Genomic DNA, 197,700 nt, shown 5'->3' with positions numbered 1-197,700 from the left:
ATCGCCGCGGCCCTCATCTGCTACCGCCGACTCACCAAATGAGACGACGTCTAAGGCGGCGGCGCGAGCCGGCGCCGATGAGCTGGTGGGCGAGCTGGTGGTCGCGGCCCAGATGGGTCTGGGCACGCGGCAGTTGCCGGGCGCGCTGCGGGCGCTGTGCCATCGCTTCCCGCAGCTGGAGGTCACCGTCTTCGAGGAGCCGAACCGCGCCGAGCTGGAGCGGCTGGCGCGCCGGGGCGTACTGGACCTCGCCCTGGTGGCCGGGCCCTGCGGGGAAGAGCTGTACGAAGCCCACCGCCTCGGCGAGGAGGAGTTCGTCGTGGTGCTGGGTCCGGGGCACCCGCAGCTCGCCGCCGACCGGGTCGACCTGCGCGAGCTGGAGCGGGACCCCTGGGTGAGGTTCGACCACGACAGCGCGCTCGACATCGTGCTGCGGGACGTGCTGGAGGACAACGGACTGGCCCCGACCACGGTGGCCCGGGTGTCCCAGACGGCGACGGCCGTGAACTGGGCCGCCCACGGGCTGGGGGCCACGCTCGTCCCGTTCTCCGCGGTGCCCGACGGGCACTGCCACCTCACGCGCCCGGTGTTCCCGGTGGTGTCCCAGCCCGTCGTCGCCGCGGTCCGGCCCGGCACGGGCCCGGCGGAGACGGCCCTGCTCGACCTCCTGCGGCAGGAGAGCTGGTGCCCGCCCGCTTCCTCCACCGGTGTCCCGACGGCCGGGAAGGGCCATGGAGAACGAGTCCCGCAGGAGGCCGCGGCGTAGGCCGGTGACCACCCCGAGGGCGGCGACAGTGCCGTCCTCGGGGCTCGGTCGCGTGTCAGCGACGGGCTTCGATCTTCATGTCGCCCCTGGTCACATTGCGAATGTGGGCGCTGGCGAGCAGGTCGTGCGGAGCGCCGAGCTCGATCGCACTAGCCTCGTCGAGGCGGGCCAGCTGGGAGTCGGTGAGGTCGACCTCGAGGGCGCCCAGATTGTCCTCCAGCTGCGCGGGAGTGCGTGCGCCGATGATCGGTGCCGTCACGCCGGGCTTTCGCAGGACCCAGGCCAGCCCGACCTGGGCGGGGGTACGGCCCGTCTCCGCGGCGACGTCCTTCACGACATCGGCGATGGCGAGCGTGCGTTCCGTGACCATGCCCAGGGCGTGGTTGAGGTCCTTGCGGTTACTCTCGTCGGACGCGCCGTTCGCCCCGGCCAGGTCGTCGCGGGTGTACTTGCCGGTGAGCACCCCGCCGGCCAGCGGCGAATACGGGATCACGCCCAGTCCCATCTCGCGCGCCATGGGGATCAGGTCACGCTCCCCGGCCCGGTTGATCAGGTTGTACTCGATCTGCAGCGCGACCAGCGGTGCCCAGCCGCGCAGGTCGGCGATCGCCTGCATGCGCGACACCTGCCAGGCCGGGGCGTTGGAGATCGCCACGTACAGGACCTTGCCCTGCCGGACCAGGTCGTCCAGACCGCGCAGCACCTCCTCGACCGGCGTCGTGAAGTCCCACACGTGCAGGTAGAGCAGATCGAGGTAGTCCGTGTTCAGCCGTCGCAGACTGCCCTCCACCGACGCGAACAGGTTCTTACGGTGACCTCCCCCGGAATTCGGATCGCCAGGCCGGCGCAGCGTCGAGTATTTCGTCGCCAGCACCAGGCTCTCGCGGTTGTCACGGGTGAATTCGCCCAGCAGGCGCTCGGAACTGCCATTGGTGTAGGTGTCGGCGGTGTCGATGAAATTCCCGCCGCGCTCGAGGTAGAGGTCGAACAACTTGCGCGCCTCGTCCTGCTCGGCGCCCCAGCCCCATTCGGTGCCGAAGGTCGCCGTGCCCAGTGCCAGCGGCGAGACCCGCAGCCCCGAGCGGCCCAGCAACCGGTAGGTGTCGAGGGTGAGCGACATCCCGTCCTCCTGTGCTTGTGAACCGTTGTCGAAACAAGCCGACGGTGCATTCAGCGCGAATTTCCCAAGTAATCGCGGCGGGCACCTCGTCGAGCCGATTTCACGGTACGGCCGGAAAACGACAGGAAGCAAAGACGAAAAGTCAGCAGGGTCCATAGGAGATTCCTATGGACGCTCGCTTCCCTCCGCGTGTGACCGGCCGGCCGCAGGGGTCAGCGACTGCCGGATGCGAGCCGGGCGAGCGCGGCGGCGCTGGGGCTGCCGGGTTCCGCCGTGTACATCACCAGCTGCAGATCGGTGCCGGGCACGAGCAGGGTCTGGCAGTCCACCTCGAGCTCTCCCAGCTCGGGATGCCGCAGGATCTTGCGGAGCACCGGTACGGGTTGGACGTCGTGGTCGCGCCAGCCGGCGGCGAACGCCGGGCTGTGCGCGGCGAACTCGTTCACCAGCTCGCCGAGGACGCGGTCGGCCGGGTGGCGGATGCCGGCCGTGCGCAGGTGCGAGGCCATCTGCCGGGCGAACGCGCCTTCCGCGTCCGCCGGCGCCGAGCAGACGGTGTCTCCCAGCCGGATGGAAACCCGCACGGTGTTGCGCTCGTCCTCGGGCAGCAGCCCGAAGTCAGTGATCAACGCGGCCGACGCGTCGTTCCAGGCCACGATGTTCTGCCGCTCGTCGACCAGGTACGCGGGGATCGGCCCGAGCCGGTCCAGCAGCCGCAGGGCGTCCGCAGGCACCTTCCCCCGGGCGGTGTCGGTATCGGTGTCGGGCGGAAGATATCCGGCCAGCCGTGCCATGTGCTCGCGTTCGGGAGCGGTGAGCTGCAGCGCGCCCCCCAGCGCCGCCAGCACCTCCGGGGACGGACGCGGCGCTCGGGCCTGCTCTAGCCGCTCGTAGTAACTCACCGACACGTGGGCCAGCGCGGCCACTTCCTCACGGCGCAGCCCAGGGGTGCGCCGTGCACGCTGCCCCGGCGGGTGGACCGCCGCGGCCGGCACCCGGTCGGGCGAAAGCGCCTCTCGCCGGCGGCGCAGGAAGTCGGCGAGGCCGGTCTTGCTCATTTTTTCCACGATCTCACCAGACAACCACCTTAGCCACGTACTGGTGGTCCGGGACTCAGCCGTCCGTTCCCCCGCACGTCGACCGGCGGTCAGTCTCAGCTGGTCATACCCCCGTGCAGAAATCGGAGGCCGCCGTGCCGGCTACCATCGAAGACACCTTCCGCTTGATGTGGGACCTGTTGCTGAGCAAGGACATGGACGCCGTGGCCGACCTGTTCGCGGAAGACGGCGTCGCCGAGTTCCCCTTCGCCGTCGACGTCTCACAGCGACAGCGCGTCGGGCGGGAGGCGATCCGCGACTATCTCGCCGCCTTCCCGGAGCAGGTGGACATGCATGAGGTCACCGCTCTCACCGTGCACCACACCGAGCAGCCGGAGACCATCGTCGCGGAGCTCACCGTGAACGGGCGCACCGTCAGCACCGGTGAGCCGTACCAGGTCGGCTACATCGTGGTGTGCACCGCCCGAGACGGTTCGATCACCCGCTACCGGGACTACTGGAGCCCGCTGGCCACCGCGGCCGCGGCCGGGAGCCTGCCGGAGCTGCTCGACTCCCTGCGGACGGAGGCCACCCGATGACCGGCGTACTCGTGACCGGCGGCACAGGCAAGACCGGCAGCGCGCTGGTGCGGCTCCTGCGCGACCAGGGCGTGCCGGTCCGCGTGGCGAGCCGTACGCCCGCCGCCGGAGACCCGGACGCGGTCAGGTTCGACTGGAGCGACCCCACCACCCATCAGGCCGCCCTGCGCGGGACCGACCGGGTCTTCATCGTGCCTCCGGTGAACAGCGTCGAGCAGCTGCCACTGGTCAGGCCGTTCCTGGCCGAGGCGCGACGTCTCGGCATCCGCCGTGTCGTACTCCTCGGCTCCGCCATCCCGCTGCCCGGAACCCCCGAAATGGCCGCGCACGTACGGGACGAACCCGGGGGAATCGTGCTGCGCGCGTCCGGGTTCATGCAGAACTTCCTGCCCCCGCACCCGACGGGCGAGCGGATCCGACGACATGGCGAGATCCGCACCTCCACCGGTACCAGCCGAATCGGCTGGATCGACGCACGCGACATCGCGGCCGCCGCCTCGGCCCTGCTCGCCGACCCGGACGCCGAGCCCGGCCACCGGTCCGACTACCTGCTCACCGGCCCGAAGGCGTTCGGCTACCAGGAAGCGGCGGAGATCATCACCGCGCATGCTCGAAAGCCGGTCCACGTGGCGCAGATCACCACCGGCGAACTGGCGGCCGAGTACCGCGCGGCAGGCATGCCCGCCGAGTTCGCCGCGGCCCTCGCCGCCGTGGAGGTGGGCATCGAGGCCGGCGAGCAGGACCAGGTCAGCACCGCGGTACTCGACCTGACCGGCCGTCCGCCCCGTACTTTCACCGAGTTCGTCACGGAACACGCAGCGAAGTGGGCCGACGGCGGGCACTCGTGAGCTGAGCACGGCCGCGCAGGACGGTTCAGGTCAAAGCTTCCTTGCGATCACACAAGGGGGCTTTGGCCTGGACCGCCCCGCCCGGAGCGTCGGCGCTCCGGGACGTACCGGGTGTAACGTGATGTAATCATGGCTGGTCCGAGGGCCCGCTGCCCAGCGGGCAACCTGCCGGCGGAGGTCGAAGAGCTGATCGGGCGTCGGCACGAGGCGGCCGACGTCAAGCGGCTCCTCTCGTCGACCCGCATAGTGACGCTGACCGGCGTCGGCGGGGTCGGCAAGACCCGACTGGCCCTCCGGGTGGCCGCGGAGGTGACCCGGGCATTCCCCGACGGAGTCTGGCTCGTCGAGTTGGCGGAACTCACCTATCCCGAGGCGCTACCGGAGACGGTGGGCGCCGCGCTGGGCATGCGCGACCGCTCCACCGCGCCGACGGTGGCCAGGCTGATCGACTACCTGAAACACCGGCGGCTGCTCCTGGTCCTCGACAATTGCGAGCACCTCGCGGATGCCTGCGCGATCCTGGTGAGCAAGCTGTTGAAGGCCGCTCCCGGCGTGCGGGTTCTGGCGACGAGCCGGGAGCTGCTGAAAATCGCCGGCGAGCACGTGTTCGAGGTGCCCCCGCTGTCCGTACCGGCGGAAGACGTGCCCCTGGAACCAGGTGATCTGCTGCGCTATGAGGCGATCCGCCTGTTCGCCGCCCGGGCGGCCTCCGTCGTTCCGGATTTCGAGATCACGGCCGCGAACGGCCGGACGGTGGCCCAGATCTGCCGGCTTCTGGACGGGATCCCGCTGGCCATCGAGCTGGCGGGGATCCTGCGGCGATCGATGTCGCTGGATCAGATCGTCGCACGACTGGGCGACCGCTTCCGCCTGCTCACCGGGGGGAGCCGCACCGCACTACCCCGCCAGAGGACGCTGCGGGCACTGATCGACTGGAGTTATGACCTCTGCTCGCCGGCCGAGCGTACGCTGTGGCAACGGCTGTCGGTGTTCACCGGCGGGTTCGATCTGGCCGCGGCGGAACGGGTCGCGTCCGGCGGGGGAATCGCCATCGAAGAGGTCGCGGCGCTGATCACGGGTCTGGTGGACAAGTCCATCGTCAGCCGAGAGAAGAACGGCAAGCGTTACTGGCTGCTGGAGATCGTGCGCCAGTACGGATGGGACCGTCTGACGTCATCCCCGGAGGGACCGCTCCCCGTCCGGATCCGCCACCGGGACCATTACCGGAGATTGGCCACCGAATCGGAAAAGGACTTCTTCAGCCCCCGCCAGATGGAGTGGGGGGCCCGGCTGTCGGCCGAGCACGCCAACCTACGGTCCGCACTGGACTTCTGCCTGAGCGAGCCCGGACATGCGGACGCCGGGCTGGAGATCGCCGCCTCCCTCTGGCATTACTGGGTCTTCGTCTCCGGCAGGGTCGGTGAGGGCCGTCGATGGCTCGAACGCGCACTCACCCTGGAACGGCGACCCGGGCCCTCGCGGAACAAGGGGCTGTGCGTCTGCGGCTGGCTCGCACTGCTACAAGGTGACGCCGCGGACGGCCTGGCCATGCTCGAGGAATGCCGTGGCATGGCGGAGCGGATCGGCGACGAGGGCGCCCTCACGCAGGTCGCCCAGCTCTTCGCCCTGGCCGAGATGCTCCAGAGCGAGCCCGACCCGGCCCGGGCCGTGTCGCTGTTCGAGCAGGTCCTGACCCGGCACCGCGCCAGGAATGACCTCAACGGCATGTGGGTCACCCTCTATCAGATGACCATCATCGAAACTCTCCGCGATCCCGACCACGCGGGGGACCTGGGCGAGCAGGGCCTGGCTCTGTGCGACCGCTATGAAGCACTCTGGTCGAAGTCCCTTCTGCTGTGGGCCACCGCGTTCACCTGGTGGCGGCGTGGCTGCCACCACCGGACCATCACGCTCCTGCGGGAGGCCTTGCGCATCAAACGGCTCTCCTACGATCCCTGGGGCAGCACGTACTGCCTGGCGACAATGGCCTGGCTCGCCGAGGCGCGCGGCGAGCACCCGCGCGCCGCCCGGTTGTTCGGTGCCGTCCACGCGCTGGATCAACTGATGGGCGCGTCACCGACTCATCTCAGTTGGCTCGCCGGGTTCCACGAGTGCTCGGAGACGCGGACGCGCCAGGCGATGGATTCCAAGGCGTTCGCGGCGGCCTTCGAGCGCGGCGCGGGCATGTCCCTGAGCGAGGCGATCGCGTTCGCGCTGGAGGAGAAGACGGCCGCTGTCCCGGCGAAACCGTCACAACCGGCGCGCGGGGATCTCCCTGTGCTCACTCCACGGGAACGAGAGGTCGCGGAACTGGTCGCACAAGGGCTGAGCAACAAGGACATCGCCGCCAAGCTCGTGATCGCCCAGCGGACGGCCGAAGGCCACGTCGAACGCATCCTCACCAAGCTCGGATTCACCTCGCGAGCGCAGATCGCGGCCGTGGTGACAGCGGCGCGTGACGCGCCGGGGCCGGACGACGGGATCATGTCGGGGCACCCCGTTGATCAGCCGTGACGTTGTGCGCGAGGACCGGCTCGCTCTGTCGCTCCCAGGATCACGTCGGCTTTCCACGGTCATGCCGCGGGTAGCTCGAACCAGACCACCTTGCCGGTCGTCGCGCGAGCGCACCCCCAGCGACTGGACAGTGACTCCACCAGGTTCAGTCCGCGCCCTCTCTCGTCCTCGTCGTTGACCGGGCGCATGCTCGGATACCCCGGGCCGGCGTCCGCGACCTCGAATCGCAGTACGTCGCCGAGGAATCGGATGACCAACTGAATCGGGCCGGCGCCATGCTGCAGAGCGTTGGTGACCAGTTCGCTGATGAGCAGTCTGGCCGTCTCACAGTGCTCGGCGAACCCCCAACCGGCCAGTTGATCGGCGGTCAGCCGACGGGCGCGTGCCACCGAGGGCGGCGACGGAGGAAGCGACCAGGAGACTCGCCGGAGGGCGATGGGCTCGATGATCGGATTCGTCCCGCCCGCTCCCGGGCACTGCGGTTCGCCGGACCGATACGCCCGCCGACGGACAAGCCTGCCGGGGTTGCGGAAGATCACCACACTGCTGCGGAGCCGTCTCGATTCCTTGCTCTGTGTCCAGAACGTTGGCGGGCGGACAGCCGTGCGCTCGTATTGACGCATGATTCTCCTGGCTCATTACCGAGCGTTGGATGGGGTTGCTCTCGGCATCTGCCAGCCTGTCGCTGAGCGGTACCTGTTCACACGGGGGGAAGCACCTATGTGGGTACCCGGTCCGCACAGCATGCCCAGACGGGTTCGAAGCCATGGCGGACAGGGCGCCTACGTCGCCGCCGCACTGCCCGCAATGGCGCCCGCGACATCATCGCCGGCATCCCGCACTGAAGCGGACACTGGATCCACGACCATGGGCTGATCCGACGGCCGGCAACGCCCGAACGCCTTCGCCGAGCAAGAAGACGCAGCCGTTGAGTGGCGGCCGAGTCGGAGGGGATGCGCCGCTATCGTGAGCACCGATCACGATCTACAGCCACGACACCCCCCACTGGGCTGTCTGAGAGCCTACGCAAGGCCGGTTTCACCCGCAGCTGGGAGCGCGCCGTACTGGTCGCCCCCACCGGACCTGAAAAACGGGCAACCTCGAACGAGTTGCGCGTCCTGAGCAGCGGAGATCTACTACCGACGATGGCAGATCGCCGAACCCCAGCCTGGTCCTGGTAGTGATGGCCGCCCATCCACAGCCGGGTGACGATCTCGTCCCATGGCGAGTTCGCGTCGGGCACTCCACGATCCTTGGTCCGCACGGCGTCGCTCATAGCCGTTTCGCCCGGCCATGGCTGAAGCCGGGAAAGATCAGACGATCACGGTGCCACCGTACATCGGAGTAGCGGTTCTAAGTCAGTCCCCGCCGATCCTCCGCTGTTCCTCGAACGCGACGTACGGCCGAGACCGATCTGCTCGGCGATCCAGCCTGCAGTATCCACACTGTCACCGGCGGCCGTCGCGTTGGTGTCCTTCCGATCTGGAACGGGCTCCCACGTCGGTGCGGCTTGACCGCGTTCGTACCAGTGGCACCATTCGCCCGGCCGCTCGTGACCCTCATCGTTGCCGTCGGCATCGCCAGACAGAAAGGGCATATGCGGCGAGCGCTGGTCTACTGCGGCGGCGAGGTTGCCACTGCGGTGGCAAGGTGGCCACTGCGACGGCGAAGCTGCACGAGACGTGCTGATGGTGACCGGAAGCGACGTGACAGGCGGGACGGACGCTCTCAACAGCGCAATCGAACGCGTTCGGGAACGCGCATAGAAACGTCTGCTGCTAACACGAGACTTGCTCACCCGTCGCGACGGTTCATGGCATCTGCTCAACACACCCACAACCGATCGTGGTTAGCGCAAAGGCCCCTCGCGTGAACGCGAGGGGCCTTTGACGTCTGCATTCGGGCGAGTGAGCAGGCGTGTCGCGAACGTCGGCGGACCTGAGCGTACGTCAACGACTATTGATTGATCTCGGCCACGAGTGTCACCAATTCTAGGACCACCCGCGTCTGGCATAGGCCGGCGGCGTACTCATTCCCTTCCAAATGACGGCGGAGCCTGCAGCACCGCTGCTCATTGCACGCGCCCCTTGTGGGTCTTCGTGGCTTTGCCGGACGGGGTCGTGCAGGGGGCGTCACCGGTCGCGCCGCAGCGCGGGCACGCGGTGGCCGACTCCGTGGCCGGCTCCGTGGCCGGCTCCGTGGCCGGCTCCGTGGCCGCTTCCGTGGCCGGCTCCGTCGCCGACTCCGTGACCGGTTCCGCGGCCGACTCCGTAGCCGACTCGGTGACCGGTTCCGCGGCCGACTCCGTGGCCGGTTCCGCGGCCGACTCCGTAGCCGACTCGGTGACCGGTTCCGCGGCCGACTCCGTGCCCGACTCCGTAGCGGACTCCGTGACCGGTTCCGTGGCCGCTTCCGTGGCCGACTCCGTGGCCGGTTCCGTAGCCGACTCCGTGTCCGTCTCCGTCGCCGACTCCGTGACCGACTCCGTGACCGGTTCCGCGGCCGCCTCAATGACCGGCTCCGCGGCCGGTTCCGTGGTCGGGGCGGGGTCGGCCGCTCCGCCTGCCGGGTAGTCGGTCGAGCGAGGGTCGCGTCCCTTTTTCTCTTGGATGTACGCCTTGACGCGGTCGATGATCTTCACGGTCGGGGGGCTCCTTAGCGTCGGGTACCGGGCCGCGCGGCAGGCTGGACGCAATCTCTCGGATCGCGTCGGTGCGTTCGGCGTCGACCTGGCCGCACTCCTCGAAGGTCATCAGATCGTAGGGCAGGCCGCAGCCGTACTCACCCATGAGGACCTGTCACAGACTTCCGCCGGCCTGTTGCGGGATGACTGAACCGTCCAGCTCGGTCCACGGCGGTCCAGGGTCGAGCTGGCGAACCAGTTGGCAAAGCCTCCTTGCAAGAGCACGGCTCACATGGTTCTGGTTCATCACCCAATGAGGTCGCCGAGTATCAGTAGAGATCGTCGCGTCGGCACCAAGGCTCAGATCCGCTGTTTCGTCGGAGTTGATCGAGGGGACGACGCCAGTGGATCATGCGACAGAATCCCAGGCCCAGCGGGCCCTCGCACTTGTTTATACGGCGAATTCGACCGTGACATGAGGCGTGATCGTCGGGTTGGAAGTTGAAGAGAGCCTGCGGGTACGCGCGAGCGTGCCCGCAGGCCGCGCAAGGGATGTCGCCCTCCACACCTGCCCTCCCGGACCTCTCCCCGGATGTTCGGTGACGCCTGTAGTGCGTCTACACCAGATGTCGCTCGTGCAGGTGCGACGGCACCAGGTCAGGACGGTGTCGCCGGACGATGCCCGCCGTCGCGGTGAAGGGCCAGAGTCGATGGCTGGAGAGCCCGGCGACAGGTCGGGCCGTGAGGCGAGGGCAACACGTTGGACAACACCCGGGCGGCCGACGCGGTTCGGCTGACAGACGTCCGCAAGGTCTATGGCCGGCGCGAGAACCAGGTGGTGGCGCTCGATGGCGTCACGACGCGGTTCGGGCGAGGGACCTTCACCGCGATCATGGGGCCGTCCGGCTCCGGCAAGAGCACGTTGCTGCAGTGCGCGGCCGGGCTCGATCAGCCGACGTCGGGATCTGTTCATCTGGAGGATCGCGAGATCAGTGAGATGAGCGAGACCGAGTTGACCGAGCTACGGCGTGACCGGATCGGCTTCGTGTTCCAGGCGTTCAATCTTCTGCCTGTGCTGACGGTGCGCCAGAACGTCACGTTGCCGCTGCGGCTCGCGGGGGTGAAGCCGGACCGGCGCAAGGTCGCCACGGTGCTGGACCGGGTCGGACTGGGGCAGCGGCACCATCACCGTCCGGCCGAGCTCTCCGGCGGACAGCAGCAACGCGTTGCGATCGCGCGGGCGTTGATCAGCGATCCCGCCGTCATCTTCGCCGACGAGCCCACCGGAGCGCTCGACACGAGGACCGCACGAGACGTGCTCGCGCTGTTGCAGGACTCGGTGCGCTCATCCGGACAGACGATCGTGATGGTGACGCACGACCCGGTCGCGGCCTCGTACGCCGATCGCGTCCTGTTCCTCGCCGACGGCCGCCTGGCCGGCGAGCTCCACGCACCGACCGCCGAGTCGGTCGCCGAGCGGATGACCCATCTGGGTGCCTTCGTGAACGACCTCTCCGCGCCGGGGAAGGGGCGGATCTGATGCTGCGGCTCGCCCTGCGCACACTCTGGTTCCGTGCGAGTCTGTTCGTCGCATCGCTGCTGGTGATGCTCTTCGCGGCTGCCATCATGATGGCCTGCGGAGGCCTCATCGAGACCGGGATCCGCACCGCCGTCCCACCACGGCAACTCGCGTCCGCGGACATCGTCGTCGCCGGTGATCAGGAGTACCACGACTCGGGCGGCGACCCCGACGAACCACCGATCCTGCCCGAGCGCGTACGCATCGACGCCGGACTGGAGCGGACGATCGCCGGGCTCGACGGCGTCCGCACGACGGAAAGCTACGTCTTCGAGGGCGAAGCCCCGCCCGGCACGGTCGACGCGATCGGGGTCGAGGCGAAGCCGGGCCGGGACGTGGCGCAGCTGCGGAAGCGGATCGACGCCGTTGTGGGCGACCGGACGATCACGCTCGTCGGCGACGAGCGTGGACGAGCCGAACTGCGCGATGCCCAGGCGAGCGGTGTCACTGTGATGGCGCTCGCCGGAGTCTTCACCGCGTTCACGCTTCTCGTGTCGATCTTCGGCGTGGCCTCTATGCTCGGCCTCTCGATCGCGCAGCGCCGGCGAGACATGGCGCTCCTGCGAGCCGTCGGCGCGACGCCGCGCCAGGTGCGCCGCCTGATCTTCCGCGAGACGCTGATGCTGTCCGTGGTCGCCACGGCCGTCGCGTACGTCCCGGGTCACCTGCTGGGCCGGTTCCTCTTCGACCAGTTGGCCGACTGGGGGATCGCCGCCCACGGCATCGCGTTCCATCAGGGGTGGATTCCGACCGTGGCAGCGACGGCGGTCGCGATCGTGGCCGCGCTGGCCGGTGCGCTGCTCGCCGGTAGACGGGCGGCGCGGATCAAGCCGACGCAGGCCCTGGCCGAGGTCGGCGTCGAGGGCCGGTACGCGGGCGTTGGACGGATGATCCTGGGATTGGTGCTCCTGGCTGGTGCCTTCGCGCTCACGATTGTGACGATCGTCGTGATGAGTGGCCCCCTGGCGCCGGCGACAGGCGCACCGGCCGTGATCCTCCTGGGTCTCGGGTTCGCGCTTCTGGCGCCCGGGCTGACGAGGATCACCACGTTCGTCCTCCAGTGGCCCGTCCATGCGCTCGGCGGCGTGACCGGGCAGCTCGCCATCCTCAACGCGCGGGGTCGCAGCAGCCGGATGGCGGCGGTGATGGCGCCGGTCATCTTGCTGATCACGGTGTCGGTCGGGATGTTGTATCTCCAGACGACGAACGACAAGGCCGACCGGCGGGCATTCGCCGACAACCTCGTCGCGGATGCCGTCCTGACCATCCCCGGCGGCGTCGATCCCGATCTCGTCCATCGGATCAACGCCCTGCCGGGCGTCGCCGGCGCCTCGGAGTATGTGAACAGCCTCGGGTTCATCGAGAAGCCGAAGGACCATTCGCCGATGAACGAGGGCTGGACCCTCCAGGGCGTCACGGCCGAAGGAGCAGGCGCGACCACGCCGGTGAAGATCACCGAGGGTGCCTTCGCCGCCCTGCGCGGCGACACGATCGCGCTCGAGAGAGCCCATGCCCACCAGCTGGGTGTAGGCGTCGGTGACCCGGTCACGCTACGTATGGGGGACAACACGGCACTCGACGTACGGGTGGCCGCCCTGTTCTCCGCCCCGGACGGCTACGACACGCTCCTCCTGCCGGCCGACACCCTGGCCGCCCACACCACGGAGGGAGTCGCGACGCGCATCCTGGTGAAGGCGAACAACGACACCTCGACCACGCAGCTGGTCGAGCGGCTGGACGGCGCCGCGGTAGCGGCAGGCGCGACGGTGGGGGGTCGCGACGTCCTGCTCAAGGAGTACGACGATGAGAAGCGCACCGCCAACTTCGCGATTTACATCATGGTGTTGGTGATCGCCGGGTATGCGGCCATCACCGTGACCAGCACCATGGCCTCGAGTGTGACCGCACGACGGCGTGAGTTCGGCCTGCAACGACTGGCCGGTTCGACCCGTACCCAGGTCATGCGGATGGTCGGGTTGGAGGGCATGCTCGTGGCGCTCAGCGGTGTGGTCATCGGCTCCGCGGCGGCAGCCGTGATCTTGGTGCCGGTCAGCCTCAAACGCCTCGGCTCGGTGGTGCCTGCGGGCGGGCCGTGGATCTTCCTCGCGCTGGCGATCTTCACGCTGCTGCTGACCCTCAGCGCTGTTCTGCTCCCCGCTTGGCGCGCGACGCACAGGCGTCCCGCTGAGGCCGCGCTGGCGGTCGAGTGACCGTGGACACGACCCGTTAGCAGAAAGACCCCCCGCAAGATTACGAGGGGTCCTTGACCTGTGCGCAGCCGGAGGGATTCGAACCCCCAACCTTCTGATCCGTAGGCACCCAAACGATCGGCGAGCGTCACTCCGGCTGTCCGAACTCGTACGGCTGCGGCCGAGATCGTTCGTGCCGGTGGCTCCCGCCGTGGCTCCCAGGAACCAGCGCTGGCGACGCGGCTACTGCTGATGCTCGCCTCGCTCCGAGGACTGTTCTAGTTGCAACTCTCGCTTACGCTGTTCATCCTTCAGGGCCTCTACGTTCTCCGCGAAGCGTCGCAACACGTCCTCTTCGCCTTCACCCGAGTAGTCATCAATTCGCAGCTCAGCACCCCGATAATGCTTTTCTATTGCATCTGCAGTTTGCTGCTGGTTGAATCCGCGCTCCCGAAACTTGAAATAACCAACCAATGCTGCAGATATACTAACCAACGCACTAACGCCCGCCGCAGCCCATCGGAAATATGACTGATTGCTGGCACTTCCAGTCGAAGCACTCGTAAGACTTGTCGCGGCGACGGAGCCTACAATTATCACCCATTGAAGTATGTTGCTGTATCGGCGGTTGCGTCGGGCGAGCCTGCGGTATCGCTCGACGTCATCGAGGGCGGACAACCTGTAGATACGCAAAGCAGAGACCGGATCGGCCTCCTCTTCGGCGGCCAAGTGCAGTCTTTTGGTTTGCAGCACCAATAGGTCGTACTGCGTTGACGCTATGGTCGGACGTACTTTGAATATCTGCCAGCCCGCGCCCGCAGTTGAGATCAACGAAGCAGCAAGGCCGAGGATTGTGAAGGGGCCACGATAATGAGTCCACACCCCCACCAACATCGCCCAGCCCAGAAAGCCGACCACGATGAGGCTCGCAATAAGCCACAGCACACGAAGGCGTTGAGTAGTCCTGAGACCTCGAAGCGCCGTCTGTGTCTGATCCACCTCGCGATCGTTTTCGCGCTTCCGCACCTCAAGGTCTTCATCTTCGCGATCTTCGTACACAAGCCCCTCACGGACTAGCTCTGGCTGCGCTACGGAGGGGAATCTAGATGAGACAGATCGCACAGTCTGTGCATTGGCTACTTGTGGCCACTCAGCGAGTCAAGCCGATGCGCTGCGAACGGCTAAGGCACCTTGGTTACCTTGGCGTACGGTGCTCTGCCACGGATCCAGTGCGCCCGCCTGGTCATCCCGTTCGCCTTCGTCCCAGCCTCCGGGGAGCGGGCCAGGCCCAGGGGCGCAAGGTGGAGCGCCCCACTGGACCTACGACCTTGCACCCCTGGGCTTGGTCTGCTCGGCTTGCCTGGGACGAAGGCGGGCGGGATGACCAGGCTTCCACCTCAACCACCCACCCAGCTCAGGCCCGGCAGCGCGGCCATCCCGGGGCCTGAGGCCCCCGCCGGAGGCCGAATCATTGAGCGTGAGCGAGTCGAGGATGGGACACGGTGATGGGCGTCGACGTGGTGCTGATGAAGGTGAGCCGCGCCAGCAGCAGCCTTCGCCGGCGGAAGGCCGCGCCTACCGGAGTTGCGCTCACCGATTCGAGTGATGTCCTGGTCCGGTTCATCGAGCGGGTCCGGGGGCAAGGCGCCGACGCTGGAGCGCATCGACCCCTACGGCGATCTGACCCTGACCCCGGTCGAGATGCCGTAGCTTCTTGAGGAACTGGCTCCGGCTTCGTGAACGTCGAGTCCAGCAGATGGCCGAAAAGATATCGTCGCGTATCTCACGATAACGGACATCGGCAAGATTTCGCGCTTCGAAAGATGGTTAATCGAGTGCAAGCACCACAAAACCGGCGTGCCCCCTATCAAGCTGGGAAGCCTTCTGAACCAGGCACAGGCCGAGCGCCCCGATATCGCCCTATTCATGGTAAGCGGGTTTCTTTCGGACACTTCGAAAGACCACTTCCGAACCTACGTTCAACAGAACCGCCCACCATTCAGGATCAAGTGGTGGGAAAGACCTGACCTCGAACGCCTCTTCCACCGACGTCAGATAGTTTACGATGCGGAAAACGTTAAAAAATCCGCAGATTCGCTCGCACAAATCTTCACAGCCCCCGGAGAACTCAACGTAGCAGGGCGCGTCGCCTTCACTCCTGAAGGCAAAAAGTATTCAAGGAACTGATCGCCACGCTCGGAAATCTCAACGATTCACAGCTGTCCGCCCTTGGAGACACCCTGCGACGCGCATATATCGCTGCCGAATCGCCAGCCATCAACGCGCACGGGGAGTATGAGGTCTCGGCCTGTGAGTTTGCTGCGCGCCAATTCGAGCCAGATTCAGTCCCCTACAAGCATGCACCGATAACGCTCCAGGCCATATTGGCGAGAGCCAGAGAACTCGAAAAAATGGAGCGATTCTGAGAGCGCGCCGAACATACTCCCGTCATCGGACGGCTGACACACCCGCCTTACCTGCACCTACGCACCCCTGACCGTCCGGCACAACAAAGCGACTCCCGCCAAGGCACTGCCGCCGGCCCGGCTGCACGATCTCCGGCACATCCACGCGACGATGATCCTGCTCGCCGGAATACCCGTCCACGTGGTCGCCGCTCGCCTCGGTCATGCCGACCCCTCCATACTCCGGGTCTACGCGCACGTGATCAACGAACAGCGCGTGGAGGCGGCGGACATCTTCGCCCGGCAAATCACCGCCGCGTAGGACGGTCACTGCCGATCATCTGCGGAAAGGCCCTTGCTTCACCAAGGAGCCTTTCCCCCTTTCAGAACCCGACATCATTCCGTCTTGCCGCATCAACCACGCCATGTAGCAGCACACCTTGTCACCAAGTTATCCGGACCCAGAACCCGGATACAGTCAGGGATAAGGTCCCGATGAAGTTGCGCCGCACGCCGGAAGTCGCCAGCAAATTGATGGGCATGGGCAAGATTGTGTCGGGCAGTGATCGTTCTAGGATCGTCAGTACCTATCGTTTCTTTCCAACCGGATATTACTTGCTCAAGCATAGCGATCGACTGACGAAAATCACCCGCGTCTCGATATGCCCTCGAAAGGGAGTCCTTGGATGCAATTGTATTAGGATGATTTTTCCCTCTTATCCGATTACTGTCGGCAATGGTTCGCTCAAACAGCCTAATCGCTCGCTCCGGATCGCCCGCTTCTAGACACGCTCCCGCGAGATTGTTCCGTGCGCGCAACGTTTCCAGACTTTCATCGCCGAAAATTTTTTCTGAATCAGCGAAAATCTGCTCGAGTATTGCGACCGCACGATCTGGGTCGCCCGCCCCTTGATAGGCACCCGCGAGATTGCTCCGCACAGCCATGGTGTGCGAATGCCCCGAACCCAAGACTCTCTCATGGTCCGCAACTGCCTGCTCGAATAGGGGAACCGCCCGAGCAAAATTGTCCGCAGCCCGATAGGCATTTGCGAGGTTGTTCCGAGAGGAGAGCGTGTGCGGATGATCGGAACCCAAGACCCGCTCGCGGTCGGTAAGGGTCTGCTTGAGAAGTCGGACAGCTCGTACCAGGTCACCCGCCTCTTGGTAGGCGCTGCCGAGATTGTTTTGAGTTGTCATGGTGTCGATGTGATCGACACCCAGAATTCGCTTTCGATCAGCAAGGATTCGTTCAAGCAGGGGGATTGCTTTTTCGAGGTCGCCGACATCACTATACGCCACTGCGAGGTTGTGCTGCGGCGTAAATATCTCTGGATCATCATCCTCCCGGAGGCGCTTATCGGCCGCGATGGCGCGTTCAAAGAACCCGATAGCATTATCCGAACGCCCTTGACTGCCTAGAAAGAGGCCAGCTTGATTTAGCAGGTGGCTAGTCTCCGTGCTATCAGTATCGGGAGACGCGTGGGCGAGCAAAGCGTTGATATGGGGAAGCAGCGATCGCCAAGCTGGCCACTTAGCAGGGTCTTGATAGTCATCAGGCAAGGCAGCGACCAACAGGGCGGTGGCTAGGTCGCGAGCGTTATTGATGTCGTCCGCCTGCCGATAAGGGTCTGACGGGTCGGGAGTACGGGCGACGGCTTGGACCAATCGGTGTATTGAGATCCTCTCACCGTCGAGTGCAATCATGTTGTAAGCGGCTAGTGCGCCGAGTGCACGCTGGGTCTGCGGAGGCTCGAAAATGCCATTTAGTAGGCTACGGGGGATAGCCTCTGGTCCATACCATGCAAAAGTTTGAAGTATCGCACCAGCCAACGGAAGGTCGGTCAACTCGTTCAAGGTCAATCGCCAAATCCGCGCGATAGTTCGCTTAGCGTCCGAACCGCGTGCGGCCTCGTCATACATGGCCGCCGGATATTGGGCCAACAGATCCAGGTAGGCGCAGGGAGAAATCTGGCTCTGGTGTAGGTAGGCGGCGGCCTGTTCAACGGCCAGCGGGAGAAACCCCAACTCTCTAACCAATGCTGTGGCACCGTCCAGGTCCGCATCGGACTGACCCTGGGCGGTAATAAGGGTTAGCAGGTCGACAGCTTGGGTTTCAGTCAGTACGTCCAGCCGCAAGACACGAGCGCCATAACGGTGCCAGCCTTCCGCTAGTCGGCTGGTCACTACGATCCGACCCGTCAACGTCTGGTTCAGCAGCGGTTCAACATCGGCAGGGTCGGTGACGTTGTCCAGCACCACCAGCCACCCTTCGTGAGCGGCCAGCCACCTCGTTGCGCGCTGAGCCAACATCTCTAGCGGCAACCCCACTGCCAACTCAGACTGCAGTCCGACCGCGAGACTAGCTAGGCCAGCCTGCACGGATTGAGCGGTGTCAGCGGTGATCCACCAGACCGGGTTCAGTCGGCCAGCCTCTGTGGCGGCGTAGCGGGCGGCGAGAGTGGACTTGCCGACTCCGCCAAGCCCATGAACCGCGGCTACTACCACTCCACCAGTGGTCGTCAACGACGCGTCTAGGTCGGCGAGTTCGTCTTCGCGACCGACGAACGTGTGGGAATGCCCTGGCACGTTGGCCAAGCCAGGTGGAGCCGCCACCTGATCGACAGGTCGCAATGCCTGCTCGGGCAGGTTGACTTGGGTGATGATCTGGTCGCCCAACGACTGGTAGACGCGTCCATATTCGGATGCCGCCCCCTCCATGCGCACATGGGCATGCCCGTCATCCGCATTCGCGGGCGGAGGGCTCGTCATGAGCTGATGTTCTGGTCGCCGCCGGCCTGGTAGACGCTGCCGTGCCCAGATGCCTCGGCCCGCATCTGAATGTTGGTTGCGCCATCGCCGGTAGAGGAGATCCCGCTGTTACCGCCATCGACACTGATCGACTGCTGCCCTGACGGCGTAACCTGCGCCGACGCAGGTCCGCTGATATCGCTGCGTCTTCCTGACAGCAGGCCGTACAGCGAGACCCCGAATGCCGCCAGCGCAACGAATACGCCGATCACACTGGCCCACTTGTCAGCCTTGTCTAGGCCCACTGTTCCCAAGTAGACGGCCAGACCCACGAGCGCCAGTACTCCGACGACGCTCCCCGCCCACACCCGTACACGCCCCGTCATACAGCCATTTTCAGCCATCCGATCCGCGCCTGCATCAACATCGGAAGGATCAGACTCGCTGGGGCGCCGTCGTGACGGGATAGTCGCACGCTCGTGTCTCTTTCGATCACCGCATCTGGCACAGACGGGTGATCAACGAGCGACTCGCGGGACGGTCGGCGTGTGCACCATACGAGCCGAGGTGCGTAGTAGGACGGTCTGTGTTAGCAAACCTCTTAGCAAGGAGGCCTGTTCCATGATCGGAACAGGCCTCTCCTGGGCGCAGCCGGAGGGATTCGAACCCCCAACCTTCTGATCCGTAGTCAGATGCTCTATCCGTTGAGCTACGGCTGCTGGCGTGGACGAGTGTAGCGGCACTCCGGGTGGACGCGCGAATCGGATACCGGCGCGGCCCGCCGGCGACGCCCTTGACGCTCGTACGGGACGCGCACGGGGCCGGGCCGCGGTGCACTGGTGGACGGCACCGTGCAGGACACGCTCCCGGTGCCGGGCGTCCAGGGGTGATGATCCGGCGCGGGATTGCGGCCGCTGTTCTCCGAGGAAGATCCGCGTTCGTGCACGCCGGAGGACACATCGAGGTCACGGCTTTTGCGGTAATTAGGGCGATCTTGTGACCTATCCTTGACACTGGTGTAAACAGAGAGCCGCGCCGTCCGATACCTGGAGTACGTGCATGGCAAGGTGGTCCGCGTTCGCCCCCACCGCCGACAGGCGCCTGGTGAAGGCGCTGCACGATGGGGACGAAGAGGCCCTGGCGACGCTCTATGACGTTTACGCCGAGCGGCTCTACGACTACTGTGCGGCGCTCCTCGGTGATCTCAAGGCCGCCGAGGACGTCGTGCACGACACCCTGATCGACGCGTCGCGCCGCGCCCCGCGGTTGCGGGAGCGCGAGCGGCTCCGTGCCTGGCTGTACGCGGCGGCCCGGCGGCGTTGCCTGCTCCGTAAGCGGCCGGCCGCGATGGCGGACGATGAGGCGTTCGCCCGGCTGGACTTCTTCGACCGGGAGGTCCTCTTCCTCGTTCACCGGCACGATCTGACCGGTGAGGACCTGGCCGCCGCGCTCGGGGTCACGACGTTGCGGGCCCAGCGGCGTCTGCACCGTGCCACGCAGCAGTCGCCCGACGGTGAGAAGGTCGTCGCGGCCGTCGCGGTTCCCGAACCGCCCGCGGCGCTCCGGCACCGCGTGCTGCATGCCGGGACCGATCCGGAGCTCGCCGGGTACCGTACGGAGATCGCCGCGCGCGGTGGCGCGCTGACGGCCGACGGGATGCCCCGGCAGCCGGACGCGCCGTCCCGGCTGGCGCGGCGCTGGGCGTTCGCCAGCGGGGGGTCGGTGGCGGCGCTGGCGACCGCCGTCGCCGTGATGATGTTCATCGGCCCGGACGTGGCCGTACCGGACCTGCAGTGGCCGGGTGGCGGCAAGCCGCGGCCGACGACGCCGTCCGCCCGGACGACGCCGCCCTCCGGTGATCCGGTCGTGACCCGGCCGCCGGCCGCGCCGCGCTCTCAGGGGCAGGCGGCCCCTGAGACCGGGCCGCAGCTCATCCCGTCGCCCACGCCGAGCAGGTCGCACCGGCCGCCGAAGTCGTCGCCGAAACCGCCGGGCAGGCTCGTGGTGTCGCCCGTCTCGGTTCACATCCAGGGCAGGAGCACGATCGGCGAGATCGGCCTCACCGCCAAGGCCGGCGGGGTTCGGTGGAGCGCGTCCAACTCCGACCCGAACATCGTCCTGTCCAATGTGAGCGGTTCGATCGGCGCCGGTGAGCACGCCACGATCCAGGTCATCGTGAAGCGGCAGACCATCACGCTGCCCGGTCAGACCGTGGTGACGGTGACCGACGGCGGGGGCCATTCCACCGCGGTCACCGTCGCCTGGGATCTCTCGGTCTTCTGAGTCACGGGATGCCGTACCGCGGTGGTCAGCCCCGGCCGCCGGGCAGGGCGACGAGGTTCGCGCCACCGGGCTCGCCGAGCGCTCGCAGCACCGGCTGGACGATGTCCTCCTCGAGCGCGCGCCGCTGGACGACCTGCTCCTCGGCCGCGCGCCGCTGGACGAAACCGTGGTAGAGCACGCCCTTGGCGTTCACCCGTACCGCCTGGAAGTCGCGCGGGTCGAGGGAGCAGAAGCCGGTCCGGACGACGTCCTGGAACAGCGTCTGGGAGACGATCAGCGCGACGTCCCGGTGCTGCTGGTCGGCGAGCAGCCGGCGCAGCGGCTTGGCGTTGAGCAGCCGGCTGACGACGATGGGGGCGTCGCCGGCCGGGCCGAACGGACCCGGCGTGAGGGTGCCGTGGTGCAGCGCGACGCGCAGGCGCAGGCGCCTGCCGCCGCTCCGCTCCGCGTTGAACTCGCCGAGGATGGTCTCGAGCCGGCGGGTGAAGTCGCCGACGACGAGGGAGACGTCGACGTCTTCGGGGAGCACGGCGAGCTCCCCGTCGCCGCTGGGCTGTTCGTACCAGAGGCTGCGGTCGAGCCCGACGTCCTGCGCGGCCAGGCTGAGGATGGTGCGTAGATCGGTCTGCGCGCGCAGCTGGCCACGTGCGTCGCGCGCGCTATATTTCTCTACGTCCACCGCCAGGACAAGGCGGTAGGTAAGGCGAACGTCAGTGTGAACGTCCGTGAGCGGCATGGACACCTCCAAAGCAAACTGGGCTATGCGCCCCCATTCGCTCCACTTCGGGAGAGAGTGTGCCTCTGGGAGGATGACCGGCGCCCCTCTTTTTCCGTACCTTCCTCACGTCCTTCCGGTGACCGGCGAAGCCAGCAGCCCTTAGACGCGAGAACGGCACCCAGAGTTCCTTAAGGTAAGCCGAAGGTTACCCAGGAGATAGGCGATCTGTCGGATCACTACGGCTGACGGACGTGGAGTGCCAGGTCAGCGGGTCGTAACCGGCAGCGGGAAGGGAGCGTCGGCCTCGACGGGGAAGGCAGGCGGCAGGCGGTTCGGCGAAGGGCGTTACGCATAAGTCCAGTTTTTGCGGCTTTTAGGGTAATTGCCCGCGACCTTACCGCTTGACGGCCACACCCACGACGCCGGCGAACTTTTCGCCCGCCGCCTCATCACGCTCCGGGCGCCATTCCGTCGGCCCGACCAATCCGGGATCGAGCAGTTCGAACCCGTCGAAGAACCGGAGGATCGCGTCCCGGCCGCGCGCGCCGAGCCGCGCGTTGGCGCCCTCGTACACGCGTTCCGCCCTGGCCATCTTCTCCGGATGCGGGTCGGACGACAGGTGGGACAGAACGAGGTGGCTCCCCGGCGCGACCGCGTCGCGGTACCGCGCGACGACCGCCCACGGGTCGTCCTCGTCCGGCACGAAGTGCAGCACGGAGACCAGCAGGACGGCGACCGGCCGGTCCAGGTCGATGACGGCCCGGACGTCCGGGTGGCCGAGGATCTCCTCCACCCGGCGAAGGTCCTCCTGGACGAAGCGCGTACGGCCCTCCCGCGACAGGAGCGCCTCGCCGTGCAGCCGTACGACCGGGTCGTTGTCGACGTAGACGACGCTCGCCTCCGGGGCGGCGGTGAGCGTCACCTCGTGGACGTTCTCCCGGGTCGGCAGCCCCGACCCCAGATCCAGGAACTGCCGGACCCCCGCGTCGAGGGCCGTCCGCACCGCCCGGCCGAGGAACGAGCGGTTCAGCCGCACTCCGCGCAGGACCCGGCCCTCGGAGATCCGGACGACCTCCTCGGCCGCGGCCCGGTCGGCGGCGAAGTTGTCCTTGCCGCCGAGCCAGTAGTCGTACATGCGTGCGACGTTCGGCACCGAGACGTCGATCCCCGGCGGCGGCCTCTCGGTCATGGCCGGAGTCTAACGAAGATGATCTTGATTCGGCCGGTCCTCCGGTCCGGCGGCGATCCATTCGACTACTTCAAGTGACATTAGGGTAACTAGCTGTCGTGACCGACATAACGGAGGAGGAGCGCCGCGACGGCCGGCTCCTGGTCATCGGCGGCGCGGAGAACCGCACCTGCGGTACGGGGCCGCTGAAGGAGTTCGTCTCCCTCGCCGGGGCGGATCAATCCCGCATCGTGGTCGTGACCACGGCGACCGAGAAGCCCGAACAGGTGGCCGCCGAGTACGCCCAGGTGTTCCACCGGCTCGGCGTCACCTCCGTCACCGAACTCCGGCTCCCGCACCGCGCCGTGGCCGACAGCACGGACTCGCTCGACGTGCTCCGCAAGGCCACCGGCGTCTTGTTCAGCGGCGGCGACCAGTCCCGCATCCGCAGCCTCGTCGGCTCGAAGGCCAACGCCCTGCTGCGGCAGCGGCTCAACGGCGACGGGCTCGTCATCGCCGGGACCAGCGCGGGCGCCACCGCGATGGGCCGCTGGATGATCCTCGGCGGTGACGGTCACGAGGTCGCCGCCTCCACGGTACGGATCGGACCCGGGCTCGGGCTCCTCGACGACGTGCTCATCGACATGCACTTCGCCGAACGAGGCCGGCTGCCCCGTCTCCTCAGCGGCATCGCGCTCGACACCCTGCGGCTCGGCGTCGGCATCGACGAGGACACCGCGATCGTGGTCCGCGAGGGCCGCTTCGAGGTGATCGGCAGCGGGGTCGTGACCATCGTGGACGCCGACCAGGCGACCGTCGGCTACGCCGAGTGCGACGACGATCCGATGGCGCTCTTCGACGTCCGTCTCCATCTCCTTCCGGCCGGCTGCTGGTTCGACATGGAACAGCGCAAACCGTGGTTCGGCCCCGTACCCGCAGCAGAGGAGTGACCATGCACCTCGAGCATCTGCGCCGGCTGAACGGTCCCAACGTCTACATCGCGCGGCCGGTGGTGATCGCCCGCCTCGATTTAGGAGAACTGACCGGCCGGGAGACCACGGACTTCCCCGGGTTCGCCGACCGGCTCGTGTCCGCGCTGCCCGGCCTGGCCGAGCACCACTGCTCCGCGGGCCGGCCCGGCGGGCTGCTCGCCGCGATGGCCCGTGGAACGTACTTCGGGCACGTCACCGAGCACGTGACGCTCGAACTGTCCGCGATGATCGGCCGGGACGTCTGCTTCGGCCGTACGGTCTACGCCGGCACGCCGGGACACTACGACCTCATCCTCGAACGCCCGGTGGACGAGCCCGCGGAGACGCCGCTCGTCGGTGACCTCCTCGCGCTCGCCATCCGTACGGTGACGGGCCTGCTGACCGACGGGGAGGTCGCGTTCGGTGCCGAGCTCGCCGCTCTCGCCGCGACGCACGAGCGGACGAGCCTCGGCGTCAGCACCGCCGCTCTCGCCGCCGCGGCCCGGCGGCGCGGCATCCCCGTACGCCGGGTCGACGACCTGAACCTGCTGCAGCTCGGGTACGGACGGCACCGGCGCACGGTCTGGGCGGCCATGACCGACCGGACCTCGGCGATCGGCGTCGAGGCCGCGGGCGACAAGATGCTCACCAAACGGCTCCTGGAGGGCGCCGGGCTGCCGGTCCCGGAGGGCGTCGTCGTCACGACCGCCGAGGAGGCGGTCGCCGCGTTCGAGGAGATCGGCGCGCCCGTCGTGGTCAAGCCGCTCGCCGGCCACCAGGGGGAGAACGTCTGGATCGAGCTCACCGACCCCGCCGAGGTCGCCGCGGCGTTCCGCGCCGCGTCCGCCGAGGGAGGCGAGGCGCTCGTCGAGGCGTACGTCCCCGGCCGTGACCACCGCGTGCTCGTCGTCGGCGACCGCGTCGTGGCCGCCGCCGAGCTCAGCCCCGCGCGGGTGACCGGGGACGGCAGGTCGACCATCGCCGACCTGGTCGCCGCCGCGAACACCGACCCGGCGCGCGGCGACGGCCACGACCGGCCGCTCACCCGCCTGACGCTCGGCGACACCGAACGGGCGCACCTCGCGCGGCAGGGCCTCGCCCCGGACTCCGTGCCGAACCCCGGCCAGGTCGTGACGCTGCGCCGCAACGCCAACCTGTCGACCGGCGGGACCAGCAAGGACGTCACCGACCGCGTCCACCCCGACGTCGTACGGCTCTGCCGCCGCGTCGCGTCCACCGTCGGCCTCGACATCTGCGGCATCGACCTGCGCCTGCCCGACATCGCCGCTCCGCTGGCCGCCGACGCCGGCGCCACCGGCGTCATCGAGGTGAACGCCTCACCCGGGCTGCGCATGCACCTCGCGCCGTACGAGGGACGGCCCCGCGACGTCGCCGCCGAGATCATCGACCGGCTGTACCCGCCCGGCACGTCCGGGCGCGTGCCGATCGTGGCCGTCACCGGCACCAACGGCAAGACCACGACGGTACGGATGATCGCGCACCTGCTCGCCCAGGACGGCCGGCGCGTCGGCATGACCACCACCGACGGCGTGTACGTCGGCGGTGAGCTCGTCTACCGCGCGGACGCCTCGGGCCCGCTGTCCGCGGCCATGGTCCTCGCCGACCGCACCGTGGACGCGGCCGTGCTGGAGACCGCGCGCGGCGGCATCGTACGGCGCGGGCTCGGGTACGACCGGGCCGACGTGGCCGTCCTGACCAACATCACCGACGACCACCTCGGCGTCGACGACATCGACACCGTCGACGACCTCGTCGAGATCAAGGCGCTCGTCGCCGAGGAGATCCGCCGGGGCGGCCATCTCGTGCTGAACGCCGACGATCCGCGGACCGCCGCGCTCGCCGACCGCCCGCGCGTACGGGACCGCGACCCCGTCGTCCGCTACTTCGCCCTGGCCGCGGACGCCCCGCCCGTCGAACGGCACCTGCGGGCGGGCGGGATCGCGTACTTCGTCGAGGACGGCGCGCTGACCGAGGCGCACGGGGACGCCCGGTCGCCGATCCTCCCGGCCGCGGACGTCGCCGGATCGTTCGGCGGACTCGCCCGGCACGTCATCGGCAACGCGCTCGCGGCCGCCGCGGCGGCCCGCGCCCTCGGCATGCCCGCCGACCTGGTCGCGCGGGGACTGCGGACCTTCGACCCGTACGACCTGAACCCGGGACGCGGCTGCACGTTCCGGCTCGAGGACCGCCCGATCGTCGTCGACTACGCCCACAACCCGGCGGCCGTCGCCGCCGTCGGAGAGCTCACGCGGCGGGTGTGGCGGCGGGACGGCGTCGCCGCCGTCACCCTGCCCGGCGACCGCTGTGACGAGCTGGTGATCGACACCGCCCGCGCGGTCGCCCGGTCCTTCGGCCGCGTCGTGGTGTACGAGGACGAGGACCTGCGGGGCAGACGGCCCGGCGAGATGGCCGGGCTGATCACGCGCGGGCTCGTCGACGCCCGCCCCGGCGTCCACGTCCACCCGGCCGGTGACCTGAAGGACGCGGTCGGCATCGCGCTCGGCGTGTCCGCGCCAGGCGAGCCGATCCTGCTGCTGTACGAGAAGCTGCAGCCGGTCATGGACCTGCTCGACGCGCTCGGCGCGATCTCGCCACCGGACGCCCCGTGACCGGTGGACCGTGACGGGGCGCCGTGACGAGGGGCCGGTCCGGGATGCCGTCGCAGAGCCTTCAAAGCCACGCCCGTTCACTGGCGATCCGGATAGCGTCGATCCGGTTGCGGGCGGCGGTCCGTGTGATCACGCTCGACAGGTGGTTGCGCACGGTTTTGACGGACAGCGAGAGCCGGGCGGCGATCTCCGCGGTCGTCGCCCCGTTCGCCGCGATGCGGAGGACCTCGACCTCGCGTGGCGTCAGCGGGTTCTCCTCGACGGCGCGGGCGGTGCCGGCGAGCTCCGGGTCGATCATCCGGCGGCCCGCCGCGACCTGCCGGACCACGCGCATCAGGACGTCGGCCGGCGCCTGCCTGCTGAGCAGCCCGAGCGGATCGACGGCCAGCGCCCGGCGGACGCCCAGGGGATCGCCGCGGTCGGCCAGCATCACCACGGAGCACTCTGCGGTCAACTCGCGCAGGTGTGCCACGCCCGTCGACCCGGCCGGGCCGGGCAGGTCGACGTCGATGACCGCGACGGCGGGGCTCAGCGCCGCCACCGCCGGCCCGAGGGCCTCCCCGTCGGACAGGTCGGCGACCACGTTGATGTCGGGCTCCCGGTCGAGGCAGGCGGACAGCCCTAACCGGAGCAGGTGGACGTGCTCGGCCACCAGCGTACGGATCACCGCGTGACGTGCGTCGTCCCGCGACGGTCCCCAGCGCCTGAGGCCGGGCCGGCGCTCCGACCAATGATCGTTCTTATTCATGTATCGCCCCTGTCGACAGCCGTAACGCACTTTGCCCGGTACATCGCAAATAAACCTTGCAGAAGAGTGCGAGTCGGGAGTCGGCGGCCAAGCCGTCGCTACCCGCCCGAATCGGAACAGGTAGCGATCGGCCTGGTGCGAACGGTCACCCGGTCACGGGTGCGGAGTCTACAAGTGCGACCGGCAAGGTCCCGGGCGAACCGGAATGACCGGATGCGGACGATCCGCCGGACGGCACTGAAAGTCCACCGGGCGGCGCCGAGGACCCGCCGGGCGATCCCGGAGAACCACCGGACGACCCCGGAGAAGCACCGGGCGACACCGGCGATTCGCTGGGGGCGGGTGAGACGGCCACGGGCGGCGCCGGAACGGACGTCGGGCCGTCCGCGGTGTCCGGCCGACGGCGCGGTACGGACACCGGTACGGACACCGGGCCGTTCCAGGTCGCGGGCCGGGCCGGCACGGAGACCGACCCGGCGACCCGCCGCCGGGGACGGCCCGCGAGGGTCCTGACCCAGCGAGGCCACGCCCGGTACGCGGGCGCTCCGGGCCGTACGGCACCGGCGAAGGCCCGGCGCCGCCAGCCGGTCAGGGCACCGCGCTGGATGACCGTCCCGGTGTGCGGCGCGTGGACGAACCGGCCGCGTCCGACGTAGATGCCGACGTGGCTCGCGCCCGAGAAGAAGACCAGGTCGCCGGGGCGCAGGCTCCTCATCGGGACCTTGCGCCTGATCATGTGGTACTGGATGTCCGCGCGGTGCGGCAGGCTGACTCCGCCCCTCCGCCAGGCCGCCATCGCCAGGCCCGAGCAGTCGTACGACCGCGGCCCGGCCCCGCCGAACCGGTACGGCTTGCCCATCTGCCGGTAGGCGAATCGAACGGCCCGGCGGGCCGCGGCCCGCTGGGCGGTGGTCCTGGCCAGGTAACGCTCATAGGCGTGCAGGATCCGGAACTGCCGCTGAGTCGGCCCGGAGACCGCGGTGACGGCGTGTCCGCGCTCCGCCCGGGCGGCCGCGCCGGCGGGCGTCCACAAGGCCAGGAGCACGCTGGCGCCGATCACCGGGTATCGCAGTAAAGCGGGGCGCGCCCCGCCGATGCGCGCTTTACCGGTCCGAACGCGGTCGTGGTGTATCGACTTCATCCACCATCCTCCAAATGGCGAGTGAGTCTTTTCAGCGCAGCATCTACCCGGAAAGGAGGGCCACGTACCATTACCCTTTTCGCCGCAATCCCCGCTATCCGGATTACGGCATGGACTTCGTCGGCGACAAGTCAGCGCCGGCTTGGAATAGGCCAGGCACCGGTAAACGAAAAGCCGCCTCCCCCTGCCTGACAGGGGAAGGCGGTCTCTCTGGCCAGAAAAGAGAACCGCCCGGCCGGAGAACCGGCCGGACGGAATGGACTTTCCGGGGTCAGGAATTGCCGCCCCGGGCGAAGGAGGCGTTCCCGTCGCAGGCCGCGGCCGCCAGGCCCCGGATGGCGCCTGCGTTGCCGCAGATCGTGATGGGCGCCGTGAGCGGGGCGCTGACCCGGTCGTTGCTGAGCAGGTGGGTCGCCGAGGAGCCGGTGTTCGGCGCCGCGGCCTGGCCGCAGGCCGCCGGGCAGGCCGGCGCCGCGACGGGCGCTCCGACCGGCGCGCCGCACGCCTGGGCGCAGGCCGGCGCCTCGTGCGTGACGGGCTTCGCCGGCGCCTGGGCCGCGGGAGCGCAGGCCGCCGGGCAGGCCGGAGCGGCGGGCTTGGCCGGCTCGGCCGTCACCTTGGTGGACGACGAGCAGGTGGCGGGGCAGGCGGCGGTCGCCTGCGATGGCATGTTGCCGCTGCTGATGGTCGAGTGACCGTGGCAGGCCGCCGTGCCCAGGCCCTTGTCGGAGATCGCGTTACCGCAGATCAGGATCGGGACGGTGACGGGCGCGCTGACCTTGTCATCGCGGCCGATCGAGGTCGCCTCGATGCTGTGGCTGCGGTGGCTGATGTAGCTGAGGCGCTGGGTGGCGCCCGTGGCCGCGGTCGAGCGCGGGCTCAGCGCGTTGAGCGCGTTGCCGTTCGCCGCGTTCACGGTGGCGCCCCTCAGCAGGTTGTTGGCGGTGATCGGGGCCATCACGGGGGCGGTCACGGGGGCGGTCGCGTCCGCCAGGACGCCGCCGAGGAGGCTGCGCTCGCCGCTCGTGGTGTTGTTGTCGGCGTTGGCGATGCCGCCGCCGGCCGCCGCGAACGCGGCTCCGACGAGGAGGGCGCGGGCGGCGCGAACAGTCCATTTACGCATTGGTCCCCCAAGGGTGTCTGTTTTGCAGTGATGATGCGGGTGGTTTTCCGTCGCGGCGGGATCGCACGATCACGTTGGATCGGAATGTTGACGAGATACGGTCATTGTGTCCGCGAAGGCGGGAACCTGGATGCTGGAGCGGTGATTCGGACGCGGGGCGTGAAATACCATCCACGCGTACGGGTCGTACCGCTTCACGCACTCTCCAGGTGGCCGGTGATCTCGAGAAGTTCGAAGGTTCTTGCTGACCGGTGGAAAGGCTAACACCGCCTTTCCGGCCCACCGGGTGACGCCGATGCCATAGGTAAAGCCGGGCCCAGCCAGGCCGCCCCGTTTCCCACGGCAGGACTCGGGAGAGCCCACGCGGGAACCGGGGAGGTAAATGCCGGGCAATCGAGTGCGCGACTTTCGCTCGCCGATCCTTGACGTCGCCATTACCCGGTTTCCGGCATCACCCGATCCGGCGCGACGTCAGCGCCGGTGGTCGCGGGATAAATCGGATGACACGTCGAAATCCAGTCCCTATGCTGCGCGAGTGCGCGACCTGACCCGCCTGCCAAAAGCTCACCTGCACGTCCACCTCGAGAGCACCATTCGCTGGGCGACGCTCCAGGAGATCGGCACCGCGAACGGCGTCCCGGTGCCGGCACCGCCCGCCGACGGACCGGTCGTCTTCGACGGCTTCGGCCGGTTCGCCGAACTCGGCACACTCGTCCGCGACTGCCTGCGCCGGCCGGAGGACTTCCGGCGCATCGCCCTGGAGTTCTGCGCGGACGAGGCCGCACAGGGCACGCGGTACGCCGAGGTCACCTTCACCGCGGCCGCGCACGGCGAGCGTCTGGGCCGTCCGGAGATGCCGCTCGAAGCGGTGCTCGATGGGCTCGCCGAGGGGCAGGCCGCGTACGGCATCGAGTGCCGGGTCCTGCTGGACCACTCGCGGCGGCGTTCGGTGGACCGCGCCCGGCGCACGGTGGAGCTGGCCGCCCGGTACGCGGACCGCGGTGTCGTCGGTGTCGGCCTCGCCGGGGACGAGGCCCACCCGCTGGCCCCGTTCGCCGAGGTCATCGCGTCGGCGCGGGACGCCGGCCTCCACCTCGTCCACCACGCGGGGGAGACCTGCGGGCCGGAGAGCATCCGTGAGGCGATCACCGTCGGCCACGCCGAGCGGCTGGGCCACGGGATCCGCGTCCTCGACGACGCCGACCTGGTCGCGGAGGTACGGGACCGGGGCCTGCCCCTGGAGGTGTGCCCCTCGTCGAACGTCGCGCTCGGCCTCGCGCCGTCCTTCGCCGCGCACCCGCTGCCCCGGCTCCGCGACGCCGGCCTCACCGTGACGGTGAACACCGACATCCCGGTCATCGTCGGCACCACCACGACCGAGGAGTACGCCCGGATCCGCTCCGCCTTCGGATACGACGACGCCGTGCTGGCCGACCTGGCGCGGGCGGGGGTCGAAGCGTCCTTCGCCCCGGAACCGGCCAAGGCCCGGCTGCGCCGGGAGATCGACGCGTGGCTCGCCACGCCCGCCCCCTGAGCAGCGCACTTTCGGGAGATCACCGGTACGACACGACGCCCCTGGCCGCCGGCCCCCGGCCGTCCTCATTAGGGTCGGAGGCATGTCCGATATGGCGTATCGCCCGCTGGGCGACTCCGGTCTCGTCGTCTCCGTCGTCGGCCTCGGGTGCAACAACCTGGGCCGCGCCAAAACCCGTACGGAGACGCTCGAAGGCACCAGAAAGGTCGTCGACGCCGCGCTCGACGCCGGCATCACCCTGTTCGACGTGGCGGACATCTACGGCGCCGAACCGGGCCTGTCCGAGGATCTGCTCGGGCAGGCCCTCGCCGGCCGCCGCGACGACATCGTGCTCGCCACGAAGTTCGGCATGGACATGCGCGGCGCCAACGGCCCCGACTTCGGCGCGCGCGGGTCCCGGCGCTACATCCGCCGGGCCGTCGAGGCGTCGCTCCGCCGGCTGCGCACCGACCACATCGACCTCTACCAGTACCACGCCCCCGACGGCGTGACCCCGATCGAGGAGACCCTCACCGCGCTCGACGAACTGGTACGCGAGGGCAAGATCCGCTACATCGGCTCCTCGAACTTCGCCGGGTGGCAGGTCGTCGAGGCCGACTACGTCGCCCGCGCCTCGGGCGGCGCCCGCTTCGTCAGCGCGCAGAACCACTACAACCTGCTCCACCGTGACCCCGAGGCCGAGCTGATCCCCGCCTGCCAGGCGTACGGCGTCGGCATGCTTCCGTACTTCCCGCTGGAGTCCGGGCTGCTGACCGGCAAGTACCGGCGGGACGAGGAGCCGCCGGCCGGAACGCGCATCGGCGACAGCCGGCGCGCCATGCACGCCGACGCGGACTGGGACAGGATCGAGGCGATCCGCGGGTTCGCCGAGCAGCGTGGCGTGTCGATGCTGCACGTGGCCATCGGCGGGCTCGCCGCCCAGCCCACCGTCGCCTCCGTCATCGCCGGCGCGACCTCTCCGGAGCAGATCCGCACGAACGTCGAGGCCGGGCAGTGGACGCCGGGCGACGACGACCTGCGGGTACTCGCCGAGATCACCGGCTGAGACCACGGGCGGCGGTGGCGTGACGCCACGGCCGCCGCCGCCCGGTGGACTCGATCAGCTGTCCGCCATTTCGGCGGGGTCGACCGGAATCGTCGGGCTCTGCCCGAGGGCCCGTTGCTTCGCGCCGACGGACGAGACCGACGCGAGCTCGCTGTTGAAGTTCGCCAGGTAGGCGCGATAGACGGCCGAACTCGTGATCTTCAGGTCCGACTCGTCATTGTGATAGAGCGCGTTGGCGGTGTAGTTCGCCGAGCCGGTGAACACGATCTTTCGTCCGCTCACCCCGTTGTATCTGCCGTCGATCAGCAGATACTTGTTATGCGTGTAGTGCTCGGCATACCCGTTCCCGTTCCTGCCCTGCGTCGAGTCTCGTACATCGACCTTCGACTTCGCCAGCGTCGACCGAACGCTCGACGAGACCGCGCTCTTGGTGTAGAGCACCGTCACCCTGCATCCCCTGGACGCCATGGCGGCGACCTGCTTGGCGAGCGACAGCCGGTTGTCGGTCCACTCGAACATCGCGATACGGACCTGAGTGGGATACGTCTTCGAACAGGTGACGAGCTTCAACGAGCTCAGGATCGTGTCGCTGCCACCCTTGGCCTTGGGCCAGTAGTACGCCTTCGGGTTCGACCCGTACGTCCAGTAGTAATTTGCCTTGTGCGCGCCTGTCGCGCCCTTCGACATGTCGGTGAAGTATTTGACGTAGGCGTTGTAGAGGCCCGTGTTGCCGACCACCGTGTAGCTGTTGTTCCAGGCGACCTCCGCCTGGGTGTCGGTGGGGTTGGCGCTGGAGACGGTCACGGTGCGCCTGCCGCCGCCGGAGAAGAGATAGTACTTCGCGTGGAGCCACGCCACCGGGTCGCCGCCGGAATAGTAATGACTCATGCATCCGCCGTAGCACAGCGCCGCATAGCTGCTCGCGCTCTTGGAGCTGACCTTGCTACCGAGTGCGGCCACCAGACCTTTCCAGATGGCATTCTTGGCGTGCTGGTCCATGAGGACCTTCACGTACACTCCGCGCTTATGCGCGGCGATGAGCCTGTCGGCGAAATCCTTGAGATTGATGCTGTAGACCGCGACCCGGATGACCGAGCCCCGGGGAGCGGTATCGATGTTGTGCTCGATCTGCCGGACGATCGCGTACTGCCGGGCAGATGAGCCCTCAGGGTCGTTGAAGACCGGCCCGGCCTGCGGGCTGAACGCCGCACTCGCCGTACCGACACCGACGGACCCGACCCCCACGCCGGCCAACCCGACGGCGGCCATTCTCGCCACCATGCGCCGCAAAGTGAAATACCGCACGCGCTCCCCGTTCCCCGGAAAATCCCAAAGGGACTTTATACGCGAGTACGGGACAAGGGAAGCTCTGTAGCCTATACCGGTCAAACACCCCAGGAGGGCGAGCGAGTCCGCCGGCGGGCCCCCGCGTCCTGGTCACCGGTCCGACTCACCGAACGCCTTACGGCCGTCTTTCGGTGAGTCGATGCCGCCGACGAAGCCGAGAAGGGCCTTCGCCACCTCCTCGGGGGCCTCCATCGCGGCGTAATGGCCGACACCGTCGAGTTGGACGGCGCTGATTCCCGTCGACACGACTCGGGACATGGTGTCGGCCGTGAAGGAGCCACCACCGGCACCGATCGCGAGCACGGGCACGTTCAGGCCGGGCGATTCGGCGAGACTCCGGATCTCGGGACCTTCCCGCAGCATCGACCGGTAGAGGCCGATCGCGCCACGCCAGCCGCCGGAACGCGCGTAGGTGCGGGCGAACTCGTCGATGTCCGCATCGCTGATCGCTCCCGGGGTGGCGGTCATGGCGGGGAAGGCGTATCCCCCGAGGAACTCGCGTTCGCGGCCGGTCAGGAGCATCTCGGGAATGCCGGGCGCGGTGAGTGCCCCGATGTGCCAGGCGCCGCCGTGGGTGACGTCGGCCAGCGTCTCGAGACCGAACCCGGCCAGGCCCATCTCGATGGCGGTGAGACTGAGGACGTCCTCGGGGTGCCCGGTGGCCAGCCGGAAGACCGTCGCCCCGCTGATGTCCTGCCCCGTGAGATGGACCGGGCCGATACCGAGGTGGGTGATCAGGTGGTGCAGGTCCTCGGCCGACGTCCTGCTGTCGAAGTCGCTCGGCGCGACGTCCGAGTCGCCGAAGCCGCGCAGATCCACGGCGAAGACCCGGTGACTCGCGGCGAGCAGAGGGATGAGCCTGCGGAAGGTGTGCCACGTCTCGGGGAACCCATGGACCAGCAGGATCGCGGATCCGGTGGTTCCCGCGGTGACATAGTGCAGGGTCGTTCCGTTGACGTGGGCACGGTGGTGGGTGACCTGGGGCAGAGGGCGACTCGCCGGCGCGGTGGTCATGGGCTCTCTCCTTCTGGATTCGACAGTCTGACTGTCGAAATATAGACAGCCATTCTGTCTTTGTCCAGGAGTTGCCGTACTCTTGCCCCATGTCTCGCTCCGGTGCCGATCTCGCGCTCCTGCTGCTCGGCGGCTTCCGCGCGCTCGTGGACTCCGCGATCACCGAACTGGCCGAGCGCGGCCACCCTGACGTGCGCCCCGTCCACGACTTCGCCCTGCGGGCCATCGCCGCGGGCGCCGACAGCGCCTCGGAGCTGGGCCGTCGCCTGTCGATCACCAAGCAGTCGGCGGCGAAGACCATCCAGGTGTTGCAGGAGCGCGGATACGTGACCCGCCGGCCGGATCCACACGATGCCCGCCGCAAGCGGCTCCAGGTCACCCCGCTCGGTTTCGAGGTGTTGCGCGAGGGCGAGGCGATCTTCGACGAGCTACGCGAACAGTGGGCGAAGCAGATCGGCACGGCCGAACTCGAAAGCATCGAGAAACACCTCACGGCGCTGGTCGGCGCGCAGCCCGTGCGCTTCGACACGCCCGGCTGGATCGCTCAGGACGCCGGCGGCCCGGGCTGAGTCACCCCAGCCGACCCTGGGCGACGGCGGCCGGCAGGAGACCGACGAGGACACCGGCGCCCGGATGGGCGCTGCCCTGTGGGGCGAGGAGTAGCAACGGCGACTGGGGCCGCAGGAGCCCCAGGAACGATCAAGGGCCTTCCCCGTCGTCGACTGGGGAAGGCCCTGATCACTGGGCGGAGGCTCGGGGATTTGAACCCCGGATGGACGGTAAGCCCAAACCGCATTAGCAGTGCGGCGCCATAGACCGGACTAGGCGAAGCCTCCTCGGTGGCCACCAGGCCGCACACAGCGTACCGGGCATCGGCCCCTACCGGCAAAGCGTCAGGCCCAGTCGCCCGAATCGACCCGGTAGGTGGTCCGCCCGGCGGCCCATGCCGAGGGTTCCCGCCGCCCCGGCAACGCGGATCCTCGGCATTGACCGCACCCGACGGCGCTCAGGCCGGCACCTCGGCCGTCGTGGCCGCCTCGCCGCCGATGTGACCACCTCGCCGTCGTCGTGACCACTACGCCGCCGCAATGGACTGAGGGTTACTTGGTTTCGACGACCTCGAGGGCGCCTTCGGCGTAGAGCCGGCGGAGGGTGCGCTTGGAGAACTTGCCCACCGAGGTCTTGGGGACGGCGGCGATGAAGGACCAGCGCTCTGGGACCTGCCATCTCGGCACGCGGTCGGCGAGGTAGGCCCGCAGGTCGGCGGCGGAGGTGGTGGCTCCCTCGCGGAGGACGACGGAGGCGAGCGGGCGTTCCTGCCACTTGGGGTCCGGGACGCCGATCACGGCGGCCTCGACGACGTCCGGGTGGCCCATCAGGAGGTTCTCCAGCTCCACCGACGAGATCCACTCTCCGCCGGACTTGATGACGTCCTTGGCGCGGTCGGTGAGGACGAGGTAGCCGTCGGGGGAGACGGTGCCGACGTCGCCCGTACGGAGCCAGCCGTCGTGGAACTTCGAGGGGTCCTCGTCCCGGTAGTAGGAGCCGGTGATCCAGGCGCCGCGGATCTCTATCTCGCCGACGGAGGCGCCGTCGGCGGGCAGGACCGTGTCGCCGTCGCCGACGACGCGGACCTCCAGGCCGCTGACGATCCGGCCCTGGGTCACGCGGTACCGCCAGGGGTCGGGGCAGGCGGGCGGCGGGTGGGCGACCGAGGCGAGGGGGGAGGTCTCGGTCATCCCCCAGGCCTGCACGATCCGGACGCCGAGGTCGTCGAACGCGCGGAAGAGGGACTCGGGGACGGCCGAGCCGCCGCAGGGCACGAGGCGCAGGGAGCTCAGGTCGGATTCGTTCTCCTGGGCGTACCGGAGGACCTCGTTCCAGATGGTGGGGACCGCGCCGGAGATGGTGGGGCGTTCGTCCTCGATGATGCGGACGAGGTGCTCGGCCTGCAGGAACCGGTCGGGCATGAGCAGCGACGCGCCGGCCATGAGGGCGGCGTACGGGAGGCCCCAGGCGTTCGCGTGGAACATCGGCACGACGGGCAGGACGCGGTCCGCGGCGCGCAGCCCGAAACCGTTGCCGGTGCAGGCGGCCATCGAATGGAGGTACGCCGTGCGGTGGGAGTAGACGACGCCTTTGGGGTTACCGGTGGTGCCGCTGGTGTAGCACATGGCCGCGGCCTGGCGTTCGTCGAGCTCGGGCCAGTCGAACGTGTCGGGTTCGGCGGCGAGGAGGGCCTCGTAGGAGTGCAGTTCCTTGCCGGCGGGTTCCAGGGGGGTCAGGTCGGCCTCTCCGGTGACGAGCACGTGCCGGACCGTCTTCATCCGGGGCAGGATGGTGGCGAGGAGGGGGACGAGGGTGTCGTCGACGATGACGACGTCGTCCTCGGCGTGGTCGGCGATGTAGACGAGCTGGTCGGCGGCGAGCCGGATGTTGAGCGTGTGCAGGACCGCGCCCATCGACGGGACGGCGAGGTACGCCTCGAGGTGCTCGGTGTTGTTCCACTGGAAGGTCGCGACGCGCTGGTCGGCGTCGACGCCGAGGCGGCGGAGGGCGTTCGCGAGCCGGGCGGCGCGGCGGCCGAGTTCGGCGTACGACGTGCGCCGCATCCCGTCGCCGGTGAAGGTCGCGACCTCGGCCTCGCCGCAGATCCGGGTGCCGTATCGCATGATCGCGGTGATGGTCAGCGGATGGTCCTGCATCGTGCTCCACACGGCGGCCTCCACGCTTGAGGGTGTGACCGGATTGTGGTCCTTCACTCGGCGGTCAGTCCAGGGTGGCGAGCTCCTCCTCGGCGTCCTCGCGGAGTTTGGCCATGGCGCGGGAGACGGTGCTCTTGACCGTGCCCACGCTGACGCCGAGGGCTTGGGCGATCTCCGCCTCGGTGAGATCGTCGAAGTAGCGCAGTTCGACGTACGCGCGCTGGCGGGCGGGCAGGCGGCCCAGGAGGCGGTCGAGGGCGTCGCGCAGTTCGCTGCGGCCGGTGTGGTCGGCGACGGGCGTGTCGGGCATCTCGTCGGTCGGGTACTCATCCAGCCGACGCCGCCGCCACCAGGAGATGTTGATGTTCACCATCGCGCGGCGGACGTAGCCGTCGAGGGCGGAGCGGTCCTTGATCCGGTCCCAGGCGAGGTAGGTCCTGGCGAGGGCGGCCTGCAGGAGGTCCTCGGCCTCCGTACGGTCGGCGGTGAGGAGGAGGGCGGCGCGCAGGAGCGTGGGACGCCGTGCCGCGACGAAGTCACGGAACTCATCGTGCGACGCAGTTCCCACGGGACCGTCCGGCATGCTGGGGAGTTCGTTCTGACGATGCCGACGATCGCACGGAGACCGTAATTACGGATCAACTCCCTGCTCATGTTTCGGCCAACGCACTACGCAGCAATCATGAAAAATTGTCACGTATACCTCTCAGCATCTTTGGCCGATTTGGACAAAGGAGTCGACAGAAGGAACGCACGGGGTAAGGCTTGACGTGCGACTTCCCGTCGCACCGGCCATGAGCACTGTCATCGATGTTCGGAGCTTCCCCCATGCTGCCTTCCCGCGATTTAATGCACCGCCGACGCAGGCTCCGGGCGGTGGTGTCGGGCGACCCGCCGCGTTATCCGGAAGAAGAAGACCTTTGGCCGCGGCGCGCGCTGGAAGGGGTGATCGTCGATGCCAGCCCGCACGTTCTCACGCTCGCCCTGGCGGACGGCTCCGAAGTGCGGCTGCCCATGTCGGCGACCGTCTCCATCTGGTACGACGGCCGCGCCGAGCTCGCGGCGCTGCGTCCCGGACGGCACGCGGTCGTACGCCCGGCCGCGTCCGGCGGGCTGGCCGCGGAGCAGATCTGGGTCGACATCGCACGGGTCACCGGCGTGATCACCAAGCGCACCGGTGACGTGTTCGAGGTCGACGCCGGGCCGCATCGCGGACGGCTCACCGTGACCGTGCCCGCCCAGGCGATGCGCCGGGTGCAGGTGCGTCACCCGCGGCTCGAGCCGGGTTCGCTGCTGGACGTCATCGGCGTCCGGCGGGGGCACGAGATCCTCGGGCTGCGGCCCGCGCACACGTCGCCCCAGCCGGCGCCGCACGCGATCGAGCCCGCTTCGCGCCGGGAGGCCGAATCCGTGCGGATCCTGCGCGGCACGGCCACCTGGTTCGACCACCCCGACGGCGTGCGCGGCGCGGCGTACCCCGCCCTGGACCCGTACGGTGACGGCGGCGGCTGCGGCACCGGCCCGGTGACCCGGCTGCCGTACCTCTCCCTGGGCAGCGAGGTGCGGGTCCGCAACGAGTGCACCGGCCAGGAGGCGCCCGTGCCCGTCATCGAGTGCGGCTGTCTCGCGGCGCGCTTCTGTGACCGCTGTGTCCGGTGCGGGACGTCCCCACGCGGACGGGTGGTCGAGCTGTCGAGGAGCGCCTTCGTCGATCTGGGCGGCGACCTGGACGCCGGATGCTTCAACGTCACGGTACGAGTGGACCGCCCATGACCGAGCGAAGCGAGGGAATCGATCAGTACCGCACCCTGGTCATGAGGCCGACGAAGGAGGCTCCCATGACCGAGCGAAGCGAGGGAATCGATCAGTACGGCACCTTGGTCATGAGGCCGACGAAGGAGGCTTCATGACCGAGCTGTTCCGCGAGGTACAGATCCCGTTCCTGGCCGCCGTGCTCCTCGCCGCGGCGGCCGGCAAGGCGCTCCCCCGCGGCCGTGCGCAGGTCCCCGCCCGGTACCGTGACGGGGCCGTCACCCTGGCCCTCGCGGCCGGCGAGGCGCTGCTCGGCGTCCTGCTGCTGACGACCTCGATGTTCGCGGTACGGCTGGCGAGCGTGGTGTTCTTCGCGACCGCCACGTCCGTCGTCGCCGACCTCGTGCACAGCGGCTCCGGGCAGGCGTGCGGCTGTTTCGGCCGGTTCAGCGCGGGGCCCGCCCGCCGGCTGGGGGTCGTACGGGCCGGGGTGCTGACCGGGGCGGCGATCCTGGCGGCCGGGGTGCACGAGACCGGCGCGCAGATCCTCGCCTCGGCGGACGGCCGGTCCGCGGCGCTGCTGGCCGCGGACTGCCTGGCGTTCCTGGCGCTCTCCCCCGAGGTGGCGGCCGCGGTCGAACGCCGGCTGCATCCGGTCCCGTGCGAGCTGCGCGACGTTCCCCTCGACGCGACGTACGCCGCGCTGCGGCCGAGCGCCGCGTGGCGCGAGCACGCCGCGTCCCTCACCTCGGCCGAGCCCACCGACGTGTGGCGGGAGCTCTGCCACCGCTATCTCGTCTACCCCGGGGAGGTCGACGGCCGGCCGGTCGAGGTCGTGTTCGCCGTCCCGGTCGACGGGGGACCGGCGGCCGTACGCGCCGGCGTGGCGTGGAGCTCGGGATGGGAGCACCAGGACGACGACTCCGGACCGCAGCGTGTGCACAGTCCCGTCTGTGGACGCCGGCGCACGCGCGGCCCCGCCGAGACGTCCCCGCCCAGGCGGCCCCGCCGAGACCGCTCTGCCGAGACGCCCCACCCAGGCGGTGCCACCGGAACGTCCCGCGTTGGCGGCCTCGCCGGGAGGCGCTGACGGCGCGCCGACACAGGCGCGCCGGGCGCTGAGACGCGCGTGTCAGGCACTGCCAGCGGAGCGTCAGCGTCCGGTGCGCGCCGGGCGCGACAGTCGGATCGGCGCGGGGGGTACCGCGCCGATCCGAGTCTCAGGGAGTCCTCTCATGCGGAACACACCCGTCCTCATCTCCGGTGCCGGCATCGCGGGTCTGGCGCAGGCGTACTGGCTGGACCGGTACGGCTTCGACGTGACGGTCGTGGAGCGGGCCGCGGAGCCCCGGCCCGGCGGTCAGGCGATCGACGTACGCGGCACGGCGCTGGACGTCGCCGAGCGGATGGGCATCGTGGCGGACCTCCGCCGGCTCAAGACGGATATGCGCGGCTCGTCGTTGGTCGACGGCACCGGCAAGGAGCTGTACTCCAGCACCGAGCGGACGCTCACCGGGGGCGTCCTCGACGGTCCCGACGTCGAGCTCATGCGCGACGACCTGGTCGTTCTGCTGCGGGAGGCCGTGGGGGACCGGGTGGAGTACCTATTCAACGACTCGATCGCCGCGATCGCCCAGGACGAGGAGGGCGCGCACGTCACGTTCGAGAGCGGCGCCGCGCGGTCGTACGACCTGGTCGTGGGCGCCGACGGGCTGCACTCGAACGTCCGCAGGCTGGTCTTCGGCCCCGAGACGGACTTCATCCGCCACCTCGGGATGTACATCGGGGTCTACACCGCGCCGAACTTCCTCGGGCTCGACCGCTGGCAGACCTTCTGCATGGAGGACGGCGTCGGCGGCGGGGTGATGAGCGCCCGCGGCAACGCCGAGGTGCGGGTGTACGTCGGCTTCGCGTCCGAGGAGCCGCTGGACTACGACTACCAGGACATCGAGGCGCAGAAGCGGCTCCTGGCCGACAATGTCGGCGACGTGTGGATCTTCCCGACCGCGCTGAAGTACGTGTGGGACGCGCCGGACTTCTACTTCGACGCCATGGTCCAGATCCACATGGGCCGCTGGTCGCGCGGCCGGGTCGTGCTGCTGGGCGACGCCGGCTACTGCGGGTCGCCGATGTCGGGGCAGGGGACGAGCATGGCCCTCGTCGGCGCGTACGTCCTGGCGGGGGAGCTGGCGGCGGCCGGCGGCGACCACGAGGCCGGGTTCGCGGCGTACGAGGCGGAACTGCGGGACTTCGTCGCCCAGAACCAGGCGCTCGCGCTGGTCGACGACCGAGACCGTCTGGAGACGGCCGGCGACGCGGACGACGCCATCGCGCGCCTCACGGAGGTGGCCCGCTCGCTGACGCTGAAGGACTACGCGCCGGCCGGGGACCCGGCGAACGTCCGGCGGTAACTCGTGGGCGGGACGCCGACGACGCGGGCGAAGTGGCGGCGGAGCATGGTGGCGGTGCCGAACCCGGTGCGGGCCGCCACCTGCTCGACCGCCAGGTCGGTGGTCTCCAGCAGCCGCTGCGCCTCGGCGACGCGCTGCCGGATCAGCCAGTGCGCGGGCGTGGTGCCGGCCGGCTGCGTGAAGTGCCGGGCGAACGTCCGCGGCGCCGTACCGGACCGTCTCGCGAGGTCCGCCACCTGCACCACGGCCGGTTCGCGCGGGTCCTGCGCACCGCCGACCTCCTCGGCGTCTCTGCCGACGTATAGCGGACTCTTCGCTCTCGGCTAGAGAACGCTAGAAAGAGCTCGAGCCGACTCTCGATCGTTCTCTAGGGCTCTCTAACGATGCGGCTAGACAGGCGTAGATTCCGCTCGACGCTCGATCGGACCGTCTACGCCTCTCTAGTGCGTGCGCAAGAGACCGGTATACGACGTCAGACCGGCTGGGACCTGAGGAAATGCCCGAAGTGCGGCACCGTGAAGGCGACCAGACCGCGCTCCGCGCTGTAGATCAGCCCCTTCTTGATCAGGCCGTCGCGGGCCGGCGAGAGGCTCGACGGCTTGCGCCCCAGCTCCTCGGCGACGGTGGAGGTCGGCACCGGGTCGTCGCCCAGCGACGCCATGGCCCGCATGTAGTCCCGCTCGGCCGGGGTCGCCCGTTCGTACCGGCTGCCGAAGAAACCGACCGCCAGCTCCCCCTCCGCCTCCGGGGCCGCGACCTTGATGTCGTCCGCGCTGATCGGGGTCTCGGGCGCGATGTCCCAGGCGACCTTGCCGTACGCCTGGACGAAGTAGGGATAGCCGTCGGCCGCCTGGTAGAGCGCGTCGAGGGCGTCCGGGGTGAAGGTCACGCCCTCCCGCTCGGCCGGGGCCAGCAACGCCAGATCGGCGGCGGACCGGTCGAGCCGGTCGATGCGGGCGTACCGGAAGAGACGCTCGGAGTAGGACTTGCTGGCCGACAGCACCGCGGGCAGGTGCGGCAGCCCCGCCCCGACCACGATCAGCGGACCGCCGCTCTGGGACAGCTCGTGGCAGGCCGCGCACAGCGCCGACACGTCATCGGCCGGAATGTCCTGCATCTCGTCGACGAACAGCGCGATGCCCACCCCGAGGTCGGTGGCGACCGACGCCGCGTCCACGAACAGCTCGGTCAGGTCGATCTCCAGGTCGCCGGAGTCGGCCCGGCCCCGCGCGGCGGGCACGTCGATGCCGGGATTCCACCGGCGCGGCACGGCCTTGCCCTTGACCGGCTCGGTCTCGGCCTGCGCGAACGCCTTCAGCACCCCGAGGAACCCCTCGATGCGGTCGGGCGCGCGGTGCCGGGGCGCCAGCTCCCGTACGGCCATGTGCAGGGCGGAGGCCACGGGGCGGCGGATCGACTGATCGGGGCGCGCCTCGATCTTGCCCGTCCCCCACAGCCGCTGAATCGCCATCGACCGGAACGTGTTGAGCAGCACGGTCTTGCCCACGCCGCGCAGGCCGGTCAGGATCATGCTGCGCTCGGGGCGGCCGTGCGCGACACGTTCGAGGACGACCTCGAACTGTCGCAGCTCGCGGTCGCGGCCGGTGAGCTCTGGGGGCCGCTGCCCCGCGCCGGGGGCGTACGGATTGCGCACGGGGTCCACGCTCTCGGACTCTATGAGCCGATATAGCTGCGGCCGTAGATTTCCGTAGAAAGTGCTACGGCGTGTCGCGCGGCGGCGCGGCCGGCACCGCGTCGCCACCGGAGCGGTGAGGATCGCCACCGGCCCCGCCTCCTCAAGACGTGCGCATCCAGAATGTCGAACCTGTGTTCGAAGTCCTGCCACGGTAGCGCACCCGAGCGGGCCCGTCAGCGGAACGCCCGCTAGACGTCGAACAAAGTATCGATCATGCCGTCGAGCGCGTCGGCCATCGCCGCCCGCCGATCCGGCGCCACCGCGACGACCAGACCCGCCTGCCACAACGCGCCGAACAGCAGGTGAGCGAGAGCGACGAGTCGCTGGCCGGGGTGCCGGGTGGCAGCGAGCCAAGGCAGCGGCGGCCGAGCCGGGACCTTGCCGTCAATCTGAGCTCCTTGCCACCGTTGTTGCGGCCCGGATAGGGCAAAAGGTACAGCGTGCGGTCCGCTATGACGGCGTAGTGGCCACATCGGCGGCGAGGTGGTCAGAGCGACGGCAAGGCGCTGGCCGGGGCACCGGGGGCGGATCGCGAATGGCGTGGGGTCAGGCGTCGGCCGGCCTCGCCTATCCCGTTCGGTCGCGCGCCTATCTCGTTCGACGCGTTCGCACTCTGGGACGGATTCCGGTCCGCGGTGGTCGAGGACTCGGCCATGAGGCGGTCGACCTTCTCGCTGAGCGCCCGGATCTCGTTCATCAGTTCGGTGTGCTGTTCCAGTTCCAGTTCCTGATCCTCTTCCCAGCGCGAGGAGTCGACCTCGCTCTGCATCGAGGACACGATCACACCGATGAGCGAGTTGAGGATGAAGAACGCCGTGACCACGATGAACGTGACGAAGAAGATCCAGGCCAGTGGTTCCCTCGCCATGACGTCCCCGGCGACGCTCGGCCAGTTCTCGACCGTGAGCACCGTGAACATCGTGAACAGCGACCGTCCCAGGTTGCCGAAATGCTGCGGGGCCACCTCGTGGAAGAGTCGCTCGCCGATGACGGCCGCGACCTAGAGGGACGGCAGCAGGAGAACCAGGATCGCAGCCAGGCCCGGGATCGCGGCTCAGCTCCGGGGCAGGGGTTCGTCTGCGGCGCTGCGGTGAGGGACCCGCTCGGCGGGGACGGTGCCCATCCGGCCGGCCTGGAAGTCCTCGAACGCCTCGATGATCTCCTGGCGGGTGTTCATCACGAACGGGCCGTACCGCGCGATCGGCTCGCGGATCGGCAGGCCGCCCAGGACGAGGATCTCCCAGCCGTTCCGGCCGGCGAGGGGCTGCGAGCCGGCCGCGGTGACGGTCAGCGCGTCGCCCGCGCCGAAGACCGCGAGCTGTCCCTCGTCCACCGGCCGCCCGTCCGGCCCCGCCTGGCCACGGCCCGACAGGGCGTACACGAGGGCGTTGAAGTCACGCGGCCACGGCAGGGTGAGCCGTGCGCCGGGCGCGACCGTCGCGTGCAGGTAGGTGATCGGTGTGTACGTGATGCCGGGTCCTCGGTGCCCGGCCAGTTCGCCCGCGATGACGCGGACGACGGACGAGCCGTCGTCGCTCGACAGCAGGGCCACGTCACGGGACTCGATGTCCTGGTACCGCGGCGGCACTCGTTTCTGGGCGCGCGGCAGGTTCACCCACAGCTGCACGCCGTGGAAGAGGCCGCCCTTGGCGACGAGTTCGGGCGTGGGCTGTTCGATGTGCTGCAGCCCGCTTCCGGCGGTCATCCATTGGGTCGCGCCGTCGGTGATCAGGCCGCCGCCTCCGGTGGTGTCCCGGTGCTGGAAGGCGCCGTCGATGACGTAGGTCACGGTCTCGAAGCCGCGGTGCGGATGCCAGGGCGTGCCCTTCGCCTCGCCCGGGGCGTACTCCACCGCGCCCATGTGGTCGAGCAGGAGGAAGGGGTCGGCCAGTGACAGGTCCATGCCGGGGAACGGCCGGCGGACCTGGAAGCCCTCCCCCTCCAGGTGCTTGGAGGCGGTGACGACCTTGGCCACCGGCCGCCAGGCGGTGTCCTGTTGGGGCAGGCGGGGCAGTCGGGTCAAGGTCAACGGGTCTGCGGTCACGGCGGGCATCGGAACCTCCTCGGTCGGTACGACCCCTGCAACGTGATTGAAGTTTCAACTATTCCGTCGAGCCTTCACGCCGATACGCCGCGGGAGCAGATCGTCACCCTAGCCGAAACTTGTTGAAAATTCAATCAACCTGTACAATCGAAACATGAGCGAACCGCGCTGGCTCGATGCGGCCCAACAGCGTGACTGGCGCGCCTACATCGAGGGCAGCGTCCGGCTGGCCGATCTCCTCGACCGGGACCTCAAGGCCAAGCACGGCCTGACCACCGCCGAGTACGAGATCCTCGTACGGCTGTCCGAGGCCCCCGAGCGGCGGCTGCGCATGGCCGAGCTGGCGGAGTACGCGAGCCAGTCACGGAGCCGTCTCTCCCACACGGTGGCCCGCCTGGAGTGCAAGGGTCTCGTCTCGCGCGGCACCTGCGGCGACGACAAGCGCGGCGTCAACGCCGAGCTCACCGAGAAGGGTTTCGCCTTCCTGGAGCAGGCCGCGCGCGATCACGTCGCCACCGTACGGGAGTACTTCATCGATGTCATCGACCCCGATGACCTGAAGGCGGTCGGCCGGGCGTTCAGCGCCGTGGCCGAGCAGGTCGCCAAGGCGCGCTGAGCTCAGGAGTTCAGCCCGGTGCAGAAGCCGAGCGAGAACAGCGTCATGAAGGTCCAGCCGCACATCAGCCCGACGCCGTACAGCCGGGTGAAGCCGGTCATCTTCCAGGCCAGGAAGCCGCCGAGCCCGAACGCCAGCAGGAGCAGCGCCAGCGCCTGGGCCAGCAGGCTGAAGTCCTTGCCGCCGGAGAGGTTCATCTCCAGGGCGGAGTACATCATGATCGAGTCGACGAGGATGAAGGTGCCGAGCCCGCTGCCGACGGCGGTGATCTCGCGCATGCCGAGGGGCGGTCGCCGTTTCCCGTCCGTCTCCGTCATGATCGGCCCTCGCGGATCGACTGCCCCGGCCGTAGCCGAAGACTAGTTCGCCCGCTGATTCCGGACGAAGCATCGGCGACCGCATGTAATGCTTCCGTTATGGAACGCCTGACCCTGGCCGCCGTCCTGGGTGGCGCGGCGCTGGCACTTTCGGCCTGTGGCGGAGGATCGCCGGACACGACGGCCCGTCCGCCGGCGGCGACGTCGCCGGTCGCCACTCCAGGCTCGGCCACCCCGACCTCCTCGCCGTCCCCAACGGCTTCGGCGAGACCGCAGGCCTTCACCGCAAAGATTTCCAAGATTCCGTCGCGCGCGACGGTCAAGTACTCCTGGCACGCCGGCTGCCCGGTCGGTCTCGACGGCCTCCGGCTGATCCGGATGACGTACTGGGGCATGGACCACAAGCCGCACCAGGGCGAGATGGTGGTCAACGCCCACGTGGCGTCGAAGATCGTGAGCGTCTTCCACAAGCTGTACGACCAGCGCTATCCGATCCGGCGCATGGAACTCGTCGACAAGTACAAGGGCAGCGACTTCGAGTCGATCGAGGCCGACAACACCTCGGCCTTCAACTGCCGGAACGCCACGGGCTCCAGCAACTGGTCCCAGCACGCGTACGGGCTCGCCGTCGACCTCAACACGTGCGAGAACCCCTACGTGCATTCCAACGGTCACATCGAGCATCCGCGCTGCGTGAAGTACGGCAACCGCAAGCGCAAGGACCCCGGCGTGATCCACGCGGGGGACAAGGTGGTCCGGGCCTTCCGCTCGATCGGCTGGGGGTGGGGCGGCACGTGGGGTGGCCCCTGGGACTTCCAGCACTTCTCCGAGAGCGGCCACTGACCGGTCGCGGTGGCGGGCCGCCGTCAGATGACGAGGAGCGCGATCACCACGATCACGACCAGCAGGCCGATCGCACCACCGATGATCAGCCCGGTGTTCTTCGGGCCGGACGGCGCGGCGTCTCCCCGGTTGGCGAACGCCCGGAACTGCTGGGTGCTGCCCGCGGGATCCTGTTCGTTTTTCGGCATGCACGTGAAGATAGTGGAGATACACCAAGGTCACCGATCTTTCGCCACATCCGGTGAGACCGCGCGTGACCAGGGAGGTCCGGTGGCCGGTGACCACTCTTCCCAAGCCCGAGAACGTCACATAACGTGACACGCATGGGCGGACCGGAAGTGCGTGCTGAAACATCGCACGGTGTGGCGTACGACGCTCCCTCCGGCGCCCTCCTCCTCCGGCTGCTGGACGAGCTCGGGCCGGGCAACCAGTACCTCATCGTCGACCGGCTCGACGCACCCGACGCCGGCCACTTCATGCAGGTGTACCGGGAGGTCGACGGGACGTTCGCCGTGGAGTACCGCGAGGGCGCGGCGGACCGGCACTTCGAGGCCGTCACCGCCGACCTGTGGCAGGTCCACGAGGCCCTCGCCGCCTGGGCGGCCGGCGCTCCGGGATGGCGGGACGCGTTCGACTGGCGGCCCTGGCCCTCCGGCGGGTGACCGGGAAACCGTTCGCGTCCGGCGCGCCCACCCGCCTACCGTTCGACCATGGCGCTGCTCCTCTCCGTCAACATCGGACGCCCCCGGCCGAACCCCTGGAAGACCACCGGGATCACCGGCATCGACAAACGCCCCGTCGACGGGCCGGTCGCCGTCACCGCCCCCGGGCCGAAGGGCACGGGCGCCGTCGGCCTCGCCGGTGACCGCGTGTACGACGTCCGGAACCACGGCGGCACCGACCAGGCGGTGTACGCCTACGCGCGCGAGGACCTGGACCGCTGGGCGGCCGAGCTCGGCCGCGCGCTCCCGGACGGCGTCTTCGGCGAGAACCTCACCACGTCCGGCCTCGACGTGAACGGCGCGCTCATCGGCGACCGCTGGCGCGTCGGCGAGCGGGTCGTGCTGGAGGTCTCCTGCCCGCGCATCCCCTGCGGCACCTTCCAGGGCTGGATGGAGGAGCAGGGCTGGATCAAGCGGTTCACCCGCGCCGCCCTCCCCGGCGCTTACCTCCGGGTGATCGAATCCGGCGAGATCCGGGCCGGTGACCCGATCACCGTCGAGGACCGGCCGGAGCACGACGTCACGGTCGCGCTGGCCTTCCGCGCCCTGACCGCCGAGCCCGACCTGCTTCCCCGGCTGTCGGTCGCCGGGGCCCTTCCACAGGAGGACCTGCGGCGGGTGCGCCGGCGCACCGCCTGACGCTCCGTACGCCGCCCGACGCGGTCCCGTGTGCGCCGGGCGTCCGGCGCACACGGCCGTGCCCGGCCCGCTAAGGTGTTCACCATCTGGAGGGTTCGCATAGTGGACTAGTGCAGGCGCCTTGAAAGCGCCCAGGGCTGGGGACAGTCCTCGTGGGTTCGAATCCCACACCCTCCGCCGACCGAAGAGGCCGCCGCCCGTGCCGGGCGGCGGCCTCTTCCCGTTCGCTCGACGGAGTCGGCGCGGACAGGCGGGTCAGGTGGGCCAGGCGAAGCCGTCGCCGACCGTCGCGGCCAGGACCAGGTAGGCGTCGCGCGTCGCGGGGGAGAGCTGCTCCAGCTCCACCTCCGCGCCCTCCTCCAGGTGCGGGTCGTACGGGATGCGGACGACGGCGCGGCAACGGCTCTCGAAGTGGGCCTGCAGCCGGTCGAGGTCGACCGTGCTCCGGCTGCGGGACCGCACCATCGACAGCACGACGACGCCGCCGCGGACCAGCTCGCCGTAGTGGTGGGCCTCCAGCCAGTCGAGCGTCGCCGAGGCCGACCGGGCGCCGTCCACGGACGGGGAGCTGACCAGCACGAGCTGGTTGGCGAGGCCGAGGACGCCCGCCATCGCCGAGTGCAGCAGGCCGGTGCCGCAGTCGGTCAGGCAGATCGAGTAGAAGTGCTCCAGGACGTGCGCGACCGTGCGGTAGTCCTGCTCGCTGAACGCCTCGGAAACCGCCGGGTCGCGGTCGGAGGCGAGCACCTCCAGCCGGGACGGGGACTGGGAGGTGTAGGCGCGCACGTCGGCGTACCGCTGGATCTGCTCGTGCTCGTTGAGCAGGTCTCGTACGGTCGTCGCGGTCTCCAGCCGCACCTTGTCCGACAGCGTGCCCCGGTCGGGGTTGGCGTCGACCGCGATCACCCGGTCGCCGCGCAGCGACGCGAGCGTGGCGCCGAGGCCGACCGTCGTCGTGGTCTTGCCGACGCCGCCCTTGAGGCTCATCACCGCGACCCGGTGGTGACCGCCGGCCACCGGCGTACGGGCGCGGGCGAGCAGCTCGCGGCGGCGCAGCTCGGCCGGGGACTCCCCCGGGTGGATCACTCCGCCGGACGCCTTGTAGAGCGCGCGGCGCCACCCGTTGGCGGGAGCCTGCCGGCGGCCGCGCAGCAGCGTGTCCGCGCTGAGGCTGTCGGAGGTCTGCCCGGGGCCCTGCTGCTGGGCGTACGTCTCCGGCAGCGGCTGGAACGGCGGGCCGTCCTCCGGCTGGGCGTACGACGGCGCCTCCTGCTGCGGGAACGGCGCGTCCTGCCGGCCGTACGGTGCGGCCTCTGGCCGGCCGCCGTACTGCGGCGCGGGGTAGGGCCGGCCCGGTTGCTCGGCGGGGCGGCCGGGGTACTGCTGGGCCGCGTAGTCGGGGGCTCCGGGGTACTGCGCGGAGTAGTCCGGCGCCGCCCCGGGATAGGGCGGGCCCTGCTCGGCCGCCGGGTAACCGGCGGGCGGCTGGGCGTACGGCGGGCCGAACGCCGGGGCGGAGTACTGCGGGTAGCCCGGGTAGCCGCCGTCGCCGTACACCTCGAAGCCGTCCGCCTGAGTCACCTCGAAGCCGTCCGCCTGGGTCACCTCGGCGACGGGGCGCTGCTCGACGAACTGCGTGCGCTCGGCGTCGTCGAGGGCCTGCTCCCGGTCGCCCGCCGGCTCGGCGGGCTGGGACGGCTGCTGCACGTCATACGGCGCGGAGCCGTCGTCCGGATCCGCGGGCCCGGCGTCGTACGGCTGGGCGGGCGCCTGCTCCGGCTGGTCCTCCTGCGGGTGCCGGCCGGAATCCCGCTGCTCGGCCGCCGCGTCCTCCTGGGCCTCCTGCGCGGCGGCGGGGAAGCCCTGCTGTTGTGGGAAGGGGAGGAAGCCGGGGCCGTACTCCTGGGACGGCGCGCCCGGGAACTGCGGGGGCACGCCGAACTCGGGCGGCGGCGGATATCCGGGCGTCCCGAAGGCGTACGGTGGCTGGCCCTCGCCGGCCGGTTGCCCCTCGCCGGGCTGTGCGGCGTCCGCCGGCGGCGCGGGGAACATCGGCGCAGGAGGGGTGTTCGTCCACGGATTGGGCGGTGCGGCCTCCTCCGCGGCCTGGTCCCGCGGCTCGGCGGACTCGCTGTTCATGGCATCAAGAGACGCGAGCTGCTCTTCAAGAGAACGGCCCGTTTTATCCTGATCGTTCTTGGCCACCAGGTCCCCCTCGCGGACGCGCAGTGGATGAATCAGCACGATATGTTCATCCGCAGCCTAAGCCACCACAGGCATTGACCAATACCGTGTCGCTTGAGCATCCCCGGCTACCGTGAAACCCATGCATGCCATCGTCATCGAAAAACCGGGCGATCCAGACGTATTGCACTGGGTGGAAGTGCCCGACCCCGTCATCGGCCATGACGAGGTGCTGCTCGACGTCGTTGCGGCAGGTGTCAACCGCGCCGATATCCTGCAACGACGTGGATTTTATCCACCTCCGGAAGGCGCTTCGGAGTACCCCGGCCTCGAAGTCGCCGGGCGCGTCGCCGCCGTCGGCGACGGCGTCACCGGGTGGAACGTCGGCGACGAGGCGTGCGCGCTCCTCAGCGGCGGCGGATACGCCACCCGCGTCGCCGTACCCGCCGGGCAGCTCCTGCCCGTCCCGCGCGGCCTTAGCCTGGTCGAGGCGGCCTCGCTGCCCGAGGCCGCCTGCACCGTCTGGTCCAACGTCTTCATGCTGGCCCGGCTGCGCGCGGGCGAGTCGCTGCTCGTGCACGGCGGCTCCAGCGGGATCGGGACGATGGCGATCCAGCTCGCCAAGGCGCGCGGGGCGCGCGTGCTGTGCACGGCCGGCACCGAGGAGAAACTGGAGCGCTGCCGGGAGCTCGGCGCCGACGTCGCGATCAACTACCGCACCGAGGACTTCGCCGAGGCGGCCCGGCCCGTCGACGTGATCCTCGACATCATCGGCGCGAAGTACCTCCCCCGCAACATCGACGCCCTCGGCACCGGCGGCCGGCTCGTCGTCATCGGGATGCAGGGCGGCGGGGTAGGCGAGCTCGATCTGGGCAGGCTGCTGACGAAACGGGCATCCGTCCACGCAACCTCCCTGCGCGCCCGGCCGTTGGACGAGAAGGCCGAGATCGTCGCGGCGGTCCGCGCGGACGTCTGGCCGTTGCTGGAGGCCGGGACCGTACGCCCGATCGTGCACCGTACCCTTCCCATGGCGGACGCCGCCGCGGCGCACCGTGTCATGGAGGAGAGCACGCACGTCGGCAAGATCGTTCTAACGGTGTGAGACTGGGAATCTATGAATAATCCACTGAACAGCGAAGACCCGCAGGTCGTCGTCGTCGGGCCCAACGGCATGCCCATCGTGGCCGCCGAGCCCAAGGGCGACGGCGAGTCGGAGGAACGACCGGTCACCGAGATGGTCGAACAGCCGGCCAAGGTCATGCGCATCGGCAGCATGATCCGTCAGCTCCTCGAGGAGGTGCGCGCCGCGCCGCTCGACGAGGCCAGCCGGGCACGCCTGGCCGAGATCCACCAGCGTTCGATCAAGGAGCTCGAGGACGGCCTGGCCCCCGAGCTGATCGAGGAGCTGGGACGCATCTCCCTGCCGTTCACCAACACCGGCGTCACCCCGAGCGAGGCCGAGCTCCGCGTCGCCCAGGCGCAGCTCGTCGGCTGGCTCGAAGGGCTGTTCCACGGCATACAGACCACGCTGTTCGCCCAGCAGATGGCGGCCCGCGCCCAGCTGGAGCAGATGCGGCGCGCCCTGCCCCCCGGCGTCATCCCCCAGCAGGACGACACGGGCCACGGCCGCTCGTCCGGCCCGTACCTCTAGAAAGAACGGCCAGGCGGCGCGGGAGGCCGGGTGACGCCGGCTCCCGCGCCGATCCCCGGCCCCCGGCCAGGCAGGGGCCGGTCAGCCGGGGAAGAGCTCCTCGATGGTGCGCGCGACGCCGTCCTCGTCATTGGCCGCCACCTTGCGGTGGACCGCGGCCAGCACCTCCGGATGCGCGTTCGCCACGGCGTACGAGCGACCCGCCCAGGTCAGCATCGGCAGGTCGTTCGGCATGTCGCCGAACGCCACGACCTCCGCGGCGTCGACACCGTGCCGCCCGCACAGCTCGGCGAGCGTGCTGGCCTTCGACACCCCCGGCGCGCTGATCTCGATCAGCCGGTGGCCGTTCGAGTGCGTGGGCAGCACGAGGTCGCCCAGGATCCGCCGCGCCTCGGCGAGCAGGGCGTCGGCCTCCAGCTCGGGGTGGCGGGCCAGCAGCTTGGCGGCCGGCCGGGACACCAGCTCCTCGATCGGCGTCGGCGTCCGGGGCGTCCGCGCGTCCCAGTAGGACAGCTCGAAGCCGTGCGCGTACGACATCCCGTCGTCGTACTCCGCCGCGAAACCCAGCCCCGGCAGCGCCTCACCGAGCACCGCGATCGCCGTGCGCAGCCGGTCGACGGGGATCAGATGCGTGTCCACGACCTGCTCGGTGTGCAGGTCGTAGGTGATCGCGCCGTTCGCGCAGATCGCCAGGCCCCGATGCGCGACCAAGTGGGCGACCGACCGCATCCAGCGCGGCGGGCGGCCCGTCACGAGCACGAGCATGGCCCCCGCCCGCTCGACGCGGGCGAAGGCCGCCACGGTGCGCTCGGACACCGTGTGGTCACTCCGGACGACGGTGCCGTCCAGGTCCGTGGCGACCACCCGCGGAGTCATCGCGCGACGGGCTCGAGCACCTCACGGCCGAGGTACTTGCGCAACGCCTCCGGAACCCGCACCGAGCCGTCGGCCTGCTGGTGGTTCTCCAGGATCGCGACGATCCACCGGGTCGTCGCGAGCGTGCCGTTCAGCGTCGCGACCGGGCGGGTCCGGCCCTCGTCGTCCCGGAAGCGCACCGACAGCCGGCGCGCCTGGAACTCGGTGCAGTTCGACGTCGAGGTCAGCTCGCGGTACCGGCTCTGGGTCGGCACCCACGCCTCGCAGTCGTACTTTCGGGCCGCGCTCGTCCCCAGGTCACCCGCCGCCACGTCGATCACGCGGTACGGCAGCTCGACCTTGGCGAGCATCTGCTTCTCCCAGTTCAGCAGGCGAAGGTGCTCCTCGTGCGCGTCCTCCGGATCGCAGTAGGAGAACATCTCCACCTTGTCGAACTGGTGCACCCGGATGATGCCGCGGGTGTCCTTGCCGTACGAGCCGGCCTCCCGCCGGAAGCAGGACGACCAGCCGACGTACCGCCGGGGCAGCGCGCCGATGATCTCGTCGCGGTGGTAGGCCGCGAGCGGCACCTCGGAGGTGCCCACGAGGTACAGGTCGTCCTCGGGCAGCCGGTAGACCTCCGAGGCGTGCGCGCCGAGGAACCCGGTGCCCTCCATCGACTCCGGCTTGACCAGCACCGGCGGGATCATGGGCGTGAACCCGGCCTCGATCGCCTGCTCCATCGCCAGGTTGAGCAGCGCCATCTGCAGCTGCGCGCCCACGCCGGTCAGGAAGAAGAACCGCGCGCCGGAGACCTTCGCGCCGCGCTCCATGTCGATCGCCCCGAGCCGCTCACCGAGCTCGAGGTGGTCCTTCGGCTCGAAGTCGAACGCGGGCGGCGTACCGACCTCCTCCAGGACGACGTAGTCCTCCTCACCGCCCTCGGGCGCGCCCTCCTCCACGAGGTTCGGCACGGTCAGCAGGAGGGCCTGCAGCTCCTGGTCGAGCCGCTGGGCCTCGGCGTCGGCCTCCTTCACCTGCTGGGCGAGCTCCTTGGCCCGGTCCAGCAGCTTCTGCCGCTCCTCGCCCTGTGCCTTCGACACCGACTTGCCGAAGCTCTTCTGCTCCGCCCGCAGCGACTCGAAGGTGCTCAGCGCGGAACGGCGCCGCTCGTCCAGACCGAGCAGCTCGTCGACGACGGCCTCGTCCTCGCCCCGGGCGCGCTGGCTCGCGCGCAGCCGGTCGGGATCGTTTCGAAGGGCTCGCAGGTCAATCACAGAGACGAGGCTACCGCCCGCCCCGCCCCGTGGCCGACCCGATAACCGATCACCCGGCTCGACGTCCCGGCCGCGATCGGCCGTGCGGGCCCCCGCTCGCGCAAGGACCGCCGTGACAGAGTCACGGACATGGACGATCTCTCTTTCGCGCTCTTCCTCGCCGACCGGGCGGACGCCGTCACGATGAGCCGGTTCCGGCGCGCCGACCTCGACGTGCGGACCAAGCCCGACCGGAGCGCGGTGACGGAGGCGGACCTCGCGACGGAACGCGAACTGCGGGCACTGATCGCCGAGCACCGGCCGGACGACGGCGTCCTCGGCGAGGAGTTCGACGAGACGCCCGGAGAGGGCCGCCGCTGGATCCTCGACCCCGTCGACCACACCGACAACTACACGCGGGGCATCGAGGTGTACGCGACGCTGATCGCGCTGGAGGAGCACGGGCGGATCACCGTCGGGGTCGTGTCGGCGCCCGCGATGGGCCGCCGCTGGTGGGCGGCGCGGGACCACGGCGCGTACACCAGCGGCCCGCCGTGGCCCGGCGCGCCGGACGCGGCGCGCGACGGCCGCCGGATCCGGGTGTCCGAGGTCGGCGACCTGGCGGACGTCCACCTCTCGTACGCGGCGCTGGACCACTTCGAACGCCGCGGCCTCGTTCCCGGCCTGCTCGGTCTGTCGCAGGCCGCGCGGTACGAGTTCGCCTCGGCCTGTTTCTGGGGGCAGATGCTGGTGGCGGAGGGCCGCTGCGACGTCAGCCTCAACCCGCGCGGCAAGATCTGGGACAACGCGCCGATCCAGGTGATCGTCGAGGAGGCCGGCGGCCGGTTCAGCGACCTGGCGGGCGAACCGCGCGTCGACCGGAACTGCGCCGTCGTCACGAACGGGCTCCTGCACGACGACGTGCTGGCCCGCCTGTCCGGCGCGGCCGGCGGAGCGGCCAGCAAGGCGGACCGCGAAACGGGCAGTGAAACGGCCGGGTTTCGACCCTGATGGAAAGCGTTGCCGCCGTGGTGCCCAGCGGCGAGGATCGACCGCGCGGCTCGCCGCACCGGCCGAGCGGCGCTTTCCCGCATTCCCCACCTGGCATGCCAGGGCACGAGCGACGGCACCTCCCTGCCGTTCGGCGGGAACGGCAGGGAGGTGCCGGTCGGCCGGATCGAGCGGCGGCGCGATCACCGGGGACGCCGCCGCTCGATCCGACAGGCTCACCCGACGATCGCCTAAGGACACCCGGTCCGGGATCTGGTACGCCGAGGCCCCGTTCGGGGACGACTCCCCTTACCTGTCGATCGCCGCGTCCGGCGACTACGTCCAGGTCAAGTAGGGCCCGTGGCGTCCGGTCACAGGTCGTGGCCGGAGCGGATGGCGTGCAGCCAGGCGGACGCCTCGGCGAAGTCGCTGTCGTGGGTGCCCCGGCGGATCTCGATGCGGCCCTGGTCGGCGCGCGGGTAGCTGCCGAGGAACCGAACGTCCGAGCAGATGCGGCGCAGGCCCATGAGCGCTTCGCCGACCCGCGCGTCCGCGACGTGACCCTCGCAGTCGATCCAGAAGCGGTACCGGCCGAAACCGTCCCCGGTCGGCCGGGACTGGATCAGGGTCAGGTTGACGCCGCGGACCGCGAACTCGGTGAGGAACTCCAGCAGCGCGCCCGGGTGGTCATCGGTGAGGTACGCCATCAGCGAGGTGCGGTCGAAGCCGACCGGCGCCGCGGGCGGGCCTGGCCGCCGGGCGAGGACGAACCGGGTCACCGCGCCCGGCCGGTCGGCGATGCTCTCCGCGGCGGGCACCAGGCCGTACCGCTCGCCGGCGATCGGCGCGGCGATCGCGGCGTCGAAGCCCGAGGTGGGGTCGGCGACCGCCATGGCGGCTCCGGCGGTGGACGTCCCGGTCGCGACGTGGGCGTGCGGGAGCGTACGGGCCAGCCAGCGCCGGCACTGCGCGTGCGCGTGCGGGTGGGTGCAGACGCTCTTGATGTCCTCCAGCGCGGTGCCCGGCCGTACGAGCAGCGCGAACTCCACCGGGAGGATCACCTCGCGGGTGATGAGCAGCACGTCGCCGTCGGCGAGCTCGTCCACGGTCGTGGGCACCGGGCCCTCGACGGAGTTCTCCAGGGGCACCATCGCGGCGTCCGCGTCGCCGCGGCGGACGGCGTCCAGGGCCATCGGCACGGTGGCGTACGGCTCGCGGACGCCCTGCCGCGCCTCGGGCAGGGTCAGGAGCGCGGCCTCGGTGAAGGTGCCCTCAGGGCCGAAGTACGCGAAGCGCTCGGGTCGGTCGGCCGGTGCCGCCGCGTTTCGCGGGCTGTCGTCGGTCACGGAGTCCCCTTATGCCGCTGCTGGACAGATCCGGCGTCAACCCAGGTTACGGGCGGTTTCGTACTATGACGGACCGGTCGCCCGTCACGTGGAGGGCGAGGGCCGCGCGTTCATGCCGATGTCGCGCCCGTCGTCGAGCCGGATCTGCGGCCCCTGACCGAGCCTGGCCGCCCGCACGACCTGGTCCTCTTCTGGAGACAGCAGCTGCAGGCTGCGGCCACTGTGCACGATCTTGGCATAGGTGCGGGTCTCGGTGCGCCCGTTGATCGAAGTGAGCACGACGCCGTCTCCGGCGGCGTTGAGGAGGGCCAGCGAGAAGGACAGGCCACCGGCGTCCTCCCGCAGCGCGTCATAGTGGACGATCGCGACATCGCGGATGGCGCGGCCGTCGGTGACGTCGGCGCTCGTCTCCAGCCGGCGGCGCACCATCTCGACGCACTCCTCGACGGCCTGCGCGGCGCGACGCCGGGCGGTCAGCCCGGCGTAGAGGCCGAGGAGCCCGATGCCGACGGCGGCCAGGGCGATCGTGACGAGGATCACGATCTGAGCGTACCCACCCGCGGCTCGTCACGCGACGCATCCACGCGATCACTTTCGGATTCCGGTTCTGGGATCGCTCCGCTCGGCCGCCGGCGGTGGAACACGAACAGGAGAGCGAGCGCCCCCAGCCCGTACGCGTCCTGGACGACGCGCCCGACCGGGCGCGGGCCGATGTGGTACGCGAGCAGGTCGATCCCCCACCACGGGATCGTGAGGACGTAGAACAACCACACCCCCACGGCGAAGGCGAAGGCCTTCCGGCGGCGGCCGGTCCCGGTCAGCGCGCCGAGGACGACGACCAGCCAGGCGAGGTGATGGATCCAGGACACCGGCGAGACCAGCACCTGCACGAGCCCGATGATCGCGATGGCGCCGATCTCATCGCCCGCGCGGGCGGTGCGCCGCGCGGCGCGGAAGCCGACCCAGGCGATCAGCGCCGCGCACGCGAGCCACAGGACGGCAGCGACGGAGTCCGGCAGGGCGGCCCGCAGCAGCATGCCCCGGATCGACTGGTTCGTCGTGGCGGTGTTGGACCCGAGCCGCTCGCTGTCGAACAGGGCGCCGAACCAGTAGTCGGCCGAGTCCGCCGGCAGGAGCAGGAACGTCCCGAGGGAGACGACCGCGGCACCGGCGATGGCGTTGACCGCCTCCCGGCGGCGGCCCATGACCAGGAAGTAGATGATGAAGACGCCCGGCACCAGCTTGATCGCCGTGGCCAGTCCGACGAGCAGGCCCCGTGGCCAGCGCGTCCGGGGCGCGGCGCAGTCCGCCACGCACATCGCCATGAGGAAGACGTCGACCTGCCCGAACCGGAACTGGTCCCGTAGCGGCATCGGGTACGCGCACACCGCGACGAGGATCCCGGTGAGGACGGGCGCCCACCCGGGGAACCTCTGGAGCAGGGGACGGAAGGCGTAGCGGACGGTCACCGTCAGCGCGAACAGGATGAGACCCGCCCACACCCACTGGGCGGCGGCCCACGGGAGGAGGGCGAGCGGGATCGCGAGCAGCACCGCGAAGGGCGGGTAGGTGAACGGCAGGAGCTGCGGCGGCTGGGTGAGGAAGTCATAGACCGGCGCGCCGCGCAGCACCGCCTGCCCGCCGGAGCGGTAGACGTCCAGGTCGACCATGCGCTGGTCGGCCGGGTTGGTCAGCCAGTGCAGCGCGAGCGGCCCCACCGCGGCGACGACGATCGCGAGCCCCGCGACGGCCATCGCGATCTCGCGTTTCGTCCTTCGCTCAGCCATGGGTCCCATCCTGGCTCACGTCGCCCACTGCTGGGGAGCCGTGCGCCGCCGCCCGACGGTGGAAGGCCCCCGCACGACGGCGGCAGGCCTCCGTGCGGCGGTGGAAGGCCTCCGCCGGGCCCGCCGGAACGGGAAGATCCGCAAAGCGGCGTACACCGGCGAGCACGGTGGGCACGGCACTAGCCTGGGGACGTCCCAAGATTCCGGAGGTGATCGTGGCACGGCCACGAAAGGCGGAACGTCACCATTTGGGCGCTGCGATCGCCATGGTGGTGCTGTTCACAGCCGCGTCGCTGGGTCTGCTGCCCGGCACCGCGACCGCCACGTCCACGCCGACGCCCACACCGACCACCTCGACCGGATCGGCGGCGTCCCCGCCCCCGGCGACCGCGGGCGCGCCCGCGAAGAGCCCGGGCCGGGTGCTCCTCATCGGCGTGCCCGGGCTGCGCTGGGGCGACATCCGCCGCACCGGCACCCCGAACCTGTGGAAACTGACGGGCCGGGCGGCCGTCGGCACGCTGTCGGTCAAGACGGTGAGCGGCCACGCCTGCCCGATCGACGGCTGGCTGACCCTGTCGGCCGGGCAGCGCTCCCAGCTGCGCCACGGCAGCTGCGGCCTGCCGCCCGCCCCGGCCGGCACGTCCGTCCCGGGCTTCGCCGGGATGCGCGAGGACAACGCGCGCAGCAAGTACGGTTCAAAGCCGGGCCTCCTGGGCGACGCGGTGCACGGCGCCGGAGCCTGCACCACGGCGATCGGTCCCGGCGCGGCCGTCGGCGCGGCGGACCGCGCCGGCCGCGTCGACGCGTACTTCCCCTCGGCCGACAAGACGCCCGCCGACGCGTGGGCGCGCTGCGCGCTCACGGTGGCCGACGTCGACGACGTCGTCCGCGCCTACGTCGACGCGGGCGTCGACGTGAACGGCCACCCGGTCCGGGTCACCCCGAAGGTCCGCGCCGCGGCGGCGTCGGCCGCCGACGCGCAGGTCGGCCGGATCCTGAAGGCGGCGCCCGCCGGGACGACCGTGCTGCTGGCCGGGCTGTCGGACAACGCCGGCACCGAGCGGCTGCACGTCGCGATGGCCGCCGGACCGGGCTACGGCCCGCGCTACCTGACGGCGAACTCCACGCGCACGGTCGGCCTCGTCACGCTGACCGACCTGACGTCGACGATCCTGCGCACGCTCGGCGTCGCGCAGCCGAAGGACGCGGTCGGCTCGCCGTGGCGCTCCGACGGCCGCAAGTCGGCGTCGGTGGCCCGCGTCGTGCGCGCGATGGCGGACCGGGACACGCACGCGCGGATCTACAGCCGCTTCGTCTTCCCCTTCTACATGGTGCTGATCGCGGCCCAGCTCGCCCTCTACGCCTTCGCGACGGTGGCGCTGCGCCGCAGGAACGACCGGCGGCTCGCGGCCACCAAGGTGCTCGCGCTGGCGGCCGGGGCACTGCCCGTGGCGTCGTTCCTGGCCAACGCCGTCCCGTGGTGGCGGAGCGGGCAGCCGGCCCTGACGCTGGCGCTGCTGATCCTGGCCGGCGTCGTCGTGGTCACGGCAGCCGCGCTGGCCGGCCCATGGCGCCGCTCGGTCACCGGGCCGGGTGTGGTGGTCGCCGGGGTGACCGCGCTGGTCCTCAGCCTGGACGTGATGACCGGGAACCACCTGCAGAACTGCAGCATGCTCGGGTACACGCCGGTCGTCGCCGGCCGGTTCTACGGCTTCGGCAACACGACCTACGCGCTGTGGGTCACCGGGCTGATCATCGCGGCGGGGGCACTGGCGGGCCTGGCCGCCGCGAGGTGGGGCGACCGGCGCCTGGTCCCGCTCGCCGTCGTCGTCGCCGCAGGAGTGGTCGCGCTCGTCATCGACGGCGGGCCGATGTGGGGGGCGGACTTCGGCGGCATCATCTCGGTGATCCCCGGGTTCACGGTCTTCGCGTTCATGCTCACCGGGCGCCGGGTCCGGCCCACGCGGGTCATCGCGGTCCTGGCGGCCGGGGCCGTGCTCGTGCTGGGAATCTCGTTCCTCGACTCGCTGCGGGCGAACCCGACCCACATCGGGGAGTTCTGGAACGAACTGACGAGCGGCGACGCGGGCAAGGTCGTCTTCCGCAAGTTCCTCGGCATGGTCGGCACGTTCGGCAACTGGAAGCTGTCGGTGATCATCGTGCTCGGCGTCGGCTTCCTGTTCTTCGCGCTGCTGCGGCCGCTGGCCTGGCGCGCCGCCGCGCTGCACCTGGCCTACGAGCGCGCCCCCGCGCTGCGGGCCACGCTCACCGCCGCCCTCGTCACGACGGTGGTCGGCATGCTCGTCAACGACTCCGGCGTGGCGATCCCCGCGATGGCGTTCACGGTCGCGGTTCCGCTGGCGCTCGCGGCGAGCGTACGGGCGCTGGAGCTCGCCGGGCGCGAAGCGCCACCACGACCAGAGCGATCAGAAGAGCCGTCAGCAAGCACGGGGTGACCCGCGAGCGCACGTCGGTGATCAGCCAGTCGAGGGAGCGCGGGAGCCCGGCGAGCCGCGGGTCGCGGGCGGGCAGGTAGGCCAGGGCCAGCAGGCTCGTACGGGCCAGGAGGAGCCCGTCGAGCCGCGACCACGGCACGAGCGCCAGCATCGCCCAGCCGAGGCCGTCGTACCAGGGCAGGGCGTACGGCGCGGCGAACAGCCAGGCGACCGCCGCGACCGCGGTGATCCGCAGCGCGTCCTCGCCGGCCGCGTCGGCGGCGACGCCGAGGTTCCGTAGCCGCGGCCGGGGCGCGGCGCGCAGCAGCAGGACGGCCAGGACGGCGGTCAGGGCGATGGCGGCGTTCTGGACGGCCGAGCGCGGCAGGGTCAGCAGCAGCCCGCCGTTCGTCCCGGCGAACAGGTGCCAGGGCGTGGCCAGCGCGACCGCCTTGGACGCGCGGTGGAGCTGGTCGAGCGAGTGCGGTCCCGCGATGACGTACGCCAGGCCGGTGACGGCGAGCGCCGCGCCGGGCAGCGCGACCAGCCGGGCGAGCGCGGCGCCCGCCGGCCGTGACACCCGGGCGAGGGCGACACCGGACGGGGCGGGCACCCGGGCCGCCGCCGCGCCGGTGCCCGCCCGTACGGCCGGTCGTACGGGGCCGGCGCCGGCGCGGGTCCGCCACCACTCGCGCAGCAGGACCCAGCCCGGTCCGGCACCGACGATCGCGACGTTGAGCTTCACGGCGGCACCGGCGCCGATGAGGATCCCGGCGGCGACGCAGCGGCCGAGCGTCCGGGTCTCCGGCCGGCGCGCCCACGGCGGATCGGGCACCGCGAACACCACCAGCCCGGCGACCGCGAACCCGAGCGCCAGGACGTCGTTGTGCGCCCCGGCGACCACGGCGTACAGGATCAGGGGATTGGCGGACCACAGCAGCGCCGCGCGCAGCCGTCGGTCCCGGTCGCCGCGGGCGGCGTGCGCCAGCACCAGGCCGACGGCCAGGAAGGCCATCACCCCGGTCACCGACATCACGAAGACGGTGAGCCGGACGGAGTCCTCGCCGATCAGCGAGGCGAGGCTCTGCTGCGCCGTCGCGATCGGGCCGTACAGGGTCGGGGCGTTCCGCCAGTCCTGGACGGCGCCGATGACCGGGTCGGCGGGCAGGTTGCGCGGCGCCGTGGCGTACGGGTCGTTGCCGGTGACCGCCATGCGGCCGTACGCCGCGTAGTTGAGGTGGTCCGCCGAGCCGATGGGCGGCATGAACATGAACGCGACGGCCGCGACGGCGCCCGCGACCAGCAGGATCCGCGGCCGGATCCACCAGCCGCGCCGGGACGCGTACAGGGCCAGGCCCAGGCCGAGCGCCGACAGCCCGATCCCGGCCGCGGTCAGCCCGAGGGCCAGGTGCGCCGAGGGGTGCGCGGTGAGGGAGTACGGCGGCTGCCCGGAGGAGCCGGACAGGGCGGGCTCCATGACCGACGGCCCGAGCAGTGCCACGGTCAGGAAGCAGGCCAGGCCCAGCGCGGCGGCGGACAGCCCCGCGAAGCCCAGTCGGTCAGCGCGGGTCACGACGCAGCCGGGCGAGTCGCCGGGCCACGGCGGGCTCCCGGGCGGCGAGCGCCCGCCCGACGTCCCGGAACTGCCGTGCGCGGTGCAGCTGCGCCCGCCAGTCGGTGCCGGTGGCGCGGTGCGTCAGGGGAACCTCCACCTCGGTCACCTTGAAGCCCTGGCGCAGGAGGTCGATGGTGAGGCCGGTCTCGACGCCGAAGCCGGACGCGAGCGGCAGGGCCGCCTCGAACGCCTGCCGGGTGAGGCAGCGCTGGCCGTTCAGCGGCTGGGTCGGTGTCCAGCCGGTGAGGCGCCGGATGCCGTCCCGGGACAGGCGGACGACGAAGCCGTGGCCGCCGAGCTTCACGCGCTCGCTGAACGCGGCGATGGTCATCGCGGCCGTGCCCGAGCGGACCGGCTCGATCAGCGGGCCCGCCTGGCGGGCGGTGTCGCCGAGGTCCGCGTCGAGGAACAGCAGGTGGCGGGGGACGTCGCCGTCCAGCAATCGGACGGCGGCGGCACCCGTCTCCATCGCGGCCGCCTTGCCGCGGTTGCGCGCGTGTCGTACGACCTTCGCGCCCGCGCCCTCGGCCAGCCGTCCCGTCGCGTCGGTGGACCCGTCGTCGACGACGACGACGAGGTCCACCCCCGACAGCGACGCCGCCGCCTCCACCGTCGCGGCGATCCGGTCCTGCTCATCCTTGGCCGCGATGATGACGGCCGTGTCCGCCTGCATGAAGGCGATGGTAGTGGCGGTCAGGTGCCTTCCAGGGCCGGTAGGGCATCGTGCACGGAGAACACCGTGTCGAGGCCCGTGACCTGAAGGATGCGGCGCACCGCTGGACGCGGTGCCGCCAACTCCAGTGTGCCGCCGTGTTCACGGAGTCGTTTCATGGCCGAGAGCAGGACGTTCATCCCGGTCGAGTCACAGAACTCGACCCCGCTCAGATCCACCACGACCCGGCCGGCTCCGTCGCGAACGAGCGAGGCCAGCTCGGCTTGCAATCTGGGTGCCGTATAGAGATCGACCTCGCCGTAGACGGATACGACGGCGTGACCCCCCTGAGATGCGGTCGAGACCTTTAGCTCCACGTGCCGCACACTAGCGCCCTCCGAGCGGGTGAACCAGAGCCGAACGGGATTAGGTCTCGCACATTACCGGGCTATGGCCTGTGCTTTGCCAAAGAGCCCATGACTTCTGCACCTTACGACGGAAATGTCCGTCAATTCTGGCCCCGGCGCGGCGACATGGAGATCTTCTCAAATATCGCCGCCGATGTCCGCGAATCCGTCCACCGGCGCGTCGCCATGCGAGAAGCTGGGATGGTGACACGACGCGCGACGCCAACCCGAATGTCCGGCGATTTCGGATACCGCCGTGTCCGCGAACGCCTGGAAACGATACGCACCAGATCCGAGAAATCCAGTTCGTGGCGGTCCATGACACAGTACGTCTCCCGGCTGGTCAACCGCGAGGGGTACGTGCCGGTGAAGGCCCGGCTCGCTCGTGAGGACATCGTCTTTCTCGCCTCCGCCCGCGACGACGTCATCGCCTTCTGCGAAATGACATTGCGGCTCATCGATCTGCACCAGCCGCGCGATGCCGGCGGAATCACCAGTGACATCGGAAATCCGATGTGCCGGTGCCGGGCATGCATGTGGCGGTGGCCGTGCCCCACCTTCCGCGCGATCCAGGACGCCGTCGAGCGAACACCGGGCACCTGACGTTCTGCGGCCCGCGCTTCGGCGGTCGCCGATTCACCGAACGCCATTGACGCGATAAGGCGGCGATGAATTCCGGCGCCTGCCGGGCCGCCGCACGCGCTCCCGTACGGCGTGCGCCCGGCCGGCCCCCGGGCCGGGCCCGCGCGCGCCCGGGCCGGGCCCGCGCCCGCACGCCCGTCGGCACGGACGAGCGAGGCTCCGCCGTCCGGCTTCGTCCCCACCGGCCGCTCCGGCCAGGAGACCCGCATGCGCCCGGCGGATTGGTTATCCACAGGGTGTGGGCTTCGCCGTCCACAGGATCCCTACGTTCCGGAAAGCCACGCCGACCAGGGCGGCGAAGGCCCTTACGCGCCAGCCGCGATACCGCACGCGAGCCTTTTCCACGCGTTGTCCACCGGTTGTCCACAGGTTCGCGGCCGCGGTGGAGAAGCACGAGAGCCCGGAGGCGAGGAGCGATCGGCGACCGAGATCCACCAGGTTTCGCCCGTGATCGCATCCCGACCGCGTACCCTCGCCCTCATGGGGCGGACCATTCTCAACATCATCGGAATCCTGCTGGCGATCTGGCTTCTCTTCACGGTGCTCGGAATGCTCGTCGCCGCGTTGAAGTTCCTGATCTGGCTCGGCGTTCTCGCGGTCGTCGGCGCCATCATCGTCACGGTCATCAGCAAAATGGCGAAGAGCTGACGACGGGCCTTGTGCGGCCGCCGCGCGTGCGCGGATGATTCCGGCATGGACCTGACGGGCATCCTGCGGAGCCGTGCGGCCGAGCGGCCGGACGCGACCGCCTTTCTCTACGAGGGCGACCGCGTCACGTACGCCGAGTTCGACCGCCGGGTGGACCAGGTCGCGGCGGCCCTGCGCGCCTCCGGAGTCCGGCCGGGCGACCGCGTCGCCGTGCTCGACAAGAACTCCCTGGCCCACGTCGAGCTGCTGTTCGGCGCGGCGCGGGCCGGTGCCGTGCAGGTCCCGATCAACTACCGGCTGGCCGCCGACGAGGTCGCCTACATCGTGGACAACGCGAAGGCACCCGTCCTCGTCGTGGGACAGGAGTTCGCGCCGCTGCTCGACGCGATCGCGGATCGCCTCGAGCACACCGGACACCTGGTCGTCGTCGGCGGCACCGGTCACCGCTACGCGGACTACGCGGCGTGGACCGACCGGGACGCCGAGCCCGCGGACGAGCCCGGTGAGGTGTTCGTCCAGCTGTACTCCTCGGGCACCACGGGCCGCCCGAAGGGGGTCATGCTGACCCACCAGAACTTCCTGACCGCACTGCGGATGAGCGAGGAGATCTGGGACCTCCGCCCGGACGACGTGGTGATGGCCGCGATGCCGCTGTACCACATCGCCGGGTGCATGCTCGCCCTCTCCGGGGTCTACGACGGCCTGCCCTGCGTGCTCGTCCGGGAGCCCGACCCGGTGGGCATCGCCCGGGGCATCGAGGCGCACCGGGTCACTCACCTCTTCCTCGTCCCGGTGATCCTGCTGTTCATGCAGCAGCTCCCGCAGGTGCGCGAGACGGACCTGTCCAGCCTCCGCCTGCTGATCTACGGGGCCTCGCCGATCAGCGAGGACGTGCTGCGCGGCATGATGCGGATGCTGCCCGGCTGCGGGTTCATGCAGGTGTACGGACTGACGGAGACGACAGGGGCGATCACGCGCCTGCCGCCGGCGGATCACGTTCCCGAGAGCGGCCGGCTGCGCAGCGCCGGCGTCGCCAATCCCGGCACCGAGCTCAAGATCGTCGATCCGGCGACCGGTGAACCGGTGCCCACGGGGCGGGTCGGCGAGATCGTCTGCCGGTCCGCGCAGAACATGGTGGGGTACTGGTCGCTCGACCAGGCCACCAGGGACGCCGTGCTCCCCGGCGGCTGGCTGCGCACCGGCGACGCCGGCTACCTCGACGAGGACGGGTACCTCTACATCCACGACCGCGTGAAGGACATGATCATCTCGGGTGGGGAGAACATCTACCCCGCCGAGGTGGAGAACACCCTGATGGGCCATCCGGCCGTGGTCGACTGCGCCGTCATCGGCGTGCCGGACGCCAAGTGGGGCGAGACGCCCAAGGCCATCGTGGTCCGCGACGGCGAGGTCACCGAGCGAGAGCTGATCGACTATTGCCGGGACCGGCTGGCCCACTTCAAGTGCCCGACCTCCGTCGAATGGACGGACGCCATCCCGCGCAACCCGACCGGCAAGGTACTCAAGCGCGACCTCCGCCGGCCGTACTGGGAGGACGAGAGCCGTTCCGTTCGTTGAGACAGGGCGGCGGCAGGGGGCGCGGGAAGACGAGGGGAACCACCGGGGCGGCCCGCCGCACCGGTCGACGCCGCAGGGCGCACCGATACGCCGATGCCAGGGGGAGATATGAACGCGTTCCCGCCAGGACCGCCACCGGGTCCGCACGACCCCCATTCGGGGCCGGCCGACTCCCCGTCCTGGTCGCCCGGACCGCCGCCGGGGCAGCCGGGCCCCGTGCCGGGCGCCCCGGGATCACCTCCGCCGCCCGGACCGCCGGGCCCGTACGCGGCACCGCCGCCGGGACCTCCCGGTGCCCCTCCGCCGATGCGGCCGACGCTTCCCCCCGACCAGATCCGCGCCCTCCTCAACAGCGCGGTGATGCGCCAGGCGTCCTTGGGCTGGCGCGTGCAGATGCAGTCCGACAACCAGGCGGTGATGACCAGCGGCGGCCAGGTCAATCACGTCCTGCACCTGCTCATCACGCTCCTGCTGTGCGGGCTGTGGCTGCCCGTCTGGGTGATCCTCGCCGTCACCGGCACCGAGAAACGCATCACGATCACGGTCGACCCGTACGGCACGCTGCTGTACAACGGCCGTCCGGTGGCCCCCGCACCGATGGGACCACCGATGCCCCTCCCGCCCGGGCCGCCGCTCCACAACCTCAACGACCAGGCCGTCGCCGCGGCGAACCAGCGGCGCAACCTGCGGCAGAAGGCGCGCGAACAGGCCGCGGCCGACATCGTGCTGGCCCGTGAGCTGCGGATCGGCCGCCCGGACCTGCCCCGCCACTACGACGACGGGGGGCTGATCGACGTCAACCACGTGCCCCCGCAGGCGCTGACCCTGTTCTCGGGCGTGACGCCGGAGCTCGCCGGGCACATCGCACGCGTCCGCGACCACGTCGGCGGCTTCTCGTCGGCGGAGGAGCTCGCGGCAACGGCCGACCTGCATCCCGACCTCCTGCCGGAGATCGCGGAGTACGCCATCTTCCTGCCCTGACCGGCCATGTGACCCAGGTCACGGGAACCGAGGGGGTCGGCCGGACAGTCCCCTGCCGTGGAGATCAGTTTGCGCGCCCGGGTACGGGGCGGTGACCCGGACGCGTTCCGGCAGCTGTTCTACGATCACGTCCGCTCCGTCTACAACCACGGCTTCCGCCTGACGGGGGACCGATCGACGGCGGAGGAGATCGTCTCCCTGACCTTCCTTGAGGCCTGGCGGTTGCGCGACCGGGTCGACGCCGAGGGTGAGGACTCGTCACTGCGCCCCTGGCTGCTCGGCATCGCCACCAACGTCGCACGGAACGTGCGCCGGGCCGCCCGCCGGCACGACGGCGCGGTGGCGCGTCTTCCCCGGCAGGAGGCGGTACCCGACTTCGCCGAGGAGGTCACGGGCCGCATCGACGACCGGGAGCGCAGCGGCTGCCCGCCGACCCGGCCGTGCTTAAGAAGTGGATCACCCGCCACAGCGATCTGATGAAGGCCGTCGGTGCCCCCCACGGCACCTCGTTGACGGTGGATCAGGTCATCAGCGGCGGGCTGACCGGCCTGCTCGCGATGACCCCGGCGCCGCCGGCGGTCCGAGCCGCGGCGTTCCGTGCGCTGGCCTCGCTCCCGGAGGTCCGGAATCTCGGTCGTGTCGACGGCGGTCAGGGCCTGCTGATCACCGACAACGGTGCCACGATCAAGCTCGTTCTCGATCCGGCCACCTCGCGCATCCGGAGCTCCACCTACACCGGCAAGGGAGAGAAGGTGACCGGCGGGGACACGGTCGACGCCGCCGAGTGGACCAACGTGGGGCCGCCCCGGTAGACGGTCCCGGTAGCGGCCGGGGGCCGAGGCGTGCGGGACCGGCGATTCCGCACGCCTCGGCCCCCGAATGAACCGTTGTTCCGTTGTGAGGTCTTTGGCTGGTTCGAGACGATCTGAAGAGGTCAGAGGCGAAATATCCGGGTTAAGCTCCACGTGTGACTCATGTGCATCGCGTCGACAGCGAGGTCGGTCGCCTCCGCACGGTCCTTCTCCACCGGCCGGGCCCCGAGCTCAAGCGACTCACGCCGCGTAACAACGATCAGCTTCTCTTCGACGGCATCCCCTGGGTCGGCCGTGCCCAGCAGGAGCACGACGCCTTCGCCCAGGCGCTGCGCGACCACGGGGTCGAGGTCCTCTACCTGACCGAGCTCCTCCAGGAGACCCTGGAATACCGGGACGCGCGCGCCGAGGCCATCGCCGACGTCCTGAGCGACCAGCGGCTCGGCGACCGGCTCCGCGCCATCCTGGAGAGTCACCTCGCCGACCTGACCACCGAGGACCTCACCCAGGTCCTCGTCGCCGGCCTCGCCCACGAGGAGCTGAAGACCGGCCGCGGCCTGGTCTACCGGCTGATGGACCGGCACGACTTCGTCATCGACCCGCTACCGAACCTCCTGTTCACCCGGGACTCCAGCGTGTGGGTCGGCAACCAGGTCGCCGTCACGAGCCTCGCCATGCGGGCGCGCCGCCGGGAGACCGCCCTCACCCGGGTGATCTACCGCCACCACCCGCGGTTCGAGGGCACGGAGCACCTGTACGACCCGGACCTGGAGCACATCGAGGGCGGCGACGTCCTCCTGCTGGCCCCCGGCGTGCTGGCCATCGGCACCGGCGAGCGTACGACCCCGGCGGGCGTGGAGCGGATCGCCCGCCGCGCGTTCGACGCGGGCCTGGCGCACACGGTCCTCGCGGTGCCGATCGCGCAGGAACGCGCCACCATGCATCTCGACACGATCTGCACGATGGTCGACGTCGACAAGGTCGTGATGTACCCGGCCGTCGCCTACTCCCTGGTCGCCTACACGGTGACGAAGGAGAACGGCGACCTGCGCGTCTCGCGGGCGCGGCCGTTCCTGGAGGCCGCCGCGGACGCGATGGGCATCGACCGGCTCCGTGTCATCGACACGGGCCTCGACCCGGTGACCGCCGAACGTGAGCAGTGGGACGACGGCAACAACACCCTGGCCATCGGCCCGCGCCTGGCGGTCGCGTACGAGCGCAACGTCGAGACCAACGCCCGCTTGGAGGCGGCCGGCATCGAGGTCATCCGGATTCAGGGCAGTGAGCTGGGCAGCGGCCGCGGCGGCCCCCGCTGCATGTCCTGCCCCATCCTCCGCGACCCGGTCCGATAAGACCGCCCGTAGAAGACCGACCGCGCGAAGATACTCCCGGCGCCTCTCCGGCGCCGGGAGTGAGCCCGTTCGGTGAATCAGAGGGAATGGTCGAAGGCGATGCGCATCGGCTCTATCAGGGAGATGGCCTGGCCGTTGCTCGACGGCTGCGTGGCGCGAATCCGGGCCCAGACGGTCGTCGTCTCGGATTCGTGAGAGACGCCCCATTTCTCCGACAACGCCTCGACGATGCTGAGGCCGCGGCCGCCGAGCGAGGAGAGGGCGGCGCGGGTGCGGCGTGGCTCGGTCATCGATCCGCCGTCGCTGACGGCCAGTTGGATGAGCTCGCCTTCGTAGGCCCAGGACACGCGGATGTCCCCGGACGGCAGAGGGCGTGCGTGCCGCAGCGCGTTGCTGATCAACTCGCTGATGATGACGGCCGCGTCATCCGCGACCTCCTCGTACACACCGGACGCGCAGAGTTCGGCGCACAGGCGCTTTCGTACGTCCGAGACGCTGGACGGCGCATGTGGCAGGAACACGACGCTCGACACCCTCACCTCCCCGGGCGGTTGGATCCCGGATACTCCCCGTAACATGGTCACCCCGGTAACGACCGAAATGCCCACTTAAAAAACGCGGAAACCGCGCCACAGGAATCTGTTACCAACACCACGTGTAACTGTGACCTCCAACACGCGGCGAAGGCGCAGCCCAGACTGGGCGGTATGCCCAAGTATGACCGGTTACGTTGTGTCAACGCAGTGGGGGAGGGTGAAGCGCATGCTGGTGCCCCGCAGACCGTCCGCGCGCGGATGCGCGGAGACCTCCCCCTGCTGAGCGCGGGCCAGCCGGCGCACGATGTACAGCCCCAGCCCGAGACCTCCGAACCGGCGGCGGTCCCCCGCCTCCCCCTGCACGAAGCGCTCGAACACCCGCTCCCGGTCGTTCGCCATGATCCCGATCCCGGCGTCCTCCACCGTCACCGTGATCACGCCGCCCTCGACGCCCGCGCGTACGGTGATGACACCACCGTCCGGGGAGTACTTCACGGCGTTCTCCAGGAGCTGCCCGACGATGATGTCCGTGGCCATCGGATCGCCGAGGGCCGCCGGCAGGTCCCCGGCGACGTCCAGCTCCACCATGTGACGCTCGGACACGCCCCGCAGGCCGTACGCCGCGCCGCGCAGCAGCCCCGCCAGGTCGAACGGCTCACTCGTGACGGTGAGACCGTTCGGGACCGCGCGGGAGTACAGCAGATTGTCGACCAGCCGGCCGAGGGCGTCGGCGCGGTCGGCGATCGTCGCGACCGCCCGCCGCCGGTCCGCCTCCTCCAGCTTCTCCCACCGGTCCACCAGCGTCTTGGCGAACCCGCGGACGACCGTGATCGGCGTCCGCAGCTCATGGCTGGTCATGGACAGGAAGAGGTCCTTCTCCGCCTCCAGCGACTTGGCCTCGGTGATGTCGCGAAAGTCCACGACCACCTCGTCGTGACCCTCGATCTCGGTGTGCAGGACACCCAGCCAGGTGCCCGACTCCAGCCGGATCGTCTGCTCGCCGTCCGGATCGGGCAGCGGGAACGGCAGCGGACGGCCGATGACGTCCTCCGGGGCCAGGCCCGTGATCCGCTCCGCCGCGAGGTTCCACCGCTTGACGACGCCGTCGCGGTCCAGCACCGCGATGCCGTCCGCGCTGGCCTCGATCACCGCGCGCTCGTGCCTGCGCTGCCGGACCGCCTCGTCGTAGTGCAGGGCGTTGCCGATCACCACCCCCGCGTGCCCGGCGAACAGCTCGAGCAGCTCCAGCTCGATGTGGCCCGCCCGCCGGCTCGAGAACAGCGCGTACAGCGCGCCGTACGGGCTGCCGTGGACGTTCGAGATGCCGACGGCGATCGTGTGCAACCCGTCCAGCTCGGACCAGATCAGGTCGCCGAGGCCCCGCGCCTCGGACGTCGCCAGCATCACCGTACGCCCGGCGCGCAGCAGCTCGCCGACGAGGCTGGAGCGCAGGTCGGCGGTCGAGTCGCGCAGGTTCCGCGGCAGCCCGGTCATGCTGACGAGCTTCAGCGTGTTGGTCTGGTGCTCGATGACGACGAAGCCGGCGGCGTCCGCGCCGGTCAGCTCGATGAGGCCCGACGTGACCCGGTCGAGGACCGACGACAGCGCCGGCTCGGTGTTGAGGTCGGCCACCACGTCGTTGAGCCGCCGGACGAGGCGGATGCGCTCGGCCGTCTGGTGCTGCACGGCCTCGTCCTCGCGCACCGGCCGGTACAGGCCCACCCAGCCGAGGAACCCGCCGTCCTCGCCGCGCATGGCGCTGACGACCGCCCGGATGTCGAGCAGCCGGCCGTCGCGATGCAGCCGCCGGGTGACGAACGAGATGTGGCCGCCCTCACGGACGCGTTCGAGGACGGCACGGTGCTCCGCCGTGTGCTCCTCGGGAATGGTTCGCAGCGGCCGGCCCAGCACGTCGTCCGCGGCCCAGCCGAACACCCGCTCGGCGGCGGGGTTCCACAGCCTGACGGTCAGGTCGGCGTCCACCGCGATCATCGCGTCGGCGGAAGAGGCCACCGCCGCGCGCATCATCGCATCCGAGGCGCCCACGCCGCCCATAGTGCCACTCAGACGGCGCACCTACGCGAAGGTCAGCACCAATCCGCACTTACGGCATCGTTTCTGGTTGGGGGCCGTGTGCACCCAGTCGTGCTCACATTGCGCCATGGTGATCGCCTCCCGCGCTCCGTACCTCCCATGATGACCGGCGTACGGCCGCCGCGCCGGACTATTCGGCAGTCTTGACGAACGAAGCCCGCGTTTCACCCGGCTCACCCCGCCCGCGTCGAGGCCGCCGGTCTCAGCCCCAGGTCAGGAACCGGTAGTGCAGCCCGGTCGACGACTCCTGCCACGCCCCGACGGAGTCCGGCGCACGCCCCACGTCAGGAGCGTACGTGTCCCCGTCGAAGCTCTCCCGGAGCTCGGTGACCACGATCCGGTCCGCGACGGGCAGCGCCGCCCGGTACACCGCCGCGCCGCCGATCACCCAGACGTCCCCGGACACCGCGGCGAGCGCCTGTGTCAGGTCGGGGAACGTGTCGGCGCCCTCCTGCGGCGTGCGGGACAGCACAAGGTTGCGCCGGCCCGGCAGCGGCCGGAACCGTGGCGGCAGCGACTCCCACGTACGGCGGCCCATGAGCACGGCCGCGCCCTCGGTCAGGGAGCGGAAGTGCCTCAGGTCCTCCGGCAGGTGCCACGGCAGCGTGCCCGCACGGCCGATGACGCCGTTCGCCGACTGCGCCCAGACCAGCCCGATCACACCGCCACCGGCGCCTTGATGCCGGGGTGCGGGTCGTAGCCGTCGAGCGTGATGTGCTCGTAGGTGTAGTCGAACAGGCTGTCCGCCGGCTTCAGGCTCAGCGCGGGGAACGGCCGCGCCTCCCGCGCCAGCTGCGTACGGACCTGATCCACGTGGTTGTCGTAGATGTGGCAGTCGCCGCCGGTCCAGACGAAGTCACCGACACCGAGACCCACCTGGTCGGCGATCATGTGCGTCAGCAGCGCGTAGCTCGCGATGTTGAACGGCACGCCGAGGAACAGGTCCGCGCTGCGCTGGTACAGCTGGCAGGACAGCCTGCCGTCGGCGACGTAGAACTGGAAGAACGCGTGGCACGGCGGCAGCGCCATCCGCGGGATGTCGGCGACGTTCCACGCGGACACGATGATCCGCCGCGAGTCGGGATTCTCGCGCAGCGTCCGCAGCACCTCGCTGATCTGGTCGACGTGCCCGCCGTCCGGGGTCGGCCACGACCGCCACTGCACGCCGTAGATCGGGCCCAGATCACCGTCCGGCCCCGCCCACTCGTCCCAGATCGTGACGCCGTTCTCCCGCAGCCAGGCGACGTTCGCGTCGCCGCGCAGGAACCACAGCAGCTCGTACGCGATCGAGCGGAAGTGGACCTTCTTCGTCGTGATCAGCGGGAAGCCGTCGGCCAGCCGGTAGCGCAACTGGTGACCGAAGATCGACCGCGTACCGGTGCCGGTGCGGTCCTCCTTACGGGCGCCCGTCTCGAGCACATGGCGGAGCAGGTCTTCGTACTGCGTGTCCGGCATGCCCTCGAGCCTAGACGAGCAGGCATCCCACGACTCCGCCTGACCCCCGGTCACCTGGCGGTGGTCCGGCGACCGGCTCGGTAGCGGCCCGGGGTCGTTCCGACGATGTCGGTGAACGCCGCGATGAAGCCGCTGGGGTTGGCCCATCCGCAGGCGTGGGCGGTCCGGGTGGTGTCGTGGCCGTCGGCGAGGAGCACGAGCGCGTGGTAGACGCGCAGCTGCGTGCGCCACTCATAGAAGGTCATGCCGAGCTCGGCGCGGAACAGCCGGCTGAGGGTGCGGGTGCTCGCCCCGATCGTCCTCCCGAGTTCGGCCAGCGAGGCGTTCTCCGCCGGTGTCTCCCGCAGGATCCGGGCGATGGCCCGCAGCCGGTCGTCCCGTGGCTCCGGCAGGTGCAGCGGCTGTTCGGGTGCCTCGCGGAGTTCGTCGACGAGAACCCGGAGGAGGCGAGAGCGCGCGGAACGGCTGTGGCGAGGCGCGGCATCGTCACTGTCACGGGGACCGGTCAGGGCGAGCAGGACCTCGCGAGCGAGGCCGGAGGCCAGGAACACGGCGGGGCGGTCCGGTACGAGCCGGGCGAGGGAGGGCGGGAGGAAGACGATCCGCATATCGGTGTCGCCGTGGGCGCGGTGGGAGTGCGTGAACCCGGCCGGAGTCCAGGCGACCCGGTCGGCCGGAACGATCGACGTGCCGCGCTCGGTGTGCACCGCCAGGACGCCACCTGCCGCGTACACCAGGTGTCCCCGCGCGTGCGACTGCACCGCGCTCGTCTCACCGGACGGCCAGAGGTGACGCCCGCCGGACGGCCAGATGGACGACGTCACACCGGCACTCGGGCGTGTTTGGCGGCGAACGGGCATCAGTTGGCACTCTACCGGTGGCCCGCCACACCGTGACCTGGCGACACTGGCTTCACGCGGAGTGGTCCCCGGTCGCGCGGAGCGCCCGGCCGGCCCCAGGTCATCGAGGCGGCGTCCCCGATCCGCGGCTTGAGAGAGGAGACACAGCGCATGGCGACGTTCGTGCTCGTGCCCGGCGGTTGGCACGGCTCCTGGTCGTTCGAGGCGGTGGTACCGCTGCTGGAGCGTGCCGGCCATGCCGTGCACGCCCTGACCCTGACCGGTCTGCGGCCGGACGACGACACCGCGACGATCGCGACCGCCAACCTCGACACGCACGCCGACGACGTGGTGCGGCTCCTCGACCGCGCCCACCTCACCGGCGCGACGCTCGTCGGCCACAGCTACGGCGGGATGGTGATCGCCGCCGCCGCCGACCGCGCGGGCGGCCGGGTCTCACGGCTGGTGCATCTCGACGCCTACGTGCCGCGCGACGGCGAGTCGTGCTGGTCGTCGACGACCGAGCGCTACCGTCAGATCTTCGCCGCCGGCGCCGCGAGCACCGGCTACGCCGTCCGGCCACCGGACGGCGGCGATCCCCGCCGCCGCCCCCATCCCCTCGCGTCGTTCCTGCAGACGATCCGGCTCACCGGCGCGCACGCCCAGGTCCCTCGCCGTGAGTTCGTCTACTGCTCGGGATGGGCGGACCGCACGCCGTTCGCCGAACTCCGCACCCGGCTCCAGGCCGATCCCGGGTGGCGGGTCCACGACCTCCCGACCGGCCACGACGCGATGCACGAGGCCCCGGAGGCGGTCACCGCCCTCCTGCTCGGCGGCGAATGATCGCGGTCAAGGTTTCGTGGCGCCGGGGCCGTGAGCGGTCACCTCACCGGGCGCTCGCCGGGTCGGGGTGGACGGTCGCCTGGCGGCGGTTCAGCGCGCCGATCAGCGCGGTCATGGCGGCGGCGACAGCGAAGGACAGGAGCGAGGCGCTCATCCAGTCCGCCGGGGTGAAGTGCAGCGTGCTCTGCGCGTGCGTCCACAGCCGGGACCACCAGCCGACCTGGCCCGGGTTGATGAGCTGGTACGCCGCGATGCCCGCCGCCCAGGCGACGATCATCCCCCAGCGGGCGGGGGCGCGGTCGGAGACGTCCCAGCCGCGCCGCCCCGTGAAGCAGAAGAAGTCCACGGCGAGCACGCCGAGCATGGGCACGAACACCGACCCGATCAGCGTCAGGAAGCCGGCGTAGTTGTCCATGTTCAGGACCAGGGCCAGCACGGTCGTCAGGATTCCCAGGACGACCGTGAGCAGGCGCCGGTCCGTGCGGGTCACGAGGTTCTGGATGGAGACCGCGGTCGAGTAGACGTTCGCGAACGACTGGTCGACCTCCCGCAGGACGAAGACCGCGAAGAACAGCGTGCCGAGCGCCACATGCTGGAACGGCCCGAACACCTTCGAGGAGTCGCCGGCGGCCAGCGCGAGCGCCAGCAGCCCGAGGACGTACGCGACGACCTGCGTCAGGCCGTACGCCACGCTCGCGGCGCCGAAAGCCGCCCGCTCCGAGCGGGAGTGCCGCGTGTAGTCGGCCGCCATCGGCACCCAGGAGATGGAGACGGCCAGCGCGGCGTCCGCGCCGATCCAGAAGTGGCTCCACGAGCCGTGGGTGAGGTCCGGCAGCGGCTGCCGGGCGAGCTGGACGTAGAAGTAGCCGAGGGCGAGGACGACCGCGACGGTGACGTAGCGGCGCAGCACCCGGACGGAACCGAGCGGCCAGAGCGTCAGCACGGTCGTGATCACACCCGCCGCGACCACGTACGCCCAGCGCGGGCCGCCACCGAAGAGTTCCTTCGCCGCGCCCGCGATCGTGACCAGCTCGAACGTCCCCCAGCCGACCATCTGCAGGATGTTCATCACGGTGGGGATGTACGACAGGCGCGTGCCGAACAGGCCGCGCAGCAGCATCATCGCCGGAACGCCGGCGCGGGTGCCGGGCACGGCGGCCAGCCCGAGCATGACGCCGCCGATCGCGGTGCCGACGACCATGGCGAGGATCCCGGCCACGATGGGCAGCCGGGGCGTGCCCTGGGCGTCCGGGGCGAGCACGGTGTACGCGCCCGAGAAGGCGAGGAGGCTCACGCCGAGGTTCGCCCAGAAGGCGCTCTGGTCCCAGAAGCTGAGGACCTTCGGTGCGGGCTGATCGAGGGTGTACGGGGCCTCGTTGGACGAACGCTCTTCGACGGCAGCGCTCAAGGCACACTCCCTACGCCGGCATTATCCGGTCAGGTTCGAGCGGTCGGCGGCACGTGCGAAGCCGCCCTCTCAGCCCGGTCGTCGTCCGAGCTCCCGCGGGTCTTAACTTTTCCGCCGTAAATGTACCTCGTCAGGCGACGTATGGCTCCCCGCCCGATTCGCTGACCATCGGACGGCCCGCCGCCTCCCAGGCGTGCATGCCGCCCTGGACGTTCGCGGTCTTCCAGCCGGCGTTGTTGAAAGCCGCGACCACCGACGCCGAGCGGGCCCCCGACCGGCAGATGACGAAGACGTCCTCTCCCGTGGGCACCTCGGACGCACGGGCGCCGAGCTGGCTCAGCGGGATGTGGACGGCCCGGGGGGCGTGGCCGGCCTGCCACTCGTCCAGTTCGCGCACGTCCAGCAGGAACGCGTCGTCCGGAACCTTGGCGACCTCCACGGCGGGAATCTGTTCCCTGAAAGAGTTCACCTGTCAAAGGAACCATGAGTCATCGCCCGGAGTCGAATCGTCATGAGGCAATCTTTCTCCAGACTGGGACCCACGGCCCTCGCCATCCCCGGCATCGTGGCCGCCCTCGCGCTGGGCGGTTGCAAGAACGGGGACGGATCCGCCACGGCCGCGCCGAGCAAGGGCTCCGAGACCCCGACCTCGTCGGCGGAGCCCGGCACGCCGGAGCCGACGGCCTCCCCGACGGCGCCCGCCCCGAGCGGGTCGGCGGCCGGGACCCGGCTGACCATCACCGTACGCGCGTCGCAGACGTCGGCGCCGAAGACCTGGACGCTCACCTGTGACCCGGTGGGCGGGACCCTGCCGAAGGCCGGCCAGGCGTGCGCGGTCCTGGCCGCGGCGGCCGCGAAGGGCGAGGACCCGTTCGCGCCGACGCCGAAGGATCAGATGTGCACGCAGATCTACGGCGGGCCGGAGACCGCCACGGTGACCGGCACGTGGAACGGCAAGCAGGTCGACGCGACCTTCAACCGGAAGAACGGCTGCGAGATCAAGCGGTGGGGCAACCTCGCCTCGCTGTTCGGGTCGCTGCCGCCCGTCCGCTGACCCACGCCCGCGCGTCGGTCCGCGCCCGTTCGCTGGCGCGCGCCCGCGCGCTGATGCGCGCCGGCACGCAGGTACGGCTCACTTGAGCAGGCGGGACATCCGGCGGTCCGCCAGCGGCTTGCCGCCGGTCTGGCACGTCGGGCAGTACTGCAGGGCGGAGTCGGCGAACGACACCTCTCTGATCGTGTCGCCGCAGACCGGGCACTTCTGCCCTGCCCGGCCGTGCACCCGCAGGCCCTCCTTCTTCTCGCCCTTGAGGTCCTTGGCCGCGACGCCCCGCGCGCGTTCGACGGCGTCGCCGAGGGTGCGGACGATCGCGTCGTACAGCGTGGCGACGTCCTCGTCGGTGAAGCTCGCGGCGAGCTTGAACGGCGACATCCGCGCCACGTGCAGCACCTCGTCGGAGTAGGCGTTGCCGATCCCGGCGATCACGCTCTGGTCGCGCAGCAGCCCCTTGATCTGGGTGCGCCGCCCGTCGAGGATGCCTTTCAGCGTGTCGGCGGTGAAGCCCTCGGCCAGCGGGTCCGGACCGAGCGACCGGACGCCCGGCACCTCCGCCACGTCGCGCACGACGTACACCGCGAGCCGCTTCTGGGTGCCCGCCTCGGTGAGGTCGAACCCGGAGCCGTCGTCGAGGTGGACGCGCATGGCCAGCGGGCCCTTGCCCGGCCGGGGCGGCGCGGGCGGCAGCGCGTCCTTCCACCGCAGCCAGCCGGCCCGGGACAGGTGGACGACGAGATGGATGCCGTCGACGTCGAGATCGAGGAACTTGCCGTGGCGGGCGACCCCCATGATCGTCAGACCGTTGAGCGCGGTGATCGGCGGGTCGTACGTCTTCAGCGACGAGATGGCCGTCACGTCGATCCGCGCGATCGCCCGCCCGACGGCGTGCTCGCGCAGGTAGGCGGCGAGGGACTCGACCTCGGGCAGCTCCGGCATGGTCCAAGGGTACGGCTCCGTCCACAGGCTGTGGATGAACCCGCCGATCGCCGCCCGGGGACCTTGGTCCCTTGGCCGGGCGCGCGGGGCGCGACCATCCTGGGAGGTGGGGAGCTGGATGTGACCACGACGGTCGCCCTGGGCGGCGACACCATGCTGGGACGCGGGGTCGCGGAGCGGATCGCGGCGTACGGTCCGTACGGGATGTTCGCCGACGAGATCCGGGACGTCTTCCGATCGGCCGATCTGTCCCTGGTCAACCTGGAGTGCTGCGTCTCCGACCGCGGCGAGCCGTGGGCGGCCCCCGGCAGGCCGTTCCACTTCCGCGCGCCGCCCGCGGCCGCGGACACCCTCGCCGACCTGGGGATCGACTGCGTCACGCTCGCCAACAACCACGCGCTCGACTACGGCCCCGAGGCGCTGGCGGACACGCTCGGTCACCTGGCGCGGGCCGGGATCCGGGTCGTCGGGGCGGGCCCCGACGTGCGCCGGGCGCGGGAACCGGCCCTGTTCGACACCGCGGGCGGGCCCGTGGCCGTCCTCGGGATCACCGACCATCCCGCCGACTTCGCCGCCGGGGAGGAACGGCCCGGGGTGGCGTACGCGAACCTGCGCCGCGAGATCCCCGCCTGGCTCACCGCCCGGATCAGCCACCTGTCCGCCGACGGCCTCCGCGTGCTCCTGCTGGCGCACTGGGGCCCCAACATGACCATCGAGCCCCCGCGCTACATCCAGGTCGCCGCCCGGGCGCTGGTCGACGCCGGGGCGACCCTGATCGCCGGGCACTCGGCGCACGTCTTCCACGGCATGTCCGGCCGGGTGCTGTACGACCTCGGCGATCTCGTCGACGACTACGCCGTGGATCCGGCCCTCCGCAACGATCTCGGCCTGGTCTTCCACGTCACTCTCACCGGATCGGCGATCAGCCGGCTGACGGCGTGCCCCCTCACGCTGGAGTACGCCCGTACGCGCCTGGCGACCGGCACCGACCACGCCTGGATCCGGGATCGGTTCATCAGCGCCTGCGCGGCGTTCGGGACGAAGGTCGTCGAAGAGGACGGCCGGCTCGCGGTGGCCTGTCCCGGGCCGCCGTGAGGTCCTTCACCAGGGACCCTGGCTTTGACGATGCCTCGACCATGACCCAAACTGGAGTTAGGGGCCACCGTAAAAAGCTGGGAGCGGCAACGGGCGGAGGGTGGCCATGTCCTTCACGGAAATCACCAAGGTCCTCAGCAAGCACAGCTGGTGGATGAACGGATCACTCGAGGAGACGCGGGAGACCCGGGAACCGGCCGTCGGTGATCTCCGTACGCTGACCGTGACGGCCGACGACGGAGTCCGGCTCCACGCCGAGATGCGCGAGGCCCCCGAGGCGAGCGCGACCGTCGTGTTCTGCCACGGATTCCTGCTGAACTCCACGTGCTGGCGCGCCGAGCGCGACGCGCTGGCCGGCCGGGTCCGCGTCGTCGCCTGGGACCTGCGCGGCCACGGCCGGTCCGGGTGGGGCTCTCCACCGAACGCCACGATCGACCAGCTCGGCCGCGACCTGTTCGCGGTACTGGCGGAGACCGCGCCGGAGGGACCCATCGTCCTGGTCGGCCACTCCATGGGCGGCATGGCGATCCTCGGGCTCGCCGACGCGCACCCGGAACTGTTCGGCGACCGGATCGTCGGCGTGCTGCTCGCCGCCACCTCCTCGGGCGACCTGTCCTCCGTCACCATCGGGCTCCCCGCGCACGCCGCGCGGGTCCTGCACCGCATGGTCCCCGTCACCCTGAGCACCCTCCGCCACCAGGCGAGACTGGTGGACGCGGCGCGCCGCCCACTCGGCGGGATGTCCTTCCTGCTCACCCGCTCGTACCTCTTCGGCGCCCACGTGTCGAAGGAGATCGCCGAGGTGACCACCCGGCTGATGGCGTCCGTGCCGATCGAAGTGATCGCGACCTTCTACACGGAGCTGATCGCGTACGACAAGCGGACGGTGCTGCCCGCCCTCGGCCGCATACCGGTGCTGGTCATGGTGGGCGACCGCGACGTCATCACGCCGATGCGCCACGCCGAGGCCCTCGCGGCGGAGATCCCCGGCGCCGACCTCGTCGTGATCCCCGGGGCGGGCCACCTGCTGCCCCTGGAGCGCACGGCCGAGGTCAGCCATCACCTGTGGACCCTGCTCCGGCGCACGACCGGCATCGAACCGGCGGCCGAGCCCGCCGTCATCGACGGCGAGGAGGTCGGCGAGCGGGCCCACCGTCCCCGCCGGCCGCACCTGGGCCTCATCCGGCGCCGGCGCCACGACGGCTGATCCTCGGGAAGCGAGATCGCCGGTCGCGCCAACAACGGGTGACACCCCCCACCCGAGAAGGCCGTATGACTGATAAGAGACGCCTGTGACGGGCGAAGTCCGCGCCGGGACCGACGCAGCGGTGATCGACGCGTCATTGCGTGATCCGGAACGCTTCGCCGAGCTGTACGACCGGCATCACGCGACGATCCACCGCTACATCGCGCGACGGCTCGGCCGCGACCAGGCGGACGACCTCATGGCCGAGACGTTCCTGATCGCCTTCGCGCAGCGGGAACGCTACGACCTGACGTGCGCCGGCGCCCGGCCGTGGCTCTACGGGATCGCCACCAACCTCATCGGGCAGCACCACCGCGCGGAGAACCGGTTCTGGCGGCTCATCGCCCGGACCGGCGCCGACCCGGCGGTGGAGTCCCCGAGCGAGCGCGTCGCCGAACGCGTCAGCGCGCAGGGCATGCGCCGGGAACTCGCCGCCGCGCTCGCCCGGCTGCCGCGCGGGCAGCGCGACGTGCTGCTGCTGACCGCCGCCGGCGGCCTGTCCGCCGACGAGATCGCCTCGGCCCTGGGCATCGCCAAGGGCACCGTCCACTCCCGGCTCAACCGGGCCCGCAGGAAGACCCGCGACGCCCTGGGCGGCATCGACCCCAGGGACGTCGGAGAAGGAGTCCACGCATGAACGAACTCGAGCGCATGTACGCCGAGGTGCCCCCGCCCGCCGAGAACGCCGTTCTGGAGGGGCGCCGCCGCCTCCTCGCCGCCGCGCACGGCACGTCTCCGGTGACGGCCCCCCGGCCCGCCCGGCGCCTCCTCGGGCTGCCGCGGATGGGCGTACGCCTGGCCGCCGTCGGCGCCCTCGCCGTCACGATCGCGGCCGGGGTGACGATCGCGCAGAACGTCGGCGGCACCGACAAGGAGGGCCGGCCGCGGCCCGTCCTCCCGGTGATCCCCGCCGGCCCGGTCGCCAACGCGGCGGATCTGCTGAACCGCGCCGCCACCGCCGCCGAGTCGCGGCCGTTCGCGCCCCGCCCGGACCAGTGGATCTACGTGGAGAGCCGCCAGCGCTTCCCGGCGATCGGGACCCACGTGACCACACCGAAGACGCGGCTGGTGAACTTCGTCGAGCGGACGTGGTGGCGCGCCGACGGCAAGCAGATCGCCAGGACGCAGCAGGGCGCCTACGGGGACGGGAAGCTGCGGATCGAGACCGGCAACCAGTTGTGGAAGCACAACTACCCGGCGCTCGCCGCGCTGCCCACCGACCCCACGGCCCTCGACGCCTGGGTCGCCTCCCACGTGTTCATCGGCGGTATGAGGCCGAAGAACGCGGAGGAACGCGCCGCCGCGCTGTACGACCAGTACAGCGCCGTCCTGCGCAACGGCGTGGCGCCGCCGAAGACCGAGGCGGCGGTCTACCGGGCGATCGCCCGGATCCCCGGTGTCACCCTGCGGAAGAACGTCGTCGACATGGCGGGACGCCCGGCCATCGCGGTGAGCCGGGTCACCGAGGGCTACCTGGCCAAGGAGATCCTGGTCGATCCGAAGACGTACGCCTACCTGGCCGAACGCGTGATCGTCGTGAAGGATCACACGTTGAACGCGCTGGACGGCCGGTCGGTCGACAAGAAGGGTGCCGTCCTGAACCTCGAGATGCACTCCATCCCCAAGGTCGTGGATCGGCCGGGCCAACGCCCCTGACCCGATCCGCCGGAGCGGCCAGGGTGCGCGCGCCGGGCGACCGTACCGGCTCCCGGGTGGGCGGGGTCCGAGCCCCGCCCACGCGTGGTGCCGTCGGACTACCCGCTGACGAGCTTGATCACGGCGGCGACGCCAACGCAGACGATCACCCCGCGCAGGATCATGGGCGGCAGCCGGCGCCCGACCCGGGCGCCGAGCAGGCCGCCGACCATGGAGCCCAGGGCCACCAGCAGCACGGCCCACCAGTCGACCTTCGCGACGCAGATGTACAGGACCGCCGCGGTGGCGTTGACCAGCATCGTCAGCAGGTTCTTGGCCGCGTTGACGCGCTGCAGGTCCTCGTCGAGGAAGATGCCGAGCAGGCCGACGAGGAGGACGCCCTGCGCCGCGCCGAAGTAGCCGCCGTAGACGCCGCCGGCGAACACGCCGAGCCAGAGCCACGGCCCGCCGTGGGCCCGCCGGGGCCGGGAGGCGAGCCGGCGGCTGATCATGGGCTGGGTCAGGACCAGAACGCAGGACAGGCCGATCAGCACGGCCACGACCACGGTGAAGGCCTGCTCGGGCAGGTTGAGCAGGAGCAGGCCGCCGACCAGCGCGCCCAGCACCGAGGCGGGGGCCAGCCGGGCGAGGCGGCCGCGCTGGCCCGCCAGCTCGGCCCGGTACCCGAGGACGCCGGTGACGCCGCCCGGCACCAGGCCGATGTTGTTGGAGACGTTGGCGGTGATCGGCGGCAGCCCCACGGCGAGCAGCGTCGGGAAGGTGATCAGGGAACCCGATCCGACGATCGCGTTGATGGCTCCGGCCGCGGTTCCCGCCGCGAGTACCGCCAGCGCCGCCCACGGCCGGGCGGACAGCCCGAAGACGGCGGCGCAACCCACGATCGAGACGGCGAGGACCAGGCCGATCAGGGCCCGGGGGGCGGGGGACCTCATGGTCGGCGACTCTATGCCAGGTCCCGGCGACCACGACAACCAGCGTCAAACAAGTCGCTAACGTGTCAAACTGGGTGTTAACCCCCTACCTGAATAGAGGCCGCTGACGAGCCGGACGGTCATCCGGCGCAGCCGCACCACGACGACCCGACGCAGGAGAGCCTCACCGCACGGGGGGGAGCACATGCTGGAAGTCATCGGGGCCGGCATGGGACGCACTGGCACCTACTCGCTCAAAGCAGCACTCGAACGCCTGGGGCACGGGCCCTGTCACCACATGTCCTCGCTCGGCGGGGACCTCCGCCGGATCCTCGGCTGGGAGGCGGCCGCCCGCGGTGAACCGGTGGCGTGGGAGGACCTCCTGGCGGGCTACCGCGCGACCGTCGACTGGCCCTCCTGCTTCTTCTGGCGGGAGCTCGCGGACGCCTACCGCCACGCCCCCGTCATCCTCACCGTGCGCGACCCCGCCCGCTGGTACGCCAGCGTGCGCGACACGATCTACCGTTCCAGCCACCGGCGGCCGGGATGGCACGGCCTCGCCATGTGGCTGGAGGACCGGGTCTGCGCCGGGCTCCGCGTCCGGCGCCGGATGTGCGAGCGGGTCATCTGGGAGGGCACCTTCGGCTCCCGGTTCGGCGACCCCGACTTCGCCATCCAGGTGTTCGAGTGGCACACCGCGCACGTCCAGGAGGTCATCCCCGACCACCGGCTCCTGGTGTACGACGTCGGCCAGGGCTGGGGGCCGCTCTGCGAGTTCCTCGGCGTGCCCCGGCCCGATGAGCCGTTCCCGCACCTGAACGACACGGCGGCGTTCCGCCGGATGGCGTCCCGGCGCCGCCGGCGCCTGCTCACGCTGCGCCCGCTGGGCTCCGACGAGAGGACGGCGGTCCGGTGACCGGCCGCCTCCGTCCCGCCCCGCCGCCGACGTCACGGACCGGGACGTACTACGCCCGCGGCTGGTGGCGCCGCGAGACGTTCGCCGACGACCTGCGGGCCGCGGCCACGGCCACGCCCGACCGTACGATCTTCGTCAACTGGCGCCGGGACCTGGGCCGCGAGGTCGTCGTCACCTGCGGCGGGCTGGCGGCGGCCGTGGACGGTCTGTCCGCCGGACTGCGCGGGCTCGGCCTGCGCCCCGGCGACGCCGTCGCCTACCAGCTCCCGAACTGGTGGGAGGCGGCGGCGCTCGCCCTCGCCTGCCTGGACGCGGGCCTGATCGCCGTACCGGTCATGGTGACGATGGGCGCCCGCGAGGTCGAGCGCATCCTGGCGGGAACCGAGGCCGCGGCGTGCGTGGTCGTCGACCGCTGGGAGGCCGCCCGCCCCGCCCGCCTGCTCGCCGGCCTCGGCACGCGCCTGCCGTGCCTCCGCCACCGCGTGGTGATCGGCGACGCGGCGGCGACCGGCGCGACCGCGTTCGCCGATCTCCTCGGAGCGTCCGGCCCCCGCTCACCCGCGCCCCGGGGACCGGACGAGGTGTCCCTGATCCTGTTCACCTCCGGGACGACGGGCGAGGTGAAGGGCGTCCTCCACACCCCCAACACGCAGTACGCCTCCACCCGGCCCCGGCACGCGGCCCTCCGCGACGTCCCGGACCCGCGCACGGCCACACCGGCCGACCTCACCCACTCGGTGGGGATGCGGACCAACGTCCTGACGCCCCTGGTCACCGGTTGCGGATCCGTGTTCGCCGACACCCGGGACCCGGACGTCTGGCTCGACCTCCTCGCCCGGCACCGGGTCACCCACTTCCTCGGCGCGCCCCACCTGCTGCGCGAACTCGTCGGCGCCCAGCGGCGCCGGCGTCGCCCCCTGCCCGCCCTCCGAGTGATCACCAGCACCGGGGCCCCGCTGCCCGCCTCCCTCGTCGCCCCGATCCGTACGTGGCTCTGCCCCGTCCTGGTGAACGGCTTCGGCATGACGGAGACGGGCGGTCTCACCGCGACAGCCGCCGACGACCCGCCCGGCGCGGCGGGCCACGGCATCGGCCGTCCCGTCCCCGGCTGTGAGGTCCGCCTGGTCGCCGAGCGGCCGCCGTCCCGGGATGGGGCGTACCGCCTTCACGTACGCGGCCCCTCGGTGTGCGCGGGCACCTTCCGGCTGCGCGACCGGCGGCCGGTGTGGGACCCGGCCGCCACGGACGGCTGGTACGACACCGGCGACCTGGTCGGCGATGACGGGCACGGCGGCCTGCGCTACCTCTCCCGCGTCGCCGACCGGGTCGGCAGCCCGCGCCCGATCCCGGTCCTGGAGGTCGAGGACGAACTGCTGCGCCACCCCGCCGTCGCCGACGTCGCCATCGTCGGCTGCCCGGACGACGACGGCGGCGAGACGGTCTGCGCCGTCGTGGTCCCCGCCGGCGCGGAACCGACCCTCACCGACCTGCGCCGGCACCTCCTCGCCACGGGCATGACCGAGTGGTACCTGCCCACCCGCCTGGAGTGCGTCGACACGCTGCCCCGCAACGGGCTCGGCAAGGTCCGCAAGACCGAACTCCGCGCCCGCCTCCGCCCGCCCGCGGGGACCGGGGACCGGCCGCGAGAACCTCAGGAGGCCCGGCCCGCGGAGGGCGGACCGGGGCGCTGAAGCGCGCCGACGCGCTTGCTGTTGCGGATGACGGGCGCGCTCTCCACCTGGCGGATCCCCGGGAGCCCGCCCACTCCGCGTTCGAGGAAGTCGTACAGGGACTCCACGTCGCGGCAGGCGGCGAAGACGAGCAGGTTGGTCGGGCCGGTGGTCGCGGCGGCGAAGGCGACCTCCGGAAGCGCGGCGATGGCCTCGGCCGCCCGGCGCATCCGGGCCGGGTCGACGGTCAGCCAGAGGATGGCGAGCGTCTCGAACCCCAGCAGCAGCGGATCGATGTCCACGTCGAAGAAGAGCGCGCCGCGTCGCCGTAGCCGCGCGAGCCGGCGCTTGGCGGTCATCTCCGACCAGCCGGTCACCTCGGCGAGCTCGAGGTACGTGGCGCGGCCGTCCCGGGCCAGCGCGGCCAGCATGGGTTCGTCGCCCTCCCGCAGGACGACCTGGTCCCGTACGTGGTGAGCCGGCTCGGGGGCGAGGGCGGCGACCTGCCCGGGGGTGAGCGAATCGGCTCTGCCGTGCCAGCCGGACGGGCCGCCGGCGAAGACGCGCAGCAGGCAGTGCGCCGTGACGCCGGTGACCCGCGGCGTCCTGGGCAGCTGCCCGAGCAGCAGGGCGTCGCGTTCGTGAGAACTGCGCGCCCGGGTCACGCAGACGATCTGCGTCCCGCCCGAGGTGAGGCAGACCCACGAGGTATCCCCCCGGCGGGCCAGCGCGTCGGCGACGGGCACCGCCGCGTCCGGGGTCACCTGGACCCGGACGAACCACTCCACCCAGCCCAGCCGCCCCGCGTCCGGCAGGCCGACCACCCGGAGCGATCCGCTGGAACGCAGTCTGCGGTAGCGCCGGGCGACCGTCTGATCGGACACGCCCAGCACCGACGCGATACGGCTGAACGGCGCTCGCCCGTCGATGTGCAGGGCGTGGACGATCGAACGGTCGATCTCGTCCAGAACCGGAGAACCCACCCGCGTCACGGTAACCGGCTACCCGAAGTGCCTGACGTACGGGAACGAGGGCCGGCCCGGTGAACCGGTGTGGACGAAACCCGCCCAGGCGCGCTGCATCTCCTCCCCCCAGGGGCCGCCCGGCGCTGCCGTACGGAAGGCCGAGGAAGGCCGTGACCGCGCCGCCGGTGGAGACACCGCGCAGCGCTCCGGCGGGCGCATCGACGAGGGTCATGCGTCAGCCCCCCTCCGGACCGCGCAGGCGCTCCCGCAGGAAGCCGAGGATCTCGCGGCGCGCGGGCCGGGCGTCCGGGATCAGGCCCGGCATGCTGAGGAAGCCGTGGACGGCCCTCGGGTAGCGGGTCGCGCGGGCGTCGGTGCCGTCCGCGCGGAGCCGTTCGGCGTAGCGGCGTCCGTGGTCGTCTCCGGGGTCCAGCGCACCGGTGACGACCAGCGTCGGTGGCAGCCCGGTGAGATCGTCGAACCGCACCGGGGACACGCTGCGCGGATCGAGCGTCGGCGGCACGCTCAGCCTGCGGGACATCCGCCACTCGGACACCGACAACCCGGGGTGGCCGGCGTTCGCGGTGACCGAGGGATAGTCCGCCATGTCCTCGGTCCAGTCCGTGCTCGGGTAGGCCAGCACCTGGGCGTGGAGCGGCGGGCCGTCCACGCGGGCCCGCAGCGCGACGAGCGCGGCGAGCGTGCCACCGGCGCTCTCGCCGAGGACGGCGACGGCCGCGGGGTCGATTCCCCAGCCGAAGGGGTCGTCGACGAGCCGGACGAGCGTGTCGTAGCCGTCGTCGACCGGCTCCGGCAGCGGGTGCTCCGGCGCGAGGCGGTACTCCACCGACACGACCACCGCCGGGCACCGGGCCGCGAGGTGGCTGTTGAGCCAGTCGTTCTGCGCGGCGGTGCCCACGATGAAGCCCCCGCCGTGGAACGAGAGGATCAGCGGCAACGGGCGACCGGCGTCCTTCGGACGGTGCACCCGCAGCGTCAGACGGCGGCCCGGCAGGTCGATCGTGTGCTCCTCGATCCGAGCGCCGCGGTCGGGCAGCCCGGTGATGATCCGCGCCTTGCGGGACGCGCGCAGGCGGTTGACCTTCCCGCGCAGCGCGATCACCTGGTCCGCGGTGAGCGTCTCCCAGTCCAGGGAGTCCCTGAGGATGAGTCGGGCGCGCAGCGGGGCCTTCCCGGAGGCCGCCATCACCACGCCTGCCGGAAGGCGAGAGCGGCGCCGCGTGCCTGCGCCGCGCCGACGAAGAACCCACCACCCGGCAGGTCCCGGGTGCCGAACCCGTTACCCTCCACCAGCGCGCGAGCCGCGCCGACGTCGGTGACCGCCACCGTCTGCCCCGCCATGTACGGCAGGGCCGGAACGTCCTCCCCGGGCAGTACCGCGCCGAGGTCGGAGGCCGCGACGATCTCCACCTGTCCCAGCGCGAGGCGCAGCACCCGGCGCGGCCCCTCGGTCACCGGCGTCACGTCCAGGATCCTTGCGTACCGGTCCGTGGCGGCGGCCACCTCGCCGTCATCGACCACCAGCAGGACACCGTCCAGGTGGGTGGCCCCGTTGGCATGGCGCAGGTACCGGCGCTGATGGATCAGCTCCGGCGTCAGATGGCGGGCGGCGTGGACCAGGCCCTCAGGGGTGAGCGCACGTTCCACGTGAACGGCCTCGAACCGGGCGGTCGCGGTGCCGTCCGAAGTGTCCACGTCGCGCTGGAGCGGCAGGACCCCCGACGAGGACAACCCGGCCCGGCGCAGCCGCTCCTCGGTGACCGCCGCGTCCGTACAACCGAACGAGTAACCGTGCAGACCCTCGTACTCGGCGATCAGGGAACGGATGTTCCAGGGGTCGACGCTCCCGTCCCCGAACAGTCCGAGCAGTTCCAGGTAGTTACCCCCGAAGAGCGCGCACCGGTTGCCGGCGCCCATGGGCCTGCGCTCGCCACCGGGACGATCGGAGCCCATGTGCATCGACAACGGGCTCAAGGTGAAACCCAGCGCTTCGTACACCGCGGCGGTGGCGTCCATGTCGGTGGTGTAGAGGACTGAGTGGTCGATCCGGTCGATGTCGGTCATGAGCCCAGCGTGTGACCGCCCCCTCCACCGCCCCAGCCGACGAGCCCGAAGTGATGGTTTCCGACACCCACCGGCCCCTCGGCGAGGGAAAGGCGTCCCCCGACCTCGAATCCACACCATGAAGGACGGAGGCGGAACGCTCGGCTCCCGCCCATGACTTCTGTCATAGGGAAAGCGTGATCGCCGGTACTAACGTCCCGAACCGGCGATCCTTAACGTTAAGGACATGACGAACACGAACCCGAACACCAAATTCCACGTCGCGATCCTGGGTGGCGTCGATTACAAGCCCGAACAGCAGACGCCCCAGCGCTTTGTCTCGGTCTCCCCGATCGGCGGCGCCAATGTCGACTTCAGCGGCATCGACCAGGACGTGACCGTGGTCAAGGTGTCACTCGTGGGCGGCGTGCGGCTCACGGTGCCGGCCGACGTCAACGTGGAGACCATCGGCTTCGGAGTGCCGGGCCTCCTCGGACGGCGCCGGTTCCGCGGAACCGGCGGCCCGGACGCGCCGACCGTACGCGTGCACCGCTACGGGATCTTCGGCGGCGTCAGGATCGTCCGCAACGGCTGAGCGGTCCGCGCGATACACCCCCATCAACGGGGTCTCGGTCAGCGTCACAGGAAGCCTACGATCGCGCGCATCGACCTCCTCCTGACTTCACGAATCGCGATAAGTAGCGCTGAAATACCGGCGCTGCGTCATGTGCACTCCAGAGGAAATCGACGGATCACCGCCGACGAGGCGCGCTATGGTCTTATCCGGCCACGTGGGAGGACAGATGGGCTATCCGGTCTCCTCCGGAGACATCCGGCTCTCCGTCTCCGCAGGTCCGGTCGGATCGCCTTGCTGACCACGCCTGCGATGCGCCGCCGAAAGTGGAGGTCCGCCCGAGCCGGGCTGCGCCGCCTCGCCGAGCGGACGAGGGCATGGCCGGCCGGTCGCCACGACGTTCTGCTGACCGCCGCCGTGGTGGCACTCTCCTTCATCCCCGGTGTCGCCGACAAGGGCACCGACCTGGCCTGGCCCACGTCCCAGCGCTCGTTCGGACCACTGGCCGCGCTGCTGGTGCTCGGGCACGGCCTGCCGCTCCTGATGCGGACCCGGGCGCCCACGCTGTGTCTGGCGATCGTATCCGCCGCGTTCTTCGCCTACCAGTGTCTCGGCTACCGGCCCACGGCGGCGACGATCGCGTTGTACATCGCGCTGTACAGCGTCGGCCTGTATCAGGTTCGGCGAAGGCAGCGCACAGTCGTGGCGTGGACGGCGGGGTACGCGGCGCTGCTCGGCGGCCTGACCGCCCTCGGAGCCCCAGAGTCGCCGACCGAGGGCGTCGAGTTCTTCGCCCTGCCGGCGGGATGCTGGCTGGTCGGCACTCTGGCGCGCACCCGGCTGCGCGAGCAGGAGCGGCGGCAGCGCGAGAGCATGGAAGCGGCCCGGCGTGAGGAGCGCGAGCACATCGCCCGGGAGCTGCACGATGTGGTGACGCATCATGTGACGGCGATCGTGATGCAGGCGGACGCCGCGCTCTACGTGCCGCCTGACAACCGCGCGGAGATCGAAGAAGGGCTCACGGCGATCGGCGGGACCGGGCGCCGCGCGCTGGGAGACCTGCGCGCGATGCTGGGCGTGCTCAGTCCCCGTCATGACGCCGAGCCGGCCCCGCGCGCTCCGGCGGCCGGGCTGTTCACCGATCTGGTGGCCCAGACCAGGCTTGCCGGGCAACCGGTCGAACTCGTCCAGGACGGTCCGGAGCGCATGATGGACGACATGGTGGCGTTGGCGGCGTACCGGGTGGTGCAGGAGGCGCTGACCAACGCGCTCAAACACGCGCCGGGAAGGAAGACGGTGGTGCACTTGACCTGGTCCGTTGCGGGGCGGTTGACGGTCGACGTGACGACGGACGGTCCGGGCGGAGCGCCCGCTCGCGGACCGGCCGGACCCCCGCCGGCCGCCGTGCCGTCGGGCCGGGGGCTGGCCGGGCTGCGCAGACGCGTGCTCCTCGCCGGCGGCGAGTTGACCACGCGGCAGGAGGACGGCGGAGGGTTCGTCCTGCATGCGTGCTTTCCGACCGAGGCGGACGCCTCATGAGCGCGAAGCCGCGTACCCGGGTGCTGGTGTGCGACGACCAGGCGCTCATCCGCGCCGGTTACATCACCATCCTGTCCTCGCAGCCGGACTTCGAGATCGTCGGTACGGCCGAGGACGGCCGTGAGGCGGTGCGGCTGGCCGAGCGGCTCACCCCCGACATCGTCATCATGGACATCCGGATGCCGCTGCTCGACGGCATCGAGGCGACCCGGCGGATCGCCGGCCCGCAGTCCGCCGGGCGGGTCAAGGTGCTGGTCGTCACGACGTTCAACCTGGACGAGTACGTCTTCCAGGCACTGCGCGCGGGAGCCAGCGGGTTCCTGCTCAAGGACACTCCGGCGGGGGAGATGCTCGCCGGGATCCGCACCATCGCCGCCGGGAACGCCCTGCTGGCGCCCGAGGTCACCCGCCGGCTGATCGGCCGCTTCGGCGAGCGCATCCGCGACGACGACGAGGCGGACAGGCGTGTGAGGGAGGCCCTCGCCGACCTGACCGAACGCGAAGTCGAGGTGTTGAAGCTGATGGCCACCGGGCAGTCGAACGCCGAGATCGCGAAGTCGCTCTTTCTGAGCAGAGAGACGGTCAAGACCTACGTGTCGCGCATCTTCGCCAAGCTCGACCTTCGGGATCGAGTCCACGCCGTGGTGTTCGCGCACCAGATCGGGCTCGCCACGCAGGACGGCTGAATTAGCCGACGCCCGCGCCGGCTGTCCATCCCCCACGCGAGCCACGAGCGGCCCACTGCGAGGCGATGTGTACGCCCATGCCGTTTTCCTACCTTCTTGCTCATCGGCCTGGCAGCCGCCACCGGCCGCAGGATGAGGAGGATTCGCCATGGCAGGGAAGAGCACTGGATTCGTCTCCCGCCGTCTCCGGGGAACGGCGACGGCGCTGGCGCTCGGCGCCGGCGTCATCGCGATGTCCGGCGCGGCGTCGGCGTCAGCGGCGGCGGCGGAGCGGCCGGGCGTCGCGGGGCACTCGCAACAGTTGGTCGCCGCCGCAAGCAGGGCCACGGCGGCCGGCGTCCCGGGCGTCATCGTCCGGGTGGACGATGGACACGGCCCGGAGGTGAACATCGTCCGGCAGGCCTCGTGGAGCATCCCTGATCACGCGCTGACCGCGAACGACGAGTTCAGGATGGGCTCGAACACCAAGACGATGACCGCGACGCTGGTTCTGCAACTCGTCGCCGACCACCGCCTCGCGCTGGACGACCCCATCGAGAAGCGGCTTCCCGGAGCCGTTCCGAACGGCCGGAACATCACCGTACGAATGCTGCTGAACCACACCAGTGGACTGGCCGACTACGCGTACGACCCCGAGGCGCTGATGCTGATGACCGGCCGGCAGACGGAGCCGCCCACGGCCGAGCAGCTGCTCGCCATGGGCACGAGCCTGCCGGTGAAGTTCCCGCCCGGTCAGGGCTGGTCCTACAGCAACACCAACTATGACGCGCTCGGCCTGCTGTTGGAGAAGATCACCGGACAGAGTGTGGCGGACCTGATCCAGCACCGTATCGCCGGGCCGCTGGGGCTTCGGCACACCTACCTGGCCACCGGCGCCCCGGACCCCGCCGACCGCCGGTTCGCCCACGGGTACGAGCCCGACGCGGCGCACCTCGCGCCGATCCTGCCGCCCGGCACACCCGCGGGTTTCGGTTTCGTCGGACCGGCCCGCGGCGAGCGGGTCGACGTCACCGGGATCGACCAGTCGTGGGTCGGGGCGGCCGGTTCCATCGTCTCCACCACGAGTGACTGGGCCCGATTCGACAAGGCCCTGCTGTCCGGCCGGCTCTTTCCCAAGCCGCTGCTCGCCCAAATGCGGGTCACCACCCAGGAGGACGAGGCGAACGGGCTGAACCGCCTCTACGGGCTGGGGCTTGAGGAGGTCCACACCCCGTGCGGGACGGTGTGGGGGCACGACGGCGCGCTTCCCGGATACCGCAGCGACAACTACACCGACGAGTTGGGCCGACGTACCGTCTCGGTGCTGGCCACAACCCACTTCGGCCTCAAAACCGACGCCGCGGCCGGCACGGCCGAGGACGACCTGGTCACCGCGGCCATCTGCACGATGTTCGGCAAGCCGGTCCCCGCCTCCAGCTGATCTCCATCACGGTGTAGTTCCCCTCCGCTGCCCTCGGTATGGAATCCCCCGGGTCCATACCGAGGGCAACGGAACGTTCTGGGGACCGCCTTCCACCTCACTCGCGCACCGGCGGGCCGGACGCGCCGGTTCTTCTGCCGATCCGTGCTCTGAACGGCTCGCCGCCGCTCACCGGCGCAGGGCGCGAAGACGTCACCCCGGAGACTGAACGTTCTATCGATTACACTCCCCACAATGGCTCGAGGTCAGGTCTCCGAAGCGCGCTCGCGGCTACTCGAAACCGCCACCCGGCTCTTCTACACCGAGGGAATCCACTCCGTCGGGATCGATCGGATCGTCGCGGAGGCGAAGGTGACCCGCGCGACGCTGTACCGGCACTTCCCCGGCAAGGAAGACCTCGTCATCGCGTACCTCCAAGCGGTCCACCGGCTCGACCGCGAGCAGGTCGGCAAGGTCCTCGACAGCGGCCGTCCGGCCGCCGACATCCTGCGGGCCATCGCAGAGTCGATCGCCGACGGCATCCGGTCGGCCGGCTTCCGCGGCTGCGCCTTCCTCAACGCCGTCGCCGAGTATCCGGATCCCGATCACCCCGTCCACAAGGCCGTCCTCGCTCACCGCGCGTGGTTCCTGCGCACCATCACCGACCTGCTCGCGCACGTCGGGGATACGCCACCCGAGCTCGCGGGCCGCCACTTCGTCATGCTGCGAGACGGCGCGATGGCCGAGGGCTGCCTCTCCGATCCCGCGGAGGTCTGCGAGACGTTCCTCCGGGGCGTCGACGGGATCCTGCAACACCGCTCCACGTCCGGATCCGGGACGAAGACCGCCTGAGCACCAAGCCGGCGATGTCAGCGCTTATCCGCGGCACGCCCGAGGCGCAGCGCCGAGACGAGGAAGAAGACGCCACCCAGCACCGCGTAGCCGGCGATGCCGCCCGGCGACGGGTCCTCCGCGGAGGCCGACGTGATGAACGAGGCGCCGGCGAGTACGGAGATGCCCCCGCTGAGGATCATCGGCCACTGGCCGCCCATCGAGCGGCGCGCAACACCCACGACCAGCTGCACGAGCCCGGAGACGATCGCCCAGACGCCCCACACGCGTAGGACGGCCGGCACACCGGACGCGCAGGCGACGGCCACGCCGATCGCGGCGAGCACGCTGATCGCGATGTTCACGTACAGTCCGCGCGCCGGCCCGGCGGCGCGAGCCGAACGAGCGTCCACGACCGCCGCGGCGGCGTCGAACAGGGGATACAGAACGAGCAGGGCGACGCCGACCGGACCGAGGTCCGACTTGGTGGCGAACAGCAGAAGCGCCCAGACGACGGCGAACCCGGATCGGACAAAGTACAACCGGCGCAGAGCCGGCGCGATCCCGCGGACGGTGGATGAGGCAACGGTGGCCACGATGATCCTCTCGATGGAAACGGACTACGCGGGTCAGCGGCGCCGCTGACGGCTCCCCCGATCGAGGACGCGAACCACACGAGACCGAACGTTCTACCTCCCCCGACCATGACACGGCGCCACCCACCCGTCAAGACCGAACGTTCTACTCATCTCTTGGTACCGCCAGGAGCAGCTCTGAACACCGCCCCCTGAAATCAGCGGCGTCGGCGGCCCGAACGGCAGGCACCCCACCGACGCGCCCCACCGGGCGACTTCAAGGCCGCTCCGTGCCGCCATCGCGAACGAAGCAATGACCGAATCACAAGGCTCAGCCCGTCAACCCAGAGCTCAATGTGACCGACCTCGCACCCCAACCACCAAGGGGGGCAAGGGGCGAAGCCCCAAAAAACCTCAGCCCGCGCGGAGCCCGCACCAGCAAACGAACCTGAGCCCCAGGGGGGGCAAGGGGCGAAGCCCCAAAAATCCCAGCCCGCGCGGAGCCCGCACCAGCAAACGAACCTGAGCCCCAAGGGGGCGTGGGGGGCGAAGCCCCCCACCTCGGGGGGCCCGGGGGGTCGTCCCCCCGAAAAAACGACGAGGGGTCGACTGGGAGGAAGCAAAGCTTCCGACCAGCCGACCCCAACACCGAGTGGGCGAGGAGGGATTTGAACCCTCACGTCCTTTCGGACACACGGACCTGAACCGTGCGCGTCTGCCGTTCCGCCACCCGCCCCGGGCGCGTCCCAAAGATTAGCACCATTCCAGCGGTGGTCCGAATCGGTTGCTCGGGGCGAACCTACTCACAGATACGATCGTCTAGCAGTGGAGAGGGGAGGTGCACGTGGGTGTCCTACAGCGCTTCGAGCGTCGGCTCGAGGGCATGGTCGAGGGTGCCTTCGCTCGGGCTTTCAAGTCGGAGCTTCAACCCGTCGAGGTGGCCAGCGCCATCCAGCGCGAGATGGACGAGCGCGCCGCGATCGTGGCGCAGGGTCGCACGCTGGTGCCGAACGACTTCGTGGTCGAGATCTCACATCCGGACGGTGAGCGGCTGGAGGTCTACGCCGACAGTCTGAGCCAGGAGCTGGCGAATCTCGCCCGTGAGCACGCGAAGGAGCAGGGTTACTCCTTCGTGGGGCCGGTGCGGGTGCGGTTCGAGAACGCCGATGACCTGCGTACCGGGATGTTCCGGATCCGGTCCGGTGTCATCCGCGGCTCGACGGTCGAGGGTGGCGAGATCCGTCAGCCGATGAGTGACATGCCGGCTCCGCCGCGTGGGTTCGCGGGTGGCCGGCCGCGGCTGCTGGTGAGCACGGAGGGTCAGCCGAGTCACACGTACGATCTGACCACTCCGGTGACGTTGCTCGGCCGGGGCACCGATTGTGATCTTCGGCTTGTCGATCCGGGCGTTTCCCGGCACCATGCCGAGATCAGAGTCGAGGGCCCGGAGGTGGTTGCGGTTGATCTAGGGTCGACAAACGGCACTTTCGTGAACGGCCAGCCGATCCGCCGCGTGACGCTGCACGATGGCGCGCGGGTGACGCTCGGCCGGACAACCCTGGTGTTCCGCCGCGATAGGGAGTAGTTCCGACTCCGATGAACCAAATCACCCTGACGCTCATGAAGGTGGCGTTCCTAGCCGTACTCTGGCTGTTCGTCATCGCGGCCGCGGGCGTCATCCGTGCCGATCTGTGGGGTTCGAAGGCCGCCGCGAAGGCCCAGCGGCCTCGGCAGGCCGCCCAGCCCGCCCGGCCGCCCCGGCAGGCCGCGGCGCCGCGCGTCAGGCGTACCGAGCCGACCAAGCTCGTCATCACCGAAGGTGCCCGGGCCGGTACGACGATGGACCTGGTCGGTACGGAGATAACGATGGGTCGGTCGAATGATGTCACCCTGCCTCTCGGAGACGACTACTCTTCGGGACGGCATGCCCGGCTCTTCTCGCAGAACGGTCAGTGGTTCGTGGAGGATCTCGGTTCGACGAACGGCACCTATCTCGGGCGTGCCAAGGTGAGCAGGCCGGAACCAGTCCCCGTCGGCGTACCGATCCGTATCGGGAAGACCGCCATAGAGCTGCGCAAATGACCATCGGAATTCACTTCGCCGCCCGGTCGGACGTCGGCATGCTGCGCGAGGGCAACGAGGACTCGGCGTACGCGGGCTCCCGGCTGCTCGCGGTCGCCGACGGCATGGGCGGCCACGTCGGCGGTGAGATCGCCAGTGCCGCCGCGATCGAGACCCTGAAGCCACTGGACCGGGACTTCCCGGCGCACGAGCTGGTCGGTGCGCTGGAGCAGGCGGTTCACCGGGCCAACGAGACCTTGCACAGTATCGTGGAGGGTGACCCTTCGCTGCAGGGCATGGGCTGCACGCTCACCGCGATGCTGTGGAACGGGCCGCAGGTCGCCCTCGTCCACATCGGCGACTCCCGCGCGTATCTCCTGCGGAACGGCGAGCTGTTCCAGATCACTCATGATCACACATTGGTGCAGTCGCTCGTCGACGAGGGCCGGATCACCCTGGACGAGGCCGCGTCACACCCGCAGCGTTCCCTGTTGCTGCGGGCGCTTGACGGCCGGGGCGAGGTCGATCCGGACATCGCGCTGCGCGAGGCGCAGCTGGGCGATCGTTACCTGCTGTGCTCGGACGGGCTGAGCACGGTGGTGAGCGCGGAGACCATCCACCACGCGCTGAGCACGGCGGCGGAGCCGGACCAGGCCGTACGCCAGCTCATCGATCTGGCCAATCGCGGTGGCGGTCCGGACAACATCACCTGTGTGGTGGCCGATGTGGTCGAGCTGGAGCAGCTGCACGGCCCGCCGTCGGCTCCGATCACCGCGGGCGCGGCGCACAACGCGAGCCTGGGTCGCGGTGAGGCGGACATGCCGCCGGGGGCGATGGCCGCGGAGACGCCGGCGCAGCGGGCCGCGGCGCTACGGGAGCAGCAGCATCCCGCGCCGGTGACCGTGGCGGACATTCCCGCGGTCGGGCGGCAGCCCGCCGAGGAGACGCTGCCGCAGGAGGCGCTGCCGCAGGAGGCGGTGGGGCGGCGGCGGCGCCGCTGGCCGTGGCTGGTGGCGGCGGCCGGTGCGGTCGTCGTGCTGGCGGCCGGCGGGGGGTACGTCGCGTACAACACGATTCAGGGGCAGTACTACGTCGCGGCGGACGGCGGTCAGGTCGTCATCTACCAGGGGATGAACCAGGACCTCCTGGGAATCAAGCTGTACCACCTGAAGGAGCGTCCCAGCCCGGCGCTGAAGGTCGCCGACCTGGCGCCCTCGGCGCGGGACTCGGTGAACCACACGATCGACGGCCTGGGCAGCCTGAGCAAGGCCCGTACCACCGTCCACACCCTGCGCGGGCAGGTCTGCCGCGTCGTCGTCGCCGACAACTCCGAGGGCGTCGTGACGATCTGGAAGGGCAAGGGCCAGAAGAGCTCGCTGGGCTGTGACGAGACGGTCGTCGAGAAGCCGAGTCCGCCGGTGCAGGCGAGCTCGCTGCCCAAGGCGACCAAGGACACCGTGCACAAGGGCATCATCGTGGCGGACGTCACGCAGGCCCGCGCCAAGGTGCAGGAGCTCCGCGACGCGGCCGACACGTGCAGAAGGAAGCCGGGCAAGTCCGGCTGTCCCCCCGTAAAGGCGAACACCACTCACCCATGACTTCCGTAGCCGCCGAATCCGAGGTTCAGATCGCGACCCGCCCGCGGCGGAGCGCCCAGCTCGGCATGTTGGTCTTCGCACTGGTGATCACCGTCGCGAGCTTCGCGCAGGTCGGCCTGGCGCGTGACGGTGGCCTGCCGGCCGGCATGTACGGATACGGCATCGGCCTCGGGATCCTCGCGGCCGGCGCCTACTTCGTCGTCGCCCGGTTCGCGCCGTACGCCGATCCGCTCCTGCTCCCGCTGGCCGTCTTCCTCAACGGCCTCGGCCTGGCGATGATCTACCGTCTGGACCTGAGCACGAGCGCCGACTGGAAGAAGGCCCTCCAAGAGGGCAAGAAGCTGTCCTACATCGGGCCGTCGACGACCGGGCAGCTCACCTGGACGGCGCTGGCGATGATCTTCTTCGCCGTCACGCTGCTCGTGCTGAAGGACATCAAGGTCCTCCAGCGGTACATGTACACGATCGGCGCGGTCGGGTTGTTCTTCCTCGCCCTCCCGGGCTTTCTGCCCTCGTCGATCAGTGGCGCGCTGGGTGCGAAGATCTGGATTCGGATCGGCGGGTTCTCGATCCAGCCCAGTGAGTTCTCCAAGCTCGCGCTGGTGGCCTTCTTCGCCGGGTACCTGGTGAACAAGCGCCAGAGCCTGTCGATCGTCGGTAAGAAGATCGGCCCGGCGAACCTCCCGCGCGCGCGTGACCTCGGGCCGATCCTGGTCATCTTCGTGATCTGTCTCGGCGTCCTGGCGCTGGAGAACGACTTCGGTACGGCCATCCTGTTCTTCGGCCTGTTCGTCAGCATGCTGTACGTCGCGACCGAGCGCTTCATGTGGGTGCTGATCGGCGTTCTGCTGCTGGCCTGCGCCTGCCTGATCGCCCCTGAGATCCCGCACGTCGCGCAGCGGATCGACACCTGGCTGGATCCGCAGGCGTACTTCGACGGCGGGTGCCGGATCGGCGGCAAGATCGTCAACCAGACGCACGCCGACGTCTGCGCCAGCAAGGGCGGCGTGTACCTCGCCGACAGCAGCCAGCTGATGTTCGGCCTGTTCTCGATGGGCCAGGGCGGTGTGCTCGGCACGGGCCTCGGCCAGGGCGAGCCGTGGCGCACTCCGCTGTCCTACAGCGACTTCATCTTCACCTCGTTCGGCGAGGAGCTGGGGCTGACCGGCGCGATGGTCATCCTCATCGTGTACGCGCTGATCGTGCAGCGGGGCATGAAGGCCGCGCTGGCCACGAAGGACAACTTCGCCAAGCTGTTCGCCGGCGGCGTGTCGTTCGTCTTCGCGCTGCAGGTCTTCGTCATCGTCGGCGGTGTGACGCGGCTCATCCCGCTGACCGGTCTGACCACGCCGTTCCTCGCCCAGGGCGGATCGTCGCTGCTCGCCAACTGGATTCTGATCGCCATTCTGATCCGCATCAGTGACACCGCGCGGCGGCCCGCGCCGCAGCCGATTCAGGACGAGGGGATGACCCAGGTGGTGAGGACGCAGTGAACAAGCCGCTCCGCAAGGTCGCGGTGGCCGGCATGGTCCTGCTGGTCGTCCTGCTCATCAACGTGAACTACATCCAGGGCTCCCAGGCGGACAAGCTGCGGACCGACCCGCTGAACAGCCGGCAGTTCGCGCAGCAGTGGGAGCACAACCGCGGCCCGATCATGGCCGGGAAGGTGACGCTGGCCTACTCCGAGAAGATCGGCGGCAAGGACGGCAAGGAGTACCAGCGGCACTACAACCAGGGCACGATGTACTCCCCGATCACCGGGTACGTCAGCGTGTTCAGCCGTACGGGCCTCGAAGCGGCGCAGAACGGCCTGCTGGACGGCACGGACAAGCGGCTGGCCCTGCACAACTGGTTCGACGTGCTGGTCGGCAAGAAGGCCGCCGGCGCCACCGTGCAGACGACGATCGACCCGGACGCCCAGGAGGCGGCCTACAGCGGCGTCAAGAACAAGACGATGCGGCGCGGCGGCGCGGTCGCCATCGACGTGAAGACGGGCGCGATCCTGGCGATGGCCTCCTTCCCGTCGTACGACACGAACAACGTCGCGGTGCACGACGGAACGAAGGCGAACAAGGTCTTCGAGTCGCTGACCAAGGAGAAGCCGACCCCGCTGCTGAACTACGCGATGCGGGAGACGTTCGCGCCGGGCTCCTCCTTTAAGATCATTGACTCGGCGGCGGCGATCGAGAGTGGGCAGTACACCAAGGACTCCCCGGCCGACGCGAACCGCCTGCTGCTTCCCGAGTCGGGCCAGGAGCTGCACAACTCCGACGGCGACGAGGCAAAGTGCAACGGCTCCCCGCCTCTGATCAACTCGTTCGCGGCGTCGTGCAACTCGACGTTCGGCCGTCTCGCGGGCATGCTGGGGCAGTCGAAGCTGGCGGAGATGGCGGCCAAGTTCGGCTTCAACAAGCCGACCGAGGTCGAGAACGGCATGTCCAGCGCCACGAGCGTCTACCCGACCAAGCGGCTCGGCGGCGACGCCCTGGCCCGTAGCGGCATCGGCCAGGAGGTCGTGACCGCGTCGCCGCTGCAGATGGCGATGGTCGCGCAGGCGGTCGCCAACGACGGCAAGCTGATGAAGCCGTACCTCGTCAAGCGGGTCGTCGCGCAGGACCAGTCCGAGCTGGTGACGGCCGACCCGAAGCAGCTCGGGCAGCCGATCAGCGCCGACACGGCGCGCCAGATTCAGGAGATGATGGGCGCGGTCGTCGATCACGGGACGGCGTCGAGGTACCTCGCGGGGCGCGACATCGCCGGCAAGACCGGCACCGCCGAGACCGGAGTCAACGGCATCAACGAGGACTGGTTCGTCGGCTTCGCCCCGAGGAACAACCCGAAGGTCGCCTTCGCCGTCGTCACCGAGGGCCCGCGGGGGTCGAGCGGTGCGGAGTACTCCGCGCCGATCGCCCTGCGCATCGTCCAGGCGGTGCACTGACCATGACCACACCAGACGTCCTGAACAACCGGTACGTGCTCGACGAACGTCTTGCCATCGGTGGGATGGGCGAGGTCTGGAAGGCCACCGACCGGCTCCTGGGCCGTCCGGTGGCGGTCAAGCTGCTCAAACAGCAGTACCTCGACGACGAGACGTTCCGGGGTCGCTTCCGCGCCGAGGCGCGGTTCGCCGCGGCCCTGCAGCACAGCGGTATCGCCCAGGTCTTCGACTACGGCGAGCAGGACGACCTCGCCTACCTCGTCATGGAGCTGGTGGCGGGCGAGACGCTGTCGCAGATCCTCGCCCGGGACGGGCGGCTGTCGGCCGACGCGACGCTCGACCTCGTCGGCCAGGCCGCGCGGGCGCTGCACGTCGCCCACTCGGCGGGCATCATCCACCGCGACATCAAGCCCGGCAACCTGATGGTGACCGGGGACGGCACCGTCAAGATCACCGATTTCGGCATCGCGCGCAGCGGTGACAGTTCCATGACCCAGACCGGGATGGTCATGGGCACCGCGCAGTACGTCTCGCCGGAGCAGGCGACCGGCAAGAAGGTCACCCCCGCCGCGGACCTGTACTCCCTGGGCGTCGTCGCGTACGAATGCCTGACCGGCGGGCCGCCGTTCGTCGCCGACACCCCGGTCGCGCTGGCCCTCAAGCACGTACGGGAGGAGCCGCCGCCGCTGCCGTCGTCGGTGTCCCCGGCCGTCCGCGGACTCGTCTCCGCCATGCTGGCCAAGCACCCCGACGACCGTCCGCGGTCGGCGGCGGAGATCGCCGAGGGCGCGTACGCCATCCGTCACTCGCTGGGCGTCGGCGACGACCCCGCCGCCGAGGAGACCGCCCTCGCGTACGGATGGGCGGTCGAGGCCCCGCTCACCGGGGATCACCTGCCGGGTTCCGCCGCCGAGGGGAGCGGCGCGACCGTCGGTTTCGCCGAGGCCGGCACCGCGCTCGGCGCCGCCGCGGCCGGCGGCGTCTTCGCGGCCGAGGCACCGGGCTGGCCCGAGACGGAGCTGTCGCCGAGGGCCGCCGCACGGCGGCGGCGGCAGCGCGTCAGCCGGTACATCTTCGCGGGCGCCGCGCTCGTCATCGTCCTCGGCGCTGGCGTGTTCACCGTCACAGCGCTGTGGAAAGGGCCTGACCACACTAAGCTCGTGGACGGCAAGCGGGTCCAGCCCGTCGGCGGCACCGCACCGACGAAGCACACCAGGCGGCCCCGTCTTGGCGAGCCGAGCAATCGGCCCGTACCCTCGGGTTCGACCGTCGAACGGACGAGTACCAGCCCGACGCCGAGTTCGGTGCCGAGCTCGACGCCAGTGACGAAACCGACCAAGACGAGGAGTACCCCGAAAACGACGCCTACCACACCGGCGGTGGACTCACCGCCGAACTCTCCGGATCCGTCGCCGCCTGAGAGCCCGCCTTCAGGCGAGTAGGTTCGGAGAGCACGGTGTAGACGACGAGGGAAAGTGCGAGACATGACTCAGCCTCGGCTACTCGGTGGTCGCTATGAGCTCGATGGTGTCATCGGGCGTGGTGGCATGGCCGAGGTCTACCGAGCCAGGGATCTCAGACTCGATCGAGTAGTCGCGATCAAGACGCTACGGGCCGACCTCGCCCGGGATCCGACATTTCAGGCACGGTTCCGCCGGGAGGCGCAGTCCGCCGCCTCGCTGAACCACCCGTCGGTCATCGCGGTGTACGACACCGGCGAGGACCTTCTCGACGGCAACCCGATCCCCTTCATCGTCATGGAGTACGTCGAGGGACGCACGCTCCGCGACGTGCTGCGGGACGAGCAGAAGCTGCCGCCCGAGCGGGCGATGGAGATGACCGACGGGATCCTCCGCGCGCTCGACTACAGCCATCGCGGCGGGATCGTGCACCGGGACATCAAGCCGGCCAACGTGATGCTGACCTCCGCCGGCGAGGTCAAGGTCATGGACTTCGGCATCGCCCGCGCGCTCGCCGACTCCGCCGCCACGATGACCGCGACCGCGCAGGTCATCGGCACCGCGCAGTACCTCTCGCCGGAGCAGGCGCGCGGCGAGCGCGTCGACGCCCGCAGCGACCTGTACTCCACCGGTTGCGTGCTGTTCGAGCTGCTCACCGGCCGCCCGCCGTTCCAGGGCGACTCGCCGGTGGCCATCGCCTACCAGCACGTGCGGGAGGAGCCGCCGGCGCCGTCGCAGATCGATCCGTCGATCCCGCGCTGGGCCGACGCCATCGTCCTCAAGGCGCTGACGAAGGACCCCAACTACCGCTACCAGAGCGCGGCGGAGATGCGGGGCGACATCCAGCGCGCGCTGCAGGGCATGCCGGTGGCCGCGCCGACCATGGCGATGAACGCCGGCACCCAGGTCCTGCAGGGCGGGCCGCCGACCCAGGCGGCCCCGCCCGCGACGATGGGCTACGACCTGCCGCCGGTGCAGTACGCCGAGGCGGAGGAGCCGGAGGGCCGCGGCAGGAAGATCGCGCTGGGTGTGGTCGTGGCACTGCTCGCCGTGGGCGCGGTGACCGCGCTGTTCTTCATGTTCAAGGGCAGTGGGGGCGCGAAGGACAGCACCACCGTCGCGATCCCGACCGGTATCGTCGGCAACGACCAGGACGCTGCCAAACAGCAGCTGACGGATCTCGGCTTCACGAAGATCACGACGAAGAAGAGGTCGAGCGACAGCGTCGACAGCGGCAAGGTCATCAGCGTCAGCCCGAACGAGAACACCAAGATCGACAAGGCGCAGGTGGCCACGACCGCGGTCACCCTCGTCGTCTCGACCGGCAAGCAGAAGGTCGCGGTGCCCAAGGTCCGCGGGCTGAGCGAGGACTCCGCCAAGAACGCGATCGAGAACGCCGGCCTCAAGGTCGGCAGCACGGACAAGCAGAACAGCTCGTCGGTGCCCAAGGGTTACGTGATCAGCTCCGACCCGGACTCCGGCTCGAAGGTCGCCAAGGACTCCGAGGTCAACCTGACCATCTCCGAGGGCCCGGGCAAGACGACCGTGCCCTCCGAGGTCGGCAAGCAGGTTCTCGACGCAAAGGCCGACCTGCGCAACAACGGCTTCGCGGTCCGGGTGACCTACGTCGAGCCGCAGAACGGTGAGGCGCCGGGCACCGTCGTCCAGCAGAATCCCAATGAGGGCGAAACGGCCAACCGCGGCAGCACCGTGACCCTGATGGTCGCCAAGGAGCAGCAGCCGCCGGACCAGCCGACCGGCGACCCGACCGATGGCCCCTCGCAGCCTGGCAAGGTGACCTGGCCTCCGCCCGGCGGCTTCTGACGGCATCCGACCGCGGCCTCCTCGCCCCTCCCGGGCGGGGAGGCCGCGTCGTCGTTCGAGCGCCTCGCACGCGGGCTTTCGCGCCGGGACCGGGTGCGGACATGAGTGAGGGCTTCCGCCGCTCGGGGGCAACGGCGGAAGCCCTCACTCGTTGATCCGTCTTCACCCCCTAGAGCGTTACACGGTCGGGGGAGAATCTTTTTACCGATGTTTTGTACCGGGGGCCGGGGGTGCCGTAGCCGACGTGCCGCCGTCGTCCACCGTCCCGTGATCGAACTGGATCTGGGGTTCGAACCAGGGGAACACGACGTACCAGAGCAGGACGCCGATCACGAGCAGGCCCACGAGGGCGGTGTAGACGCGCGTCACCGTGTCGCCGGGCAGCTGCCGCCACAGCCAGGAGTACATCAGGAGGACGCTCCGTTCACCCGGGGGATCGAGCCGACCATCCGCCCGAACACGATGAGCCGCTCGGCGGCGGAGTACTTGGGGTGGCAGGTGGTGAGCGTGATCAGCCGGTCGGTCGGGTCCTTGGTCGGGTGTTCCGGCACCGGGGCGACGACGCCGACGTCACCGGGGGACACGACCTTCTTGCCGGTGACCTTGTAGGTGTACTGCCGGGATCGGGTGTCGATGAGGATCTTGTCGCCGGTGTGCAGCTCGTCGAGGCGGTTGAAGGGCGCCTGGTACGTCGTCCGGTGCCCGGAGACGACGAAGTTGCCGATCTCGCCCGGCATCGCGGTGCCGGGGTAGTGTCCGGGCCCCTTGCGCAGGTCCGCGACGGACACACCCTCGATGATCACGTAGTGGAACCGCTTGCCCAGCCGGGGGATCCGGATCAGCGCGAGGCCGTGGCCGAGCCGGACGCGCTCGGCCGTCACGGCGCCCGGCGCCTTGCGGGGAGGCGGTGCGGCCCAGTCGTGGGTGAGCTCGCCGCCGAGCCTGCGCTGCTCGGCCTGGGTGTACGCGCCGGTGCCCCACAGTTCGTACGCGACGAACAGCAGCAGGACGGCCCCGGCGGTGATGCACAACTCGCCGAGGCTACGAATGAGGGTTCGCACCGTCGGGCTCCAGCGCGGTGGCGTACTTGGGCTGTGCGTTGCCCGCGTAGGCGGGCAGTGTCGTCTTCTTGAGCGTTCTCACGGTGTACCCGAGTCCGTATTCGGCGACGTACTGCCGGTAGACCTGTATGGCCGGCGAGGCGTCCAGCGCCGCTCGCAGCCGGCCCGGGTCCCCGGTCGCGGTGATCCGGAACGGCGGCGAGTAGACGACGCCCTGGAGGATGAGCGTATTGCCGACGCAACGTACGGCGCTGGTGGAGATCAAGCGTTGGTCCATGATTTGCACGCCCGTTGCACCGCCGGTCCACAGCGCGTTGACGACGGCCTGGACGTCCTGCTGGTGAACGACGAGGTCGTCGGGGCCGGGGTCGCCGGCGATCCGCTGCCCGGTGGGCGCGTCGTCGAGGGTGACGCGCAGCCCGTGTCCGGTGACCGGGGCGAGCCCCGCTCGGGCCGCGAGGCGGTCGGCGGTCTCCTGAGCGGCCTTGACCCGGGCGTCGCGCCGCGCCGCCGCCCGTACGAGACCTTCGATCTGCCGCCGGAGGTGGCGGTAGCGCGTCTGCGAGCCCTGGTACTGCCGCTGTTCCTGGGCGATGAGCTCGGTGACCTTCGTACGGCCGCCGCCGCGCAGGTCCGTTCCGTGCGCAGTGCTCGCGCTGGCCGCGAACAGGGTGCCCGCGAAGATCGTCAGGGCCGGGATGGCGTATCGCCACGGCCGGGCGGCGCCGCTCAGCCCGCCGTTGCCGGTTTTTGCCCGCATCGCGACACCCCACCGCCCCCAATAAGGTCGTACGCTGCTCACCAGCGACTACGCTAACTGACAAATTGACCCATGCGCGGACCCGGCGTGCGGCCGCGTTCCGCCCGAGGAGAGACCCCGTGCCCAAGTCGAAGGTACGCAAGAAGGCCGTCTACACTCCGCCGCAGCGCTCGCAGAAGGTCTCGGTCAGCCCCAGGTGGCTGGTGCCGACGATGGTGGGTTGCTGGCTGCTCGGCCTGGCCTGGATCGCCGTCTACTACATCACGGCGAGCGTCGGCGCGTCGGTGCCGCTGATCACCTCGCTGAGCAACTGGAACCTGCTCATCGGGTTCGGCGTGATCGTGATCGGCGTGGTGCTGTCGACGCGCTGGCGTTGACTTCCCCACACGGTTGTCCACAGCCTGTGGATCGCACTGGGGGTTATCCACAGGGATCGTCCCCAGCCTTCTCTCGTGCCGTGCGGCGCGGGCGGAGCGTCCATGTCCGCCCGCGCGTGACCGGCTGAGCCGGTCGTACGGCCGCGGAACCGCCGAGCGGTTGCCGCGCCCGCACGAGCGGCGCGAGCACGCCGCCATGAAACGCCGCCATGAAACGCCGGCGCGGTCGCCACGCGGCGCGAACGACGAGCGCGGGCGTCAGGACGCGAGCGCCGTGGCCACGGCGGTGAGGACGACGAGCAGACCGGCGACGACCGCCGACGCGGCGACCTGGACGGCCTTCTGCCGCCGGCGCGGGGCGTACGCGAACGCGACCGCGAGCACCGCACCGGTGACCAGCCCGCCCACATGCCCTTCCCAGGAGATCCCGGAGAAGGTGAACGTGAACACCAGGTTGATCACGATGAGGAAGACGATGCCGCGCGTGTCGACGCCGAGCCGGCGGCCGACGACGAAGAACGCCGCGAACAGCCCGAAGATGGCGCCGGAGGCGCCCACGGCGGGCTGCAGCGGGGCCACCAGGTAGAGCAGGACGTTCCCGCCGATCGCCGACAGGACGTACAGCACCGTGAACCGCGCGCGGCCCAGCACGTGCTCCAGCTGCGGGCCGAGCACCCACAGCGCCCACATGTTGAACAGGATGTGGGTGATGCCGAGCCCGCCCTGGTCCATCGGCACGTGCAGGAACGCCCCGGTGATCAGGCGGTACCACTCGCCGTCGGCGACGCCGATCCCGGGGAGCCGGCCGCGCGCGGGCATGCCGCCCAGCATCTCGAACCGGCCGACGAACGTCGGCGAGACCAGCTCCGCCAGGTAGGCGAGGACGTTCAGACTGATGAGCGTCAGCGTGACCGCCGGGCGGTTCCGCACCCGGCCGCCCAGCACCGTGCGCGGCTCACGCACCGTGCTGTTGCCGTCGCGGACGCACTCGGGGCACTGGTGCCCGACCGCGGCCACGCGCATGCAGTCCGGGCAGATCGGCCGGTCGCACCGCGTGCACCGGACGTAGGTCTCCCGGCCCGGATGCCGGTAGCACATGGGTACCTCGGGAGCCGGGGCCTGCGCCGGATCGGTGCTCATCGTCGCCTTCTCGTCTGTGGCCGGTTATCCGTCTAACGACGCTCGATGGTCACCGATTCCACGACGATGTCCTTGACCGGGCGGTCGTTCCGGCCGGTCTCCGTCTTGGCGATCGCGTCGACGACCTCGCTGCCCTGCACGACCTCACCGAAGATCGTGTGGCGGCCGTTGAGGTGCGGCGTGGGGACGACCGTCACGAAGAACTGCGAGCCGTTCGTGCCGGGTCCGGCGTTGGCCATCGCCAGGAGGTACGGCCGGTCGAACCGCAGGTCACGGTCGATCTCGTCCTCGAACTCGTAGCCCGGGCCGCCGAAGCCCTGGCCGAGGGGGTCGCCGCCCTGGATCATGAAGCCGTCGATGACCCGGTGGAAGATCGTGCCGTTGTAGAGCGGAGTCGTCGACCGCTGACCGGTCGCGGGGTGCGTCCACTCGATCGTCCCCTCGGCGAGACCGACGAAGTTCTCGACCGTCTTGGGTGCCTTGTCGGGGAACAGGCGGATGACGATGGGCCCCAGGGTGGTGTTCAGGGTCGCGATGAGTTCTCCGGCCATGAAGACCGCCTCCTCGTTTCGGAGTATGCCCTCGGCGGGCGTGTTCGGATACGTCTGAGGTGACCAACGCTACTGGCCTCGGCGGGTTCCCCGAACGACCCGCCGCACCGGCGCCGACGGCCGGACGGTGTTCTCGGGCGGGGCCGAACAGCGCCCTGACAACGGGCGAACGGCGCTCTCACCGGTCCGGTGATTGACATCGCCTACCGGGGGAAGAGGTTGGTCGAGACCGCACATAACGGAGGGGTATGGATGTCCCTACGATCGATGAGCAGTAAAAAGCCGCAGGTCAAGCTCAGCGGCTCACAGCTGACCCGGGCGCAGAAGCGCGCGATGCGCAGCGCGCGGCAGCTGCGCCTCTCCGAGCTGAGCCGGGCGCAGAAGCGCGCCATGATGTCGGCCCAGCGCACCGCCCAGCGAACCGCGCAGGGCGCGCAGAGCGCGGCGACGACCGCGCAGACCGCCGCCCAGCGGACCGCGGAGAAGCTCGGTCCCACGGCGGGTCAGGCCCGCGACGTGGCCTCCACGGGCGTGTACAACGCCCGGGTCTGGGGCGCGCCGCGGCTGGACCGCGCCGGCGCGTACATCGAGAAGGAGCTCGCCCCCCGGGTCGGCGCGATGATGCGCCGGACGGCCAAGCGGCTGGAGCCGCCGCAGCCTAAGCGCCGCCGTGGCATGGCCACCACGCTGCTCCTGGCCGGTGGGGCGCTCGGTGCCGCCGGAGCGATCGCGACCCGCCACAACGTCGCGCGCAGGCAGGCCGAGGAGTCGGCGTCCGCGCCGTCCGAGCGCCTCTCCTCGGTGTCGGACAGCGAGAGCGGCAGCAGCGGCAGCGACCGTGCTCGTACGTCCTGACGGCGTTCGATTCGGCGGTGAGCCCCGCGTGATGGCCGGGCCCACCGCCGTTCTGCTCCCGTTCCCGGGGCGGCGGCGTTCCGTGCGGTACGGCCAGGACTTTTCTCCTGAACGGGTGCGCGCTTTCTGACCGAATGCGGTACGGCCTGACGGTCACGGGATGCCATATCAGGGGATCAAACGGACATCACATGCCGTACCGTTTCCGGCATGTCGCTTAGGTCGTCGATCGGTTCCGCGACCCGCAGAGTGGTGGCGGTGGCTCTCCACCGGGGCTGGGAGTGGATCCGCCGGCATGGCGAGATAACACCGAGCACCCCCGCCGGGCGGCGATTCGGTCACCTGGGAAAAGGCGTCTGCATCGGCTTCCCCACCGGTGCGATCTTCGGCGAACCCTGGATCCATATCGGCGACGACACGCTCGTCGGAGTGCACGTCACGATCTCGGCCGGCTTCGGCCCCGGCCTGGACCTGGGCCCGGACCCCGTCGTGAAGATCGGTAAAGCCTGTTCGATCGGCCGGGGCAGTCACATCGTCGGCCACCAGTCGATCGAGATCGGCGACGACGTCTTCACCGGCCCGTACGTCTACATCACCGACCAGAACCACGGCTACGCCGACCCGGACGTCCCCGTCGGCCGGCAGTGGCCGGTCAACGACTCGGTCGTCATCGGCGACGGCTGCTGGCTCGGCGCCGGCGCCATCATCCTGCCCGGCACCCGCCTGGGGCGGAACGTCGTCGTCGCCGGCGGCGCCGTGGTGCGCGGGGAGTTCCCCGACCACAGCGTCATCGCCGGGGTGCCCGCCAAGGTGGTACGCCGCTACGACCCGGAGACCGGCTGGCGCCCGCCGTTCCCGGAGACGCCGCTGGACGAGGCCACGCTCGCGGCGCTGGCCGACCTGCCGCCGATCCCGGGCCCGGGAGAACTGGCGAGCTGACCGTTACGCGCCGGTGTACGGCGGAGCGACGCCCCAGCCCCAGTGCGGCACGGCGCGAGTAGGCGCGAGAGCCCGGTCTCACAGCCGTACGGGCCGGTGGTGCGCCGAGCGTCACCTCATGGTTACCGCCCGCGGCGCCGGTCGTAATGCGCGGATCCGACGCTGGCCTCCTTCCGACTTCCGACGGACGAGCCAGGAAGGCAGCGCGATGAGCACCACGGAGCAGAGCATCTACGACAGGATCGGCGGCGAGGAGGCGCTCGTCGCCGTGGTCGACGACTTCTACGTACGGGTGCTGGCGGATCCGAAGCTGGAGAGCTTCTTCGCCGGCGTCTCCATGCCCCGGCTCAAGGGCCGTCAGGTGGAGTTCTTCGGCGCGGCACTGGGCGGGCCGCAGGTCTACTCGGACGCGCCCATGCGGGCGGTCCACCAGGGGCGCGGCATCGAGCAGGAGCACTTCGACCTGGTCGCCGGGCACCTGACGGACGCGCTCACCGCCGCGGGCGTCCCGGCCGAGCTGGTCGGCCAGATCATCGGCGTCGTCGCCACCCTCGCCCCGGACATCGTCTCCGCCAAGGTCGCGAGCTGAGTCCCCACCCCCTGGCGACCCGGTGTGTTAGTGATATTGGGTGATCACGGCACACCTGCCCATCCTGTTCGGGGTCGGCGTCCTCGCCGGGGTGGTCAGCACCGTGGTGAGCCTCGCGTCGGTCGTGTCGTATCCCGCGCTGCTGGCACTGGGGCTGCCCGCCCTCAGCGCGAACGTGACCAACACGGTCGCCCTGGTGTTCACGGCGGTGGGCGCGGCGGCGGGTTCGCAGCGGGAGCTCACCGGCCAGCGTTCCCGCGTCCTGCGGCTGGGCCTGCTGACGGCGCTCGGCGGCGCCACCGGCGCGGTGCTCCTCCTGGTGACGCCGTCGCGGGCGTTCGAGCTGATCGCGCCGTGGCTGATCGCGGGGGCGTCCCTGATCCTGCTGCTGCAGCCGAAGGCGAAGCGGCTCGCGGAACGCTCCACGGGGGAGCGCAGCCGGCCGCTCCGCCTGGCGCTGTTCACGGTCGCGGTGTACACCGGGTACTTCGGCGCCGCCGGCGGCATCCTCACGCTGGCCGTGCTCGCCGCGATGATCGACCTGCCCCTGGTCCGGGTCAACGCGGTGAAGAACGTCATCGCCGGCCTGGCCAACGGCGTCGCCGCCCTCGGGTTCGCGCTCTTCGGCCCCGTACGGTGGGACGCCGTCGTTCCGCTGGCGGCGGGCTTCCTGGTGGGCGGCTGGATCGGTCCCGCGCTCGTACGCCGCCTCCCCGGTGAGGCACTGCGCGTCATCGTCGCGGTCTGCGGCGTGGCCGTCGCGGTGAAACTCGGCATCGACAGTTACGGCTGAGACCCGGCCGAGGATCGCGCATTCCAGCCCGAACCGCGACGACCTTGATAGGGCATATTTCCCTGCATTTTAGGTAGGTATGGGATGATTGACTCACCGCTGGACGCCTGACCAGGGAGGATGGATGACCCTTCCGGACTTTCTGCTGATCGGTGCTCCGAAGGCCGGCACGACGGCCCTGCACGCCGCGCTGGCGCGCCACCCCGACCTGTTCCTGTCCCCCGTCAAGGAGCCGAAGTTCTTCCTCACCGACGGACCACCGCCCACCCGCGGTGGCCCCGGTGACGCGCAGACCTACCGGGAGCACGTCTGGCGCCGAACGGACTACGAGGCGCTGTTCGCCGCCGCCCCGGAGGGCACGCTGCGCGGCGAGAGCACGCCGTTCTACCTCCACGACCGGGACGCGCAGCTCCGCATCCGCACCCTCATCCCCGACGTGAAGATGGTCGCCGTCCTCCGGGACCCCGTCGAACGGGCCCACTCCAACTGGACGCACCTGTGGTCGGCGGGCCTCGAACCGATCGGGAACGTCGTCGACGCGTGCGCCGCCGAACCCGAACGGATCGCGGCGGGCTGGGCGGCGTTCTGGCGGTACGTCGACCTCGGGCGCTACGGCGAGCAGCTCCAGCACCTGTACAAGCTGTTCCCGCGCGACCAGGTGCTGGTCGTGAGGTACCGGCGGATCCACGAGGAGCCCGCCGCCACCCTCGACCGGATCTGCGCGTTCCTCGGCGTGCGCACCGGCCTGATCGGATCGATCCCCCGCGAGAACGTCACCAATCACGTGGCCGACTCCCCGGTCACCCGCGCGTTGCAGCAACTGCTGCGTACCGGCGCCCGGATCGGCCAGGACCTGCCCCTGCCCGTACGCCGCCTGGCCCGCGGCCCGCTCCTGGCGGCACTGCACCGCGAACGCCGCCCCCGGCAGCCCCTGACCTGGGACGACCGGCAGCAGCTGATCCCCCACTTCGCCGACGACATCCGGCTGCTCGAGGAGGTGACGGGCGAGGACTACGGCGACTGGCTCAAGCCGCGATGAGCTCGGTGCGCAGTTCGTGGGCGCCGTCCGCGCGCGTCGCCTCGTAGTAGAGCCGCCATTCCCCGTGACCGAGGGGAAGCGCCGTCACATAGCGCAGGCCGCCACCGGCGTACGGCGAGACGGCGGCCGGGCCGGTGCCCTGCTGCTCGAACATGCCGAACCCGTCACCGACCGCGATACCGGTGCGCTCCTCGTAGTTCTCCGTGGCACTGGCCCGGCCGTCATAGCAGGCCACGGTCCTGCCGCCCGCCGTCACCACGGACGAGATCCGTACGCCGCGCGCGTCCCACCGGCCGGGACGCCCCGTCAGGACCGTGCCGTGCCAGGTCCAGTCCAGGCCGTCGGCGCTCGTCGCGTAGTCGGTCACCATCCGGTCGGCCTCGTCCGGGTCGGCGAGCGGATGACAGGACGCCCACAGGTGCCACTTGTCGCCCTGCAGGAGGATCACCGGGTCCTTCACCCCGATGGCGTCACTGCCGGGCAGCACCACCTCGGCCGTCGACGGGTCGAACGAGCGGGGGTCGGCCGCCTCGATCACCTCGACGCGCCAGTGCTTCGTCCCCGGCGTCGCGCAGCTGAGGTACAACCGCCAGGAGCCCTCGGGAGTGACGACCAGCGCGGGCCGCTCGAGCGACTCCGCCGACAACCGATCGCTCTCGATCACGGCCAGCGTCTCCGGCCGCTCACCGCCGACCGCGCGGGCGACCACGACGGCGTAGCCCCGGCCCTCCCCGACAGGACGGCGCAGGCGGTACGCCAGATAGATCTCGCCGTCCACGACACAGGCGCTCGGCGCGCCCGCCCAGTGGCCGGGAGTGTCCCCGGGCGGCGGAACGACGACACGGGACCGCTCGTACGACGGCAGGGGAAACGCCATGGACTCCTCCTCAGGGCCGCACCGGCCACGAGATACCAGAGTATCCGAGTAGGGAAACCCGACTGATTCAGCGACTCCCCGGACGACCCACGGGGGTGCCGGGCGAGTCGAGATAGACGTACTGACGGTCGGCGGTGACGGCGAGCCCGAAACGGCCGGTCTCCGGACGCCCGGCCTCCTCCCACCAACGATAGGCGGCCTCGATCTCGGTCCACAGCGCACGCGGACCGTGTTGACGCACCCGATGCGAGACCGCCCCGTCGATGACGTCGACGCGCGCCCAGGACGCACCGGAGAACGCCCAGAAGGTGAAGTCGTCGCCGCCGTCACCGGCATCCTCGAACCTCGTCACCACGTCGGGCACCCGCACGCCCACCGCGAACCTCGCGTCGTAGTCGTCGAAGGCCACCGCGTCCGGGTGGAGGGTCGTGGTCGACTCCGCCACGCCCGCCAGGTGCGCCGGCACGGCCGGACGTGGCACACGCTGCGCGCGCACCCACATGAACGCGATCGTGTTGTCGAGGAACGGGCCGTACGCCGCGCCGCGATCGTCGACCGTCAGACGGACGAGCGCGCCGTTGTCATAGGCAGTGCCCCACGGCGAGAGGATCAGCCCGCCCGGCCGGGTCTGCGTCACCCACGGGTACGGGACGACCCGTACCGACGCGGTCGCGATGACCCGGTCGTACGGCGCGCCCGGCGGGTACCCGCCCGCGCCGTCTCCGGTGACCACCAGAGGCGACACCCCGGCCCCGGCCAGGGCCGTACGAGCCCGCTCGGCGAGAACGCCGTCGACCTCGACGGTCGTGACGTTCCCTTCGCCGACCGCGTGGGTGAGGAGTGCCGCGTTCCAGCCGGTACCGGTGCCGATCTCCAGCACGCGCATACCGCGCTCCACTTCGAGGTCGCCGAGCATCCTGGCCACGATGGACGGTTTGGAGATCGAGCTGGTGACCCGCGAGCCCGTTCCGGTGTCCGGCGTCGCCCCGTCATCGACCTGCGTGACGATCGCCTCGTCGGCGTACACGGCTGACAGCCAGGCGGCAGGATTTTCATCCCGTCGGCGCGGTGTCAACGTGCCCCCGCCGGCGTCCTCCCAGATGACACGGGGTACGAACAGGTGCCGGGGAGCGGCCAGGAAGGGCGCGCGCCACTCTTGAGGCAGCGCACCGGCGGCCGCCAGTTCGTCGACGAGCCGCCGGTTCAGCGCTTCAGCGTCGGTCATTTACCGCTGTCTTCGCCCTTGCCGTCCTTGGCAGGGTCCACGAACGTGCCCTGCTTGCCCTTGTCCTTGTGGCCGTCCCGCTCATCGCCGCCCGTACCGTGCCTGCCCATATGTTCTCTCCTTCGCTGTTGAGATTCCTGGTCGCCAGGGCCGCCGGACGCGCCTCCCTCGTGACGCGTCCGGCGGCCCGTCGGCCCCGGCAGTGGACGGTGTCCGTACCTGCCGGGACGTCTGGGTGGAGCCGCCGGGGAGCACGTACCGATGCGTCGCGCCCGACCCGGCGACCGGGGCCGTACGGCTTCGGGGGGCGGCGCCGCACGGGGGTCGGGATGGGCGTGCGAGGACGGTCGCTCACGCCGGCACCGCGAGTTCGGCCGCACGGCACCGGTACACCAGCCGCCGCGGGTCCGGGTCGAACAGGATCGGATCCGCGGTGTCGAACTTCGCGATGGCCATGTACTCGCGTCGATACCAGCACCACATCACTAACCAGAGCGAGCACAGCCCCTGCAGCTCGGCGAGCTGCCGCGCGCTGGGATCGGCCCGGCAGACCGGGATGTCGGTGACCGTGTCGTCGCCCCTCGTACGGCACGGGCTGCGCCGAGCGAACAGCCAGGCGAGTAGGCGGATCATTGCAGTTCCCGGATCGATTCGAGCTCGCCGGGTGTGAGAGTCACACCTGATCCGGCGACGATGACGTGAACCGTCTTTCCGTGTCGCGTGTAGGTGGCCCACCGGGCGACGGCAAGATCGTCGACGATCGCCAGGCCGCGACCATGTTCGGCGAGCAGGCCACCCGTATCGCCTGCGGGCATGGGCTGCGGGTCGGGGTCGCTCACGGCCAGATGTACGTACCGGTGGTCGGCGGTCATCTCGACGCCGATCGGCCACAGGTCCTCGGTGAGGGTCAGCTTTCGCGCGGCGTGCCGCAGGGCGTTGGTGACGAGCTCCACGGCGATCAGCTCGATCTCGTCGACGGCGTACGGAAGACCGGTGACCGCGGCGCCGGCGAAGGCCCGGAGGCGGTGAATGACCCCGGGCCGGTCGCGCAGCGCGAGGAACGATCGACGAGGGGGCACGGACGGCGTGCGTACGGCCGCCCTCATTCTGTCCACCAGCGGGGTGGGATCTGTATGCGCATCCGACGCCTTCCAGAGTTCGCGTTTCCGGGCAGCGCCAGGGGGATTCCGGACGCACCGTCAACGATGCATCACGGTAAGTAACGTCGAGAGAGTCAATGCGCACGAGTTGTGCGCATGTGAACCCTTGACGAAGCGTCAGGTCAAGCTCATGCGGTCCTGAAGCAGCCGGAGAGGCTCAGGGAGCTTTCGATGATGATCAATCAGCCGGATGACCGACTCCCGCGCCATCGGGTGGTATCGCGTCATCTGGGGGGCGATCGATTCCGCTCTGAGCAGTCGACGCAGCGCCTGATCCCACTGACCGGTCGACACGAGGGCACGGCCCACGTCGATCTCGTGGTGGGCCCGGCGTTCCGCCGACACGGAAGTCGGCAGTGACAAACGGGAATCTCGCCTGATCGCCTCGTCGAAGTCGGTGAGCTCCACTGCGACGGCCACCCCGTGAATGGCGACGTTCAGCAGATGGAACTGCAGGCCGTAGAAGTCTGGTGCTCGTTCGGGCAACTGCCGGGCGGCCTCGCTTGCGAGCCCGTAATGCTCCCAGGCGTCGCCGGCCCTCCCGGCGCGAGCGGACAGGATCGCCGCACGCAACTGCAGCGCTCCGAAGACGGCTCGAGACTCGGAACTGTCCAGGTCCATCCCAGTACCGGCACGCTCAACGAGCTTCATCCCAGCGTCCCAGGCGCCGATCGTCATCAGAAGCAGCGCTCGAGAGAGCTGAGCAAGCCTCGGCAGGTTGGGGTCCTCCGATCGAGCCGCCGCAGCGGCCGCGCGCTCGATACCGAAGTTGGCGAGGTCGTTGTAGCCCAGGCGGCGCGCGAGTGAGACAGCCACCGCCTGCGCGTTGTTGAGCAGTGTCCAAGCCCGTGGATCACCGGAATCGTTGACGTGGAAGGACAACTCGGTGATCAGAGCCGAAATGCGATCACCGACCTGCGAATGCTGTGCGTCCTGCGCCAGTCGACGGACACGCGAGACCTCGGCGGCGAGTTCCCCGAGTGACCGCGGGGGTACGTCGAGTTCCAGAGGGACATCGACGCAGGCCAGGGCCCGGCGCATCTCGTCGATGGATTCGTGGATGCGATCGGCGCGCCCGATCTCGTTCCCGTACGGCTGCCCATAAATCTCCGAAGGGTCGACGTGCAGGGCGGACGCGACGGCGGCAACGAGCGAAGGGGTTGCCGGTTTACGTCCGGTCTCGACCTGTTGGATGAGGCTGCGGCTCACGAAGGCGCGCGTGGCGAGGCCCTGCTGGGTCAGGCCACGGGCGCGCCGCTTCCGAGCGATTCGCGCCCCTATTCCTTCGTCGGCAGCGCGGCTCAGGTTAACGTCAGGCACAGGCTGCGCACCTCCTGAATCTTCGACACGTTCAGGCTACGGCGAAGAGGCCCGCTTTTCGTAGATACGACTGATGAACTGTTGGCGGCGAACGGCCCGAAACCGCGACTTACACCGAAATGATCGGCGGCTTCTATCCGAATCGACGTGGGGCTGCGCGGGATATTGCGCGGCGGCTAGTTGATCAGCGTCTTCACAGCAGAGATTGACGTCGGTGTTGACGAACAGAAGGCGTACACAGGACGAATCGGGGTCCGCTGCGACGGCAAAGTGGCCGGGGCGGCGGCGAGGTGGCGGGTCCGCCGCCCGAGCGCGTACCGGATGCTCGGTGGCCGCGTCTGCGGAAGGGGCTGAACCCCCGACAGGCCGGCACCCCGGGTGGGCCTTCTCCGAGCATCCGGTACGGCGGCCGCAGGACCGCCCGCGCCGGCCCCGTACATTTCACCAGGTCGCTGCGCGCGCGATCATCGCACGCGCGTCGGCTGCGGCGGCGCGGCCGTCGGCATGTCGCTCAGGAGGTGAGGTCGGCCAGGTCGTCCTCGGTGAGGTGGACGCCGGCGGCGGCGATGTTGTCCTCCAGGTGGTTCAGCGAGCCCGTCCCCGGGATGGCGAGCATGACGGGGGAGGACGCCAGCAGCCAGGCCAGGGCGACCTGCTCGGGTGTGGCGTCGTGGCGCGCCCCGACCTTCGCCAGGCGGTCCTTGTCGAGCGGCCGGTCCCCGCCGCCGAGCGGGAAGAACGGCACGAACGCGATGCCGAGCTCCGTGCACTGGGCGAGCAGCCCGGAGTCGTCGCCGTACTGCACGTGGAAGTGGTTCTGCACCGCGGCGACCGGGGCGATCGCGCGGGCCTCGGCGAGCTGGGCCGCGTCGACGTTGCTGACGCCGAGGTGACGGATGAGTCCCTCCTCGCGCAGCCCCGCCAGCACCGCGAACCGCTCGGCGATCGACTGACCGCCGGGCCCGCCCCTGCCGCCGACCCGCAGGTAGACCAGGTCGAGACGGTCGACGCCGAGACGGCGCAGGTCCTCCTCGACCAGGCCACGCAGTTGGTCGGGCGTCGCCTCCCCGCTCGGGTAACCGTCCGGGCCCCGCAGCGGCCCGACCTTCGTGGCGATCACCAGGTCGGAGGCGTACGGGGACAGCGCCTCGCGGATCAGTTCGTGGGCGTGGACGTCGTCGCGCCCGTAGAAGCCGGCCGTGTCGATGTGATTCACGCCGAGTTCCACGGCGCGGCGCAGCACCGCGATGCCGTTCTCCGGGGTGCGGGTCGGCCCGTCGAAGGTGCCCACGGGGAGTCGCATCGCGCCGAAGCCGAGGCGGTTGACGCGCAGGTCGCCACCGAGGAGGAAGTCGCCGCCGTCGGCGGCCGTCACGTTCGTCGTCATGCCTTCGACTCTGGCCCGACGCCGCCGGACGGGCGAGCGGGTGGCAGCAAGCTGCCAGTTGCCGCGGCGTCGGCGGCTGGTCAGACTGGATGGCGTGAGCGGCAATCAGCAGGTCATCACCATTCACGGTGAGCAGGAGCTCGTCGCGCGCGCCGGGCACCTGTTCGAAGGAGCGAGGTCGGAGTTCGTCTGCGCGGCCACGGACCTGAAGACCTGGTCGCGTCCGACGACGCGGGCGTCCATGGCCGGCCGGGTCCACCGAGCCGACGGCCTGGTGATCCGTAAGCTCTACACCCCTGTCGCGCTGGCGGATGAGGAGCAGCGGAGCCACCTGCTCGAGCGCGTGTCGGTGGGCGCCCGGATCCGGATCTGCCGCACCGGGTTGCTGCAACACGAGACGATCATCATCGATCGGCGCGTCATGATCCTCGCGGGGGCCGAGGTCGCGGGCGACCGCGAGTTCACCGTCACCACGTCACCGACTTTGATCAGTGGGGTGTACGCACTGTTCGAGGCCACGTGGGAGGCCGCCACGGACCTGACCGCGTACCTCCGCAGCGACCCGCCGCAGGTCGACGCGGAGGGCCGGCGAGTCCTGCGGGCGCTCGGCGAGGGGCTCACCGACGAGGCCGCCGCCCGGCGGCTGGGCCTTTCGCTGCGGACCTACCGGCGGCGGGTGGCCGAGCTGATGCGGCTGCTGGATTCGGATTCGCGATTCCAGGCCGGCGTGCACGCCGGGGAGTTCGGGCTGATCTCCTGATCCGACGCGTCGCCCGCCGGGTCAGCGGTGCACACGCTTGCACTTCTCGGGCGATCTGCGAAGCCCGGGCGGGCAGTCGCTCGAAGGCGCGGCCGGGCCGGTACCCGGGGACGTCGAGCCGGTTCCGGGCGAGGTGGACCCGCTTCCGGGCGAGGTCGGAGTGCTCAACCGGCCGCCGTTCGAGGGACCGCCGCTTCGCGTCGGCACACTCCGCAGGGCCGGGGACGGCGTCTGCTCGCGCAGCGCGGACCTGGCCCTCGGTGTTCCACGTGACGTGGATGACGTGGGCGTGGGGCCGCCGGCCGCCTCGTCCTTACCAGGCGAAGAGACGATCATGCCAAGCGCGATCACCGTGGCCCCGACGGCAAGGATTCCACCGACCAACAGGGCCTGCCGGCCTTGTAGGCGGTGTCCCCACCGTAGCCACCCGGCGGCGATGGCGGCTATGCCCGATTTGTCACGATGTCGACCACTCACACGAGCAGGGTAGCGATCTCTCGATTCGGTGGAGACAACCCTTCGTCGGCGACCACTCCGGCTCTTGCTCTTCCGGAACGGCGGCGAATCGCCGCTGAACGTGTCTCCGCACCCGGGATCGGCGCCGACCGTATCGGTCAGGCGGGCGCGAGGCCGTCCAGGGTGCGGCCGACCAGCGCGCTGATCTGCTCCGCGACGCCCGGCGCCGCCGCGATGGTGGCGGCCGAGTCGGCCGTGTGCTCGCCGCCGTCCTGGTCCAGGACCACGGCGCCGGCCTCGCGGGCGATGGCGACCCCGGCCGCGGTGTCCCACGGCTTGTTGGACATGGCCAGGCTGATGTCGAGTCTGCCTTCGGCGACCCAGGCCAGGTCGATGGCCGAGGAGCCCAGCATCCGTACCCGCTGCACCTCGGCGGCCAGCGCGGCGGTCAGCGCCAGGCGCAGGCGGTTCTTCTCCGCCGCGTCCGTCCCGACGGCGTAGTCGCCGACGGCAACGATCGCGTCCCGCAGCCGGCCGGTCGAGCTGGCCGTGATGCGCCGCTCGCCGAGATGGGCGCCGCCGTGTTCGACGGCCGAGTAGCGGGCGTCGAGGAAGGGCAGGTCGATCACTCCGAGGACCGCGCGGCCCCGGCGCAGCAGGCCGAGGGAGACGCCGCACAGCGGGAGCCCGTGCACGAAGTTGGCCGTGCCGTCGATCGGGTCGAGCGCCCACAGCAGTTCACCGCCGGCGTCGCCGGTCACGCCCTCCTCTTCGCCGAGGATCGGCACGCCGGGCGTACGGTCGCGCAGGTGTGCCCGTACGGCGCGTTCGACGGCGTAGTCGAGGTCGGTGGCCATGTCCCGGTCGCCCTTGGCGGTGAGCAGGCCGGGTGCCCGGGAGCGGATCAGGTCGGTGGCTGTGGTGACGGCGTCCAGAGCGACGGGGAGCAGTGCTCCGACGGACGTCGTCATACCGGGCGGCTCCGTTCCGACAATTCGCGGTAGATCTGCTCAAAAGTGTTATACAGCCCCGTCCCGGTCGGGTCACGGCGGAGCAGGAAGGTCGGCGAGTCCACGCCGCGCGCCTGGGGCAGGTACGGCTGCATGACGCAGGTCGCACCGTCGATCAGCACGATGCCGAACCGGATCGTCTCGTCGTACACCGCGAGCGACAACCGGTCCCGTACCTCGGCGGGCAGCCGGTCGCGGACGCGGGACAGCACCTCGATGTTGAGCTTCGTCAGCGTCGAGAGGAAGTGGTCGGTGTAGCCCTCCTCCCGTTCGCGTGCCCTGATGGCCTCGCCGTCCGGGTCGAGGAACAGGCACTCGAGCCGGGCACCGCTCTGCACGAGCCGCCGCAGCCGCTGGTCCGGGTACTGCTGGCAGAGGAGGTTCAGGGAGAGCCCGGCCGCCCTGATCTCCTGCGCGTCGTCGAACATCGCCTGCGGCGGCATGGCGCAGGTGAACTCCGCCCGGGTCGTGAAGACCGCGGCGACATCGGACAGGGGCGGATCCGGCGTGACCGGTGCGTCGAGCGGTGCCACGTGGGCGGGTGCGGGCTCACCCCGCATCGGCGGGGACGCCGGACCGCCCGGCGGACGCGTCGGGTCGGCGAGCAGGAGGCCGTCCGGGCACGGTGCGAACAACTGGTCGACCGTCCACCCGGGGAACATCCTCTGCAGGACGCGGCAGTGGTCGGTGTGCGGCAGGCGTTTGAGCCCACCGGAGATCCAGCGGTGCAGTTGGGCACGGCTCGGAGCGGTGCCGACGAGTTCGCGATCGACTTTCTTCGCCGCGTTCTCATAAGCGGCGCGAAACATGCCATATCGCGCTAATTGCCGCTGCTGGACAAGAACATTGAGCAGGATCGGTCGTTGCACCATGATTCCGCCCCTTCACCTGTGTCAGTGCAGGTACAGGCTAGCCAGCATTTATGCGCACGACGAGACGAATTCGCGACAGAGGCAAGACATTGGTGCTGAAAAAGCGCCTTCGATGACATCGAGACGAAACAGCGAGACGAGGGATGCTATCGCCGAGGGTGAGGGACCTGTTCCCCGGGGGCGTTGGAGGGTAGCGGCGGTGAGCGCCGATCACAGTGAGAAAATGCGGCTTCTGGTGGCGTTGTGCCGGGAACTGGCCAGACTCGGGCTGCCGTCGGTGATGAGCGACGCACGGCCGGCCCTGTCCGTCGGCGGCGGCCCGGCCGATCCCAAAGTGTGGATCTCCGTGAGTCCCTGCGGCGAATTCTACGAATGGTGCCCGGGATCCGGAGATCGCGTTCCGGCGACCAGCCCCGAATACGCCGCCGCGCGCATCGCGGGACGCCTTCGCGCGCGAACCGGTTGAATGCCCGCGAGGCTCAGGCGAGATCATTTTCGTCCAAGGCGGCGGGCCGGCCGTGCGGGCATCGTCGGAGGATGACGAAGAACGCGTTGCCCCGCGTACGACCCCAGCCGCTCCTCTCGGTGGCGGACGTCGAGCGGGCGAGCCGCTGGTACCAGCGGATTCTCGACGCCACCAGCGGCCACGGCGGACCGGAGTACGAGCAGCTGCTGGTCGATGACGTGATGATCCTGCAACTGCACCGGCTCGAGGTCGGACACCACCACGGGGCCCTGGCCGACCCGGCGTGCCCGCTCGGCAACGGCGTCGCGCTCTGGTTCGAGACGCCGGCCTTCGACGCCGTCGTCGAGCGCGTCCGGCGGGCGAACGCCCATGTCGTCACGGACGTGCACGTCAACCCGAACGCCGGGCATCGGGAGATCTGGCTCCGCGATCCCGACGGCTACCTCGTCGTCGTCGCGGAGCCCTGATGATCCGGCCGTCTCGGTCCCGTACGCCCGCATTCGGCGGGGTCCGCTCAGCCGTCGGTCACGACCGTGACCGGCCGGTCTAGGGTCGTCTATCGTGATCGAATCCTCCCTGGACGCCACCCGGACGGCGTACGACGCCATCGCCGTCCTGTACGCCGACCTGTTCCGCAACGCCCTCGACGAGGCCCCGCTGGACCGCGCGATCATCGGTGCCTTCGCCGATCTCGTACGGCCCGGCGGTGGGCAGGTCGCGGACCTCGGGTGCGGCCCCGGCCCGAACACCGCCTACCTCAACTCCCTCGGCGTCCCCGCCTTCGGGATCGACCTCTCGCCGACGATGATCGAGCTGGCGCGCAAGGAGTTCCCGGACCTGCGGTTCGAGGAGGGCTCGATGACCGCCCTGGACCTGGCCGACGGCGCGGTGGGCGGGGTGCTCGCGTGGTACTCGATCATCCACCTGCCGCCGGAGGAGCTGCCCGCGGTGTTCGCGGAGTTCGGCCGGGTGCTCGCCCCGGGCGGCCACCTCCTGCTCGGTTTCTTCACGACCGACGACGAAGCGCCGCACCCAACCGAGCCCTTCGACCACAAGGTGACCACGGCCTACCGGCTGTCCATCGACCACGTCGCGGACCTCGCGCGCGGGGCCGGCCTGGTCGAGGTGGCCCGGATGCGCCGCGAGCCGGGCGAGAACGAGCGCTTCCTGCACGGCCGCCTCCTCGTCCGCAGGCCCGCGGAGTGAGGTGACTCCTCAGCAGGCGGGCGGCCGGGTGACCGGGCGCCTGCCGAGGAGGTCCCGCGCCCGGGCCCTGGAGAGGTTGAACCGGGTCCAGGAGTCCCCGTCGTCGAGCGACTCCGCGAGATGGTGCAGGACGCAGGAGCGCTGCGGCTCGGGGAGACGGTCGAGGGCGGGGACCGCGTCGGCGGACAGGCCCGCCAGGTAGGCCAGGTCGGCGCTGCCGGTGTGCCGGAAGCGAGCGACGTCGTGGGCGGCGATGAACCCGTCTGGGTTGAACAGGCCCAGAGCCAGCAGGCCGACGGCGCCGCTCGCGGCCACCGCGCGGGGCAGCCAGGCCGCCCGGAGGCGGATGCCGGCGATCGCGACCAGCAGGACGACCAGTCCCAGCCACAGTTCGAAGGCGTGCACCCACAGCCGCAGCCGCGTCCAGCCGTACGCCTCCTCGTAGAGGAAGAGGCGGCGCAGCGCGACGGCCACGACCACGAGTGTCAGGGCACAGAGCAGGCCGAGGAGCGTACGGACGGTGGCCCGGTCCGCCCGGCTCCTCACCGGCGCGTACCGGACCGCGACGGCCACGACGAGGAGGACCAGGCCGGTCACGACCAGCAGTTGCCAGAAGCCCCGTCGCGCGTACTCGGCGTAGGTCAGTCCCGTCGACCGCAGCAGCCGGTCCCGGTCGCCGGCCAGCAGGACGTCGGCCTGGACCGCGACGAAGCCGAGGAACAGCAGGTCGAGGGCGACGATGGGGATGGCCCACGGCGTACGGCCGACGTCGGAGGGGGCCGGAGGCCGGCGGAACCGCGGCGGGGCCATGGCCAGGAACGCTCCGGTCAGCACCGCGACGATGCTCCCGCCGAAGACGAAGATCCTCGTGACGAGCGACCACGCCCCGACGTGGGGGAACAGCCCGGTGACGGCGCGGCCGAAGGCGGCGTCCGCCGTGGCGAACAGCGCGCCGAAGACCAGGAGGAGCGCGCCGGCGAGCACCAGGGAGCCGACCACCGGCCCGGTCGGCCGACGCCCGGAACGGACGAGCGTGCTCACCCCGCGGCCCGCCCACGGCACCGCGCGCGGGACGGCCGGGATGAACGCGAGTCCCCCGCCGGCCAGGTCGATCCACGTACGGCCCCCGGTCAGGGCGTACGACCCGAGCGGCACGGCGAGGGCGATCGCCCAGGGCGACGATCCAGCCGGCGTCGACGAGCACGGGCAGTGCCGACAGCGCCAGCGCCAGGGCCGCGAACGCCATCGACGTACGGTTCCGGCGGGCGACCGGGAACAGGGCCGCGATCGCGGCGGCCGCGACGACCGGCACGTTCACCCCCGGGCGCCCCGGGAGCAGCGCGGCGGTGAGCACGCCCGTCGCCACGGCGCGGACCGGCAACCCGTACGACATCGGCCTCGCCGGCTCGGGCCACTCGGCGATCACCAGCGGATCCCTGCGCGGGAGACCGGCCGGGCCGCGCGGAATCGTCGCGGACGTGGCCGGTATTCCCACCGTCGGCGGTGCCGTACCGGGACCGGGAGACGGGTCCGGCCGGGAATGCGGCGGAGGCAGGGTCATGACGATCCTTCGGGAGGCTGGGGAAGCAGGACGCGGATGAGGCAGCCACCGGGAGAGTCGGCGACGGCGATCTCACCGCCGTGCAGGTCGACCACCCAGCGGGCGATGGCGAGCCCGAGACCCGTCCCCCCGCCGGAGGTCCCGGCCGGCGAGGCGGAGCTGCGGATGAAGCGTTCGAAGACCTGCGCGCGCTCGGCGACCGGGATGCCCGGCCCCTCGTCCCGTACCTCCAGGCAGAAGGTCTGGGCGCGCGTCGTCGCGGTGATCGTCACGGCGCCGCCGGGCGGGCTGTGCCGGGCCGCGTTGTCGAGCAGGTTGGCGACGACCTGATGCAGCCGGTCGCGGTCGGCGCGGACGACCAGTCCCGGTTCGGTCCGCACCGTGAACACCGGGCCCGGGTGGCCGACGCGGGCCTCGGTGACGGCGCTCTCCAGGAAGGGACCGATCTCGAAGTCCAGCAGGTCCAGGGAGACCGCACCCGCCTCGACCCGCGACAGGTCGAGCAGCTGGGTGACCAGACGGCCCAGGCGTTCGGTCTGGGCGAGGGCGCCTTCGAGCACCTCCGGCTCGGCCGGGGTGACGCCGTCGGCGACGTTCTCGAGGATCGCCTGCAACGCGGCGATGGGCGTGCGCAACTCGTGCGACACGTTGGCGACGAACTCGCGGCGCTGACGTTCGACCTCGGCCAGGTCGTCCGCCATCCGGTTGAAGGCCCTGCCCAGGTCGCCGACCTCGTCGCGGGACGTCACCCGGACCCGGCGGCGGTAGTCACCGCGCGCCATCGCCCGCGCGACGGCCGTCATCTCGCGCAGCGGCGCCGTCATGCCGTGCGCCAGGATCTGCGTCATCACCACCGAGATCACCAGCGCGGCCGGCAGGGTGATCCGGCCGCGGAAGCCCAGGCCGTACCCCCAGACCATCAGCAGCCCGCCGGCGCAGGCGTTGCAGACGGCCAGCACCCCGAGCTTGATCTTGATCGACCGCATCGGGTCGAGGGGGCGCGGCAAGGCCGTCCACAGCCTGTGCATGACGCTCACGACCCGGCCTCCAGCGCGTAACCCACGCTGTGGACGGTCCTGATCAGGTTCGCGCCGAGCTTGCGGCGCAGCGCCTTGATGTGGCTGTCCACCACCCGGGTACCCGCACCATCCGCCCAGTCCCACACCTCCTCCAGCAACACCGCCCTGGTCAGCACGGCCCCCGGCGTACGGGCGAGACAGTCGAGCAGGTCGTACTCGGTGGGAGTCAGGTGCACGAGCGCCCCGTCGACGGCGACCCTGCGGGCCGCACGGTCGATCTCCAGCGGGCCGAGCCGCAGCACGTCACGGGCCGGGACGGCCGCCAGCGCCGCCGCGTGCTCGACCCGGCGCAGCAGGGCACGGACGCGTGCGGTCAGCTCCCGCATGCTGAACGGCTTGGTCAGGTAGTCGTCGGCCCCCACCGCCAGCCCGACGATCAGGTCGGTCTCGTCGTCGCGTGCCGTCAGCATCAGTACGGGCACCGGTCGTTCCGCCTGGATACGCCGGCAGACCTCCAGCCCGTCGAAACCGGGCAGCATCAGGTCGAGCACGACCAAGTCAGGCCGGTACTCCCCGAAGGCGGCCACGGCGGCGGGCCCATCGGCGACCGTCCGCACCTCGAAGCCCTCGGCCGCCAGCCGGTCGGCGACCGCCTGCGCGATGATGGGCTCATCCTCCACGACCAGGATCCGTTGCATGGCGGCGAGCCTAGGATCCGCGTGCGGAGATCCCCCGGACGATCTGTGTGGAATTCGTGAAGATCCGGCGCGGGAACGGTCCCGCCGGTGACCGGGCCGCTACGCCGCCCGATGCCCGTACGCGGCGGCGAGCGGCGCCAGGTCGGGCGTTCCATAGCGCTCGCGCAGCTCCTCGAACCGCGCGACCTTGTCCTCCCCGAACCGGCGCAGCCGGGCGGCGTAGGAGGCGGCGGAGAGGAAGGCCGGCGGGTCGCTCTTGGTGTGGAACTTGTCGGCGTACATGACCAGCTCCTCCTCCCGCGACTCCGCCACATAGTCGGCGACCGGCAGGGGGAGTTCCTGCCTCCGCACGTCGTCGCGGGTGATCCCCACCCCGGTGTGGCAGGAGCAGAAGCGGCGGAGGACGGCGGACAGCCCTTCGTCCCTCAGCAGTTCGTGGCCGAGTATCCCGTGCCGGATGTAGCCCGCCTCGTCCATCCGTCCCGTGTCGTCGTACAGGCGGTAGACGCCGATGTCGTGCAGCAGGGCACCGGCGCGGACGAGGTCCGCGTCGACACCCGGGGCACCGCCGGACAGGAGCTGCTCGGCGATCCCGCAGACGATCTCACAGTGCGTGTACACGAGCTCGAATGCCGCCTCCGTCGGCGCGTGCCGCTCATGCAACGCACGGATCTCTTCGTCGGTGGGGACGATCACGCCGAGAGTCTAACGACGCGCGTCTCCACCTGACAGTGGCCCCGTCCGCGCAGGTCAGCGCCTTCCCTGGAGCAGGCGGGAGGGCCGGAGGTGAACGTGGTGCCACCCCGAATCGGATGACCGCGCTACTGCTCTCGGATGCCTCCGCGCACGACGCTGGTGCCGTGCCCGACAAGCCGGGCACGGAAGGAGATCCACCCCCATGGCCACCAGCGCGACGCCCGCCGACCACCGGCTGACCGGAACCCCCTGGGCCGTCCGGATCGGCCGGGGCGAGGCGGGCCGGGCCGCGCTGGAGGTGTACGACGCGGAGACGCTCGTCGACGTCGTCGTCGAGACGCCGGTGGCGCCGGAGACCCTGCGGGGCGCCCGGCGCGGCGTCTCCGCCGGCCGCCCGTGCGCCATCGCCTGGGGCCGGCTCCCGGCCGGAACGGACCTTCCCGAGGTGCTGTTCGCGGGCTGGACGCGCCGGTGCCCGGCCGACGTGTTCCTCGTCGGCGGATTCTGCTGGCTGGCCGTCGCGCACGGCCGGTTCACGACCGTCCGCGTCACCCATCGCGGGACCCCGTGCGGGCGCCTCCGCATCCGGGACGGCCACCGGCCCTGACCACCCGCCATGACCACCGGCCCTGACCACCCGCCCGCCGGTCCCGCGCGCCCGGCGGTCCCGGCTCCCCCTCCAGATCCGGCCCTCGCGGCCGGGCCCCCACCACGACATGGACAGGCATCCACCAGTGAACACCTCCCTCACCCGGCCCGGCGGCGGCCACCACGTCACGATCGTGTCGGCCAGCGTCGGCGCGGGCCACGACGGCGCGGCCGACGAACTGGCCCGGCGGCTCCGCGACGCCGGGTTCTCCGTCGACCGCCATGACTTCCTGGACCTGCTGCCCGCCTCGCTCGGACGGCTGCTGCGGCAGGCGTACGCGATGCAGCTGCGGGCCGCGCCGGAGAGCTGGGAACACCTGTTCACCGCACTGGACCGGCGGCGGAACCTCGCGGCGGCCGTGCGGGGCCTGAGCGGGCTCGCCGCGCGACGCATCGCCCGCACGGCCGCACCGGAATCCGCGGCCGTCATCTCGACCTACCCCCTCGCGAGCCAGGCACTGGGCCGGTTGCGGCGGCGCGGCGCGCTGCGAGCACCGGTCGTCACGTACCTCACCGACCTGTCCGTGCATCCGCTCTGGGTCGCGGACGGGGTCGACCTGCACCTCGCGCTGCACCCGGAGACGGCGGCGGAGGCCCACCGGCTCGGCGCCGCCGACGTACGGGTGTGCGCACCGGCCGTACGGCCCGGGTTCCGGCCGCCGTCCTCGGTCCTCGAACGGCGGATGGCGCGGCTGCGCCTCGGCCTGCCCGACGACGAGCGGCTGGCCCTGATCACCGCGGGGTCCTGGGGCAGCGGCGACGTCGCGGCGACCGTGCGCGACGTCGCCGCGACCGGGCTGGTGACCCCCGTCGTGGTGTGCGGGCACAACACGGCGCTGCGCGAGCGGCTCACCCGTACCGGCATGGGCATCACCCTCGGCTGGGTCGAGGACATGCCCGCGTTGATGCGCGCCTGCGACGTCGTCGTGCAGAACGCGGGCGGCCTCAGCTCCCTCGAGGCGCTGGCGTCCGGCCTGCCCATGCTCAGCTACCGCTGCCTCCCCGGCCACGGCAGGGCGAACGCCGCCGTCCTGGAGAAGGCCGGCTGGGCACCGTGGGCCCGCCACGTGGACCGGCTCCCGGAGGCGCTGTTCGCGGCGCTGACCACCCCCCTCACCGCAGGTCCTCCACACGCCGCGGATCCGGTGGCGATCGTCGCCGCCCTCGCGACCGAGCGGGACACGGCGGGCGCGCCCGAGCTGGCCGTGGTGGCAGAGGGCGCCCGATGAACGCCGCGCGCCTCCGCCCCGTCCGGCGGGGCTCGCGGGCGGCCGTCGCCGCGGCGGGTCTCCTGGCCGCCGCGCACGCGGCCCCGGCGATCACGTCGATCGGCCCGCTGCGCCGCCGTTCGTTCCCGGCCCTGGCCGGTGTCGGAGACCCCGGCCATGTGGCGCTCACGTTCGACGACGGACCGGATCCGCGCTCGACCCCGGCGTTCCTCGCCGCGCTGCGGGAGTACGAGGTGACGGCGACGTTCTTCCTTCTCGGCCGGATGCTGACCGAGGCACCGAACGTGGGGAGGGAGCTGGCCGACGCCGGGCACGAGATCGCGGTGCACGGCTGGGCGCATCGTTGCATGCTGCTGCGCGGCCCCGCCGCCGCGTACGACGACCTGGCGCGGGCGGTGGAGACGATCGTCGCCGTCACGGGGACGGTGCCGCGCTGGTACCGGCCGCCGTACGGGGTGCTGAGCGCGCCGGCGCTGCGGGCGGCGCGCCGGCTCGGCCTCACGCCGGTGCTGTGGACGAACTGGGGCCGCGACTGGACGCGCGCGGCCACCCCCGCGTCCGTCCTCGCGACCGTGACCCGTGATCTCGACGGGGGAGCGACCGTGCTCCTCCACGACTCCGACTGCACGTCGGCACCGGAGTCGTGGCGGAACACGCTCGGCGCGCTGCCTCCGCTCCTGGATGAGGTGCGGGACCGTGGCCTGGCGGTGGGCCCGCTACGCGATCACGGCCTCCCGATGAGCGCCGCCACGGCGTGAGCGGTGCCGTCGTGGGCGGCCAGCAGAGCGGCGACCGGGCCGTGCCCGGCCCCGCCGGGAGCCGGGCGCCATCCGGCGTCGTACCCGAGCAGCCCGGCCACGGCGTCGCACACCGCCGGGTGCGCGGCCACGAGGTCCGCCGCCGCACCGGCCGACGCCGGAACCGGAGCCGGTACCGACGCGGCCGGCCGCCGCGCGGACCACGGCGGGACCCAGGCGTCGACGGCGGGCAGGGAGGCGGGGAACATCCGGCCCGCCTCCCGCACGAGGACCGGCACCAGCTCGGCCGCCTCGTCCCGCAACGTGGTGATCAGCTTGGGCAGCCAGGGGAGCAGGACGGGATCGGGCAACCGGGCGAACGCCTTCGACATCACCTCGACGACGACGGGGGCCAGCGACGGGACCGGCTCGAGTGCCTGCACGAAACCGCTGAGGTACAGCGGGATCGACGGGACGACGAGCGGGTTGGCCAGCAGCTCGTCGTACCGCGCGCGTAGCTCGGCCACCGGCAGCAGCCCGAGCTGTGACCGGGCCGCCCACAGCAGCGCGATCCTGGCGGGTGCCTCCGGGTGCGACTGGCGTACGGCGAGTTCGAGCTGGGAGTGGTCGCAGCCCAGCGACAGCGCGAGGCTCTCCATGCTGAACAGGAAGCCCAGCATGGCCGCGACCTGCCGGACGCCGGTGTCCTCGTCCAGGAACGCGGTCGGCAGCAGCGTGCAGTAGTGCGCGTACCCGGCGGTGACGAAGCGTTCGCACCACTTCGGCAGGGTGGCCTGGGTGGTGCGGTAGTACGCGAGCAGCCGGCGGATCCGGCGCAGCACGTCGGGCGCGTCGTCCACGGTGCGCTCGGCCGCGAGGAGTTCGACGGCGCGGTTCCCGAGGTCGTCGGCGATCCGGCCGCCGCCGAGATAGAGGATGGCGTCCTCCACGGCCGTCAGCGCCACCGCGGCGGTCGCCTTCGGGTCCGCCACCGTACGGCGCAGTCGCCGCTCCAGCACCTGCTCGATCGTGACGCCCTCGTACCCGAGCTCGACGATCGACCGCTGGTGACGGCCGAGGTCCAGGTCCCAGCTCTCCTGGATGGGGCGTTCACCGAGCCGCCGGGAGCCCATGATGGGGCGTACGGCGTTGTCCGGCAGCAGGCGGCGCAGCACCCACAACAGGTCGGAGCAGGGCCGCAGCTCCGGGCTCGCGTCCAGGTCGAGCAGGGCGCGCTGGATCGTGCGCTTGGTGAGGTCGAGCCCCAGCGGCTCCAGCCGGTCGAGGACGTCACGGGCCAGCGGCGGGAGCGAGTCGTAGCCGACCTGACCGACGCGGTCGCCGCCGAGCAGGATCTCGCAGAGCCGGCGCACGTCCCGGCGGCCCGGCACGGTGTCCTTCTCGATGCAGGTGACCGCCGCGTCCTGGAAGTCGTACGGCGTGGGGCGGCCCCGGCCGCGCAGCCCCGCGAGCAGGACCGACGTCTCGTACACGGCGATGGCGTCGGCCGTGCTCGCGAGGTACCCGTTGCGCCGGGCCAGCCGGACGATGTCGACGCACCAGCCGAGCAGTTCGTCCTCGTCCAGGCCGTTCGGGGCGGGCGGCCGGGACAGGAACCCGGACAGCCGGTCCGCGACCGGCCCGCCCGGCTCGGGCGCCCGCCGGGTCCGTACGGTCTTCGGCTTCTCCCCCTTCTGGCCTTTCAGCCGGTACGGCGTGACGCCGCCGCCCTTCACCGCCTTCGCCCAGGTGGCCGCGGCGATCGACACGGACCCGGGCGCCAGGCCGAACTGCGCCTCGATGGCGGAGTGGCTGGAGGGGATCAGGCCGTACTGCCAGCGGGTCGCCGTACGCGGGGTGATCTCGTACGGCGTGTCGGCGCGCAGGCCGAACTGCTCGACGCGGCTGGCCGCGTGGAACGCGCCGCAGACGTACAGGCACCGCGCCGGGTCGGCGCCGGAGGCGGCGAGGTGCTCGCGCATGCGGGTCCACATGTAACGCTCGCGGTCCTCGTCCCGGTCGTGCCGGGCGTCCCGCTCCGGGCGCAGCCGCCGGAACAGACTGCCGATCATCACCATGACCTGGCGGTAGGTGTCGTAGTCGGCGCCGGTGAGGGGCTGCTCGACGTACTGGTCCCACCACTCGGACCAGTGCCGGACCTTCCCGTGGTGCAGCAGGTGCGCCTCGAGCTCGGCGAACCGGGGCCGCAGGTCGCCGATCTCGATGCCGACCGCGTCCCCGTGCAGGGCCGCGTCCTCGCCGCCGGTCTCCGACTCGACACCGTCCTCCGGCTCACCGCCACCGGCCGCGGGCTCGCCGCCGTCGGCCGGGGAATCGTCGCGGGGCTGCCATTGGAAGACGTGGTCCGTCGAGCGGTCGACGAGGACGAGCTCGACGCCGGGCGTGTCGAGGGCGTACGCGATGGCCTGGTACTCCGCCGACGCCTCGGTGACGGGCGCGACCACGCTGAGCGGCGACCACTCCGCCGGGAAGCCGTCCAGCTCGGTGGCGAACGCCTGCAACGCGACCGGCAGCCGGCAGTTGCGCAGCTCGTCGAGCAGCGGCCGCAGGTCCTCGCAGAGTTCAAGGTAGATGACGGCGGGCCGCTTCTCGCGCAGCCGCCGCGCCATGGCCAGCGCCGACGCGGGCGAGTGATGGCAGACCGGGAAGATCTCCAGCTCCTCTCGCAGCGCCCGGTCGACGTCCTCGACCAGGCCGGCCAGGATGCCGGGCACCGGATCCGCGCCACCGGTGCCCTCCCCGGCGAACGCCGCAGCCGCGTCCAGCAGCTGCGAGCGCAGCGCCCCGAACGGCCCCGGCAGCGTGTCCTCGATCTCGGTCATGAGAGGGTGCCCAGCGCCTGGCGGCCGCCCTCCAGGAACGCCTGCCACGGCGCGCCGTCGTCCTCCCTGCTGCGCGGCTCGATCACGCCGTGCCAGAACTTGTTGAGGATCGCCAGGTCCTCCGGACTGCGGCGGGCGAGCGAGCCCACCAGCGAACCGGCGAGCGTCTCCGCCCGGAGCGTACGGTCGCCGAAGAACTGGCTGTGCAGGATGGCGTCCTCCAGCACGCCGATCTGCTCCGCCGTGGACAGCGCCGACTCCAGCTTCTCGTCGTCGCTGGTGGCCGAGGCCGCGGCCGCGCGCAGGTCGGCGAAGCTCTGCAGCAGGATGTCCAGCAGCGTGGGCGGCACCTCCAGTTCGATCCGGTGCCGGCGCATCAGCTCCGCCGTGCGGAAGCGTACGATCTCCGCCTCGCTGCGCTTGTTCGTCACCACCGGGATGCGGACGAAGTTGAACCGCCGCTTGAGAGCGGACGACAGGTCGTTGACGCCCCGGTCGCGGCTGTTGGCGGTGGCGATGATCGAGAAGCCGGGCTTGGCGAAGACGATGTTGTCGTCGTCGAGCTCGGGGATGGAGACGTACTTCTCCGACAGGATCGAGATCAGGGCGTCCTGCACGTCGCTGGTCGACCGGGTCAGCTCCTCGAACCGCCCGATCATCCCCTGCTCCATCGCCGTCATGATCGGCGAGGGGATCATCGACTCACGGGACTGCCCCTTGGCGATCACCATCGAGACGTTCCAGGAGTACTTGATGTGGTCCTCGGTGGTGCCCGCCGTCCCCTGCACGACCAGCGTCGAGTTACGGCAGATCGCCGCGGACAGCAGCTCGGCGAGCCAGCTCTTGCCGGTGCCGGGATCGCCGATCAGCAGCAGGCCGCGGTCGGAGGCGAGCGTCACGATGCTCCGCTCGACGAAGCTCCGGTCACCGAACCACTTCTGCGGGATCTCCCGGTCCAGCCCGTCGGCCCGCTCCGAACCCAGGATGAACAGCCGGACCATCCGCGGGCTGAGCCGCCAGGAGAACGGCTTGGGCCCGTCGTCGATCGACTCCAGCCAGTCCAGCTCCTCGGCGTACTTGACCTCGGCCGGGGCGCGCAGCATCTCGTCGGTCATCGTTGTCTCCTTAGTCCAGGAAGTTCTTCAGCTCGAAGACGAGCTTGCGGATGTGGCCTGAGATCACGGGCGTGCCGAGATCCTTGAAGCGCTGGCGGAACCAGGGGTTCACGCTCTGGGTGCCGGAGCTGTTCACCGAGCCGACCGGGATGAACTTCACCCCCGACCGGTGCACGGCCTGAATGCCGTCGAACAACGGCTGTGACCGGTCGAACTCGTAGAAGTCGGAGATCCACACCATCACCGTGTTGCGGGGATCGGTGATCTTCGGGCGGGCCATCGCCATCGCGACCGGCCCGTCGTTGCCGCCACCGAGCTGCGTCCGCAGCAGCGTTTCGAACGGGTCGTGCACCCAGGGCGTCAGGTCCAGCGCCCGCGTGTCGTACGCGATGAGGTGGACGTCGACCTTCGGCAGGCCCGCGAAGATCGACGCGAGGATCGTGCAGTTCACCATCGAGTCGACCATCGACCCGGACTGGTCGACCACCACGATCAGGCGCGCCGGCGTCGTCCGCTTGGCGGTCTGCCGGTAGAACAGCCGGTCGACGTACAGCCGTTCTTCCTCCGGGTCCCAGTTGGTGAGGTTCTTCCAGATCGTCCGGTCGAGGTCGAGGTTGCGGAACACGCGCTTCGGCGGCACCGACCGGTCGATCGTCCCGGCGCTGGTCTGCTGGACCTGGGTACGCAGCACCTGGGCGACCTCGTCGACGAAACGGCGGATCAGCGCCTTGGCGTTCGCCAGCGCGACGCCCGACAGGTTCGCCTTGTCGCGCAGGAGCTGCTCGATCAGCGACATGCTCGGCGTGAGCTGCCGCGCGAGCGCCGGATCGGCCAGCACCTCACGCAGCCGCATTCGGCTCACGAGGTCGCCTTCGAGCCGCGACAGCACCCCGGCCAGCTCGCACGCGCCCTCCTCGCCGAGCGCCTTCTTCAGCCACCCGGCGTCCCGCTGCCAGTCGGCGAGCCGTGTCGCGGTCACGCTGCCGGACCCGGTCGACAGCACGTTGAGCAGCAGCTTCGAGACGAGCGCGGCGCGGCGTACCCGCTGGTCGTCGTCGCCGGGGGCGAGCAACCCGTCGAGCTCCGCCCGCAGATCGGGGAAGCGCTGGACGAGGTTGTCCACCGACACCGACGGATCGAGCAGCGCGGGCGGCAGCCCGAGGTCCTCGACGATCGCCACGCTCGCCGACTCGAGGGCCGGCTGCTCGTCGTGGTCGAACATCCGCGCCAGCAGCCGCCAGTAGAGCACCTGCCGCCGGTTCTCCTCCGCCGTGGGATCGCTCATCGCCGCAACAGCCTTCCCGCGCGCTCGCGGAGTACGGCCACGGCGTCACCGGCCTTGGCCTCCGCCTTGGCGACCTTGGGGTCCGTCGGGCCGAGCGCCCAGTCCCCGCCGTGCGCCTCCACGGTCTTGCGCTTGACGGTCGCCTGGACGGCGAGCGGCTGCAGCGTCCACCGGCCGGCCTCCCACCGCACCAGTCCCACGCAGGTCGACGACGCCGCCACCAACTCCGGCGTCAGCGGCCCGCAGCCGGGCAGCCGCTCCAGGTCGACCGCGAGAGTGTGCCCGTCGAGGGTCAGGGCGTCGCCGTCGATCGTGTACCCCTCCACCAGGACGGGTTCGGCGATGCGCACGGGATGGCGCTCCAGGGGAGGGACCGCCGGGGCGAGCGCGTCGGAGAGCCGGAGCCGGGCCGTCGCGAACGGGTCCGCCGGCTCCCCCGGGGTCGCCCGGTCGTCCTGCCAGATCAGGTCGCCGCCCGCCGTGACCGGCACTTCCGCCAGGTCCACGCTCCGGTGCTCGGCCAGCGCCTTGAGCAGCACCGGATGCCCGTCCAGCAGCCGCCACACCGCCGGCCCGACGATCGTGTCGACCTTCGCCGCCGCCACGCTCGCCCGTACGAGACGGGTGGGCGAGCCGTCGGTGGGTTCGAGCACTCCGTGCACCTGGATCTGCACCGCCGTACCGTGCTCGTGGACGTCCACGCCGAGGGGGAGCAGCCGTCCGGACACGGCACCGGCGGGCCGTGTCCCGCTCGTCCCCGGCTGGAGGAGCAGCAGCGCCCGCGCCCACAGGTCGGCCCAGCGCCGGGCGGGCACCCGGTCCATCGTCGCCACCGGGCACGAGGCCCGCAGCTCCGCGGCCAGCCCGTCGAGCAGCACCGCGGGCCCCCGCAGGGCCGGCTCGTCCAGCAGCGCCGAGACGGCCTGGTCGGCGGCGGAGACGAGGTCGTGGTCGACGCCCCGCCACCCGGTGATGGCCAGCTCCTGCAACCAGGACCGGCCCGCGCCGAGCGGTCCTTCGACCGGCGGGGACGCCGGCGGCTCCTCCCACGTGTCCCTCGCCCGGCCGAGCGCCGCGTCGAATCGTGCGAGCCGCGCGTCGTGCACCGCGCCGAGCAGTGTCGTACGGGCGCCGGCGAGCGCCGCCAGCTCCTGCTCCCCGATCGAGCCCGCCGTGATCTTTTCCACCGCCTCGCCGACTGCGGGGCCGAGCGGCGTGTCGCGCAGCGCCCCCGCCAGGGCCGCGAGCCGTCCCGCCTGCTCCTCGTCCAGCCTGGCCAGGCCGTGCACCAGAGCGTCGTCGAACCCGTCGACCAGGTCGAGGGCCTCCGCCACGCCCGGCACCTCGCCGTCGAGCAGCGCCGCGAGCTGCACTCCGAGCATCAGCGCACCGCCCTCGTGGCCGGGAACCACTGCAACTCGGCGATCGGCTCCGTCGTGTCCGGAAGCTCCAGATAGGCCAGGTGACGGAGGAACCGGCTGAAGACCCCGGCCGCCGGCGCGCGCTCCGGCGCACCGTCCAGGCGGCTGAGCAGGTCCTCGCCCTCACCGACGTCCACCCGCAGGTAGCGGGCGACGCGGTCCAGGCCGTACTGCAGCACCGCCTCGGTGACGAGCGCCTGCAGATGCTTGCACGGAGCCCCGCTCAGCCCGCCGCAGGGCCGGTTGTTGTTCGTCCCGCAGCTGTACGTGTGGGTGCCCGCGGCGATGGAGGAGACATAGACCCGGGCGATGTCCGACCCGCTGGACACCACGCCCTGCAGCCGCCCCTCCGCGAGCTCCACGAAGGGGACCTTCGCGAGTTTCCGCGGCCGGAGCGGCGGGACCACCCGCACCACGCTCCGCCGCTCCCAGTCCGTCATCACCGGCGCCCTTCGCCCCGCGCCCGGCATGGCCGGTCGGCGACCGGCGACCCGTCCCAACACGGGCTCGATGAGTCCACGGACCGTCCCGTACGCGCGCCTTCGCGCCCACCGGCGACAGGGATCGACATGGGGAAGCCTCTCTTCTCGGGGAACCCGCGAGAGAGCATGACCGACCCCGCCGACATTTCCCGGCACCCCCGCGCCCGAGCGCCGGAAGTGGCTCATCTGTCGCCACGACCGCGCGCGCACGCCCGGGAACCTTGATGTTCGTGTCGGCTACGGAAGCCCGGGGTGGTGATGGTCGAGACAGTGCGTGCCCGTGGCTACGACGACGTCCGCCAGGTGGGGCACTACTTCCGCCAAGGCGTTCTGGTGGCGATGGACCTGACGGAGGTGGCGGAGGACGAGGCGAGACAGCTCGTCGACTTCGCGGCCGGCCTCATCTGCGCACGAGGCGGCGACATGGAACGCCTCAGCCCGAGGATCTTCCTGCTGGTCCCCGCCGGACCGACCAGGCCGGACGCCACCGTACGCCGACCGGAGAAGACGGCCGCGGAACCCGCCGGATCGTCGTGACATCACCGAGGACACCGACGGATTCCGTGGAACACACGGTCATCAATGACGGAGTCCCATCGAGCGCCTCCCGCCGTACTGCGCTGGACGGCGGGGAGCATGACGGGGTGCGTTCAGGACGAGGGCGTGGCGGTCGGGCTCGGCGGTGCGGTGAGGGGCGGGTGGCCGTAGGTGTCGTGGAACTGCGCACAACTCCACGAGCCCTTGACCTGGAGGAGCGTGCCGTCGCCCTTGAGGTTCGGCCCGCTGCGGGCCTTGATCGCTCCGTCGATGGTGCCGGAGTGATCAGGATTGATCGTGACCGTACCACTCGACCCGGTGCTCCCGAAGGCTCCGCCCCAGTGCAGCTTGCTGGAGGCGGGGCCGTCGACGGAGACGTTCTCCTTGGCGACCTCAAAGTTACCGCCCTGGAGCTCGGTGTCGTTGATGAGCACGCCGAACGTCCCCTCCTGCCCCTTGATGGTGATGGGGAAGGAGACGTTGTAGACCCACTTGTTGTTCAGGTCGTTCCAGTCCCACGTGCACTTGGGAGCGTTGTTGTAGCGGGTGACGTGGTCGTTCACCGTTCCGGCGAGCGTGAGATCCAGGCGGTCGCTCGATGGCGCGGGCGCCGCGGCCTTGGAGGTCTGCGGTGCGGACTGCGGTTTCTTGTCGTCGCCCTTGTCGGAGTTGCAGGCCGACAGTGCCAGGCCGGCACTCAGGACGACGACGATTCCCATGGCACGGCGCGCTGAAATAGAATTCATGAACAGTGGCGTCCTTTTCCCCTTGGCGATACCGAACCGAAGCACGGGCCACCGACGCTTCGGTGTACGAACACGCAGGCGGGAGTGGACCCCCTGTGCGGTTCTTCCGCCCGACAACCGAAACAAGGCCCCCGCGATCCGGCGGACCGCCTCCTCCCCTGAGGCGGGACAACGGCCTGTGCAGGCCAGAGCGTAAGCTGGCGAGATTCCCCACGCAAGACCCGTTATGTCGACGTTACGGGGCATTTCAGCGCCATTGCAGGGCTCAATTGTCAGGGGCCTGTTCCAGAAGGAGCCGACGAAGCCGCGTGGCGGAAGTCGGCACCTTTACCTCCGCCGAATGACCGCGGATGGCCAGGGACGGCCGGCGGAAGGACTCCTGGCGCCGACCCTCCTGGGATCATTGACAGGCAAGCATCGGCTTGCATAACGTTCTCCGCGTGGGAGACGTCTTCAAGGCTTTGGCCGACCCCACGCGGCGCATCATCCTCGACGAGCTGACCGATCGGAACGGCCAGACGCTCTTCGAGATCTGTTCCCGCCTGACGACCAAGCATCATCTCGGCTCTTCGCGGCAGGCGATCTCGCAGCACCTCGACGTTCTCGAGGCCGCCGGCCTGGTCGAGACCAGGCGCGAGGGCCGGTACAAGTTCCACTACATCAACACCGCCCCGCTCGAACCGATCATCGAACGGTGGCTCAGGAACCCCGAGAAAGACGCCGAGTGACCCTGACGGCCACACCGCTACCGACGACGGGAAGGGCACCGACATGAGGATCAACCTGGCGAGCGTGCTCGTCGACGACCAGGAAAAGGCGCTGCGCTTCTACACCGAAGTGCTGGGCTTCGTGAAGAAGAACGACATCCCGTTGGGCGAGCATCGTTGGCTCACCGTGGTATCCCCCCAAGACCCTGACGGCACCGAGCTCGTCCTCGAACCCGACGGCCACCCGGCGGCGAAGCCCTTCAAGGAGGCGCTGGTCGCCGACGGCATCCCGTACACCTCATTCGCCGTCGACGACGTCGGGGCCGAGTACGAGCGGCTGCGTGGCCTCGGCGTGCGCTTCACCCAGGAGCCCGTCGACATGGGCCCGGTGACCACGGCCGTACTCGACGACACCTGCGGCAACCTCCTCCAGATCGCCCACCAGGCCGACGCACGACGCTGACCGCAAGATCGGGTGCCTTGGACGCTCGGATCAAGGCCACCCGGCAGGGCGGCGATGCCGCGCCCGGCACCAGGGCCTCGGCGGTCTAATGGCCCGCTAATGGCACGAACGCCCCCGTCCCTTGATCGGGACGGGGGCGTTTTGGCTGGTGGAGCCACGGGGATTCGAACCCCGGACTTCCTGCTTGCAAAGCAGGCGCTCTGCCAACTGAGCTATGGCCCCTGGAGATCGCCCTACAGCCTACCGGGGGACGGGGGTCGTCCGCTCATCATGGTGCCACTTGATCGGCATGCGGCGTGGCGGCCGGCCGTCCGGCGTCCGCGATGAGCGAGGGGAGTTCGGTGACGCTGCTGAGGATGTGGGTGGCGCCGGCGGCCTCCAGGCGGGTGCGGTCGTGGGCGCCGGTAAGGGTGCCCGCGACGATGGAGGCGCCCGAGCGGCGGCCACTGCGCATGTCGCTCTCGGTGTCGCCGCACACGGCGATGTGGCGGACGTCGTCGACCTGTACGTGGAGCCCCGCCGTGAGGATCATGTCGGGGTACGGGCGGCCGCGACCGCCCGCGTCGGCGGGGCACAGGAGCAGGTCGGCGCGTTTCCACCAGCCGAGGGTGTCGATGATGTGCCCGAGGGTCCGGCTGCTGAAGCCGGTCATCAGGCAGATGCGGACGCCCGCGGCGGCGAGGGCGTCGATCGCGGCCTCGGCTCCGGGGATCGGGGAGAGGCCGACACGGTCGATGATGGAGTCGTACGCCTGCTCGAACGCATGGTTGGCGGCCTGGGCTCGGTCCTCGTCGGCGAAGACGTCGCGGAAGATGTCGAGTTTGGACCGGCCTCGGCCGGCGTGCACCCGGGCCATGGCCCGGCGGTAGGTATCGGTGCCGGAGACGATGCCCTGGGTGACCAGGGCCTCGGTGAAGGCGCGCTCGCCTATCCCGTCGTCTGCGACGGTCGTACCGGCGAGGTCGAGACAGGCGAGCGTGATCCGAGCCTCGTCGTCCACGCCCACCCCCCGTCTGCCCTCGCCGGCACGGTCAAAGCATCTCTCAGCTGTCGGACGACGTCGCCTCGGTCCACAGGTCCAGCTCGGCCCGGTCCTGCTGAAGCCGGCGCCAAACCGCGAAACCACCGAGGGCGACCAGCGCGAGAACGATGAGCTTCTTCACGATGGGAACCCCTTCAAACCTCGACTAGCACTGCGTTACCGCAGCCTAGCAAGCACCCAGGTACACCCGTGCCGCTTCCCCCTGCGGGTCGCGGATCATCTGGATTCCGTGGTTCTTCAGCGTCGAGGCGGTCATTCACCTCAGGATCGCCATATACCCGGTGAACGCGGTCCGGCGGGTTCGACGTGGGCCGGGTATCCCGGCCGGCGCGGGCCCTCGTACGGGTGTGGGGGGCCGTACCGGACGATCCGGTGGACATCATGTGGACACCGAGTACCGGGACGGCGTCGCGGTGGAGGCCGGCGCCTGGCGGCATGACGCGCCGTGCCGGTCCCGGCGGGCCCGTCGCGGTCTCGTGTTCGGATCGGGTGGGGGTCCGCGCTGACGTGCGCATTCAGCGGCGACCGTACGGCCCCGGCCTGGTTTCGCGCACGGTCTCCGGCTCGGCGACGACCGGATCGGCCTCCTGCCCGCCGAGGTCCTCCACTTCCTGTGGATAACCGGCCGGCTCCGGCGCTTCGCGACGCGACATGGCCCAGCGCCGCGCATCCATTTATCCACATCCCCTGTGGACAAGTCTCGGTCGGCACCGAAACCCGATCACGTCATGCGGGTCCGCGCTGGGAAGTCGACGCGGTGACAAAGGCCGCAAACATTCGTAAGCAGGTCGTGTTACCACTTCCCTGACATAACGCCATGTTCGGTTCACTCTGTGATCGCTCCGCTGTGGCTCGGGGGCGCGACTCTCGCGCATGGGAAGCCCCCCGAGAGGAGATTGCCCGTGAGACGCGCGATCGCCGTCACCGCCCTCCTGCCCGCCCTCCCCCTCCTCACCGTCGTTCTCGCGACCCCCGCCTCCGCCGCCCCACCGCCGCCGCCGAGCACGGCGACGGCCAAGAAGGAACTGGCCCGGCTGAAGGTACGCCGCGAGGGCACCCTCTCCGGCTACAGCCGCGCGAAGTTCCCGCAGTGGATCGACCAGGGCCACGGCTGCAACACCCGCGAGGTCGTGCTGAAGCGCGATGGCGCGAAGGTCCGCGTCGGCTCCGACTGCTACCCGACCAAAGGCCGCTGGTACAGCCCGTACGACGGGAAGTACCTAACGAACCCCCACAAGGTCGACATCGAGCACCTCGTGGCGCTGGCGGAGGCCTGGCGTTCCGGCGCCCGGTCCTGGAGCACCGCCAAGCGCCGCGCGTTCGCGAACGACCTGAAGCATCCGGAGCTGTGGACCGCCGACGATCCGGTCAATCAGCAGAAGGGCGGCAAGGACCCCGCGCGCTGGCTGCCGCCCCGTCACGCGTTCCGCTGCACCTACATTCGCGCCTACGTCAGGGTCAAGTACGTCTGGGGCCTGTCCGTGGACTCCGCCGAGAAGAAGGCGATCGCCGCAGTGCTCAGGAAGTGCTGACCCTCCCCGCCTGAGGACGTCACGGCACCAGGACGACCTTCCCGACGGTGGCGCGTGTCTCCAACGCGGCATGCGCCGCCGCCGCGTCCTTCAGCGCGAAGGTCTGCACGGCCGGTACCAGGCGGCCCGCCGCTGCCTCGGCGAGCGCCCTCTCCTGGAGGCCGCGCAGACCGCCCGGGCGGCGAAGGATCCCCGGCCCGAGGGCGACGGAGGCCGACAGGCTGCGCCCGAGGAGATCCGCCGCCGTGAACTGGACCGGTTCCCCGCCGGACCAGCCGAAGACGACCAGCCGGCCTCCGGGGGCGAGCAGTTCGAAGGCGGATCGCCCGGCCTGGCCGCCGACCCCGTCCAGCGCGAGGGTGACCCCCCGGCCGCCCAGCGCGTCCCGTACCCGGTCGGTCCAGTCGGCTGCGGTGTAGTCGACCGCGATCTCGGCCCCGGCCTGGCGTACGCGTGCGGCCTTGGCTGCGCCGCCGGCGAGCCCGACGACCGTGGCGCCGAGGTTCCGGGCCGCCTGGACGAGCAGCGTGCCGATCCCGCCCGCGGCCGCGGTCACGAGCACCACGTCACCGGCCGTCGGCTGCGCGACGTCGAGGATGCCCATGGTCATGCGGCCGGTTCCGACCATCGCCACGGCGGCGTCGTAGCCCAGGTCATCGGGGAGCGCGTGCAGGTCCGTCACGTGGGCGACGGCGCGTTCGGCGTAGCCGCCACTGGCCATGCCGAGATGTACCACCACCCGCTTGCCCAGCCACGACTCCTCGACTCCGTCCCCGAGCTCGTCGACCACCCCGGCCACCTCGCGACCCGGCGTCATCGGCAGCTCCGGGGGCGGGAACGGCCCCTCGTACGCGCCCCTGCGCAACATCGTGTCGACCAGGTGAACCCCGCACGCCCGTACGGCGATGCCCACCTGTCCCGCGCCGGGTCGCGGATCCGGCACCTCCTCATGCCGCAGGGTCTCCGGTGGACCGAACTCGTACTGCCGGATGGCGTGCACGGTGCCTCCTCGCTCGCTCGTGTACGGTGCCCCACCCTGCAACCTCAAGCTTGCTTCAGGTCAACTCGCCGGCCGCGTGGGAGACTGGCGGCATGGCCGACGGACACGAGCACGACCCGGCATGCGACATCGCGCACGGCAGGTCGCCCGGCGACGTGGGTGACCGCACGCTCATCGCCGTGTTCGACTCTCCGGTGGCCGGCTTCCTCCTGCGGTTCGGCGCGGAGGTCGGGTACCGCTGTCTGCTGCTGGAGCCGGATCCCGAGCGCGCGGCGACCGTGTCCCACGGCTCCGCCCCGGTGCTGACCGTCCCGCCGTCCGATCTGGACGGTACGGCGGACGTCGTCGTCACCGACCACCACCGCTCCGACCTCGGCGTCGTGCTGCGCGACCTGCTGACGCGGCCCGTCCGGTGGATCGGCGTACTGGGCAACCCACGCCATCCGGCCCCGCATGTACGGCTCCTGACGGAGCTGGGGGTGCCGCCCGAGGAGATCGCCCGGGTGCATCGGCCGATCGGCCTGAACATCGGCTCGCGTACACCGGCGGAGATCGCCATCGCGACACTGGCCGGGCTCATCGCCGACCGCAACGGACGGCCCGGCGGCTTCTCCTTCTGAGGCAGGATCGTACGGACGGTGTTCACGCGCCGAGTTCACCTATCCACAATTCGTGAAGAATGAACCTCTCGTCACGTGGGCCGTCATCGTGGATGTTTAACCGCTTTCCTATCGGTGATGAAGAAGTCGCCATCCCCGGAAGGAGAAGAAAATGGGTATCTTGCTCGCGGTCCTCATCCTCGCGCTTATCCTCGGCGGCGCCGGCTTCGCCGTACACGTTCTCTGGTGGATCGCGCTCGCCGTCCTGGTCCTGTGGCTCCTGGGCTTCGTGTTCCGTGGCTCGGCGACCGCCGGCGGCCCGCGTCGTCGCTGGTACCGATGGTGACCGTAACACCGAACCCGTGATCTTCGGCGACCGCCTCTCCCGTACGAGAGGCGGTCGCCGAAGCGTGGTCCGCATTTAGGTTCATCCCGCGTTTCACGCGCATCGCCTTACCGAGTTCTTGGTACGGCGGTGAACAACGTGAAAGAAAATGAAGACGTTACTCGAACGTGGTTCCCAGGCCGCTGCAGAAGCCCCCTATTCGTCTTCCGGCACGGGCGCCGAGAGACGTACCAACTCTTCATCGGTGAGCCGCAGCGATCCGGCGGCGACATTCTCGATGAGATGATCCGGGTCGCCGGTCCCTGGAATCACCAGCACGTGCGGCCCCTGATGCAACGCCCAGGCCAGTCGGACCTGAGCGGCCGTCGCGCCGTGAGCGCGTGCGACGGCACGGACCCGCACGTCGTCCTCGGCCGCAGCGGCATCGACCTCACGCCCCTCACCGGCGATGCTGAAGAACGGCACGAACGCCACTCCCTGCTCCCCGCAGACGCGCAAGAGAGCGTGAGCCTCGGCCGGTGCGCCGATCCCGTACGCGTTCTGCACGCAGACGACGGGCGCGATGGACCGGGCTTCGGCGAGGTGTCCGGCGGTGGCGTTGGAGATCCCCAGATGCCGGATGAGGCCGGCGTCCCGGAGGCCGGCCAGCACCTCGAAGTGCTCGCCGACCGAGTCGACCCGCCGCCGCGGGAGACGCAGGTTCACCAGGTCGAGATGGTCACGGCCGAGCTGCCGCAGATTCTCCTCGACCTGACCGCGCAACTGCGCCGGGGTGGCCCACCACCACTCGCCGGAGGAGTCCCGGCCCGGCCAGACCTTGGTGGCGATGATCAGATCGTCCGGGTACGGGCGGAGCGCCGTGTTGATCAGCTCGTTCGCCGACCGCAGCGACGAGAAGTAGAACGCGGCCGTGTCGATGTGATTCACCCCCAGCTCGACGGCGCGCCGCAGCACCCGGATCGCACGTCCACGGTCGCTCGGCCCGCCGAGGCCGAACGCCGCGTCGCCCGTGAGGCGCATCGCGCCGAGCCCGATGCGGTTGACCGTCAGATCACCGAGCCGCCACGTACCCGCGGCCGCCGCGTCACCGACGCGGGAGATCGGCGCATCCTCTCCGGCACGGCACACGAGATCCAAAGGAACCTCCTGATGATGTGGTGAGGCCGTGCCACCGAGTCACCGATCAACGCACGGCCGAGCGAACGATCTGAGCCCGGGCACGGTGGCCGCAGGCATGAAAAAAGCCTTCCCGGCCGAAGAATCAACGGCCAGAAAGGCTGAGTGCTCACCAAGAACCTATCAGGACCACCCCATGGACGGCGACGAGTTCGATGAACCCTACGCAGGTGCCCGACGGACTCGGTAATCCCAGCGCCGCAGAACGCGGACCACCGTCTCCGCGCCACTGGGATTGGCGCTGTGCACGTAGATGATGCCGATGTCGAAGGGCCGACCGTCGAAGGCCGCCTCCTCGAGCACGGCCACGACCGGCATGATGCTGTCATCACCGCCCAGGTCATGATCGAGCCAGAGTTCGTCGATGCGATGGTCACGATGCTCCTCGAGGAGCCGGACACCCTCACGGCTGGTACGGGCGAGCCGCGTGGTCCTCGGTAGCTCGCGCAGGTCGTCCACACCCAGAATGATCGGCGTACGTGCGTCCGAGCCCTCGTCCATCCGGCCATCGTCGCAGCACGGCCCCGCGCGTGCTCCGGCACGACGGGGGAGGACCGTGCCTCACCGATGGATGGCCCGAGTCCTTGCCGTCAGCATCGCCGCACAGAAGGGACAGATGAGACAGGCACCGGTCTACCGCGGCGACAAGGTGGCCACTACGACGGCGAAGCAGCCGTACGGAAGCGCAGACACATCAGAACCCACGAGAGGCCCCGGCGGCGTCTGCAGGCTGCTCCAGTGCCAGCGATACGACATCCGCGTGATGATGGAGATGACGCGTGGCATCGGCCCTCCCGGTGACCTAAGCGATGACACGGCGGAAGTTTTCCACAGGCCTGGGGAAGCCTCTGCCCGGCGCGGCCAGGAGAGCCGCATCTCCGTCCCAGACACCGATCTTTGCCGTCGGCATCGCCGGACATAAGGGACAGATACGACGAGCGCTGGTCTACCGCGGCGGTAGCCCGGAGGGAATGTTGCAATGACGTTCTGTTCTGGCCGCCTGAACGTTCTCAATGGGCACTCGTACATCTCACCTGGCGCGAGGAGACAAGCCCTTCATGGCCTACTTGCGAACTCTTCACGACTTGGGCTGAGACCGCGATCGCCGTCTCGGACGAGTATCACTAGCTTCCAGGCCGCCAACTGAGGCCCGCTCCGATGGGCACGCAACGGACACGCCCTGGCGGCGCTCGCCACAGCACCGCCCGCCGGGTCATCCCCTCTGCCGTCATCCCACCCCGCAGGGAAGCGGCCCAGGCGGGATAAAGGGCGCCCCACCGGACGAACGACCTTCACCCCCTTGAGTCCTGATCTGTTCGGCTTGCCTGCTTCCCCTCAACCGGATCCTTGCCGTCGTCATCGCCAGACAGAAGGGGCAGATGCCATGAGCGCTGGTCTACTGCGGCGGCAAGGTGAGCCTCCGGCCGACGTGGGCCGTCCGCGCGGGTCCACGTTCATCCGGCGGTGTCTGCCCCTGTTGCTGTCACCGTTGCTGTCAGCTCGGGTTCTTCATCAGCGATCGTTGATCACCCCGCGGAAGGACTGTTCTGCGCCTCCGGGTTCCACGCCTGACGTGCGACGCGCAGGAAGTTGCCGCCGAGGATGCCGGTGATCGCCTCGTCGGGATAGCCACGGTCGGCAAGGACGGCCGCAAGCGGGGACAGGGTCTCGGGCTCGACGAAACGAATCGGCCCCCAGCGCGTGTAGCTCTCGGGAAACAGCTCCGCGTTCTCGGTGAGCTCGCGATTGAAATCGTCGATGTCGAAGGGGTAGTCAGTGCCGATGCCGACGTGGTCCGGTCCAACGAGTTCGATCGCGTATTCCAAGTGGCGGAGCAGCGCATCGAGGCTGATGTCGTTGGGACCGAGGAAGACTCCCACACCGGAGATGCCGATCACCCCGCCGGTCGCGGCGCAAGCTCTGGCCTGTTCGTCGGTGATGTTTCGCTCGTGTTCCCACACCGACCGCATGCACGTGTGGCTGTAGATGACCGGCCCGGTGGAAACCTCGCACAGCTCAAGCCCGGTGCGGATGCTGGAGTGCGAGCCGTCGGCGACTATCCCCACCCGGTTCATCTCTCGCACCATCGCGCGTCCGTAGGCGGTCAGGCCCTCGTCCTCTGCGTCCATGCATCCTGATCCGGCCGCGTTGCGGTAGTTGTAGGTGGGGACCAGCGTCCGCACGCCCAACCGGTGATAGCGCTCGACCATGTCGAGTCGGCCGTCAAGTGGGTTAGCGTCCTCCAGGTCGAATGCGACGGCAAGCCGGCCGGTTGCCTGTGCCGTGACCACATCCGCCGCCGATCCGGCGAGCAGGAAACGCTGGTCCGTGGCGAGTTGCCGCCGGAACGATTCGAGGATCCTCAGCGTCGAGTCGGCGTCGTTCGGTGCGTAGCCGACGTTGACGGAGACAAAGCTCCCTCCGATCTCCTGGAATCGCAAAAGGTGGCCGACGTCGGCGTCGGGCCTTAACGGGAGGCAGCAGTGCTGGTCCCACAGCAGCGGCTGTAGGTCATCCAACGTCTCACCTATCGCATTGGTCACCCGGGCCATACTGCCTTACCCCCGGCGGGGCCTGGTCTGCTTGGCTTGTCCTGGGGCGTCGGCGGAGGGGATGACCCGGCTTCCACCCCAACCACGGACCACCGTGCCCGCGTGCGGGCCAGCTCCATCCCCGAGCCTGAGCGCCCCCGTCGGAGGCATGATCTACCAAAGCCGTGATGTGGTGAGCGGGGCGGCCTGCCAATCGCTGAAGGCGACTTGAAGGGCGAACGGAGTGAAGTTGGCCGACGGCCCTGCGCCCGTCCCGCGAAAGGGGTCCGGGCCTGGTGAGGCTGGAAGAGTCCGCGGTTGGGTCTTCGTCAGGCTGGCCGCCCGATCGGCACGGCCGGAGGGACCGGCGCCCACGCCGCGCGCCCGTAAGGCGTGCCGGAGCGGGCGGTCTGCGGCGGCGCTTGCATCGCCGCCTTGATCCAATACAGCGGAATTCGACGAAGAACGGGGCTCGCGCCGCGTCAGAATGCGGGAGTGATGGGCTCGCCGTGTTCGAGGTAGCCGCCGGGGATGTCGCGGTAGTCCTTGTAGGAGGGCACGACCATGAGGACGCGGTCCTGCTCGTCGTAGAACAGGACTCCGGCGGCGACGCGGGGGCGGGCGAAGCTGTCTGGTGAGTCAGTGGGCACGGGACCGACTCTAGGATTTCGGCCAGCGCTCGGGGCACGCGCGCACCCGTGAGGCTAGAGATCTACTTCCAACGGGGACAACGCTGGTCACCGCAAGAGCCTGTGGAGAGTCGTCCGAAGGAAGCGGCCCGGAAACCCCAGCCCAAGGGGGGCGTGGGGGGCGGAGCCCCGCACATCGGGGGGCTCGGGGGGTCGTCCCCCCGGAAAACACAGTGCGGGCCATCGGGGAAGGCGCTTCAGCGCCGACCGCGATGGCCCGCCTCGCGTGGGCCTAGGTGGACTTGAACCACCGGCCTCATCCTTATCAGGGAAGTCAAGTGAATCCCCCAGCCTGGACATATAGCCATATGACCAGGTAAAAGCCTCGGAATTGCACGGGATCACACGGCCTGACACGGCCTCAGGAGCAAGATCATCCCACGGATTTCCCACAGCGCCCGGCCCCCTGACCGGCCCGCAGCGGAGATCCACAGCCCGTGAAAGAAGACGGCCCCGGACGCGGCGATGCAGACGCCGGCCGAGGCCTTGACCGGACACTGGAGGTCCGACCCATGCAGAATCCTACGAGCATGACGCCGCCCGCGGGCGGCAACCCCGAGCGCCCGGCCTGGGCGGAGCGGACGCTGTCCGCTCTCCGTGACGCCACGCTCTATGGGTACGGCGACGGCCGGCTCACCGATACCGAGCAGACGCTGATCCGAGCCGTGATGTACCGGCTCAGTCACCGGATCGGCGAGCGCAACGAAGAGCTGTCCACCGACCTGCACACTCTCGGCACGGGCATAATCCGGCTTGCCGCCGAGGAGATCGCTGCCGAGGAGACGCTGACCGCCGCGCGGGAGGTGACCCCGTGAGCACGTCGCAGCTCATCCACCAGGCCGGGGCGCACCCCCGGTACGCCCTCGCCGCCGCGGCCGTCGCTCTGGTCCTGGTCCTGGCCGTCGTCCGGAAGCTGACGCGCGGTCGGCGGGCCGAAGACGTCCTCACGGTCATCGCGGCCGTCATCGCGACCACGGTGGCCGGTACGGGCATGTGGCGGTTCTTCTCCGTCACGCTGCACTTCTCCGGGCTGCTGCGGGCCCTGCTGTTCGCGTTCATCGAGGTCTCGGTGTTCACGTCCGCGCTGCGGGCCCGCCGGAACGTCGCGGAGTCGGCGACGCACACGGCCGGGGTCGACGGGGCGGCCGTGTGGGCGCTCACCGGCCTGTCGGCGGTGCTGTCCGCGCTCGACGCTCGATCGTTCGCTGAGGTGCTGTTCCGCCTCGTCGCGCCGCTCGTCGCGGCGTGGCTGTGGGAGCGCAGCATGGCCGTGGAGCGGCGGCGGATCACCGGCCGGTCGATCCACTGGCGGGTCACGCCCGAGCGGCTGTTCGTCTGGCTCGGCCTGGCGGAGCCGGCCGACCGTACCGCGGCCGACGTCGACGTGCACCGGCGTCTGCATCGTGTCGCGCGCGCGGCGAAGCGGCTGCGGGTCCTGCGGGCGCGCGGCGAGCGGGCGTGGCGCATCGGCTGGGCGGAGCGTCGTCTGGACCGCGTGATGGCGGCCGCGGTGGAGTACGCCGGGCTGGCGTCGGATCCGGACCGGCAGGAGGAGCTGGTGGATCAGCTCGGCGTGCTGTACCACGCGGCGGCGCTCGCCGACCTGTCACCGGCCGCGCCGTGGGCCGTCCCGGCCGCGCCGGCGTCCTCGCCGCTGTACCGGGTGCCGCCGAGCCACCCGGCGCTCGGCTGGCCCCTGGACGATGACCTGCTCCCCGGAACCCCCGAGTCCCTCGTCCGCTGGCTCGACGAGGACGGCCGTGTACCTGACGACGAGGTACGCGTACCTGAGGCCGACGAGTGCCAGGTACGCGCCGCGGGTGTCTTCGCCGAGGAGGTCCTCGCCGGGAGGGTGCCGAGCATTCGCGCGATCAAGAAGCAGCTGCGGATCGGCACGGACCGGGCGAGGGAGGTACAGGCGTACCTCGCCGATCTCGCCGAGCGGGGCGTACCTGCCGGGGTCGCCGGCCGGTAGACCGGCGTCCGCGAGTAGCCCCCAGGCCGCACGGTCTGGGGGCTACTTCTTCTTCCGGCGTTCGTCCTTGGCCAGGTGCTCCTCAAGCGCCTCGTTGACGACGTCGGAGGCCGTCTTGTTCTCCCGTCTGGCCTTGTCCTTGACGGCCTGCCATCGGCCGTCCGGGATGCGCACCGAGCGCACCGGTTTCTCCACCATGAACCCTCCTACACGCTTCTGTAATACGAATCATGGCATCTAGCTCGACCTTTGATCTTGCGAACCGATCATGAGGCGGAGTATCGTAATACGAAATCCAGGATTTACCTGGACATAAAGCAGCCCCGGACGCGGTGACGCAACCACCGGCCGGGGCCTGATCGGACAGTGGAGGTCCGACTGTGGATAAGCCTACGGGCGAAGCCCCCGACTCCACCCAGAGTCCCAACTACCAGGCCGGATACCCCGCCGGCCGCCGCGACGGAGGCACGCCGGACTGGCGAGACGCCCTCGCCGCCGTGCGCGAGGCGCTGGACATCCCCTACCCGCGCACGGCGGGCGATGAGGAGGTGTACCGGGAGATCCTCGACCGGCGGGTCATGCAGGCCCTGGTGATGCTGCGGGGCGTCCTGGACCGCGACGACGCGAACGTCGCCTGGCACGTCGAGTACCTGCGCGGCAAGCTCGCCGAGATGCCCGCCGAGGGCTACGGGAGGTACGGCGCGTGAACGCGATCGACCGCACGCAGGTGGAGAAGTGCGCCCGCCTCGGCAGGAGGCTGAGCGCCCGCTATGACGACTACCGGCGGGACGCCCTGACCCACCTTGGCGAGGACGGGCCGGAGGCTCAGGAGACGGCGCACATCGCGGCCGCGCTGTTCAGCCTCCGTGACTCCGACGTGGAGCAGTACCGGAAGGTCATGGCCGAGGTGTTCGACGACGAGCAGGCCGCACGGCTGATCGACGAGGAGGCGGGAGCGTGAGCGCCACCAGGCGACCGTACTGGCTGCCCGGGAACTGCCCGCCCTGGTGCCTCCTCGTGACCGAGCACCGCGACGACGATCACCCGGAGGACCGCAGCCACGCCGGGCGGGACGCGTCCGTCACGCTGACGGCCGCCGACCCGCTCGACCTCGACGGCGAGCCGGAGGAGATGCGGCTGTACCTCCTCCAGCACTACCGGGAGTGTGAGCCGCGCATCTGGCTGGGCCGTAACGACACCGACCGGGGCGGCCACCTGACGCTCGACGAGGCGGAGGCGCTGGCGGCGGAGTTGCGGCGGCTGGTGAAGGTTGGACGCGGTGAGGACGCCGGGGAGTGAAGACCGCTGACCAGCTCGCGGTCGCCCGTCTCCAGCGGCAGTTGAAGGCGCAGGAGACGATTGCTGAGACGCTGATGGCCGCGTGGTTGGACCTGGACGAGGTGAGGCGTCAGTACGCATTGCTGAGCGCCCGCCAGGACCGCGAGGAGATGCCGGAGCGGCACCTGCGCCTGGTCCGCAGCGAGTAAGCCGCACAACGGAGATGCCCCGCGCGATGCTTCGTGCGGGGCATCGTCATGATGCGTTAGTCGACGTGAGGAGCGTTCGCGGTCAGCCCGTGCTCGATGCGTCGGCGCAACGCTGGGTGGATCTCGTACCCGGCGAGGTCGGCCGGGTCGACCCACCGGACGTCCGATGCCTCATCCGTCGTGGTGACCTCGCCGCCGACCGGCCGGGCACGTAGGCAGATGTTCACCGGCTGCCGGACCTCGGTGACCTTATCGCCCTTGCGGTACTCAATGACGTGATCCGGGGTGGTGAACACACCGACCAGGCCGGTGACCTCGATCTCGACGCCGGTCTCTTCCCGGCATTCACGGGCCCCGCACTGCGTGATTGTCTCGCCCTTCTTCAGGCCGCCTGTGGGAATCGTCCACAGCCCGTTGTCGGTGCGGCGGAGCAGCAGCACTCGGCCCTCCTCGTCGCGCACCAGGACGCTCGCAGACGGCTTACGGCTCGTGGGCTCAGGGGCGTCCGGGTCCTGCCAGTGGTCGACCCTCTGTGTTCGGCTCATACTTGCGACTCCCCGTCGAGCGGCCGGGCCGAAGCCCACACCCGTTCGAAGCTCTCCAGATAGGTGTTGAAGTAGGCGCCGTCCACTCGGCGGACATGCATCACGGGCGTGTAGGCGGCGAGGATTCCGTACACGTGGGTGTTGACGAGCATCTCGTCGTCGAAGCGGTAGATGCTGTTGTACAGCGGGGTGTCGTGGAGCCGGATCTCAGCGAGGCCGGCGAGCGGCCGGTAGTAGGCGAGCACCGCGGCGACGCGGCCGGCGACTCCTCCGCCGATCTCCTTCTCCGTGTCCCGGTAGGCCAGTTGCCGCCCGTCCGGGTCGCCGATCAGCAACCGCACCCGTGCACCGGCCTCCGCCCGGGCCCGGAGCGTCGGGATCCAGTCGGGGTGTTCCTCGGTCAGGAAGAGACCGGCGAACGCGAGGTAGTCGATGTTCCGTTCCGCCTGCCGTAGAAGCTCGGTCCACAGGTGTCGGGGGACGTCGCTCCGGCGTGGCCACGTCGCTACCAGTTCGGCGCCAGCGAGCGATGCGCGGTCGACGGACTGCGGCCAGAGGTAGGACTCGTCCTCCTGCAGGATCGCCGCGACGCGGTAGCGGGTGCGCGGGTAGGGGACGACGTCACCGCGGATCCAGCGTTCGACGCTCTTCTCGCTGACCTCCGCCGAGGCGGCGAGAGAGGCGATGTCGAAGCCGGCGCGCAGCATCCCTCGGCGCAATCGCTCATTCGTCATGTCCGACAGCGTGCCATCTGTAGACATCTCGCGGCATGCACTTGGGAGCCAGATGTCGGTAGATGTCTTGTCGTGTCATCGCCCTGCCTGATGAGCTGAGGCGATGCTGGTGCCGCGATTGCAGGTGACTCCGAGTGAATCGGCGGACACGTCATGGATCGACAGCAGGCCAGCACCGACACGACACCCGCTCCCGACCAGGTCAAGGCGTTAACGCTGCAGCTCGCCCCGCTTCTCGTCCGCGCAGGATTCAACGTCGCGGTCAACTCGGACGGCGTCGTCGAGGTCCGCAACCCCAGCGACAGGCGGATGCGACAGCCGATCGTCCTCCGTGAGCACCAGGGCGCCCTGTGGTGGCACTGGGTCTGGTCCGGTGCGGCCCGCCACGATCCCCCCGAGTACGAGCCGATGGTCGATGCGGAGGACGTCGACGAGGCGGCCCGCCGCATCACCAACGTCCTCCGCGTGACCGAAGCAGCCGGGGCCGAGCAGTGATCCGGCGAGTCCTCGCAGCGCTCGCCTGGCTGCTCCGCCGGCCCGCGCCGCGGTGGCCCGCAGTCGACGACACGGCAGCCGACATTCCGGCCTGCCCCGGCGATCCGAGCCCCGCTCAGCTCGCCGAGCTCCAGGGCCTGTGCCTGCAGTGGCTGGTGATGTGGTGCTGGTATCGGCGCGAGTACATGGCCATCGCCCGGTTCGATACCGCCACGCCGATCCTGTTCGACGCGAACCCGCAGCGGCTGGTGTTCGCCTGCCGCGAGGTGGAGCTGGCGGTGGCAGCGTGAGCTACGACCAGGAGCTGCGGGAGTTCCGGGAGGCCATCGACGGGTGGGTCCCGGTTGGGCGCATGTCGCGCGATCAGGAGCTGGCCGAGCTCGAGCGGCTGGCCCGCCGGCACCCGGCCGAGGCGAAGTCGATGCTCGAGGAGCAGGCCCGTCTGGACGGGTCGACGTAGACGTGGGCGCGCGGTGCGGAGATGGAATCTCGCCCCAGCTCGCAGCCGCCGCGCGTCCGCCAGATCCCCGTGCGGCTGGCCGGCCCCGTGTCGGCCGCACGGGCCACGGGCCGCCCCGGGGCCGAGCGCCGAGGCTTGCAGGCCTCCAGCAGCTCCCCCGGGTGGCCCCCTGGAGACGTCCCGGTCGGGTTCGGGCCGGGACAACGCCGCCGGGCGGGGCGGGGAATCCCGCCCGGCGACCCAACGAGAGAAAGGCGGCCTTAGCGGTTTCACGTCAGTCGCAGCATCAACCCGAAGGAGAGTCGTGACGATCACGGCGGAACACCCTCTGCATCAGCCCCAGACCGACCCGAAGGACCCGCGCGAACTCGTCTCGCCCGAGGTCTTCGAGAAGGTCACCACGCACATCGCCAAGAAGATGGAGGTGACGCAGGTCTACGCCGAGCGCATGTTCGGTCAGGCTCTCGTCTTCCTCAAGGCGTACGCCGACACCCGCAAGGCCAAGTCCGAGGCCATGATGCTGCCGGACGGCGCGGGCTACCGCGTCGTCCCGGACGTCACGGTCGACCCCGCGTGGCACGCCTTCATCGAGCACACCGAGGACTACGTGCCGTTCTGCCGGGAGATCGCGGGCGAGTACATCCACCACCGGCCGGTCCTGACCGCCGAGATGCGGTCCGGCCACGCGCTGGAGCACACTCTCCCGGCGCTGTACGCCACGGGCTACCGTGTGGACCCGGAGTTCTGGTCCACCGCGACGAGCTGCTGCCCGCCGTGCTGCGCGCCGCCCATCCTGCCGCCGCTCTCCTAGCTTAGGAGTCCCATGCGCATCGCCTGGACCGAGCTGCCTGGACGTCTTCAGGCGGCCATCAAGGACCGCACCGGTCTGATCCACGACATCCAACCGGCCACGCGAGGAAATCACGCGCACATCGCGTCCACGCTGCACACGGCGCACGGGCGCGTGTTCGTTAAGGCCGCGCGGAAAACGTCGCCGGACACGGACGGTGCCGAGGTCCGGGCGCTGCGCTGGGAAGCGGCGGTCAACCCGTATGTCGGCGAGTTCGCCCCCCGGCTTCTGTGGCGTGCGGAGGCTGGAGGGTGGCTCGCCCTCGGATTTGAGCATGTGGACGGCCGCCATGCCGATTACTCGCCAGGTTCACCAGACCTGTCTGCGCTCGCCAAGACGATTCGGTCGCTTCAGCGGACGCCTTGCCCTCCCATAGTGAAGAGCCGTGTAGAGCGCCGCTGGCAGTCGACCGGCGTCGATGTGACCTCGACGGCAGGCGACACGCTACTTCACACAGACGTGAATCCGGACAATCTTCTTCTTGCGCCAGATGGCCGCGTCCATCTTGTGGACTGGGCTTTCGTTGCGCGCGGCGCAGCGTGGGTTGAGGTCGGTCTCGTCATCCCCTGGCTACTCAAAGCCGGGCACAGTCCGGCCGACGCGGCGGCGTGGATCGACCAGTTTCCGTCCTGGAGCCGTGCTGACGCGGCCGGGATCGATGCCTTCTCCGAGGCTCTTGCCCGACGCTGGCGCGATCAGTGCGAGCGCGATAGCACGGAGTGGGTGCTGGAGCATGCAGTGGTCACGCGGCAGTGGGCACAATACCGGCAGATGACCGGCGTTAGTTGACATCCGGGCATGACGAAAGCCCCCGGTCCCTCCGAAGAGGAACCGGGGGCCGTCGTGCTGGACGGTGCGAGCCGCCTACATCTGGCCCGGCTGCGGCCAGTGCTCTCCCGGCGTCGCGGTGGCCCGCAGCGTGAGCGGCCGACCGCCCTTGTCTCGCGGCCGGGCCAGCGGCGTCACGACGGTCCGGGCCCACAGCGCATACACCGCGGCGATCGCCGCCACGAGCTCGTCGGGCTCGAACACGCCGGTGTGCGCGATGACCGCGCGGTAGAGCATCGACGCGGCGACGTACACAGCGGCGGCGGCCGAGCCGACCGCGGCCGGCTGGACCTTGAGCCATCTGGGCATGGTCAGATTCCTCTCCGGCGCGTGCGCGCCAGCTGGTGCCGCTTCGCGGCGATGTAGCCGCGGTTCGCGGCCTTGCCGAACACCTGCTCCTCCGAGCCGTCGGGCAGGCGCCGCACGTAGTAGCCGCCCGGCGCGAGCTCGAAGGGCTGCAGCGGCCCCGCCTCCGTGCACCAGCGGGTCCGGGTCGAGCCGTCCCCGTTCGTTCCGCCGTACCAGGCGGGAAGCACGAAGTCGGACACGAGCACGCCGTCGATGGAGTAGCTGTCGCCCTCCACCGGGTCCGCGGCCTCATACGCCACGGCGAACCCGCGGCCGGTGTCGCGCCACTGGTCGACGTCTGGGTCGCAGAACGTCTCGACGATCTCGTGACTGCCGGTCGTGGACACCGCCACGCCGTACTGCAGGCACGGCCGGGCGAAGATCCGGCCGTACACCCGCCCGTCGGCGGTCTCGGCGTGGTAGCCGAGCGCGCCGGCCTGGTCGGCGTCGTCCAGGACGACGAGCACCCACGCGCCGCGTGGGGCGTGGGAGGTCCTCGACAGGAACTGCACTCGGACCGGCGTCTTGCCATACGCCGGCGCGACGTGCTCGCGGATCTGCTTCGCGCACGCCGTCGTCCACGCGCGCACGTCCGCGTCCGTGACGAGCGTGGATTCGTTGACGACGTAGATGCCGCTCTTAGGCCTTAGCACTCGCAGGAACCTGCAGCTCACTTACGCTCCCAGACCTGCAGGTGCACCTCGCCGCCGGTCACCGTCGGCTTCACCTCCGCCGCGCCGAAGTGCGTGACCTCCACGCGGAGCTTCTGCCCGTCGCCGACGTAGCCGGTCAGCGGCACCCGCACGTACGTCTTCCCGGCGCTGCCGAGGAACTCGGTGATGTTCTGCCCGCGGCTCTCGATCGCGTTCGTCTTGGCGTTGACGTACAGCGGCCGGGCCTGCCCCGGCGTGCCCTCCGGCAAGCCCTCGATGACGAGGGTGACGTCGCCGGTGTAGTCGGCCGGGCCGGTCGCGATGCTCGGGTAGTCCCCGTCGCCGTGGTGGTGCTCGGCGCCGCCGGAGCCGTTGTGGTCGAAGTAGATGGTCTGCCACTCGTTCGCGTCGATCGTCTCGCGGCGGGACTTGTCGGTCTTGTAGACGCTGACGTAGGTCGGCACGTCGTCCTCCTGGGGGGTGCTGTCGTAGGCGGGGCGGCCGTAGCCGGAGATGTAGGTCGCGTCCCTGTGGACGCGCTCGAACTGGTCGTCGTGGTTACCCTCGAGCACATAGAACGTGCCGTCGCCGAGCACGCGCTCGCACAGGCCGACGTGGTCGCATTCCGTCGTGCCCTTGCGGCCTGACCAGTTGTAGAAGACGACGTCGCCGGGCTGCATCCCGCTCGTGCCGGTGTGGAACCGCCCCTGGGAGCGGAACCACTGGGCGTGCGCGGGCACGTAGGCGAACCGGCCGCCGACCGCGTCGAGGTTGTCGGAGTGGTTGGCCTCATACGTGATGCTCATGTCGCACCACGCCGCGTCGAGGCCGTACTCATCGGTGACCGGTGGGGCGTGGTTGGAGCCCATCGGGTGTTCCCGTACGCCGAGCAGGCCACGGCCGACCCGGATCATGCCGGTTGCGGTGCCCACCGTCAGCCCTCCCGCTCGTCGTCGAGGGGGAATAGGTCCGGGTCCTGGGAGACGGACCCGATACCGGGCAGCACGGGCGGCTGCTGGGCAGGCGCGTCGTTACGGCGCGCGTCGATCTCCTCTTCCGACCACTGCGGGTCGTCATCAGGGGTGGTCACTTCGATCCTCCGATCGTGATTCCGACGCTCGGCAGCACGCCGAGCGGAAGCCGCACCGTCGCCGACAGCCCGCCCCTAGGCGGCTGCTGCGCGGGCGGGTTGGTCGATGGTCCGGGCGCCGGCCGCGGGACGCTGCTCGAGGGGCTGGACCTGTCGCCGCTGCGGCGCTCGCCGACGGCCGCCGTGCGGTGCCCGGTGCTCGCCACCGGCCGCCCCGCGGGTGCGGCCTCGACCACCTCCCGGGCCCGGGCAGTCCGCGACGGCCGCGAGGACGGCGCAGGGGCCTTCTCGACCGGCGTCGACGTCACCGTGACCGTTGGGGCTGGGGGAGGCTGCGCGATCTCGCCGCCGTACCCGCCGTGATGGATGCCGGTCAACGCCAAGGTGCCCAGGGACGCGCCGATGACCAGCGCGGCCGGGATGGTGAACGCTGCTCCGCCTCGTAGGGCCTCATTCCTGGTCAACGGCCGCCGCCTTTCGTGATCAGCCAGGTGATGATCGAGCTCGCGGCGACGCCGACGAGCGTTCCCGCGATGCCGAGCAGGAGGTTGCGGCGGCTGGCCTTGTCCTGCTCCAGGCGCAGCACCCGATCCGTGAGGCCGCCGAGCATCGTGAGCACGAGCTCCTTGGTGATGTAGTCCCGGCGGAACTCCCGCAGTTCGACGTCGTGCCGGTCGACCAGGCGGCCCAGTTCGGACGGGGACCGTTCATCGCCCATCAGACCCCCATCTCTTCAGGTCAAGAAGGCTTCTGGTGCGTGTGTTCGGCCGGCAGGCGGGATGAGGGGAAGCGCGCTGACGTGCTGGGAAGGAGCGGGGCGTTGCGCCCCTCAGCACTTGTTGTAGGTGCGGGGGGTGGTCGGGAACACGGACCCACCGTTGACGTAGAGGTTCTGGCCGGATGCGCCGATGTCGGTGCTGGTGGCGGTCCAGCCGCCGAGCACGGTGTTGGCCATCAGCGTCGTCGAGTTGCGGATCTCGATGCCGCTGGTCGTGGTGCCGGTGCCCTTGACCACCTTGTTGCCGATGACGCTGGCGTTCGAGGCGTTGTTCCAGATGCCCATGCCGCAGGCACCGCCGGTCACGCCGTTGATGTTGTTGCCGGTTACGGTCGGCGCGGTGGAGTTGATGTGCAGCCCGGCGTCGCCACTGGCCTGGATGGTGTTGCCGGTGAACGTACAGAAGCCGCTGTTGGTGTTCGCGCCGTCGTAGACCTGGATGCCCATGCCGGTGACGCTGGAGATCTTGTTGCCGGTGTAGGTGCCCTGCGACGAGCCGACCACGTGGATACCGCGCGTCGCCGTTCCCGTGCCGTCCTTGACGGTGTTGTCCGAGCAGACGACGTCGCCGACGTTCGTGAACCGGATCGCGCCTTGGGGGTTGGCGACCGTCTTGAGGATGTTGCCCTTGACGGTCACCTCGCGGACCGGCACCGGCGAGGCCGTGTCCGTTCCCTCGAAGCGGACGGCGTAGTCCAGGACCGCAGCGCCGGCGTTCTGCACGCCCAAGCCTCGGCAGATGTTCTTGGAGAAGACGAAGCCCTCATGGCCGACGGTCGCGGCGACCGGCGTGGTCGGCACGTCCGCCATGAACGCGCCGTTGCAGTTGACGAACTCGTTCTCGGCGACGATGGCGTCCCACCAGTTGTAGGCGCGGACGGCGTAGTCATTGCACCCGATCGCGTAGTTGTCGACCACCCGGATCCTGGTGTGGAAGACGTTGTCGCTGTAGGAGTGCGAGCCGGTGAGCCGGCCGAACGACCCGAGCGACCCGTAGCTGCGGGCCGTGCACCCGGTGACGAGGATGTTGTCGCACGGGGTCTTGTCGTAGGCGCCGGCCCCGATGCCCGGGAGCGCCGAGGAGTCGATCGCGAGGTCGAGCTGGACGGCTTCGGAGATCGTGCGCCCGCTCGCGACCGGGTTGAACCCCTCGAAGATGCAGTCGCGCACGGTCCCGTCGCGGCTCGAGTTCAGCTCGACGCCGTGCCAGTCCCTCACGTTCCGCACGGTCACGCCTTCGATGCGGACGTCCTTCGCGTGGGCGACGATGATCGCCGTCACCGACCCGGTCAGCACGTCACCGGCAGCGTCGACGACCCCGCCGGTGATCCGGATCCCGCCGCGGCCGCCGTACAGGGTCGGCGAGTACGAGGCGTTGAAGTTCTTCAGGATGTACTGCATCGACGACGACCCGCGCTTGATCGTCGCGCCCTTGCTCAGGTCGAGGTGGATGCTCGACTTGATCTCCAGTTCGCTGTTCACCAGGTACGTGCCGGGCGGGAACACGAGCCGGGCCCCCGGCGTGTTCACGGCGATCGCATCGAGCGCGGCCTGGATCGCCGGGGCGTCGTCGGTGGTTCCGTTGCCGGCCGCCCCGTAGTCGGCGACGTTCACCTGCGCGGACGTCGCGGCGGCGAGTGGCAGCTGAGCCGGGTCGACCTTCCCGGTGTCGTCGAGCGTGGCGATCCCTGACGGCTGACCTCGGCTGGCCTCGATGGCCGACAGGCGGGAGTCGATGCCGGACGGGCCGTTCACCGTTGACTCCAGGGCGCTCACACGCTGGTCGGTGTCGTCCGGCTCGAGGTGGACGCGTTCGACGCCGGGGATGACGCCGGTGTCCGAGCCGATCGCCCAGATGTCGGGCCGGTCCTCGGTGTCGCGGAACGACGGGGCGTATCCCCATGCGTCGCAGATCAGCACGGCGCCGGGAATCGGTGCCCCATCGAGGGTCTCGATGCCGCTGGTGATCTGCGTGCCGCCGGTCTGCGCGTCCCAGAGGGTGACGTGCGCGGCGGGGATCGGGCCACCAGCGGTGTTCTCGGCGCGGAATCCGCGGTTGTAAATCCGCATGCGAGGATGCCCCTCCTTGGGGTGTGGGTGATCTGCGTGCGTCGTCAGGACTGGACGCCGTACGCGCCCATGGGCCAGCAGCCGCAGAATCCGCTGCCGCTGGTGCGGCGCAGGTCGACCGTGACCTGCTGCCAGGTCAGGTGATTACCCGGGACGGTGAGGTAGAGGTCCTGGATCTCGTTGTCGCCGCTGCTGACGGGCTTGGTCGCCGAGACGCCATTGCAGGTCACCTGAACGTCGCCGCTGGTCCCTGGGTCCGACCATGTCCAGACGACGACGTGGAGGCGCGGGTGCTGTTTCCACCATGCTCCGCGCCACTGGGTGATGTAGGCCGTCCCGGTCACGTCGACCGATGGCCACTTGCTGCGGTCGCCCGGCGCCCAGTTCGGCGCACCGATGTACGGCGTCGCGAGGCCTTGGCCGCTCACGACGTCGTCGGAGACGACCGCGTTGGTGGCCTTGTCGTACAGGCCCCAGAACCCGCCCGAGTCGTCGCCCTGTCCGGACCAGGTCGAGAACACGAACTCCCCGGACGGCCGGTGCATGGACATGCCGCGGACCTCGCCGGCGTCGTCGTCACCGAGGTACCCGGCGCGGAGGAGATGCGCCCCGCCGGAGCCGTCCTGGATCAGGAACTTGCCGTGCGAGACGGAGGTGTGCCCGGCGCGCGGGCTCGTCTCCAGCTTCTGCAGCCGGCGCTCGATCTCGGCCTTCCACCTCTGCTCGTGCCGTTCGTCTCGGCGCGTGTTCTGCCTGGTCATGACGTCCCCCGCGGATCCTCGATCGTCAACGTCGTGCGCTCTTTCGGCGCGGGCTGGATCTTCATGCCGACGACCCGCACCCACTTCTCCACCGGGGCCGCGGACGAGCCGCGCCAGCGCGCCTCATCACAGATCCGAATCCGCACGTAGTCGCCGGGCGCCACGGCCGGATACCCGATGAGGTCCAGGCTCCACAGCTGCACGTCACCGCTGACGCGCGACAGCTCGGCGGCGGCGTGCCCGGCCGCGATCACGGGGCTCGTGTCGTCCTTGTAGCTGGCCGTCGTTTCGAGGAGCGGATAGCCGGCCGCGAGCTCCGCAGCGTTGTACGCCTCTCCCCAGATGGCGGCTTCTTCCTCGCCCGCGCCGATCGATGCGACGTAGTTCGCGGACGATTCGCCGTCGTCGTCGACCTGGTAGTCGGCGATGGTGCCGGGGTACTCGAGGGTGAGGCTGTCGGCATCCGGGCCCCGGCCGACGTGCGGGTAGCCCAGGACGAGACGGCGCCGCAGCTGGTTGTCGGAGTCGATGAAGGTGTCGATGCGCCATTCGAACCCCGCGGTGTCGGCGAGGTCGTCGAGGAGCGGCCCGTAGTACTCCATTGAGTAGCCGTGGTATGCAGTCGCCTGGTCCTGCACGTCGCGGCGGTCGATGAGCACGCCGGACAGGACCGTCGGGTCCATCTCGATCGCCAGGTCGCCGACGGGCAAGCCCTGGTAGGTGGCGGCCTGGGCATCGGCGAGAAGGGCCCGGAAGACGTCGAACGCGTCGGCCTGGACGAACTCGAGCGTCTTGCGGGACCCATAGCCGTCCGTCGGGCGGAAAATCCGATGCTTGTCGAGGACCGAACGGATCTCGCTGCACGACAGCGTCATCTTCTTCTCTGACGCCTTGTAGCTGGGGCGATTCCAGACGACGTACTCGCCGACCACGACATCGTCACGCAGGACCACGAGCGAGGTCCGGCGCTGCACCGCCCGGCCCCACGGGTCCAGGGACTGCACGCCGGGATCGCCGGTCTGCAGACTGGCCGTCAGGGTGCCGGCCTCCGTCAGCGAGCGGTCGAAGGGCTCGACCGTGAACGGCATGTGCTCGGCGATCTGCCTGCGCGTGAGCAGGTCGTACAGCGCGTACCGCCACTGGCCCGGTCGGGAGACCGGGACCGGCTGCAGCAGCTCGGCGGCGAGCAGGGGCCCGGTCATGCGATCGGCTCGACGATCAGCGTGCCCTCGCCCACCCGCGTGTTCGCGTCAACACCGCCCGACGCGCTGATGAAGTAGATCGGGGTGAGCGTCACGCTGGCACCCGGCGTCAGCCCGGACACCCGCACGCGCTTGCTGGCGTACGTGCGGGAGCCGTTGCGGGCGGAGACGCCCCGCGGGTCGGTGAGGCTGCTGGCCGTCCCGCTGGCGATGCCCCCGCCCGTACCGCGCCAGGAGCACCAGGCCGTCGCGAAGGTCGTGCCGTCGTGGCCCTGCACATTCGCGCTGAGCGTGACGTAGACCTGTCCGGACGGCGGCACGGTGAACGTCAGCGGCGCCCACTTCCCCGAGGGGAAGTCGGCCCAGCTGTTGATGGTGCTGAAGTCGGTGTTGACCATGAGGGCCGTCTGCGCAACCTCGACGGGGCGAGGCACGACGAGCGCCGACGGCGCGACGACGGCGACGTCCTGGGCGCGCACGAAGCCGTTCGTCTCCGCGTTGGCCTGGACGAAGACGTTCGCCAGCCGCAGCGTGAACGCGGTCGGCTGGTCCGCCGCCGGCAGGGTCGGCGGTGTCGGGCTCGCCGCCGGGGTCCCGGTGATGATCCGGAACCGGTACAGCGCGGTCCCGGCGACGCCGGTGTCGACGACTTCGGCGATCACCGAGTCGTAGCGGCCCTGCGTTGCGGAACTCGCGGCGATGTCCAGGTCGGTCTGCGTCGCCAGCTGCACCGGGTAGTAGCCGTTCTGGCCGTCGGAAACCATGCACAGCCCGGCCGGGACCCGGACCTTCATCGCCGGTGTCGGCAGCGCCTGGGCGTTCAGGCCGCGGACGATCCCGGCGGTGGGCAGGATCGCGCCGAGGACCTCGGCGCGCATCTGCGCGCCGTTGACGGCGATGCCGTCCATCCACGCTGGTGGGTTGGCCGCTACGACGTTGGCCATCGGTACCTCAATCCCATGCGGAGTTGAACTGGACGGTGGCGGACGCGACGACGACGTCAGTGGCGGTGCCGGTGAGCTGCAGTCGGTTGTCGCCGGGGACGATCACGAACCGCTCGGTGACGCTGCTGCCCGGACTCGGTGAGCGCGGCGCGGTGCCGTTCAGCAGCGCGACGCCGGCGTGGCAGTCGACGAGCAGGTAGTCCGTCGCGCCGAGGAGCACGTCGTAGGCGAGGAACGCGCCGGTCGTGGTGTTGGTGATCTGCAGGTCCTGGCCGGGCCCGGCGATGCGGATCAGCGGCTGCGTCTCGTAGATCCCGCTGTTGGTGACCACCACCGTGTCAGACCCGCCGGTACGCGCCGGAAGCGTGACCGGCGCCGTCCACGGCGGTGCAAGCCCGGCCGCGGGCTGCGCGATGCTCAGCGTCACCGAGGTCGCATCGACCGCGTACTTCCGCGGGTCCGGCGCGAGCAGCGACACGTCGAACTCGGCGGTGCGGTCGGTGACCTTGCCGACCATCGGCCGACCGGAGCGGCGCGCCATCACGTACTTCGGTGTCGCCTCATCGAACCGGACCGTCACGAGCCGCCGCGGCGGGACCGCCTGAACGAGCCGGTACATCGCGGCCTCGAGCGTGACTGCGTCCGGCGCGACGATTAGGCCCTTGACCTGGACCGTGCGGCCGCCGTAGTAGTTCGGGGCGTCAAACATGCCGTCCGCGCCCGTCCGGGTCTCGGCGTTCTCCTCCAGGTCGGCCGCGTCCCAACCGGTCAGATCGGTCATCCGCCACTGGACGTAGGCGTCGTCGACCTGGCCGAGCGGGATGACGACGCCGGAGCCGGCCGAGTCGTCGATGGCGCCGGTCAGGCCGCCGAAGTCCGTGCCCGGCAGGTAGCCGGTCGTGCCGCCGGTGATCGGCGGCTCGACAGCGGGGATGCTCACCCGGTCACCCCCTCAACTGCCAGGCGGCCTCGCGGGCCGCTTCGCGGGCGAGCTGCTGGGCGTTCATCTCCTGCGTGGCGAACGTCTGGTGGATGGTCGCGCCCGCCCGCGCGCCGTCGCCGCCGCGCACCGGGATGGACGAGGCGACAGGGACCCGGACCGCTCCGGCGTTGATGGCATCGAGCAGGGGCCGGTACGCCGCCGTCTGCTTGGCGTTGACGACGTACTCCCCGGCCGTGCCCCACATCGGGACACGGTCGATCCCGGCCGGCCCGACGATCGGGCCGCCCTTCGCGTAGCCGTGCGCGTGCATGTCCGCCAGCAGGGCCTTGCCGCTCGCGGTCTTGCCGAGGTCACCGGCGATCAGCTTCACCGCGGCCGCGAGCGACGCCGGATCCAGCCCGGTGGCGTTCAGCAGCGCCGTCCAGGTGGAGATGCCGCCCTTGGTGTTCTTGATCGCCGACCGGACGCTGAGGATGTCGTTCAGGTGCGAGAGGGTGTCCTGCTGCTGCTGGGCCTGCCCAACCTGCTTCTGCAGGCCGGACAGCTTGGAGTTCGACAGCTTCACCGCGGACGCGGCGATCTTCTGCGCCTCGGGGCCGCCCATCGCCAGCAGCTGCTGGGCGAGCTGCCCGAACCCGCGGTCGGCCAGCGTCTGCAGGTTCCTCAGGAACGCGGCGTTGTCCCGGATGCTCATCCCGAGCGCCGCGCCGAGCTGCTGCGCCGGCGTCATCTTCGCGTAGTTGTAGCGGGCCTCGACGTCCTTCAGCTTCTTCGTCGCGTCGGCCAGGTCCTCGCGCTCCTTGCGGACGCGCCGCTCGGCGGCCGCGACGGCGCGCGGGTCATGCCGCTTGCGGGCCCGGGCGAGGGCGTCCTCGGCGTTGCGCAGCTGGTCGACCTGCGTGCGGCGGTCCTTGATCGCCTTGTTGACGTCGGACTTCGTCGCGGGCTTCACGACGTCCTGCCACTGCTGCAGGATGCCGCCCAGGTCCAGCGGGTTCGACGAGGCGGCCACGCCGGCCGCCGTCGCGGTGGCCGGCGGAGCGGCGGAGGAGGCCGGGGCCGATGCGACGAACGTCGCCGTCGACGGGCCGGGCGCCAACCCGCTGTTTATCGCCTCCAGCAGGGGCAGGAACCGCGCCGTCTGTGCGGCGTTCACGACGAACTCGCCGTTGCTCAGCATCGCCGGGATGCTGTCGCTCGTGGCCGTGCCCGGCCCGGACACCGACCCGCCGGTCGGGAACCGCTGGACCGGGCCGCCGGTGGCGTACCCGAGCGCCTCGGGGCCGACGTAGCCGCCTTCGGCACTGAACAGCTTCTTGATCACGCCGAACGTGGCGTTGAAGGTCTGGCTCGCCCAGCGCCGCCCCAGCGACATCACCGCGTTGAACGCCGACGTGACCGCATTCTTCGCGGTCAAGAGCGCACGGTAGTTCCCCCGGGCGAAGGTGCGGCAGGCGCCGGTCGCCGCGCTGACGGCCCCCGATACCGCGCTCTTGGCGGTCAAGACCGCGCGGTAGTTGTTGCGCGCGAACGACTTCAGCACGCCGCCGACCTTCCGGGCGACGCCGGTGGCCTTGTCCAGCGCGTGCAGCACGAACTTCAGGTTGCTGTACTTCTCCGTCTTCATCGCCTCGTCGGAGATGCCCTGGAGCTCACTCTTCGCCTTGGTCGCCCCGGCCACCGAGACCTTCGTGCCCTTCTTCGGTGGCACCAGGCCGAGGGCCTTGACGAAGCCGTCGACGAGGGATCGGGCCTGCTTGTTCGCCCCGGCCGACTTGTAGAGGTCTTCGATGTACGGCCGCAGCTTCTTGCGGACCTTCTCGATGTTCGCGCCGGAGGACAGCAGGTCGTTGGCGTAGGCCTTCAGCGATGTGACCTGGTCGCCGAGCGCGCCCTTGGCGTCGCGGGCGGCCTGGTTGTGGTTGTCCAGCGCGCCGTGGGACTTCTTCAGCGCCTTCTCCAGGGCGTTGAAGCCGTCGCGGAGTTTCGCGGTGTCCTCGAACACGGCCAGCTGCGGGTCCAGCAGCTTCTGGAACCGTTCGGTCAGTGCGCTGACCTTGGCGTCTGCGCCCGTTGTCCGGTCCTCGAGGACCTGCATGTCCTTGGCCAGGGCGGAGGTTCCGCCTCTGGCCTCGGATGCCGCCTGCCCTGCGGTGCGGACGTTGCCGGCGAAGTCGGTGGCCTCGTCGCCGCCGGAGCCGAAGGCCTTCGCGATGTCGTGGAAGCCGCCGATCAGCATGCCGAGGGGCCCGAAGACGAACATGTTCGCGATCTTGAAGATGGTGTTGAAGACGTCGGCGAAGCGGATCATGAATCCGATCGCGGCGCCGGCGTAGCGCACCAGGTCGGAGAAGAACACGACGAACTTGGTCAGCGCGCCGGGGTTGGCCGCGACCCCGTTCATGATCGACTCGACGCCTGCGCTGATGTTGTGCAGGATCGTGCCCATCTCGGGGCCGAGATCGTCCAGGGTCTGCGAGAAAGCGCGGCCGATACTGCTGATCGCGGGGTCGAGTTCCTGCAGCCCAACGGCGAGTTTGGCGGCGAAATCGTCGATGGAGGGCGCCATATCGCTGAACGCGCCTTCCAGCGCGGGCGACAAGCCATCGAAGGCCGTCTCGGCGTCCTTCGCCATGTGCAGCAGCACGTCGTGGAAGGGCGCCGAGATGTGCTGGAACTGCCGGTTGATGTAGTTCGCGGTGTCGCCGAAGGCGTTTCGGACGTCGGCGTTCCCGGCCTGGGCCTTGATGGCGATCAGCGACAGCGCGCCGCCCAGCCCGAGCGCCATGGCGCCGCCGGCCGCGGTCGCCAGCGTCGGCAGCAGCTGGATCGCCACGGCCAGCGGCCCGAGGACTGCTGGCCCGGACTTTCCGAGGACGCTGATGTTCTTGGTGAAGTCGTCGACGGCTGAGGTCGCCTTGGTGGTGACCTGCTCGATCTCGCGGAACGCCGTGCCGCCGATCTTCTCGACGTCGCCGAAGGTGCCGCGCAGGGACTGGATCACCGCGTTGTGTTCCTTGACGGCGCCGGCGGCCTTCAGTGACGCGAGCCGCTGAGCCGCCGACGCCAGCACCGCATCCCGGGCGAGCTGCCGTTCCTGCTCCGCCTGCTCCTGGGCGGCCCTGTGGGCCTCTCGGTGCGCCCGCGCGATCCGTTCGGCGGCCTCCCGCCCGGCCAGCTGAGCCTCCGCCGCCCTGATCTCCGCCTGCTCGAGCGCCTTCGCCGCGCGAGCAGCTGCCGCCGCGGCGGCGGCCTCGCTGATCAGCCCGCGCTCATACGCCTTCGCGGCAGCCTCCGCGCGCTTCTGCGCACGCTCGGCACGGTCGGACGCCGCCTCCACCTGCGAGCCCATCTTCCGGGCCTGAAGCGCGGCTTTCTCCTCCTCGGTGCCGAGCTTGCGCACCGCCTCGGCCGCCCGGCTGGAAGCCCTCTCCTGTGCGGCCTGCTGGCGCTCCAGCCGCTCCAGCTCCCGGTCGAACGTGCGGGCCTTGGCCGTCGCGTCCCCGAACGCCCGGTCGAGGCCGCGCGGGTCACCGTCGATACCGATCGTGAGGTCACGGCGATTCGCCATGTTGCGTGTCCTCCTCTCGGATCAAGGTGACGAACATGCCGCGGACCCGCTGCTCTTCAGGCACGGCGGCCATGCGGGCTTCGACTTCCTGGCAGCCGCGGCAGACCCTCACCACGGGGTGGTAGGCGGCGCGGTCGCCGCCCTGAGCCGGGTCCCACTCCTCAGGGCGGGTGCCACACTGCGAACACGTCTGGCGAGCCCGTAGATGCGACCAGATCGCTTTGTCGCGGTCCTCCTGGTCCCAGCGCAGGAACTCGCTGTGGGGGATCTTGTAGTCGCGGCAGACCTCCAGCTCGAGTTCGAGCTGCGGGTCTGCCTTCAGTCGTTTGGGACTGTCCCTGAGGGCCAGCGGGCGTTGACCGTCAGCGCCGCCATCAGCAGGGCCGTACGCTCACCCTGGGACAGGCTCCGGTCGACCAGTTCGGCCCACTCCTCGGCCGTCGGGTCGTCCTCGCCGGACTGCACGCAGGCCAGGAACACCGCGCGGGGGAAGGTGTCGGAGTTCCACGCCTCCTCCTCGCCCTCGCGAGCCGGATGTTCGGCGATGAGCGCCTCGAACTCCGTCGGCGGCATTGCCACCAGCGTCACCGGCTCGTAGCAGGCTTCGACGGCCTCCCGGGCTGCCGCCAGGCGCTCCTCCGCGTCGGCGACCGCCTGCTCGGCGCTGTCGTCCTTCCGGAACTTCGCCACCTCGAGGGCGTCCTTGGCGGCCTCCAGCTCGGCCTTCGCCTCGGTGTCGTCGGCGACCGCGAGCTGGTAGACGGCCGTGGGGCGTTTGCGGGCCAGCAGCCGCTCGCGCCGGCCCGCCTTCTTCGTGTTGCTCACGCCGGGATCACCACGTCTTCGGCCGGCTCGGACGTGATCGCGAAGTTGATCGTGATGTCCGCGGCGGCGTTGTCCGGCAGCGACTTGGGCGTCGAGCTGACCGTGACCGGGAAGACGTCGCACAGCTGGCCGGGGACGTCACCGCCCCACATGATGATCACGAAGCCGGTTGTGTCGCGCGGCAGCAGCTCCCGGATGTCGTGGGTCGTCTTGTCCTGGTAGCACTGAAAGGACGAGTCCGCTGCCTCGATCGCGCCGGGCGTCTTGCTGGTGAACGGCGAACCGTAGTCCGGGGCGTCGAGGAGGTTCGACGTGGTGTTGAACCCGTTGACCTGCGAGATTTCGCCGGTCAGGTCGGTACCGGCGTTGATCTCGCTGCGGGTCGGGCTGTTCTTGTTCGCCAGGGTCGCGCAGAACACGATCCGGCTGCGCCTCTTGGCGAAGAACCGGTCGGTGCGCGTGATCGGGGTAGCCGCCATCACTCACTCTCCTCGTTGGAACGCCGACGCGACCGGCCGCTCGGCTTGTCTTCCTTCTTCCGTGGGCCGTCGTCCGGATCCGGTTCGGCCTGGTCCTGGTCGGCTCGCGCCTCGTCGGCCGAAACCCAGCCCGCAGCGCGCCAGTGCGGCACCGCCGACGCCGGGACATCCGCCTCGCCCGCCTCCGGGTGCACGATCTTCACCGTGTTCATCAGCGGATCACCGCCACGGTCACCGCGGTCACCGCGTCGTAGGTGAGCGACGCCAGGCCCGTCGACGGGTCCCTGTATCGATCCGTGACCGGCACGCACACCGTCGCGCCGGCCGCGACCGTCACCGCGCGGTCCGCGATGGCCAGATCACCGTCGACCGTGCCGGGCGTGGCCAGGGTGACCGTGTGCGAGGACGCGTCCCCGTTCTTGACGAGCAGCTTCACGTCGCTGCCGGTCGCGCAGTGGTCGCCGCCGCCGGCGGCCGCCGTGAAGGTGATCGCCGTGCCTGGCTGGGCGATCACCTGGGTTGGGATGTTTGCCATGCTGTCCTCTCTCACAAGCCGTGCCGTGCGGCGATGTCCATGACGGCGTCACCGAGCGCGTCGCGGACCTGGTCGGCGGTCGCCTCGACGGCGCGGTAGAAGAACGGGCGGGCCTGATGCGGGTACCAGTGCTCGCGGTCGCCCCACAGCGGCGCGCGAAAGGTGCCCTGGTTGCCGTCGTTCTCATACGGGCGCGCGTGCGGGGCTCTGCCGGCGTTGACGCGGAACCGCACGCCGATGGTCGTGTTCGCGGCGCGCATCGTGATGGCGCCGGGGATCCGCGTCGACCAGGAGGCGTTCGACTTCATCCGCGCCAGGGTCGGCTGAGCGGCCTGCTTGACCACCGGGCGGAGTTCTTTCCGGATCGCCGGGGGCACCTGGCCCAGGTCGCGGATCAGCGCCTGCAGCTGGCTCCGATCGACTGCCATGCGGTCACCCCGGTCCTTCGATCGTGACGAGCAGGCGCAGCGTCGCGCCGATGTGGTCGACGCCGGCTGCCTCGAACTGGCCGCCGTAGTTGGCCATGGAGACGATGCGGGCCCGCACGTTGCCGTCTTCGAGGCCGAGCTCGGGGAACCGGTCGATAGCCTCGCGGATGCTGTTCGGGCCGGCCGAGGAGATGAACTCGTCGAGCTGGTCCTGGCCGAGCCCGGTGTCGCCGCGGGAGACCAGGACGTGCAGGTCGAACGTCCACTCGTCATCGGGTGTCGCGTTCGTCTGCGGGAAGTTCGCGCCGGTCGGCATGACGATGTAGCACGGCAGGTTCACCGTGTCCGGGACCGTGTCGTAGCCCGTCAGCGCTGGGATCGCCGTGTCGAGCGTGGCCTTGATGCCGTCCCGCAGCTCACCGAGCGTCGGCGTGCTCACGCGATCACCGGCTTCCGCAGCGGGCGCAGCAGCTCGAGCACGTCGGGATCGAACCGGCTCAGTCGGACGACACCGAAGTCACCGAACCCGGCCACGCCGAACGGGGCGTCCTTGCGGCGGAACAGCGACACGGACTTGATCAGCGACGCCTCGCCGACCTGGTCGGGGATCTGCGACCAGCCCCACCGCGCGGTGGCGCGCACCAGCGGCCGGGAGGAGACCGGGAAGCCCGGCCCGGTGTCGACGACAATGGTCCACCAGGCGTAGGCACCGCCGTCCGCGTCGGCGTTCAGCGGCTCCAGGTGGTAGTCCGCCGCATCGAGCGCGACCCAGTCGCCCGCGCCGCCCCGGTCGACCTCGACGAGCACGCCGTCCTTCGTCGCGATGTCGTCGACGTCGAGGCGGTCGGAGCAGTCCGCGGAGTACAACCGCGTCACCGGGGCCGGGTCCTGCCAGAACCGCCGCCCACAGTGCCGCTCGACCGCCCTCGAGGTCGCCGAGATCGCCCGCTCGATCAGCGCCTCGTCGAGCTTGTCGCCGGTGTCCCCGAGCTGGGAACGCACGTCGACGACCGAGCAGTAGCCGTTGACGACGGTCATGGCGTCAGGACTTCTTCGTCCGGGTCGTCGGCTTCGGCGCGGTGGCCTTCTCCGGCTCGTCGGCGTCCTCGATCGCCTCGGCCATGCCGGAGTTCAGCACCGAGACGGCCTCGTCCTCGGGCAGGTCGATCTCCTCGCCGGGCGCCGGCCAGTCCTGGCCGTCGCGGGTGCCGGAAATCTGGTGACGCATCTTCACGCGCACGGTTCCGTCTCCTTTCGTGACGAAGCCGGGGGCAGGCTGCCCGCCCCCGGCCGTGGTGAGTGTCATCAGGACGCAGCGCCGGTGAAGTACTTGATCGCGCCGGTGGTGTCGACGAGGTCGCCGTCGCCGCGCAGGATCGCCCGGTAGGTGACCACGTCGGAGTCGAAGGCGAAGTCGTCGGACCGCTCGAAGCGGAGCGTCTCGACCTGGCGGACGAAGTACTGGCTGAAGTCGCCGAACAGGACCGACTTGGCCGACGTGGCGACCGCAGGCACGTTCGGGTCGGTGTGCAGCGGCTTACCGAGGATCGTGTCGGGTGCGCCGGCCAGCAGACCGGGCTGCCAGATATACACGCCGTTGGAGTCCTTCAGCTTCCGGATCGACGCGACGGTGGCGTCCCGCATGAGCCACCCGCACGAGGCGCTGTTCCGGTACGGGGCGATCACCGAGTAGAACAGGTCGATCAGGTCGTCGGCGGACGGGGCGCCACCGACACCGGTCGCGCCGGTCTTCCCGGAGGTCGCCGCGGTGAGCACGCCGTTCGGCTGGCTCGTTCCGGTGCCGGTGACCAGGTGCGCGCCGAACCCGTTGCCGAGCGCCCGGCCGGCCTGCCGTGACAGGTAGCCCTCCAGGTCCACGGCGGTGTCGTTGATCAGCTCGTGGCTGATCTTCATGAGGAACCCGTACTTGTACGAGTTCAGGGTGACCTGCCCGAACGTCGGCTCGTTCTGCGACAGCGTCCCGGCCTCCGCTACGATCGACGCGCTCGAAGAGTGCGCCGTGGTCTTCGGGATCTGCAGATCCTCACCGCCCGCCGTGGTGAGCACGGTCGGGCCGGCCATCAGCACACCCGACACCTCGATCATGTGCTCGATCAGCCGGTTGTAGAAGCTGGTCGGGACGGTCTCGATGCCGTGCGTCGAGGTCTTCTGCATGGTGGCCCGGTAGTCGACCGGCCCGTCCGGGCGCACGTCGAAGGCGCGCTTGCCGGTCTCGCCCTTCAGCCACGCGCGCAGCTCGGCGCCGCGCTCCTTGCCGCGCTCCTCACCGGCCGGGCCGGTCGGCGCGGTACGGATCAGTTCGGCGAAGGCCGCCTCGGCCTCCTTGGCCTTGCGCTGCGCCTCGACCATCGTGGTGATGCGCTCGTCGAGGCTGTTGATGTCCTCGTTCGCGCGCAGGTACGCGGCGTCTTCCTCGGCCGTCAGGTCGCGGCCCTCCGCGGCGGCCCGGTCGAGGATCTCCTTGGCGCCCTCCCAGGCGCGCATCCGCTTCTCGTGCAGCTGCTGGATGAAGGTGGACATGGTGCCCCTACTCCGTTCGATCGGTGGTGGACGGTGCGGAGTGGGTGGCGCCCTGCTCCAGCGGTGAACGGCGCTTTTCCATGAGGGCGGCGTGCCGCTGCCGCAGCGCCAGGACCGGGTGGGTGGCGCCCTGCCCGGTTCCGGCGGATGTCTTGTCGTCGGCGGATTCGCTGCGCTTGGCGTCGCCGAGGTCGACCACGACCGGCGGCGGGCCGGACAGGAACTTGCGCAGCTCGCCCTCGCGTGCGGCCCGCTCGACCTCGGCCGGGTCGGCGTCCAGGCGCACGGCCAGGGACCGCAGGCCCGTCGTGGTGTCGGGGTAGGCCGGGGAATTCACCGGCGCAACGTCGACGAGCTGGCCCGACAGCAGCGTGCGCATCGGGAAGCCCTGCTCGGTCAATCCCCAGTCCTCCTCGAACGCGCGGAACGCGAACGAGGACTGCCGCACGTCGCCGCGGGCGATGAGCTCGAGCACATCGGCGCGGTGCGAGGGCGGGTCGACGGTGTAGTCCAGGCCGGTGCCGTCGACCTGCAGGCGCAGGGTGTCGCCGGCCGTGGTGCCCAGCAGCATGTTGTCGTCGTGGTTGTAGCGGGCCATGACGTCGGGGAAGCCGTCGGCCGCGGACTTGTTGAAGAACGCCGGGTCGATCCGCTCGACGAACCCGCCGAGGTTCTGGGACAGCTTGTTGAACTTGGCCGCGTAGCCGCCGATGCTGCGCTGGCCATCGCCGCGCACCTCGACCAGGCCGCGCGTGTAGCGGCGCTCGGTGTCGTTCACTGCGTGCCTCCTGCGGGCGGAACCCTCGCGGGCTGGGTCGGGAGAATCGGCGCGTACTTGGTCCCCTCGCCGTTCGGCAGCGGCGGCAGGTCTTCCTCGGCGCGGACCTCGTCCTTGGACTTCCACCCGTCGGTCAGCGCCAGGTGGTGCGCCTCGTAGCGGGTCTTGGTGTCGGCGCGCAGCACCGCATCGGCGTTGAACCGCACGTACTGCGGGCGCGGCAGCAGCCGGGACACCGCGGTCTCGATCTTCGTCAGGTACGACCGGAGCGCGTAGGTGACCAGCATGATCTTCTGCTGCTCGACGTTGGCGTAGGTCATCGACGAGCCGGTCTCACCGCCGATCAGCTCCGGCGGGATCCCGTAGATGTTCGCGATGTCGGTCTTCGTCGCCCGGATCGTCGCGAGGAACTGTGACTCCTCGGCCGGCACGCTGATCGGCTTGTACGTCACGCCGAGGCCGAGCGCGACCGGCTCGCGGCCCTTCGCGGCGTTCTTGAACCGGTCCTTGATGACCTTCGCCTGGTCCTGGGTGACCTCTTCGGTGGTCTCCAGCACGGCCGCCGGCGTGGACCCGTTGACGAACCAATCCCGGCCGAACCGCTGGGCGTACAGGCCGATCTCGACGGCGTTCTTATAGGCCGCGATCGGTGACAGGCCCTTCACCTTCCCCGGCAGCGTGAAGCCCGGGATGTGGACGAACGCCGCGGACTCCAGCAGCCGGCCACGCCAGTACCAGCGCGGCGCATACGCGGTGTCGTCCTGCTCGATGCTTACCTCGTCCGGGTGCAGCCATTCGATCCGCGACGGCGTACCAGACCGGTCGGTGCTCGTGACGAGGCCGTAGGCGTTGCCGCGCAGCGCCAGCGACGTCACCGCGCGGTGCACCCAGTCGAAGGTCGTTCCGAACGCCGTCGGGTCGGCGATGAGCGCCGGGTCGGTGATCCGCGTGCGGGTGTCGCCGGCGCGCCGGTAGGTCTCCAGCGGCAGCGACGCGACGCTGTCGGCGATCAGCCGCGTTGCGGCGTAGACCGGCACCAGCGACAGCGCCACGTTCATCGAGTCGCCGCGCAGGTGCTCGGCGTCCGCGCCGGACCCCCACACGTCTTGCCACGCGATCGTGCGCCGCTCGGTACGGCGCCCGAACGGCCACCACCTCATGGGATCTCCTTCACCAGATGTTCGCGGCCACGTCGCGCGGCCGGTTCAGATGTGCGTGCGTCGCCAGGCCCCACGCGGCGTTCGTGACGGCCACCAGCGGCGAGATGTCGACCGACAGACCCCGGCGGTTCCACGCCCACCCGTCCCCGAGCGGACGCTGCGCCGCCCCCGACAGCGCGGCATTCAGCGGCGCCTGGTCGCGGTGCCGCAGCTCGCCGGAGTCCATGACGGCGTCGTAGAACGCGCCGCACGCCTGGATCGCATCGCGGGCCGTCGGCTTGATCACCTCGATGCCCGCGGCCTCCAACGGGGCGATCAGCGACCCGGCCGGGCCCGCGCCGTCCACGACGATCGCGCACGGCCGCCACCGGTCCCGCATCTCCTTGACCCGCTCGACCACCCAGCCGCCGCCGCGCTTGTGCTCGGCGACCTCCACATGCAGCAGGCCGTCCGCGCGGCGACCGGCGACCCCGATCGCGGTGTAGGACCGGTCCGGGGTCATGTCGACGGCGAACGCCAACGGCGCGGACGGCTGGGAGTCCGGGTCGACCAGCGCCATCCACGGGTCCCGGCCGATGACCTGCCACTCATCCGGCGCGTCGTCAGGCCACTGATTCAGGTACGCCCGGCGGAACTCCGCCAGCGGCAGCCGGTCGAACTCCGCCCGGATCGCCGCCTCGTTGATCGTGTGCCCGAGCGCCGGCATGCAGCTCCGCCACGTCGCCGGATCCGCCGGGTCGGCATCGGCCGGCGCCGACCACTCGAAGTAGGCGACCGACTCGGTGAGGCCGAGCTCGGCGCGAACCCGGCCGGTGTCGACCTTCTGCCGCAGGTACGCGGACCGCTTCGTGCCCGCCGTCGACGGCACCCACAGCTGCGGCTGCGGCCGGGTGATCATCGTCGGCGACAGGCCCTGCTCGAGCCGGGCGTCTTCGTGCGCGAACGCCTCGTCGAGCACCGCGAGGTCAAGCGTGGCGCCGTGGCCGGCCTTCTCCGTCGAGGACGTGATGCCGTGCATGCTGCCGTTCGACCACTTGATGGCTTCGTTGCCGTTGGTCTTGCGGACCTGGTACATCGTCCGCAGCGGCGAGGCGTCCAGGACGGCCAGGTGGTCGTCCTCCCACTTCTTCCGCGCGTCGTTGCGGGTCTGCGCGGTGTAAACGATCTTCTGCCGCTGCCCGAACCCCAGCGCACGGTGCACCATCACGCCGAGGATCAGCGACGTCTTCCCCGACTGCCGGGGGACGGTCAAGTCGACCTCGCGGTAGGCCAACAGGCCGGTGTCCGGGTCGACCTCAAGAGCGACGTCGACGACGTGCTGCTGCCACGGCATGAGCGGCATCCCAAGCAGCCGGGCGACCTCGGCGACCTTCGGGCCCAGCGTCGGCCGGTCAAGACGTCGCGGCGTCCCGTACCGCGGCGGACACGACAGGGGCGGAGAGCTGGGCGAGGAGTTCGGCAGCAGCGTCGCTGACATCGGCGGCCTCCGTCATCGCTCGAAGGGTCTCTCGAAGCTCCCGGGCAATCGCCGACGCCGCCATGCCCTTCGCTCCGGCGTCCATCCGCTGCGCCAGCGCGAACGCCAGCTCGGCCAGCGGGCGCTGAATGCCCTCGAGCTCGCCGAGGGCGACCACGGCCGCGCGGGTCGTGGCCTCCAGCGGTCCGCGCTCGTCCTCATCGGCCATGACACCCTCCGAAAAATGACTCTGCGTACACGATCAAGGAAGCCGCCGACCACGCCCCTGACCTGCGCGTTTGTTAGGCCGGGGAGAAAAAAAGGGAGCCGCTGGAGCGGGGTGGTCCACCCCCTCGATCAAAAACGCGCTGACCTGCGGAAACGCCGTGATGGCCGCTGGAGTGCCGAATCGCCCCTCAGCTGGGCATCACTGATAGTCACCATCGCCGGGAGGTGTTCAGCGGTGGCGGCATCGTCGTTCGGTTGCCCTTCACCTGGTTGCAGCAGCGGCCGCACACCGGGCAGCGGCTGCGTGAGCCATGCGCGGGTCGCAGCAGCGTCGGGTCGCACGGGTCGAGGCCGAGGGCCTTGATGACGGTGAGGGGCGGGTCGTGATCGACGTCGCCTGCTCCCTCGTGCCCGCACAGCACGCACACCGTGGACGCGGCGAGGACCTGGGCGCGGGCTCTGCGCCATGGCCGGCCGGTGCGTCCGTCGCTCGCCATGGCCACCTCCTGCCACGTCGGCAACCGTGGCACCAGCGTGCACGTCCCACTGTGGTTCCGATCCCAACGACGGAGGACCACCACATGATCAAGGTCATCGCTGCCGGTGCACTGCTCACGCTCACGGCCGGGTGCGCCGGGCTCGGGGCGGAGGCGGCGCCGGCCTCGACGCCGAAGCCGGCGCCGAAGACGACGGTGAGCCAGGCCGTGCAGGTGGACGCGAGCGCGCGGGCGGCGTGCGCGCAGCTGGCGAAGGCCCGGGCGCTGCGCGTGAAGGGCAAGCATGAGAAGGCGGCCGGCGGGTACGGAGCATCGGCGTCGACGATGAAGGCGACGGCCGCGGAGTTGAAGGCGCAGGACCTGGCGCTGAAGTCGAAGGTTCCGGCGGTGCGGCAGATCTCGATGGGCGACAGCACCGTGTCGAAGCTGCGGGCGTGGTGCCGGGCGAATCACCTGAAGGCGTGAGCGGGCATACGTCTCTCAGGTGCGGATCTTCATTTCACCACGCGTGACCAGCGCTGATCAAGCTGGACGGTCAGGGCCGCCATTCTTCGCGGTACTGCGGATGGTTGGCGTAGGGCAGGGCAAGGAGCTCGAGCAGCCCGTCGGCGTTGTACGGGTTGCGGTTCCACTCGCCTTCGATCGCCTCGTCGGCGCCCTTGATCTCGGGGTACAGCTGGTCGAGTAGTCGCCGTTTGGCCTGGACCTCGCGGACGATGCGGGCCGGGTCGTGGCGGGCGATGTGCTCGGCTGCCTCGGCGCTGTGCGCGTTGATGTCTTCCTTCGTGCCGAGGACCCAGCCCTCACCGAGCGGGCCGCTACCCGCCGACCAGTGCGCCGGCGGGAGGTTGATGCTGCCGACCGGAACGGCCAGCGCCGTCTGCTCGTCTTCGGTCAGCCGGGCACGCAGGAACTCCACCAGGTCGGTCATGCGCTCATCCTCTCTCGTTCGGCTGTACGGCGGGCTTCGATGATCCGCTCGACGTCCTCGACGGCGTACAGCGTGCGGCCGTGGGCGTCGCGGCCGCGGCGCGGCAGCCGGTCGGGGTGGCGGTGCGCGAGGATCCGCACGGCGTTCGGCGTAATGCCGAGCATGAGGGCCGCGGCCTCGGTGTCGATGGTCGTCATGCGCTGATCCGGGCGAGGCGGCGCCGCTGTTCGGCGACGAGCCGGCCGAGGAACGGATACTCAGACGGGCCCCACTCGCCGTCGCAGTCGGGGCTGGGGCAGTAGAGGCCGCCACCGTGCTGCCACCGGATCGCCTCCCGGTCGCCGTTGGCCGTCTCGTCGAAGCGGCCCTCGTCGCCGCGCTGGCGGAGCTGGACGAGCGGGTCGTCGTGAAGCGGGCAGTGCACCGCGCCGCTTGCGCCCTGGACCGGCAGCGGCGGGCGCGACAGGCCGAGCGCGGCCCGGATGGTGCGGTGCCAGCGGAAGACAGTCCCGGCGAGGCGGCGGGCTTCGCCGTTCAGGCCACGGCCGACGAGCCGCCGGTACAGGACGCCGAGGGAGTCGACGAGGTCGGGGATGGGCCTGTTCGCGGCGGACTCGCCGAGGAGCGCGCGGGCGCGGTGGACGGCGAGCCACGCCTCATCGTGGAGCGTCCGCACGGCCGACATGACGTCGAGGTTGACCGGCAAGGTGTGAACGTTCGTGGAGGTGGCGACGCGTTCGCCTTCGCTGAGCCCGGCATCGCGCTCGAGCGCGCCGGCCAGCCGCGGCCACAGGGTGAGGATCTCGGCGATGGCGTCGTCGAGCTGGTCGCCGAGCTCGTGCAGGTCCTTGGTCACGGTTCCCCCCGCTGCTGGTCGCCGGGGTACCCGGATCGTGGGTACCCCGGCGGTGGGTCATCGGTCGGTCGGTGCGGCCGGGCCGCGGCGGGCCTTGCGCAGCGCCTCGGCCTCGGTCAGGTCGGTGTGGAACAGGTCGGTGGCGGCGGTGCCGCCGGTGGGGTTGCCGTCGGTGTCGTAGGTCTTGACGTCGTGGAGCTGGTCGCCGGCCAGCTTCCGCATGCCGATGGACATGTGGTCGCTGATGTTGTCGATGAACTCCCGGCCCCAGGGGCTGACGCTCAGGAGCGCCGGGAGGCGGCCTTGGGCGATGAGCCAGTCCCCGTAGCTACTCCATCGCCGTCCGGTGGCGTCCGGCTTGGCCTCGGGGTCGTCGGCGATGAAGTCGAATCCGAGGTTGACGAGGTCGCGCAGGCAGTCGTAGCCGAGCCGGCCGTCACCGCGCTCTTCGTCTTCCCGGCGCTGGTCTTCGATGGCCCACAGGTGTTGCTGGCGGGCCCACGCGCAGGCCTTCCACGGCGGCATGCCGAGCTGCTCGGCGACCTCGGACAGCAGCAGGTACAGCTCGCCGTCGTCGGCCGCGCCGGCGAAGTACGCGGGCGCCTCGCCGAACCCGGCCAGGTCGACGGCGACGCCGTAGACGGGCAAGATCGGCGTGGTCTCGCTGAACTTCCACAGGTTGTGGACAGCGCGAGCGGTCTGCTCGTCGGGCCCGTCGTTGAGCAGGTGGTCGGCGTTCCGCTCGACGATGGTCCGGGCGAAGTTCTCGAACGCGGTCGTGGTGGTCATGAGATCCTTCCGACGTGGCCGGGCCCGGTTGCAGCGGGCCCGGCCGTCTCGTTGTGGCTCATCGGGCTTCGGCGGCGGCCCGCCGGCGGCGCGCCCTGCGCCGGTCGCGCTGGTTGATGATCAGGTCAGCGATCAGGCGGAAGAAGATCGCGGCCTGCCAGCCGACGAGCGCCCACGCGACGTCGCCGGGCGTCATGGCGTCTCCCGGCGGCGCTCGGCCTGGGCGCGGAGCTCGGCGCGGCGGTTGAAGCCGGACACGATGATCGCCGTCACGATGACGGCGACGATGCCGACGATCACGGCGAGGTTGATGATGGTCGGGCCGGTCACGCTGACCCCCGGATGGCGTTCGGGAACTGGATCTTGATGGCGCCGTGCTCGGCGAGGAGCTGGGCGGCGCGCAGGGCGTGCGAGGGGCAGAGCTGGACGGCGTTCGGGTCGTCGTCGGCGACGGGGTTCTCACACCGGTTGCCGCTGCTCTTGAGGTAGCGGCACCGGGCCTGTCGCTCCGGCGCGATGGTGGACATGAGCGGTCTCTCCTTCGGTTAGTCGACGGCGCGCAGGTGGCGGCCGTCTGTGGGGGTGGTCGGCCAGTGCCCGACGGCCATATCGCCGGTCCGGGCGTAGTGGCCCTGGAATGCGACCGAGACCAGGCCTGTCGGGCCGGACCGGTTCTTGTCGACGATCAGGTCGAGCTCGCCGCTGCGCGGGCTCTCCTTGTCGTGGGCGTCCTCGCGGTGCAGCAGGATGACGATGTCGGCGTCCTGCTCCACGGCGCCGGAGTCGCGCAGGTCGGCCATGGTCGGGCGTTTGTCGTTCCGCTTCAGCGACTCGCGGTTGAGCTGGTGCAGCGCGACGATCGCGACGCCGAACTCCATCGCCATCAGCTTCAGGCCGCGGGACAGCTCGGCGACCGCGCGCTCCCGGCTCTCGGCCTTCGGCGCCTGCATGAGCCCGAGGTAGTCGATGATCACGAGCTTCGCCGGGGCGGTGCGGGCCATGCCGCGCAGCCGGGCGCGCACCCGGGCGAGTGTGACGCGCGGGTCGTCGTCGACGATGAGCGGAGCGGCCTGCACGCGGTCCTGGACGCGGGCGATGCGCTCCCAGTCCGAGGGCTTGAGGTTCTCCTCGCGGAGCCGGGCCAGTTCGACGGTCGCCTCGGCGGCCATGAGCCGGTCGGCGACCTCGGCCGCGGTCATCTCCAGGGAGTGCAGCAGCGTCGGCATGCCATTCCGCACGGCCGCGGAGCGGGCGATGTCCAGGCCGGTGACGGACTTGCCGATGCCGGGCCGCGCGCCGATGACAACGAGCTGACCGGGCCGCAGGCCGGCGAGGAGGCGGTGCATGTCGGCCCACGGGAGCGGAATGGCGTCGACGGTGGGCTGGCCGGTCTCCAGATCCTCCAGACGGCGGAGCACGACCTCGCCGATCGTGGGCGGCTGCTCGCCGGTCACCTTCGCGGTGGCCTGGTCGATCGCGGATCGGATGACGTCGACGTGCCGATCGGGATCGAAGCCGGGTTCGCTCGCGAGGCGCTGCGCGTTCGCGAGCGCCTCCAGGACGCGCCGCCGGAACGCGTCGTCGGCGACGATGCGCGCGTCGTACTTCACGCTGCTGCTGTAGCGCTGGGTGAGCTGCAGCAGCGTGGCGCCGCCTCCGATGGTGCCTGCGACACCGCGGGTCGTCAGGTGATCGAGGACGCTGACCGGGCTCACCGGGTCGCCGGCCTCGACGAGCGCGGTGATCGTCTCGGCGATCGTCTGATGGTGCGGGCGCCAGAAGTCGCCCGGCGCCAGCATGTCGACCGCTGCCTCAGCGGCGGCCCGACTCTGGATCGCGGCGCCGAGCACGGCCTGCTCGGCGGCGATCACGGCATCGGCCGGGGCGAGGCCGGGCAGGCTCTCGTAGTCCTGATCAGCGGTCACTGGGCGGCCCTCCGGCGGTCCGGGCCGTCGAGGACGACGGCGGTCATGCCGTCGGCGAGGCGGGAGGCTGCCCGCGGGCCGACGAGGCCACCGATCTGCTGAACGTTCGTGGTCAGGATGCTCGGGCGGCGGTGGCTCCAGCGTTCATCGACCAGGCCGCCGAGGTGGCTTCCCGTCCAGTCGGTGACCGGGGCCGAGCCGAGGTCGTCGATCACCAGGAGGTCGACGCGGGCGAGCCGGTCGAGTTCCTCATCGTCGACTGGTGGGGCGATCAGCCGGGACAGCCGGTAACCGGTGACGAGCGACCAGACGCCACGCCAGCCGTTGTGCACGAGCGTCTCGATCGACTTCCACGCGGTCCAGGACTTACCGACGCCGGTGGGGCCGCCGAGCAGCAGTGTCCGGGCGCGCCCGACGATGAACGCCTCCAGCCACTCGTGGACGCGGGGATCGAGCCGTCCTTTGTCGGCGAACGCGGCGGGCCGCGTGTCGTAGAAGAGCTTCAGCCGCCGCTCGCGGTCCTCAGCGAGCCACTGCTGATAGATCTCGGACGACGGTTCGCCCTGTTCGGAGAGGGTCAAAGATCGAATCCTTTCGACCAGTCGATCGTGTTGACGTCAGCGTGGGGGCCGTGGCCGGGCACGCCGTCGGTGCCGGTCGAGGCCAGGCCGGGCTCCGAGGTCGGGTCGTCGAGCCAGCACTCGGCGTTCAGCCAGGTCGCCGGGTGCTTGCCGTAGCCGCGCCGGACTCGGGGGTCGTCGCGGTAGAGGCGCGCGGCGGCGATGAGCGTGCGGGGGTCGGCCTTCTGTACGGCCTTGTTGAACGCCCGGACGGCGGCGCCGCGCGCCTTGTGCACGGGGTACGCCTCGTACCACTCGGCGAAGCGGGGGTGTTCGTCGTCGGCCTTGGGTTTGCGGCCGCTTCCCCCCACACCCCCCTGGTGTTTGTTGTTGTCTTTCGTCTTCTCCGTAGGAGAAGACGTCCTCTCGCAATCTGACCAGTAGGCAATTTGACCGGTAGGCCGTTCTCCCTGGTCAGACGGCCCGGTCATATCGCCTAGTAGGCAATCTGCCTGCTGGTCAATCTGACTAGTAGGCAGATTGACCGGTAGTTCCGCTGGGCACAGTTTGTACAGGTCAGACGTCCGATGCCCGTTCTCGTCGTAGCGTGGCGTCCGCGTGATGAACCGGCCAGTCTGCAACCGCTTCAGCGCGCGGCCGACCGACGAGAGGCTCTGCTCGGTCTCCTCGGCGAGGAACGCTTGACCGACGTAGCAGGTCCAGTCCTTATCGACTTCGCGCGCCAGGACGATGAGCGTGAGCTTCGCTGCCGCGTCGCCGACCTTCTGGGCGTGCGCCCACTCCACGGCGGCGGGATTCAGCAGACCCCGACGCGTCACGTTTCAGCTCCCCGGCCGAGAGGCGATGAGCCGGTCCAGACAGGCGTTCAGGTCGCGGCGCAGAGCTTCCACGTGCGCCCGGACCTCGGCGTCGATATCGCCGCTGCCGCGCTCGTGGACACGGGCACGGACGATCTCGGCGACGGCAGAGACGTGCGCGGTCGCGGCCGACAGCGCCACCCCCCGGTGAAGGGCGGCCTGGTCGGCGAGGCGCCCGATGGCGGCTTCCCAGATGTCGGCCTTCATGCCGCCCCCGTCCGCTTCCGGGGCGGCCGGCGGGCGCGCAGCTGTGTCGGGCTGACATGCGGAGCTACTGCCTGCGGCGGCACCGTGGTGCGGCGTCGTGGCCCTGCCGTAGACGTCGCGTCTTCGGGGCGGCGCTCGAACATCTGGACGATCTCGGCGATGTGCTCGTCGGTGAAGCCGTACCGGCCACCGATGAGCGTGTGCGGGATCTCCCGGCGGCGGGCCATCTCCTTCAGCCAGCTGGCCGTCGTGTTGAGCATCTCGGCAGTCTCATCTGGCGGGTGCACGCGTCGCAGCGAGTTGACGGTTCGCTCTGTCATGTCAGTCCGCCGCGTACAGAGCAGTGGCCGGGACCTTGAGCGCTTCGGCGAAGCGGTCGATGACCTCGACCGGCAAGGTGTAGCGCTCCCCCCGCTCGAGGCGGGAGACGGTCGTGTGGTCGACGCCGGCCAGTCCCGCGAGTCGGGCTTGGGTGAGGCGTTCGCGAGCGCGGAGCGCTTGGAGCGCATGGGGGTTGATCTTTCTGCGCTGACGGGTGGGGGTAGTCATCTGACCTCCTGAGGTCCCCGGTTCCGGCGGGACCCAACCCCTCGATCTTGACAGTCGCAGACCGCAAGCACAAACCCGAACAACGTTTCGAACCTTGTGACCTGAGTCACATTACTTGCCATATCCGTTAACTCGAAGCGCTTGCACGGGGTCGAACTGTCAAGTAACGTCAGGCTGCAACACGAGGTAACCCAAGGTCAGACGCCTAGGGGCCCGCTACGGTGTTGCCGGATTGGGCACCGATGAGGGGATCTGACGTGGAGAAAGTCGCAATCGGCGCAGCAGTCGAGGCACGGTACAAGCAGCTGGGGTTGACGCAAGACACCCTTGCTTTCCTGGCCGGGGTGTCGAACTCAACCATCAGGAACGTGCTCCACAGCCGCGTTAACGTGGCCCGCACCTGGCCCCGCGTGGAACGCGCTCTCGGGTGGGTGCATGGCAGCCTCTCCGCCCTCCGAGATGGCGATGCCCCGGAGGAGGTGCTGCCGCTCGAGGCGCTGAAGAGCCTGCAATCCGCGATCTTGCGTAAGGCGGCTGCAGCCGACGATGACGAAGCCATGGACATCGCCGCCGGCCTCTACGAGGAGCTGGTGAACGCCCTGCAGCGTTTCTCGACTGGCAATGGCAGCGGATACGAGGTGCGCGAACTAATCGATGACGCGTGGGATGCCCTGAATGAGTACCTATCTCCAGCGGAAGCCGAGCCGCTCCTAGATGGTTTTCGTGACTTCGCCTGGCGTGGACCCTCTGTGAACATACGAGCGTCACTGCAATCTGCCGCTTCGGCAAAAGGCTCGCTACATCGTTCTACATCCGTGGACCTATCAGGACCGGCTATGCAGGAAGCCGACATCCTCGAAAGTCCACATGCTCGGGTCTCTCAGGTAGCTTTCACCGCACCTAGCCCGGCCGCATCCCGGGCCGACAACGATGAACTCGTGGCGGAGATCGGTGACGGAGAGGTCAGCCTATGGCGGATCGGCGGCGGGGTGAAACTAGGGCTGGCCAAGCTGAACATGGGCATCCCTGTCAGCTCCGAAGCGCTTCGGCTCCTGACCAAGGATGATCTGTGGGTCATCGCCAATGCCATAGAGGCGCAGGTCACCGTTCTAGCGAGAAGTCTCACTGCAGCTCACAGTAATGCGGAGGCGTTGCAGTCTCCTACGCAAGGAACTCTCTTCTCCGAAGAGCAGATCCAAGAGTTGAAAGACGAACTCAACCATGCTTGGGAGCGGCAATTGCTCCTCGTCCATCAACTCCACGACCAAGGTGCCGACATCTCAAAGATTGCCAGCCTCATTGGCATGGGAGAGAGAGACGTCTGGGAAATGCTGAAGATGCTCCCCGTAACATCTTCCCGCCGGTCCGATGAAGACGAATCAGATTCAGACCAGGGGGATTAACCGATGGGCTACGCCGAGAAGCGCGGCAGCGGCGCGAACACCTACTACCTCGCCCGGTTCAGCGACGGCGGCGGGAAGTGGCCGACGCTCAAGGACGACCAGGGCCGGGCGGTCCGGTTCAAGCGGAAGCGCGAGGCGGAGAAGGCCGCCGGCGACGAAGAGGCGAAGGTCCGCGGCGGGCGGTACCACGACCCGGCGCGCGGCCGGCTCACGTTCGGCGCCTGGGTGGGTTACTGGCACGCCGCGCAGGACCTGGCGCCGACCACGATGCAGAACGTCCAGCGGCGCATCGAAACCCACCTGCTGCCCGCGTTCGGCGAGTCGGCGCTCGCCGACATCCTCCCCAGCGACGTCGACGCCTGGGAACGGGAAGAACGCGAGGCCGGCTACAAGGAGTCCAGCATCAGGACCTGGCGCACGCTCCTGCACACGATCATGGCGGACGCCGCCGACGGCCACCAGGTCGACCGGATCCTCGGCACGGCCAACCGGCAGGGCCTCATCGAGTACAACCCCGTCACCCAGCGCCGCGGCCGCGGCCGCCGGGCCGGCCGGTCCGCGCACCGCACGGCGGAGAAGGTCATCACGAACCCGCTCGGTGCCCTCCTCCTGGCCGAGCGGGCCGCGATCCTGTCGGGCCGCGACGACGAGTTCGTGATGGTGACGACGAAGTACTACACCGGGCTGCGGTGGGCGGAGCTCACCGGCCTGCAGACCCAGTACTTCCGGCTGTCGACGATCCGCGTGGAGTCCGAGCTCGTCGAGCTGGACAACGGCACGTTCGTCGCCTGCCCGCCCAAGGACGACTCCTACCGGGACGTGGACCTGCCGCGGTTCCTATCGGACCTGATCTCGGCGCACCTCACGCGGACGGCGCCGACCAAGTGCGCGTGCCACGGCAGCGCCTACGTCTTCCGGGGCCGCGGCCGGGAGCGCAGCGCGGTGAAGATCGGTGCCGTCGCCGAGCGGGCGGGCGTGTCGGTCGGCACGGTGTCGAACGTGCTGAACCGCCCTGAGCGGGTCGCTGACGCGACGCGGGCGCGCGTCGAGGAGGCAATCGCGGCGCTCGGCTTCGCGGGCCGCAGCGCGCCGACGGCGGCGCCTGCGCTGCACTGGCGCCGGTCCGGGTTCGAGACGTGGATCTTCCGGCCGGCGGCGGACGGGTGGTTCCCGAAGCGCTCGGCCGGGGCGGCGCGGCCGGTGCCGCTGAAGGCCGAGCCGTGGCCGGGCGTTCCGGTGCGTGGCCGGGCGGCGCAGGAGCGCGCGGAGATGTCCTGGACGCCGATCGCGCGGGGCCTGACGCCGCATGGGCTGCGGCACAGCCACAAGTCGCTGATGGTGCAGCTGCGGACGCCGGAGGTGCTGTCCCACGAGCGGCTGGGGCACATCCTGGGCGGGATCGGGGGCGTCTACTCGCACGTGACGCCGGAGATGAGGGAGGAGTTGCGTGATGCCCTGACGCAGCAGTGGGAGGCGGCGCTCGACGCTCGCCTCGAGCTGTCCCCGCACTCGCCGGTGGCGGTCCTGGAGGAGATCCTGCAGGCCCGCCGGCGGCACAAAAAAGTGGGACGACCCGAAGATCGTCCCACAGAATTCCCACAGGAGGGGGTTGTCCTCCTCCGCTCCAGGCCCCGGAAGGGGGCCTGACCTGGGTGGGCCTAGGTGGACTTGAACCACCGGCCTCATCCTTATCAGGGATGCGCTCTAACCGACTGAGCTATAGGCCCGTGCAGCCACCCCCGCGTCGAAGGATTCGGGGCGACGTCGAGAAACATACCCGATCGTCGGCCCCAACAGGAAATCGAATCCCGTCCTCCGGGTGCGGGAGGCCGCGGTCTTACTGGTCGGCCTCCTTCAGCGTGACCTCCACGCCGCCCACGAGGTCGGCGGCCATGTTGTAGATGACCGACCAGACGGTGGCGAGGGCGGTGATGAGGAGGACGTTGAGGGTGCCGATCAGCGCGGTGTAGCCGAGGATGCGGGCGGCGGAGAACCAGCTGGCGGGGTTCAGGCCGCCGCTGGTCTTGCCCTGCAGGTCCTTGATCGTGTTGGTGAGGGCGTCGAAGACGCCGAGCGCCGACAGGATCACGTAGAGCACGGTGACCGCGACGAAGAGGACGAGGAAGCACACCAGCGACATGATGAAGCTGAACTTCATCACCGACCACGGCTCGAACCGGGCGACCTGGAGGTGGGCCTTGCGGGGTGCCTTGCGGCCGGCGGCCTTCGAGGAGGACTTGCCGGGCGGGGTGGAGTCCGCGGGGCGCGGGGCGGGCTCGAGGGCGGTGGACGTGCCGGATCCGTAGGAGGAGGATCCGGTGCTCCCGATCGGGGAACCGGTGGAGCCGGTGGAGCCGAAGCCTGGACTGGTCTTTGGAATGTCCATGGACGTCGTCCTACCCGAGGCGGTGCCGGGCTCTCTCGTCGTCGACGTTTCCGTGGCGGATCCCTCGTCCAGGGAGCTCTTGGACCCCCGGGAGACGAGCCGGTCCTTGCTGCCGGCGGCGTCCCCGGTGGGGTCCGGTTTCTTGGCCGGCAGTTTGAGGTCCTGGACGGTGTCCTCGCTGCCGTCCTTCTTGGTCGCCAGGTCGATGACGGTTTCCTCCGCCCGATCCGGCTCCGCCGCGTTGGCCTTGTCGTCGGTCTTCTTCACCGTCACCTCGTCGGTCGGCGGCTTGTTCGCGGCGCTGGTCCTCTTGCCAGCGCCGCCCTTGCCGCCCTTTCCGGTGGTACGCCCGGAGTCCCCGTCGGCGCCCTTTCCGGCGTTGGCCGTCATATAACCTCCCCGGGGAGGCGACGCACGTCATGACGCGCCACGAGGCGTCTCACGCGTCGCTCCCCTCCCCGGACTCTGTGTCCGGCTCAGCGTCGGTGTCCTCAATGGACTCAACGTTCCTCGCGATGGCGACCACACTGTCCCCATCGGCGAGATTCATTAGGCGTACCCCCATCGTGGAGCGGCCAGACTGCTTGATCTCGGCCGCTCGCGTACGGATTACGCCACCGCTGGCAGTGATGGCGTACACCTCATCTTCGGGCCTGACCATGAGGGCACCGACCAGCCTGCCGCGATTCTCCACGATCTTAGCGGTGAGTACGCCCTTTCCCCCACGACCGTGAATCGGGTATTGGTCGGCGGGGGTGCGCTTGGCGTAGCCGCCTTCGGTCGCGACCAGCACGTCTTCGCCTTCGCGGACGACGTGCATGTCGAGGACTTCCTGGCCGGTGTCGAACCGCATGCCGATGACGCCGGCGGTGGCGCGGCCCATGGGGCGCAGGACGTCGTCGCGGGCGGGGAAGCGGATGGCCTGGGCGCCGCTGCTGACCATGACCAGGTCGTCCTCGGGGGAGACCAGGCGGGCGGCGATGACCTCGTCGCCCTCCTCGAGGTTGACGGCGATGAGGCCGGCGGAGCGGGGGGAGTCGTACGCCGACAGGGCGGTCTTCTTGACGCGGCCCTGCTTGGTGGCGAGGACGAGGTACGGAGCGACGTCGTAGTCGCGCAGGTCGAGGACCTCGGCGATGCGCTCGTCGGGCTGGAAGGCGAGCAGGTTGGCGACGTGCTGGCCGCGGCCGTCCCGGCCGGCCTCGGGCAGTTCGTACGCCTTGGCGCGGTAGACGCGGCCCTTGTTGGTGAAGAACAGGATCCAGTGGTGGGTCGTCGTCACGAAGAAGTGGTCGACGATGTCGTCCTGCTTGAGCTGCGCGCCGCGTACGCCCTTGCCGCCGCGCTTCTGGGCGCGGTAGAGGTCGGTCTTGGTGCGCTTGGCGTAGCCGCCGCGGGTGATGGTGACGACGATGTCATCTTCGGCGATGAGGTCTTCCATCGACACGTCGCCCTCGAAGGGGATGATCTGCGTACGGCGCTCGTCGCCGAACTTGTCGACGATGGCCTGCAGCTCGTCGCGGACGATCTCGCGCTGCCGGTCGGGCGAGGCGAGGATGTCGTTGTAGTCGGCGATCTCCGCCATGAGCTTGTCGTACTCATCGGTGATCTGCTGGCGCTCCAGGGCGGCCAGCTTGCGCAGCTGCATGTCGAGGATGGCCTGCGCCTGGATCTCGTCGATCTCCAGGAGCTGCATCAGGCCGTTCTGCGCCTCGGCCGCGGACGGGGAGCGCCGGATCAGCGCGATGACCTCTTCGATGCGGTCGAGGGCCTTGAGGAGGCCGCGCAGGATGTGGGCGCGTTCCTCGGCCTTGCGCAGCAGGAAGCGGGTGCGGCGGACGACGACGTCGATCTGGTGGTCGACCCAGTAGCGGACGAACTGGTCGAGGCGGAGCGTGCGGGGCACGCCGTCGACCAGGGCGAGCATGTTCGCGCCGAACGTCTCCTGCAGCTGCGTGTGCTTGTACAGGTTGTTGAGGACGACCTTGGCGACCGCGTCGCGCTTGAGGACGATGACGAGCCGCTGGCCGGTGCGGCCGGAGGTCTCGTCCCGCACGTCGGCGACGCCGCTGATCTTGCCTTCCTTGACCTGCTCGGCGATCTTCAGCGCGAGGTTGTCCGGGTTGACCTGGTACGGCAGCTCGGTGACGACGAGGCACGTACGGCCCTGGATCTCCTCGACCTCGACGACCGCACGCATCGTGATCAGGCCGCGGCCCGTACGGTAGGCGTCCTCGATGCCGCGGCGGCCGACGATGAGGCCGTGGGTGGGGAAGTCCGGGCCCTTGATCCGCTCGATCAGCGCGTCGAGGAGGGCGTCGTCGGTCGCGTCGAAGTTGTCGAGGTACCACTCGACACCGGCCGCGACCTCGCGCAGGTTGTGCGGCGGGATGTTGGTCGCCATGCCGACCGCGATGCCGGCCGAGCCGTTGACCAGCAGGTTGGGGAACCGGCTGGGCAGGACGTCGGGCTCCTGGGAGCGCCCGTCGTAGTTCGGCGAGAAGTCGACGGTCTCCTTCTCGATGTCCCGCAGCATCTCCATGGCCAGCGGCGCCATCCGGCACTCGGTGTACCGCATGGCCGCGGCCGGGTCGTTGCCGGGCGAGCCGAAGTTGCCGTTGCCGTCGACGAGGGGGTAGCGCATCGCCCACGGCTGCGCGAGGCGTACGACGGTGTCGTAGATCGAGCTGTCGCCGTGGGGGTGGTAGTTACCCATGACGTCGCCGACGACGCGGGCGCACTTGAAGTAGCCGCGGTCGGGCCGGTACCCGCCGTCGTACATCGCGTACAGCACGCGCCGGTGCACGGGCTTGAGGCCGTCGCGCACCTCGGGCAGCGCCCGCGAGACGATGACCGACATCGCGTAGTCGAGATAGCTGCGCTGCATCTCGACCTGGATGTCGACCGGTTCGATCCGGTCGGCCGGGCCTTCCGGCGGCAAGGTAACGTCCGTCACCTGAGAACCTCTTCCGCTGTTGAGTCAGTGGCCGGGCGGCACCGGGGATCGGCCCGGCGCCGGGGCGCCGGTCAGATGTCGAGGAAGCGCACGTCCTTGGCGTTGCGCTGGATGAACGAGCGCCGCGCCTCGACGTCCTCGCCCATGAGAACCGTGAACAGCTCGTCGGCCTGGGCGGCGTCGTCGAGCGTGACCTGGAGCAGGACGCGGTTGGCCGGGTCCATGGTGGTGTCCCACAGCTCGCTGGCGTTCATCTCGCCGAGGCCCTTGAAGCGCTGCACGCCGTCGCGCGGGCGGGGGTCCCGCTTGCCGGCGGCGATGCCCGCCTCGATGACCGCGTCACGCTCGCGGTCGGAGTAGGCGTAGTCGGAGTCGTTGCCGCGCGCGTCCCACTTGATCTTGTAGAGGGGCGGCTGGGCGAGGTAGACGTGGCCGGCCTCGACCAGCGGCTTCATGAAGCGGAACAGCAGGGTCAGCAGCAGCGTGCGGATGTGCTGGCCGTCGACGTCGGCGTCGGCCATCAGGATGATCTTGTGATACCGCAGCTTCTCGATGTCGAACTCGTCGTGGATGCCGGTGCCCAGGGCGGTGATCATCGCCTGGACCTCGTTGTTCTTCAGGACCCGGTCGATGCGGGCCTTCTCCACGTTGAGGATCTTGCCGCGGATCGGGAGGATCGCCTGGTGCATGGCGTCGCGGCCGCCCTTGGCCGAGCCGCCCGCCGAGTCGCCCTCCACGACGTAGATCTCGCACTTGGCCGGGTCGGTCGACTGGCAGTCCGACAGCTTGCCGGGCAGGGAGGTCGACTCCAGCAGGCTCTTGCGGCGCGTCAGGTCACGCGCCTGCCGGGCCGCGATCCGGGCGCGGGCCGCCTGCGTGGCCTTGTTGATGACCTCCTTGGCCTCGCCGGGGTTGCGGTCCAGCCAGTCGCGCAGGTTCTCGTACATCGCGCGCTGGACGAACGACCGCGCCTCGGTGTTGCCGAGCTTGGTCTTGGTCTGGCCCTCGAACTGCGGGTCGGCCAGCTTGATCGAGATGATCGCGGTGAGGCCCTCGCGGACGTCCTCACCGGCGAGGTTGTCGTCCTTGCCCTCGCGCAGGAGCTTCTGCTCGCGCGCGTACTTGTTGACGACGGTCGTCAGCGCGGCGCGGAAGCCCTCCTCGTGCGTGCCGCCCTCCGCCGTGTTGATCGTGTTGGCGAAGGTGTGCACGGACTCGGAGTAGGACCCGCTCCACTGCATCGCGACCTCGACCGACATGCCGTCGGTCTCCTCGTTGAACGCGATGACCGACTGGTGGACGGTCTCCTTCTTCGCGTTGAGGTAGCGGACGAAGTCCTCGATGCCGCCTTCGTAGTGGTACGTGACCACGCGCGGCTCGCCGTTGATGTGCTCCGGCCGCTCGTCGCGCAGGGTGATGGACAGGCCCCGGTTGAGGAACGCCATCTCCTGCATGCGCCGGCTGAGCGTCTCGAAGTTCCACTCGAGCGTCTCGAAGATCGACCCGTCCGGCCAGAAGGTGATCGTCGTGCCGGTCGCGTCGGTCGGCTCGCCCTGCTGCAGCGGGCCCTCGGGGCCGCGCCAGGTGTAGGACTGCCGCCACACGTGGCCGTCGGTGCACACCTCGGCCTCCAGCCGGGTGGACAGGGCGTTCACCACGGCCGAGCCGACACCGTGCAGACCACCGGAGACGGCGTACGACTTGCTGTCGAACTTGCCGCCCGCGTGCAACGTGGTGAGGACCAGCTCGATGGCCGGTCGCTTCTCCACCGGGTGCTCGCCGACGGGGATGCCGCGGCCGTTGTCCTTGACGCGGACACCGCCGTCGGGCATCAGCGTCACGTCGATCGTGTCGGCGTAGCCGGCCAACGCCTCGTCCACGGAGTTGTCCACGATCTCGTACACGAGATGGTGGAGACCGCGCTCTCCGGTGGAACCGATGTACATGCCCGGGCGCTTGCGAACCGCCTCGAGGCCTTCTAGGACAGTGATCGAGCTAGCGTCGTACGCCAAGTGGAGATCCTCCTGCCGGAGGACACGCGCCGCGCAGCTCCCCGTATACACAAGCAGGGCGCCCGATCCACGGGCGGCCCGCAACGGCGATCGTGTCCTGTATCCGGCCTCCATTCTATCCGCCCGGGACCTGTTCTTGGGCCATGTAGCGCGTTCTCAGCGCGCACAAGCGACGAACAGAGCCGCCCGGGGGTCCCCCTACGGGTCCTGGGGGGTCAGGAGGCCTACAGACGACGAAATCGAATCGACCCCCGATTCCGCAAGCCCGCTTTCACACCTGTGGACATTCACTAGGTACGGCGGCGGCCGCCGGTCACCCGCAGCCGGCCGGTGCCGCGCGGCCCCGAGGACGGGCCGATGACCTTCACCCGCTGCACGGTGCCGTGCCCGAGCTCTTCGTTCAGCCGCTTCACCAGCGGGCCGGACAGCAGGCGCAGCTGCGCGGCCCAGGCGTTCGAGTCCGCGGCCACGACCAGGATGCCGTCCTCGAACGTCTGCGGCTCGGTGTGCTCGGCCAGCTCCGGCCCCACGATCTGCGGCCAGCGCCCGAACACGCCGCCGACCGCGACGCGCTCCTGCCAGCCGCGGGCGGCGAGGAGCTCGCGGATCGCCGGGCCGAACGCCGTCGGGTCGCCGCCGCGCCGCGAGTCGCCGCCTCCGCGCGGGGACCGCTTCTTACGGGTCCTGCCGGGCTGGGCGCCGCGGGCCTTCGCGTCGGCCTTCGCCTGCGCGAGGGCCTCCCGCGCCAGCTCGATCCCCGACTTCGGCTTTTCCACAGGCTGTGGATCCCGCTGGTCATCGGACACGGGTGACCTCCCCGGACGCGACCTCGTACGTCGCGCCGCTCAGCTGTTCGGGTACGTCCTCGGGCACCGCCGCGGTGATCAGCACCTGCTCGGCCGGTGCCACGAGCTCGGCGAGGCGGTTGCGGCGCCCGGTGTCGAGCTCGGCGAACACGTCGTCCAGGATCAGCACCGGGTCGTCGCCGTCCGCGCGCAGCAGCTCGTACGACGCCAGGCGCAGCGCGAGCGCGAACGACCAGGACTCACCGTGGCTGGCGTAACCGCGCGCCGGCAGGTCCCCGAGCTTCAGCAACAGCTCGTCGCGGTGCGGCCCGACGAGGCTCACGCCCCGCTCGAGCTCGTTCTTGCGCGCCTCGGCCATGCCCGCCAACAGGGCCTCGGCCAGCTGTGCACGGTCTGTGGACAACTCGGGGAGGGAAACGGACGCGCGGTACTCCAGGTCGGCCGCGCGGCCGGGGGCGAGCGCGGCGTACGCCTTGGCCACCAGCGGGCCGAGCGCGGCGACCAGCTCCAGCCGGGCGCCGAGGAGCTCCGCGCCCGTACGGGCCAGGTGGGTGTCCCACACGTCGAGGGTGCTCAGCACCTCCGGGCCGGGCGCCCGCCGGTGCTGGGCGGCGGATTTCAACAGGGCGTTGCGCTGCTTGAGGACACGGTCGTAGTCCGAGCGCACCCCCGCGAACCGCGGCGCGCGTACGGTCAGCAGCTCGTCGAGGAACCGCCGGCGCTCCCCGGGGTCGCCCTTGACCAGAACCAGGTCCTCCGGCGCGAACAGCACGGTCCGCAGCATCCCCAGCACCTCGCGCGGGCGCGGCACGGGCGACCGGTTCAGCCGGGCGCGGTTGGCGCGGCCCGGGTTGATCTCCAGCTCGATCAGCGCCTTGCGCTCGTCCCGGACGACCCCGGCTCGTACGATCGCCCGCGGCGCGCCGTGCCTGACCAGCGGCGCGTCGGTGGACACCCGATGGCTGCCGTGCAGCGCGACGTACCCGACGGCCTCGACGAGGTTCGTCTTGCCCTGGCCGTTCGGGCCGAGGAAGGCGCTGATCCCCGGGTCGAGGGCGATCTCCGCGGACTCGTACGACCGGAAGTCCTGCAGCGCGAGATGGGCGACGTACACCCAGACGAGGGTAGGCCCTGTGGACGCCTGCCCGCTGCCCGGCCGCACACCGGCCCCCCCGGGCACGGGTGCGGGTGCGGCCGTAGACGCCGCGGTCGTCCCGCGGCGGGGGGCTCCGGCGCTACCAGGGACCCGGCTCGGTCGTCCCCAGAACGGCCGGGATTTTCCACAGCCCTGTGGATGACCGAGTCCGGGGACGCCCGGCCCCGGACCGCGCCGGGACGCGGATCCGGGCCGGCGCCGGTGCCCGGGTCCGCAGGGGTTCGGAGCCGTGGCGGGCAGGACTGCGGCGGGTCAGGACTGCGGCGGGGTGACGTCCGCGCCGGGGGAGTCGGCGCCCTTGAGCGTCTCCACCGCGTGGCCGCCGAACTGGTTGCGCAGGGCGGCGATCATCTTCATCGCCGGCGAGTCGTCCTGCCGCGAGGCGAACCGCGCGAACAGCGATGCCGTGATGACCGGCAGCGGCACCGCGAGGTCCACGGCCGCCTGCACGGTCCACCGGCCCTCGCCGGAGTCCTGTGCATAACCCTTCAGCTGGGCCAGCTCCGGGTCCTCCTTCAGCGCCCGGTCGGCCAGGTCGAGCAGCCAGGACCGGATGACCGTGCCCTCACGCCAGCTGCGGAAGGTCTCCGGGACGTTGTTGACGACGCCGCTGGCCTCGAGCAGCTCCCAGCCCTCCGCGAAGGCCTGCATCATGCCGTACTCGATGCCGTTGTGGACCATCTTGGCGAAGTGCCCGGCCCCGACCGCGCCGGCGTGCACGAAGCCGTACTCGCCCTCCGGCTTGAGCGCCTCGAAGATCGGCATGAGCTGCTTGACGTGCTCGTCGCCGCCGCCGACCATCAGCGCGTAGCCGTTCTGCAGGCCCCAGACGCCGCCGCTGACGCCGGCGTCGACGAACCCGATGCCGCGCTCGGCCAGCAGCTCGGCGTGCTTCTGGTCGTCCTGGTAGTGCGAGTTGCCGCCGTCGACGACGACGTCACCCGCGTCGAGGAGCTCCCCCAGCCGGTCGATCGTCTCCCGGGTCGGGTCGCCGGCGGGCACCATGACCCATACCGCGCGGGGCGCGTTCAGCCGCTGGACCAGCTCCTCCAGGGAGCCGACATCGCTGACCGCCGGGTCACGGTCATATCCGACGACCGTGTGCCCGGCCTGCTTGATCCGCTTGGCCATGTTGCCGCCCATGCGGCCGAGCCCGATCATCCCGAGTTCCATGAACATCTCCTCAGATGGCGCTCTGTGTCCGTCTGAGCCTAGTTACCCCGCGAATTCAGCTTGACAGCCGGATGGGCATGATCAGGTACCGGTAGTCCGGGTCGCCCTCGTCGGCGGGCTTTCCGGTGATGACCGCGGGCTTCGTCGAGGTCGTCATGGCGAGCCGGGCGACGTCCGACCCGATCGCGCTGAGCCCGTCGAGCAGGAAGTTCGGGTTGAACGCGATGTCGATGTCCTGGCCGTCCAGTGACGCGCCGAGAACTTCCACAGCCTGTGCGTCGTCGCCGCTGCCCGCCTCCAGGACGACCTCGTCCTGCCGGAACGACAGGCGGACCGGGGTGTTCTTCTCCGCGACCAGGCCCACGCGCTTCACGGCCTCGGCGAACGGCCCCGTCTGGATCTCCGCCACGGCCGAGGTCTCCTTCGGCCACAGCGACTGGTACTTCACGAACTCCGCGTCCAGCAGGCGGGTCGTCGTACGGCGGCCGCCGCCCTCGAAGCCGATCATGCCCTCGCCGGTGCCACCGGTCGCCAGGGCGATCGAGACCTCCGCGCCCGAGGTGAGGGACTTGGCGGTGTCGGAGAGCGTCTTGGCGGGCACGAGAGCGACCGCGGAGATGTCGGGCCGCTCCGGCTTCCAGCGGAGCGTACGGACCGCGAGACGGTAGCGGTCGGTGGAGGCCAGCGTGACGGTCTCGCCCTCGATCTCCACCCGCACACCGGTGAGCATCGGGAGGGTGTCGTCGCGGCCCGCGGCGATCGCGACCTGGGAGACCGCGGCGGCGAACGCGTCGCTGCCGATGGTGCCCGCGGCCGGCGGCATGTCCGGGAGGCTCGGGTAGTCCTCCACAGGCATGGTGAGGAGTGTGAACTTCGCCGACCCGCACTTCAGCGTGACCTTGGCGCCGTCGGTGGTGATCTCGACGGGGGCGGCGGGCAGGCTGCGGCAGATCTCGGCGAGCAGCCGGCCCGACACCAGCGCGGTGCCCGGCTCGTCGGCGTCGATGTCCATCGTCATCTGGGCCGAGACCTCGTAGTCGAACGAGGACAGTTTCAGTTGGTCGCCGGCCTCGATGAGCATCCCGGCCAGGACCGGCACGGGCGGCCGGACCGGCAACGAGCGCGCGGTCCAGGCAACGGCGTCGGCGAGAACGTCTCTCTCGATGCGGAACTTCACTTTGGACCGTCTCCTGAGGTTTTGATCACCTTGTGTGGTGGAACTGAAGAAACCGTACGGGGCGGGCCGGTGGGCCCGCATGCCCCTCTACGTTTTGACTTTCTTTCTTTGTAGATACAAGGAGAGTCATCGTCATAGGGGCCGTGGATACTGTGGAGAAGCCTAGTATCCGCAGGTCAGGCGGCGTTTCCGTATCCACCGGGGGTGTGCATCACCCCTGTGGATCCAGTGGACGGCTGGGGATGACGAGAATCCATCCCCACCTCGTCCACCGGTCGTCCCCACGTCATCCACCGTTTCTCCCCTCTGTTCCACAGGGTTGTCCACCGAGATCCATCCACAGGTTTATCCCCACCCTGTGTAATCCACGATCTCGGGATAACCGCTGTGCATCGTCTGTGGACGTCTGTGGACGGCTGGGGACAACCCGGCCGGAGAGCCGTGGATCCCCGGGACATATCCCCCAACTGCCCATGGATCGCTGGGGACAACTCACGCACCGCCGTTGCGCGCCTGCTGCTTGATGCGGTTCGTCAGCTCGGTGACCTGGTTGTAGATCGGCCGCTTCTCCGCCATCAGCTTGCGGATCTTCTTCTCCGCGTGCATGACCGTCGTGTGGTCGCGGCCACCGAACTGCTGCCCGATCTTCGGCAGCGACAGGTCCGTCAGCTCCCGGCACAGGTACATCGCGATCTGCCGGGCCGTCACCAGCACCCGCGAGCGCGACGGCCCGCACAGCTGCTCCATGTCGATCCCGAAGTACGTCGCCGTCTGCGCCATGATCGTCGCCGCGGTGATCTCCGGGCCGCTGTCGTTGGGGATGAGATCCTTCAACACGATCTCGGCGAGCTGCAGGTCCACCGACTGGCGGTTCAGGCTGGCGAACGCCGTCACGCGGATCAGCGCACCCTCCAGCTCCCGGATGTTCGTGGAGATCTTCGAGGCGATGTACTCCAGCACCTCCGGCGGCGCGACCAGGCCCTCCTGCACCGCCTTCTTGCGCAGGATCGCGATCCGCGTCTCCAGCTCGGGCGGCTGGACGTCGGTGATCAGACCCCACTCGAACCT

At 70.3% G+C, this 197,700-nt stretch carries 210 protein-coding genes, 7 tRNA genes and 1 riboswitch (1 of these 218 running past the window's edge); of the genes, 87 read left to right on the top strand and 130 right to left on the bottom strand.

Annotation, left to right across the window (positions count from 1 at the left end; genetic code table 11):
• On the top strand, positions 1–766 hold a 766-nt coding region (locus NE235_RS11610), incomplete at its 5' end, for a LysR family transcriptional regulator substrate-binding protein (protein ID WP_252801702.1).
• A gap of 55 nt (positions 767–821) precedes the next feature.
• Here the strand turns inward: NE235_RS11610 and NE235_RS11605 are convergent.
• Both NE235_RS11605 and NE235_RS11600 read right to left on the bottom strand, forming a co-directional pair.
• Positions 822–1,886, bottom strand: a complete 1,065-nt coding sequence (locus NE235_RS11605; protein WP_252801700.1) for an aldo/keto reductase — start codon at positions 1,884–1,886, stop codon at positions 822–824.
• A gap of 212 nt (positions 1,887–2,098) precedes the next feature.
• On the bottom strand, positions 2,099–2,944 hold the full coding sequence (locus tag NE235_RS11600) for a helix-turn-helix transcriptional regulator (RefSeq protein ID WP_252801698.1): 846 nt from the start codon (positions 2,942–2,944) through the stop codon (positions 2,099–2,101).
• Positions 2,945–3,078: 134 nt separating this feature from the next.
• Between NE235_RS11600 and NE235_RS11595 the strand changes: the two genes are divergently transcribed.
• The 3 genes from NE235_RS11595 to NE235_RS11585 all read left to right on the top strand — a co-directional run bounded on the left by NE235_RS11595 (position 3,079) and on the right by NE235_RS11585 (position 6,884).
• Entirely contained in the window at positions 3,079–3,522 is a 444-nt protein-coding gene (locus tag NE235_RS11595) for a nuclear transport factor 2 family protein (RefSeq protein ID WP_252801697.1), read from the top strand.
• Complete coding sequence (locus NE235_RS11590; protein WP_252801695.1) at positions 3,519–4,370, top strand: NAD-dependent epimerase/dehydratase family protein; 852 nt, start codon at positions 3,519–3,521, stop codon at positions 4,368–4,370. Before NE235_RS11595 ends, NE235_RS11590 begins: the two co-directional genes overlap by 4 nt.
• A 129-nt stretch (positions 4,371–4,499) precedes the next feature.
• Positions 4,500–6,884, top strand: coding sequence for an ATP-binding protein (locus NE235_RS11585; RefSeq protein ID WP_252801693.1), 2,385 nt, complete (start codon positions 4,500–4,502; stop codon positions 6,882–6,884).
• 59 nt (positions 6,885–6,943) lie between these two features.
• Here NE235_RS11585 and NE235_RS37300 read toward each other — a convergent pair whose 3' ends face one another.
• On the bottom strand, positions 6,944–7,507 hold the full coding sequence (locus tag NE235_RS37300; RefSeq protein WP_289848447.1) for an ATP-binding protein: 564 nt from the start codon (positions 7,505–7,507) through the stop codon (positions 6,944–6,946).
• Positions 7,508–9,514: 2,007 nt separating this feature from the next.
• On the opposite strand from NE235_RS37300, the gene NE235_RS11575 reads away from it, so the two are divergent.
• From NE235_RS11575 to NE235_RS11565, 3 genes are all read left to right on the top strand, one after another.
• Positions 9,515–9,718: a hypothetical protein gene (locus NE235_RS11575; protein ID WP_252801689.1), complete on the top strand. Its 204-nt coding sequence runs from the start codon at positions 9,515–9,517 to the stop codon at positions 9,716–9,718.
• A gap of 549 nt (positions 9,719–10,267) precedes the next feature.
• Positions 10,268–11,047 carry an ABC transporter ATP-binding protein gene (locus NE235_RS11570; protein WP_252801688.1) on the top strand — a complete coding sequence of 260 codons (780 nt, stop codon included), beginning with the start codon at positions 10,268–10,270 and terminating at the stop codon, positions 11,045–11,047.
• Between the two features lie 374 nt (positions 11,048–11,421).
• Entirely contained in the window at positions 11,422–13,296 is a 1,875-nt protein-coding gene (locus tag NE235_RS11565; RefSeq protein ID WP_252801687.1) for an ABC transporter permease, read from the top strand.
• Positions 13,297–13,518: 222 nt separating this feature from the next.
• Here the strand turns inward: NE235_RS11565 and NE235_RS11560 are convergent, their stop codons facing one another.
• Entirely contained in the window at positions 13,519–14,334 is an 816-nt protein-coding gene (locus NE235_RS11560; RefSeq protein ID WP_252801685.1) for a DUF4231 domain-containing protein, read from the bottom strand.
• 798 nt (positions 14,335–15,132) lie between these two features.
• Between NE235_RS11560 and NE235_RS11555 the strand changes: the two genes are divergently transcribed.
• Positions 15,133–15,462 carry a hypothetical protein gene (locus NE235_RS11555; protein WP_343885730.1) on the top strand — a complete coding sequence of 110 codons (330 nt, stop codon included), beginning with the start codon at positions 15,133–15,135 and terminating at the stop codon, positions 15,460–15,462.
• 306 nt (positions 15,463–15,768) lie between these two features.
• On the top strand, positions 15,769–16,002 hold the full coding sequence (locus NE235_RS11550) for a tyrosine-type recombinase/integrase (RefSeq protein WP_308206058.1): 234 nt from the start codon (positions 15,769–15,771) through the stop codon (positions 16,000–16,002).
• A gap of 92 nt (positions 16,003–16,094) precedes the next feature.
• On the opposite strand, the gene NE235_RS11545 is transcribed toward NE235_RS11550, so the two are convergent.
• From NE235_RS11545 to NE235_RS11535, 3 genes are all read right to left on the bottom strand, one after another.
• Positions 16,095–18,449: a tetratricopeptide repeat protein gene (locus NE235_RS11545; protein WP_252801681.1), complete on the bottom strand. Its 2,355-nt coding sequence runs from the start codon at positions 18,447–18,449 to the stop codon at positions 16,095–16,097.
• Positions 18,446–18,814, bottom strand: a complete 369-nt coding sequence (locus NE235_RS11540) for a hypothetical protein (protein WP_252801679.1) — start codon at positions 18,812–18,814, stop codon at positions 18,446–18,448. Before NE235_RS11540 ends, NE235_RS11545 begins: the two co-directional genes overlap by 4 nt.
• A 260-nt stretch (positions 18,815–19,074) precedes the next feature.
• Positions 19,075–19,147: transfer RNA gene (locus NE235_RS11535), tRNA-Arg, on the bottom strand.
• Between the two features lie 340 nt (positions 19,148–19,487).
• Between NE235_RS11535 and NE235_RS11530 the strand changes: the two genes are divergently transcribed.
• Positions 19,488–20,711 carry an RNA polymerase sigma factor gene (locus tag NE235_RS11530; RefSeq protein WP_252801677.1) on the top strand — a complete coding sequence of 408 codons (1,224 nt, stop codon included), beginning with the start codon at positions 19,488–19,490 and terminating at the stop codon, positions 20,709–20,711.
• A 25-nt stretch (positions 20,712–20,736) separates the two neighbouring features.
• On the opposite strand, the gene NE235_RS11525 is transcribed toward NE235_RS11530, so the two are convergent.
• Both NE235_RS11525 and NE235_RS11520 read right to left on the bottom strand, forming a co-directional pair.
• Positions 20,737–21,390: a hypothetical protein gene (locus tag NE235_RS11525; protein WP_252801674.1), complete on the bottom strand. Its 654-nt coding sequence runs from the start codon at positions 21,388–21,390 to the stop codon at positions 20,737–20,739.
• 433 nt (positions 21,391–21,823) lie between these two features.
• Positions 21,824–22,618, bottom strand: a complete 795-nt coding sequence (locus NE235_RS11520; RefSeq protein ID WP_252801673.1) for an SAM-dependent methyltransferase — start codon at positions 22,616–22,618, stop codon at positions 21,824–21,826.
• 98 nt (positions 22,619–22,716) lie between these two features.
• On the opposite strand from NE235_RS11520, the gene NE235_RS11515 reads away from it, so the two are divergent.
• Both NE235_RS11515 and cphA read left to right on the top strand, forming a co-directional pair.
• On the top strand, positions 22,717–23,547 hold the full coding sequence (locus NE235_RS11515; protein WP_252801671.1) for a cyanophycinase: 831 nt from the start codon (positions 22,717–22,719) through the stop codon (positions 23,545–23,547).
• Positions 23,548–23,549: 2 nt separating this feature from the next.
• Complete coding sequence (cphA, locus tag NE235_RS11510; protein WP_252801669.1) at positions 23,550–26,198, top strand: cyanophycin synthetase; 2,649 nt, start codon at positions 23,550–23,552, stop codon at positions 26,196–26,198.
• Between the two features lie 61 nt (positions 26,199–26,259).
• Here cphA and NE235_RS11505 read toward each other — a convergent pair whose 3' ends face one another.
• The 3 genes from NE235_RS11505 to NE235_RS11495 form a co-directional block, all read right to left on the bottom strand.
• On the bottom strand, positions 26,260–26,946 hold the full coding sequence (locus NE235_RS11505; protein WP_252801667.1) for a LuxR C-terminal-related transcriptional regulator: 687 nt from the start codon (positions 26,944–26,946) through the stop codon (positions 26,260–26,262).
• Positions 26,947–27,091: 145 nt separating this feature from the next.
• Entirely contained in the window at positions 27,092–28,006 is a 915-nt protein-coding gene (locus NE235_RS11500; RefSeq protein ID WP_252801665.1) for a C40 family peptidase, read from the bottom strand.
• Positions 28,007–28,358: 352 nt separating this feature from the next.
• The gene (locus NE235_RS11495) at positions 28,359–29,210 is read right to left on the bottom strand and encodes a hypothetical protein (RefSeq protein ID WP_252801663.1); all 852 of its coding nucleotides are present in this window, start codon (positions 29,208–29,210) and stop codon (positions 28,359–28,361) included.
• Between the two features lie 535 nt (positions 29,211–29,745).
• Between NE235_RS11495 and add the strand changes: the two genes are divergently transcribed.
• Both add and NE235_RS11485 read left to right on the top strand, forming a co-directional pair.
• Complete coding sequence (gene add / locus NE235_RS11490) at positions 29,746–30,744, top strand: adenosine deaminase (protein ID WP_252801661.1); 999 nt, start codon at positions 29,746–29,748, stop codon at positions 30,742–30,744.
• An 82-nt stretch (positions 30,745–30,826) separates the two neighbouring features.
• The gene (locus NE235_RS11485; protein ID WP_252801659.1) at positions 30,827–31,789 is read left to right on the top strand and encodes an aldo/keto reductase; all 963 of its coding nucleotides are present in this window, start codon (positions 30,827–30,829) and stop codon (positions 31,787–31,789) included.
• Positions 31,790–31,843: 54 nt separating this feature from the next.
• On the opposite strand, the gene NE235_RS11480 is transcribed toward NE235_RS11485, so the two are convergent.
• Positions 31,844–33,058 (bottom strand): phospholipase D-like domain-containing protein, encoded by a 1,215-nt coding sequence (locus NE235_RS11480; RefSeq protein ID WP_252801657.1) that lies wholly within the window; start codon positions 33,056–33,058, stop codon positions 31,844–31,846.
• 168 nt (positions 33,059–33,226) lie between these two features.
• Positions 33,227–34,150 carry an alpha/beta fold hydrolase gene (locus NE235_RS11475; protein ID WP_252801655.1) on the bottom strand — a complete coding sequence of 308 codons (924 nt, stop codon included), beginning with the start codon at positions 34,148–34,150 and terminating at the stop codon, positions 33,227–33,229.
• Positions 34,151–34,239: 89 nt separating this feature from the next.
• On the opposite strand from NE235_RS11475, the gene NE235_RS11470 reads away from it, so the two are divergent.
• Positions 34,240–34,719 carry a MarR family winged helix-turn-helix transcriptional regulator gene (locus NE235_RS11470; RefSeq protein WP_252801653.1) on the top strand — a complete coding sequence of 160 codons (480 nt, stop codon included), beginning with the start codon at positions 34,240–34,242 and terminating at the stop codon, positions 34,717–34,719.
• 177 nt (positions 34,720–34,896) lie between these two features.
• Here the strand turns inward: NE235_RS11470 and NE235_RS11465 are convergent.
• From NE235_RS11465 to NE235_RS11455, 3 genes are all read right to left on the bottom strand, one after another.
• Positions 34,897–34,986 (bottom strand) — tRNA-Ser (locus NE235_RS11465).
• A 264-nt stretch (positions 34,987–35,250) separates the two neighbouring features.
• Positions 35,251–36,867: a long-chain fatty acid--CoA ligase gene (locus NE235_RS11460; protein WP_252801651.1), complete on the bottom strand. Its 1,617-nt coding sequence runs from the start codon at positions 36,865–36,867 to the stop codon at positions 35,251–35,253.
• A 52-nt stretch (positions 36,868–36,919) separates the two neighbouring features.
• Positions 36,920–37,438 (bottom strand): SigE family RNA polymerase sigma factor, encoded by a 519-nt coding sequence (locus tag NE235_RS11455; RefSeq protein ID WP_406567562.1) that lies wholly within the window; start codon positions 37,436–37,438, stop codon positions 36,920–36,922.
• A 362-nt stretch (positions 37,439–37,800) separates the two neighbouring features.
• Here NE235_RS11455 and NE235_RS11450 point away from each other — a divergent pair, with 362 nt between their 5' ends.
• From NE235_RS11450 to NE235_RS11440, 3 genes are all read left to right on the top strand, one after another.
• Complete coding sequence (locus NE235_RS11450) at positions 37,801–38,628, top strand: hypothetical protein (RefSeq protein ID WP_252801647.1); 828 nt, start codon at positions 37,801–37,803, stop codon at positions 38,626–38,628.
• A gap of 133 nt (positions 38,629–38,761) precedes the next feature.
• The gene (locus tag NE235_RS11445) at positions 38,762–39,697 is read left to right on the top strand and encodes a MauE/DoxX family redox-associated membrane protein (RefSeq protein ID WP_252801645.1); all 936 of its coding nucleotides are present in this window, start codon (positions 38,762–38,764) and stop codon (positions 39,695–39,697) included.
• A 145-nt stretch (positions 39,698–39,842) separates the two neighbouring features.
• On the top strand, positions 39,843–41,018 hold the full coding sequence (locus NE235_RS11440) for an FAD-dependent monooxygenase (protein ID WP_252801643.1): 1,176 nt from the start codon (positions 39,843–39,845) through the stop codon (positions 41,016–41,018).
• Here the strand turns inward: NE235_RS11440 and NE235_RS11435 are convergent.
• The 4 genes from NE235_RS11435 to NE235_RS11420 all read right to left on the bottom strand — a co-directional run bounded on the left by NE235_RS11435 (position 40,979) and on the right by NE235_RS11420 (position 44,767).
• The gene (locus NE235_RS11435) at positions 40,979–41,263 is read right to left on the bottom strand and encodes a helix-turn-helix domain-containing protein (protein ID WP_252801641.1); all 285 of its coding nucleotides are present in this window, start codon (positions 41,261–41,263) and stop codon (positions 40,979–40,981) included. The genes NE235_RS11440 and NE235_RS11435 overlap by 40 nt on opposite strands.
• 227 nt (positions 41,264–41,490) lie before the next feature.
• Positions 41,491–42,681: an AAA family ATPase gene (locus NE235_RS11430; RefSeq protein WP_252801639.1), complete on the bottom strand. Its 1,191-nt coding sequence runs from the start codon at positions 42,679–42,681 to the stop codon at positions 41,491–41,493.
• 520 nt (positions 42,682–43,201) lie between these two features.
• The gene (locus NE235_RS11425) at positions 43,202–43,702 is read right to left on the bottom strand and encodes an ion transporter (RefSeq protein WP_343885748.1); all 501 of its coding nucleotides are present in this window, start codon (positions 43,700–43,702) and stop codon (positions 43,202–43,204) included.
• Positions 43,703–43,768: 66 nt separating this feature from the next.
• Positions 43,769–44,767: a pirin family protein gene (locus NE235_RS11420; protein WP_252801635.1), complete on the bottom strand. Its 999-nt coding sequence runs from the start codon at positions 44,765–44,767 to the stop codon at positions 43,769–43,771.
• A 145-nt stretch (positions 44,768–44,912) separates the two neighbouring features.
• Here NE235_RS11420 and NE235_RS11415 point away from each other — a divergent pair, with 145 nt between their 5' ends.
• A complete protein-coding gene (locus tag NE235_RS11415) occupies positions 44,913–45,374 on the top strand; it encodes a MarR family winged helix-turn-helix transcriptional regulator (RefSeq protein ID WP_252801632.1) in 462 nt (153 codons plus the stop codon).
• Between the two features lie 2 nt (positions 45,375–45,376).
• Here NE235_RS11415 and NE235_RS11410 read toward each other — a convergent pair whose 3' ends face one another.
• Positions 45,377–45,691: a hypothetical protein gene (locus NE235_RS11410; protein ID WP_252801630.1), complete on the bottom strand. Its 315-nt coding sequence runs from the start codon at positions 45,689–45,691 to the stop codon at positions 45,377–45,379.
• A 99-nt stretch (positions 45,692–45,790) separates the two neighbouring features.
• On the opposite strand from NE235_RS11410, the gene NE235_RS11405 reads away from it, so the two are divergent.
• The gene (locus NE235_RS11405; protein WP_252801628.1) at positions 45,791–46,534 is read left to right on the top strand and encodes a M15 family metallopeptidase; all 744 of its coding nucleotides are present in this window, start codon (positions 45,791–45,793) and stop codon (positions 46,532–46,534) included.
• A 23-nt stretch (positions 46,535–46,557) separates the two neighbouring features.
• Here NE235_RS11405 and NE235_RS11400 read toward each other — a convergent pair whose 3' ends face one another.
• Positions 46,558–46,722 carry a hypothetical protein gene (locus tag NE235_RS11400; RefSeq protein ID WP_252801626.1) on the bottom strand — a complete coding sequence of 55 codons (165 nt, stop codon included), beginning with the start codon at positions 46,720–46,722 and terminating at the stop codon, positions 46,558–46,560.
• Positions 46,723–46,857: 135 nt separating this feature from the next.
• On the opposite strand from NE235_RS11400, the gene NE235_RS11395 reads away from it, so the two are divergent.
• The 3 genes from NE235_RS11395 (at position 46,858) to NE235_RS11385 (ending at position 48,072) form a co-directional block, all read left to right on the top strand.
• Complete coding sequence (locus NE235_RS11395; RefSeq protein ID WP_252801624.1) at positions 46,858–47,196, top strand: hypothetical protein; 339 nt, start codon at positions 46,858–46,860, stop codon at positions 47,194–47,196.
• Between the two features lie 48 nt (positions 47,197–47,244).
• The gene (locus tag NE235_RS11390) at positions 47,245–47,895 is read left to right on the top strand and encodes an MOSC domain-containing protein (RefSeq protein ID WP_252801622.1); all 651 of its coding nucleotides are present in this window, start codon (positions 47,245–47,247) and stop codon (positions 47,893–47,895) included.
• Between the two features lie 88 nt (positions 47,896–47,983).
• A tRNA-Ser gene (locus NE235_RS11385) sits at positions 47,984–48,072 on the top strand.
• A gap of 78 nt (positions 48,073–48,150) precedes the next feature.
• Here the strand turns inward: NE235_RS11385 and NE235_RS11380 are convergent.
• On the bottom strand, positions 48,151–50,139 hold the full coding sequence (locus NE235_RS11380; RefSeq protein WP_252801620.1) for a nucleotide-binding protein: 1,989 nt from the start codon (positions 50,137–50,139) through the stop codon (positions 48,151–48,153).
• Positions 50,140–50,221: 82 nt separating this feature from the next.
• On the opposite strand from NE235_RS11380, the gene NE235_RS11375 reads away from it, so the two are divergent.
• Positions 50,222–51,181 carry an NAD(P)H-quinone oxidoreductase gene (locus NE235_RS11375; RefSeq protein WP_252801618.1) on the top strand — a complete coding sequence of 320 codons (960 nt, stop codon included), beginning with the start codon at positions 50,222–50,224 and terminating at the stop codon, positions 51,179–51,181.
• A gap of 12 nt (positions 51,182–51,193) precedes the next feature.
• Positions 51,194–51,730 (top strand): bacterial proteasome activator family protein, encoded by a 537-nt coding sequence (locus NE235_RS11370; RefSeq protein WP_289848445.1) that lies wholly within the window; start codon positions 51,194–51,196, stop codon positions 51,728–51,730.
• An 81-nt stretch (positions 51,731–51,811) separates the two neighbouring features.
• Here NE235_RS11370 and NE235_RS11365 read toward each other — a convergent pair whose 3' ends face one another.
• A complete protein-coding gene (locus NE235_RS11365) occupies positions 51,812–52,606 on the bottom strand; it encodes an HAD family hydrolase (protein WP_252801617.1) in 795 nt (264 codons plus the stop codon).
• Positions 52,603–53,862, bottom strand: coding sequence for a serine--tRNA ligase (serS, locus tag NE235_RS11360; RefSeq protein WP_252801615.1), 1,260 nt, complete (start codon positions 53,860–53,862; stop codon positions 52,603–52,605). The genes NE235_RS11365 and serS overlap by 4 nt, the downstream gene beginning before the upstream one ends.
• Before the next feature lie 129 nt (positions 53,863–53,991).
• Between serS and NE235_RS11355 the strand changes: the two genes are divergently transcribed.
• A complete protein-coding gene (locus tag NE235_RS11355; protein ID WP_252801612.1) occupies positions 53,992–54,852 on the top strand; it encodes an inositol monophosphatase family protein in 861 nt (286 codons plus the stop codon).
• Positions 54,853–55,202: 350 nt separating this feature from the next.
• Here the strand turns inward: NE235_RS11355 and pheA are convergent, their stop codons facing one another.
• The 3 genes from pheA to NE235_RS11340 form a co-directional block, all read right to left on the bottom strand.
• Positions 55,203–56,177, bottom strand: a complete 975-nt coding sequence (gene pheA / locus NE235_RS11350; RefSeq protein ID WP_252801611.1) for a prephenate dehydratase — start codon at positions 56,175–56,177, stop codon at positions 55,203–55,205.
• Positions 56,178–56,261: 84 nt separating this feature from the next.
• Positions 56,262–56,717: a DUF4446 family protein gene (locus NE235_RS11345; RefSeq protein ID WP_252801609.1), complete on the bottom strand. Its 456-nt coding sequence runs from the start codon at positions 56,715–56,717 to the stop codon at positions 56,262–56,264.
• Entirely contained in the window at positions 56,714–57,964 is a 1,251-nt protein-coding gene (locus NE235_RS11340) for a glycosyltransferase 87 family protein (RefSeq protein WP_252801607.1), read from the bottom strand. Before NE235_RS11340 ends, NE235_RS11345 begins: the two co-directional genes overlap by 4 nt.
• Positions 57,965–58,212: 248 nt before the next feature.
• On the opposite strand from NE235_RS11340, the gene NE235_RS11335 reads away from it, so the two are divergent.
• Positions 58,213–60,420 carry a hypothetical protein gene (locus NE235_RS11335; protein ID WP_252801605.1) on the top strand — a complete coding sequence of 736 codons (2,208 nt, stop codon included), beginning with the start codon at positions 58,213–58,215 and terminating at the stop codon, positions 60,418–60,420.
• Here NE235_RS11335 and mptB read toward each other — a convergent pair.
• Genes mptB through NE235_RS11320 form a run of 3 tightly spaced genes read right to left on the bottom strand, consistent with a single transcriptional unit; the run spans position 60,305 to position 63,043 of the window.
• Positions 60,305–61,972: a polyprenol phosphomannose-dependent alpha 1,6 mannosyltransferase MptB gene (mptB, locus tag NE235_RS11330; protein WP_252801604.1), complete on the bottom strand. Its 1,668-nt coding sequence runs from the start codon at positions 61,970–61,972 to the stop codon at positions 60,305–60,307. The two genes, NE235_RS11335 and mptB, sit on opposite strands and share 116 nt — an antisense overlap.
• A complete protein-coding gene (locus tag NE235_RS11325) occupies positions 61,959–62,687 on the bottom strand; it encodes a glycosyltransferase (protein WP_252801602.1) in 729 nt (242 codons plus the stop codon). Before NE235_RS11325 ends, mptB begins: the two co-directional genes overlap by 14 nt.
• Before the next feature lie 20 nt (positions 62,688–62,707).
• A complete protein-coding gene (locus NE235_RS11320; RefSeq protein WP_252801600.1) occupies positions 62,708–63,043 on the bottom strand; it encodes an STAS domain-containing protein in 336 nt (111 codons plus the stop codon).
• Between the two features lie 99 nt (positions 63,044–63,142).
• Between NE235_RS11320 and NE235_RS11315 the strand changes: the two genes are divergently transcribed.
• The 7 genes from NE235_RS11315 to NE235_RS11285 all read left to right on the top strand — a co-directional run bounded on the left by NE235_RS11315 (position 63,143) and on the right by NE235_RS11285 (position 69,086).
• Positions 63,143–63,676, top strand: a complete 534-nt coding sequence (locus tag NE235_RS11315) for a hypothetical protein (RefSeq protein WP_252801599.1) — start codon at positions 63,143–63,145, stop codon at positions 63,674–63,676.
• Between the two features lie 519 nt (positions 63,677–64,195).
• The gene (locus NE235_RS11310) at positions 64,196–64,363 is read left to right on the top strand and encodes a hypothetical protein (RefSeq protein ID WP_252801590.1); all 168 of its coding nucleotides are present in this window, start codon (positions 64,196–64,198) and stop codon (positions 64,361–64,363) included.
• A gap of 45 nt (positions 64,364–64,408) precedes the next feature.
• Complete coding sequence (locus NE235_RS11305; protein WP_252801588.1) at positions 64,409–65,941, top strand: long-chain-fatty-acid--CoA ligase; 1,533 nt, start codon at positions 64,409–64,411, stop codon at positions 65,939–65,941.
• A 306-nt stretch (positions 65,942–66,247) separates the two neighbouring features.
• Entirely contained in the window at positions 66,248–66,922 is a 675-nt protein-coding gene (locus NE235_RS11300) for a helix-hairpin-helix domain-containing protein (protein ID WP_289848444.1), read from the top strand.
• A gap of 57 nt (positions 66,923–66,979) precedes the next feature.
• On the top strand, positions 66,980–67,399 hold the full coding sequence (locus NE235_RS11295; RefSeq protein ID WP_252801584.1) for an RNA polymerase sigma factor: 420 nt from the start codon (positions 66,980–66,982) through the stop codon (positions 67,397–67,399).
• Complete coding sequence (locus NE235_RS11290) at positions 67,399–67,734, top strand: hypothetical protein (protein ID WP_252801582.1); 336 nt, start codon at positions 67,399–67,401, stop codon at positions 67,732–67,734. Before NE235_RS11295 ends, NE235_RS11290 begins: the two co-directional genes overlap by 1 nt.
• A 155-nt stretch (positions 67,735–67,889) precedes the next feature.
• Positions 67,890–69,086 (top strand): arginine deiminase, encoded by a 1,197-nt coding sequence (locus NE235_RS11285; RefSeq protein ID WP_252801580.1) that lies wholly within the window; start codon positions 67,890–67,892, stop codon positions 69,084–69,086.
• 77 nt (positions 69,087–69,163) lie between these two features.
• Here the strand turns inward: NE235_RS11285 and NE235_RS11280 are convergent, their stop codons facing one another.
• From NE235_RS11280 to NE235_RS11260, 5 genes are all read right to left on the bottom strand, one after another.
• Complete coding sequence (locus NE235_RS11280) at positions 69,164–69,619, bottom strand: ATP-binding protein (protein WP_252801578.1); 456 nt, start codon at positions 69,617–69,619, stop codon at positions 69,164–69,166.
• Between the two features lie 192 nt (positions 69,620–69,811).
• The gene (locus tag NE235_RS11275; protein WP_252801741.1) at positions 69,812–71,677 is read right to left on the bottom strand and encodes a sensor histidine kinase; all 1,866 of its coding nucleotides are present in this window, start codon (positions 71,675–71,677) and stop codon (positions 69,812–69,814) included.
• Positions 71,678–71,918: 241 nt separating this feature from the next.
• A complete protein-coding gene (locus NE235_RS11270) occupies positions 71,919–72,377 on the bottom strand; it encodes a dihydrofolate reductase (protein ID WP_252801576.1) in 459 nt (152 codons plus the stop codon).
• The gene (locus tag NE235_RS11265) at positions 72,374–73,171 is read right to left on the bottom strand and encodes a thymidylate synthase (RefSeq protein ID WP_252801574.1); all 798 of its coding nucleotides are present in this window, start codon (positions 73,169–73,171) and stop codon (positions 72,374–72,376) included. The genes NE235_RS11270 and NE235_RS11265 overlap by 4 nt, the downstream gene beginning before the upstream one ends.
• Before the next feature lie 50 nt (positions 73,172–73,221).
• On the bottom strand, positions 73,222–73,995 hold the full coding sequence (locus NE235_RS11260; protein ID WP_252801572.1) for an AraC family transcriptional regulator: 774 nt from the start codon (positions 73,993–73,995) through the stop codon (positions 73,222–73,224).
• 186 nt (positions 73,996–74,181) lie between these two features.
• On the opposite strand from NE235_RS11260, the gene NE235_RS11255 reads away from it, so the two are divergent.
• On the top strand, positions 74,182–74,853 hold the full coding sequence (locus NE235_RS11255; protein ID WP_252801571.1) for an alpha/beta fold hydrolase: 672 nt from the start codon (positions 74,182–74,184) through the stop codon (positions 74,851–74,853).
• Positions 74,854–74,896: 43 nt separating this feature from the next.
• Here NE235_RS11255 and NE235_RS11250 read toward each other — a convergent pair whose 3' ends face one another.
• Both NE235_RS11250 and NE235_RS11245 read right to left on the bottom strand, forming a co-directional pair.
• Positions 74,897–76,261 (bottom strand): purine-cytosine permease family protein, encoded by a 1,365-nt coding sequence (locus NE235_RS11250; RefSeq protein WP_252801568.1) that lies wholly within the window; start codon positions 76,259–76,261, stop codon positions 74,897–74,899.
• Positions 76,252–76,368: riboswitch (TPP riboswitch) on the bottom strand. It overlaps the preceding gene by 10 nt.
• A 23-nt stretch (positions 76,369–76,391) precedes the next feature.
• Complete coding sequence (locus tag NE235_RS11245) at positions 76,392–76,730, bottom strand: rhodanese-like domain-containing protein (RefSeq protein ID WP_252801561.1); 339 nt, start codon at positions 76,728–76,730, stop codon at positions 76,392–76,394.
• A gap of 42 nt (positions 76,731–76,772) precedes the next feature.
• Here NE235_RS11245 and NE235_RS11240 point away from each other — a divergent pair, with 42 nt between their 5' ends.
• The gene (locus tag NE235_RS11240; protein WP_252801559.1) at positions 76,773–77,315 is read left to right on the top strand and encodes an SSI family serine proteinase inhibitor; all 543 of its coding nucleotides are present in this window, start codon (positions 76,773–76,775) and stop codon (positions 77,313–77,315) included.
• Positions 77,316–77,393: 78 nt separating this feature from the next.
• Here NE235_RS11240 and NE235_RS11235 read toward each other — a convergent pair whose 3' ends face one another.
• On the bottom strand, positions 77,394–78,254 hold the full coding sequence (locus NE235_RS11235; RefSeq protein ID WP_252801549.1) for an Fpg/Nei family DNA glycosylase: 861 nt from the start codon (positions 78,252–78,254) through the stop codon (positions 77,394–77,396).
• A gap of 120 nt (positions 78,255–78,374) precedes the next feature.
• Here NE235_RS11235 and NE235_RS11230 point away from each other — a divergent pair, with 120 nt between their 5' ends.
• From NE235_RS11230 to NE235_RS11215, 4 genes are all read left to right on the top strand, one after another.
• Complete coding sequence (locus tag NE235_RS11230) at positions 78,375–79,349, top strand: CapA family protein (protein ID WP_252801545.1); 975 nt, start codon at positions 78,375–78,377, stop codon at positions 79,347–79,349.
• A gap of 106 nt (positions 79,350–79,455) precedes the next feature.
• Positions 79,456–80,556: an alpha/beta fold hydrolase gene (locus tag NE235_RS11225; protein ID WP_252801543.1), complete on the top strand. Its 1,101-nt coding sequence runs from the start codon at positions 79,456–79,458 to the stop codon at positions 80,554–80,556.
• Between the two features lie 85 nt (positions 80,557–80,641).
• Positions 80,642–81,232, top strand: a complete 591-nt coding sequence (locus NE235_RS11220; protein ID WP_252801541.1) for an RNA polymerase sigma factor — start codon at positions 80,642–80,644, stop codon at positions 81,230–81,232.
• Complete coding sequence (locus NE235_RS11215; RefSeq protein ID WP_252801539.1) at positions 81,229–82,251, top strand: CU044_5270 family protein; 1,023 nt, start codon at positions 81,229–81,231, stop codon at positions 82,249–82,251. The genes NE235_RS11220 and NE235_RS11215 overlap by 4 nt, the downstream gene beginning before the upstream one ends.
• 98 nt (positions 82,252–82,349) lie before the next feature.
• Here the strand turns inward: NE235_RS11215 and NE235_RS11210 are convergent, their stop codons facing one another.
• Positions 82,350–83,183: a sulfite exporter TauE/SafE family protein gene (locus tag NE235_RS11210; protein WP_252801537.1), complete on the bottom strand. Its 834-nt coding sequence runs from the start codon at positions 83,181–83,183 to the stop codon at positions 82,350–82,352.
• Between the two features lie 184 nt (positions 83,184–83,367).
• Here NE235_RS11210 and NE235_RS11205 point away from each other — a divergent pair, with 184 nt between their 5' ends.
• Both NE235_RS11205 and NE235_RS11200 read left to right on the top strand, forming a co-directional pair.
• Positions 83,368–84,078 (top strand): sulfotransferase family protein, encoded by a 711-nt coding sequence (locus tag NE235_RS11205; protein ID WP_252801534.1) that lies wholly within the window; start codon positions 83,368–83,370, stop codon positions 84,076–84,078.
• Positions 84,075–85,769, top strand: a complete 1,695-nt coding sequence (locus tag NE235_RS11200) for an AMP-binding protein (RefSeq protein ID WP_252801528.1) — start codon at positions 84,075–84,077, stop codon at positions 85,767–85,769. The genes NE235_RS11205 and NE235_RS11200 overlap by 4 nt, the downstream gene beginning before the upstream one ends.
• Here NE235_RS11200 and NE235_RS11195 read toward each other — a convergent pair.
• The 3 genes from NE235_RS11195 to NE235_RS11185 form a co-directional block, all read right to left on the bottom strand.
• Positions 85,730–86,731, bottom strand: a complete 1,002-nt coding sequence (locus NE235_RS11195) for an Lrp/AsnC family transcriptional regulator (RefSeq protein ID WP_252801525.1) — start codon at positions 86,729–86,731, stop codon at positions 85,730–85,732. The genes NE235_RS11200 and NE235_RS11195 overlap by 40 nt on opposite strands.
• Before the next feature lie 217 nt (positions 86,732–86,948).
• Positions 86,949–87,920 (bottom strand): alpha/beta hydrolase, encoded by a 972-nt coding sequence (locus NE235_RS11190; RefSeq protein WP_252801523.1) that lies wholly within the window; start codon positions 87,918–87,920, stop codon positions 86,949–86,951.
• The gene (locus NE235_RS11185) at positions 87,920–88,798 is read right to left on the bottom strand and encodes a VOC family protein (RefSeq protein ID WP_252801521.1); all 879 of its coding nucleotides are present in this window, start codon (positions 88,796–88,798) and stop codon (positions 87,920–87,922) included. The genes NE235_RS11190 and NE235_RS11185 overlap by 1 nt, the downstream gene beginning before the upstream one ends.
• A 226-nt stretch (positions 88,799–89,024) precedes the next feature.
• Here NE235_RS11185 and NE235_RS11180 point away from each other — a divergent pair, with 226 nt between their 5' ends.
• The 5 genes from NE235_RS11180 (at position 89,025) to NE235_RS11160 (ending at position 93,827) form a co-directional block, all read left to right on the top strand.
• Complete coding sequence (locus NE235_RS11180) at positions 89,025–89,372, top strand: hypothetical protein (RefSeq protein ID WP_252801519.1); 348 nt, start codon at positions 89,025–89,027, stop codon at positions 89,370–89,372.
• A 291-nt stretch (positions 89,373–89,663) separates the two neighbouring features.
• Complete coding sequence (locus tag NE235_RS11175) at positions 89,664–90,890, top strand: sensor histidine kinase (protein ID WP_252801517.1); 1,227 nt, start codon at positions 89,664–89,666, stop codon at positions 90,888–90,890.
• Positions 90,887–91,576 carry a response regulator transcription factor gene (locus tag NE235_RS11170; RefSeq protein ID WP_252801515.1) on the top strand — a complete coding sequence of 230 codons (690 nt, stop codon included), beginning with the start codon at positions 90,887–90,889 and terminating at the stop codon, positions 91,574–91,576. The genes NE235_RS11175 and NE235_RS11170 overlap by 4 nt, the downstream gene beginning before the upstream one ends.
• A gap of 148 nt (positions 91,577–91,724) precedes the next feature.
• Positions 91,725–92,996: a serine hydrolase domain-containing protein gene (locus NE235_RS11165; RefSeq protein ID WP_252801506.1), complete on the top strand. Its 1,272-nt coding sequence runs from the start codon at positions 91,725–91,727 to the stop codon at positions 92,994–92,996.
• Positions 92,997–93,230: 234 nt separating this feature from the next.
• On the top strand, positions 93,231–93,827 hold the full coding sequence (locus NE235_RS11160) for a TetR/AcrR family transcriptional regulator (RefSeq protein WP_252801504.1): 597 nt from the start codon (positions 93,231–93,233) through the stop codon (positions 93,825–93,827).
• Positions 93,828–93,844: 17 nt separating this feature from the next.
• Here the strand turns inward: NE235_RS11160 and NE235_RS11155 are convergent, their stop codons facing one another.
• Entirely contained in the window at positions 93,845–94,402 is a 558-nt protein-coding gene (locus tag NE235_RS11155) for a hypothetical protein (protein ID WP_252801502.1), read from the bottom strand.
• Between the two features lie 632 nt (positions 94,403–95,034).
• Positions 95,035–95,117 (bottom strand) — tRNA-Leu (locus tag NE235_RS11150).
• Between the two features lie 108 nt (positions 95,118–95,225).
• On the opposite strand from NE235_RS11150, the gene NE235_RS11145 reads away from it, so the two are divergent.
• From NE235_RS11145 to pknB, 7 genes are read left to right on the top strand one after another with little or no spacing between them, the layout of a single operon-like run.
• Positions 95,226–95,966 carry an FhaA domain-containing protein gene (locus NE235_RS11145; protein WP_252801740.1) on the top strand — a complete coding sequence of 247 codons (741 nt, stop codon included), beginning with the start codon at positions 95,226–95,228 and terminating at the stop codon, positions 95,964–95,966.
• Positions 95,967–95,977: 11 nt separating this feature from the next.
• Positions 95,978–96,463 carry an FHA domain-containing protein FhaB/FipA gene (locus tag NE235_RS11140; protein ID WP_252801500.1) on the top strand — a complete coding sequence of 162 codons (486 nt, stop codon included), beginning with the start codon at positions 95,978–95,980 and terminating at the stop codon, positions 96,461–96,463.
• Positions 96,460–98,040 carry a PP2C family protein-serine/threonine phosphatase gene (locus NE235_RS11135; protein WP_252801492.1) on the top strand — a complete coding sequence of 527 codons (1,581 nt, stop codon included), beginning with the start codon at positions 96,460–96,462 and terminating at the stop codon, positions 98,038–98,040. The genes NE235_RS11140 and NE235_RS11135 overlap by 4 nt, the downstream gene beginning before the upstream one ends.
• Positions 98,037–99,533: an FtsW/RodA/SpoVE family cell cycle protein gene (locus tag NE235_RS11130; RefSeq protein ID WP_252801490.1), complete on the top strand. Its 1,497-nt coding sequence runs from the start codon at positions 98,037–98,039 to the stop codon at positions 99,531–99,533. The genes NE235_RS11135 and NE235_RS11130 overlap by 4 nt, the downstream gene beginning before the upstream one ends.
• Positions 99,530–100,978, top strand: a complete 1,449-nt coding sequence (locus NE235_RS38130; protein ID WP_252801487.1) for a peptidoglycan D,D-transpeptidase FtsI family protein — start codon at positions 99,530–99,532, stop codon at positions 100,976–100,978. Before NE235_RS11130 ends, NE235_RS38130 begins: the two co-directional genes overlap by 4 nt.
• Positions 100,979–100,980: 2 nt before the next feature.
• A complete protein-coding gene (locus NE235_RS11120; protein ID WP_252801485.1) occupies positions 100,981–102,420 on the top strand; it encodes a serine/threonine-protein kinase in 1,440 nt (479 codons plus the stop codon).
• A gap of 42 nt (positions 102,421–102,462) precedes the next feature.
• Positions 102,463–104,262, top strand: coding sequence for a Stk1 family PASTA domain-containing Ser/Thr kinase (pknB, locus tag NE235_RS11115; RefSeq protein WP_252801483.1), 1,800 nt, complete (start codon positions 102,463–102,465; stop codon positions 104,260–104,262).
• A 201-nt stretch (positions 104,263–104,463) separates the two neighbouring features.
• Here the strand turns inward: pknB and NE235_RS11110 are convergent, their stop codons facing one another.
• Genes NE235_RS11110 through NE235_RS11100 form a run of 3 tightly spaced genes read right to left on the bottom strand, consistent with a single transcriptional unit; the run spans position 104,464 to position 106,083 of the window.
• Positions 104,464–104,670, bottom strand: coding sequence for a hypothetical protein (locus NE235_RS11110; RefSeq protein ID WP_252801481.1), 207 nt, complete (start codon positions 104,668–104,670; stop codon positions 104,464–104,466).
• The gene (locus tag NE235_RS11105) at positions 104,670–105,293 is read right to left on the bottom strand and encodes a class E sortase (protein ID WP_252801478.1); all 624 of its coding nucleotides are present in this window, start codon (positions 105,291–105,293) and stop codon (positions 104,670–104,672) included. Before NE235_RS11105 ends, NE235_RS11110 begins: the two co-directional genes overlap by 1 nt.
• Before the next feature lie 10 nt (positions 105,294–105,303).
• Entirely contained in the window at positions 105,304–106,083 is a 780-nt protein-coding gene (locus NE235_RS11100) for a DUF881 domain-containing protein (RefSeq protein WP_252801476.1), read from the bottom strand.
• A 119-nt stretch (positions 106,084–106,202) separates the two neighbouring features.
• Between NE235_RS11100 and NE235_RS11095 the strand changes: the two genes are divergently transcribed.
• Complete coding sequence (locus tag NE235_RS11095; protein ID WP_252801474.1) at positions 106,203–106,460, top strand: cell division protein CrgA; 258 nt, start codon at positions 106,203–106,205, stop codon at positions 106,458–106,460.
• 258 nt (positions 106,461–106,718) lie between these two features.
• On the opposite strand, the gene NE235_RS11090 is transcribed toward NE235_RS11095, so the two are convergent.
• On the bottom strand, positions 106,719–107,600 hold the full coding sequence (locus NE235_RS11090) for a rhomboid family intramembrane serine protease (RefSeq protein WP_252801472.1): 882 nt from the start codon (positions 107,598–107,600) through the stop codon (positions 106,719–106,721).
• A gap of 32 nt (positions 107,601–107,632) precedes the next feature.
• Complete coding sequence (locus NE235_RS11085; RefSeq protein WP_252801470.1) at positions 107,633–108,151, bottom strand: peptidylprolyl isomerase; 519 nt, start codon at positions 108,149–108,151, stop codon at positions 107,633–107,635.
• Between the two features lie 252 nt (positions 108,152–108,403).
• Here NE235_RS11085 and NE235_RS11080 point away from each other — a divergent pair, with 252 nt between their 5' ends.
• The 5 genes from NE235_RS11080 to NE235_RS11060 all read left to right on the top strand — a co-directional run bounded on the left by NE235_RS11080 (position 108,404) and on the right by NE235_RS11060 (position 112,366).
• Entirely contained in the window at positions 108,404–109,006 is a 603-nt protein-coding gene (locus NE235_RS11080; RefSeq protein WP_252801468.1) for a hypothetical protein, read from the top strand.
• Between the two features lie 210 nt (positions 109,007–109,216).
• A complete protein-coding gene (locus NE235_RS11075; protein WP_252801466.1) occupies positions 109,217–109,945 on the top strand; it encodes an acyltransferase in 729 nt (242 codons plus the stop codon).
• Positions 109,946–110,153: 208 nt separating this feature from the next.
• Positions 110,154–110,534: a group I truncated hemoglobin gene (locus NE235_RS11070; RefSeq protein WP_252801464.1), complete on the top strand. Its 381-nt coding sequence runs from the start codon at positions 110,154–110,156 to the stop codon at positions 110,532–110,534.
• Positions 110,535–110,574: 40 nt separating this feature from the next.
• Positions 110,575–111,327: a sulfite exporter TauE/SafE family protein gene (locus NE235_RS11065; protein ID WP_252801461.1), complete on the top strand. Its 753-nt coding sequence runs from the start codon at positions 110,575–110,577 to the stop codon at positions 111,325–111,327.
• A gap of 124 nt (positions 111,328–111,451) precedes the next feature.
• Positions 111,452–112,366 carry a sulfotransferase family protein gene (locus tag NE235_RS11060; protein ID WP_252801459.1) on the top strand — a complete coding sequence of 305 codons (915 nt, stop codon included), beginning with the start codon at positions 111,452–111,454 and terminating at the stop codon, positions 112,364–112,366.
• Here NE235_RS11060 and NE235_RS11055 read toward each other — a convergent pair.
• From NE235_RS11055 to NE235_RS11030, 6 genes are all read right to left on the bottom strand, one after another.
• Entirely contained in the window at positions 112,353–113,243 is an 891-nt protein-coding gene (locus NE235_RS11055) for a glycoside hydrolase family protein (protein WP_252801456.1), read from the bottom strand. The two genes, NE235_RS11060 and NE235_RS11055, sit on opposite strands and share 14 nt — an antisense overlap.
• A 67-nt stretch (positions 113,244–113,310) precedes the next feature.
• Entirely contained in the window at positions 113,311–114,468 is a 1,158-nt protein-coding gene (locus tag NE235_RS11050) for a methyltransferase domain-containing protein (RefSeq protein ID WP_252801454.1), read from the bottom strand.
• A gap of 351 nt (positions 114,469–114,819) precedes the next feature.
• Positions 114,820–115,101 (bottom strand): hypothetical protein, encoded by a 282-nt coding sequence (locus NE235_RS11045; RefSeq protein ID WP_252801452.1) that lies wholly within the window; start codon positions 115,099–115,101, stop codon positions 114,820–114,822.
• Positions 115,098–115,547, bottom strand: a complete 450-nt coding sequence (locus NE235_RS11040) for an ATP-binding protein (RefSeq protein WP_252801450.1) — start codon at positions 115,545–115,547, stop codon at positions 115,098–115,100. The genes NE235_RS11045 and NE235_RS11040 overlap by 4 nt, the downstream gene beginning before the upstream one ends.
• 198 nt (positions 115,548–115,745) lie before the next feature.
• Complete coding sequence (locus NE235_RS11035) at positions 115,746–116,948, bottom strand: helix-turn-helix domain-containing protein (RefSeq protein ID WP_252801448.1); 1,203 nt, start codon at positions 116,946–116,948, stop codon at positions 115,746–115,748.
• Between the two features lie 511 nt (positions 116,949–117,459).
• Complete coding sequence (locus tag NE235_RS11030) at positions 117,460–118,335, bottom strand: aldo/keto reductase (RefSeq protein WP_252801446.1); 876 nt, start codon at positions 118,333–118,335, stop codon at positions 117,460–117,462.
• 94 nt (positions 118,336–118,429) lie between these two features.
• On the opposite strand from NE235_RS11030, the gene NE235_RS11025 reads away from it, so the two are divergent.
• On the top strand, positions 118,430–119,095 hold the full coding sequence (locus tag NE235_RS11025; RefSeq protein WP_252801444.1) for a DNA-binding response regulator: 666 nt from the start codon (positions 118,430–118,432) through the stop codon (positions 119,093–119,095).
• A gap of 614 nt (positions 119,096–119,709) precedes the next feature.
• Here NE235_RS11025 and NE235_RS11020 read toward each other — a convergent pair.
• Positions 119,710–120,522, bottom strand: a complete 813-nt coding sequence (locus NE235_RS11020; protein WP_252801442.1) for an inositol monophosphatase family protein — start codon at positions 120,520–120,522, stop codon at positions 119,710–119,712.
• Positions 120,519–121,433, bottom strand: coding sequence for a DUF5919 domain-containing protein (locus NE235_RS11015; protein ID WP_252801440.1), 915 nt, complete (start codon positions 121,431–121,433; stop codon positions 120,519–120,521). The genes NE235_RS11020 and NE235_RS11015 overlap by 4 nt, the downstream gene beginning before the upstream one ends.
• A 199-nt stretch (positions 121,434–121,632) precedes the next feature.
• Here NE235_RS11015 and NE235_RS11010 point away from each other — a divergent pair, with 199 nt between their 5' ends.
• The 3 genes from NE235_RS11010 to NE235_RS11000 all read left to right on the top strand — a co-directional run bounded on the left by NE235_RS11010 (position 121,633) and on the right by NE235_RS11000 (position 123,105).
• Positions 121,633–121,899, top strand: coding sequence for a hypothetical protein (locus tag NE235_RS11010; protein WP_252801438.1), 267 nt, complete (start codon positions 121,633–121,635; stop codon positions 121,897–121,899).
• Positions 121,900–121,970: 71 nt separating this feature from the next.
• Entirely contained in the window at positions 121,971–122,366 is a 396-nt protein-coding gene (locus NE235_RS11005) for a VOC family protein (protein WP_252801436.1), read from the top strand.
• 94 nt (positions 122,367–122,460) lie between these two features.
• A complete protein-coding gene (locus tag NE235_RS11000) occupies positions 122,461–123,105 on the top strand; it encodes a class I SAM-dependent DNA methyltransferase (protein ID WP_406567561.1) in 645 nt (214 codons plus the stop codon).
• A gap of 9 nt (positions 123,106–123,114) precedes the next feature.
• On the opposite strand, the gene NE235_RS10995 is transcribed toward NE235_RS11000, so the two are convergent.
• The 4 genes from NE235_RS10995 to NE235_RS10980 all read right to left on the bottom strand — a co-directional run bounded on the left by NE235_RS10995 (position 123,115) and on the right by NE235_RS10980 (position 127,079).
• On the bottom strand, positions 123,115–124,272 hold the full coding sequence (locus tag NE235_RS10995; RefSeq protein ID WP_308206057.1) for a DUF4153 domain-containing protein: 1,158 nt from the start codon (positions 124,270–124,272) through the stop codon (positions 123,115–123,117).
• Between the two features lie 390 nt (positions 124,273–124,662).
• Positions 124,663–125,694 carry a HAMP domain-containing sensor histidine kinase gene (locus NE235_RS10990; protein WP_252801738.1) on the bottom strand — a complete coding sequence of 344 codons (1,032 nt, stop codon included), beginning with the start codon at positions 125,692–125,694 and terminating at the stop codon, positions 124,663–124,665.
• 5 nt (positions 125,695–125,699) lie between these two features.
• Positions 125,700–126,383: a response regulator transcription factor gene (locus NE235_RS10985; RefSeq protein ID WP_252801432.1), complete on the bottom strand. Its 684-nt coding sequence runs from the start codon at positions 126,381–126,383 to the stop codon at positions 125,700–125,702.
• Between the two features lie 99 nt (positions 126,384–126,482).
• The gene (locus NE235_RS10980; RefSeq protein WP_252801430.1) at positions 126,483–127,079 is read right to left on the bottom strand and encodes an HDIG domain-containing metalloprotein; all 597 of its coding nucleotides are present in this window, start codon (positions 127,077–127,079) and stop codon (positions 126,483–126,485) included.
• Between the two features lie 202 nt (positions 127,080–127,281).
• On the opposite strand from NE235_RS10980, the gene NE235_RS10975 reads away from it, so the two are divergent.
• The 3 genes from NE235_RS10975 to NE235_RS10965 all read left to right on the top strand — a co-directional run bounded on the left by NE235_RS10975 (position 127,282) and on the right by NE235_RS10965 (position 129,714).
• A complete protein-coding gene (locus NE235_RS10975; protein WP_252801428.1) occupies positions 127,282–127,686 on the top strand; it encodes a hypothetical protein in 405 nt (134 codons plus the stop codon).
• Positions 127,687–127,813: 127 nt separating this feature from the next.
• On the top strand, positions 127,814–128,956 hold the full coding sequence (locus NE235_RS10970; protein ID WP_252801426.1) for an MGDG synthase family glycosyltransferase: 1,143 nt from the start codon (positions 127,814–127,816) through the stop codon (positions 128,954–128,956).
• Positions 128,953–129,714 (top strand): polysaccharide deacetylase family protein, encoded by a 762-nt coding sequence (locus NE235_RS10965; RefSeq protein ID WP_252801424.1) that lies wholly within the window; start codon positions 128,953–128,955, stop codon positions 129,712–129,714. Before NE235_RS10970 ends, NE235_RS10965 begins: the two co-directional genes overlap by 4 nt.
• Here NE235_RS10965 and NE235_RS10960 read toward each other — a convergent pair.
• The 5 genes from NE235_RS10960 to NE235_RS10940 are packed head-to-tail and all read right to left on the bottom strand — an operon-like array spanning position 129,681 to position 136,797.
• Complete coding sequence (locus NE235_RS10960) at positions 129,681–132,536, bottom strand: DUF5682 family protein (RefSeq protein WP_252801422.1); 2,856 nt, start codon at positions 132,534–132,536, stop codon at positions 129,681–129,683. The genes NE235_RS10965 and NE235_RS10960 overlap by 34 nt on opposite strands.
• Positions 132,533–133,651 carry an ATP-binding protein gene (locus NE235_RS10955; protein ID WP_252801420.1) on the bottom strand — a complete coding sequence of 373 codons (1,119 nt, stop codon included), beginning with the start codon at positions 133,649–133,651 and terminating at the stop codon, positions 132,533–132,535. Before NE235_RS10955 ends, NE235_RS10960 begins: the two co-directional genes overlap by 4 nt.
• A gap of 10 nt (positions 133,652–133,661) precedes the next feature.
• Complete coding sequence (locus NE235_RS10950) at positions 133,662–134,936, bottom strand: vWA domain-containing protein (RefSeq protein WP_252801418.1); 1,275 nt, start codon at positions 134,934–134,936, stop codon at positions 133,662–133,664.
• Complete coding sequence (locus NE235_RS10945) at positions 134,933–136,318, bottom strand: hypothetical protein (RefSeq protein ID WP_252801416.1); 1,386 nt, start codon at positions 136,316–136,318, stop codon at positions 134,933–134,935. The genes NE235_RS10950 and NE235_RS10945 overlap by 4 nt, the downstream gene beginning before the upstream one ends.
• Entirely contained in the window at positions 136,318–136,797 is a 480-nt protein-coding gene (locus NE235_RS10940; RefSeq protein ID WP_252801414.1) for a hypothetical protein, read from the bottom strand. Before NE235_RS10940 ends, NE235_RS10945 begins: the two co-directional genes overlap by 1 nt.
• A gap of 300 nt (positions 136,798–137,097) precedes the next feature.
• On the opposite strand from NE235_RS10940, the gene NE235_RS10935 reads away from it, so the two are divergent.
• Positions 137,098–137,376, top strand: coding sequence for a cell division protein SepF (locus NE235_RS10935; RefSeq protein ID WP_252801412.1), 279 nt, complete (start codon positions 137,098–137,100; stop codon positions 137,374–137,376).
• Between the two features lie 113 nt (positions 137,377–137,489).
• Here the strand turns inward: NE235_RS10935 and NE235_RS10930 are convergent, their stop codons facing one another.
• Positions 137,490–138,122 (bottom strand): hypothetical protein, encoded by a 633-nt coding sequence (locus tag NE235_RS10930; protein ID WP_252801411.1) that lies wholly within the window; start codon positions 138,120–138,122, stop codon positions 137,490–137,492.
• A 440-nt stretch (positions 138,123–138,562) separates the two neighbouring features.
• On the opposite strand from NE235_RS10930, the gene NE235_RS10925 reads away from it, so the two are divergent.
• Both NE235_RS10925 and NE235_RS10920 read left to right on the top strand, forming a co-directional pair.
• Positions 138,563–138,850, top strand: a complete 288-nt coding sequence (locus NE235_RS10925; protein WP_252801409.1) for an ArsR/SmtB family transcription factor — start codon at positions 138,563–138,565, stop codon at positions 138,848–138,850.
• 43 nt (positions 138,851–138,893) lie between these two features.
• Positions 138,894–139,292, top strand: coding sequence for a VOC family protein (locus NE235_RS10920; protein WP_252801408.1), 399 nt, complete (start codon positions 138,894–138,896; stop codon positions 139,290–139,292).
• 146 nt (positions 139,293–139,438) lie between these two features.
• Here the strand turns inward: NE235_RS10920 and NE235_RS10915 are convergent.
• From NE235_RS10915 to NE235_RS10900, 4 genes are all read right to left on the bottom strand, one after another.
• Positions 139,439–139,514, bottom strand: a tRNA-Ala gene (locus tag NE235_RS10915).
• A gap of 46 nt (positions 139,515–139,560) precedes the next feature.
• Positions 139,561–140,292, bottom strand: coding sequence for an HAD family hydrolase (locus NE235_RS10910; protein ID WP_252801406.1), 732 nt, complete (start codon positions 140,290–140,292; stop codon positions 139,561–139,563).
• A gap of 43 nt (positions 140,293–140,335) precedes the next feature.
• Positions 140,336–140,455, bottom strand: a complete 120-nt coding sequence (locus NE235_RS10905) for a DLW-39 family protein (RefSeq protein ID WP_252785262.1) — start codon at positions 140,453–140,455, stop codon at positions 140,336–140,338.
• A gap of 394 nt (positions 140,456–140,849) precedes the next feature.
• Positions 140,850–141,008: a hypothetical protein gene (locus NE235_RS10900; protein WP_252801404.1), complete on the bottom strand. Its 159-nt coding sequence runs from the start codon at positions 141,006–141,008 to the stop codon at positions 140,850–140,852.
• A 228-nt stretch (positions 141,009–141,236) separates the two neighbouring features.
• Between NE235_RS10900 and NE235_RS10895 the strand changes: the two genes are divergently transcribed.
• Positions 141,237–141,866 carry an HNH endonuclease family protein gene (locus tag NE235_RS10895; RefSeq protein ID WP_252801402.1) on the top strand — a complete coding sequence of 210 codons (630 nt, stop codon included), beginning with the start codon at positions 141,237–141,239 and terminating at the stop codon, positions 141,864–141,866.
• Between the two features lie 19 nt (positions 141,867–141,885).
• Here the strand turns inward: NE235_RS10895 and NE235_RS10890 are convergent, their stop codons facing one another.
• A complete protein-coding gene (locus NE235_RS10890) occupies positions 141,886–142,866 on the bottom strand; it encodes a zinc-binding dehydrogenase (protein ID WP_252801400.1) in 981 nt (326 codons plus the stop codon).
• 92 nt (positions 142,867–142,958) lie between these two features.
• Between NE235_RS10890 and NE235_RS10885 the strand changes: the two genes are divergently transcribed.
• Both NE235_RS10885 and NE235_RS10880 read left to right on the top strand, forming a co-directional pair.
• A complete protein-coding gene (locus tag NE235_RS10885; protein WP_252801398.1) occupies positions 142,959–143,486 on the top strand; it encodes an XdhC family protein in 528 nt (175 codons plus the stop codon).
• A 151-nt stretch (positions 143,487–143,637) separates the two neighbouring features.
• The gene (locus tag NE235_RS10880; RefSeq protein ID WP_252801396.1) at positions 143,638–143,811 is read left to right on the top strand and encodes a hydrophobic protein; all 174 of its coding nucleotides are present in this window, start codon (positions 143,638–143,640) and stop codon (positions 143,809–143,811) included.
• A gap of 195 nt (positions 143,812–144,006) precedes the next feature.
• Here the strand turns inward: NE235_RS10880 and NE235_RS10875 are convergent, their stop codons facing one another.
• From NE235_RS10875 to NE235_RS10855, 5 genes are all read right to left on the bottom strand, one after another.
• Entirely contained in the window at positions 144,007–144,939 is a 933-nt protein-coding gene (locus NE235_RS10875) for an aldo/keto reductase (protein ID WP_252801737.1), read from the bottom strand.
• Positions 144,940–145,149: 210 nt separating this feature from the next.
• On the bottom strand, positions 145,150–145,488 hold the full coding sequence (locus NE235_RS10870; protein WP_252801394.1) for a cyclic-phosphate processing receiver domain-containing protein: 339 nt from the start codon (positions 145,486–145,488) through the stop codon (positions 145,150–145,152).
• Positions 145,489–146,513: 1,025 nt separating this feature from the next.
• Positions 146,514–147,530, bottom strand: coding sequence for a dipeptidase (locus NE235_RS10865; protein WP_252801392.1), 1,017 nt, complete (start codon positions 147,528–147,530; stop codon positions 146,514–146,516).
• A 470-nt stretch (positions 147,531–148,000) separates the two neighbouring features.
• Positions 148,001–148,168, bottom strand: coding sequence for an NUDIX hydrolase (locus tag NE235_RS10860; protein WP_252801390.1), 168 nt, complete (start codon positions 148,166–148,168; stop codon positions 148,001–148,003).
• Between the two features lie 266 nt (positions 148,169–148,434).
• Positions 148,435–148,513, bottom strand: a tRNA-Leu gene (locus NE235_RS10855).
• 206 nt (positions 148,514–148,719) lie between these two features.
• Between NE235_RS10855 and NE235_RS10850 the strand changes: the two genes are divergently transcribed.
• Positions 148,720–149,022 carry a hypothetical protein gene (locus NE235_RS10850; protein WP_252801380.1) on the top strand — a complete coding sequence of 101 codons (303 nt, stop codon included), beginning with the start codon at positions 148,720–148,722 and terminating at the stop codon, positions 149,020–149,022.
• Positions 149,019–150,182, top strand: a complete 1,164-nt coding sequence (locus NE235_RS10845) for a hypothetical protein (RefSeq protein ID WP_252801378.1) — start codon at positions 149,019–149,021, stop codon at positions 150,180–150,182. Before NE235_RS10850 ends, NE235_RS10845 begins: the two co-directional genes overlap by 4 nt.
• Positions 150,183–150,224: 42 nt before the next feature.
• On the opposite strand, the gene NE235_RS10840 is transcribed toward NE235_RS10845, so the two are convergent.
• Entirely contained in the window at positions 150,225–150,380 is a 156-nt protein-coding gene (locus NE235_RS10840) for a hypothetical protein (RefSeq protein WP_252801376.1), read from the bottom strand.
• 182 nt (positions 150,381–150,562) lie between these two features.
• Between NE235_RS10840 and NE235_RS10835 the strand changes: the two genes are divergently transcribed.
• The 4 genes from NE235_RS10835 to NE235_RS10820 are packed head-to-tail and all read left to right on the top strand — an operon-like array spanning position 150,563 to position 151,669.
• Positions 150,563–150,889, top strand: a complete 327-nt coding sequence (locus NE235_RS10835) for a hypothetical protein (protein WP_252801374.1) — start codon at positions 150,563–150,565, stop codon at positions 150,887–150,889.
• Positions 150,886–151,143, top strand: coding sequence for a hypothetical protein (locus tag NE235_RS10830; protein WP_252801373.1), 258 nt, complete (start codon positions 150,886–150,888; stop codon positions 151,141–151,143). The genes NE235_RS10835 and NE235_RS10830 overlap by 4 nt, the downstream gene beginning before the upstream one ends.
• Positions 151,140–151,481: a DUF6907 domain-containing protein gene (locus NE235_RS10825; RefSeq protein WP_252801371.1), complete on the top strand. Its 342-nt coding sequence runs from the start codon at positions 151,140–151,142 to the stop codon at positions 151,479–151,481. Before NE235_RS10830 ends, NE235_RS10825 begins: the two co-directional genes overlap by 4 nt.
• A complete protein-coding gene (locus NE235_RS10820; protein ID WP_252801369.1) occupies positions 151,478–151,669 on the top strand; it encodes a hypothetical protein in 192 nt (63 codons plus the stop codon). The genes NE235_RS10825 and NE235_RS10820 overlap by 4 nt, the downstream gene beginning before the upstream one ends.
• Before the next feature lie 56 nt (positions 151,670–151,725).
• On the opposite strand, the gene NE235_RS10815 is transcribed toward NE235_RS10820, so the two are convergent.
• Positions 151,726–152,214: an NUDIX domain-containing protein gene (locus NE235_RS10815; RefSeq protein WP_252801367.1), complete on the bottom strand. Its 489-nt coding sequence runs from the start codon at positions 152,212–152,214 to the stop codon at positions 151,726–151,728.
• Positions 152,211–152,948, bottom strand: coding sequence for a helix-turn-helix domain-containing protein (locus tag NE235_RS10810; protein ID WP_252801365.1), 738 nt, complete (start codon positions 152,946–152,948; stop codon positions 152,211–152,213). Before NE235_RS10810 ends, NE235_RS10815 begins: the two co-directional genes overlap by 4 nt.
• A 153-nt stretch (positions 152,949–153,101) precedes the next feature.
• Between NE235_RS10810 and NE235_RS10805 the strand changes: the two genes are divergently transcribed.
• From NE235_RS10805 to NE235_RS10785, 5 genes are all read left to right on the top strand, one after another.
• Positions 153,102–153,443 carry a hypothetical protein gene (locus NE235_RS10805; RefSeq protein WP_252801363.1) on the top strand — a complete coding sequence of 114 codons (342 nt, stop codon included), beginning with the start codon at positions 153,102–153,104 and terminating at the stop codon, positions 153,441–153,443.
• Complete coding sequence (locus tag NE235_RS10800; RefSeq protein ID WP_252801361.1) at positions 153,440–153,733, top strand: hypothetical protein; 294 nt, start codon at positions 153,440–153,442, stop codon at positions 153,731–153,733. Before NE235_RS10805 ends, NE235_RS10800 begins: the two co-directional genes overlap by 4 nt.
• Positions 153,730–153,903, top strand: coding sequence for a hypothetical protein (locus NE235_RS10795; protein ID WP_252801358.1), 174 nt, complete (start codon positions 153,730–153,732; stop codon positions 153,901–153,903). Before NE235_RS10800 ends, NE235_RS10795 begins: the two co-directional genes overlap by 4 nt.
• A 304-nt stretch (positions 153,904–154,207) precedes the next feature.
• The gene (locus tag NE235_RS10790) at positions 154,208–154,714 is read left to right on the top strand and encodes a glycine-rich domain-containing protein (protein ID WP_252801356.1); all 507 of its coding nucleotides are present in this window, start codon (positions 154,208–154,210) and stop codon (positions 154,712–154,714) included.
• Between the two features lie 12 nt (positions 154,715–154,726).
• A complete protein-coding gene (locus tag NE235_RS10785) occupies positions 154,727–155,542 on the top strand; it encodes a protein kinase family protein (protein WP_252801354.1) in 816 nt (271 codons plus the stop codon).
• 75 nt (positions 155,543–155,617) lie between these two features.
• Here NE235_RS10785 and NE235_RS10780 read toward each other — a convergent pair whose 3' ends face one another.
• The 26 genes from NE235_RS10780 to NE235_RS10655 all read right to left on the bottom strand — a co-directional run bounded on the left by NE235_RS10780 (position 155,618) and on the right by NE235_RS10655 (position 176,868).
• Complete coding sequence (locus NE235_RS10780) at positions 155,618–155,890, bottom strand: hypothetical protein (RefSeq protein ID WP_252801352.1); 273 nt, start codon at positions 155,888–155,890, stop codon at positions 155,618–155,620.
• Between the two features lie 2 nt (positions 155,891–155,892).
• The gene (locus tag NE235_RS10775) at positions 155,893–156,582 is read right to left on the bottom strand and encodes a hypothetical protein (RefSeq protein WP_252801351.1); all 690 of its coding nucleotides are present in this window, start codon (positions 156,580–156,582) and stop codon (positions 155,893–155,895) included.
• A gap of 17 nt (positions 156,583–156,599) precedes the next feature.
• A complete protein-coding gene (locus tag NE235_RS10770; protein ID WP_252801349.1) occupies positions 156,600–157,514 on the bottom strand; it encodes a CHAP domain-containing protein in 915 nt (304 codons plus the stop codon).
• 2 nt (positions 157,515–157,516) lie between these two features.
• Complete coding sequence (locus NE235_RS10765) at positions 157,517–157,672, bottom strand: hypothetical protein (protein ID WP_252801347.1); 156 nt, start codon at positions 157,670–157,672, stop codon at positions 157,517–157,519.
• Positions 157,669–158,136, bottom strand: a complete 468-nt coding sequence (locus NE235_RS10760) for a hypothetical protein (RefSeq protein ID WP_252801345.1) — start codon at positions 158,134–158,136, stop codon at positions 157,669–157,671. Before NE235_RS10760 ends, NE235_RS10765 begins: the two co-directional genes overlap by 4 nt.
• Positions 158,133–158,390 (bottom strand): hypothetical protein, encoded by a 258-nt coding sequence (locus NE235_RS10755; protein WP_252801344.1) that lies wholly within the window; start codon positions 158,388–158,390, stop codon positions 158,133–158,135. Before NE235_RS10755 ends, NE235_RS10760 begins: the two co-directional genes overlap by 4 nt.
• Before the next feature lie 111 nt (positions 158,391–158,501).
• Positions 158,502–160,520 (bottom strand): glycosyl hydrolase family 28-related protein, encoded by a 2,019-nt coding sequence (locus tag NE235_RS10750; RefSeq protein ID WP_252801342.1) that lies wholly within the window; start codon positions 160,518–160,520, stop codon positions 158,502–158,504.
• Between the two features lie 44 nt (positions 160,521–160,564).
• A complete protein-coding gene (locus NE235_RS10745) occupies positions 160,565–161,281 on the bottom strand; it encodes a hypothetical protein (protein WP_252801340.1) in 717 nt (238 codons plus the stop codon).
• Positions 161,278–162,483, bottom strand: a complete 1,206-nt coding sequence (locus NE235_RS10740) for a hypothetical protein (RefSeq protein ID WP_252801338.1) — start codon at positions 162,481–162,483, stop codon at positions 161,278–161,280. Before NE235_RS10740 ends, NE235_RS10745 begins: the two co-directional genes overlap by 4 nt.
• Positions 162,480–163,427, bottom strand: a complete 948-nt coding sequence (locus NE235_RS10735; RefSeq protein ID WP_252801336.1) for a hypothetical protein — start codon at positions 163,425–163,427, stop codon at positions 162,480–162,482. The genes NE235_RS10740 and NE235_RS10735 overlap by 4 nt, the downstream gene beginning before the upstream one ends.
• 7 nt (positions 163,428–163,434) lie before the next feature.
• Positions 163,435–164,367 (bottom strand): phage distal tail protein, encoded by a 933-nt coding sequence (locus NE235_RS10730; protein WP_252801334.1) that lies wholly within the window; start codon positions 164,365–164,367, stop codon positions 163,435–163,437.
• Positions 164,368–164,371: 4 nt separating this feature from the next.
• Positions 164,372–167,941, bottom strand: a complete 3,570-nt coding sequence (locus NE235_RS10725) for a hypothetical protein (RefSeq protein ID WP_252801332.1) — start codon at positions 167,939–167,941, stop codon at positions 164,372–164,374.
• 318 nt (positions 167,942–168,259) lie between these two features.
• Positions 168,260–168,766, bottom strand: a complete 507-nt coding sequence (locus NE235_RS10720) for a hypothetical protein (RefSeq protein ID WP_252801330.1) — start codon at positions 168,764–168,766, stop codon at positions 168,260–168,262.
• Complete coding sequence (locus NE235_RS10715) at positions 168,763–169,245, bottom strand: phage tail tube protein (RefSeq protein WP_252801328.1); 483 nt, start codon at positions 169,243–169,245, stop codon at positions 168,763–168,765. The genes NE235_RS10720 and NE235_RS10715 overlap by 4 nt, the downstream gene beginning before the upstream one ends.
• Entirely contained in the window at positions 169,245–169,457 is a 213-nt protein-coding gene (locus NE235_RS10710) for a hypothetical protein (RefSeq protein WP_252801325.1), read from the bottom strand. The genes NE235_RS10715 and NE235_RS10710 overlap by 1 nt, the downstream gene beginning before the upstream one ends.
• Positions 169,457–169,780, bottom strand: a complete 324-nt coding sequence (locus NE235_RS10705) for a hypothetical protein (protein WP_252801323.1) — start codon at positions 169,778–169,780, stop codon at positions 169,457–169,459. The genes NE235_RS10710 and NE235_RS10705 overlap by 1 nt, the downstream gene beginning before the upstream one ends.
• An 11-nt stretch (positions 169,781–169,791) precedes the next feature.
• Entirely contained in the window at positions 169,792–170,208 is a 417-nt protein-coding gene (locus tag NE235_RS10700; RefSeq protein ID WP_252801321.1) for an HK97 gp10 family phage protein, read from the bottom strand.
• A 4-nt stretch (positions 170,209–170,212) separates the two neighbouring features.
• Positions 170,213–170,647 (bottom strand): hypothetical protein, encoded by a 435-nt coding sequence (locus NE235_RS10695; RefSeq protein ID WP_252801319.1) that lies wholly within the window; start codon positions 170,645–170,647, stop codon positions 170,213–170,215.
• Positions 170,644–171,246, bottom strand: a complete 603-nt coding sequence (locus tag NE235_RS10690; protein WP_252801317.1) for a phage head-tail connector protein — start codon at positions 171,244–171,246, stop codon at positions 170,644–170,646. Before NE235_RS10690 ends, NE235_RS10695 begins: the two co-directional genes overlap by 4 nt.
• Positions 171,247–171,250: 4 nt before the next feature.
• Positions 171,251–171,448: a hypothetical protein gene (locus NE235_RS10685; RefSeq protein WP_252801316.1), complete on the bottom strand. Its 198-nt coding sequence runs from the start codon at positions 171,446–171,448 to the stop codon at positions 171,251–171,253.
• A 65-nt stretch (positions 171,449–171,513) separates the two neighbouring features.
• The gene (locus NE235_RS10680) at positions 171,514–172,749 is read right to left on the bottom strand and encodes a phage major capsid protein (RefSeq protein ID WP_252801315.1); all 1,236 of its coding nucleotides are present in this window, start codon (positions 172,747–172,749) and stop codon (positions 171,514–171,516) included.
• A gap of 7 nt (positions 172,750–172,756) precedes the next feature.
• The gene (locus NE235_RS10675; RefSeq protein WP_252801313.1) at positions 172,757–173,527 is read right to left on the bottom strand and encodes an HK97 family phage prohead protease; all 771 of its coding nucleotides are present in this window, start codon (positions 173,525–173,527) and stop codon (positions 172,757–172,759) included.
• A complete protein-coding gene (locus NE235_RS10670) occupies positions 173,524–174,687 on the bottom strand; it encodes a phage portal protein (RefSeq protein WP_252801311.1) in 1,164 nt (387 codons plus the stop codon). The genes NE235_RS10675 and NE235_RS10670 overlap by 4 nt, the downstream gene beginning before the upstream one ends.
• Positions 174,688–174,697: 10 nt before the next feature.
• On the bottom strand, positions 174,698–176,164 hold the full coding sequence (locus tag NE235_RS10665) for a terminase large subunit domain-containing protein (RefSeq protein ID WP_252801299.1): 1,467 nt from the start codon (positions 176,162–176,164) through the stop codon (positions 174,698–174,700).
• Entirely contained in the window at positions 176,079–176,372 is a 294-nt protein-coding gene (locus NE235_RS10660; RefSeq protein ID WP_252801297.1) for a hypothetical protein, read from the bottom strand. The genes NE235_RS10665 and NE235_RS10660 overlap by 86 nt, the downstream gene beginning before the upstream one ends.
• A gap of 208 nt (positions 176,373–176,580) precedes the next feature.
• Positions 176,581–176,868 carry a hypothetical protein gene (locus NE235_RS10655; protein WP_252801295.1) on the bottom strand — a complete coding sequence of 96 codons (288 nt, stop codon included), beginning with the start codon at positions 176,866–176,868 and terminating at the stop codon, positions 176,581–176,583.
• Positions 176,869–176,952: 84 nt separating this feature from the next.
• Between NE235_RS10655 and NE235_RS10650 the strand changes: the two genes are divergently transcribed.
• Complete coding sequence (locus NE235_RS10650) at positions 176,953–177,333, top strand: hypothetical protein (RefSeq protein ID WP_252801293.1); 381 nt, start codon at positions 176,953–176,955, stop codon at positions 177,331–177,333.
• Positions 177,334–177,403: 70 nt separating this feature from the next.
• Here NE235_RS10650 and NE235_RS10645 read toward each other — a convergent pair whose 3' ends face one another.
• The 13 genes from NE235_RS10645 to NE235_RS10585 form a co-directional block, all read right to left on the bottom strand.
• Entirely contained in the window at positions 177,404–177,799 is a 396-nt protein-coding gene (locus tag NE235_RS10645) for a DUF6221 family protein (RefSeq protein ID WP_252801291.1), read from the bottom strand.
• Positions 177,796–177,996, bottom strand: coding sequence for a hypothetical protein (locus tag NE235_RS10640; RefSeq protein WP_252801289.1), 201 nt, complete (start codon positions 177,994–177,996; stop codon positions 177,796–177,798). The genes NE235_RS10645 and NE235_RS10640 overlap by 4 nt, the downstream gene beginning before the upstream one ends.
• Positions 177,993–178,655 carry a hypothetical protein gene (locus tag NE235_RS10635; RefSeq protein ID WP_252801287.1) on the bottom strand — a complete coding sequence of 221 codons (663 nt, stop codon included), beginning with the start codon at positions 178,653–178,655 and terminating at the stop codon, positions 177,993–177,995. Before NE235_RS10635 ends, NE235_RS10640 begins: the two co-directional genes overlap by 4 nt.
• A 57-nt stretch (positions 178,656–178,712) precedes the next feature.
• On the bottom strand, positions 178,713–179,444 hold the full coding sequence (locus NE235_RS10630; RefSeq protein WP_252801285.1) for a hypothetical protein: 732 nt from the start codon (positions 179,442–179,444) through the stop codon (positions 178,713–178,715).
• Between the two features lie 58 nt (positions 179,445–179,502).
• On the bottom strand, positions 179,503–179,640 hold the full coding sequence (locus NE235_RS10625; protein ID WP_252801283.1) for a hypothetical protein: 138 nt from the start codon (positions 179,638–179,640) through the stop codon (positions 179,503–179,505).
• Positions 179,637–179,774: a hypothetical protein gene (locus tag NE235_RS10620; protein ID WP_252801282.1), complete on the bottom strand. Its 138-nt coding sequence runs from the start codon at positions 179,772–179,774 to the stop codon at positions 179,637–179,639. The genes NE235_RS10625 and NE235_RS10620 overlap by 4 nt, the downstream gene beginning before the upstream one ends.
• Positions 179,771–179,971 (bottom strand): hypothetical protein, encoded by a 201-nt coding sequence (locus NE235_RS10615; RefSeq protein WP_252801280.1) that lies wholly within the window; start codon positions 179,969–179,971, stop codon positions 179,771–179,773. The genes NE235_RS10620 and NE235_RS10615 overlap by 4 nt, the downstream gene beginning before the upstream one ends.
• 18 nt (positions 179,972–179,989) lie before the next feature.
• Positions 179,990–181,369 (bottom strand): replicative DNA helicase, encoded by a 1,380-nt coding sequence (locus tag NE235_RS10610; RefSeq protein ID WP_252801278.1) that lies wholly within the window; start codon positions 181,367–181,369, stop codon positions 179,990–179,992.
• Complete coding sequence (locus NE235_RS10605) at positions 181,366–181,950, bottom strand: ATP-binding protein (RefSeq protein ID WP_252801276.1); 585 nt, start codon at positions 181,948–181,950, stop codon at positions 181,366–181,368. Before NE235_RS10605 ends, NE235_RS10610 begins: the two co-directional genes overlap by 4 nt.
• The gene (locus NE235_RS10600) at positions 181,947–182,768 is read right to left on the bottom strand and encodes a helix-turn-helix domain-containing protein (RefSeq protein ID WP_252801273.1); all 822 of its coding nucleotides are present in this window, start codon (positions 182,766–182,768) and stop codon (positions 181,947–181,949) included. Before NE235_RS10600 ends, NE235_RS10605 begins: the two co-directional genes overlap by 4 nt.
• Before the next feature lie 3 nt (positions 182,769–182,771).
• On the bottom strand, positions 182,772–183,014 hold the full coding sequence (locus NE235_RS10595; RefSeq protein ID WP_252801271.1) for a hypothetical protein: 243 nt from the start codon (positions 183,012–183,014) through the stop codon (positions 182,772–182,774).
• Entirely contained in the window at positions 183,011–183,274 is a 264-nt protein-coding gene (locus tag NE235_RS10590; RefSeq protein WP_252801270.1) for a hypothetical protein, read from the bottom strand. The genes NE235_RS10595 and NE235_RS10590 overlap by 4 nt, the downstream gene beginning before the upstream one ends.
• A 61-nt stretch (positions 183,275–183,335) precedes the next feature.
• Positions 183,336–183,563, bottom strand: coding sequence for a helix-turn-helix transcriptional regulator (locus NE235_RS10585; protein WP_252801268.1), 228 nt, complete (start codon positions 183,561–183,563; stop codon positions 183,336–183,338).
• A gap of 257 nt (positions 183,564–183,820) precedes the next feature.
• Here NE235_RS10585 and NE235_RS10580 point away from each other — a divergent pair, with 257 nt between their 5' ends.
• Together NE235_RS10580 and NE235_RS38645 are read left to right on the top strand one after the other, a co-directional pair.
• Entirely contained in the window at positions 183,821–184,966 is a 1,146-nt protein-coding gene (locus NE235_RS10580) for a helix-turn-helix domain-containing protein (RefSeq protein ID WP_252801266.1), read from the top strand.
• Between the two features lie 3 nt (positions 184,967–184,969).
• Positions 184,970–186,613: a LacI family DNA-binding transcriptional regulator gene (locus NE235_RS38645; RefSeq protein WP_406567560.1), complete on the top strand. Its 1,644-nt coding sequence runs from the start codon at positions 184,970–184,972 to the stop codon at positions 186,611–186,613.
• 6 nt (positions 186,614–186,619) lie between these two features.
• Here NE235_RS38645 and NE235_RS10570 read toward each other — a convergent pair.
• The 9 genes from NE235_RS10570 to dnaA all read right to left on the bottom strand — a co-directional run.
• A tRNA-Ile gene (locus NE235_RS10570) sits at positions 186,620–186,693 on the bottom strand.
• A 110-nt stretch (positions 186,694–186,803) separates the two neighbouring features.
• Positions 186,804–187,742, bottom strand: a complete 939-nt coding sequence (locus NE235_RS38125) for a DUF3566 domain-containing protein (protein ID WP_308206054.1) — start codon at positions 187,740–187,742, stop codon at positions 186,804–186,806.
• A gap of 49 nt (positions 187,743–187,791) precedes the next feature.
• Positions 187,792–190,308, bottom strand: coding sequence for a DNA gyrase subunit A (gyrA, locus tag NE235_RS10560; RefSeq protein WP_308206053.1), 2,517 nt, complete (start codon positions 190,306–190,308; stop codon positions 187,792–187,794).
• Positions 190,309–190,379: 71 nt separating this feature from the next.
• Positions 190,380–192,320 (bottom strand): DNA topoisomerase (ATP-hydrolyzing) subunit B, encoded by a 1,941-nt coding sequence (gyrB, locus tag NE235_RS10555; RefSeq protein WP_289848439.1) that lies wholly within the window; start codon positions 192,318–192,320, stop codon positions 190,380–190,382.
• Positions 192,321–192,610: 290 nt separating this feature from the next.
• Complete coding sequence (locus NE235_RS10550; RefSeq protein WP_252801263.1) at positions 192,611–193,126, bottom strand: DUF721 domain-containing protein; 516 nt, start codon at positions 193,124–193,126, stop codon at positions 192,611–192,613.
• The gene (recF, locus tag NE235_RS10545; protein ID WP_252801261.1) at positions 193,116–194,240 is read right to left on the bottom strand and encodes a DNA replication/repair protein RecF; all 1,125 of its coding nucleotides are present in this window, start codon (positions 194,238–194,240) and stop codon (positions 193,116–193,118) included. Before recF ends, NE235_RS10550 begins: the two co-directional genes overlap by 11 nt.
• Before the next feature lie 294 nt (positions 194,241–194,534).
• On the bottom strand, positions 194,535–195,455 hold the full coding sequence (gene gnd / locus NE235_RS10540) for a phosphogluconate dehydrogenase (NAD(+)-dependent, decarboxylating) (protein WP_252801259.1): 921 nt from the start codon (positions 195,453–195,455) through the stop codon (positions 194,535–194,537).
• A gap of 55 nt (positions 195,456–195,510) precedes the next feature.
• Entirely contained in the window at positions 195,511–196,632 is a 1,122-nt protein-coding gene (gene dnaN / locus NE235_RS10535; protein WP_252801257.1) for a DNA polymerase III subunit beta, read from the bottom strand.
• Between the two features lie 492 nt (positions 196,633–197,124).
• A protein-coding gene (dnaA, locus tag NE235_RS10530; RefSeq protein ID WP_252801256.1) for a chromosomal replication initiator protein DnaA crosses the window boundary here: on the bottom strand, positions 197,125–197,700 show its end. Its footprint extends 1,431 nt past the window's final position; only the last 576 of its 2,007 coding nucleotides appear in the window; its start codon lies beyond the right edge, outside the window; its stop codon occupies positions 197,125–197,127.

Origin of the sequence: Actinoallomurus spadix (genome assembly GCF_024055725.1) — a bacterium.
Lineage (GTDB): Bacteria > Actinomycetota > Actinomycetes > Streptosporangiales > Streptosporangiaceae > Actinoallomurus > Actinoallomurus spadix.
This window is presented reverse-complemented; position numbering and strand designations above follow the sequence as displayed.

Excerpts from the sequence above, each read along its gene's own strand:
- NE235_RS11365 (WP_252801617.1), bottom strand. The coding sequence starts at position 52,606 with ATGACTCCGCGGGTGGTCGCCACGGACCTGGACGGCACCGTCGTCCGG.
- NE235_RS10735 (WP_252801336.1), bottom strand. The coding sequence starts at position 163,427 with ATGGCCAACGTCGTAGCGGCCAACCCACCAGCGTGGATGGACGGCATC.
- NE235_RS10625 (WP_252801283.1), bottom strand. The coding sequence starts at position 179,640 with ATGACGCCCGGCGACGTCGCGTGGGCGCTCGTCGGCTGGCAGGCCGCG.
- NE235_RS10705 (WP_252801323.1), bottom strand. The coding sequence starts at position 169,780 with ATGGCAAACATCCCAACCCAGGTGATCGCCCAGCCAGGCACGGCGATC.
- NE235_RS10785 (WP_252801354.1), top strand. The coding sequence starts at position 154,727 with ATGCGCATCGCCTGGACCGAGCTGCCTGGACGTCTTCAGGCGGCCATC.
- NE235_RS10615 (WP_252801280.1), bottom strand. The coding sequence starts at position 179,971 with ATGTCCACCATCGCGCCGGAGCGACAGGCCCGGTGCCGCTACCTCAAG.
- NE235_RS11445 (WP_252801645.1), top strand. The coding sequence starts at position 38,762 with ATGACCGAGCTGTTCCGCGAGGTACAGATCCCGTTCCTGGCCGCCGTG.
- NE235_RS11455 (WP_406567562.1), bottom strand. The coding sequence starts at position 37,438 with ATGCCGGACGGTCCCGTGGGAACTGCGTCGCACGATGAGTTCCGTGAC.
- NE235_RS10900 (WP_252801404.1), bottom strand. The coding sequence starts at position 141,008 with ATGGATGCGCGGCGCTGGGCCATGTCGCGTCGCGAAGCGCCGGAGCCG.
- NE235_RS11600 (WP_252801698.1), bottom strand. The coding sequence starts at position 2,944 with ATGAGCAAGACCGGCCTCGCCGACTTCCTGCGCCGCCGGCGAGAGGCG.
- NE235_RS11080 (WP_252801468.1), top strand. The coding sequence starts at position 108,404 with ATGTCCCTACGATCGATGAGCAGTAAAAAGCCGCAGGTCAAGCTCAGC.
- NE235_RS10710 (WP_252801325.1), bottom strand. The coding sequence starts at position 169,457 with ATGAACACGGTGAAGATCGTGCACCCGGAGGCGGGCGAGGCGGATGTC.
- NE235_RS11160 (WP_252801504.1), top strand. The coding sequence starts at position 93,231 with ATGGCTCGAGGTCAGGTCTCCGAAGCGCGCTCGCGGCTACTCGAAACC.
- NE235_RS11545 (WP_252801681.1), bottom strand. The coding sequence starts at position 18,449 with ATGACGAGCCCTCCGCCCGCGAATGCGGATGACGGGCATGCCCATGTG.
- NE235_RS11045 (WP_252801452.1), bottom strand. The coding sequence starts at position 115,101 with ATGATCCGCCTACTCGCCTGGCTGTTCGCTCGGCGCAGCCCGTGCCGT.
- NE235_RS11225 (WP_252801543.1), top strand. The coding sequence starts at position 79,456 with ATGTCCTTCACGGAAATCACCAAGGTCCTCAGCAAGCACAGCTGGTGG.
- NE235_RS11135 (WP_252801492.1), top strand. The coding sequence starts at position 96,460 with ATGACCATCGGAATTCACTTCGCCGCCCGGTCGGACGTCGGCATGCTG.
- NE235_RS11060 (WP_252801459.1), top strand. The coding sequence starts at position 111,452 with ATGACCCTTCCGGACTTTCTGCTGATCGGTGCTCCGAAGGCCGGCACG.
- pknB (WP_252801483.1), top strand. The coding sequence starts at position 102,463 with ATGACTCAGCCTCGGCTACTCGGTGGTCGCTATGAGCTCGATGGTGTC.
- NE235_RS11030 (WP_252801446.1), bottom strand. The coding sequence starts at position 118,335 with ATGACGACGAACGTGACGGCCGCCGACGGCGGCGACTTCCTCCTCGGT.
- NE235_RS11085 (WP_252801470.1), bottom strand. The coding sequence starts at position 108,151 with ATGGCCGGAGAACTCATCGCGACCCTGAACACCACCCTGGGGCCCATC.
- NE235_RS11120 (WP_252801485.1), top strand. The coding sequence starts at position 100,981 with ATGACCACACCAGACGTCCTGAACAACCGGTACGTGCTCGACGAACGT.
- NE235_RS10590 (WP_252801270.1), bottom strand. The coding sequence starts at position 183,274 with ATGCTCAACACGACGGCCAGCTGGCTGAAGGAGATGGCCCGCCGCCGG.
- NE235_RS11075 (WP_252801466.1), top strand. The coding sequence starts at position 109,217 with ATGTCGCTTAGGTCGTCGATCGGTTCCGCGACCCGCAGAGTGGTGGCG.
- NE235_RS11185 (WP_252801521.1), bottom strand. The coding sequence starts at position 88,798 with ATGACCGACATCGACCGGATCGACCACTCAGTCCTCTACACCACCGAC.
- NE235_RS11575 (WP_252801689.1), top strand. The coding sequence starts at position 9,515 with ATGATCTTCACGGTCGGGGGGCTCCTTAGCGTCGGGTACCGGGCCGCG.
- NE235_RS11275 (WP_252801741.1), bottom strand. The coding sequence starts at position 71,677 with ATGGGCGGCGTGGGCGCCTCGGATGCGATGATGCGCGCGGCGGTGGCC.
- NE235_RS10940 (WP_252801414.1), bottom strand. The coding sequence starts at position 136,797 with ATGACGGACTGGGAGCGGCGGAGCGTGGTGCGGGTGGTCCCGCCGCTC.
- NE235_RS10815 (WP_252801367.1), bottom strand. The coding sequence starts at position 152,214 with ATGAGCCGAACACAGAGGGTCGACCACTGGCAGGACCCGGACGCCCCT.
- NE235_RS10645 (WP_252801291.1), bottom strand. The coding sequence starts at position 177,799 with ATGACCGACCTGGTGGAGTTCCTGCGTGCCCGGCTGACCGAAGACGAG.
- NE235_RS11190 (WP_252801523.1), bottom strand. The coding sequence starts at position 87,920 with ATGGCGGCCTCCGGGAAGGCCCCGCTGCGCGCCCGACTCATCCTCAGG.
- NE235_RS10655 (WP_252801295.1), bottom strand. The coding sequence starts at position 176,868 with ATGGCGAGCGACGGACGCACCGGCCGGCCATGGCGCAGAGCCCGCGCC.
- NE235_RS10975 (WP_252801428.1), top strand. The coding sequence starts at position 127,282 with ATGGCCACCAGCGCGACGCCCGCCGACCACCGGCTGACCGGAACCCCC.
- NE235_RS11170 (WP_252801515.1), top strand. The coding sequence starts at position 90,887 with ATGAGCGCGAAGCCGCGTACCCGGGTGCTGGTGTGCGACGACCAGGCG.
- NE235_RS10990 (WP_252801738.1), bottom strand. The coding sequence starts at position 125,694 with ATGCACAGGCTGTGGACGGCCTTGCCGCGCCCCCTCGACCCGATGCGG.
- NE235_RS11235 (WP_252801549.1), bottom strand. The coding sequence starts at position 78,254 with ATGCCGGAGCTGCCCGAGGTCGAGTCCCTCGCCGCCTACCTGCGCGAG.
- NE235_RS10985 (WP_252801432.1), bottom strand. The coding sequence starts at position 126,383 with ATGCAACGGATCCTGGTCGTGGAGGATGAGCCCATCATCGCGCAGGCG.
- NE235_RS11050 (WP_252801454.1), bottom strand. The coding sequence starts at position 114,468 with ATGACCGACGCTGAAGCGCTGAACCGGCGGCTCGTCGACGAACTGGCG.
- NE235_RS11395 (WP_252801624.1), top strand. The coding sequence starts at position 46,858 with ATGGGCGGACCGGAAGTGCGTGCTGAAACATCGCACGGTGTGGCGTAC.
- NE235_RS11585 (WP_252801693.1), top strand. The coding sequence starts at position 4,500 with ATGGCTGGTCCGAGGGCCCGCTGCCCAGCGGGCAACCTGCCGGCGGAG.
- NE235_RS11215 (WP_252801539.1), top strand. The coding sequence starts at position 81,229 with ATGAACGAACTCGAGCGCATGTACGCCGAGGTGCCCCCGCCCGCCGAG.
- NE235_RS11300 (WP_289848444.1), top strand. The coding sequence starts at position 66,248 with ATGCGGCCGACGCTTCCCCCCGACCAGATCCGCGCCCTCCTCAACAGC.
- NE235_RS10930 (WP_252801411.1), bottom strand. The coding sequence starts at position 138,122 with ATGAATTCTATTTCAGCGCGCCGTGCCATGGGAATCGTCGTCGTCCTG.
- NE235_RS10920 (WP_252801408.1), top strand. The coding sequence starts at position 138,894 with ATGAGGATCAACCTGGCGAGCGTGCTCGTCGACGACCAGGAAAAGGCG.
- NE235_RS10680 (WP_252801315.1), bottom strand. The coding sequence starts at position 172,749 with ATGTCCACCTTCATCCAGCAGCTGCACGAGAAGCGGATGCGCGCCTGG.
- NE235_RS11020 (WP_252801442.1), bottom strand. The coding sequence starts at position 120,522 with ATGACGACGTCCGTCGGAGCACTGCTCCCCGTCGCTCTGGACGCCGTC.
- NE235_RS11090 (WP_252801472.1), bottom strand. The coding sequence starts at position 107,600 with ATGAGCACCGATCCGGCGCAGGCCCCGGCTCCCGAGGTACCCATGTGC.
- NE235_RS10935 (WP_252801412.1), top strand. The coding sequence starts at position 137,098 with ATGGTCGAGACAGTGCGTGCCCGTGGCTACGACGACGTCCGCCAGGTG.
- NE235_RS10690 (WP_252801317.1), bottom strand. The coding sequence starts at position 171,246 with ATGACCGTCGTCAACGGCTACTGCTCGGTCGTCGACGTGCGTTCCCAG.
- NE235_RS11475 (WP_252801655.1), bottom strand. The coding sequence starts at position 34,150 with ATGACCACCGCGCCGGCGAGTCGCCCTCTGCCCCAGGTCACCCACCAC.
- NE235_RS10670 (WP_252801311.1), bottom strand. The coding sequence starts at position 174,687 with ATGAGGTGGTGGCCGTTCGGGCGCCGTACCGAGCGGCGCACGATCGCG.
- gnd (WP_252801259.1), bottom strand. The coding sequence starts at position 195,455 with ATGGAACTCGGGATGATCGGGCTCGGCCGCATGGGCGGCAACATGGCC.
- NE235_RS11520 (WP_252801673.1), bottom strand. The coding sequence starts at position 22,618 with ATGACCGAGAGGCCGCCGCCGGGGATCGACGTCTCGGTGCCGAACGTC.
- NE235_RS11070 (WP_252801464.1), top strand. The coding sequence starts at position 110,154 with ATGAGCACCACGGAGCAGAGCATCTACGACAGGATCGGCGGCGAGGAG.
- NE235_RS10880 (WP_252801396.1), top strand. The coding sequence starts at position 143,638 with ATGGGTATCTTGCTCGCGGTCCTCATCCTCGCGCTTATCCTCGGCGGC.
- NE235_RS10850 (WP_252801380.1), top strand. The coding sequence starts at position 148,720 with ATGCAGAATCCTACGAGCATGACGCCGCCCGCGGGCGGCAACCCCGAG.
- NE235_RS10965 (WP_252801424.1), top strand. The coding sequence starts at position 128,953 with ATGAACGCCGCGCGCCTCCGCCCCGTCCGGCGGGGCTCGCGGGCGGCC.
- NE235_RS10840 (WP_252801376.1), bottom strand. The coding sequence starts at position 150,380 with ATGGTGGAGAAACCGGTGCGCTCGGTGCGCATCCCGGACGGCCGATGG.
- NE235_RS11375 (WP_252801618.1), top strand. The coding sequence starts at position 50,222 with ATGCATGCCATCGTCATCGAAAAACCGGGCGATCCAGACGTATTGCAC.
- NE235_RS11605 (WP_252801700.1), bottom strand. The coding sequence starts at position 1,886 with ATGTCGCTCACCCTCGACACCTACCGGTTGCTGGGCCGCTCGGGGCTG.
- NE235_RS10960 (WP_252801422.1), bottom strand. The coding sequence starts at position 132,536 with ATGACCGAGATCGAGGACACGCTGCCGGGGCCGTTCGGGGCGCTGCGC.
- NE235_RS11210 (WP_252801537.1), bottom strand. The coding sequence starts at position 83,183 with ATGAGGTCCCCCGCCCCCCGGGCCCTGATCGGCCTGGTCCTCGCCGTC.
- NE235_RS11015 (WP_252801440.1), bottom strand. The coding sequence starts at position 121,433 with ATGGTGCAACGACCGATCCTGCTCAATGTTCTTGTCCAGCAGCGGCAA.
- NE235_RS11590 (WP_252801695.1), top strand. The coding sequence starts at position 3,519 with ATGACCGGCGTACTCGTGACCGGCGGCACAGGCAAGACCGGCAGCGCG.
- NE235_RS11530 (WP_252801677.1), top strand. The coding sequence starts at position 19,488 with ATGGCAAGGTGGTCCGCGTTCGCCCCCACCGCCGACAGGCGCCTGGTG.
- NE235_RS11180 (WP_252801519.1), top strand. The coding sequence starts at position 89,025 with ATGACGAACACGAACCCGAACACCAAATTCCACGTCGCGATCCTGGGT.
- NE235_RS11100 (WP_252801476.1), bottom strand. The coding sequence starts at position 106,083 with ATGCGGGCAAAAACCGGCAACGGCGGGCTGAGCGGCGCCGCCCGGCCG.
- NE235_RS11305 (WP_252801588.1), top strand. The coding sequence starts at position 64,409 with ATGGACCTGACGGGCATCCTGCGGAGCCGTGCGGCCGAGCGGCCGGAC.
- NE235_RS37300 (WP_289848447.1), bottom strand. The coding sequence starts at position 7,507 with ATGCGTCAATACGAGCGCACGGCTGTCCGCCCGCCAACGTTCTGGACA.
- NE235_RS11175 (WP_252801517.1), top strand. The coding sequence starts at position 89,664 with ATGCGCCGCCGAAAGTGGAGGTCCGCCCGAGCCGGGCTGCGCCGCCTC.
- NE235_RS10665 (WP_252801299.1), bottom strand. The coding sequence starts at position 176,164 with ATGTCAGCGACGCTGCTGCCGAACTCCTCGCCCAGCTCTCCGCCCCTG.
- NE235_RS10740 (WP_252801338.1), bottom strand. The coding sequence starts at position 162,483 with ATGACCGGGCCCCTGCTCGCCGCCGAGCTGCTGCAGCCGGTCCCGGTC.
- cphA (WP_252801669.1), top strand. The coding sequence starts at position 23,550 with ATGCACCTCGAGCATCTGCGCCGGCTGAACGGTCCCAACGTCTACATC.
- NE235_RS10885 (WP_252801398.1), top strand. The coding sequence starts at position 142,959 with ATGGCCGACGGACACGAGCACGACCCGGCATGCGACATCGCGCACGGC.
- NE235_RS11540 (WP_252801679.1), bottom strand. The coding sequence starts at position 18,814 with ATGACGGGGCGTGTACGGGTGTGGGCGGGGAGCGTCGTCGGAGTACTG.
- NE235_RS11205 (WP_252801534.1), top strand. The coding sequence starts at position 83,368 with ATGCTGGAAGTCATCGGGGCCGGCATGGGACGCACTGGCACCTACTCG.
- NE235_RS11140 (WP_252801500.1), top strand. The coding sequence starts at position 95,978 with ATGAACCAAATCACCCTGACGCTCATGAAGGTGGCGTTCCTAGCCGTA.
- NE235_RS11410 (WP_252801630.1), bottom strand. The coding sequence starts at position 45,691 with ATGACGGAGACGGACGGGAAACGGCGACCGCCCCTCGGCATGCGCGAG.
- NE235_RS10950 (WP_252801418.1), bottom strand. The coding sequence starts at position 134,936 with ATGAGCGATCCCACGGCGGAGGAGAACCGGCGGCAGGTGCTCTACTGG.
- NE235_RS11340 (WP_252801607.1), bottom strand. The coding sequence starts at position 57,964 with ATGGCTGAGCGAAGGACGAAACGCGAGATCGCGATGGCCGTCGCGGGG.
- NE235_RS11055 (WP_252801456.1), bottom strand. The coding sequence starts at position 113,243 with ATGGCGTTTCCCCTGCCGTCGTACGAGCGGTCCCGTGTCGTCGTTCCG.
- NE235_RS10725 (WP_252801332.1), bottom strand. The coding sequence starts at position 167,941 with ATGGCGAATCGCCGTGACCTCACGATCGGTATCGACGGTGACCCGCGC.
- NE235_RS11310 (WP_252801590.1), top strand. The coding sequence starts at position 64,196 with ATGGGGCGGACCATTCTCAACATCATCGGAATCCTGCTGGCGATCTGG.
- NE235_RS10630 (WP_252801285.1), bottom strand. The coding sequence starts at position 179,444 with ATGACCACCACGACCGCGTTCGAGAACTTCGCCCGGACCATCGTCGAG.
- NE235_RS10870 (WP_252801394.1), bottom strand. The coding sequence starts at position 145,488 with ATGGACGAGGGCTCGGACGCACGTACGCCGATCATTCTGGGTGTGGAC.
- NE235_RS10780 (WP_252801352.1), bottom strand. The coding sequence starts at position 155,890 with ATGCCCAGATGGCTCAAGGTCCAGCCGGCCGCGGTCGGCTCGGCCGCC.
- NE235_RS11130 (WP_252801490.1), top strand. The coding sequence starts at position 98,037 with ATGACTTCCGTAGCCGCCGAATCCGAGGTTCAGATCGCGACCCGCCCG.
- NE235_RS11400 (WP_252801626.1), bottom strand. The coding sequence starts at position 46,722 with ATGCCGAAAAACGAACAGGATCCCGCGGGCAGCACCCAGCAGTTCCGG.
- NE235_RS38645 (WP_406567560.1), top strand. The coding sequence starts at position 184,970 with ATGGGCTACGCCGAGAAGCGCGGCAGCGGCGCGAACACCTACTACCTC.
- NE235_RS10945 (WP_252801416.1), bottom strand. The coding sequence starts at position 136,318 with ATGCTCGGAGTGCAGCTCGCGGCGCTGCTCGACGGCGAGGTGCCGGGC.
- NE235_RS10700 (WP_252801321.1), bottom strand. The coding sequence starts at position 170,208 with ATGGCAGTCGATCGGAGCCAGCTGCAGGCGCTGATCCGCGACCTGGGC.
- NE235_RS11505 (WP_252801667.1), bottom strand. The coding sequence starts at position 26,946 with ATGAATAAGAACGATCATTGGTCGGAGCGCCGGCCCGGCCTCAGGCGC.
- NE235_RS11110 (WP_252801481.1), bottom strand. The coding sequence starts at position 104,670 with ATGTACTCCTGGCTGTGGCGGCAGCTGCCCGGCGACACGGTGACGCGC.
- NE235_RS10715 (WP_252801328.1), bottom strand. The coding sequence starts at position 169,245 with ATGGCGGCTACCCCGATCACGCGCACCGACCGGTTCTTCGCCAAGAGG.
- NE235_RS10755 (WP_252801344.1), bottom strand. The coding sequence starts at position 158,390 with ATGGGCGATGAACGGTCCCCGTCCGAACTGGGCCGCCTGGTCGACCGG.
- NE235_RS10650 (WP_252801293.1), top strand. The coding sequence starts at position 176,953 with ATGATCAAGGTCATCGCTGCCGGTGCACTGCTCACGCTCACGGCCGGG.
- NE235_RS11485 (WP_252801659.1), top strand. The coding sequence starts at position 30,827 with ATGTCCGATATGGCGTATCGCCCGCTGGGCGACTCCGGTCTCGTCGTC.
- NE235_RS11440 (WP_252801643.1), top strand. The coding sequence starts at position 39,843 with ATGCGGAACACACCCGTCCTCATCTCCGGTGCCGGCATCGCGGGTCTG.
- NE235_RS10595 (WP_252801271.1), bottom strand. The coding sequence starts at position 183,014 with ATGAAGGCCGACATCTGGGAAGCCGCCATCGGGCGCCTCGCCGACCAG.
- NE235_RS10750 (WP_252801342.1), bottom strand. The coding sequence starts at position 160,520 with ATGCGGATTTACAACCGCGGATTCCGCGCCGAGAACACCGCTGGTGGC.
- NE235_RS11470 (WP_252801653.1), top strand. The coding sequence starts at position 34,240 with ATGTCTCGCTCCGGTGCCGATCTCGCGCTCCTGCTGCTCGGCGGCTTC.
- NE235_RS11005 (WP_252801436.1), top strand. The coding sequence starts at position 121,971 with ATGACGAAGAACGCGTTGCCCCGCGTACGACCCCAGCCGCTCCTCTCG.
- NE235_RS11165 (WP_252801506.1), top strand. The coding sequence starts at position 91,725 with ATGGCAGGGAAGAGCACTGGATTCGTCTCCCGCCGTCTCCGGGGAACG.
- NE235_RS10640 (WP_252801289.1), bottom strand. The coding sequence starts at position 177,996 with ATGACGACCATCGACACCGAGGCCGCGGCCCTCATGCTCGGCATTACG.
- NE235_RS11390 (WP_252801622.1), top strand. The coding sequence starts at position 47,245 with ATGGCGCTGCTCCTCTCCGTCAACATCGGACGCCCCCGGCCGAACCCC.
- NE235_RS11315 (WP_252801599.1), top strand. The coding sequence starts at position 63,143 with ATGACTTCTGCACCTTACGACGGAAATGTCCGTCAATTCTGGCCCCGG.
- NE235_RS11240 (WP_252801559.1), top strand. The coding sequence starts at position 76,773 with ATGAGGCAATCTTTCTCCAGACTGGGACCCACGGCCCTCGCCATCCCC.
- NE235_RS11415 (WP_252801632.1), top strand. The coding sequence starts at position 44,913 with ATGAGCGAACCGCGCTGGCTCGATGCGGCCCAACAGCGTGACTGGCGC.
- NE235_RS10810 (WP_252801365.1), bottom strand. The coding sequence starts at position 152,948 with ATGACGAATGAGCGATTGCGCCGAGGGATGCTGCGCGCCGGCTTCGAC.
- NE235_RS11355 (WP_252801612.1), top strand. The coding sequence starts at position 53,992 with ATGGACGATCTCTCTTTCGCGCTCTTCCTCGCCGACCGGGCGGACGCC.
- NE235_RS11480 (WP_252801657.1), bottom strand. The coding sequence starts at position 33,058 with ATGGCCGCCGTCGGGTTGGCCGGCGTGGGGGTCGGGTCCGTCGGTGTC.
- NE235_RS10805 (WP_252801363.1), top strand. The coding sequence starts at position 153,102 with ATGGATCGACAGCAGGCCAGCACCGACACGACACCCGCTCCCGACCAG.
- NE235_RS11265 (WP_252801574.1), bottom strand. The coding sequence starts at position 73,171 with ATGCCGGACACGCAGTACGAAGACCTGCTCCGCCATGTGCTCGAGACG.
- NE235_RS10745 (WP_252801340.1), bottom strand. The coding sequence starts at position 161,281 with ATGACCAGGCAGAACACGCGCCGAGACGAACGGCACGAGCAGAGGTGG.
- NE235_RS11370 (WP_289848445.1), top strand. The coding sequence starts at position 51,194 with ATGAATAATCCACTGAACAGCGAAGACCCGCAGGTCGTCGTCGTCGGG.
- NE235_RS11290 (WP_252801582.1), top strand. The coding sequence starts at position 67,399 with ATGAAGGCCGTCGGTGCCCCCCACGGCACCTCGTTGACGGTGGATCAG.
- NE235_RS10955 (WP_252801420.1), bottom strand. The coding sequence starts at position 133,651 with ATGACCGACGAGATGCTGCGCGCCCCGGCCGAGGTCAAGTACGCCGAG.
- NE235_RS10585 (WP_252801268.1), bottom strand. The coding sequence starts at position 183,563 with ATGACTACCCCCACCCGTCAGCGCAGAAAGATCAACCCCCATGCGCTC.
- NE235_RS10660 (WP_252801297.1), bottom strand. The coding sequence starts at position 176,372 with ATGGCCGATGAGGACGAGCGCGGACCGCTGGAGGCCACGACCCGCGCG.
- NE235_RS11255 (WP_252801571.1), top strand. The coding sequence starts at position 74,182 with ATGGCGACGTTCGTGCTCGTGCCCGGCGGTTGGCACGGCTCCTGGTCG.
- NE235_RS11405 (WP_252801628.1), top strand. The coding sequence starts at position 45,791 with ATGGAACGCCTGACCCTGGCCGCCGTCCTGGGTGGCGCGGCGCTGGCA.
- NE235_RS11495 (WP_252801663.1), bottom strand. The coding sequence starts at position 29,210 with ATGCGTAAATGGACTGTTCGCGCCGCCCGCGCCCTCCTCGTCGGAGCC.
- NE235_RS11325 (WP_252801602.1), bottom strand. The coding sequence starts at position 62,687 with ATGCAGGCGGACACGGCCGTCATCATCGCGGCCAAGGATGAGCAGGAC.
- NE235_RS38125 (WP_308206054.1), bottom strand. The coding sequence starts at position 187,742 with ATGACGGCCAACGCCGGAAAGGGCGCCGACGGGGACTCCGGGCGTACC.
- NE235_RS11420 (WP_252801635.1), bottom strand. The coding sequence starts at position 44,767 with ATGCCCGCCGTGACCGCAGACCCGTTGACCTTGACCCGACTGCCCCGC.